Annotated in this window: 230 protein-coding genes, 4 tRNA genes and 4 rRNA genes (2 of these 238 only partly in view); 149 read left to right on the top strand and 89 right to left on the bottom strand. The window is 55.1% G+C overall.

The features are described from left to right. Both malP and malQ read left to right on the top strand, forming a co-directional pair. Positions 1-1890: the 3' portion of a maltodextrin phosphorylase gene (malP, locus tag ACMGGQ_RS19535; RefSeq protein WP_420290411.1), read on the top strand. It extends 504 nt beyond the left edge of the window; 1890 of the gene's 2394 nt are visible here — the last part of the coding sequence; the start codon falls outside the window, past its left edge; the stop codon is at positions 1888-1890. Between the two features lie 9 nt (positions 1891-1899). Further along, positions 1900-3978 (top strand): 4-alpha-glucanotransferase, encoded by a 2079-nt coding sequence (gene malQ / locus ACMGGQ_RS19530; protein ID WP_111967802.1) that lies wholly within the window; start codon positions 1900-1902, stop codon positions 3976-3978. Positions 3979-4065: 87 nt separating this feature from the next. Here malQ and gntT read toward each other — a convergent pair whose 3' ends face one another. The 3 genes from gntT to gntX form a co-directional block, all read right to left on the bottom strand. Next, complete coding sequence (gene gntT / locus ACMGGQ_RS19525; RefSeq protein ID WP_024907902.1) at positions 4066-5382, bottom strand: gluconate transporter; 1317 nt, start codon at positions 5380-5382, stop codon at positions 4066-4068. A gap of 316 nt (positions 5383-5698) precedes the next feature. Beyond that, complete coding sequence (gene nfuA, locus ACMGGQ_RS19520) at positions 5699-6274, bottom strand: Fe-S biogenesis protein NfuA (RefSeq protein WP_008503055.1); 576 nt, start codon at positions 6272-6274, stop codon at positions 5699-5701. Positions 6275-6335: 61 nt separating this feature from the next. Continuing rightward, positions 6336-7019, bottom strand: a complete 684-nt coding sequence (gene gntX, locus ACMGGQ_RS19515) for a DNA utilization protein GntX (protein ID WP_334763254.1) — start codon at positions 7017-7019, stop codon at positions 6336-6338. A gap of 36 nt (positions 7020-7055) precedes the next feature. Between gntX and bioH the strand changes: the two genes are divergently transcribed. Together bioH and ACMGGQ_RS19505 are read left to right on the top strand one after the other, a co-directional pair. Beyond that, positions 7056-7829 (top strand): pimeloyl-ACP methyl ester esterase BioH, encoded by a 774-nt coding sequence (gene bioH / locus ACMGGQ_RS19510; RefSeq protein ID WP_111967804.1) that lies wholly within the window; start codon positions 7056-7058, stop codon positions 7827-7829. Positions 7830-7940: 111 nt separating this feature from the next. Beyond that, complete coding sequence (locus ACMGGQ_RS19505) at positions 7941-8210, top strand: YdgH/BhsA/McbA-like domain containing protein (RefSeq protein WP_048226350.1); 270 nt, start codon at positions 7941-7943, stop codon at positions 8208-8210. A gap of 33 nt (positions 8211-8243) precedes the next feature. Here ACMGGQ_RS19505 and feoC read toward each other — a convergent pair whose 3' ends face one another. The 5 genes from feoC to greB all read right to left on the bottom strand — a co-directional run bounded on the left by feoC (position 8244) and on the right by greB (position 14281). Next, the gene (gene feoC / locus ACMGGQ_RS19500; protein WP_023309498.1) at positions 8244-8480 is read right to left on the bottom strand and encodes a [Fe-S]-dependent transcriptional repressor FeoC; all 237 of its coding nucleotides are present in this window, start codon (positions 8478-8480) and stop codon (positions 8244-8246) included. 12 nt (positions 8481-8492) lie between these two features. Then, on the bottom strand, positions 8493-10811 hold the full coding sequence (gene feoB / locus ACMGGQ_RS19495) for a Fe(2+) transporter permease subunit FeoB (protein WP_048027698.1): 2319 nt from the start codon (positions 10809-10811) through the stop codon (positions 8493-8495). Between the two features lie 30 nt (positions 10812-10841). Then, a complete protein-coding gene (gene feoA / locus ACMGGQ_RS19490; RefSeq protein ID WP_008503050.1) occupies positions 10842-11069 on the bottom strand; it encodes a ferrous iron transporter A in 228 nt (75 codons plus the stop codon). A 319-nt stretch (positions 11070-11388) separates the two neighbouring features. Continuing rightward, positions 11389-13719, bottom strand: a complete 2331-nt coding sequence (locus ACMGGQ_RS19485) for a Tex family protein (protein WP_420290410.1) — start codon at positions 13717-13719, stop codon at positions 11389-11391. Between the two features lie 88 nt (positions 13720-13807). Beyond that, positions 13808-14281, bottom strand: coding sequence for a transcription elongation factor GreB (gene greB, locus ACMGGQ_RS19480; protein WP_008503048.1), 474 nt, complete (start codon positions 14279-14281; stop codon positions 13808-13810). Positions 14282-14509: 228 nt separating this feature from the next. On the opposite strand from greB, the gene ompR reads away from it, so the two are divergent. Both ompR and envZ read left to right on the top strand, forming a co-directional pair. Beyond that, complete coding sequence (ompR, locus tag ACMGGQ_RS19475; RefSeq protein ID WP_001157751.1) at positions 14510-15229, top strand: two-component system response regulator OmpR; 720 nt, start codon at positions 14510-14512, stop codon at positions 15227-15229. Beyond that, a complete protein-coding gene (gene envZ, locus ACMGGQ_RS19470) occupies positions 15226-16572 on the top strand; it encodes a two-component system sensor histidine kinase EnvZ (protein ID WP_008503047.1) in 1347 nt (448 codons plus the stop codon). Before ompR ends, envZ begins: the two co-directional genes overlap by 4 nt. Positions 16573-16638: 66 nt before the next feature. On the opposite strand, the gene pckA is transcribed toward envZ, so the two are convergent. The 5 genes from pckA to ACMGGQ_RS19445 form a co-directional block, all read right to left on the bottom strand. Continuing rightward, entirely contained in the window at positions 16639-18258 is a 1620-nt protein-coding gene (pckA, locus tag ACMGGQ_RS19465) for a phosphoenolpyruvate carboxykinase (ATP) (RefSeq protein ID WP_196365619.1), read from the bottom strand. A 359-nt stretch (positions 18259-18617) separates the two neighbouring features. Then, the gene (hslO, locus tag ACMGGQ_RS19460; RefSeq protein WP_023309492.1) at positions 18618-19496 is read right to left on the bottom strand and encodes an Hsp33 family molecular chaperone HslO; all 879 of its coding nucleotides are present in this window, start codon (positions 19494-19496) and stop codon (positions 18618-18620) included. 24 nt (positions 19497-19520) lie between these two features. Beyond that, the gene (gene hslR, locus ACMGGQ_RS19455; RefSeq protein ID WP_420290409.1) at positions 19521-19922 is read right to left on the bottom strand and encodes a ribosome-associated heat shock protein Hsp15; all 402 of its coding nucleotides are present in this window, start codon (positions 19920-19922) and stop codon (positions 19521-19523) included. Further along, positions 19919-20602, bottom strand: a complete 684-nt coding sequence (gene yrfG / locus ACMGGQ_RS19450) for a GMP/IMP nucleotidase (protein WP_048027692.1) — start codon at positions 20600-20602, stop codon at positions 19919-19921. Before yrfG ends, hslR begins: the two co-directional genes overlap by 4 nt. Before the next feature lie 66 nt (positions 20603-20668). Continuing rightward, a complete protein-coding gene (locus tag ACMGGQ_RS19445; RefSeq protein WP_420290408.1) occupies positions 20669-22804 on the bottom strand; it encodes an intracellular growth attenuator family protein in 2136 nt (711 codons plus the stop codon). A 324-nt stretch (positions 22805-23128) separates the two neighbouring features. Between ACMGGQ_RS19445 and nudE the strand changes: the two genes are divergently transcribed. Then, positions 23129-23689 carry an ADP compounds hydrolase NudE gene (gene nudE / locus ACMGGQ_RS19440; RefSeq protein ID WP_008503041.1) on the top strand — a complete coding sequence of 187 codons (561 nt, stop codon included), beginning with the start codon at positions 23129-23131 and terminating at the stop codon, positions 23687-23689. An 80-nt stretch (positions 23690-23769) separates the two neighbouring features. On the opposite strand, the gene mrcA is transcribed toward nudE, so the two are convergent. After that, a complete protein-coding gene (gene mrcA / locus ACMGGQ_RS19435) occupies positions 23770-26322 on the bottom strand; it encodes a peptidoglycan glycosyltransferase/peptidoglycan DD-transpeptidase MrcA (RefSeq protein WP_045909338.1) in 2553 nt (850 codons plus the stop codon). A 120-nt stretch (positions 26323-26442) separates the two neighbouring features. Between mrcA and pilM the strand changes: the two genes are divergently transcribed. The 12 genes from pilM to trpS all read left to right on the top strand — a co-directional run bounded on the left by pilM (position 26443) and on the right by trpS (position 36411). After that, the gene (pilM, locus tag ACMGGQ_RS19430; protein WP_045909337.1) at positions 26443-27219 is read left to right on the top strand and encodes a pilus assembly protein PilM; all 777 of its coding nucleotides are present in this window, start codon (positions 26443-26445) and stop codon (positions 27217-27219) included. Then, positions 27216-27710 carry a PilN domain-containing protein gene (locus tag ACMGGQ_RS19425; RefSeq protein WP_045909336.1) on the top strand — a complete coding sequence of 165 codons (495 nt, stop codon included), beginning with the start codon at positions 27216-27218 and terminating at the stop codon, positions 27708-27710. Before pilM ends, ACMGGQ_RS19425 begins: the two co-directional genes overlap by 4 nt. A 3-nt stretch (positions 27711-27713) precedes the next feature. Beyond that, the gene (locus ACMGGQ_RS19420) at positions 27714-28169 is read left to right on the top strand and encodes a hypothetical protein (protein WP_045909335.1); all 456 of its coding nucleotides are present in this window, start codon (positions 27714-27716) and stop codon (positions 28167-28169) included. Further along, on the top strand, positions 28159-28563 hold the full coding sequence (locus ACMGGQ_RS19415) for a HofP DNA utilization family protein (protein WP_045909334.1): 405 nt from the start codon (positions 28159-28161) through the stop codon (positions 28561-28563). The genes ACMGGQ_RS19420 and ACMGGQ_RS19415 overlap by 11 nt, the downstream gene beginning before the upstream one ends. Continuing rightward, positions 28475-29713, top strand: coding sequence for a DNA uptake porin HofQ (gene hofQ, locus ACMGGQ_RS19410; protein ID WP_045909333.1), 1239 nt, complete (start codon positions 28475-28477; stop codon positions 29711-29713). The genes ACMGGQ_RS19415 and hofQ overlap by 89 nt, the downstream gene beginning before the upstream one ends. A gap of 286 nt (positions 29714-29999) precedes the next feature. Next, positions 30000-30521: a shikimate kinase AroK gene (aroK, locus tag ACMGGQ_RS19405; protein WP_003861630.1), complete on the top strand. Its 522-nt coding sequence runs from the start codon at positions 30000-30002 to the stop codon at positions 30519-30521. A gap of 57 nt (positions 30522-30578) precedes the next feature. Next, positions 30579-31667 (top strand): 3-dehydroquinate synthase, encoded by a 1089-nt coding sequence (gene aroB, locus ACMGGQ_RS19400; RefSeq protein WP_024907920.1) that lies wholly within the window; start codon positions 30579-30581, stop codon positions 31665-31667. A gap of 92 nt (positions 31668-31759) precedes the next feature. Next, a complete protein-coding gene (damX, locus tag ACMGGQ_RS19395) occupies positions 31760-33061 on the top strand; it encodes a cell division protein DamX (protein WP_048027685.1) in 1302 nt (433 codons plus the stop codon). A 67-nt stretch (positions 33062-33128) separates the two neighbouring features. After that, the gene (gene dam, locus ACMGGQ_RS19390) at positions 33129-33941 is read left to right on the top strand and encodes an adenine-specific DNA-methyltransferase (protein WP_045909331.1); all 813 of its coding nucleotides are present in this window, start codon (positions 33129-33131) and stop codon (positions 33939-33941) included. A 41-nt stretch (positions 33942-33982) separates the two neighbouring features. Next, positions 33983-34660 (top strand): ribulose-phosphate 3-epimerase, encoded by a 678-nt coding sequence (gene rpe / locus ACMGGQ_RS19385; protein ID WP_008503032.1) that lies wholly within the window; start codon positions 33983-33985, stop codon positions 34658-34660. Further along, positions 34653-35414 carry a phosphoglycolate phosphatase gene (gph, locus tag ACMGGQ_RS19380; protein WP_167214943.1) on the top strand — a complete coding sequence of 254 codons (762 nt, stop codon included), beginning with the start codon at positions 34653-34655 and terminating at the stop codon, positions 35412-35414. The genes rpe and gph overlap by 8 nt, the downstream gene beginning before the upstream one ends. Next, complete coding sequence (trpS, locus tag ACMGGQ_RS19375) at positions 35407-36411, top strand: tryptophan--tRNA ligase (protein ID WP_045909329.1); 1005 nt, start codon at positions 35407-35409, stop codon at positions 36409-36411. Before gph ends, trpS begins: the two co-directional genes overlap by 8 nt. 143 nt (positions 36412-36554) lie before the next feature. On the opposite strand, the gene ACMGGQ_RS19370 is transcribed toward trpS, so the two are convergent. The 4 genes from ACMGGQ_RS19370 to nirB form a co-directional block, all read right to left on the bottom strand. Beyond that, positions 36555-36725 carry a YhfL family protein gene (locus tag ACMGGQ_RS19370; RefSeq protein ID WP_008503029.1) on the bottom strand — a complete coding sequence of 57 codons (171 nt, stop codon included), beginning with the start codon at positions 36723-36725 and terminating at the stop codon, positions 36555-36557. Between the two features lie 137 nt (positions 36726-36862). Beyond that, complete coding sequence (gene cysG / locus ACMGGQ_RS19365) at positions 36863-38236, bottom strand: siroheme synthase CysG (RefSeq protein ID WP_196365610.1); 1374 nt, start codon at positions 38234-38236, stop codon at positions 36863-36865. A gap of 134 nt (positions 38237-38370) precedes the next feature. Further along, positions 38371-38697 (bottom strand): nitrite reductase small subunit NirD, encoded by a 327-nt coding sequence (gene nirD, locus ACMGGQ_RS19360; protein WP_045909328.1) that lies wholly within the window; start codon positions 38695-38697, stop codon positions 38371-38373. Then, positions 38694-41237 carry a nitrite reductase large subunit NirB gene (gene nirB / locus ACMGGQ_RS19355; RefSeq protein WP_233396107.1) on the bottom strand — a complete coding sequence of 848 codons (2544 nt, stop codon included), beginning with the start codon at positions 41235-41237 and terminating at the stop codon, positions 38694-38696. Before nirB ends, nirD begins: the two co-directional genes overlap by 4 nt. 239 nt (positions 41238-41476) lie before the next feature. Between nirB and ACMGGQ_RS19350 the strand changes: the two genes are divergently transcribed. Then, the gene (locus ACMGGQ_RS19350; RefSeq protein WP_420290407.1) at positions 41477-42778 is read left to right on the top strand and encodes a cytosine deaminase; all 1302 of its coding nucleotides are present in this window, start codon (positions 41477-41479) and stop codon (positions 42776-42778) included. Between the two features lie 18 nt (positions 42779-42796). Here the strand turns inward: ACMGGQ_RS19350 and tsgA are convergent, their stop codons facing one another. Beyond that, positions 42797-43981 carry an MFS transporter TsgA gene (gene tsgA / locus ACMGGQ_RS19345; protein WP_021242206.1) on the bottom strand — a complete coding sequence of 395 codons (1185 nt, stop codon included), beginning with the start codon at positions 43979-43981 and terminating at the stop codon, positions 42797-42799. Between the two features lie 278 nt (positions 43982-44259). Here tsgA and ppiA point away from each other — a divergent pair, with 278 nt between their 5' ends. The 4 genes from ppiA (at position 44260) to argD (ending at position 47427) form a co-directional block, all read left to right on the top strand. After that, positions 44260-44832 carry a peptidylprolyl isomerase A gene (gene ppiA, locus ACMGGQ_RS19340; RefSeq protein ID WP_014885514.1) on the top strand — a complete coding sequence of 191 codons (573 nt, stop codon included), beginning with the start codon at positions 44260-44262 and terminating at the stop codon, positions 44830-44832. A 106-nt stretch (positions 44833-44938) separates the two neighbouring features. Then, positions 44939-45523 (top strand): putative adenosine monophosphate-protein transferase Fic, encoded by a 585-nt coding sequence (locus ACMGGQ_RS19335; RefSeq protein WP_048027677.1) that lies wholly within the window; start codon positions 44939-44941, stop codon positions 45521-45523. Positions 45524-45553: 30 nt separating this feature from the next. Continuing rightward, entirely contained in the window at positions 45554-46117 is a 564-nt protein-coding gene (gene pabA, locus ACMGGQ_RS19330; RefSeq protein ID WP_045909324.1) for an aminodeoxychorismate synthase component 2, read from the top strand. A gap of 86 nt (positions 46118-46203) precedes the next feature. Continuing rightward, positions 46204-47427 carry a bifunctional acetylornithine/succinyldiaminopimelate transaminase gene (gene argD, locus ACMGGQ_RS19325; protein WP_252074126.1) on the top strand — a complete coding sequence of 408 codons (1224 nt, stop codon included), beginning with the start codon at positions 46204-46206 and terminating at the stop codon, positions 47425-47427. Here argD and ACMGGQ_RS19320 read toward each other — a convergent pair. Together ACMGGQ_RS19320 and crp are read right to left on the bottom strand one after the other, a co-directional pair. After that, positions 47424-49511: a YccS/YhfK family putative transporter gene (locus ACMGGQ_RS19320; protein ID WP_045909322.1), complete on the bottom strand. Its 2088-nt coding sequence runs from the start codon at positions 49509-49511 to the stop codon at positions 47424-47426. The genes argD and ACMGGQ_RS19320 overlap by 4 nt on opposite strands. A 57-nt stretch (positions 49512-49568) precedes the next feature. Next, positions 49569-50201: a cAMP-activated global transcriptional regulator CRP gene (gene crp / locus ACMGGQ_RS19315; RefSeq protein WP_000242758.1), complete on the bottom strand. Its 633-nt coding sequence runs from the start codon at positions 50199-50201 to the stop codon at positions 49569-49571. Between the two features lie 311 nt (positions 50202-50512). Here crp and ACMGGQ_RS19310 point away from each other — a divergent pair, with 311 nt between their 5' ends. Further along, a complete protein-coding gene (locus ACMGGQ_RS19310; protein ID WP_014885509.1) occupies positions 50513-50917 on the top strand; it encodes an OsmC family protein in 405 nt (134 codons plus the stop codon). Positions 50918-51012: 95 nt separating this feature from the next. Here ACMGGQ_RS19310 and ACMGGQ_RS19305 read toward each other — a convergent pair whose 3' ends face one another. The 3 genes from ACMGGQ_RS19305 to ACMGGQ_RS19295 are packed head-to-tail and all read right to left on the bottom strand — an operon-like array spanning position 51013 to position 53150. Beyond that, entirely contained in the window at positions 51013-51882 is an 870-nt protein-coding gene (locus ACMGGQ_RS19305; RefSeq protein WP_008503017.1) for a phosphoribulokinase, read from the bottom strand. A gap of 30 nt (positions 51883-51912) precedes the next feature. Continuing rightward, positions 51913-52131 carry a YheU family protein gene (locus tag ACMGGQ_RS19300; protein WP_008503016.1) on the bottom strand — a complete coding sequence of 73 codons (219 nt, stop codon included), beginning with the start codon at positions 52129-52131 and terminating at the stop codon, positions 51913-51915. Further along, complete coding sequence (locus ACMGGQ_RS19295) at positions 52128-53150, bottom strand: hydrolase (RefSeq protein ID WP_048027667.1); 1023 nt, start codon at positions 53148-53150, stop codon at positions 52128-52130. Before ACMGGQ_RS19295 ends, ACMGGQ_RS19300 begins: the two co-directional genes overlap by 4 nt. A 228-nt stretch (positions 53151-53378) precedes the next feature. Between ACMGGQ_RS19295 and mdcA the strand changes: the two genes are divergently transcribed. The 8 genes from mdcA to mdcH all read left to right on the top strand — a co-directional run bounded on the left by mdcA (position 53379) and on the right by mdcH (position 60424). Next, complete coding sequence (gene mdcA, locus ACMGGQ_RS19290) at positions 53379-55034, top strand: malonate decarboxylase subunit alpha (RefSeq protein WP_048027665.1); 1656 nt, start codon at positions 53379-53381, stop codon at positions 55032-55034. Further along, on the top strand, positions 55034-55891 hold the full coding sequence (locus ACMGGQ_RS19285) for a triphosphoribosyl-dephospho-CoA synthase (RefSeq protein ID WP_420290406.1): 858 nt from the start codon (positions 55034-55036) through the stop codon (positions 55889-55891). Before mdcA ends, ACMGGQ_RS19285 begins: the two co-directional genes overlap by 1 nt. Positions 55892-55900: 9 nt before the next feature. Then, positions 55901-56200 (top strand): malonate decarboxylase acyl carrier protein, encoded by a 300-nt coding sequence (mdcC, locus tag ACMGGQ_RS19280; protein ID WP_023294711.1) that lies wholly within the window; start codon positions 55901-55903, stop codon positions 56198-56200. After that, positions 56193-57026 (top strand): biotin-independent malonate decarboxylase subunit beta, encoded by an 834-nt coding sequence (locus ACMGGQ_RS19275; RefSeq protein ID WP_048027661.1) that lies wholly within the window; start codon positions 56193-56195, stop codon positions 57024-57026. Before mdcC ends, ACMGGQ_RS19275 begins: the two co-directional genes overlap by 8 nt. Beyond that, positions 57026-57826, top strand: coding sequence for a biotin-independent malonate decarboxylase subunit gamma (gene mdcE, locus ACMGGQ_RS19270; protein ID WP_262751853.1), 801 nt, complete (start codon positions 57026-57028; stop codon positions 57824-57826). The genes ACMGGQ_RS19275 and mdcE overlap by 1 nt, the downstream gene beginning before the upstream one ends. A gap of 122 nt (positions 57827-57948) precedes the next feature. Further along, complete coding sequence (locus ACMGGQ_RS19265) at positions 57949-58908, top strand: AEC family transporter (protein WP_021242215.1); 960 nt, start codon at positions 57949-57951, stop codon at positions 58906-58908. Positions 58909-58910: 2 nt separating this feature from the next. Next, entirely contained in the window at positions 58911-59528 is a 618-nt protein-coding gene (locus ACMGGQ_RS19260; protein ID WP_069720580.1) for a malonate decarboxylase holo-ACP synthase, read from the top strand. After that, complete coding sequence (gene mdcH / locus ACMGGQ_RS19255) at positions 59528-60424, top strand: malonate decarboxylase subunit epsilon (RefSeq protein ID WP_420290405.1); 897 nt, start codon at positions 59528-59530, stop codon at positions 60422-60424. The genes ACMGGQ_RS19260 and mdcH overlap by 1 nt, the downstream gene beginning before the upstream one ends. A 93-nt stretch (positions 60425-60517) precedes the next feature. Here the strand turns inward: mdcH and ACMGGQ_RS19250 are convergent, their stop codons facing one another. Both ACMGGQ_RS19250 and ACMGGQ_RS19245 read right to left on the bottom strand, forming a co-directional pair. Then, entirely contained in the window at positions 60518-61450 is a 933-nt protein-coding gene (locus ACMGGQ_RS19250) for a LysR family transcriptional regulator (RefSeq protein WP_045909314.1), read from the bottom strand. A 15-nt stretch (positions 61451-61465) separates the two neighbouring features. Next, on the bottom strand, positions 61466-63370 hold the full coding sequence (locus ACMGGQ_RS19245) for an ABC transporter ATP-binding protein (RefSeq protein WP_021242219.1): 1905 nt from the start codon (positions 63368-63370) through the stop codon (positions 61466-61468). A 135-nt stretch (positions 63371-63505) separates the two neighbouring features. Between ACMGGQ_RS19245 and kefG the strand changes: the two genes are divergently transcribed. The 4 genes from kefG to slyD all read left to right on the top strand — a co-directional run bounded on the left by kefG (position 63506) and on the right by slyD (position 66764). Continuing rightward, positions 63506-64060: a glutathione-regulated potassium-efflux system ancillary protein KefG gene (kefG, locus tag ACMGGQ_RS19240; RefSeq protein WP_021242220.1), complete on the top strand. Its 555-nt coding sequence runs from the start codon at positions 63506-63508 to the stop codon at positions 64058-64060. After that, positions 64060-65865, top strand: coding sequence for a glutathione-regulated potassium-efflux system protein KefB (gene kefB, locus ACMGGQ_RS19235; protein ID WP_045909312.1), 1806 nt, complete (start codon positions 64060-64062; stop codon positions 65863-65865). Before kefG ends, kefB begins: the two co-directional genes overlap by 1 nt. Before the next feature lie 13 nt (positions 65866-65878). Continuing rightward, a complete protein-coding gene (locus ACMGGQ_RS19230; protein ID WP_010436300.1) occupies positions 65879-66079 on the top strand; it encodes a YheV family putative zinc ribbon protein in 201 nt (66 codons plus the stop codon). Positions 66080-66173: 94 nt separating this feature from the next. Further along, the gene (gene slyD / locus ACMGGQ_RS19225) at positions 66174-66764 is read left to right on the top strand and encodes a peptidylprolyl isomerase (RefSeq protein ID WP_008503010.1); all 591 of its coding nucleotides are present in this window, start codon (positions 66174-66176) and stop codon (positions 66762-66764) included. Positions 66765-66815: 51 nt separating this feature from the next. Here the strand turns inward: slyD and ACMGGQ_RS19220 are convergent, their stop codons facing one another. Further along, positions 66816-67034 (bottom strand): protein SlyX, encoded by a 219-nt coding sequence (locus ACMGGQ_RS19220; protein WP_008503009.1) that lies wholly within the window; start codon positions 67032-67034, stop codon positions 66816-66818. A gap of 238 nt (positions 67035-67272) precedes the next feature. On the opposite strand from ACMGGQ_RS19220, the gene fkpA reads away from it, so the two are divergent. The 11 genes from fkpA (at position 67273) to bfr (ending at position 75474) form a co-directional block, all read left to right on the top strand. Then, the gene (gene fkpA, locus ACMGGQ_RS19215) at positions 67273-68091 is read left to right on the top strand and encodes an FKBP-type peptidyl-prolyl cis-trans isomerase (protein WP_008503008.1); all 819 of its coding nucleotides are present in this window, start codon (positions 67273-67275) and stop codon (positions 68089-68091) included. 166 nt (positions 68092-68257) lie between these two features. Further along, entirely contained in the window at positions 68258-68980 is a 723-nt protein-coding gene (locus ACMGGQ_RS19210; protein ID WP_045330517.1) for a helix-turn-helix transcriptional regulator, read from the top strand. After that, entirely contained in the window at positions 68980-69366 is a 387-nt protein-coding gene (gene tusD / locus ACMGGQ_RS19205; RefSeq protein WP_023294706.1) for a sulfurtransferase complex subunit TusD, read from the top strand. Before ACMGGQ_RS19210 ends, tusD begins: the two co-directional genes overlap by 1 nt. Continuing rightward, a complete protein-coding gene (gene tusC / locus ACMGGQ_RS19200) occupies positions 69366-69725 on the top strand; it encodes a sulfurtransferase complex subunit TusC (protein WP_420290404.1) in 360 nt (119 codons plus the stop codon). Before tusD ends, tusC begins: the two co-directional genes overlap by 1 nt. Before the next feature lie 7 nt (positions 69726-69732). Then, positions 69733-70020 carry a sulfurtransferase complex subunit TusB gene (gene tusB / locus ACMGGQ_RS19195; protein ID WP_045909310.1) on the top strand — a complete coding sequence of 96 codons (288 nt, stop codon included), beginning with the start codon at positions 69733-69735 and terminating at the stop codon, positions 70018-70020. A gap of 124 nt (positions 70021-70144) precedes the next feature. Then, entirely contained in the window at positions 70145-70519 is a 375-nt protein-coding gene (gene rpsL / locus ACMGGQ_RS19190; protein WP_000246815.1) for a 30S ribosomal protein S12, read from the top strand. A gap of 96 nt (positions 70520-70615) precedes the next feature. After that, positions 70616-71086 carry a 30S ribosomal protein S7 gene (gene rpsG / locus ACMGGQ_RS19185; protein WP_004106370.1) on the top strand — a complete coding sequence of 157 codons (471 nt, stop codon included), beginning with the start codon at positions 70616-70618 and terminating at the stop codon, positions 71084-71086. Positions 71087-71182: 96 nt separating this feature from the next. Continuing rightward, entirely contained in the window at positions 71183-73297 is a 2115-nt protein-coding gene (gene fusA / locus ACMGGQ_RS19180; protein ID WP_008503004.1) for an elongation factor G, read from the top strand. Between the two features lie 69 nt (positions 73298-73366). Further along, a complete protein-coding gene (tuf, locus tag ACMGGQ_RS19175) occupies positions 73367-74551 on the top strand; it encodes an elongation factor Tu (RefSeq protein ID WP_014068448.1) in 1185 nt (394 codons plus the stop codon). A gap of 179 nt (positions 74552-74730) precedes the next feature. Continuing rightward, complete coding sequence (bfd, locus tag ACMGGQ_RS19170; protein ID WP_008503493.1) at positions 74731-74925, top strand: bacterioferritin-associated ferredoxin; 195 nt, start codon at positions 74731-74733, stop codon at positions 74923-74925. 72 nt (positions 74926-74997) lie between these two features. Next, entirely contained in the window at positions 74998-75474 is a 477-nt protein-coding gene (gene bfr / locus ACMGGQ_RS19165) for a bacterioferritin (RefSeq protein ID WP_008503492.1), read from the top strand. Here bfr and ACMGGQ_RS19160 read toward each other — a convergent pair. Then, positions 75458-75931 (bottom strand): prepilin peptidase, encoded by a 474-nt coding sequence (locus ACMGGQ_RS19160; RefSeq protein WP_252074226.1) that lies wholly within the window; start codon positions 75929-75931, stop codon positions 75458-75460. The two genes, bfr and ACMGGQ_RS19160, sit on opposite strands and share 17 nt — an antisense overlap. 380 nt (positions 75932-76311) lie before the next feature. Here ACMGGQ_RS19160 and rpsJ point away from each other — a divergent pair, with 380 nt between their 5' ends. From rpsJ to ACMGGQ_RS19005, 31 genes are all read left to right on the top strand, one after another. Then, the gene (gene rpsJ, locus ACMGGQ_RS19155) at positions 76312-76623 is read left to right on the top strand and encodes a 30S ribosomal protein S10 (protein ID WP_001181005.1); all 312 of its coding nucleotides are present in this window, start codon (positions 76312-76314) and stop codon (positions 76621-76623) included. A 32-nt stretch (positions 76624-76655) separates the two neighbouring features. Next, positions 76656-77285 carry a 50S ribosomal protein L3 gene (rplC, locus tag ACMGGQ_RS19150; protein WP_003863274.1) on the top strand — a complete coding sequence of 210 codons (630 nt, stop codon included), beginning with the start codon at positions 76656-76658 and terminating at the stop codon, positions 77283-77285. A 10-nt stretch (positions 77286-77295) separates the two neighbouring features. Beyond that, a complete protein-coding gene (gene rplD / locus ACMGGQ_RS19145; RefSeq protein ID WP_000424395.1) occupies positions 77296-77901 on the top strand; it encodes a 50S ribosomal protein L4 in 606 nt (201 codons plus the stop codon). Next, on the top strand, positions 77898-78200 hold the full coding sequence (rplW, locus tag ACMGGQ_RS19140; protein ID WP_000617546.1) for a 50S ribosomal protein L23: 303 nt from the start codon (positions 77898-77900) through the stop codon (positions 78198-78200). The genes rplD and rplW overlap by 4 nt, the downstream gene beginning before the upstream one ends. 17 nt (positions 78201-78217) lie before the next feature. Then, positions 78218-79039: a 50S ribosomal protein L2 gene (gene rplB / locus ACMGGQ_RS19135; protein ID WP_008457150.1), complete on the top strand. Its 822-nt coding sequence runs from the start codon at positions 78218-78220 to the stop codon at positions 79037-79039. Positions 79040-79055: 16 nt separating this feature from the next. Next, positions 79056-79334 carry a 30S ribosomal protein S19 gene (rpsS, locus tag ACMGGQ_RS19130; protein ID WP_001138117.1) on the top strand — a complete coding sequence of 93 codons (279 nt, stop codon included), beginning with the start codon at positions 79056-79058 and terminating at the stop codon, positions 79332-79334. 14 nt (positions 79335-79348) lie between these two features. Then, positions 79349-79681, top strand: a complete 333-nt coding sequence (gene rplV / locus ACMGGQ_RS19125; protein ID WP_002919773.1) for a 50S ribosomal protein L22 — start codon at positions 79349-79351, stop codon at positions 79679-79681. 17 nt (positions 79682-79698) lie between these two features. After that, positions 79699-80400 carry a 30S ribosomal protein S3 gene (rpsC, locus tag ACMGGQ_RS19120; RefSeq protein WP_000529945.1) on the top strand — a complete coding sequence of 234 codons (702 nt, stop codon included), beginning with the start codon at positions 79699-79701 and terminating at the stop codon, positions 80398-80400. A gap of 12 nt (positions 80401-80412) precedes the next feature. Beyond that, the gene (gene rplP / locus ACMGGQ_RS19115) at positions 80413-80823 is read left to right on the top strand and encodes a 50S ribosomal protein L16 (protein ID WP_002919759.1); all 411 of its coding nucleotides are present in this window, start codon (positions 80413-80415) and stop codon (positions 80821-80823) included. Next, complete coding sequence (gene rpmC / locus ACMGGQ_RS19110) at positions 80823-81014, top strand: 50S ribosomal protein L29 (RefSeq protein WP_003863282.1); 192 nt, start codon at positions 80823-80825, stop codon at positions 81012-81014. Before rplP ends, rpmC begins: the two co-directional genes overlap by 1 nt. Next, entirely contained in the window at positions 81014-81268 is a 255-nt protein-coding gene (gene rpsQ, locus ACMGGQ_RS19105; RefSeq protein WP_008503489.1) for a 30S ribosomal protein S17, read from the top strand. The genes rpmC and rpsQ overlap by 1 nt, the downstream gene beginning before the upstream one ends. A gap of 166 nt (positions 81269-81434) precedes the next feature. Further along, entirely contained in the window at positions 81435-81806 is a 372-nt protein-coding gene (gene rplN, locus ACMGGQ_RS19100) for a 50S ribosomal protein L14 (RefSeq protein WP_002919748.1), read from the top strand. A 10-nt stretch (positions 81807-81816) separates the two neighbouring features. Beyond that, positions 81817-82131, top strand: a complete 315-nt coding sequence (gene rplX / locus ACMGGQ_RS19095; RefSeq protein WP_003863287.1) for a 50S ribosomal protein L24 — start codon at positions 81817-81819, stop codon at positions 82129-82131. Positions 82132-82145: 14 nt separating this feature from the next. Beyond that, the gene (gene rplE / locus ACMGGQ_RS19090; protein WP_001096202.1) at positions 82146-82685 is read left to right on the top strand and encodes a 50S ribosomal protein L5; all 540 of its coding nucleotides are present in this window, start codon (positions 82146-82148) and stop codon (positions 82683-82685) included. Between the two features lie 14 nt (positions 82686-82699). Next, positions 82700-83005, top strand: coding sequence for a 30S ribosomal protein S14 (gene rpsN, locus ACMGGQ_RS19085; RefSeq protein ID WP_003863291.1), 306 nt, complete (start codon positions 82700-82702; stop codon positions 83003-83005). Positions 83006-83035: 30 nt separating this feature from the next. Then, a complete protein-coding gene (gene rpsH / locus ACMGGQ_RS19080) occupies positions 83036-83428 on the top strand; it encodes a 30S ribosomal protein S8 (protein ID WP_006178918.1) in 393 nt (130 codons plus the stop codon). A gap of 12 nt (positions 83429-83440) precedes the next feature. Further along, entirely contained in the window at positions 83441-83974 is a 534-nt protein-coding gene (gene rplF, locus ACMGGQ_RS19075; RefSeq protein WP_003863296.1) for a 50S ribosomal protein L6, read from the top strand. Positions 83975-83983: 9 nt separating this feature from the next. Then, positions 83984-84337 carry a 50S ribosomal protein L18 gene (gene rplR, locus ACMGGQ_RS19070; RefSeq protein ID WP_003863297.1) on the top strand — a complete coding sequence of 118 codons (354 nt, stop codon included), beginning with the start codon at positions 83984-83986 and terminating at the stop codon, positions 84335-84337. A gap of 14 nt (positions 84338-84351) precedes the next feature. Next, positions 84352-84852 carry a 30S ribosomal protein S5 gene (gene rpsE / locus ACMGGQ_RS19065; RefSeq protein WP_003863299.1) on the top strand — a complete coding sequence of 167 codons (501 nt, stop codon included), beginning with the start codon at positions 84352-84354 and terminating at the stop codon, positions 84850-84852. A gap of 6 nt (positions 84853-84858) precedes the next feature. Further along, positions 84859-85038 (top strand): 50S ribosomal protein L30, encoded by a 180-nt coding sequence (rpmD, locus tag ACMGGQ_RS19060; RefSeq protein WP_003863301.1) that lies wholly within the window; start codon positions 84859-84861, stop codon positions 85036-85038. Positions 85039-85041: 3 nt separating this feature from the next. Beyond that, positions 85042-85476 (top strand): 50S ribosomal protein L15, encoded by a 435-nt coding sequence (gene rplO / locus ACMGGQ_RS19055; RefSeq protein ID WP_003863304.1) that lies wholly within the window; start codon positions 85042-85044, stop codon positions 85474-85476. A 7-nt stretch (positions 85477-85483) separates the two neighbouring features. After that, positions 85484-86815 (top strand): preprotein translocase subunit SecY, encoded by a 1332-nt coding sequence (gene secY / locus ACMGGQ_RS19050; protein WP_003863305.1) that lies wholly within the window; start codon positions 85484-85486, stop codon positions 86813-86815. A gap of 31 nt (positions 86816-86846) precedes the next feature. Beyond that, positions 86847-86963 (top strand): 50S ribosomal protein L36, encoded by a 117-nt coding sequence (gene rpmJ / locus ACMGGQ_RS19045; RefSeq protein ID WP_000868187.1) that lies wholly within the window; start codon positions 86847-86849, stop codon positions 86961-86963. A gap of 146 nt (positions 86964-87109) precedes the next feature. Next, positions 87110-87466, top strand: coding sequence for a 30S ribosomal protein S13 (rpsM, locus tag ACMGGQ_RS19040; RefSeq protein WP_003863308.1), 357 nt, complete (start codon positions 87110-87112; stop codon positions 87464-87466). Positions 87467-87482: 16 nt separating this feature from the next. Further along, positions 87483-87872, top strand: a complete 390-nt coding sequence (gene rpsK / locus ACMGGQ_RS19035) for a 30S ribosomal protein S11 (protein WP_003863312.1) — start codon at positions 87483-87485, stop codon at positions 87870-87872. Between the two features lie 33 nt (positions 87873-87905). Continuing rightward, complete coding sequence (gene rpsD / locus ACMGGQ_RS19030; protein ID WP_004868345.1) at positions 87906-88526, top strand: 30S ribosomal protein S4; 621 nt, start codon at positions 87906-87908, stop codon at positions 88524-88526. A gap of 25 nt (positions 88527-88551) precedes the next feature. Next, a complete protein-coding gene (locus tag ACMGGQ_RS19025) occupies positions 88552-89541 on the top strand; it encodes a DNA-directed RNA polymerase subunit alpha (protein ID WP_002919219.1) in 990 nt (329 codons plus the stop codon). Positions 89542-89581: 40 nt separating this feature from the next. Next, a complete protein-coding gene (rplQ, locus tag ACMGGQ_RS19020) occupies positions 89582-89965 on the top strand; it encodes a 50S ribosomal protein L17 (protein ID WP_001216368.1) in 384 nt (127 codons plus the stop codon). A 107-nt stretch (positions 89966-90072) separates the two neighbouring features. Further along, complete coding sequence (locus ACMGGQ_RS19015) at positions 90073-90441, top strand: DUF1992 domain-containing protein (RefSeq protein ID WP_048030953.1); 369 nt, start codon at positions 90073-90075, stop codon at positions 90439-90441. A gap of 2 nt (positions 90442-90443) precedes the next feature. Continuing rightward, entirely contained in the window at positions 90444-90869 is a 426-nt protein-coding gene (gene zntR / locus ACMGGQ_RS19010) for a Zn(2+)-responsive transcriptional regulator (RefSeq protein WP_021242972.1), read from the top strand. Between the two features lie 57 nt (positions 90870-90926). Continuing rightward, on the top strand, positions 90927-91169 hold the full coding sequence (locus tag ACMGGQ_RS19005) for an alternative ribosome-rescue factor A (protein ID WP_045909530.1): 243 nt from the start codon (positions 90927-90929) through the stop codon (positions 91167-91169). Here ACMGGQ_RS19005 and mscL read toward each other — a convergent pair. From mscL to def, 5 genes are all read right to left on the bottom strand, one after another. Next, the gene (gene mscL / locus ACMGGQ_RS19000) at positions 91143-91553 is read right to left on the bottom strand and encodes a large-conductance mechanosensitive channel protein MscL (protein WP_025759210.1); all 411 of its coding nucleotides are present in this window, start codon (positions 91551-91553) and stop codon (positions 91143-91145) included. The two genes, ACMGGQ_RS19005 and mscL, sit on opposite strands and share 27 nt — an antisense overlap. Before the next feature lie 146 nt (positions 91554-91699). Next, positions 91700-93076 carry a Trk system potassium transporter TrkA gene (gene trkA, locus ACMGGQ_RS18995; protein ID WP_025759209.1) on the bottom strand — a complete coding sequence of 459 codons (1377 nt, stop codon included), beginning with the start codon at positions 93074-93076 and terminating at the stop codon, positions 91700-91702. Between the two features lie 22 nt (positions 93077-93098). Continuing rightward, positions 93099-94385: a 16S rRNA (cytosine(967)-C(5))-methyltransferase RsmB gene (rsmB, locus tag ACMGGQ_RS18990; RefSeq protein ID WP_420290403.1), complete on the bottom strand. Its 1287-nt coding sequence runs from the start codon at positions 94383-94385 to the stop codon at positions 93099-93101. 52 nt (positions 94386-94437) lie between these two features. Then, positions 94438-95385: a methionyl-tRNA formyltransferase gene (gene fmt, locus ACMGGQ_RS18985; RefSeq protein WP_420290402.1), complete on the bottom strand. Its 948-nt coding sequence runs from the start codon at positions 95383-95385 to the stop codon at positions 94438-94440. A 25-nt stretch (positions 95386-95410) separates the two neighbouring features. Beyond that, entirely contained in the window at positions 95411-95920 is a 510-nt protein-coding gene (gene def / locus ACMGGQ_RS18980) for a peptide deformylase (protein ID WP_008503479.1), read from the bottom strand. Between the two features lie 127 nt (positions 95921-96047). Between def and dprA the strand changes: the two genes are divergently transcribed. From dprA to ACMGGQ_RS18950, 6 genes are read left to right on the top strand one after another with little or no spacing between them, the layout of a single operon-like run. Further along, entirely contained in the window at positions 96048-97172 is a 1125-nt protein-coding gene (gene dprA, locus ACMGGQ_RS18975; protein WP_420290401.1) for a DNA-protecting protein DprA, read from the top strand. Next, positions 97144-97617 (top strand): DUF494 family protein Smg, encoded by a 474-nt coding sequence (gene smg / locus ACMGGQ_RS18970; RefSeq protein WP_008503477.1) that lies wholly within the window; start codon positions 97144-97146, stop codon positions 97615-97617. The genes dprA and smg overlap by 29 nt, the downstream gene beginning before the upstream one ends. 26 nt (positions 97618-97643) lie before the next feature. Further along, positions 97644-98198, top strand: coding sequence for a topoisomerase DNA-binding C4 zinc finger domain-containing protein (locus ACMGGQ_RS18965; protein WP_420290400.1), 555 nt, complete (start codon positions 97644-97646; stop codon positions 98196-98198). Then, positions 98191-98763: an L-threonylcarbamoyladenylate synthase type 1 TsaC gene (gene tsaC, locus ACMGGQ_RS18960; protein WP_063622998.1), complete on the top strand. Its 573-nt coding sequence runs from the start codon at positions 98191-98193 to the stop codon at positions 98761-98763. The genes ACMGGQ_RS18965 and tsaC overlap by 8 nt, the downstream gene beginning before the upstream one ends. 4 nt (positions 98764-98767) lie before the next feature. Next, complete coding sequence (gene aroE, locus ACMGGQ_RS18955) at positions 98768-99586, top strand: shikimate dehydrogenase (protein WP_023326206.1); 819 nt, start codon at positions 98768-98770, stop codon at positions 99584-99586. Beyond that, on the top strand, positions 99583-99831 hold the full coding sequence (locus ACMGGQ_RS18950; protein WP_104949987.1) for a DUF1488 domain-containing protein: 249 nt from the start codon (positions 99583-99585) through the stop codon (positions 99829-99831). The genes aroE and ACMGGQ_RS18950 overlap by 4 nt, the downstream gene beginning before the upstream one ends. Here the strand turns inward: ACMGGQ_RS18950 and ACMGGQ_RS18945 are convergent. Further along, a complete protein-coding gene (locus ACMGGQ_RS18945; RefSeq protein WP_048226939.1) occupies positions 99807-100361 on the bottom strand; it encodes a gamma carbonic anhydrase family protein in 555 nt (184 codons plus the stop codon). The two genes, ACMGGQ_RS18950 and ACMGGQ_RS18945, sit on opposite strands and share 25 nt — an antisense overlap. A gap of 471 nt (positions 100362-100832) precedes the next feature. On the opposite strand from ACMGGQ_RS18945, the gene ACMGGQ_RS18940 reads away from it, so the two are divergent. From ACMGGQ_RS18940 to rrf (ACMGGQ_RS18915), 6 genes are all read left to right on the top strand, one after another. Then, positions 100833-102374 (top strand): 16S ribosomal RNA (locus tag ACMGGQ_RS18940). 85 nt (positions 102375-102459) lie between these two features. Beyond that, a tRNA-Glu gene (locus ACMGGQ_RS18935) sits at positions 102460-102535 on the top strand. 183 nt (positions 102536-102718) lie between these two features. Continuing rightward, positions 102719-105622: ribosomal RNA gene (locus ACMGGQ_RS18930) — 23S ribosomal RNA — on the top strand. Positions 105623-105696: 74 nt separating this feature from the next. Continuing rightward, positions 105697-105812 (top strand): 5S ribosomal RNA (rrf, locus tag ACMGGQ_RS18925). 14 nt (positions 105813-105826) lie between these two features. Then, positions 105827-105902 (top strand) — tRNA-Thr (locus tag ACMGGQ_RS18920). 43 nt (positions 105903-105945) lie between these two features. Further along, positions 105946-106061: ribosomal RNA gene (gene rrf / locus ACMGGQ_RS18915) — 5S ribosomal RNA — on the top strand. The 16S, 23S and 5S rRNA genes sit together here with 2 tRNA genes alongside, the layout of an rRNA operon. 106 nt (positions 106062-106167) lie before the next feature. On the opposite strand, the gene ACMGGQ_RS18910 is transcribed toward rrf (ACMGGQ_RS18915), so the two are convergent. From ACMGGQ_RS18910 to ACMGGQ_RS18880, 7 genes are all read right to left on the bottom strand, one after another. After that, positions 106168-106926, bottom strand: coding sequence for an amino acid ABC transporter ATP-binding protein (locus ACMGGQ_RS18910; RefSeq protein ID WP_014171880.1), 759 nt, complete (start codon positions 106924-106926; stop codon positions 106168-106170). Between the two features lie 7 nt (positions 106927-106933). Continuing rightward, positions 106934-108037, bottom strand: a complete 1104-nt coding sequence (locus tag ACMGGQ_RS18905; protein WP_023309439.1) for an amino acid ABC transporter permease — start codon at positions 108035-108037, stop codon at positions 106934-106936. Between the two features lie 9 nt (positions 108038-108046). Continuing rightward, positions 108047-109228: an amino acid ABC transporter permease gene (locus tag ACMGGQ_RS18900; RefSeq protein ID WP_063622575.1), complete on the bottom strand. Its 1182-nt coding sequence runs from the start codon at positions 109226-109228 to the stop codon at positions 108047-108049. 67 nt (positions 109229-109295) lie between these two features. Next, the gene (locus ACMGGQ_RS18895; protein WP_047071242.1) at positions 109296-110321 is read right to left on the bottom strand and encodes an amino acid ABC transporter substrate-binding protein; all 1026 of its coding nucleotides are present in this window, start codon (positions 110319-110321) and stop codon (positions 109296-109298) included. A gap of 473 nt (positions 110322-110794) precedes the next feature. Then, positions 110795-111016, bottom strand: a complete 222-nt coding sequence (locus tag ACMGGQ_RS18890; protein ID WP_008502867.1) for a lipoprotein — start codon at positions 111014-111016, stop codon at positions 110795-110797. Between the two features lie 304 nt (positions 111017-111320). Next, positions 111321-114434, bottom strand: coding sequence for an efflux RND transporter permease subunit (locus ACMGGQ_RS18885; protein WP_420290399.1), 3114 nt, complete (start codon positions 114432-114434; stop codon positions 111321-111323). Positions 114435-114445: 11 nt separating this feature from the next. Next, positions 114446-115585: an efflux RND transporter periplasmic adaptor subunit gene (locus ACMGGQ_RS18880; protein WP_069719890.1), complete on the bottom strand. Its 1140-nt coding sequence runs from the start codon at positions 115583-115585 to the stop codon at positions 114446-114448. Between the two features lie 389 nt (positions 115586-115974). Here ACMGGQ_RS18880 and envR point away from each other — a divergent pair, with 389 nt between their 5' ends. Further along, positions 115975-116694, top strand: coding sequence for an acrEF/envCD operon transcriptional regulator (envR, locus tag ACMGGQ_RS18875; protein WP_420290398.1), 720 nt, complete (start codon positions 115975-115977; stop codon positions 116692-116694). On the opposite strand, the gene ACMGGQ_RS18870 is transcribed toward envR, so the two are convergent. From ACMGGQ_RS18870 to ACMGGQ_RS18805, 14 genes are all read right to left on the bottom strand, one after another. Further along, positions 116610-118691, bottom strand: coding sequence for a putative bifunctional diguanylate cyclase/phosphodiesterase (locus tag ACMGGQ_RS18870; RefSeq protein WP_420290397.1), 2082 nt, complete (start codon positions 118689-118691; stop codon positions 116610-116612). The genes envR and ACMGGQ_RS18870 overlap by 85 nt on opposite strands. A 139-nt stretch (positions 118692-118830) precedes the next feature. After that, on the bottom strand, positions 118831-118995 hold the full coding sequence (locus tag ACMGGQ_RS18865) for a DUF2556 family protein (protein ID WP_420290396.1): 165 nt from the start codon (positions 118993-118995) through the stop codon (positions 118831-118833). Between the two features lie 177 nt (positions 118996-119172). After that, complete coding sequence (gene fis / locus ACMGGQ_RS18860) at positions 119173-119469, bottom strand: DNA-binding transcriptional regulator Fis (protein ID WP_000462905.1); 297 nt, start codon at positions 119467-119469, stop codon at positions 119173-119175. A gap of 23 nt (positions 119470-119492) precedes the next feature. Continuing rightward, positions 119493-120458 (bottom strand): tRNA dihydrouridine synthase DusB, encoded by a 966-nt coding sequence (dusB, locus tag ACMGGQ_RS18855; protein WP_008502861.1) that lies wholly within the window; start codon positions 120456-120458, stop codon positions 119493-119495. A gap of 330 nt (positions 120459-120788) precedes the next feature. Next, positions 120789-121529 (bottom strand): carbonic anhydrase, encoded by a 741-nt coding sequence (locus ACMGGQ_RS18850; RefSeq protein WP_045910141.1) that lies wholly within the window; start codon positions 121527-121529, stop codon positions 120789-120791. Positions 121530-121657: 128 nt separating this feature from the next. After that, a complete protein-coding gene (gene prmA / locus ACMGGQ_RS18845) occupies positions 121658-122539 on the bottom strand; it encodes a 50S ribosomal protein L11 methyltransferase (protein ID WP_420290395.1) in 882 nt (293 codons plus the stop codon). An 11-nt stretch (positions 122540-122550) separates the two neighbouring features. Beyond that, complete coding sequence (gene panF, locus ACMGGQ_RS18840; RefSeq protein WP_420290394.1) at positions 122551-124002, bottom strand: sodium/pantothenate symporter; 1452 nt, start codon at positions 124000-124002, stop codon at positions 122551-122553. Next, complete coding sequence (locus ACMGGQ_RS18835; RefSeq protein WP_048028794.1) at positions 123992-124234, bottom strand: YhdT family protein; 243 nt, start codon at positions 124232-124234, stop codon at positions 123992-123994. The genes panF and ACMGGQ_RS18835 overlap by 11 nt, the downstream gene beginning before the upstream one ends. A gap of 108 nt (positions 124235-124342) precedes the next feature. After that, on the bottom strand, positions 124343-125692 hold the full coding sequence (accC, locus tag ACMGGQ_RS18830; RefSeq protein ID WP_024906319.1) for an acetyl-CoA carboxylase biotin carboxylase subunit: 1350 nt from the start codon (positions 125690-125692) through the stop codon (positions 124343-124345). 10 nt (positions 125693-125702) lie between these two features. Beyond that, positions 125703-126167, bottom strand: coding sequence for an acetyl-CoA carboxylase biotin carboxyl carrier protein (gene accB / locus ACMGGQ_RS18825; protein WP_013098992.1), 465 nt, complete (start codon positions 126165-126167; stop codon positions 125703-125705). A gap of 21 nt (positions 126168-126188) precedes the next feature. Next, positions 126189-126641, bottom strand: coding sequence for a type II 3-dehydroquinate dehydratase (aroQ, locus tag ACMGGQ_RS18820; protein ID WP_024906320.1), 453 nt, complete (start codon positions 126639-126641; stop codon positions 126189-126191). A gap of 234 nt (positions 126642-126875) precedes the next feature. Then, positions 126876-127475: a protein-methionine-sulfoxide reductase heme-binding subunit MsrQ gene (msrQ, locus tag ACMGGQ_RS18815; protein WP_023294685.1), complete on the bottom strand. Its 600-nt coding sequence runs from the start codon at positions 127473-127475 to the stop codon at positions 126876-126878. Beyond that, complete coding sequence (msrP, locus tag ACMGGQ_RS18810) at positions 127476-128477, bottom strand: protein-methionine-sulfoxide reductase catalytic subunit MsrP (protein WP_045910138.1); 1002 nt, start codon at positions 128475-128477, stop codon at positions 127476-127478. Positions 128478-128554: 77 nt separating this feature from the next. Then, entirely contained in the window at positions 128555-129529 is a 975-nt protein-coding gene (locus tag ACMGGQ_RS18805; RefSeq protein WP_045910137.1) for an MDR family oxidoreductase, read from the bottom strand. A gap of 182 nt (positions 129530-129711) precedes the next feature. On the opposite strand from ACMGGQ_RS18805, the gene csrD reads away from it, so the two are divergent. The 8 genes from csrD to tldD all read left to right on the top strand — a co-directional run bounded on the left by csrD (position 129712) and on the right by tldD (position 141981). Next, a complete protein-coding gene (gene csrD / locus ACMGGQ_RS18800) occupies positions 129712-131652 on the top strand; it encodes an RNase E specificity factor CsrD (RefSeq protein WP_063622563.1) in 1941 nt (646 codons plus the stop codon). A 281-nt stretch (positions 131653-131933) separates the two neighbouring features. Next, complete coding sequence (gene mreB / locus ACMGGQ_RS18795; protein ID WP_000913396.1) at positions 131934-132977, top strand: rod shape-determining protein MreB; 1044 nt, start codon at positions 131934-131936, stop codon at positions 132975-132977. A 62-nt stretch (positions 132978-133039) separates the two neighbouring features. Continuing rightward, on the top strand, positions 133040-134056 hold the full coding sequence (mreC, locus tag ACMGGQ_RS18790; RefSeq protein ID WP_420290393.1) for a rod shape-determining protein MreC: 1017 nt from the start codon (positions 133040-133042) through the stop codon (positions 134054-134056). Next, entirely contained in the window at positions 134056-134544 is a 489-nt protein-coding gene (mreD, locus tag ACMGGQ_RS18785; protein ID WP_023309399.1) for a rod shape-determining protein MreD, read from the top strand. Before mreC ends, mreD begins: the two co-directional genes overlap by 1 nt. Positions 134545-134553: 9 nt before the next feature. After that, entirely contained in the window at positions 134554-135147 is a 594-nt protein-coding gene (locus tag ACMGGQ_RS18780) for a Maf family protein (RefSeq protein ID WP_045910135.1), read from the top strand. Next, positions 135137-136606, top strand: coding sequence for a ribonuclease G (gene rng, locus ACMGGQ_RS18775; RefSeq protein WP_008502847.1), 1470 nt, complete (start codon positions 135137-135139; stop codon positions 136604-136606). The genes ACMGGQ_RS18780 and rng overlap by 11 nt, the downstream gene beginning before the upstream one ends. A gap of 41 nt (positions 136607-136647) precedes the next feature. After that, positions 136648-140451, top strand: a complete 3804-nt coding sequence (gene yhdP / locus ACMGGQ_RS18770) for an AsmA2 domain-containing protein YhdP (RefSeq protein WP_353144996.1) — start codon at positions 136648-136650, stop codon at positions 140449-140451. Positions 140452-140535: 84 nt separating this feature from the next. Then, the gene (tldD, locus tag ACMGGQ_RS18765) at positions 140536-141981 is read left to right on the top strand and encodes a metalloprotease TldD (protein WP_045910133.1); all 1446 of its coding nucleotides are present in this window, start codon (positions 140536-140538) and stop codon (positions 141979-141981) included. Positions 141982-142028: 47 nt separating this feature from the next. Here tldD and ACMGGQ_RS18760 read toward each other — a convergent pair whose 3' ends face one another. Next, on the bottom strand, positions 142029-142643 hold the full coding sequence (locus ACMGGQ_RS18760) for a YagU family protein (RefSeq protein WP_023331418.1): 615 nt from the start codon (positions 142641-142643) through the stop codon (positions 142029-142031). Positions 142644-142862: 219 nt separating this feature from the next. Next, positions 142863-143789 carry an HTH-type transcriptional activator AaeR gene (aaeR, locus tag ACMGGQ_RS18755; protein WP_023309395.1) on the bottom strand — a complete coding sequence of 309 codons (927 nt, stop codon included), beginning with the start codon at positions 143787-143789 and terminating at the stop codon, positions 142863-142865. A gap of 179 nt (positions 143790-143968) precedes the next feature. On the opposite strand from aaeR, the gene aaeX reads away from it, so the two are divergent. From aaeX to ACMGGQ_RS18730, 5 genes are all read left to right on the top strand, one after another. Beyond that, a complete protein-coding gene (gene aaeX / locus ACMGGQ_RS18750) occupies positions 143969-144172 on the top strand; it encodes a p-hydroxybenzoic acid efflux pump operon protein AaeX (protein WP_003860416.1) in 204 nt (67 codons plus the stop codon). Positions 144173-144179: 7 nt separating this feature from the next. Further along, complete coding sequence (aaeA, locus tag ACMGGQ_RS18745) at positions 144180-145112, top strand: p-hydroxybenzoic acid efflux pump subunit AaeA (RefSeq protein ID WP_023309394.1); 933 nt, start codon at positions 144180-144182, stop codon at positions 145110-145112. Positions 145113-145117: 5 nt separating this feature from the next. Continuing rightward, entirely contained in the window at positions 145118-147085 is a 1968-nt protein-coding gene (gene aaeB / locus ACMGGQ_RS18740) for a p-hydroxybenzoic acid efflux pump subunit AaeB (protein WP_045910132.1), read from the top strand. Between the two features lie 90 nt (positions 147086-147175). Then, positions 147176-148630, top strand: coding sequence for an NAD-dependent succinate-semialdehyde dehydrogenase (locus ACMGGQ_RS18735; protein WP_032664520.1), 1455 nt, complete (start codon positions 147176-147178; stop codon positions 148628-148630). A gap of 45 nt (positions 148631-148675) precedes the next feature. After that, complete coding sequence (locus ACMGGQ_RS18730; protein ID WP_008502839.1) at positions 148676-148948, top strand: barstar family protein; 273 nt, start codon at positions 148676-148678, stop codon at positions 148946-148948. Between the two features lie 61 nt (positions 148949-149009). Here ACMGGQ_RS18730 and yhcN (ACMGGQ_RS18725) read toward each other — a convergent pair whose 3' ends face one another. The 3 genes from yhcN (ACMGGQ_RS18725) to argR all read right to left on the bottom strand — a co-directional run bounded on the left by yhcN (ACMGGQ_RS18725) (position 149010) and on the right by argR (position 150495). Continuing rightward, positions 149010-149276: a peroxide/acid stress response protein YhcN gene (yhcN, locus tag ACMGGQ_RS18725; protein ID WP_008502838.1), complete on the bottom strand. Its 267-nt coding sequence runs from the start codon at positions 149274-149276 to the stop codon at positions 149010-149012. A 109-nt stretch (positions 149277-149385) separates the two neighbouring features. Further along, the gene (gene yhcN / locus ACMGGQ_RS18720; RefSeq protein ID WP_045910130.1) at positions 149386-149649 is read right to left on the bottom strand and encodes a peroxide/acid stress response protein YhcN; all 264 of its coding nucleotides are present in this window, start codon (positions 149647-149649) and stop codon (positions 149386-149388) included. Between the two features lie 375 nt (positions 149650-150024). Further along, entirely contained in the window at positions 150025-150495 is a 471-nt protein-coding gene (gene argR / locus ACMGGQ_RS18715) for a transcriptional regulator ArgR (RefSeq protein WP_008502836.1), read from the bottom strand. A gap of 397 nt (positions 150496-150892) precedes the next feature. Here argR and mdh point away from each other — a divergent pair, with 397 nt between their 5' ends. Further along, the gene (mdh, locus tag ACMGGQ_RS18710) at positions 150893-151831 is read left to right on the top strand and encodes a malate dehydrogenase (protein ID WP_045910129.1); all 939 of its coding nucleotides are present in this window, start codon (positions 150893-150895) and stop codon (positions 151829-151831) included. Between the two features lie 56 nt (positions 151832-151887). Here mdh and degS read toward each other — a convergent pair whose 3' ends face one another. From degS to zapG, 3 genes are all read right to left on the bottom strand, one after another. Next, positions 151888-152955: an outer membrane-stress sensor serine endopeptidase DegS gene (degS, locus tag ACMGGQ_RS18705; protein ID WP_008502834.1), complete on the bottom strand. Its 1068-nt coding sequence runs from the start codon at positions 152953-152955 to the stop codon at positions 151888-151890. 91 nt (positions 152956-153046) lie between these two features. Continuing rightward, the gene (gene degQ / locus ACMGGQ_RS18700) at positions 153047-154414 is read right to left on the bottom strand and encodes a serine endoprotease DegQ (RefSeq protein ID WP_045910128.1); all 1368 of its coding nucleotides are present in this window, start codon (positions 154412-154414) and stop codon (positions 153047-153049) included. A 171-nt stretch (positions 154415-154585) separates the two neighbouring features. Beyond that, positions 154586-154984 (bottom strand): Z-ring associated protein ZapG, encoded by a 399-nt coding sequence (gene zapG, locus ACMGGQ_RS18695; RefSeq protein ID WP_008502832.1) that lies wholly within the window; start codon positions 154982-154984, stop codon positions 154586-154588. A 189-nt stretch (positions 154985-155173) separates the two neighbouring features. Here zapG and zapE point away from each other — a divergent pair, with 189 nt between their 5' ends. The 10 genes from zapE to ACMGGQ_RS18645 all read left to right on the top strand — a co-directional run bounded on the left by zapE (position 155174) and on the right by ACMGGQ_RS18645 (position 164686). Further along, the gene (gene zapE, locus ACMGGQ_RS18690) at positions 155174-156298 is read left to right on the top strand and encodes a cell division protein ZapE (RefSeq protein WP_420290392.1); all 1125 of its coding nucleotides are present in this window, start codon (positions 155174-155176) and stop codon (positions 156296-156298) included. 302 nt (positions 156299-156600) lie between these two features. Next, positions 156601-157029, top strand: coding sequence for a 50S ribosomal protein L13 (rplM, locus tag ACMGGQ_RS18685; protein WP_003860434.1), 429 nt, complete (start codon positions 156601-156603; stop codon positions 157027-157029). A 15-nt stretch (positions 157030-157044) separates the two neighbouring features. Next, entirely contained in the window at positions 157045-157437 is a 393-nt protein-coding gene (gene rpsI / locus ACMGGQ_RS18680) for a 30S ribosomal protein S9 (protein ID WP_003860436.1), read from the top strand. Positions 157438-157744: 307 nt separating this feature from the next. Next, the gene (gene sspA / locus ACMGGQ_RS18675) at positions 157745-158383 is read left to right on the top strand and encodes a stringent starvation protein SspA (protein WP_025756674.1); all 639 of its coding nucleotides are present in this window, start codon (positions 157745-157747) and stop codon (positions 158381-158383) included. Between the two features lie 5 nt (positions 158384-158388). Continuing rightward, a complete protein-coding gene (gene sspB / locus ACMGGQ_RS18670) occupies positions 158389-158886 on the top strand; it encodes a ClpXP protease specificity-enhancing factor (RefSeq protein WP_045355426.1) in 498 nt (165 codons plus the stop codon). A gap of 447 nt (positions 158887-159333) precedes the next feature. Continuing rightward, positions 159334-160014, top strand: coding sequence for a DUF1120 domain-containing protein (locus tag ACMGGQ_RS18665; protein WP_045910126.1), 681 nt, complete (start codon positions 159334-159336; stop codon positions 160012-160014). Between the two features lie 120 nt (positions 160015-160134). Then, complete coding sequence (locus ACMGGQ_RS18660; RefSeq protein WP_045910125.1) at positions 160135-160839, top strand: fimbria/pilus chaperone family protein; 705 nt, start codon at positions 160135-160137, stop codon at positions 160837-160839. A gap of 15 nt (positions 160840-160854) precedes the next feature. Next, positions 160855-163269 carry a fimbrial biogenesis outer membrane usher protein gene (locus tag ACMGGQ_RS18655; protein WP_045910124.1) on the top strand — a complete coding sequence of 805 codons (2415 nt, stop codon included), beginning with the start codon at positions 160855-160857 and terminating at the stop codon, positions 163267-163269. Next, positions 163266-163826, top strand: coding sequence for a hypothetical protein (locus tag ACMGGQ_RS18650; protein ID WP_048028813.1), 561 nt, complete (start codon positions 163266-163268; stop codon positions 163824-163826). Before ACMGGQ_RS18655 ends, ACMGGQ_RS18650 begins: the two co-directional genes overlap by 4 nt. Positions 163827-164011: 185 nt before the next feature. Further along, the gene (locus ACMGGQ_RS18645; RefSeq protein ID WP_048028815.1) at positions 164012-164686 is read left to right on the top strand and encodes a DUF1120 domain-containing protein; all 675 of its coding nucleotides are present in this window, start codon (positions 164012-164014) and stop codon (positions 164684-164686) included. A gap of 64 nt (positions 164687-164750) precedes the next feature. Here ACMGGQ_RS18645 and gltD read toward each other — a convergent pair whose 3' ends face one another. Then, positions 164751-166169, bottom strand: a complete 1419-nt coding sequence (gltD, locus tag ACMGGQ_RS18640; RefSeq protein ID WP_014833470.1) for a glutamate synthase subunit GltD — start codon at positions 166167-166169, stop codon at positions 164751-164753. A 9-nt stretch (positions 166170-166178) separates the two neighbouring features. Further along, a complete protein-coding gene (gene gltB / locus ACMGGQ_RS18635) occupies positions 166179-170639 on the bottom strand; it encodes a glutamate synthase large subunit (protein ID WP_048225139.1) in 4461 nt (1486 codons plus the stop codon). A gap of 687 nt (positions 170640-171326) precedes the next feature. Between gltB and ACMGGQ_RS18630 the strand changes: the two genes are divergently transcribed. Beyond that, positions 171327-172268, top strand: a complete 942-nt coding sequence (locus ACMGGQ_RS18630) for a TIGR01212 family radical SAM protein (protein WP_420290581.1) — start codon at positions 171327-171329, stop codon at positions 172266-172268. Here the strand turns inward: ACMGGQ_RS18630 and ACMGGQ_RS18625 are convergent. Then, positions 172248-173750, bottom strand: coding sequence for a helicase HerA-like C-terminal domain-containing protein (locus ACMGGQ_RS18625; RefSeq protein ID WP_008502820.1), 1503 nt, complete (start codon positions 173748-173750; stop codon positions 172248-172250). The genes ACMGGQ_RS18630 and ACMGGQ_RS18625 overlap by 21 nt on opposite strands. Positions 173751-173887: 137 nt before the next feature. Between ACMGGQ_RS18625 and ACMGGQ_RS18620 the strand changes: the two genes are divergently transcribed. Next, positions 173888-175528: a dihydroxyacetone kinase subunit DhaK gene (locus ACMGGQ_RS18620; RefSeq protein WP_126534123.1), complete on the top strand. Its 1641-nt coding sequence runs from the start codon at positions 173888-173890 to the stop codon at positions 175526-175528. Between the two features lie 43 nt (positions 175529-175571). Here ACMGGQ_RS18620 and ahr read toward each other — a convergent pair whose 3' ends face one another. The 5 genes from ahr to pepA form a co-directional block, all read right to left on the bottom strand. Then, a complete protein-coding gene (gene ahr, locus ACMGGQ_RS18615) occupies positions 175572-176591 on the bottom strand; it encodes an NADPH-dependent aldehyde reductase Ahr (protein ID WP_420290391.1) in 1020 nt (339 codons plus the stop codon). Between the two features lie 83 nt (positions 176592-176674). Continuing rightward, positions 176675-177178 (bottom strand): GNAT family N-acetyltransferase, encoded by a 504-nt coding sequence (locus tag ACMGGQ_RS18610; RefSeq protein ID WP_420290390.1) that lies wholly within the window; start codon positions 177176-177178, stop codon positions 176675-176677. Between the two features lie 123 nt (positions 177179-177301). After that, complete coding sequence (locus ACMGGQ_RS18605; RefSeq protein WP_045910116.1) at positions 177302-180157, bottom strand: valine--tRNA ligase; 2856 nt, start codon at positions 180155-180157, stop codon at positions 177302-177304. Then, on the bottom strand, positions 180157-180600 hold the full coding sequence (holC, locus tag ACMGGQ_RS18600) for a DNA polymerase III subunit chi (RefSeq protein WP_025912557.1): 444 nt from the start codon (positions 180598-180600) through the stop codon (positions 180157-180159). Before holC ends, ACMGGQ_RS18605 begins: the two co-directional genes overlap by 1 nt. A gap of 119 nt (positions 180601-180719) precedes the next feature. After that, entirely contained in the window at positions 180720-182231 is a 1512-nt protein-coding gene (gene pepA / locus ACMGGQ_RS18595; RefSeq protein WP_024906344.1) for a leucyl aminopeptidase, read from the bottom strand. Positions 182232-182497: 266 nt separating this feature from the next. On the opposite strand from pepA, the gene lptF reads away from it, so the two are divergent. The 5 genes from lptF to mtgA all read left to right on the top strand — a co-directional run bounded on the left by lptF (position 182498) and on the right by mtgA (position 188757). After that, entirely contained in the window at positions 182498-183598 is a 1101-nt protein-coding gene (lptF, locus tag ACMGGQ_RS18590; protein ID WP_045910115.1) for an LPS export ABC transporter permease LptF, read from the top strand. Further along, on the top strand, positions 183598-184680 hold the full coding sequence (gene lptG / locus ACMGGQ_RS18585) for an LPS export ABC transporter permease LptG (RefSeq protein WP_045910114.1): 1083 nt from the start codon (positions 183598-183600) through the stop codon (positions 184678-184680). Before lptF ends, lptG begins: the two co-directional genes overlap by 1 nt. A gap of 135 nt (positions 184681-184815) precedes the next feature. After that, positions 184816-187149, top strand: coding sequence for an aerobic respiration two-component sensor histidine kinase ArcB (arcB, locus tag ACMGGQ_RS18580; RefSeq protein ID WP_048225127.1), 2334 nt, complete (start codon positions 184816-184818; stop codon positions 187147-187149). A 232-nt stretch (positions 187150-187381) separates the two neighbouring features. Next, positions 187382-188035: an isoprenoid biosynthesis glyoxalase ElbB gene (gene elbB, locus ACMGGQ_RS18575; RefSeq protein ID WP_420290389.1), complete on the top strand. Its 654-nt coding sequence runs from the start codon at positions 187382-187384 to the stop codon at positions 188033-188035. Continuing rightward, positions 188032-188757 carry a monofunctional biosynthetic peptidoglycan transglycosylase gene (gene mtgA, locus ACMGGQ_RS18570; protein WP_420290388.1) on the top strand — a complete coding sequence of 242 codons (726 nt, stop codon included), beginning with the start codon at positions 188032-188034 and terminating at the stop codon, positions 188755-188757. Before elbB ends, mtgA begins: the two co-directional genes overlap by 4 nt. A gap of 41 nt (positions 188758-188798) precedes the next feature. On the opposite strand, the gene npr is transcribed toward mtgA, so the two are convergent. The 11 genes from npr to ACMGGQ_RS18515 all read right to left on the bottom strand — a co-directional run bounded on the left by npr (position 188799) and on the right by ACMGGQ_RS18515 (position 196718). Beyond that, entirely contained in the window at positions 188799-189071 is a 273-nt protein-coding gene (npr, locus tag ACMGGQ_RS18565) for a PTS phosphocarrier protein NPr (RefSeq protein ID WP_003861872.1), read from the bottom strand. Next, positions 189068-189922 (bottom strand): RNase adapter RapZ, encoded by an 855-nt coding sequence (gene rapZ / locus ACMGGQ_RS18560; protein ID WP_045910110.1) that lies wholly within the window; start codon positions 189920-189922, stop codon positions 189068-189070. The genes npr and rapZ overlap by 4 nt, the downstream gene beginning before the upstream one ends. 45 nt (positions 189923-189967) lie before the next feature. Then, the gene (gene ptsN / locus ACMGGQ_RS18555) at positions 189968-190459 is read right to left on the bottom strand and encodes a PTS IIA-like nitrogen regulatory protein PtsN (RefSeq protein ID WP_008501443.1); all 492 of its coding nucleotides are present in this window, start codon (positions 190457-190459) and stop codon (positions 189968-189970) included. Positions 190460-190541: 82 nt separating this feature from the next. After that, entirely contained in the window at positions 190542-190829 is a 288-nt protein-coding gene (gene hpf, locus ACMGGQ_RS18550; RefSeq protein ID WP_013098943.1) for a ribosome hibernation promoting factor, read from the bottom strand. A 22-nt stretch (positions 190830-190851) separates the two neighbouring features. Next, a complete protein-coding gene (rpoN, locus tag ACMGGQ_RS18545) occupies positions 190852-192285 on the bottom strand; it encodes an RNA polymerase factor sigma-54 (protein WP_045910109.1) in 1434 nt (477 codons plus the stop codon). 47 nt (positions 192286-192332) lie between these two features. After that, positions 192333-193058 carry an LPS export ABC transporter ATP-binding protein gene (gene lptB, locus ACMGGQ_RS18540; protein WP_008501446.1) on the bottom strand — a complete coding sequence of 242 codons (726 nt, stop codon included), beginning with the start codon at positions 193056-193058 and terminating at the stop codon, positions 192333-192335. Positions 193059-193064: 6 nt separating this feature from the next. Next, the gene (gene lptA / locus ACMGGQ_RS18535; RefSeq protein ID WP_020883526.1) at positions 193065-193619 is read right to left on the bottom strand and encodes a lipopolysaccharide ABC transporter substrate-binding protein LptA; all 555 of its coding nucleotides are present in this window, start codon (positions 193617-193619) and stop codon (positions 193065-193067) included. Next, the gene (gene lptC / locus ACMGGQ_RS18530) at positions 193588-194163 is read right to left on the bottom strand and encodes an LPS export ABC transporter periplasmic protein LptC (RefSeq protein ID WP_024906353.1); all 576 of its coding nucleotides are present in this window, start codon (positions 194161-194163) and stop codon (positions 193588-193590) included. Before lptC ends, lptA begins: the two co-directional genes overlap by 32 nt. After that, positions 194160-194726 carry a 3-deoxy-manno-octulosonate-8-phosphatase KdsC gene (kdsC, locus tag ACMGGQ_RS18525; protein WP_048225116.1) on the bottom strand — a complete coding sequence of 189 codons (567 nt, stop codon included), beginning with the start codon at positions 194724-194726 and terminating at the stop codon, positions 194160-194162. The genes lptC and kdsC overlap by 4 nt, the downstream gene beginning before the upstream one ends. A gap of 14 nt (positions 194727-194740) precedes the next feature. Then, positions 194741-195727: an arabinose-5-phosphate isomerase KdsD gene (gene kdsD / locus ACMGGQ_RS18520; protein ID WP_008501450.1), complete on the bottom strand. Its 987-nt coding sequence runs from the start codon at positions 195725-195727 to the stop codon at positions 194741-194743. Between the two features lie 13 nt (positions 195728-195740). Beyond that, positions 195741-196718 (bottom strand): calcium/sodium antiporter, encoded by a 978-nt coding sequence (locus ACMGGQ_RS18515; protein ID WP_420290387.1) that lies wholly within the window; start codon positions 196716-196718, stop codon positions 195741-195743. 227 nt (positions 196719-196945) lie between these two features. Between ACMGGQ_RS18515 and mlaF the strand changes: the two genes are divergently transcribed. The 7 genes from mlaF (at position 196946) to murA (ending at position 201739) form a co-directional block, all read left to right on the top strand. Beyond that, positions 196946-197758 (top strand): phospholipid ABC transporter ATP-binding protein MlaF, encoded by an 813-nt coding sequence (mlaF, locus tag ACMGGQ_RS18510; protein ID WP_008501452.1) that lies wholly within the window; start codon positions 196946-196948, stop codon positions 197756-197758. A gap of 7 nt (positions 197759-197765) precedes the next feature. Beyond that, positions 197766-198548 (top strand): lipid asymmetry maintenance ABC transporter permease subunit MlaE, encoded by a 783-nt coding sequence (gene mlaE, locus ACMGGQ_RS18505; protein ID WP_010436044.1) that lies wholly within the window; start codon positions 197766-197768, stop codon positions 198546-198548. A gap of 4 nt (positions 198549-198552) precedes the next feature. Further along, on the top strand, positions 198553-199101 hold the full coding sequence (mlaD, locus tag ACMGGQ_RS18500; protein WP_008501455.1) for an outer membrane lipid asymmetry maintenance protein MlaD: 549 nt from the start codon (positions 198553-198555) through the stop codon (positions 199099-199101). Between the two features lie 18 nt (positions 199102-199119). Then, positions 199120-199755: a phospholipid-binding protein MlaC gene (gene mlaC / locus ACMGGQ_RS18495; protein ID WP_045910107.1), complete on the top strand. Its 636-nt coding sequence runs from the start codon at positions 199120-199122 to the stop codon at positions 199753-199755. Further along, a complete protein-coding gene (gene mlaB, locus ACMGGQ_RS18490; RefSeq protein ID WP_048028841.1) occupies positions 199755-200048 on the top strand; it encodes a lipid asymmetry maintenance protein MlaB in 294 nt (97 codons plus the stop codon). Before mlaC ends, mlaB begins: the two co-directional genes overlap by 1 nt. 126 nt (positions 200049-200174) lie before the next feature. Continuing rightward, positions 200175-200429 (top strand): BolA family iron metabolism protein IbaG, encoded by a 255-nt coding sequence (gene ibaG / locus ACMGGQ_RS18485; RefSeq protein WP_008501458.1) that lies wholly within the window; start codon positions 200175-200177, stop codon positions 200427-200429. Between the two features lie 50 nt (positions 200430-200479). Beyond that, positions 200480-201739 (top strand): UDP-N-acetylglucosamine 1-carboxyvinyltransferase, encoded by a 1260-nt coding sequence (gene murA, locus ACMGGQ_RS18480; RefSeq protein WP_045910105.1) that lies wholly within the window; start codon positions 200480-200482, stop codon positions 201737-201739. A 61-nt stretch (positions 201740-201800) separates the two neighbouring features. Here the strand turns inward: murA and sfsB are convergent, their stop codons facing one another. After that, a complete protein-coding gene (gene sfsB, locus ACMGGQ_RS18475; protein ID WP_048028843.1) occupies positions 201801-202088 on the bottom strand; it encodes a DNA-binding transcriptional regulator SfsB in 288 nt (95 codons plus the stop codon). A 229-nt stretch (positions 202089-202317) separates the two neighbouring features. Beyond that, positions 202318-203289, bottom strand: coding sequence for an octaprenyl diphosphate synthase (gene ispB / locus ACMGGQ_RS18470; protein WP_008501461.1), 972 nt, complete (start codon positions 203287-203289; stop codon positions 202318-202320). Positions 203290-203546: 257 nt separating this feature from the next. Here ispB and rplU point away from each other — a divergent pair, with 257 nt between their 5' ends. The 4 genes from rplU (at position 203547) to cgtA (ending at position 206388) form a co-directional block, all read left to right on the top strand. Further along, a complete protein-coding gene (gene rplU, locus ACMGGQ_RS18465) occupies positions 203547-203858 on the top strand; it encodes a 50S ribosomal protein L21 (protein ID WP_003025032.1) in 312 nt (103 codons plus the stop codon). 19 nt (positions 203859-203877) lie between these two features. Next, positions 203878-204135 (top strand): 50S ribosomal protein L27, encoded by a 258-nt coding sequence (rpmA, locus tag ACMGGQ_RS18460; protein WP_004385076.1) that lies wholly within the window; start codon positions 203878-203880, stop codon positions 204133-204135. A 96-nt stretch (positions 204136-204231) separates the two neighbouring features. Next, positions 204232-205197, top strand: a complete 966-nt coding sequence (locus ACMGGQ_RS18455; RefSeq protein WP_414747350.1) for a DMT family transporter — start codon at positions 204232-204234, stop codon at positions 205195-205197. A 15-nt stretch (positions 205198-205212) separates the two neighbouring features. Beyond that, positions 205213-206388 (top strand): Obg family GTPase CgtA, encoded by a 1176-nt coding sequence (gene cgtA, locus ACMGGQ_RS18450; protein ID WP_021242261.1) that lies wholly within the window; start codon positions 205213-205215, stop codon positions 206386-206388. A 33-nt stretch (positions 206389-206421) separates the two neighbouring features. Here the strand turns inward: cgtA and pmrB are convergent, their stop codons facing one another. Genes pmrB through dacB form a run of 3 tightly spaced genes read right to left on the bottom strand, consistent with a single transcriptional unit; the run spans position 206422 to position 209560 of the window. Continuing rightward, positions 206422-207465 (bottom strand): two-component system sensor histidine kinase PmrB, encoded by a 1044-nt coding sequence (pmrB, locus tag ACMGGQ_RS18445; protein ID WP_277718125.1) that lies wholly within the window; start codon positions 207463-207465, stop codon positions 206422-206424. After that, entirely contained in the window at positions 207462-208124 is a 663-nt protein-coding gene (gene pmrA, locus ACMGGQ_RS18440; protein WP_024906362.1) for a two-component system response regulator PmrA, read from the bottom strand. The genes pmrB and pmrA overlap by 4 nt, the downstream gene beginning before the upstream one ends. 2 nt (positions 208125-208126) lie before the next feature. Further along, positions 208127-209560, bottom strand: coding sequence for a serine-type D-Ala-D-Ala carboxypeptidase (gene dacB, locus ACMGGQ_RS18435; protein WP_021242259.1), 1434 nt, complete (start codon positions 209558-209560; stop codon positions 208127-208129). A 229-nt stretch (positions 209561-209789) separates the two neighbouring features. On the opposite strand from dacB, the gene greA reads away from it, so the two are divergent. Further along, positions 209790-210266, top strand: coding sequence for a transcription elongation factor GreA (gene greA, locus ACMGGQ_RS18430; protein WP_014171793.1), 477 nt, complete (start codon positions 209790-209792; stop codon positions 210264-210266). 151 nt (positions 210267-210417) lie between these two features. Here greA and yhbY read toward each other — a convergent pair whose 3' ends face one another. Further along, positions 210418-210711 carry a ribosome assembly RNA-binding protein YhbY gene (yhbY, locus tag ACMGGQ_RS18425; RefSeq protein ID WP_003861814.1) on the bottom strand — a complete coding sequence of 98 codons (294 nt, stop codon included), beginning with the start codon at positions 210709-210711 and terminating at the stop codon, positions 210418-210420. 127 nt (positions 210712-210838) lie between these two features. On the opposite strand from yhbY, the gene rlmE reads away from it, so the two are divergent. The 6 genes from rlmE to ACMGGQ_RS18395 all read left to right on the top strand — a co-directional run bounded on the left by rlmE (position 210839) and on the right by ACMGGQ_RS18395 (position 216431). Continuing rightward, on the top strand, positions 210839-211465 hold the full coding sequence (gene rlmE / locus ACMGGQ_RS18420; RefSeq protein WP_003861812.1) for a 23S rRNA (uridine(2552)-2'-O)-methyltransferase RlmE: 627 nt from the start codon (positions 210839-210841) through the stop codon (positions 211463-211465). A 102-nt stretch (positions 211466-211567) separates the two neighbouring features. Then, complete coding sequence (gene ftsH / locus ACMGGQ_RS18415) at positions 211568-213502, top strand: ATP-dependent zinc metalloprotease FtsH (RefSeq protein ID WP_013098921.1); 1935 nt, start codon at positions 211568-211570, stop codon at positions 213500-213502. A gap of 98 nt (positions 213503-213600) precedes the next feature. After that, positions 213601-214449, top strand: coding sequence for a dihydropteroate synthase (gene folP / locus ACMGGQ_RS18410; protein WP_045910100.1), 849 nt, complete (start codon positions 213601-213603; stop codon positions 214447-214449). Further along, positions 214442-215779, top strand: a complete 1338-nt coding sequence (gene glmM / locus ACMGGQ_RS18405) for a phosphoglucosamine mutase (RefSeq protein ID WP_021242257.1) — start codon at positions 214442-214444, stop codon at positions 215777-215779. Before folP ends, glmM begins: the two co-directional genes overlap by 8 nt. Before the next feature lie 223 nt (positions 215780-216002). Further along, positions 216003-216335, top strand: coding sequence for a preprotein translocase subunit SecG (gene secG / locus ACMGGQ_RS18400; RefSeq protein WP_023309338.1), 333 nt, complete (start codon positions 216003-216005; stop codon positions 216333-216335). A gap of 9 nt (positions 216336-216344) precedes the next feature. Then, positions 216345-216431, top strand: a tRNA-Leu gene (locus ACMGGQ_RS18395). Between the two features lie 186 nt (positions 216432-216617). On the opposite strand, the gene argG is transcribed toward ACMGGQ_RS18395, so the two are convergent. Next, positions 216618-217964 carry an argininosuccinate synthase gene (gene argG, locus ACMGGQ_RS18390; RefSeq protein WP_262778759.1) on the bottom strand — a complete coding sequence of 449 codons (1347 nt, stop codon included), beginning with the start codon at positions 217962-217964 and terminating at the stop codon, positions 216618-216620. Between the two features lie 287 nt (positions 217965-218251). Here argG and ACMGGQ_RS18385 point away from each other — a divergent pair. The 8 genes from ACMGGQ_RS18385 to pnp all read left to right on the top strand — a co-directional run. After that, a tRNA-Met gene (locus ACMGGQ_RS18385) sits at positions 218252-218328 on the top strand. 207 nt (positions 218329-218535) lie between these two features. Continuing rightward, positions 218536-218988 (top strand): ribosome maturation factor RimP, encoded by a 453-nt coding sequence (rimP, locus tag ACMGGQ_RS18380; RefSeq protein WP_014833432.1) that lies wholly within the window; start codon positions 218536-218538, stop codon positions 218986-218988. 28 nt (positions 218989-219016) lie between these two features. Next, positions 219017-220519, top strand: coding sequence for a transcription termination factor NusA (gene nusA / locus ACMGGQ_RS18375; protein ID WP_003861798.1), 1503 nt, complete (start codon positions 219017-219019; stop codon positions 220517-220519). Between the two features lie 24 nt (positions 220520-220543). Beyond that, positions 220544-223231 (top strand): translation initiation factor IF-2, encoded by a 2688-nt coding sequence (gene infB / locus ACMGGQ_RS18370; RefSeq protein ID WP_045910098.1) that lies wholly within the window; start codon positions 220544-220546, stop codon positions 223229-223231. Between the two features lie 89 nt (positions 223232-223320). Beyond that, positions 223321-223725 (top strand): 30S ribosome-binding factor RbfA, encoded by a 405-nt coding sequence (gene rbfA / locus ACMGGQ_RS18365; protein WP_003024988.1) that lies wholly within the window; start codon positions 223321-223323, stop codon positions 223723-223725. Further along, complete coding sequence (gene truB, locus ACMGGQ_RS18360; protein ID WP_229226344.1) at positions 223725-224675, top strand: tRNA pseudouridine(55) synthase TruB; 951 nt, start codon at positions 223725-223727, stop codon at positions 224673-224675. The genes rbfA and truB overlap by 1 nt, the downstream gene beginning before the upstream one ends. 154 nt (positions 224676-224829) lie before the next feature. Beyond that, entirely contained in the window at positions 224830-225099 is a 270-nt protein-coding gene (rpsO, locus tag ACMGGQ_RS18355) for a 30S ribosomal protein S15 (RefSeq protein ID WP_003861789.1), read from the top strand. Between the two features lie 242 nt (positions 225100-225341). After that, on the top strand, positions 225342-225847 hold the start of the coding sequence (gene pnp / locus ACMGGQ_RS18350; RefSeq protein WP_045910096.1) for a polyribonucleotide nucleotidyltransferase. The gene runs 1633 nt beyond the window's last position; 506 of the gene's 2139 nt are visible here — the first part of the coding sequence; its start codon is at positions 225342-225344; its stop codon lies off the right edge, out of view.

Below are 225847 nucleotides of genomic sequence, written 5' to 3'. Positions count from 1 at the left end.
TGGTTCCGCCATAACGCGCAGCTTGACGTGCAGGTTGGCATTGGCGGGAAAGTGACAAAGCAGGGGCTCTGGGAACCGGCGTTCACCATTACCGGTGAAGCCTGGGATCTGCCGGTGCTTGGCTACCGTAACGGCGTGGCGCAGCCGCTGCGTCTGTGGCAGGCGAAACACGCTCACCCGTTTAACCTGACTAAATTCAACGACGGCGATTTCCTGCGGGCCGAGCAGCAGGGCATCGACGCCGAGAAGCTGACCAAAGTCCTCTATCCGAACGACAACCACCTGGCCGGTAAAAAGCTACGCCTGATGCAGCAGTACTTCCAGTGCGCCTGCTCCGTGGCGGACATTCTGCGTCGCCATCATCTGGCGGGCCGCAAGCTGGCGCAGCTGCCGGACTTCGAAGTGATTCAGCTCAACGATACGCACCCGACCATTGCCATCCCGGAACTGCTGCGCGTGCTGATCGACGAGCATCAGCTGAGCTGGGACGACGCCTGGGCCATTACCAGCCGTACCTTTGCCTACACCAACCACACGCTGATGCCAGAAGCGCTGGAGTGCTGGGATGAGAAGCTGGTGAAAACGCTGCTGCCGCGCCACATGCAGATCATTAACAAGATTAACGACCAGTTTAAAATCCTGGTGGACAAGACCTGGCCGGGCAACAAGGCGGTCTGGGCGAAGCTGGCGGTGGTTCACGATAAGCAGGTACGCATGGCGAACATGTGCGTGGTGAGCGGCTTTGCGGTCAACGGCGTGGCGGCGCTGCACTCGGATCTGGTGGTCAAAGACCTCTTCCCGGAATACCACCAGCTGTGGCCAACCAAATTCCACAACGTGACCAACGGCATCACGCCGCGTCGCTGGATCAAGCAGTGCAACCCGCTGCTGGCGGGCCTGCTGGACAAGACCCTGAAGAAAGAGTGGGCCAACGATCTGGACCAGCTCATCAACCTGGAAAAATACGCTGATGACGCGACATTCCGCGAGCAGTACCGGGCGATCAAGCTGGAGAACAAGGTTCGCCTGGCGGAGTTTGTGAAAGCGCGTACCGGGATTGAGATCAACCCGAATGCGATTTTCGATATTCAGATCAAGCGTCTGCACGAGTACAAACGCCAGCACCTGAACCTGCTGCACATTCTGGCGCTGTACAAAGAGATCCGCGAGAACCCGCAGGCCGATCGCGTCCCGCGCGTGTTCCTGTTCGGTGCGAAAGCGGCGCCGGGCTACTATCTGGCGAAAAACATCATCCTCGCCATCAATAAAGTGGCGGCGGCGATCAACAGCGATCCGAAAGTGGGCGACAAGCTGAAGGTGGTGTTCCTGCCGGATTACTGCGTCTCGGCGGCTGAAATGCTGATCCCGGCGGCAGATATCTCCGAGCAGATCTCAACCGCAGGGAAAGAAGCCTCCGGTACCGGCAACATGAAGCTGGCGCTGAACGGCGCGCTGACCGTCGGCACGCTCGACGGGGCCAACGTCGAAATCGCCGAGAAGGTGGGCGAAGAGAATATCTTTATCTTCGGCCACACCGTGGAAGAGGTGAAAGCCATCAAGGCCAAAGGCTACGACCCGGTGAAGTGGCGTAAGAAAGACAAAGTGCTGGACGCGGTGCTGAAGGAGCTGGAGAGCGGCAAATACAGCGACGGCGACAAGCACGCGTTTGACCAGATGCTGCACAGCATGGATAAACACGGCGGTGACCCGTATCTGGTGATGGCGGACTTTACGGCCTATGTCGACGCGCAAAAACAGGTCGACGTGCTGTATCGCGACCAGGAAGCGTGGACCCGCGCGTGCATCCTGAACACCGCGCGCTGCGGTATGTTCAGCTCTGACCGCTCAATCCGTGATTATCAGGCCCGTATCTGGCAGGCAAAACGCTAAGGAAGCGCGATGGAGAGTAAACGTCTGGACAGTGCCGCGCAGGCGGCGGGAATTAGCCTCAGTTACATTAATGCTCACGGCAAACCACAGTCTATTGGCGCCGACACCAAAAGACGTTTGCTGGACGCTATGCACAAAACCGACGCAAAAGCGTCGGCTGCGCCGGTGCCGAACGTGAAGGTATTCACTGCAGGCAAAAAGATGCCGCTCGCGGTGGAGGGGCGCGGCGAGTTTAGCTGGCTGCTCACGACCGAAGAGGGGCATCAGCACAAAGGCCACGCCACCGGCGGCAAAACGCTAAACCTTCCGGCGAAGCTGCCGGAGGGCTATCACACCCTGACGCTCACCCAGGACGATCGGCGTTTCCACTGCCGGGTGATCGTCGCGCCAAAACGCTGCTACGAGCCGCAGGCGCTGCTTGAAGGCAAAAAGCTGTGGGGCGCCTGCGTGCAGCTCTATACGCTGCGCTCCGACAGCAACTGGGGGATCGGTGATTTTGGCGATCTGAAGAACATGCTGGCATCCGTGGGCGAGCGCGGCGGCGCGTTTATCGGCCTCAACCCGATCCACGCCCTTTACCCGGCCAACCCGGAGAGCGCCAGCCCGTACAGCCCGTCGTCCCGTCGCTGGCTGAACGTGATTTATATCGACGTTAACGCCTTAGATGATTTCAAAAACAGCCAGGAGGCGCAGGCCTGGTGGAAACTCAGCACCACGCAGCAGGCGCTGAAGCAGGCGCGCGAAGCCGACTGGGTGGATTACTCCACCGTCACGGCGTTGAAAATGGCCGCGCTGCGCCTGGCGTGGAAAGGCTTTTCGCAGCGCGATGACGAGCAGATGGCGGCGTTCCGCCAGTTCGTGACGCAGGAGGGCGAGAGCCTGTACTGGCAGGCGGCGTTCGATGCGCTGCATGCGTATCAGGTAAAAGAGGACGAAATGCGCTGGGGCTGGCCGGTCTGGCCTGAAGCGTATCAAACCGTCGACACGCCGGAAGTGAAAGCGTTCTGTAAAAAATATGCCGATGAAGTGGACTTCTACCTGTGGCTGCAGTGGCTGGCGTACAGCCAGTTTGCCGCCTGCTGGCAGGTGAGCCAGGGCTATAAAATGCCGATTGGCCTTTACCGTGACCTGGCCGTGGGCGTGGCGGAAGGCGGCGCGGAAACCTGGTGCGACCGTGAGCTGTACTGCCTGAAGGCCTCCGTGGGGGCACCACCGGATATCCTGGGCCCGCTGGGCCAGAACTGGGGATTACCGCCGATGGATCCGCACGTCATGGCGGCGCGCGCCTACGAGCCGTTCATCGACCTGCTGCGCGCGAACATGCAGAACTGCGGCGCGTTGCGTATCGACCACGTGATGTCCGTGCTGCGCCTGTGGTGGATCCCGTACGGTGAAACGGCGGACCACGGGGCGTACGTGCAGTATCCGGTTGACGATCTGCTGTCGATCCTGGCTCTGGAAAGCAAGCGTCATCAGTGCATGGTGATCGGCGAAGATCTCGGTACCGTGCCGGTGGAAATTGTCAGCAAGCTTCGCGACAGCGGCGTCTACTCCTATAAAGTGCTCTATTTTGAAAACGACCATGAGAAAACCTTCCGCGCGCCGCAAGCGTACCCTGAACAGTCAATGGCAGTCGCGACGACGCATGACCTTCCTACGCTTCGTGGCTATTGGGAAAGCGGCGATCTGACCCTTGGCAAAACGCTGGGCCTGTATCCTGATGAAGAGGTGTTACGCGGCCTGTATCAGGATCGCGAACTCTCCAAACAGGGGCTGCTGGATGCGCTGCACAAGCAGGGCTGTCTGCCAAAACGTGCCGGGCATAAGGCGTCGCTGATGTCCATGACCTCCACGCTCAACCGTGGTTTGCAGCGTTACATTGCCGACAGCAATAGCGCCCTGCTGGGCCTGCAGCCGGAAGACTGGATTGATATGGCGGAGCCGGTGAACATCCCGGGCACCAGCTATCAGTACAAGAACTGGCGTCGCAAGCTGTCCACCACGCTTGAGGCGATGTTTGCCGATGACGGGGTGAACAGGCTGATTAAGGATTTGGATAAGCGGCGAAAAGCTGCCGGGAAGAAGTAATAAAAAACCCGCCAGTGGCGGGTTTTTTATTATCCGGTAGTGCTCATGTAGGTCGGGTAAGGCGTAGCCGCCACCCGACTTAGGGCATCAGACCACCATATTCAACAGCAGCACCCCGACCAGACCGCACACCGAAATAATGGTTTCCAGCGCGGACCAGGACTTGATGGTCTCACCGATCGTCAGGTTGAAGTACTCCTTGAACAGCCAGAAGCCCGGGTCGTTAACGTGAGAGAAAATCACGCTACCGGAACCGACGGCGATAACCATCAGCTCAGGGCTCACGCCCGTAGTGGCAATCAACGGCGCAACGATGCCGCCGGCGGTGATCGCCGCAACGGTCGCAGAGCCCAGTGCAATACGCAGAACTGCGGCAATAGACCAGGCCATCAGAAGCGGCGACACGTTGGTTTCATGCATCATCGCGGCGATGTATTTGTCCACGCCGCTGTCGACCAGAACCTGCTTGAAGGCACCGCCACCGCCGATGATCAGGAGCATCATGGCAATGATTTTGATGGAAGAGGTCAGCGTGTCGTTGATCTGATCCATGGAGCGGCCACGGTTCAGACCGAAGGTGAACATCGCGATCAGCACGGCAATCAGCGTTGCCATCACCGGATCACCCAGGAATTCCGCCACGGACAGGAACGCATGACCTTTCGGCAGGATCATCTCTGCCACGGCGCGCATCGCCATCAGGATCACCGGTACCAGAGAGGTCCAGACGCTGACGCCAAAGCCAGGCATCTCTTCTTCGGTGAAGGTTTTAGCGCTGTACAGACCTTCCGGGATAGGCTTATCAATCCCTTTCAGGAAGCGGGCATAAACCGGACCTGCCAGAATCACCGTCGGGATCGCCAGAATCGTACCGAACAGCAGGGTTTTACCCATATCCGCGTGGAAGATGGTGGCGATAGCGGTTGGACCCGGGTGCGGCGGCAGGAAGCCGTGGGTCACGGACAGCGCCGCGGCCATAGGCACACCGACATACAGCAGCGGGATGCTCGCGGCAGCCGCAATGGTGAACACCAGCGGCAGCATCAATACGAAGCCCACTTCATAGAACAGCGCGAAACCGACGGTAAAGCCGGTTAACACCACTGCCCACTGAATGTTCTTCTTACCAAATTTGTCGATAAGCGTAGTGGCAATACGCTGGGCGCCACCGCAGTCCGCCAGCATTTTACCGAGCATGGCGCCGAAGCCCATGATCAACGCCAGGCTGCCGAGCGTGCCGCCGACACCGGCTTTAATCGAGCTGATAACTTTCACCAGCGGCATCCCCTGCATCAGACCGACTGCAAGCGCCACCAGAACCAGAGCGATAAATCCGTTCATTTTGAAGCGGATCATCAAGAGCAGTAATAACACAACACCGATAGCAACGATGACTAATGGCATGATTTACCTGGCCTTTGAATTGTTATGGGTAACGTCATTGTTTCAACGACAAATTCCGATTGTCCCAACTGGGAACAGAGAAGTAACGGCACTAATACTGATGCCTTTTAAACGATTAAGTTTAGTCGGCTGTTATGAGTGTGTTTAGTGCCCATGAGAATGATACGGGTAACATGGCGTGATTGAGAATCACCCTGGAAGGCAAAATGTGAATTATGAGACGCAGGTCAACATATAGAGGGGAACGAAGAGGGGGAGCAGGGTTTTGTAGGCCCGGTAAGCGCAGCGCCACCGGGCAATACAGACGGGCACTGAATCAGTAGTAGGAGTGCTCGCCGCGCTGGTGTTCGGTCAGGTCACGCACGCCTTTCAGTTCCGGGAACTCGTTCAGCAGCTGCTTCTCGATCCCTTCTTTCAGGGTGACATCGACCATTGAACAACCGTTACAACCGCCGCCAAACTGCAGAATGGCAAAACCTTCGTCGGTGATTTCCATCAGGGAAACACGGCCGCCGTGGCCAGCCAGCTGTGGGTTGATCTGGGATTGCAGCAGATACTCAACGCGCTCCATCAGCGGGGCATCGTCAGACACTTTACGCATTTTCGCGTTCGGCGCTTTCAGGGTCAGCTGAGAACCCAGCTGATCGGTGACGAAGTCGATCTCCGCATCTTCAAGATACGGTGCGCTCAGCTCATCAACATAGGCGGTGAGCTGTTCAAATTTAAGGGCAGTGTCGGTGGCTTCCACAGCGTCCGGAGGACAATAAGAAACACCACATTCTGCATTCGGAGTGCCTGGATTAATCACAAACACGCGGATCTGCGTCCCTTCTTCCTGATTTGCCAGCAGTTTGGCAAAGTGCGCTTGTGCAGAATCGGAAATACGGATCATAGCTTTGGCCTAATAGTTGACTAAATTACCTGGGTATAATCATACGCCCATTGAAGAAGGGCTACAAGGTACGGCACAGACACCATACCTGAACCGACGCGGCGCCGCTTTGCAAAAGCAGTCGGGAAAGTTCAGCAACGGTACTGCCTGTGGTGACGACATCATCCACAATCGCGATATGGAGACCGTCGACCGGCAATTCAAGGCGAAAGGCATTTTTGAGGTTTCTTTTGCGAAGCCGGGCGCTGAGCTGATGCTGGATGGCGGTGGCATGAACACGTGTCAGCGCGCGGGCATCATACTGACAGCCAAGCCACCGGGCGAGGGGACGGCAGATCAGGTCACTCTGGTTATAGCCCCGCCGCCAGTGCCGACGTCGGTACAGGGGGACATTTACCACCCTGTCGATTTTCGGCAATGCGCGGTGGCGCCGCGCCTGCAAAACCGCCAGCAGTAGCAGTCGGGCAAGGGGCTGAGCCAGCGCACTCTGGCCGGAAAACTTCAGCGCGTGAATCAGCCTGCTCAGCGGCGGAACATAATCATCCACTGCCACCAGCGCGCTCCACGGCGGGGATTTTTTCAGGCAGCGGCCGCAGGGCAAAGAGGGACTGGTGGCCGGTAAACCGCATTGTGGACAGGTCCCGATACGCCATTGCAGCGATCGCGTGCAAACGGAGCAGATGCCCCACCCGCTGAGTGCCAGCGGCATTCTGCATAGCCAGCACAACCCAGGTACTGTTAGCATGTGCAACCTCCATGTGAAAAAAGAGAACAGTAACTGATGAAGACGCTGTGGTGGCAGACCGTAGGGACAGGAAATTGCCATCTTGTGCTGCTGCACGGATGGGGCCTGAATGCAGAGATATGGCATTGCATACGTGAGGAACTTGCCTCGCATTTCACGCTGCATCTGGTGGACTTACCCGGCTTTGGCCGCAGCCGCGGTTTTGGGGCCATGTCGCTTGATGAGATGGCACAGCAGGTTCTGGACGCTGCGCCGCAAAACGCTGTCTGGCTGGGCTGGAGCCTGGGCGGACTGGTGGCAAGCCAGATTGCGCTGTCGCGGCCTGACCGCGTAAAAGCGCTGGTGACGGTGGCGTCGTCGCCCTGTTTTAGCGCGCAGGACGCGTGGCCGGGGATAAAACCCGAGGTACTGGCGGGCTTCCAGCAGCAGCTGAGCGAAGATTTCCAGCGGACCGTAGAGCGGTTCCTCGCCCTGCAGACGATGGGAACTGAAACCGCCCGTAAGGATGCCCGCACGCTGAAGCAAACCGTGCTGTCGCTGCCGATGCCGGAGGTTGAGGTGCTTAATGGCGGTCTTGAGCTGCTGAAAACGGTTGACCTGCGCGCGCCGCTGGCCTCCCTGACGATACCGCATCTGCGTATCTATGGTTACCTTGACGGAATTGTGCCGCGCAAAGTGGCTCCGCTGCTGGATGATCTGTGGCCGAACAGCGAATCGCAGATCATTGCCAAAGCCGCACATGCCCCGTTCATCTCTCATCCGGCGGAGTTTTGTTCAGCGCTCATTGCGTTAAGTCAACGTTTCGACTGATTATTTTCTATCCTGCCTGGAAAAAGTAACACACCGCAACCATACTCCAGATGTCGTTGCGGTTGTTCTGCCTACGATAATCAAAACAACAATCCTATGGAGAGTCAGGCTATGAAACTTGTTACAGGTATTGTCACTTCTCTGGTTATTGGGTCACTGTCATTTGGCGTCTTTGCGGCAAAAGAGCTGGAAAAAGATAAAGTTGCCGGCATGAATCTGACGAAAATTGGTGAGATTACTACGTCTGACACCACTGCGCCGATGGACGCGAGAAAAGAGCTGTCGAAGAAAGCGGATGAGCTGGGCGGAACGTATTACGTCGTCACCAGCGCTGAAAAGCAGACCAAAAACGTACGCGCAACGGCGGACGTCTACAAGTAACACGATAAAGCCGGGCAGCGATGCCCGGCTTTATTAACGCAGTGCCCACCATTCCCTGAGACAGGCCTTTCCTTCCGGACAGCTTTTACAACTGCCGGAGAGACAACCGTCCGGCTCTTCCTGAATCCGCACCGCTTTCCCCATGGCTTCCAGTCTTTCCAGCATGGCATCGATCATCGGCTGCGGCGTATGCAGGCTGAGGCTCAGCTGTTTCGCCTCCATTCGCCCCTGCAGCGCCAGCAGATCACGAACCTGAATCAACGATGCCATGATGTGTGCTCCTTAGTGACAGTCGCCCGCCGGGCTGTTGCAGCAGGTTGCGGCGGTTTTACGGTTTGCCAGCAGGTCGATGTCGACGCGGCTGCGTGCCCGCCGCAGCAGACCGAGAACGACCACGTTGAACAGCACAACCGCAAGAATGCAGACCAGGCTGTAGCGCGGGTGCTGGCTGAAGTTAACGGTTTGATAAAACAGCGTCGCCAGCGAGTAGGCAATGTTTAACCCCCACAGGATGGAGAACCCCATCCAGCCGCGGCTGGACTCGCGGGCAATCGCCCCCATCACGGAGATGCACGGAATATAGAGCAGAACGAAGATGAGATAGCTGTAGGCCGCGGACGCGCTGCCAAATTTCTCGCCCATCACGCCCATGGCACCCGTCGCCATTTCGCCGTCGCCTTTGCTGGCCTCAATCGGGTTCGCCAGCACGCTCAGGCTGAAGGTGTCCTTCAGGCTCTGCCAGGTTTCCTCTACGGCACCCAGCAGCTCATCACCGAGATGAAACTCAGCCGGGTTAAATTCCTGCTCCTGAATGTTCTCGGCGGTGTAGAGCGTATTCAGGGTACCGACAACCACCTCTTTTGCCATCGCGCCGGTAAACAGGCCGACGGTTGCCTGCCAGTTATCCTCATGCACGCCAATCGGTTTGAAGACCGGCGTGATGACGCGGCTGACGGAGGCGAGGGCAGAGTCGTTAATGTTATCCGCTGCCTGTCCACTCAGGGTGAAGCTGTTCAGGGCGCTCAGGAAAACGCTGACGATGACAATCACCTTACCGGCGCGCAGGACGAAGCCTTTCAGACGCTGCCAGGTCTGGATCGCCAGGCTTTTCAGATGGGGGACGTGGTACACCGGCAGCTCCATCACGAACGGTGACGCCTCACCGCGCATGATGGTGTGCTTGAGCATTAAACCGGTCAGGATCGCCATCACGATGCCCAGGACATACAGCGAGAAGACTGCCAGCGCGCCCTGCTGGCCAAAGAAGGCTGCGGCAAAGACAGCAAAGATTGCCAGGCGGGCACCGCAGGACATAAACGGCGCCATCATAATGGTCATCAGACGTTCACGCGGTGCATCCAGCGTACGTGCGCCCATCACCGACGGCACGTTACAGCCGAAGCCGACGATAAGCGGGACGAAGGATTTACCCGGCAGGCCCAGCGCCTGCATCAGACGATCCATCACGAACGCCGCGCGCGCCATGTAGCCGGAATCTTCCAGGAACGAGAGGAACAGGTACATCATGCCGATCTGCGGCACCAGCGGCAGAACGGTATTGATACCGCCGCCGATCCCCTGCGCGAGGAAGATGGTGAGCCATTCCGGGAAGTGCAGGGTGTAACCCACCCACTGGATCCCGTGGACGAAGACCGCGACGGAACCGGCGTCAAAAATCGGCTGTAGTGCGCCACCGATGTTAATGGCAAGCAGGAACATCACGTACATCACCAGCAGGAAGATGGGCAAACCGAGGAAGCGGTTAAGCACAATCTTATCCACTGCCGCCGTAAAGCGGCTGGGTTCCGCCGTCAGCGCGTTACTGACCACGTCGCAGATCGAGGCGATGGCCTGGTAACGGGCATCGGCGATGTGCAGCGCCGGGTCGTCCAGCTCGTCGCTAAGACGGGCCACCGTCACGTCCAGCTTATCGGCCGCATGACCGGCATAAGCGCGGCTGTAGATATCCCCTTCCAGCATCTGCAGGCCAAGCCACAGACGCTGTTTCGCAGGCATAGCGTTATCCATCTCCTGCGCCAGCACGTTGGCTTCACGCAGGAGAGGCTGCGCGTAATGCACCAGCTCAACGTCGCGATTTCCCGCGTGACGGTCAATGGCCAGCTTCAGCGCATCAATACCGCGCGCGCGCGTCGAGACCAGCGGAACGACCGGGCACCCCAGGCGCGCGGAGAGGGCATCGACGTCGATGCGCAGCTTTTGTTTCTCTGCAATATCGAGCATGTTGAGCGCCACGATGCAGGGGATACCCAGCTCCAGCAGCTGCAGCGTTAGATAAAGGTTACGCTCGAGGTTTGAGGCGTCGACCACGTTGATCAGCAGATCCGCGTCGCCGCCAAGAATATAGTGACAGGCGATTTGCTCATCGAGCGAGGTTTGTGACGAAATGGTGGTTAAGGAGTAGGTGCCGGGAAGGTCAACCAGCGTCACCTGGTTGTCTGTCGTCGTGAACTGGCCCTCTTTACGTTCAACCGTCACGCCCGCCCAGTTGCCCACGCGCTGGCGAGCCCCGGTCAGCTGGTTAAAAAGCGTGGTCTTGCCGGAATTAGGATTGCCAATTAAGCCAATAGTTAACTTTTTCATTTTTTTAGACTCACTGAAACCGCTGGCTTGTTATCGGGATAAGGCTTCGACTTCTATTAACGCGAGGTCTTTTTTACGCAGGACCAGATTCACGCGTCGGGTTTCGATATGAACCGGATCGCCTAACGGCGCCACGCGTACGACCTGGAATGACGAGCCGGGCAGCATGCCCAGCGACAGCAGCTTCTGCCGATAGGCCGGGCTAATTTCGCGGGTAAAACCGGTAATCTTCCATGCACTGTCTGGAGTGAATTGCATAACGCCTGATTCCACGAAAGGTTAAATTATCTACTATGCGATGATAATGAGAATAGTTTTTATCAGCAATATTAAAACTGTGACGGAATGTTGTTTGCGATATTAATTTACGGCCTTTTTGACCTTGCTCAATATTTGCTGAAATGCCGGGAAAACGAAAAGCGGAGTATTTGTTAACGGGGTGATAATTCGCGGTTTAAATATGGCTACATACTATTTATTTTAATTCCCTGCGGCCTGCTTGCCGGGCGGCACTGCGTTTGCCCGGCCTACAAAACCATAGGCCCGGTAAGCGCAGCGCCACCGGGCATTTATGACCTTAGCGTTTTTTACCCATCGCGGCCGCCAGCGCATCCATCATCGCGCTGTTGCCTGCAGGCTGGACATCCCGCCCGCGCGGTTTTGCCGCTTTCGCGGCCGGACGCTGCTGCTCGCGGCCACCGACATTGCCGCCGCGGCGCGCGTTGGTGTCACCCGGCTGCTCGTCCAGACGCATGGTCAGGGCGATACGCTTGCGCTGCAGGTCCACTTCCAGCACTTTGACCTTCACGATGTCGCCCGCTTTGACCACGGTGTGCGGGTCTTCAACGAACTTGTCGGCAAGGGATGAGATATGGACCAGGCCATCCTGATGCACGCCGATATCCACGAACGCGCCAAAGTTGGTGACGTTAGTCACCGCACCTTCCAGCACCATGCCTGGCAGCAGGTCGTTCATGGTCTCGATACCGTCAGCAAAGGTCGCGGTTTTGAACTCAGGACGCGGATCGCGGCCCGGTTTTTCCAGCTCTTTGATAATGTCGGTAACGGTTGGCACACCAAATTTGTCGTCGGTGAAATCGACGGCTTTCAGGTTGCGCAGGGCGCTGCTGTCGCCCATGAGATCTTTCAGCGCCTGCTGGGTAGCGGCCAGGATGCGTTCCACCACCGGATACGCTTCCGGGTGAACGGTGGAGGCATCGAGCGGGTTATCGCCGTGGTTGATGCGCAGGAAGCCCGCGCACTGCTCAAACGCTTTTGGCCCCAGACGGCTTACCTTCAGCAACTGCTGACGGTTCTGGAACTGGCCGTTCTCGTCGCGCCAGGCGACGATGTTCTGCGCCATCATGCGGGTTAAGCCCGCCACGCGGGTCAGCAGAGGAACGGAGGCGGTGTTCAGGTCAACGCCAACGGCGTTTACGCAGTCTTCCACGACCGCATCCAGCTTGCGCGCCAGCTGAGTCTGGCTCACATCGTGCTGATACTGGCCCACGCCGATCGATTTAGGATCGATCTTCACCAGTTCCGCCAGCGGATCCTGCAGACGGCGAGCGATCGAGACCGCGCCGCGCAGGGAAACGTCCAGGTCCGGGAACTCCTGTGCCGCCAGCTCGGACGCGGAATAGACGGACGCCCCGGCCTCGCTGACGATCACTTTCTGTGCCGTCACTTTCGGGAACTGCTTCTGCACGTCGAGATAGAAACGCTCGGTTTCGCGGGACGCCGTACCGTTGCCGATGGCGACCAGCTCGACGTTGTATTTTTCGCACAGCGCCGCCACCACGACGGCCGCTTTCGCTGCCTGGCCGGTGTGCGGATAGATGGTGTCGGTGGCGACCAGCTTGCCGGTGCCGTCAACGACAGCGACTTTTACACCGGTACGCAGACCCGGATCGAGACCCATGGTCGCGCGCAGGCCAGCAGGGGCGGCCATCAGCAGGTCGTGCAGGTTGCGGGCGAAGACGTTAATCGCTTCATCTTCAGCACGTTCGCGCACGGTGCCCATCAGCTCGGTTTCGAGGTGCATCAGCACCTTGATGCGCCAGGTCCAGCTCACCACGCCTTTACGCCAGCTATCAGCCGGGGCGTTGTTCAGGCGCAGGCCGAGATGGTCGATGATGATCTGCTCGCAGTGGCTCTCTTTCGGCGGCTCGTCAAACTGCGGGTCGGCGTTCAGGGAGAGTTGCAGCACGCCTTCGTTGCGGCCGCGGAACATTGCCAGCGCGCGGTGGGAAGGGGTGGTGGAAATCGGTTCGTGGTGATCGAAGTAGTCGCGGAATTTCGCGCCTTCTTCCTCTTTACCCGCGACGACGGTAGAGACGATGTGGGCGTTCTTCCACAGGTAATCACGCACTTTGGCGAGCAGGGCAGCGTCTTCGGCGAAGCGCTCCATCAGAATATAGCGCGCGCCGTCGAGGGCGGCCTTGGTGTCCGCTACGCCTTTGTCGGCGTCGATGAATCTCGCCGCTTCGGTATCCGGATCGTGGGACGGTTCGTTCCACAGCAGGTCGGCCAGCGGCTCAAGACCCGCTTCAATCGCAATCTGTCCGCGCGTACGGCGCTTCGGCTTGTACGGCAGATAGAGGTCTTCGAGTTCGGTTTTGCTCAGGGTGCCATTGATGGCGTTTTCCAGTTCGCTGGTCAGCTTGCCCTGTTCGCCGATGGATTTGAGGATCGCCTGACGACGTTCTTCCAGTTCGCGCAGATAACCGAGACGGGTTTCCAGGTTACGCAGCTGCGTGTCATCCAGACCGCCGGTGACTTCCTTACGATAGCGTGCAATAAACGGCACGGTGTTCCCTTCATCAAGCAGGCGAACGGCAGCTTCTACCTGTTCGGCTCTGGCCTGAAGTTCACCCGCAATAATGCGGCAGAGCGAATCTTTCATCATGGCTTTATCATCTGTTGAGTCGAAAAAATCAGGGGATAGTTATACGGGCTGACACGGCAAAATGCCAGCCGGGGAGGGCGCTCTCGGACTATTTTACGTAGACGATCTCATTAACGTACCAGCTGGCTTCTCCGGCTGGGGTCTGCACGACGGCCAGATCGCCCACTTCCTTTTTCAGCAGCGCGCGGGCCATCGGCGAGTCGATGGAGATGTAATCCTTACGACCAAAAATTTCATCGTAGCCGACAATGCGAAAGCGCAGGGTGTCACCGTCGTCGTTTTCAATCTCCACCCACGCGCCGAAGAACACTTTGCCCTCCTGCTGCGGGGAGTAATCGACAATTTTTAGATTTTCGAGGCATTTCGTCAGATAGCGTACCCGGCGGTCAATTTCGCGCAGCCGCTTCTTGTTGTACTGGTAGTCAGCGTTTTCGCTGCGATCGCCCAGGCTCGCGGCCCAGGTCACCTTTTTGGTTACCTCAGGACGCTCTTCGCGCCAGAGGAAATCCATCTCTTTTTTGAGTTTCTCGTACCCTTCGCGGGTGATCAGGGGCGTTTTCATGGTGCTGCCTTTGCTGCCGGTTCTCTGTTTTGCGCACAATACGTACCACACAGTGTAACAGACAGGATTAATAATGATTTATGTGATGAAATGAACAGATAAGCTGCTGTTAAATATGCTTTGTAACAATTTCGACTAGAATTTATACCAGAATTAACTGGTCGAATACGTGCACTTTTTTAGAATACGCTGTTACAAAGACTATCCGAACCTTTGGGAGTACACACAATGCAAGAAAACTACAAAATTCTGGTCGTGGATGACGACATGCGCCTGCGTGCGCTGCTGGAACGTTATCTGACCGAGCAGGGCTTCCAGGTTCGTAGCGTCGCGAACGCTGAGCAGATGGACCGTCTGCTGACCCGTGAATCTTTCCATCTGATGGTTCTCGACCTGATGCTGCCTGGCGAAGATGGGCTTTCTATTTGCCGCCGTCTGCGCAGCCAGAGCAACCCGATGCCGATCATCATGGTGACGGCGAAGGGCGAAGAAGTTGACCGTATCGTGGGCCTCGAAATCGGTGCCGACGACTATATTCCAAAACCGTTTAACCCGCGTGAACTGCTGGCGCGCATTCGCGCCGTGCTGCGTCGTCAGGCGAACGAACTGCCGGGCGCGCCGTCGCAGGAAGAAGCCGTTATTGCCTTCGGCAAGTTCAAGCTGAACCTCGGCACGCGCGAAATGTTCCGTGAAGACGAGCCAATGCCGCTCACCAGCGGCGAGTTTGCGGTCCTGAAAGCGCTGGTCAGCCACCCGCGTGAACCGCTTTCTCGTGACAAGCTGATGAACCTGGCGCGCGGTCGCGAATACTCCGCTATGGAACGCTCTATCGACGTGCAGATCTCCCGCCTGCGCCGCATGGTGGAAGAAGATCCGGCGCATCCTCGTTATATTCAGACCGTATGGGGTCTGGGCTACGTGTTCGTCCCGGACGGCTCTAAAGCATGAGGCGAATGCGCTTCTCGCCGCGAAGCTCGTTTGCCCGCACCCTGTTACTGATCGTCACCCTGCTGTTCGTCAGCCTGGTGACGACCTACCTGGTGGTGTTGAACTTTGCGATCCTGCCGAGCCTCCAGCAGTTCAATAAGGTCCTGGCCTACGAAGTGCGTATGCTGATGACCGATAAGCTGCAGCTGGAGGACGGCACGCAGCTCGTCGTTCCCCCGGCGTTTCGTCGTGAAATCTACCGTGAACTGGGCATCTCGCTCTACTCGAATGAAGCGGCGGAAGACGCGGGCCTGCGCTGGGCGCAGCACTATGAATTCCTCAGCCAGCAGATGGCGCAACAGCTGGGCGGCCCGACGGAAGTGCGCGTTGAGGTCAACAAAAGCTCGCCCGTCGTCTGGCTGAAAACCTGGCTGTCACCCAACATCTGGGTGCGCGTCCCGCTGACCGAAATCCATCAGGGCGATTTCTCGCCGCTGTTCCGCTATACCCTGGCGATTATGCTGCTGGCGATAGGCGGGGCCTGGCTGTTTATCCGTATACAGAACCGACCGCTGGTCGACCTGGAGCACGCGGCGCTGCAGGTCGGTAAAGGCATTATTCCTCCTCCGCTGCGCGAGTATGGCGCCTCGGAAGTCCGCTCGGTGACGCGTGCGTTTAACCATATGGCGGCAGGCGTGAAGCAGCTGGCGGATGACCGTACGCTGCTAATGGCGGGCGTGAGCCATGACCTGCGCACCCCCCTGACGCGTATCCGTCTGGCGACGGAGATGATGGGAGAAGAGGACGGTTATCTCGCCGAGTCCATCAACAAGGATATCGAAGAGTGCAACGCCATCATCGAGCAGTTCATCGACTACCTGCGCACCGGTCAGGAGATGCCGATGGAGATGGCGGATCTGAACGCGGTGCTGGGCGAAGTGGTGGCAGCGGAAAGCGGCTACGAGCGTGAAATTGATACCGACCTTCAGGCGGGCGAGATCCAGGTACGCATGCACCCGCTCTCCATTAAGCGCGCGGTGGCCAACATGGTGGTTAACGCGGCGCGCTACGGCAACGGCTGGATTAAGGTCAGCAGCGGGTCTGAGCTCAACCGCGCCTGGTTCCAGGTGGAAGACGACGGTCCGGGCATCAAGCCCGAGCAGCGTAAGCATCTGTTCCAGCCGTTTGTGCGCGGCGACAGCGCGCGCAGCACCAGCGGTACGGGCTTAGGCCTGGCGATTGTGCAGCGTATTGTGGATAACCATAACGGGTTGCTGGAGATTGGTACCAGCGAGCGGGGTGGGTTGAGTATTCGCGCCTGGTTGCCGGTTCCGGTGACGCGGGGGCAGGTGAAAGAGAGTTGAAAAAAGGGTGGCTCGAGCCACCCTTTTTTACAGGTCGGGTAAGGCGAAGCCGCCACCCGACATGGACTACAGTTTTGGACCCGCACTCACCAGCGCAGCACCCGCCGGGGTATCGGTGTACTTCTCGAAGTTCTCGATAAACAGCTTCGCCAGCGATTCCGCTTTCTCACGCCACTGCTCCGGCGAACCGTACGTATTGCGCGGGTCGAGGATATGCGTATCCACACCCGGCAGCGACGTTGGGATCGCCAGGTCAAACATCGGCAGAGTGAAGGTTTCGGCGTCGTCCAGAGAACCATCCAGAATGGCGTCGATAATGGCGCGGGTATCTTTGATGGAGATACGTTTGCCGGTGCCGTTCCAGCCGGTGTTCACCAGGTATGCCTGCGCACCGGATGCCTGCATGCGTTTCACCAGCACTTCAGCGTACTGCGTCGGGTGCAGCGACAGGAAGGCTGCGCCGAAGCAGGCGGAGAAGGTTGGGGTTGGCTCCGTCACGCCGCGCTCGGTACCCGCCAGCTTGGCGGTGAAACCGGAAAGGAAGTGGTACTGCGTCTGGCTGGCCGTCAGGCGAGACACCGGAGGCAGCACGCCGAACGCATCCGCCGTCAGGAAAATAACCTTCGTGGCATGACCCGCTTTAGACACCGGCTTCACGATATTGTCGATGTGGTAGATCGGATAAGAGACGCGGGTGTTTTCCGTTTTCGACGCATCGTCGAAGTCAATGGAGCCGTCGGCACGCACGGTGACGTTTTCCAGCAGCGCATCGCGACGGATCGCGTGGAAGATATCCGGCTCGGCCTCTTCAGACAGGCGAATGGTCTTCGCGTAGCAGCCGCCTTCAAAGTTGAATACGCCGTCGTCATCCCAGCCGTGTTCGTCATCACCAATCAGACGACGTTTTGGATCGGTAGACAGGGTGGTTTTCCCGGTGCCGGAAAGGCCGAAGAAGACCGCCACGTCGCCTTTTTCACCGACGTTAGCCGAGCAGTGCATGGAGGCGATGCCCCGCAGCGGCAGCAGGTAATTCATGACCGAGAACATCCCTTTCTTCATTTCGCCGCCGTACCAGGTACCGCCGATCAGCTGGATACGCTCGGTCAGGTTGAAGGCAATAAAGTTTTCGGAGTTCAGACCCTGCTCTTTCCACTGTGGGTTGGTGCATTTCGCGCCGTTCATCACGATGAAATCAGGGGTGAAGTCCTGCAGCTCTTCGTCGGTTGGACGGATAAACATGTTTTTCACGAAATGCGCCTGCCAGGCCACTTCGGTGATAAAACGTACGGAGAGACGGGTGTCGGCGTTAGCGCCGCAGAAAGCGTCGACAATAAACAAACGCTTGCCGGAAAGTTGATGGGTGACGAGCCCTTTCAGGTGCTGCCAGGTTTCCGGAGAGAGCGGTTTGTTGTCGTTCTTCCCTTTGCCCTTGTCAGCCCACCACAGCGTATCGCGGGTGGTTTCGTCTCGGACGATATACTTATCTTTCGGCGAACGACCGGTAAAGATACCTGTATCGACGGCGATAGCACCAAGATTCGTCAACACACCGCGCTCGTATCCTTCCAGTGCTGGATTGAGCTCTTCCTGATACAGCGTATCGTAGTCGGGGTTGTAGACGACTTCCTGGACGTCGTGAATACCATAAGCCTTGAGATCTTGCGGGGTTAAACCAGTAACACGCATATCACTGCTCCTTAGCCAATATGTACTGCCTGAAATTGTAGGGTTTTTCTGAGGTTGTTTACCGCGACGGGGCTCATAGATTCACGCATCTGGACAAAACCCTTACTAACGGAAAACGCTGCGACTCCAGTCACAGCGCAGGCGGATTATCGCAGGAATCGCTTTTTGGTTGGGGAAAATGTTCCGAAAAGGTTAAAGGCTGGTGATTTTATCGGAGAGAATGTGAATGTAATCGCATACACGTAAGAAAATTACGTAAGAGTTACATTGGGAAAACGATTCAGCTTGGGTGGGTTTTTTTGCCCCTCAACCCAGCCCTCTCCCCTTGGGGAGAAGGTTAAGGTGAGGGGAAGAGAGGTTTAGTGAACCTGCGGATCCGCCGGGGAGGCGTTATTGCGGATCTCCGCGATATCCATCGAATTGAACACATAGTGCGTACCGCAGTAGTCACAGTGCATATCAATTTCGCCGTCTTCCGCCATGATGCTGTCGATCTCTTCATCCGGCAGGGTTTTCAGTGCGCCAGCGCAGCGCTCGCGGGAGCAGGTGCACTTAAACTCCACAGACTGCGGGTCGTAAACGGTCACTTCTTCTTCGTGGTACAGACGCCACAACACGTCGGTCGCCGACAGATTGAACAGCTCTTCCGCTTTGATGGTTTCGGTCAGCGTCGCCAGGTGCTCAAAATCATTGGTCTGCGCGTCCTGCGCAGGCAGAACCTGCAGCAGCATCCCGCCCGCAGCAGGCTGGCCGTCTACTTCACCGGTGCGGATGAACAGGCGAGTCGGCAACTGTTCAGAACGCATGAAGTAATCTTCCAGGCAGGCTGCGAGGGTATCGCCTTCCAGACCCACCACGCCCTGATAGCGCTCACCTTCCTCTGGGGAGATGGTGATCACCAGGTAGCCATTACCCACCAGCGTTTTGAGGTCAGCATTCTCAGGCACGTCGCCCTGAACGCGCGCCACGCCGCGCATCTGCTGCTGGTTATTGCCGTTGATGACCGCCAGCGTCATCGGGCCGTCACCCTGCAGCTGCACGGTGATATCACCGGCAAATTTCAGCGTCGCCGTCAGCAGGCTGGTGGCAACCAGCAGTTCACCCAACAGGGTCTTCACCGGCAGCGGGTAGTTGTGGTTTTCCAGAATCTGTTTCCAGGTTTCGGATACGGTGACCAGCTCGCCGCGCACGGCGAATTGTTCAAACAGATAGCGGTGTAATTGGTCGTGTTGGGCCATAATAGTCTCTCGTGCAGGTGAGGGTTACTCGGTCTCACCGTGTTTAAATTTCATCAGATCGCGGCGCTCTTTTTTGTCCGGTCGCCGGTCCGGGTGGGGCATGGTCAGCGCATTCATTTTGCGCGCCAGCGCGGTCTTCTCGCGCTTTTCTATGCTTTCCGCCGTCTCTTCATAAAGCAGTACGGCTTCGGCTGCCGGCCGTCGTTGTTCGGTAATGGCTTTAATCACTACCGTACGTTCATCGTTGCCCTGACGCAGCGTTAAGGTGGCATTCAGCTCAACCAGCTTGCTTGGTTTGCTGCGCTGGCTGTTGTAATGCACTTTTCCGCCGTCAATCATCTCGCGGGCAAGGGCGCGCGTCTTATAAAAACGCGCCGCCCACAGCCATTTATCCAGTCTTACCCCGTCAGAGGGTTTTTCTTTCATGGCCTCTCCTTCACGGTCAGTGAGGGGATCATCTGGCGATAGTCGTTCAGTCCCGGATGGCGCAGATAGCTTTTTTCAGCCAGGCCAGAGTCAGGATTGGTGACGCCCAGACAATAGCGAATGCCAAACTTAGCCGCGGAATCCAGAATGGGTTCGCTGTCATCAATGAACAGCGTGCGTTCCGGCTGCAAACCCGTCTCTTCCTTCACCGCATGCCACAACCGCTGATCCTCTTTCGGATAACCAAATGTGTGGGTGGAAAGTAATAAATCAAGGTGTGATGCCAGACCCGTATGCTCCAGCTTCACGGCCAGGTTATGGGGATGCGCGTTGGTCAGCAAAATGCGGCGCTTGCCGCTTGCTTTCAGCGCGTCCAGGAACGGAACCGTATCCTCGCGCAGCACGGCGCGTGGACCCTGGGCGGTGGTCATGGCACAAATATCCAGACCGAGGCGCTCGCTCCAGTAGTCAAGACAGTACCAGTTTAGCGTATGTTGCACGGCACTATATTGCGAACGAATGAATGCCTGCGCTTCTGCCGGGGAGATCCCCTGCTGCTCGCCATAGGTTTCTGGAACCAGCGTTTGCCAGAAATAGTTATCAAAGGCGAGATCGAGCAGCGTGCCGTCCATATCCAGCAGAACGGTATCAACCTCCTGCCAGGCGATATCAAGATGCATAAGGGGAACTCCAGCCAGAAGAAACGTGCGCGACAGGGTAGCACATCTTGTCGCGCAACGAGGTTATCAGATCAGGCTCTCAGAGGAGGGGATCAGCTTAGGATTGAGGCAGTTTTCGTAATATTGCTGGATCTCGGCAAGCCGGGTGCGCGAGCGCTGGTAGCGGCGCAGGGCCATAAAGGCGTTCCAGAAAATGGCGATCAGCATTGCGGTCATCAGCAGAGAGGTGCCGATGTAACGCCATAGCCCTGCGCTATCCGGCATCCGGTGCAGACCGATATGGCGAGTGCCGTTGGCGTCGGTGTAGAGGCTTGTGACGATCCCTTCGGCACTGAACGGCGTTTGCATCAGCATCTGCGCCAGGCGCTGGAATTGACTCCACTGCTCCTGCGCCGGGTAGTCGTAAAGCGCAACCTGCGGATAAGGCTGATCGACCAGGTCGCTGCCCTCATCGCTGACAATCACAAACCCGCCCGGTGCCGGGCTGTTCAGCGCCTGAGCCGCTCGGGTGGTCTCACGCATCATGAACGGCGACGTGGAGGTGGCGACCAGGTTATCCAGCGATTCAGCGCTCACCGGACGCAGCAGCACGTTGACGCCATCCAGCCGTCCCGCTTCGGCGCGTTTCACCAGCGAGTCCCAGTCTTTACTGTTCCCCAGGTTTACCAGGGCATTTTTAAGACGTATGCACTCATCCTGCGAAGAACAGAGATCCTGCGTTTTCAGAACGATGTCACCAAAATCATCCAGCAGAACCATGCCTGATTTTTGAATGGCCGAGCGCAGCGCGGGGCTGACGCGCGAATCATCGTCCGGTTTCGGATGCAGCTGGCGGTTAACCGTCTGGGTAAGGGCCGTGGCTTTATTCACCACTTCGGATTCCGGCAGCGGCAGCGGCGGTGCGTCGTTCCAGATAATTTGCGAGCAATCAAACGGCATGAACGGTGAGTTCTGGCGCGTGTTCCACGCCCCCGGCGTGTGAATATTACACATCCCGGTTCCCTTCAGGCGCAGCGTGTCCCCCACGCGGACACCGGCTTCATCCAGCTTGTTGACGCTTGTCGCTTCAATGGTTTGCGCCCCTTTGATCCACGACAGGGTGAATTTGATGGGCATATCCAGCGGCACAAAGAGCAGCAGCATGACTAAGACCAGCGCCGCGCCTCCGGCAATGACCGTGCTGCGAAGCCAGTGCTGAAGCGGGAAATTTTTCACTTCATCATGCAGGGATAAGAAGCGCCCCTGACGCACAACGTGGCGGTCAAGGTAGATATCAATATCGGTTTTCTGGCCCAGGTCCTGCGCAATCCACGGTTGCCAGTGGCGCGGGTAGATCAGGTCAATAATTCCGAGCGAGATATTGTTGAGGTGTTCCTGATCGTTTTCACCGAACAGACCCCAGCGCTTTGGCGTACCACGCAGGCAGTGGATCTCGCGCAACGAGGTTTTGGCCGGTGGAGCAAAGAGCCCCCAAAGTCCGCCCGCCAGCAGCAGCACCGCACCGCCCGCCAGCCAGGGGACAAACACATCCGGCGTCAGCAGGCAGATAAAAAAGAGCAGGAAAGCGGCGACGATCAGCAGAGCTTCACGAATACCGTCCGGTCGGCTCAGGGCGTACTCTTCATGGGTTTCCTGGCGAATGTTCAGCAGTTCAATCTGCTCTGTCTCTTCGCCACGAATGGAGGCCTGTGTTGAACTGGCGCGTTCCAGCGCAAAACGCGGGGCTTCCTGAAGATATTCATTCAGCGTGTGGCCGTTAAGCGAGATAACCAGAGGCAACGAATCGGTGTGAATCAGCTCAACGCTGTTTTCGTCATTAATGTATTGCTCCCATGACGGAGGCAGATGCACTTCGACGGAATCCAGGTAATAGCGCCATTTGTTGGGGTCATCAGTGGTAATGCCGTAGCGCGTGATGGAACGCGTCACGCAGAGCACGGTGTCACTTTGCGCATTAAGCTTTAGCGCGACGGGCGCAGTGGTGGCTCCCGTTGGCCCAGGCGTGAGCTGAGAACGGTTCAGGATTTCGAGATAGTTTTCAACTGCATCGCGCTCTTCTTGCGTGAGTTTACGCGTGGTCGCGCCCGCAAATGCATTTAAAAAGGGCAGACGATAACGTCGCTGTACGCGACGCCTGTACAACCACCCTGCAACCAATGCGCCGGCCAGCATAGCAGCGAGAACAATCAAAATGGTGCTCATGCTTTCCCCATCTTACTTATCTTCTTACAGGTGTAGTCAGTAGCACCTTTACATTGAATGAGTGTCTGTGGTTGGCTATCGGCAAGTATGGAGTCGAACTTGAGCATTCTGAAGCGCATCCCAGTGACCGGTGATGATAGCAAAGCCTGTTATGGCGCGATATCAGCAAATTCCTGGAAACATTTCAACCTCTTGACATTTGTTTTGAATTGAGGATTGATCCCAAATACGTTGCATAAATGTAAATAAAGAACAATTGACATTGCCGAAACCGTGCGGCGTATCGCACAATAACCCCAGTTCTCACTGCTAAGACCCATCAAGATGAGCAAACCACTACAAAAACCCACCATTCTGAATGTTGAAACTGTCGCCAAATCGCGCCTGTTTAATGTCGAAAGTGTGGATCTGGAGTTCAGCAACGGTGTGCGTCGCGTTTATGAACGTATGCGCCCCTCGTCGCGCGAAGCGGTGATGATTGTGCCGATTGTCGACGATCATCTGATTTTGATCCGCGAATACGCGGTGGGAACGGAATCTTACGAGCTTGGGTTCTCGAAAGGGCTCATCGACCCGGGTGAAACCGTCTTTGAAGCGGCCAACCGCGAGCTGAAAGAAGAGGTGGGCTTCGGGGCGAATGAGCTTTCATTCCTGAAAAAACTGAGCATGGCGCCGTCCTATTTTTCCAGCAAAATGAATATCGTGGTGGCGGAAGATCTCTATCCTGAATCGCTGGAAGGGGATGAGCCGGAGCCGCTGCCGCAGGTTCGCTGGCCGCTGGCGCACCTGATGGATCTGCTGGAAGACCCTGACTTTAATGAGGCTCGCAATGTGAGCGCGCTGTTCCTGGTACGGGAGTGGTTGAAGGGGCAGGGGCGACTGTAGGCCATAAAAAAAGCCGGGTGGCGGCTTCGCCTTACCCGGCCTATGATGCTTTGCCCGGTTTTGACCGGGCATTTTTATTTTTAGAACAGCTCGTGCGTTTCGCCGTTATCGATAATCTCTGTACCCACCTCGTGCACCGCCTGTGTGGTTGGCTGCGTGCCCTCAATGAAATACTCTTCGCGACTGTTACCGCCGTTGGCGAGCTGGCCCGTGCTGCGGTCGATATTGACCGTCACCACGCCCGGCGGTGGCGTCAGCGGCTGCTCCGGCACGCCTTCAAGAACGGACTTCATGTAGGCGTCCCAGGCCGGTTGCGCGCTCTTCGCGCCGCCTTCGTAGCCGGAAATCTGATCTTTAATCGCGCCGGATGCCGTGGTACGTCCTAAATCGCGGCGGTGATCGTCGAAGCCGATCCAGACCGAGGTCACTACGCCGGGACCGTAACCGGAGAACCACGCGTCTTTCGAGCTGTTGGTTGTCCCCGTTTTACCGCCGATATCATGGCGCTGCAGATCGCGCCCTGCGCGCCAGCCGGTACCCTGCCAGCCTGGCTCACCGAAGATATTGGTGTTCAGCGCGCTCTTGATCAGGAACGACAGCGGCGTGTTGATCACATGCGGGGCGTACTCCTGCGCGCCGGTCTGCGCGACCAGCGCCTGGTTCGCCTGCTCGAGCTGCGGCTGCGGCACCACGCCGTTCTGCTGCTCCTGCGACACGGCAGGGTCTTCCATGTCCTTATTCTCAAGCACCTCGGATTTCGGCGTATTGCCATAAATGACCGGAATATCGCAGTCAGGACAGGCAATTTTCGGCTTCGCCTCGAACAGCACGCCGCCCTGATCGTTCTCGATCTTGCTGATGAAGTACGGGTCAATCAGGAAGCCGCCGTTGGCCATCACCGAGTATCCGCGCGCGACCTGAAGCGGCGTAAAGGAGGCTGAGCCTAACGCCAGCGACTCGGTGCGAACGATGTTCTGCGCCGGGAAACCGAAGCGCTGCAGATACTCTGCGGCATAGTCGACGCCCATCGCGCGCATGGCACGCACCATCACCACATTTTTCGACTGTCCCAGACCCTGACGAAGGCGAATCGGGCCGGCATACTCCGCAGGGGAGTTCTTCGGCTGCCAGTCGGAACCCGCACCCGCATCCCAGCGGGAGATTGGCACGTCGTTGAGGATGCTGGCGAGGGTCAGCCCCTTATCCATCGCGGCCGTGTAGAGGAACGGTTTGATATTGGAACCGACCTGACGCAGCGCCTGGGTGGCGCGGTTAAATTTGCTCTGGTTGAAATCGAACCCGCCGACCAGGGCCAGTACAGCGCCGTTCTGCGGATTGATAGAAACCAGGGCCGAGTTGACGTCCGGCACCTGCGCCAGCCACCAGGATTCGCCGACCTTGCGCACCCAGATTTGCTGCCCGGTCTGTACCGCATCGGTCACTTTACGCGGCGTGGCGCCCTGCAGGGTATCCGAACGGTACGGACGCGCCCAACGGATACCGTCCATGCGCAGGGAGACGGACGTACCGTCCGCGAGCGTTGCAACGGCTTCCTGAGGATCGGCCTGCGTCACCACCGCAGGAAGGAGCGGACCGTAGGTAGGCAGCGCTCTCAGCGTACTGGTGATTTTTTTGCTGTCCCACGCGCTTTCGCCCACCTTCCAGAGCACGTTTGACGGGCCGCGATAGCCGTGACGCATATCGTAGTCCATCACATTGTTGCGTACCGCTTCCTGCGCCGCCTGCTGCACTTTACGGGTGACGGTGGTGTACACGCGATAGCCATCTTCATAGGCCTTGTCGCCATAGCGATTCACCATCTCCTGGCGAACCATTTCGGTCAGGTAAGGCGCTGAGAAGGCGATCTCCGGGGCGTGGTAGTTAGCGTCAATGACGTCGTTGCGCGCCTGGTCATACTCGCTCTGGCTGATATAGCCTTCGCTCAGCATACGTGACAGGACGACGTTACGACGGGCAGTGGCGCGGTCGAGCGAGTAGAGCGGGTTAAACGTGGACGGCGCTTTTGGCAAACCGGCGATGGTGGCCATTTCGCTTAACGTGAGTTGCTCAACAGGCTTACCGAAGTACACCTGCGCGGCCGCCCCCACGCCATAGGCACGGTAGCCCAGGTAGATTTTGTTGAGGTACAGCTCAAGGATCTCGTCTTTGCTCAGCAGCTGCTCAATACGGATCGCAAGGAACACCTCTTTGATCTTACGGGTCAGCGTCTTTTCAGGGCTGAGGAAGAAGTTACGCGCCAGCTGCTGCGTAATGGTGCTCGCCCCCTGAGAGGCGTGACCTGAGAACAGCGCAATGCTCGCGGCACGGAAAATCCCCACCGGATCGACACCGTGGTGCTCGTAAAAACGGCTGTCCTCCGTGGCGATAAAGGCTTTCACCATCACCGGGGGGATTTGGTTTAAGGTCAACGGAATACGACGCTTCTCGCCATACTGCGCCATGAGCTCGCCATCGGCGCTATAGACCTGCATCGGGATCTGGAGACGCACATCGCGAAGCGTGGCGACATCAGGTAGCTGTGGCTCAATATATTTGTACAAACCGTAAATCGAGCCTGCTCCCAGCAGAATGCAACAGACTGCAAGGATGAATAAATACTTTACGAACTTCACCGGAGATTTCCCATTTGGTTTCACTTGGGCAGTTTCTAAACAATCGCGCGGTAGTATAAAGGCAAGCCTGATTCATTGATATAGCCGTCAGGGCGACGGGCGATAAGGAGATCGTGAAGCATGGCCTTCAAAACATGGCAAACGGGCGTTCATATTCAACAGGATAGGGTGCTGATCGTGGCGCTGGCCCGGGAGAAGTCCTGCTGGCGCCTGCGGCGCTGGTGGGCAATCCCGCTGGCCAAAGACATCATTCGTGACGGCAAAATTTGTCAGCCAGAACAGCTGGTTGATGCGTTACGCGACTGGCGAAAAACGCTGCCGCACGCCCATCGGGTGTTCCTCTCTTTCCCGGCAGCACGCACCCTGCAGCGGTCACTTCCCCGTCCAACCGTTGCGCTGCGCGACAGCGATCAGCTCTCATGGCTTGGCGCCGCGCTCGCCCGTGAACTGGAGATGTCTGCCGATACGCTCTGTTTCGATTACGCGCAGGATACTTTCAGCAATACCTTTCACGTGACGGCCGCACAAAACAACGAGGTCGACACCCTTCTGGCGCTGGCGAAAACGCTGCGTTTGCGGCTGGTGACCATTACCCCGGATGCCAGCGCGCTGACGAATCTTCTTCCTGCGCTGGCACCGGCGCAGTGCGTCGCCTGGCGGGACGATCGGCAGTGGCTCTGGGCGATGCGCCACCAGTGGGGACGCCGCTTAACTACTGAAGCAGAAAACGTGGCCGAACTGGCGGCGCTGCTGGCCCTGGGGCCGAATGATATCGCGCTGTTTGATCGCCGACGTGATCCGTGGGAAATCCTGGCACGCTGCCAGGCTCCGCTGCCGGAATGTGGCGCTGATTATACCGTCGCGCTGGCGTTGGCCATGAGCGAGGTGCCCGAATGAGCATCCTGAACTTTCTGCCCTGGCGACAGCAGCGGCGTACGCGATGCCTGCGTTTCTGGGGCGCAATGTGTGTCGGCACAGTGCTGTTGCTGTTCGTGGTCTTTTTCTGTCTGCGGATGAACCAGCTCGTGAGGCTGCGCGCGCTGCAAACGGATCTGACGGGAATGCAGTCCGTGCAGCACGCGCTTGTCGCCCGACAAAGACTGACCGCACAGGCGCAAATGCCCGTGCAGACCCTGCAACGACGCGCATGGCAACCGGTGCTGGAATCCCTTTCCAGCGCCATTCCGGCACAGGTCTGGCTGACAGAGCTGCGCTATCAGCCGCCTGCGCTGATATTGACCGGTTATGCCCTCACCCTGCCGGCCCTCTCTGCCCTGCGCGATGGGCTGGGACAACTCGCGGGCTTTACGTCCGGGACGGCGGGCGAGCTTCGACAGGATAGCCGGGGGCACTGGCTGTTTACGCTGCATCTCAAAAGCGAGGAGTAAGGCGTGAATACCCTGGTAGAACGCTGGTGCGAAAGCCGTTCCCGGCATCGGGTACTCTGCTGGTGCCTGGGGAGTCTCCTTGCAGGACTGGTCGCGTGGGGGTCGTTGCTCAGACCGGTAGACAAGCAGTGTGCTGAACAACAACGCCAGCTGATTGAAGATGTGAGGACGAACGCGGCGTTATGGCCTGCCGTCAGAAAGGTGCCGTTTCGTCCGGACGCTGTAAAAGCACGGGCGCTGACGCCGTTCTCCCCCCTCGATTTTCAGGGCGATGAGACGACGCTGGTTCACTGGAAGCCGCTGCAAAATGGAGGGGAGCTGGCGCTGGATGCGGAGTGGCAGGCCATTCCGGAACTTTTTTCCCGGCTGGCACAGCAGGATGTGCAGATCGCGGCTTTCACGATTTCGCCACAAGGTTCGGCGTTACGCCTGCGGCTGGAGCTGGAACATGCGGAATAGCGCGCGATTTTTGCTGGTTTGCTCAGTGCTGCTATTAACCGGTATGCGCGATCCGTTTCGTCCCCCGGACGATCCTTGCGCCATTGGCGAGCTGGCGCAGTGGCACTTTCGCGGCATGGTGGAAGGGCAGGAGACTATCGGCATTTTACAGGATGGGCAAAAGCGCTGGTACCGGCTGAAAACGCATGAGCGCTTCCCGGCAGGCTGGAGGATAACAGCCATCAATGCAGCGGAGCTGGCAGTTGATGTGGGTGACACCTGTGACCCGGGAAAATGGACGTGGCAACGAGAAGGAACGGACAAAAATGAATTTACGGATAATGCTGTGGCTGCTGGCGTTCAGCCATCCCCTGTGGGCCGCCGAGCCAAAACCGGTCACGCTGGTGGTGGATGACGTTCCTGTGGTTCAGGTGTTACAGGCCCTGGTCGCACAGGAGAACCGTAATCTGGTGGTATCGCCTGATGTCAGCGGCACGCTTTCGCTAAACCTGACGCGTGTCCCCTGGCGGCAGGCGTTACGGACGGTTGTCACCAGTGCCGGACTCGTCTTGCGCGAGGAAGGCGGCATTTTTTATGTGCATACCGCGGCCTGGCAGCGTGAGCAGCGGGAGCGTTCAGAGCAGGAACAGGCGCGTCGACAGCTTGATGCCCCGCTGGTCACGCAGGGCATTCCCTTTTCCTATGCCGACGCCGGGGAGTTGCAAAAAGCCGCGGAAAAACTCCTGAGCCCAAAGGGGAGTTTGTCTGTCGACACGCGTACCAACCGTCTGCTGATCCGCGATAACCAGACGGTGGTGGAAACGCTGCAGCGCTGGGCCGCCCAGATGGATATTCCCATCGAGCAGGTCGAGCTGGCGGCGCATATTGTGACCATTAACGAAAAAAGCCTGCGTGAGCTGGGGGTGAAGTGGAATCTCGCCGACGCGACCGACGCGGGCAAGGTTGGACAGCTCACGACGCTGGGCAGCGATCTTTCCGTCGCCAGCGCCGCCAGCCACGTGGGTTTTAATATCGGGAGGATCAATGGTCGGCTGCTGGATCTGGAGCTCTCAGCGCTGGAGCAAAAACAGCAGGTCGATATCATCGCCAGCCCGCGGCTGCTGGCCTCGCACGGGCAACCGGCCAGTATCAAGCAGGGCAGCGAGATTCCGTATCAGGTCTCAAGCGGGGAAAGCGGCGCCACCTCCGTTGAGTTTAAAGAGGCGGTACTCGGTATGGAGGTCACACCGGTGGTCTTACCGGGGGGACGCGTGCGCCTGAAACTACACATCAGCGAAAATATGCCGGGACAGGTTCTGCAGCAGGCCGATGGCGAAACGCTGGCTATCGACAAGCAGGAGATAGAAACCCAGGTGGAGGTAAAAAGTGGAGAAACGCTGGCGTTGGGCGGAATTTTTTCCCAGAAGAACAAAACCGGCAGTGACAGCGTACCCGGCCTGGGAAGCATCCCCTGGATTGGGTCGCTTTTTCGTCATGACGGGAAAGACAACGAACGGCGTGAATTAGTGGTGTTTATTACACCACGTCTGGTCGGTATTCGCTGACGGGTAACGATCCCCGCAATGATTTTGCATTCAGTTTGTTGCAGATGTTTGACGTGGGGCATGAATTAGCATACAAGGAGTACCGATTTGAGTTGGACTTACGTCTTATTACCTTATGCGCCCGGCGCGGTGATTTAATCAGTTGCCAAACAAGCCGGAGTATTGAGATAATTTTTAGTCTGACTCTCGCTCTATTGCATATGAGGTTTCAGTTCATGTCCTGCTACGCCGGGTGTCTGCGAAGCGGGGATTACCATTAACGAATAGTCTTAGTAGTACCGATAAAATGGCAGAGAAACGCAATATCTTTCTGGTTGGGCCTATGGGTGCCGGCAAAAGCACTATTGGGCGTCAGTTAGCTCAACAACTCAATATGGAATTTTACGATTCTGATCAAGAGATTGAGAAACGAACCGGAGCTGATGTGGGCTGGGTTTTCGACGTAGAAGGCGAAGAAGGTTTCCGTGACCGAGAAGAAAAAGTGATCAACGAACTCACGGAAAAACAGGGCATCGTTCTGGCAACAGGCGGCGGCTCTGTGAAATCTCGCGAAACCCGCAACCGTCTCTCCGCCCGTGGCGTAGTGGTCTATCTTGAGACGACCATTGAGAAACAGCTGGCACGTACGCAGCGCGATAAAAAGCGCCCGCTGCTGCAGGTTGAAACGCCACCACGCGAAGTTCTGGAAGCGTTGGCCGATGAACGCAATCCGCTGTATGAAGAGATTGCTGATGTGACCATTCGTACTGACGACCAGAGCGCTAAAGTGGTTGCAAACCAGATTATTCATATGCTGGAAAGCAACTGATTCTGGCTTTATATACACTCGCCTGCGGGTAAAAGCATTAAAGGTGGATGTCGCGTCATGGAGAGGATTACAGTTACTCTCGGGGAACGTAGTTACCCTATCACCATCGCGGCTGGTTTGTTTAACGACCCAGCTTCCTTTTTACCACTGAAAGCGGGTGATCAGGCGATGCTGGTCACCAATGAGACGCTGGCTCCGCTTTATCTTGACCGTGTGCGCCACCTGCTTGAGCAGGCGGGCGTAAAAGTCGACAGTGTGATTCTCCCCGATGGCGAGCAGTATAAAAGCCTGACGGTACTGGATACCGTCTTTACCGCATTGCTGCAAAAACCGCATGGTCGCGATACAACACTGCTTGCCCTGGGCGGCGGTGTTGTGGGCGATCTGACCGGCTTTGCGGCCGCAAGCTATCAGCGTGGCGTCCGTTTTATTCAAATCCCAACCACGTTGCTGTCCCAGGTCGACTCCTCTGTCGGTGGCAAAACGGCAGTGAACCATCCGCTCGGTAAAAACATGATTGGCGCGTTCTACCAGCCCGCGTCGGTGGTGGTGGATCTCGACTGTCTGAAAACGCTGCCGAAGCGCGAACTGGCTTCGGGTCTGGCGGAAGTGATCAAATACGGCATTATTCTGGACGGTGAGTTCTTTAGCTGGCTTGAAGAGAATATGGATGCGTTGCTGGGCCTCGATGAGGCAAAACTGGCATACTGCATTCGTCGTTGCTGTGAGCTGAAAGCAGAAGTTGTTGCCGCAGACGAGCGTGAAACGGGCTTACGTGCTTTACTGAATCTTGGGCATACGTTTGGTCACGCGATTGAAGCCGAAATGGGCTACGGCAACTGGCTGCACGGTGAAGCCGTCGCGGCTGGCATGGTGATGGCTGCCCGCACCTCTGAACGTCTCGGACAGTTCAAACCGGAAGAGACGGCACGTATCATTGCGCTACTTGAGCGTGCTGGTTTGCCGGTGACCGGGCCGCAGGAGATGTCGGCGCAAGCGTATTTACCCCACATGATGCGCGATAAAAAAGTATTGGCAGGTGAGATGCGCCTTGTACTCCCGCTTGCAATAGGGAAGAGTGAAGTACGCGGCGGAGTGCCGCACGATGTCGTTCTTGGCGCTATCGCTGACTGTCAGCAGGCGTAACAACTAGAAAGGTCAGGCCACTGTCGCAGGTGGTCGTTTAGCTTCAGGTGAAATGCAAAGTCGTTGGCATAAGCCTTTGAGTGGGGTGTTAAATGGATGAATTCAAACCAGAAGACGAGCTGAAACCCGATCCCAGCGATCGTCGTACTGGTCGTTCTCGTCAATCTTCAGAACGTGATAACGAGCCGCAGATCAACTTTGACGATGTTGATCTGGATGCAGACGATCGTCGTCCTTCGCGCAGCCGCAACGCGCACGAAGAGCGAGCAGAAGAGGATTATGAGTCCGAAGAAGATTCAATGGACGAACAGCCTGTAGAGCGTCGCCCGCGTAAACGTAAAAAAGCCGCTGCGCCAAAACCGGCTTCCCGCCAGTATATTATGATGGGCCTTGGCGTTCTGGTGCTTGTGCTGCTGATTGTCGGCATTGGCTCCGCGCTTAAAGCACCGTCAACGAATACAACCGAGCAAACGGCTTCCGCTGAGAAGAGCATCAACCTTTCCGGTAACGATGCGTCCGACCAGGCGAATGGTGCACAGCCAGCGCCGGGTGCCACTTCTGCTGAGCAGACCGCAGGGAACACCACAGCGCCGCAGGATGTTTCTCTGCCGCCTGTTTCTTCAACCCCTGCTCAGGGTCAGGCACCTGCTGCGCCTGAAGGTCAGCAGCGTGTGGAAGTTCAGGGAGACCTGAACAATGCGCTGACGCAGCCGCAGAACCAGCAGCAGGTTGATAACGTCGTGGTTAACTCTACGCTGCCAACTGAACCTGCAACCGTTGCCCCGGTTCGCGGTGGTAACGCTCAGCCGCAAACGGCTGCGACGGAAACCAAGCCGCGCCAGACGCAGACTGCGACACGTCCTGAACGTAAGCAGGCGGTGATTGAGCCTAAGCGTGAAACCAAACCTCAGGCAGTGGTGAAGGCGCCTGAAGTGAAAGCTGTTCCGGCGCAGCCGAAACACACTGAAACGGCTGCGGTGAGCGAGCCTGCTAAAGCGCCCGTCACGCAGACTGCGCCGAAAGCCACGGCGACCACCACAGCACCGGCTGCCACAGCGGCGCCAGCAGCGACGGCAACAGCCTCCAGCAGCGCGGCAGGTAAAACGGCTGGCAACGTTGGATCGCTGAAATCTGCGCCGTCCAGCAACTACACGCTGCAGCTGAGCAGTTCGTCTAACTATGACAACCTCAACAGTTGGGCGAAGAAATCAAATCTGAAAAACTACGTTGTTTATCAGACGACCCGTAACGGTCAGCCGTGGTATGTGCTGGTGAGCGGTGTTTATTCGTCCAAAGATGAAGCAAAACGTGCCGTAGCGGCGCTGCCAGCTGACGTTCAGGCGAAGAACCCATGGGCGAAGCCGATTCATCAGGTTCAGGCCGATCTGAAGTAATGTTTGAAGCGCAGGATGCTGTCGGAGCTTTCTCCACAGCCGGAGAAGGTGTAATCAGTTAGTCAGCATGAAAAAAAATCGCGCTTTTCTGAAATGGGCAGGGGGGAAATACCCCCTGCTCGATGATATTAAAAAGCACCTGCCTAAAGGCGAGTGCCTTATCGAACCTTTCGTGGGTGCGGGATCGGTGTTCCTCAACACCGATTTTTCTCGTTATATCCTGGCGGATATCAACAGCGACCTTATCAGCCTCTATAACATCGTTAAGCTGCGTACCGATGAGTATGTCGCCGAGGCGCGCAAACTGTTTACGCCCGAGAACAATAACCCGGACGTTTACTACCAGTTCCGCGCGGAGTTTAACCAGAGCCAGGATCCGTTCCGCAGAGCCCTGCTGTTCCTCTATCTCAACCGGCATGGTTACAACGGCCTGTGCCGGTATAATCTTCGTGGGGAATTTAACGTGCCGTTTGGCCGCTATAAGCGCCCATATTTCCCACAGGATGAGCTGTATCACTTTGCCGAAAAAGCACAGAACGCGGAGTTCCATTGCCTCTCCTATGAAGAGTGTATGGAGCTGGCTGGCGTCAATTCGGTGGTTTACTGTGACCCGCCATACGCGCCGCTGTCTGCGACGGCGAACTTCACCGCCTATCACACTAACAGCTTCAGCCCTGCCGAGCAGGCGCGCCTGGCGGAGATGGCGGAAAAGCTGGTCAGCAAAAGAATTCCGGTGTTAATTTCGAATCACGACACGCCTGATACGCGCGAATGGTACAAAGCCGCGAAGCATTTTCAGGTTAAGGTGCGGCGTAGCATTAGCAGCAACGGCGGCACACGTAAAAAGGTGGACGAACTCCTGGCTCTTTATCGCCCCTGAGCCGTTTTGCCCGCCGGTAAACACATTTCAAGGAGAAGCGGATGAAACAGTTTTTGATTGCTCCCTCAATTCTGTCGGCCGATTTTGCCCGCCTGGGTGAAGACACTGCCAACGCACTGGCAGCTGGCGCGGATGTCGTCCATTTCGACGTGATGGATAACCACTACGTTCCAAACCTGACCATCGGTCCGATGGTGCTCAAGGCGCTGCGTAACTATGGCATTACCGCCCCGATCGACGTTCACCTGATGGTGAAACCGGTTGACCGCATCGTGCCTGACTTCGCCGCGGCGGGTGCCAGCATCATCACCTTCCATCCGGAAGCCTCTGAACATGTGGATCGCACGCTGCAGCTGATCAAAGAGAACGGCTGTAAAGCGGGTCTGGTGTTTAACCCGGCCACGCCGCTGAGCTATCTCGACTATGTCATGGACAAGCTGGACGTGATCCTGCTGATGTCCGTTAACCCGGGCTTTGGCGGCCAGTCATTCATTCCTCACACGCTGGATAAGCTGCGTGAAGTCCGCCGTCGTATTGACGAGTCAGGCTACGATATTCGTCTGGAAGTGGACGGCGGCGTGAAAGTGAATAACATTGGTGAAATTGCGGCGGCAGGCGCGGATATGTTCGTTGCCGGTTCAGCCATTTTCGACCAACCGGATTACAAAAAAGTCATCGATGAAATGCGCCGCGAGCTGGCGAAGGTAAGTCATGGATAAATTACAGGCTATTCGGGGTGTGGCATTCGACCTCGACGGCACGCTGGTTGACAGCGCGCCGGGCTTAACGAGCGCCGTTGACCAGGCGCTGTATGCACTTGAACTCCCCGTTGCGGGTGAAGAGCGTGTCGTTACGTGGATTGGCAACGGCGCCGATGTTCTGATGGAGCGCGCGTTGACGTGGGCGCGTCAGGAGCGTGCGTCACAGCGTTCCGCCCAGGGGAAACCGAGCGTCGATCACGCGGACATCCCGCAGGAAGAGCAGCTGCGTATTCTGCGCAAACTGTTCGATCGTTTCTATGAAGAGACCGTCGAGGAGGGCAGCTTCCTGTTCCCGGACGTTCAGGAAACGCTGAGTGCGCTGCACGCGAAGGGCATCCCGCTGGGTCTGGTGACCAACAAACCCACGCCGTTTGTCGCACCGCTGCTCGACGCGCTCGATATCGCGAAGTATTTCTCCGTCATTGTGGGCGGCGATGATGTGCAAAACAAAAAGCCTCATCCGGAACCGCTGCTGCTGGTGGCAGGAAAATTATCCTTAACGCCTGCGGAGCTGCTCTTTGTCGGCGATTCACGCAATGATATTCTGGCTGCCCGCGCGGCCGGGTGTCCTTCCGTGGGGTTAACCTATGGCTACAACTACGGTGAAGCCATCACGCTGAGTGAGCCGGACGTCGTTTTCGACCACTTCAAAGATTTGTTGCCCGCACTCGGGCTTTCGCACAGTGAACATCAGGAATTGAATAATGACTAAGCCCATCGTTTTTAGTGGCGCACAGCCTTCAGGTGAATTGACCATTGGTAACTACATGGGTGCGTTACGTCAGTGGGTCAGCATGCAGGATGACTACCATTGCATTTACTGCATCGTCGATCTCCATGCGATTACCGCGCGTCAGGATCCTGAGAAGCTGCGCAAAGCCACGCTGGACACCCTGGCGCTGTATCTGGCCTGCGGTATTGATCCAGAGAAGAGCACCATCTTCGTTCAGTCTCACGTGCCGGAGCATGCGCAGCTGGGCTGGGCGCTGAACTGCTACACCTATTTCGGCGAGCTGAGCCGCATGACGCAGTTCAAGGATAAATCCGCGCGCTACTCTGAAAACATCAACGCCGGTCTGTTTGACTATCCGGTGCTGATGGCGGCGGACATCCTGCTGTATCAAACCAACCAGGTGCCGGTGGGTGAAGACCAGAAGCAGCACCTGGAGCTGAGCCGCGATATCGCCCAGCGCTTTAACGCGATCTACGGCGATGTGTTTAAAGTGCCTGAGCCTTTCATTCCGAAGTCCGGCGCGCGCGTGATGTCGCTGCTGGAGCCGACCAAGAAGATGTCCAAGTCTGACGATAACCGCAACAACGTTATCGGCCTGCTGGAAGATCCGAAATCGGTGGTGAAAAAACTCAAGCGTGCGGTGACCGATTCCGACGAGCCGCCTGTTGTGCGCTACGACGTGCAGAACAAAGCGGGCGTCTCCAACCTGCTCGATATCCTCTCCGGCGTCACTGGCCAGAGCATCCCAGAGCTGGAAAAACACTTCGAAGGCAAGATGTACGGCCACCTGAAAGGCGAAGTGGCAGATGCCGTTTCCGGCATGCTGACCGAGCTGCAGGAGCGTTATCACCGCTACCGTAACGACGAAGCTTTCCTGCAGAAAGTGATGAAAGAGGGCGCGGAAAAAGCCAGCGCGCGCGCGTCCGAAACCCTGAAAGCGGTGTACAACGCGATTGGGTTTGTGGCGAAGCCTTGAGTCTGCTTGCCGGGTGGCGCTAACGCTTACCCGGCCTACAGGATCGTGTAGGTCGGGTAAGGCAAAGCCGCCACCCGACAAAAAACACACTCTCCAAAACTAAAAAACCGGGACATCCCGGTTTTTTTACGCCTGTAAAACACTTACTGCTGCGCTGCCGGGCCGCAACCACCGATGATTTTCGAAATGGAGATCGCCGGGTGCAGCAGATAATCGTAGCTGCAATTATTTTTGGTGTTCTGTACGTGACCGGTGCAGGCCGTCAGCGTCGATAACAGGCCAACCAGAACGGCGGCTTTTGCCAGTTTGAACATATGCATTCCTTGTCTAAAAAATGGATGTAATACGAGGGAATAAATGGAAAAGTTCCACTATGCAGGCGGTATGTTATCGGTAGGCGTAAGAGGGGAGTAGTCCGCTTAAGGACTACTCCAGGAAGGGAGAATATGCGTTAGTGATTCGAGAACCAGTTCAGTTTGTCGCGCAGTTCAACCACGCGACCTACCACAATCAGCGCCGGGCTTTCAACCTGCTGCGCCAGCTCGCCTAACTGCGTCAGCACGCCATCCACCACGCGCTGCGTAATGGCGGTGCCGTTTTCGACCAGCGCGACGGGCATATCCGCATTCATACCGTGCTCCAGCAGCTTCGCCTGAATCGTGGCGGCCTGATTGAGCCCCATGTAGAACACCAGCGTCTGCTTTTCGGCGGCCAGGTTATGCCAGTCCAGCTCGCTGCCGGTCTTCAGGTGACCCGTCACCAGACGCACGCTCTGAGCGTAGTCGCGATGGGTCAGCGGAATGCCAGAGTACGCTGAACAGCCGGACGCCGCCGTAATGCCGGGCACGACAGAGAACGGAATGCCGGCGTCGCACAGGGTTTCCAGCTCCTCGCCGCCGCGACCAAAAATAAACGGATCGCCGCCCTTAAGGCGCACTACGCGTTTACCTTTCTGCGCCTCGCGCAACAGGATCTGGTTGATCTCCTCCTGCGGCACGCAGTGGTAGCCCGCCCGTTTGCCCACGAAGACGCGGTCGGCGTCGCGACGGACCAGATTCATGATGTCATCGGACACCAGACGGTCGTACACCACAATATCGGCCTGCTGGATCTGCTGTAGCCCTTTCAGCGTCAGCAAACCCGCATCACCGGGGCCTGCGCCCACCAGCACCACTTCGCCGCGATGGTCCAGCGGTTCGCTCAGCAGCTGTTCGGTCGTTTCTTCAACGGCTTTGGTGTCCTGATTCGCGAGCGACTGCGCCAGCCTGTCGTTCACAAAGAATTTTTCCCAGAAGCGACGGCGCTCGCCCACGGTCGCGAAGGTTTGCTTCACGCGTGAACGCAGCTGCCCGGCATAATGCGCGATCTGGCCAAGATGCTGGGGCAACAGGGCTTCCAGTTTTTCCCGCAGCAGACGCGCGAGAACCGGCGAACGTCCCCCGGACGAGACCGCAATCATCAGCGGCGAGCGGTCGATAATCGACGGCATGATAAAGCTGGCCTCTTTCGGCGCATCCACCACGTTGCAGAAGATACGGCGCGCTTCGCAGGCGTCGCTCACGCGCTGGTTCACTTCATCGTCATCCGTCGCGGCAATGGTCAGCCAGCAGGTATCCAGCAGGGATTCATTAAACGCGCCCTGTTCCAGCGTGAGCATCCCTTCCTGGGCCCAAACCTCAAACTGGGGAGCGAAGGACAGGGCATTCACGGTCAGGCGGGCGCCAGCCTCTAACAGCAGGCGCGCTTTGCGCTCGGCCACGTCGCCGCCGCCCACGAGCAGGCAGTCGCGGTTGCGTAATTGACAAAAAATCGGCAGGTGATCCACGACGTTACCTCACAGCATTCATGGCGGGGGAAGAATTGACGTCAGGATAACAGCAGGAATCGTACAGAACATACGGTTTTTCCTGCCGTTACCCATAAGGGGTCATAAGCCTTTCCTGTTGAAAAGGCGAGGGGTTACGCTTTCAGCTGCACCTCGCCGTCCTTCACGCGGACGTCGTAGTGTTTGACCGAGAAGCTTTCATCTTCCATGCAGAGTCCGTCGGTTAAGCGGAAACGCTGCTTTTTCAACGGGCTGGCGACCCACAGTTCACCCTGGTGCTCGGCAATCAGGCCGCGGGAGAGCACGCTGGCCTCAAAGAACGGGTCAATATTGCTGATGGCAAAAACCTGTTCATCGTGGCGAGGGCGGAAAATCGCCACCTGCTCGCTGCCCAGCAGCGCACAGACGCCGGTGGCGGGGAGAATGTCGTTAATATTGCAGATGTTTACCCACTGGCTCATGCGTTTTCCTCCACCAGCGTGACCGGAATACGTTCATACGGCGTCGCCGGACGATGCTGTTCGCGCTCCGGCACAACCTGTACGTTCGGGTCGCGCTGAGTGCTGTTGATAAAGTGTTTGAAGCGCGTCTGCGCCGCCGGGGTGTTGACGGTTTCCGTCCACTCGCAGATCACCGCCTCGCGCAGGCGCGCCATCTCCGCTTCCAGATGTTCGTTCAGGCCCAGCTTGTCGTCGATGATGACCGATTTCAGGTAGTCGATGCCGCCCTCGAGGTTATCGAGCCAGGAGGCGGTACGGGTCAGCTTATCGGCGGTACGGATGTAGAACATCATGAAGCGGTCGAGATACTGAATCAGCGTGTCACGATCGAGATCCGCCGCCAGCAGGTCCGCATGGCGCGGTTTCATCCCGCCGTTGCCGCACACATACAGGTTCCAGCCTTTCTCGGTGGCAATAATACCCACGTCTTTACCCTGCGCTTCCGCACATTCGCGGGTACAGCCGGAGACGCCGAACTTCATTTTGTGCGGGGTACGGATGCCTTTGTAGCGGTTTTCCAGCTCTACGCCGAAGCCCACGCTGTCGCCGACGCCGTAGCGACACCAGGTGCTGCCCACGCAGGTTTTCGCCATGCGCAGTGCTTTGGCGTACGCGTGGCCGGTTTCGAAGCCCGCTTCAATCAGCTGACGCCAGATTTCCGGCAGGTCGTCCTTCTGCGCGCCAAACAGGCCGATACGCTGGGAGCCGGTAATTTTGGTGTAGAGGTTAAATTCACGTGCGATACGGCCCACCGCGACCAGCCCTTCCGGCGTAATTTCACCACCCGCCGAGCGTGGAATCACGGAGTAGGTGCCGTCTTTCTGGATGTTGGCCAGGAAGTTGTCGTTGGTATCCTGCAGCGGCGTATGCTCGGGCTTGAGCACGTACTCGTTCCAGCAGGAGGCCAGCAGGGAGCCGACGGTCGGTTTACACACTTCACAGCCGTAGCCCTGGCCGTGCTTCGCCAGCAGTTCGTCGAAGGACTTAATGCCTTCCACGCGGATCAGGTGATACAGCTCCTGGCGAGAATACGCGAAGTGCTCGCACAGGTTATTGTTCACTTCGATGCCCTGTTTCGCCAGTTCGGCGTTTAGCACCTGAGTGACCAGCGGAATACAGCCGCCGCAGCCGGTACCGGCTTTGGTTTCCGCTTTCAGCGCCGCAACGGTGTGACACCCTTTGTTGATCGCGGAGATCAGCATGCCTTTGGTCACGTCGAAGCAGGAGCAAATCTGCGCGCTGTCCGGCAGTTTATCCACGCCGATGGACGGCTTGCCGCTGGAGGCGTGCGCCGGGAGGATCAGCGCGTCCGGGTTTTCCGGCAGCTCGATGGCGTTGAGCACCAGCTGGAGCAGGTTACCGAAGTCGCTGGTGTCGCCCACCAGCACCGCGCCGAGCAGGGTTTTGTTGTCCTGGCTGACGATGAGTCGTTTGTAGACCTCTTTGCTTTCGTCCAGATAGACGTAGCTGCGGGAATTCGGGGTGCGGCCGTGCGCATCGCCAATACCGCCTACGTCCACGCCCAGCAGCTTCAGCTTGGCGCTCATGTCTGCGCCCGTGAAGGCGTTTTCGCTGCCGAGGATATGATCCACGGCGACCTGCGCCATTTTGTAGCCCGGCGCCACCAGGCCGTATACGCGGTTGTTCCAGCTGGCGCATTCGCCGATGGCGTAGATATCCGGATCGGAGGTCTGGCAGGTGTCGTTAATCATGATCCCGCCGCGCTGCGCCACGGCAAGACCGCACTGGGTCGCCAGCTTGTCGCGCGGACGAATACCGGTGGAGAAGACGATGAAGTCCACCTCCAGCTCGCTACCGTCGGCAAAGCGCATGGTTTTGCGCGCTTCAGTCCCTTCCTGAACGATCTCTTTGGTGTTCTTGCTGGTGTGAACCTTCACGCCCATGCTTTCGATTTTACGACGCAGCTGGTCACCACCCATGTGGTCGAGTTGTTCTGCCATCAGCATCGGGGCAAATTCGATGACGTGGGTTTCCACGCCGAGGTTTTTCAGCGCGCCTGCCGCTTCCAGACCCAGCAGGCCGCCGCCCACCACCGCACCACGTTTGCTGCGACGCGCACAGGATTCGATAGCGTTGAGATCTTCAATGGTACGGTAAACGAAGCAATCCTGTGTTTCCGAGCCTTTAATTGGCGGGATCCACGGGTACGAGCCTGTCGCCATGATCAGCTTGTCGTAAAAAACCGTACGGCCAGCACTGGAGTGGATCACTTTTTCCTGACGGTTGATGGTGATAGCGCGTTCGCCCACCAGCACTTTTACGCCATGCTTCTCGTAGAAACCTTCGCGCACCAGAGAGAGCTCTTCGGCGGTATGATGGGAGAAGTAGGAAGACAAGTGCACACGATCGTACGCCTTGCGGGGTTCTTCACAGAACACGGTAATATCGAACTGCTCAGCATCGGCCTTATCGAGAAGATCCTCAATAAAGCGGTGGCCGACCATACCGTTACCGATGATAGCGAGTCTGACTTTGCTCATTATTGCCTCGATTTCTTTTCTATTATTGCCTACCTTAACGATTCAGCAGGGGCGCTTATTGATGCAAATCAAATACGTCTTCGCCTACTCCTTAGGTGGTATATGACTGATTTGTCAGGATTTTTATAAGTAGCGGAAATCGCAGGCTTTTCGTGTTCGTTGAATTTGTGTACAACTCAGGGGCGGTTTTGCAAAAATCGATACGCCTGAATATCTGCTGCGTTTATGAGGGGAAAGGTATGTCTACATCACCGTTATGGCTTGTTCAGAATGTACGTTTACCGGGTCGGGATGGGCTGTGGCAACTTGCCATCGAGAACGGGCGATTTGGTGACATCACCCCCATGGACGATACCCACGCCGAAAGTTATGAGGTACTGAACGCGCGCGGTGGGCTTGCTCTCCCGCCGTTCATCGAGCCGCATATTCATCTTGATACCACCCAGACGGCAGGGGAGCCGAACTGGAACCAGTCCGGCACGCTGTTCGAAGGCATTGAACGCTGGGCGGAGCGCAAGGCGATGCTCAGCCATGAGGATGTGAAATCACGCGCCTGGAAAACGCTGAAGTGGCAAATTGCCAACGGCATCCAGTTTGTTCGTACCCATGTGGATGTCTCTGACCCGACGCTCACCGCCCTGAAGGCGATGCTGGAGGTGAAACAGGAGGTGGCGCCGTGGGTAACGCTGCAAATCGTCGCGTTTCCGCAGGAAGGTATTCTCTCTTACCCGAACGGCGCGGCGCTGCTGGAAGAGGCGTTAAAACTGGGGGCCGACGTGGTCGGGGCGATCCCGCACTTCGAATTTACCCGGGAATATGGCATCCAGTCGCTGCACATCGCTTTTGAACTGGCGAAGAAGTATGACCGACCGCTGGATATCCACTGCGATGAAATTGACGACGAACAGTCGCGGTTTGTCGAGACGGTGGCCGCGCTGGCGTATGAGGCTGGCATCGGCCCGCGCGTGACGGCCAGCCACACCACCGCCATGCACTCCTACAACGGCGCTTACACCTCGCGGCTCTTCCGTCTGCTGAAGATGTCGGGGATTAACTTCGTCGCGAACCCGCTGGTCAATATCCACCTGCAGGGGCGCTTTGATGACTATCCGAAGCGTCGCGGTATCACCCGCGTGAAAGAACTGCAGGAGGCGGGCATTAACGTCTGCTTTGGTCACGACGATGTCTTCGACCCGTGGTACCCGCTCGGCACCGGCAATATGCTGCAGGTGCTGCATATGGGGCTACACGTCTGCCAGATGATGGGCTATCCGCAAATCGACAATGGCCTGAACCTGATCACCCATAACAGCGCCCGTACCTTCGGCCTGAGCGATTACGGTATTGAAACGGGAAATCCGGCAAATCTGATTATTTTGCCTGCGGAGAGCGGGTTTGAAGCGGTGCGCTGTCAGGTGCCGGTGCGCTGGTCGATTCGTCAGGGGCGGATTATCGCCACCACGCAGCTGGCGCAGACCTGGATCCAGATGGATACCGGAGGAGAAGAGGTCAGTTTCGCCAGAAACAGCCCCTCTGCATAATGCAAAGGGGCGCAGGGTTTAGTGGGATGCCGCTGCCGCGTTGTGCTGGCGGTGGCGGGTCACAAAGCCCAGGATGAAGCACATGATGAACACCACGGCGTACAGACCGTTCGCGGTGTGCAGCGCGGCCAGCGGGCCGCTGTGGGCAACGATCGGGCCCGTCACCACGAAGGTTAGCATAGTGCCGATGGTGCCGCAGGTCAGAACGAAGTTAACCAGCTTCGGCGAGGCCACTTTGGTCTGCAGAGAGCCCAGGGTGATGATCGAGGTGTAGATCGCGCTGGAGAAGAAGCCCAGGGTCAGAATGAACCACGGCATATGTTCCGGGGAACCGTTGATGAACAGATACATCAGCACGGTCGCCAGACCTGCCAGCACGGTCAGAATGCGCTGCAGGTCGAAGAAGCGCAGGATGAAGCTAAACGCCCACATGCCGAACATGTAAGACATCCAGAAATCGCTCACCAGTTTACCCGCATCGTTCAGGCTCATGCCCAGACCTTTGGCGTATTCCGGTACCCAGGAGATAAAGCCCAGCTGGCCCAGGATGTAGCACAAGGCGGCGATGGAGAGGAACAGCACGCCGATACCCCATTTCTCTTTCGCCACAGGCTCTGCCGTGGTTTGCGCTTTCTTGCCCAGTACCGGGAACTCGCAGCCGAAGGTCAGAATAAAGATCGCCACGTAGACCAGCCCAATGCAGGCATAGACCCAGTACCATTCAATGCTGCGGGCCAGCAGAACGGCCGCGACCATCGGGAAGATCATGCCGGCCATGCTGAAGAAGGAGTCGGTAAACAGCAGGCGCGCGCCGCGCTGGCGGCCTTCATACATATGGGTAATCAGGAACGTACCGATCGACATGGTGATCCCGCTAACCAGGCCGAGCACGAACATGGCGGCAGAGAACAGGGCGATGCTGTGGCTCAGCATCAGCCCCGCCACGGCGGCGACCATCAGCACAAAGCCGAAGCGAAGCTGGGTTTTCAGCGGCACGATTTCCATCAGCCAGGCATTCAGGAAGATAGAGATCAGGATCCCCGCGTTGAGGAAGGTGAAGGTGTTACTCATGCTGGAAACGGGCAGCTGGAAGTAGTCTGCGATATTCCCCATCACCATCCCGGTGACGATCACCAACGCGCCGGTCAGGGCGTAGGAGAAGAAGCTGATCCATGTGAGCTTGATGCGATTGCTGTTAGTCATGTCTGGCCTGTTCAGAAAAAGAAAAGCGCCCATTGGGCGCTGAGAGCGGGCAGATTTTAGACATTAAAGTGATCTATTCATATCTTTTAAGAGAAATTAGAAGTTCATTGCAGGTTTTTATGTGATCACGATCACATAAAAAGGCGATAAAACCAATCGTTTGCGTGGTTACAACTGTTTCAATTTCGTAAAATTAGGTAAAAGGCTGGTCTCCGTTCATACTGCTCTTTAGAATCAAGCCATTCGCTTTTTATACTGCGCTTTGTTAAGGAATTCTCATGCTCAAATCAACACTGGCGGCTGTCGCAGCTGTGTTTGCTCTTTCTGCCGTTTCCCCTGCTGCGCTGGCAGCAAAAGGGGACCCTCACGTTCTGCTGACCACCTCCGCCGGGAATATTGAGCTGGAACTGAATAGCCAGAAAGCTCCGGTTTCTGTGAAAAACTTCCTCGACTATGTGAACAGCGGCTTCTACAACAACACCACCTTCCACCGCGTGATCCCGGGCTTCATGATTCAGGGCGGCGGCTTCAACGAGCAGATGCAGCAGAAACAGCCGAACCCGCCAATCAAAAACGAAGCGGATAACGGCCTGCTGAATAAGCGCGGCACGATCTCTATGGCGCGTACCGCGGACAAAGACAGCGCGACCAGCCAGTTCTTCCTCAACGTGGCGGATAACGCCTTCCTTGACCACGGTCAGCGCGACTTCGGCTATGCCGTTTTCGGTAAAATTGTGAAAGGGATGGACGTCGCCGACAAGATTTCTCAGGTGCCTACTCACGACGTCGGTCCGTACCAGAATGTGCCGTCAAAACCTGTCGTGATCCTCTCCGCAAAAGTTCTGCCGTAATTCTTCTGAACGCGGGCTTCTCCTGCCCGCGTGATGTCGCCCTCCCTGCGAAAGCGCGTTTTGCTGCTTATACTTGTGGCAAACGGACTATTCAGGGAGGCGTTTAGTGAAAAAACTCACCGACAAGCAAAAATCCCGTCTCTGGGAGCAGCAGCGTAGCGTCAACTTTCAGGCCAGTTGTCTCCTTGAGAAAGGTAATGGTCCATCGGAGCCCGACATTGAGACCCTGGAGCTTGGGCCTTCCGCGCCCGGGTTACCCCATCTGTGCCTTATTCACCGCCATCTCTACCGCAGAGAGATGAAGCGGGCAGGGGAGTTCCGTACCGACGATATTTTCAAGGGGGATATTCCCTTCTGCCATTTCGAATACATCGAGAAGATGGGGAATGAACTGATGGCGGCGCTGGAAAGCGAAAAGTATCTTGTGGGTCTTGAGAAAGCGGCGTTTGTTGACCGGGTTAGCCACTATTACTGCGAAATCAACATGCTTCACCCGTTTATGCGCGGCAATGGCATTGCCCAACGGGTGTTCTTCGAGCAGTTGGCGCTTCACGCGGGTTACGCGCTGGACTGGCGCGATATCGATCCTGAGCAGTGGGTGACCGCTAACCGCAGCGGTGCAACGGGGGATTTAACCGCGCTAAACGCTATCTTTGCCAAAGTAGTGAGCGAAGCGCGGGAATCTGAGTAGAATAGGGCGGCATTTTTTTCGGGAGCCGCCATGATTCTGCTGATTGATAACTACGATTCCTTCACCTGGAACCTTTACCAGTATTTTTGCGAACTGGGTGCAGAGGTGGTTGTTCGTCGCAACGACGAGATCGAGCTCGCCGATATCGAGACGCTGGCTCCGCAGAAAATCGTGATTTCACCCGGCCCCTGCACCCCGTCGGAATCGGGTATTTCGCTGGAGGTTATCCAGCACTATGCCGGCAGGCTGCCTATCCTGGGCGTCTGCCTGGGTCATCAGGCGATTGCCCAGGCGTTTGGCGCCACCATCGTGCGGGCCGCCAAAGTGATGCACGGTAAAACCTCGCCGGTTACGCACGCGGGCACCGGGGTGTTTACGGGGCTCAATAATCCGTTAACCGTGACGCGCTACCACTCGCTGGTGATTGACCCGCCGACGCTGCCTGACGGCTTTGAGGTGACCGCCTGGAGCGATACGCAGGAGATCATGGGGATTCGCCATCGCGAATGGGATCTCGAAGGCGTGCAGTTCCATCCGGAAAGTATCCTCAGCGAGCAGGGGCACGCGCTGCTGGCAAATTTCCTCCATCGCTGAATATCTGTTGCCTTGCTGTGATTTTTTATGCATATTTTGTGATTATATTTTCACAATCAATGTGACATAAAATGGATGGGCATGACATGGCAACTGAACAACCAGCAATTACCCGCGCAACATTTGATGAAGTGATCCTGCCGATTTATGCACCGGCTGAGTTTATCCCGGTGAAGGGAAAAGGCAGCCGCGTCTGGGATCAGCAGGGGAAAGAGTATGTGGATTTCGCGGGCGGAATTGCGGTCACGGCGCTGGGTCATTGCCATCCCGCGCTGGTGGAGGCGCTGAAAACCCAGGGCGAAACCCTGTGGCACACCAGCAACGTGTTCACCAACGAACCGGCGCTGCGCCTGGGCCGCAAGATCATTGATGCCACGTTTGCCGAGCGCGTGCTGTTTATGAACTCCGGCACCGAGGCCAACGAAACCGCCTTTAAGCTGGCGCGCTACTACGCGACTACGCGCCACAGCCCGTACAAAACCAAAATCATCGCCTTCCACAATGCCTTCCACGGACGCTCCTTCTTTACCGTCTCCGTTGGCGGCCAGCCGAAGTATTCCGACGGGTTTGGCCCGAAACCGGCCGACATCGTCCACGTGCCGTTTAACGATCTGCACGCGGTAAAAGCGGTGATGGACGACCACACCTGCGCGGTGGTGGTGGAACCTATTCAGGGGGAAGGCGGCGTGACCGCGGCAACCCCGGAGTTCCTGAAAGGGCTGCGCGCGCTGTGCGACGAACATCAGGCCCTGCTGGTGTTTGATGAAGTGCAGTGCGGGATGGGACGTACCGGGGACCTGTTTGCCTATATGCACTATGGCGTGACGCCGGATATTCTGACCAGCGCGAAAGCGCTCGGCGGTGGATTCCCGGTAAGTGCGGTCCTGACGACGCAGGAGATCGCCTCCGCGTTCCACGTCGGTTCTCACGGCTCAACCTACGGCGGTAACCCGCTGGCGAGCGCCGTGGCGGGTGCCGCGTTCGACATCATCAACACGCCAGAGGTGTTGAACGGCGTTAGCGCGAAGCGCGAGCTGTTTGTCAAACACCTGAAGCAGATTGACGAGCAGTACGACGTGTTCAGCGAGATCCGTGGGATGGGGCTGCTGATTGGCGCTGAGCTGAAGCCGCAGTACAAGGGCCGCGCGCGTGATTTCCTGCACGCCGCCGCTCGCGAAGGGGTGATGGTGCTCAACGCCGGGCCGGACGTCATGCGCTTTGCGCCGTCGCTGGTGGTGGAAGATAAGGATATTGAAGACGGATTAACCCGCTTTGCCGCGGCGGTTGCGAAGATCGTCCAGCAGAATTAGTACGGCGTTCGTTTCAACACGCGCGTTAACCAAACCCCATGATGTGGACGCTGACGCCATGCCACCGACGAAATGGTGTGCATGGTGTTCAGATGCCCCAGCACGCGCTGTAAATGCTGTTCCAGGGTGCTCATTGGGCCGTGGGTCAGCGTTTCCGGCGCTTCCAGAATATTTGAATCCCCCGACTCACCCGGCGAGTCATACTCCAGACGCTGCTGACACCGCTGCAACGCAATTTCACACGACTGCAAATAGCGCTGCGCCAGATCCGGCGTGAGCATCGTGTGCTCGCGCGCCAGCGTGGTCATGGCGTTAATGTGCTCGACGATAAACTGGCTGTGCGTCACCCAGAGCTTCATATCGGCCAGATAGTGCGAGTTAAAGCCCGGCTCCTGCATCGCCTGATTGAGCGAGTTAAACAGGGCGTTGTGCGCCTGGTTGACCTTCATGCGCTGATACGCCAGCGGGGAGGGCTGCGGGTCGTCGCTCAGAATCAGGCGAATGGCCTGCTGGTCGGCTTCCAGCGCGTCGTGGGCGTTCTGCCTGAGCAGCCCGCTCTGCCACTGTGGCCAGAGCCAGACCATACCGCCGAAGGCAATCAGGCAGCCGATCAGGGTATCGATCAGCCTGGCGACAATAAACTGTTCGCCATTTAGCGTGAGTAGCTGCAGGGTGTATACCGCCGTCACCGTGAAGCCCACCATCGCCCAGCCGTAGTTTTTGCGGATAATCAGGTAGCTCACCAGCGTGATCGCCAGCATCCCTGCCAGGGTGTAGCCTTCCGGCACGTGGAAGTGCAGCGTCACGCCCGCAATGATCAGCCCGGCCATGGTGCCGCCCGCCCGATGCAGAATACGCACCCGCGTGGCGCCGTAGCCGTTCTGGGTGACAAACAGCACGGTCATTAAGATCCAGTAGGGTTTCGGCAGATGCAGCGCCATGCCCATCAGGCTGGCGGTACTGAGCATCACGCTAATCCGTGCGGCGTTGCGCAGGGCGGACGATTTAAGCGACAGATAGCTCCTGAGCGCGGGCAATAACGGCAGCCGTTTTTGCTTATCCGCCATCAGATCGCGCGGATAAAGCGGGCGCTGGGTGCGCAGCACGCGGGCGATGCGGCTGAAGTGCCAGGCGGCAAACTGGCCGACCGGGTTATCCGGATGCTGACGGGCGATTTTCTCCAGCGCGCCGAGCTGTTTTTCCATGTTAAAGCGCGTGGGGTAGCGGTGGTAAAGAATGTCGTCTGCCAGCACCCGCAGACGTGCCGAGACGGTCTGCGCGTTCCAGCGGATCACCGCTTCGGCGTGGCTGCGCTCGACCAGCTTTTGCACCTCCTGCGGATGGTGCAGGCTCACGGAGATATGCTCCTGCAGGTCCAGCCCGACCTGGAAGGTGCGCAGCAGCCGTTTGTACTCGTGGTTCTTGTTGGCGGCGAGCATATGCAGCTGCTGATAGCACTGGCTTATCAGATCCACCACCTTCTGCTGGCGCGTCAGCAGCGGCGGTAAGGCTTTTTCCGGATCGGTATGCTGGGTCAGCAGGGTGTATTTGGCTTCGCAGTACTCTGCTAGCTGCACATAGAGCAGGCTCAGGGATTCGCGCAGCGGCTGTTCCCGCCACAGCCAGAACCAGAACCAGTTGAACAGCCCGTACCACAGTGTCCCCAGGGCGTAGATCAGCAGCGGCTCCCACACCGGCATATTCCCGGCGAGGCTTAGCGTAAAGATGGCCGCAATCAGCGAAGCGGGAAGCAGGCGAGCGTGCAGCGAACTGATTTCCGCCGTGACGCCGAGCGTCATCGCCAGCACGGTCAGGATCAGCGGCAGCGGGATATCACGAGCCAGTAACAGCTGTACGGCAAGGCTACAGCCGGCAAACAGGCAGCCACCAATAATCAGGCGTTTGAAAAAGCGCTTATGCGGCGTGTCCAGACCGGCGATGTTGCAGCAGGCGGGCACGAGGGAAAACAGCAGGCCTTGCTGAAGGTGTCCGAGGATCAGGCCTATGGCCACGGGTAGACACAACACCAGCGTTTGTCGCAGTGCGTAGTTAACTTCCGGGTGATAGATCAGCCTGCGCCACATGGGGAGTAGAGACAAAAACGGCGTGACACCTTGCGATGGCACGCCGTTTGAGCGGAATTAACGCGTTCCGTAGACCACGATGGTTTTACCGTGGGCGGAAATCAGGTTTTGATCTTCCAGCATTTTCAGGATACGGCCCACTGTTTCACGGGAGCAACCAACGATCTGACCAATTTCCTGACGGGTAATTTTAATTTGCATGCCGTCCGGGTGGGTCATGGCGTCCGGCTGTTTCGCCAGGTTCAGCAGAGTTTGTGCGATGCGGCCCGTCACGTCCAGGAAGGCGAGGTTGCCCACTTTCTCTGAGGTGACCTGCAGGCGGCGCGCCATCTGGGAAGAAAGACGCATCAGGATGTCAGGGTTAACCTGAATCAGCTGACGGAACTTCTTGTAAGAAATTTCAGCCACTTCACATGCTGTCTTTGCACGAACCCAGGCGCTACGTTCCTGGCCCTCTTCAAACAGGCCCAGTTCACCGATGAAATCGCCCTGGTTCAGATAAGAAAGGATCATCTCTTTCCCTTCTTCATCTTTGATCAGCACTGCCACCGAGCCTTTAACGATGTAATACAACGTTTCCGCTTTTTCACCCTGGTGAATCAGCGTGCTCTTCGATGGGTACTTATGAATGTGGCAATGAGACAAGAACCATTCGAGAGTCGGGTCTGTTTGCGGTTTGCCAAGCACCATGCGCTGTTATCCTCTGTTATAAGCTGTCACCAGAGTCATCAGATGCATCCGGACTCTGGGGTTGCAATCGAATTCTTACCCATACCCTGGGAAGTCGGCTACCGTAACGTTTCGCAGCCAGTAAAGTTTGATGTCCTCTGCATACATGTGTAACGTCAATGTATTACTGTAGCATCCTGAGTGTTTTAGCATAGCTTTCGCCGCGTGTCTCCTGGTGTCTCGCTTCAGCATGATGCAGGTCGCCTTCCATTGCGAGAAATGTAACGCACGCGTAATCTGTCACCAAAAATGCAACGTTGGAGTTTAAGAATATGCAAGCGCGCGTGAAGTGGGTTGAAGGTTTAACGTTCCTGGGCGAATCCGCGTCAGGGCACCAGATTTTAATGGACGGTAACTCCGGCGATAAAGCGCCCAGCCCAATGGAAATGGTGCTGATGGCAGCAGGGGGATGCAGCGCCATTGACGTGGTGTCGATTCTGCAAAAAGGTCGTCATGACGTGACGGATTGTGAGGTGAAACTCACGTCAGAACGTCGCGAAGAGGCGCCACGCCTGTTCACCCACATTAATCTGCACTTTGTGGTCACCGGTAAAGCGCTGAAAGACGCGGCGGTTTCACGTGCGGTGGACCTGTCTGCCGAGAAGTACTGCTCTGTGGCGTTAATGCTGGAAAAAGCGGTAAAAATTACCCATTCGTATGAAGTGATCGAGGCTTAATCTTTTGGCGGGTGGCGCTTCGCTAACCCGCCCTACAAAAGCTACAACTGCACGAACGTAGGCCGGATAAGCGAAGCGTCATCCGGCAACAGACGTCACGCAATCTGCTTTCCTTCCATCAACCGCTCCACAAGCGGCGTCATGATGAGCTCCATCGCCAGCCCCATTTTTCCGCCCGGCACGACCAATGTATTCATGTGAGAAATAAACGAGCCCTGCAGCATCGCCAGCAGCCAGGGGTAATCAATGCCTTCGAGATTGCGGAAATGGATCACCACAAAGCTCTCATCCAGGGATGGGATACTTTTGGCCGCGAACGGGTTGGAGGTGTCCACCGTCGGCACGCGCTGGAAGTTGATATGGGTGCGGGAGAACTGCGGCGTCAGGAAGTTGATGTAATCTTCCATGGAGCGCACCACCGAGTCCATCACCGCCTCTCGCGAATGGCCGCGTTCGCTCATGTCACGCGTCAGCTTCTGGATCCACTCCAGGTTAACGATAGGCACCACGCCAACCAGCAGGTCCACGTGGCGCGCCACGTCGTGTTGCGGCGTGACCACGCCGCCGTGTAATCCTTCGTAAAACAGCACGTCGGTGGGTTCCGGCAGGGGCTGCCAGGGGGTAAAGGTACCCGGCACCTGATTCCAGGGAACGGCTTCATCATAGGTATGCAGATACTTGCGAGACTGCCCTTTGCCGCTCTGACCGTACTCAATAAAGGTTTGTTCCAGCAGGCCGAAGTCATTGGCTTCCGGACCGAAGTAGCTGATATGTTTTCCCAGATCGCGCGCCTTACGGATGGCCATGTCCATCTCCGGACGCGTGTAGCGGTGAAAGCTGTCGCCTTCGACCTCCGCCGCACGGAGATTCAGCTGGGCGAAAATCTTGCGAAATGCGAGGCTGGTGGTGGTGGTTCCCGCACCACTCGACCCCGTAACGGCAATAACCGGATGTCTGGCAGACATAGCAACTCCCTGACTGAAAAGGGTGGAAGATCAGCCGTGAAACGCGTTGCGGGGCATGATATTGACCGTCTCATGCAGTTCTGACCACACCAGCACCACGTCGCCGCTTTTCAGCTGGCGCTTTACATCGTTGACCTTTTGCTCAAGCGAGCGTTCCTGTTCACCATAATCGGTGCCTTCGCGTAATACAAAGCTTTCAATCAGATTATCGAGCGTTTCGGGAGCCAGATCCTGCCAGGGAATAATCATGTTGCACCGTCCAGATAAGGGGTTAGCCAGTCAGGAATACGCGTCTCAAGCCACATTTTCGGGCGGCGCAGCGTGCCGCCGATAAACCCGACGTGGCCGCCGTGCTCGGTCAACTGATAGTGAACGTTGTCGGGCAGGAATTCCTGAGCGGGAATCGAGTGATGATCCATAAACGGGTCATCTTTGGCATGAATGATCAGCGTCGGCTGCGTGATCTTGCTGAGCAGCGGCATGGCGCTGCACTGACGATAATAGTCAATCGCATCGGCGAAGCCGTGAATTTTCGCGGTGATCAGATCGTCGAATTCGCGAATGCGGCGCACTTTTTTCAACTGGCGCAGGCTGACCGGGAGGGTGTCCGGGTAGGCCTTCAGTTTACGCGCCGCGTTGGCCTTCAGCAGGTTGAGCAGGTAGCGCTGATAGACGCGGGAAAAGCCTTTATCCATGTGGTAGCTGCACTGCTCCAGCATGAACGGGGCGGAGACGATGACGGCGGCATCCAGCGGGACGCTTTCCCCCTCTTTAGCCAGCAGGCAGGCCAGCATATTGCCGCCCAGCGAGTAGCCCACCGCCGCGGTGGGCACTGTGCCAAAATTGTCCCGCAGCCAGTGTAAAAACCACGTGCCGTCTTCGGTTTCACCCGAGTGATAGATGCGTTTCTGACGATTCGGTTCGCCGCTGCAGCCGCGAAAATGCATCACCACGCCGAGCCAGCCGCGCGCTTTGGCCGCCTCAATTAACCCGTGCGCATACGGGCTGTGCAGGCTGCCTTCCAGACCATGAAAAACCACCAGCCGCGGCTTATGGCGAGCCTGATCCGGCGCTTCGCTCCAGGCGAGATCCAGAAAGTCACCGTCTGGCAGATCTAGCCGCTGCCAGTGTGGGGTGAATTGCACCTTGCGGCGGATCAGTCGCGGCAGCATGGTCTGCAAATGGCGATTGGCGACGCCGCGCATAGGCACGAACTCAGTGCTGTCTTCGGCTGCAATCCCGAAGCCTGATGGAATGATTTGGGTCATAAGCGCGATGCTGATTCTTGTCGGAAATTAACGATACTTTCCGAATTGTACCCCGTTTAGCCTGGTTTTCCGAAACATGAACTGATCCCGATCACAAATATTTACCTTGATTATTACTCTCAGGCTAATGATTCAGCTCTACGCTTAATTGATGCCTTTCTCACCAGAGCGCACACTTTACTCAACGTTAAGCAAATCAAAATGATTAGCTGAATCAGGAGGTTAATAATGTTATCTGGGCAAACACCCACCCGGCAATGGAACACGCGACGCAGCGAAAAAGCGCGTCGTCTGGCCTCCGTACCGGTGCAGGGCAAGGTACTGCCAACCGGCGATCTCGTCGCCATGCTGGAAAAACTGATCGCGCCAGGCGACAAGGTCGTGCTGGAAGGTAACAACCAGAAGCAGGCCGATTTCCTTTCCCGCTCGCTGGCCGAAGTGAACCCGCAGATCGTCCACGACCTGCATATGATCATGCCGAGCGTTGGCCGTAGCGAACATCTGGATATCTTTGAGAAAGGCATCGCCCACAAGCTGGATTTCTCCTTCTCCGGGACGCAGAGCCTGCGCATCTCCCAACTGCTGGAGGATGGTCAGCTCGAAATCGGCGCGATTCACACCTATATCGAACTCTATTCCCGTCTCTACGTCGACCTTTCGCCCAACGTGGCGCTGATTGCCGGCTTTAAAGCCGACCGCAAAGGCAACCTCTATACCGGGGCGAGCACCGAAGATACCCCGGCGCTGGTGGAAGCCGCCGCGTTCCACGACGGCATCGTCATCGCGCAGGTGAACGAGCTGGTGGATGACGAGTGTGACCTGCCGCGCGTGGACATTCCGGGCTCGTGGATTGACTTCGTGGTGGTGGCCGATAAGCCGTTCTTTATCGAACCGCTGTTTACCCGCGACCCGCGCCTGATTAAACAGGAACACATCCTGATGGCGATGATGGCCATCAAGGGTATTTATGCGGAACACCAGGTGCAGTCCCTGAACCACGGGATCGGCTTTAACACCGCGGCGATTGAGCTGCTGCTGCCTACCTACGGTGAACAGCTCGGCCTTAAAGGCAAAATCTGTAAACACTGGACGCTGAACCCGCATCCGACGCTGATCCCGGCTATTGAAAGCGGCTGGGTCGAGAGCGTGCACTGCTTCGGCGGCGAGCTGGGGATGGAAGAGTACATCCGCGCGCGTCCGGACGTCTTCTTTACCGGTGCCGACGGCTCCATGCGCTCCAACCGCGCGTTCTGCCAGCTGGCAGGTCAGTACGCGGTGGATATGTTCATCGGCTCTACGCTGCAGGTGGACGGCTACGCCAACTCCTCAACCGTGACCCGTGGTCGTCTGTCCGGCTTCGGCGGCGCGCCAAACATGGGTCATGACCCGCACGGTCGTCGCCACGCCACGCCCGCCTGGCTGAACATGATCACCGAACCTGACCCAATGCAGCGCGGCAAAAAACTGGTCGTGCAGATGGTGGAAACCTTCCAGGCGGGCGTGAAGCCGACCTTCGTGGAAAAACTCGATGCCGTTGACGTGGCGAAAGCCTCCGGTATGCCGCTGGCACCGGTGATGATCTACGGCGATGACGTCACCCACGTGCTGACGGAAGAGGGGATTGCCTACCTCTATCGGGCGAAAGATCTGGAAGAGCGTCGCGCCATGGTCGCCGCCGTCGCGGGGATCACCGACATCGGTCTGGGCGTGGATGCCAAACGCGTGGCGGAACTGCGTCAGAGCGGCAAGGTGCTCTATCCGGAAGATATGGGGATTCGCCGCACTGATGCCACCCGCTCTCTGCTGGCCGCAGGCAGCGTGTCTGATCTCGTGGAATGGTCCGGCGGTCTCTATAACCCACCTGCGAAATTCCGGAGCTGGTAATGAAACTTCTCCCCCAGATTCAGGTTGAAAGCGGTGCCGAATGGCTGGCGCGAACCGCCACGCAGTGTCTGATTGACGAAGCACGTTTAAGCCCGAAACCCGGTCTGGTGGACAGTCGGGGGAACGGCGCGCACCACGATTTATCCCTTGCGCTGATGGAGCGCTCCGCGCACAGCCTGACCTCCACATTTCAGGCGCTGGCGCTGCAAAGCTGGCAGCGCCCGGCAGATATCGCACTTCGGCAAACCGTCGGGCGACTCGGTCGCGAAGGCGAGCAGCAGATGATGTCCGCAACCGGTGGCGTAAACACCCATCGCGGCGCGATTTGGGCGCTGGGGCTGCTGGTCAGCGCGGTGGCGATGCTCGGCGGTGATGCGAGGGCGCAAGACGTCGCCCGCACCGCCGCGCAGCTGGCGAGACTGCCGGACGACGCGGCGCCGAAGGTGTTCAGTAAAGGCCTGCGCGCCACGCACCGTTACCGCGTGCCGGGCGCGCGTGAAGAGGCGCAGCAGGCGTTTCCGCACGTTATGCAGCGCGCGCTGCCGCAGCTTCGCCTGAGCCGCCTCAACGGTAGCAGCGAAACGCACGCCAGGCTCGACGCGCTGATGGCCATCATGACCTCACTCACCGACACCTGTGTGCTGTCACGTGCCGGAATGGAAGGGCTTGACGCCATGCAGGACGGCGCCCGTGCGGTGCTGAATGCCGGCGGCAGCGCAACGCCCGCGGGCCAGCAGGCGCTGGCGAGGTTAGACCGTCAGATGCTGGCGCTCAACGCCTCACCGGGCGGCGCTGCCGACCTGCTTGCCGCCACGCTGTTTCTCGACCGCGTCGAAACGCCAAATTCAAAGCATTAAGAGGATGTTATGGAAAAAATCACATTGACCGTGCCAGCCAGCCGCACGTTAAGCGGCAGGGCGCTGGCAGGGGTAGTCGGTTCCGGGGATATGGAGGTGCTCTTCACCGCCGAACCGGGCCAGACGTTAACCATTGATATCACCACCTCCGTGGACAACAGCCGGGGGCGCTGGGAGGCGCTGTTCAACCGTCTGCAAACCGTCAGCAGCCTGCCCGCAGGGAAGCTGACCATCCACGACTTCGGCGCGACGCCGGGCGTGGCGCGCATTCGCATCGAACAGGTTTTTGAGGGGGTGAGCCATGCGTGATGACAACAGCTTTATCGAACTGAAAGCGCGCCAGCGCGCGCAGGCCCTGCTCGACGAGGGCAGCTACCGCGAACTGCTGGATCCGTTTGAAGGCATTATTTCTCCGTGGCTTGGGCCACAGGGCATTGTGCCGCAGGCGGACGACGGCATGGTGGTGGCGAAGGGCACCATCAACGGCAAGCCTGCCGTCGTCGTGGCGATTGAAGGCGCGTTCCAGGGCGGCAGCATGGGCGAAGTGTCCGGCGCCAAAATGGCGGCGGCGCTGGAGCTGGCGGCGGAGGATAACCGCAACGGCATTCCGACTCAGGCGGTACTGTGCCTCGAAACCGGCGGCGTGCGTCTGCAGGAGGCGAACCTCGGCCTGGCGGCGATTGCCGATATTCACGCGGCGATTGTGGACCTGCGTCGCTACACGCCGGTTATTGGCATTGTGGCCGGAACCGTGGGCTGCTTCGGTGGGATGTCCATCGCGGCGGCGCTCTGCAGCTACCTGATCGTGACCCGCGAAGCGCGTCTTGGCCTCAACGGCCCGCAGGTTATCGAACAGGAGGCGGGCATTGAGGAGTACGACTCCCGCGATCGTCCGTTTATCTGGAGCATGACCGGCGGTGAAGTGCGCTATCAAAGCGGGCTGGTGGATGCGCTCGTCGGCGACGGTATCAACGCGGTGAAACAGGCGATGAACGACGCGATTGCTAAAGGCGTTCCCGCGAAACATCGCACCGATAACTACGACGATTACCTGAACCGTCTGACGAATTTCGACACCCGCAAACAGGCTGATGCCGAACAGATTAACGCGCTTTTTGCCCGGGAGGTGAAATGATGAGTAACGCAATGAGCCGTGGCGAACGCTGGCTGGACATCCTCGCCCCGAACGCCAAACGTATCGAGGGGCTATGCCCGTCCGTCCAGGCGGCAGACGGTGAGCTAAACGGCGAGGCGGTACGTTTTGTTGCCGTCGTCCCGGATGCCAACAACCACTTCCCGCGCGCGGCGAAAGGGGAAGTCGGTCTGCTGGAAGGCTGGACCCTGGCGAAAGTGGTCAGTGAAACCGTCGCGGCGGATGCCGATAAAGCCGTGAAGCGCCCGATTGTGGCGGTGATCGACGTCCCAAGCCAGGCTTATGGCCGACGCGAAGAGGCGTTTGGGATTCATCAGGCGCTGGCCGGTGCGGCAGCAGCCTATGCGAATGCCCGCCTGGCCGGTCACCCGGTGATTGGGCTTATCGTCGGCAAGGCGATGTCCGGCGCGTTCCTGGCGCACGGCTACCAGGCCAACCGCCTGATCGCCTTTAACGATAAAGGCGTGCTGATCCACGCGATGGGCAAAGAGTCTGCGGCGCGCATTACGCTGCGTACCGTCGAGGCGCTGGAAAAACTGGCGGCGACCATTCCGCCCATGGCGTACGACATCAGCAACTACGCCACGCTGGGGCTGCTCTCTAACCTGCTGGATATCAGCAACCCGGATGCCCCCTCCGATAACGATCTGACGCTGGTGAAATCCACCCTGCAACAGGCCATCAGTGACGCTCGTCAGGACACCACGTTGAAAAACCGTCTGGGTGCTGACAATCGCCGCAGCTCGGCGCTCGTACGCGAACGTATGCGAGCCAGCTGGTAAGTAAAAAGAGACCTGCCAGATGCATCAACCCGTGGGCGCGTGACAGCGCCCACGCGGGAACCTGCATCCTGAAAATAATAATCATCGCGCCAGTGCTAAAACTTTTTTACTACAGGTGATTTATGACTTACGTAATTGTTCATGCTCTTGCACCGATTTTCGTCATCATGCTGCTGGGATTCTGGGCCGGCAAGGCAAAGATGGTCGATAACAAAAATGTTTCCCTGCTTAATATCTTCGTAATGGATTTTGCACTGCCTGCCGCGCTGTTCAGCGCCACCGTGCAAACCCCGTGGACCGGTATCGTTGCCCAGTCGCCGCTGATCCTGGTGTTGACGCTGGCGATGTGGATCACCTATGCGGTCATCTACTTCCTCGCCACCGGCGTCTTTAAGAAATCGCCACAGGATGCGGCCGTGCTGACGCTCACCGTCGCGTTGCCCAACTATGCAGCGCTGGGTCTGCCGATTCTGGGCAGCGTGCTGGGTGAAGGTTCCTCTACGTCGCTCTCCGTCGCGGTCTCCATCGCCTGCGGTTCGGTGCTGATGACCCCGTTCTGCCTGCTCATTCTGGAGCGTGAAAAAGCGCGCGCTGAGGGCAATAGCTCCGGCTCAACGCTCTCAATGCTGCCAGTGCTGATGTGGCGATCCATTAAAAAACCGATCGTGATGGGCCCGCTGCTGGGCGTGATTTTGTCCGCCATCGGCATCAAAATGCCGGAGCTGGTGCTGGCGGCGATCAAACCGCTGGGACTGTCCGCGACCGCTGCGGCGCTGTTCCTGACCGGGGTGATCCTTTCTGCCCGTAAGCTGCAGATTAATACCATGGTGATCACCTCCACGATCGCTAAGCTGCTGATTCAGCCAGCCATCGCCTGGGGTATCGTCTTGATCTTTGGTCTGCACGGCTCCGTGGCGATCACCGCTATCCTGATGATTGCGCTGTCTGCGGGCTTCTTCGGCGTCGTGTTCGGTAACCGCTTTGGCGTGCAGTCGCCGGATGCAGAAGCCGTGCTGCTGTTAAGCTCCGTCCTGTGTATCCTGTCGCTGCCGCTGTTTATCTCGCTGACTTCAGGAATGTAACCATGACTACCCCATTACGCCCGCACGACCTTATCTGGCTTACTGCCCGCGATGCGCTGGAAGGCATCACTGAATCCTGGGTGGAGGCCGCCTGGCATACCGGCCTGCCGGTGGTGGTGCGGCGTGATGTGGATAGCGAAGGCCGGATCCCCGTTGGCGTACGCGGTTTACGTCGCGACCAGCGGGCGGCCGGATGGGTGAAGCCCGAAAACGTGTTACGCGTGGTTTCACCGGAAGACCTGAGCGTTGCGGCCGAACTGCTGCGCTCGCCCTTTGTGACTCAGCCACCCGTTCAGGTGGCGCTTCAGCTTTCTCAGCAGGCGTGGCCGTGGACATGGGGCATTACCGGCAGTACCGGCTACGCGCTGGCGACCGGTATCCCGGTGATCCATGCCGACAGCGATCTCGATCTACTTATCCGCGCTCCACTGCCAATCTCACCGGACGCCCTGACGACGTGGCAGTCCCGGCTAAGCCGCGCGCTGTGTCGTGCCGATACGCAGGTGGATACGCCCGAGGGCGGTTTCGCGCTGGCGGAGTGGCTGCGCGACGGCAAAACGCTGCTGAAAACCCGCCGTGGACCGCGCCTGGTGGCGGATCCGTGGCGCAGGGAGGAGTGATGAAAATAGTGTTTACCTTTCCGGGGCAGGGCACGCAGCACGAAGGCATGCTGCAAAACCTGCCGGGAACGGAACTGGCTCAGGCGCGTGAGGTGCTTGGCGCCGAAGTGGATACGCTGGATAGCGCAGACGCGTTAACCCACACCCGCGCGGTTCAGCTTTGCCTGCTAATTACCGGCGTGGCCTGGGCGCGCGAGCTGGAACGGCGCGGCGTGACGCCGGATATCGTCAGCGGGCTGTCCATCGGCGCTTATCCGGCGGCGGTCATCGCAGGCGCGCTGGACTTCACGGATGCGCTGAAGCTGGTGACGCTGCGTGGCGATCTGATGGAGCAGGCGTATCCGCACGGCTACGGCCTGACGGCAATTATGGGGCTCACTCTGCCGCAGGTGGAAGACCTTATCCAGGGCACCGGGACCTACATTGCCAACCTGAATGCCGAAACGCAGATCGTGATTGCCGGAGCCGATGAAGGAATGGCGGAGGCGGCGTCGCGCGCGCTGGCGAAAGGGGCGAGCAAGGTCAAACGGCTGGCGGTCAGCGTGCCGTCGCACTGCGAACTGCTGACAGCACCCGCGCAAAAGCTGGCAACGGCGTTTGAATCGGTCACGCTTTCACGCCCACGCTGCGCCTACCTGAGCGGCAGCACCGGGCGCGTGCTGTGGCAGCCGGAAAAGATCGCCGACGATCTGGCGATGAACATGGCGCGTACGGTGCGCTGGCAGGAGGCGATGATTTCAGCGAATGAACGCGAAGCCCGGCTGGCGATCGAGATGCCCCCCGGCGGCGTACTGACCTGCCTGACGCGTCAGGCGCCGTGGGAAGGAGAGACGATTTCACTGGAGCGCAGCGGAGTTGATGTGGCGGTACATCTGGCTAAGCGACTCCGTGCGTGATGGCTTAGCCCGGTGGCGGCTACGCCTTACCGGGCCTACAACTGCACGAACGTAGGCCGGGTAAGACGCGACGCGTCGTCACCCGGCACGACCTCAGGCTCCGTCCTGCAAACTGCGGGCATACATCCGCCCTTCGGCGGCCAGCGCCCGCAGGCTTGGATCCTGCTCGCGGTTGCGGGCAAAGACGATGGCAATCAGCTGTTGCATCTGGTACGGCTCGGCAAGCTTCAGGAGCTGCACGGAATTCTCATAGACCTTTTTCATCCTGCCCGGCATCAGCGTAAAGCCCACTCCCGCCTGCACCAGACTGAGCATGGAGAAAATGTCATTCACCCGGGTAACAATCTCCGGCTCGAACCCGGCGATATGAAACGCCTCCTGGAAGCCTGCATAGGTGGCGAACCCTTCCGCAAGAGAGACAAATTTCCGATCTTTATAGTCGCGCAGATCGGCCGGGCCGCGGGTATTGAGCGTCGCGGAGGCCGGTGCGGCAAGGAAGATGTCGTCATGGAACAGGGGGAGCACTTCCAGGCTGTTACGGTCGATATCGCTCTCGGAAATGGAGATAAGAATGGCGTCCAGCGAGCCTTCATCCAGCATGTGCAGCAGGGTTTCGTTGGAGCCCATCGTCAGATCCATTTCCAGATCCGGACGACGCAGCTTCATGCCCATAATCAGGCGCGGCACGGTTTCCAGGGTGAGCGAGTAGAGCGTGCCCACGCGCAGCCGCCCCTGGCCGATCCCGGCAATTTTGCGCGACGCTTCCAGCCCGCGCTCCATCACCTGCATCACTTCCTGGCAATATTCCAGCAAGGTCCAGGCGGAAGGGAGAGCAATCAGGTTGCGCCCCTTGTGGGTAAAGAGCGGGCAGCGCACGTTCTCTTCCAGCGTGTGCAGCGCACGGTGAACGCTGACGCCGCTCAGGCCCAGAGTTTCGGCGGTACGCGCGATATTCCCCTTCTCCATAAACGTCATGAAGATGCTGAGCTTGCGGAATGTAATCTCGCTCGTGTTATCGAAACTCATAGCCCTCCCGGTGGATCAGTCAGCCTGCAGCATCGCTTCCAGCTGTTCCTGCGCGTCCAGCCACGCCATCTCACACTCTTCAAGGCTGGATTTGGTCTTCGCCTGGGTTTGCAGGCAGTCCGTCAGTTCGGCTTTACGGCTCTGGTCATACAGACCGCTGTCGCCGAGCTTCTCTTCAACGGTAGCAAGCGTGGCGTTGAGCTTTTCCATCTCTTTTTCGAGACGGGCAATCTCTTTACGCAGCGGCTGCGTCTGGGTGCGCAGCTCCGCTTCACGGCGCTTCTGGTCTTTACGTGCCTGCGCGCTGTTGGCGTTGTCTTTCGCCGACTCCTCCGGTTGGTTCTCCTGCTTCTGCACGTCCGTCAGCCACTGCTGGTAGTCTTCCAGATCGCCGTCGAACGGTTCGACTTTGCCATCGTGCACTAAGTAGAGATCGTCCGTGGTGGAGCGGATCAGGTGACGGTCGTGCGAAACCACCACCAGTGCGCCTTCGAACTCAATCAGCGCTTCGGTCAGCGCCTGACGCATATCGAGATCCAGGTGGTTGGTCGGTTCATCGAGCAGCAGCAGGTTGGGTCTCTGCCAGACGATCAGCGCCAGCACCAGACGGGCTTTTTCGCCGCCCGAGAAACGCTCGGTGTTTTCGGTGACCTTATCGCCCTGGAAGCCGAAGCCGCCGAGGTAGTCGCGCAGCTTCTGCTCCATCTCCTGCGGCGCCAGACGCGCGAGATGCTGAATCGGGGATTCATCCGCGCGTAAAAATTCCAGCTGATGCTGGGCGAAGTAACCCAGCTTGATGCCCTTCGCCAGGCCGATTTCACCCTTGACCGGGTTAAGCTCGCCCGCCAGCAGTTTGATCAGCGTCGATTTACCGGCACCGTTGCGTCCCAGCAAACCAATACGTGAACCCGGCACCAGGTTGAGCTTGATGGAGTCGAGAATAATGCGGTCGGCATAGCCCGCACTGACTTTTTCCATTTTCAGCAGCGGATTTGGCAGGCTTTCCGGGGCGCGGAAGCTGAAGTGGAACGGATTGTCGACGTGCGCCGGGGCGATCATCTCCATGCGCTCCAGCATCTTGATGCGGCTCTGGGCCTGCTTTGCTTTTGACGCTTTGGCCTTGAAGCGATCAACAAAGCTCTGCAGGTGCGCCACGCGCTGCTGCTGGCTTTCGTACATGGACTGCTGCTGGGCAAGACGCGTCGCGCGCTGGCGCTCGAAGGAGCTGTAGTTGCCGGTGTACTCGAACATCGTTTGCTGTTCGATATGAATGATTTTATCCACCACCGGGTCGAGGAAGTCTCGGTCGTGGGAGATCAGAATCAGAGTGCCCTGATAGCTCTTGAGCCACTTCTCCAGCCAAATAACCGCATCGAGATCGAGGTGGTTAGTCGGTTCATCGAGCAGCAGCAGGTCAGAGCGGCAGATCAGCGCCTGCGCCAGGTTGAGGCGCATGCGCCAGCCACCGGAGAAGTCGCTGACCGGGCGTTCCAGCTGTTCATTGCTGAAGCCCAGGCCGTGAAGCAGGCTGGAGGCGCGGGAGCGAATGGTCCACGCGTCAATGGCGTCCAGCTTGCCGTGAACGGTGGCGATGGCGTGGCCGTCGTTGCGCTCGTTAGCGGCGTTAAGTTCCGCCTCGAGCTTACGGTATTCCCGGTCGCCGTCGATAACATAGTCGAGTGCCGGTTCGCTCAGGGCTGGCGTCTCCTGGTTCACCCAGGCGAGCTGCCAGTTCCCCGGGAAGGTGAAGTTACCGCCATCCGCGCTAATCTCGTTTTTCAGCAACGCCAGCAGCGTGGATTTACCACAGCCGTTTTTGCCGACCAGACCCACTTTTTGGCCTGGGTTGATGGTAGCAGTGGCGTTATCCAGCAGGACGCGCACGCCGCGACGAATTTGTAACGAGGAGAAAACAATCATAGAAGCGCCGTATGTTCCGACTATGTTAATTTGTCATTATGATAATGTAAGGTGTGGGCCATTTTCCGCACCGGGCCGCCATGGTAGCCCAAAACAACAACGATACACAAAAACAGAAACAAGACCGGGAGGGGAATGATGTCTCAGACAGCAAAAGTGCTGCTGCTGTATGCCCATCCGGAATCTCAGGACTCGGTGGCAAACCGGGTGCTGCTTAAGCCGGCCACACAGCTCAGTAACGTGACGGTGCACGATCTCTACGCGCACTATCCTGATTTCTTTATTGATATTCCTTACGAGCAGGAACTGCTGCGTCAGCATGACGTGATTGTGTTCCAGCATCCGCTTTATACCTACAGCTGTCCGGCGCTGCTCAAAGAGTGGCTGGACCGCGTGCTGAGCCGGGGCTTCTCCAGCGGGGTGGGGGGCAACCAGCTGGCGGGAAAGTACTGGCGTAGCGTGATTACGACCGGTGAACCCGAAAGCGCTTACCGCCACGACGGGCTGAACCGCTATCCGATGAGCGACATTCTGCGGCCTTTCGAGCTGACGGCGGCAATGTGCCGTATGCACTGGATGAGCCCGATTATTGTCTACTGGGCCCGACGTCAGGATCCGAAAGAACTGGCCAGCCACGCCAGAGCCTATGGTGAATGGCTGGCGTCACCGATTCCGGCAGGAGGTCGTTAATGGAAGGATCGAATTTGCTCCTCGCCGGGGTGCTGTTTTTATTTGCGGCCGTCGTCGCGGTGCCGCTTGCTGCGCGTATTGGTATCGGTGCAGTACTGGGGTATCTGCTGGCGGGGATCGCGATTGGCCCCTGGGGACTGGGATTCATCAGCGATGTAGATGAAATTCTTCACTTCTCCGAACTGGGCGTGGTGTTCCTGATGTTCATCATCGGCCTTGAGCTCAACCCTTCTAAATTGTGGCAGCTTCGACGCTCCATCTTTGGCGTGGGTGCCGCGCAGGTGGTGTTCAGCGCCGCGATTCTGGGTGGCCTGTTAATGCTGACGAATTTCTCCTGGCAGGCGGCGGTGATCGGCGGGATAGGCCTTGCGATGTCGTCGACGGCGATGGCCCTGCAGCTGATGCGCGACAAGGGGATGAACCGCAACGAAGCCGGTCAACTGGGTTTTTCGGTGCTGCTGTTCCAGGATTTGGCGGTCATCCCGGCGCTGGCGCTGGTGCCGCTGCTGGCGGGCTCCGGCGACGACCACTTCGACTGGGCGAAAATCGCGATGAAGGTGCTGGCCTTCGCGGGGATGCTGATTGGCGGACGTTTCCTGTTACGTCCGGTGTTCCGCTTTATTGCCGCGTCCGGCGTGCGCGAGGTGTTTACCGCCGCGACGCTGCTGCTGGTGCTGGGGTCGGCATTGTTTATGGATGCGCTGGGGCTGTCGATGGCGCTCGGGACCTTTATCGCCGGGGTGCTGCTGGCGGAAAGTGAATACCGCCACGAGCTGGAAATTGCCATCGATCCCTTTAAAGGGCTGCTGTTAGGCCTGTTCTTTATTTCGGTGGGGATGGCGCTCAACCTTGGCGTGCTCTATACCCATCTGCTGTGGGTTGTGGTGAGCGTGGCCATCCTGGTGGCGGTGAAAACGCTGGTACTGTACGTCATGGCGCGCATTTACGGCTTGCGCAGTTCGGAACGCATGCAGTTTGCCAGCGTGTTAAGCCAGGGAGGCGAGTTCGCGTTTGTGCTGTTCTCTACCGCCTCCTCCCAGAAGCTGTTTAAAGACGACCAGATGGCGCTTTTGCTGGTGACGGTCACGCTGTCAATGATGACCACGCCGCTGTTGATGAAGCTGGTGGATAAACTGCTGTCGCGCCGCCTGAATCCGACAGACGATGAAGACGAAGCGCCGTGGGTGGAGGATGATAAGCCCCAGGTGATCGTGGTGGGCTTTGGCCGCTTTGGACAGGTGATCGGGCGTTTGCTGATGGCGAACAAAATGCGCATTACGGTGCTGGAGCGGGATATCAGCGCGGTGAACCTGATGCGCAAATACGGCTACAAGGTTTACTACGGCGATGCGACCCAGCTCGAGCTACTGCGCTCGGCGGGGGCAGAGGCGGCAGAGTCCATCGTCATTACCTGTAACGACCCGGAAGACACGATGAAGCTGGTGGATCTCTGCCAGCAGCATTTCCCGCATCTGCATATTCTGGCGCGTGCGCGGGGACGTGTTGAAGCTCACGAATTATTGCAGGCGGGTGTGAAACACTTCTCCCGTGAGACGTTCTCCAGTGCGCTGGAGCTGGGGCGCAAGGCGCTGATCTCGCTTGGCATGCATCCGCATCAGGCGCAGCGTGCCCAGATGCACTTCCGCCGGCTGGATATGCGGATGCTACGCGAGCTGATGCCGGTACATACCGATACGGCGCAGATCTCCCGCGTGCGGGAAGCGCGTCGCGAGCTGGAGGAGATCTTCCAGCGTGAGATGCAGCAGGAACGACGCCAGCTCGATGGCTGGGATGAATTTGAATAAAGGGTAACGAAAGATGGCTGTACGTAAACGCTTTATCGCGGGTGCAAAATGCCCGACCTGCCAGGCGCAAGATACCCTGGCGATGTGGCGGGAAAATAATATTGATGTTGTTGAGTGTGTTAAGTGCGGTCACCAGATGCGTGAGGCCGACAAAGAGGCCCGCGATCACGTTCGCAAAGAAGAGCAAGTTATCGGGATTTTTCATCCGGACTAGCGATATGCCCTGAGTTTTTTTAAGCTAAAGGGTACACAGGTGCAGATTTCCGCTACAATCTGCGCCAGCAATTTTCCCACGCTCAGGAGATATCATGAAAGTAGCAAAAGACCTGGTGGTCAGCCTGGCCTATCAGGTACGTACAGAAGACGGTGTGTTGGTTGATGAGTCTCCGGTGAGTGCGCCGCTTGACTACCTGCATGGTCACGGTTCCCTGATTTCCGGCCTGGAAAACGCGCTGGAAGGTCATGAAGTTGGCGACAAATTTGACGTTGCTGTAGGCGCGAACGACGCTTACGGTCAGTATGACGACAACCTGGTTCAGCGCGTTCCTAAAGACGTGTTCATGGGCGTTGACGAACTGCAGGTTGGCATGCGCTTCCTGGCAGAAACCGACCAGGGCCCGGTTCCAGTTGAAATCACCGAAGTGGAAGACGACCACGTCGTGGTTGACGGCAACCACATGCTGGCTGGCCAGAACCTGAAGTTCAACGTAGAAGTTGTTGCGATCCGTGAAGCGACCGAAGAAGAGCTGGCTCATGGCCACGTTCACGGTGCGCACGGTCACGACCATGACCACGATCACGGCCACGATGGCTGCTGCGGTGGTCACGGCCACGACCATGGTCATGACCACGGCCACGGTAAAGGTGGTTGCGGTAACGGCGGCTGCGGCTGCCACTAATTCCGTCATGCGGAAAATAAAAAAGCGGGATAATCCCGCTTTTTTTACGCCTCAATAATGAGGAGGTGGCGTCTCTTCCGACTGAGAGGCAATGTTCGACGGCTGCGTAGCCTTCAGCTTTTCCGTCAGCAGGCGCATATGATCCCGCAGTTTCGCCATTTCGAGCTCATGTGCGGTTACGGTCTGGTTTAGCTCTTCGATGGTGATGTCCTGAAAAGCCAGGCGGCTTTCCAGCTCAGCCATTCTCGCTTCTATCGTTGTATCCTTCATCATTCACCTCGTTTATTTCAGATTCGCCATAATGGCCCAGCGGCGGCGCAGTTTAACTGAGTTTATCCTTAAGTACAGTTCGCATCCCTCTGGCAAGAAACTTATTTAAACAAAAATAGTCTGAAAAGTGGCGAGAATTGGACGTGTCTGTCTGTAGATTTCTTCTGCAACGTTTTATAGTACGTCACTCATTTACGTTTAACGCTGGGGTGAGAGTCCCCAGGCCCTGGAGATATGGATGAAATCACTGTTTAAAGTAACGCTGCTGGCGACGACGATGGCTGTTGCGCTGAACGCGCCGCTGTCATTCGCTGCTGATACTGCTGCGAAGCCTGCTGCCACTGCAGACAGCAAAGCGGCGTTCAAAAATGACGACCAGAAATCCGCCTACGCACTGGGCGCATCTCTGGGTCGTTACATGGAAAACTCTCTGAAAGAACAAGAGAAACTGGGCATCAAACTGGATAAAGCTCAGCTGATCGCGGGCGTTCAGGACGCATTTGCCGATAAGAGCAAGCTGTCTGACCAGGAAATTGAACAGACTCTGCAGGCGTTCGAAGCGCGTGTGAAGGGCGCCGCGCAGACCAAGATGGACGCGGACGCTAAAGACAACGAAGCGAAAGGCAAAGCCTACCGCGATGCCTTTGCTAAAGAGAAGGGTGTGAAAACCTCTTCGACTGGCCTGGTGTACAAAGTTGAGAAAGAAGGCACCGGCGATGCGCCTAAAGACAGCGACACCGTTGTCGTGAACTACAAAGGTACGCTGATCGACGGTAAAGAGTTTGATAACTCTTACACCCGTGGCGAGCCACTCTCCTTCCGTCTGGATGGTGTGATCCCGGGCTGGACTGAAGGCCTGAAAAACATCAAGAAAGGCGGCAAGATCAAGATGGTAATCCCACCGGATCTGGCCTATGGCAAAACCGGCGTTCCAGGTATCCCTGCCAACTCTACCCTGGTCTTTGACGTAGAGCTGCTGGACATCAAACCGGCACCGAAAGCGGATGCCAAGGCAGACGCACCGGCTGACGATAAAGCCGCTGCCGCTAAGAAGTAATGCTGAAAAAAAACCGCCGCCTTTAAGGCGGCGGTTTTTTATTGTGGGGCAGATATAATTAACACTGGAAAGCGTTAGGCACGCTGTATTAATTTAGTTGTCCGTGTAGATAATGAGCCTGCCCTGAAAACCTAACGACAGGCTCCTGAAAAGGAGTGTTTTTTTCATGTCCAGGTCGCTTTTAACCAACGAAACCAGTGAACTTGATTTACTGGATCAACGTCCTTTCGATCAGACCGACTTCGATATTCTAAAATCCTATGAAGCGGTAGTGGACGGGTTAGCGATGCTCATTGGCTCCCACTGCGAAATCGTATTGCACTCCCTGCAAGATCTGAAGTGTTCTGCCATCCGCATTGCGAATGGTGAGCATACTGGCCGTAAAATTGGTTCGCCAATTACCGACCTTGCATTGCGTATGTTGCATGACATGACCGGCGCGGACAGCAGCGTCTCCAAATGCTATTTCACCCGCGCCAAAAGCGGCGTGCTGATGAAATCTGAAACCATCGCGATTCGAAACCGCGAGCATCGCGTGATTGGGCTGCTGTGCATCAACATGAACCTTGATGTGCCATTCTCGCAGATCATGAGCACCTTTGTTCCACCCGAAACGCCGGATGTTGGCTCTTCTGTTAACTTTGCCTCTTCCGTCGAAGATCTTGTGACGCAGACGCTGGAGTTCACCATTGAAGAGGTGAATGCCGATCGCAACGTCTCTAACAACGCCAAGAATCGTCAGATCGTGCTCAATCTCTATGAAAAAGGGATTTTTGATATTAAAGACGCCATCAACCAGGTGGCCGATCGTCTGAACATCTCCAAGCACACGGTCTATCTCTATATTCGCCAGTTCAAAAGCGGTGATTTCCTGGGACAAGACAAGTAATGCGTTTTGCGTTAATGGTGACAGGCCCGGCGTACGGGACTCAGCAGGCCAGCAGCGCGCTGCAGTTTGCGCATGCGCTGCTGGCAGCCGGACATGAGCTGGCGAGCGTCTTCTTCTATCGGGAAGGGGTGTATAACGCGAACCAGTTTACGTCACCGGCGAGCGATGAGTTTGACGTGGTGCGCGGCTGGCAGGCACTAAACGAAAAGCAGGGCGTAGAACTGCATATCTGCGTCGCGGCGGCACTGCGCCGCGGCGTGACCGATGCAACCGAAGCCGCGCGTCTTGGTTTATCGGGTTCTAACCTGCAGCCCGGTTTTTCGTTAAGTGGCCTGGGCGCGCTGGCACAGGCGGCGTTAACCTGCGACAGAGTGGTGCAATTCTGATGAAGCGCGTGGCATTTGTGTTTACGTCTGCACCACACGGTAGCGCTTCAGGCCGCGAAGGGCTGGATGCGTTACTTGCGACGTCCGCGCTGACTGAAGATATCGGCGTCTTCTTTTTGGGGGACGGGGTGTTTCAGCTTCTGGCGGGTCAGCAGCCACAGGCCATTCTGGCGCGGGATTACATCGCGACCTTCAAAGTGTTGCCGCTGTACGACATTGAAACCCTGTATGTCTGCGCCGATTCGCTGGCCGCTCGCGGTTTGGATGAGAAGACGCCTTTCGTGCTGGATGTGACCGTCGTGCCTTCTGCGGCATTGCGCGAACACCTTTCCCACTACGACACCGTTCTGACTTTCTGAGGCTGCCATGCTCCATACTCTGAGCCATTCACCATGGCAATGTGACATCGACGCGTTACTGAGTATGCTGCGCGACGGTGATGACCTGCTGCTGATTCAGGACGGCGTGCTTGCCGCACTTGAAGGCAGTCGTTTCGTTGAAATTCTCACGAATGCCCCCATAACAGTCTCTGCGCTGAAAGACGATCTGGATGCGCGGGGTCTTTCTGGTCAAATTTCAGCCAAAATTGACGTGGTTGGCTATACTGATTTCGTCAATCTTACTGTGACACACGCCAGTCAAATGAACTGGTGATTTGAGATCGCTGTATATTTCTTGACACCTTTTCGACGTAGCCCTAAAATTTCGCGTCCTCATATTGTATGAGGTCGTTTTATTACGTGTTTACGAAGCAAAAGCTAAAACCAGGAGCTATTTAATGGCAACAGTTAACCAGCTGGTACGCAAACCACGTGCACGCAAAGTTGCGAAAAGCAACGTGCCTGCGCTGGAAGCCTGCCCGCAGAAACGTGGCGTATGTACTCGTGTATATACCACCACTCCTAAAAAACCAAACTCCGCACTGCGTAAAGTATGCCGTGTGCGTTTGACTAACGGTTTCGAAGTGACTTCCTACATCGGTGGTGAAGGTCACAACCTGCAGGAGCACTCCGTGATCCTGATCCGTGGCGGTCGTGTTAAAGACCTTCCGGGTGTTCGTTACCACACCGTTCGTGGTGCGCTGGACTGCTCAGGTGTTAAAGACCGTAAGCAGGCTCGCTCCAAGTACGGCGTGAAGCGTCCTAAGGCTTAATGGTTCTCCGTTAAGTAAGGCCAAACTGATTTATCTTAATGTCACACTAAACTCTTTGAGTTTTGGACAATCCTGAATTAACAACGGAGTATTCCCATGCCACGTCGTCGCGTCATTGGTCAGCGTAAAATTCTTCCAGATCCGAAATTCGGATCAGAACTGCTGGCAAAATTTGTCAATATCCTGATGGTAGATGGTAAAAAATCTACTGCAGAAGCAATCGTATACAGCGCGCTTGAGACCCTGGCTCAGCGTTCTGGTAAAAATGAACTGGAAGCTTTCGAAGTCGCTCTCGACAACGTTCGCCCAACTGTAGAAGTTAAGTCCCGCCGCGTTGGTGGTTCTACTTATCAGGTTCCAGTTGAAGTTCGTCCGGTTCGTCGTAATGCCCTGGCAATGCGTTGGATCGTTGAAGCTGCTCGTAAACGCGGTGATAAATCCATGGCTCTGCGTCTGGCGAACGAACTTTCTGATGCTGCAGACAACAAAGGTACTGCAGTTAAGAAACGTGAAGACGTTCACCGTATGGCAGAAGCCAACAAGGCGTTCGCACACTACCGTTGGTAATCCCTTCGGAGTCTTAGTCACCAGGCGGGCGCTTCAGAGAAGCCGCCCGCTCTGGGTAACTTAACTGAACGCCTAAAGATATAAACGAGGAATCAAATGGCTCGTACAACACCCATCGCACGCTACCGTAACATCGGTATCAGTGCGCACATCGACGCCGGTAAAACCACTACTACCGAACGTATTCTGTTCTACACCGGTGTAAACCACAAAATCGGTGAAGTTCATGACGGCGCAGCCACCATGGACTGGATGGAACAGGAGCAGGAGCGTGGTATCACTATCACCTCCGCAGCGACTACTGCATTCTGGTCAGGTATGGCTAAGCAGTACGAACCGCATCGCGTAAACATCATCGACACCCCAGGGCACGTTGACTTCACCATCGAAGTAGAACGTTCCATGCGTGTTCTTGACGGCGCGGTAATGGTTTATTGCGCAGTTGGTGGTGTTCAGCCACAGTCTGAAACCGTATGGCGTCAGGCGAACAAATATAAAGTTCCACGCATCGCGTTCGTTAACAAAATGGACCGTATGGGTGCTAACTTCCTGAAAGTTGTTGGTCAGATCAAAACCCGTCTGGGCGCGAACCCTGTTCCGCTGCAGCTGGCAATTGGTGCTGAAGAAGGCTTCACCGGCGTAATCGACCTGGTGAAAATGAAAGCCATCAACTGGAACGATGCAGACCAGGGCGTTACCTTCGAATACGAAGATATCCCAGCTGCAATGCAGGACCTGGCTGACGAATGGCACCAGAACCTGATCGAATCCGCTGCTGAAGCTTCTGAAGAGCTGATGGAGAAATACCTGGGTGGTGAAGAACTGACTGAAGAAGAGATCAAAAAAGCTCTGCGTCAGCGCGTTCTGAACAACGAAATCATCCTGGTAACCTGTGGTTCTGCGTTCAAGAACAAAGGTGTTCAGGCGATGCTGGATGCGGTAGTTGACTACCTGCCATCCCCAGTTGACGTTCCTGCGATCAACGGCATCCTGGACGACGGTAAAGATACCCCGGCTGAGCGTCACGCAAGCGACGAAGAGCCATTCTCTGCACTGGCGTTCAAAATTGCTACCGACCCATTCGTGGGTAACCTGACCTTCTTCCGCGTTTACTCTGGTGTGGTTAACTCCGGTGACACCATCCTGAACTCCGTGAAAGCGGCGCGTGAGCGTTTTGGCCGTATCGTACAGATGCACGCTAACAAACGTGAAGAGATCAAAGAAGTTCGTGCGGGCGACATCGCTGCAGCTATCGGTCTGAAAGACGTGACCACTGGTGACACCCTGTGTGACCCGGATCACCCGATCATTCTGGAGCGTATGGAATTCCCAGAGCCGGTAATCTCCATCGCAGTTGAACCAAAAACCAAAGCTGACCAGGAAAAAATGGGTCTGGCTCTGGGCCGTCTGGCGAAAGAAGACCCATCATTCCGCGTATGGACTGATGAAGAATCTAACCAGACCATCATCGCTGGTATGGGTGAACTGCACCTGGACATCATCGTTGACCGTATGAAGCGTGAATTCAACGTTGAAGCGAACGTGGGTAAACCTCAGGTTGCTTACCGCGAAGCGATTCGCGCGAAAGTTACCGACATTGAAGGTAAACACGCTAAGCAGTCTGGTGGTCGCGGTCAGTACGGTCACGTTGTGATCGACATGTACCCACTGGAGCCGGGCTCTAACCCGAAAGGTTACGAGTTCATCAACGACATCAAAGGTGGTGTAATTCCTGGCGAATACATCCCAGCCGTTGATAAAGGCATCCAGGAACAGCTGAAAGCGGGCCCTCTGGCTGGCTATCCGGTTGTTGACATGGGTGTTCGTCTGCACTTCGGTTCTTACCACGACGTTGACTCCTCTGAACTGGCGTTTAAACTGGCTGCGTCTATTGCCTTTAAAGAAGGCTTTAAGAAAGCAAAACCAGTTCTGCTTGAGCCAATCATGAAGGTTGAAGTAGAAACTCCTGAAGAGAACACCGGTGACGTTATCGGTGACTTGAGCCGTCGTCGCGGTATGCTGCGTGGTCAGGAATCCGAAGTAACTGGCGTTAAGATCCACGCTGAAGTTCCGCTGTCTGAAATGTTCGGATATGCAACTCAGCTGCGTTCTCTGACCAAAGGTCGTGCATCATACACCATGGAATTCCTGAAGTATGATGATGCGCCTAACAACGTTGCTCAGGCCGTTATTGAAGCCCGTGGTAAGTAATCCACAGGATTAAAACCTAAGTCCCGTGCTCTCTCCACAGGGGAGAGCACTATAGTAAGGAATATAGCCGTGTCTAAAGAAAAATTTGAACGTACAAAACCGCACGTCAACGTTGGTACTATCGGCCACGTTGACCATGGTAAAACTACCCTGACTGCTGCAATCACTACCGTTCTGGCTAAAACCTACGGTGGTTCTGCTCGTGCATTCGACCAGATCGATAACGCACCAGAAGAAAAAGCTCGTGGTATCACCATCAACACCTCTCACGTTGAGTACGACACCCCGACTCGCCACTACGCACACGTAGACTGCCCAGGCCACGCCGACTATGTTAAAAACATGATCACCGGTGCTGCGCAGATGGACGGCGCGATCCTGGTTGTTGCTGCGACTGACGGCCCAATGCCTCAGACTCGTGAGCACATCCTGCTGGGTCGTCAGGTAGGCGTTCCTTTCATCATCGTGTTCCTGAACAAATGCGACATGGTTGATGACGAAGAGCTGCTGGAACTGGTAGAGATGGAAGTTCGTGAACTGCTGTCTCAGTACGATTTCCCAGGCGACGATACCCCAATCGTTCGTGGTTCTGCTCTGAAAGCGCTGGAAGGCGAAGCTGAGTGGGAAGCGAAAATCATCGAACTGGCTGGCTTCCTGGATTCTTACATCCCAGAACCAGAGCGTGCGATTGACAAGCCATTCCTGCTGCCAATCGAAGACGTATTCTCCATCTCCGGTCGTGGTACCGTTGTTACCGGTCGTGTAGAGCGCGGTATCATCAAAGTTGGTGAAGAAGTTGAAATCGTTGGTATCAAAGAGACTGCGAAGTCTACCTGTACTGGCGTTGAAATGTTCCGCAAACTGCTGGACGAAGGCCGTGCTGGTGAGAACGTTGGTGTTCTGCTGCGTGGTATCAAACGTGAAGAAATCGAACGTGGTCAGGTTCTGGCTAAGCCAGGCTCAATCAAGCCACACACCAAGTTCGAATCTGAAGTGTACATCCTGTCCAAAGACGAAGGCGGCCGTCATACTCCGTTCTTCAAAGGCTACCGTCCACAGTTCTACTTCCGTACTACTGACGTGACCGGTACCATCGAACTGCCAGAAGGCGTTGAGATGGTAATGCCAGGCGACAACATCAAGATGGTTGTGACTCTGATCCACCCAATCGCGATGGACGACGGTCTGCGTTTCGCAATCCGTGAAGGCGGCCGTACCGTTGGCGCGGGCGTTGTTGCTAAAGTTCTGGGCTAATTAATTATCCCCGAATAAAAAAAGGACGCTTCGGCGTCCTTTTTTGTTTTCTGCCGCTCAGGCGTTGTCACAAAATTTCGCATTTTTTGCCTGCTCCCGCCCCGCATTCTGGCGTTTGTGCTATTGTAATCATAACCATTCTCACTTACACTTTGCGCATAATTTGAACGGGAGTTTCTATGTACGTTTGTTTATGTAATGGTGTAAGCGACAAAAAAATACGTCAGGCCGTTCGCCAGTTTCAGCCCCAGTCATTCCAGCAGCTTCGCAAATTTGTTCCGGTGGGAAATCAATGCGGTAAATGTGTACGTGCTGCGCGAGAGATCATGCAGGACGAACTGATGCAGATCCCGGAATACAAAGAGATCGCGTAAGCGCCCATCTTTTTTTTGACATCCCTGTAGCCCGATCTACGCTTCAATGAGTGGAAGCGGAGGGACTATATAATGAAAGGTGATGTTAAAATCATAAGTTATCTCAATAAATTATTGGGAAATGAGCTTGTCGCAATCAACCAGTATTTTCTTCACGCGAGAATGTTCAAAAACTGGGGACTCAAACGTTTAAACGACGTTGAGTACCATGAATCTATAGATGAGATGAAACACGCTGATAAATATATCGAGCGTATTTTATTCCTTGAAGGCATTCCAAACCTGCAGGATCTCGGCAAGCTGGGTATCGGAGAAGATGTCGAAGAGATGCTGCGTTCCGACCTCAGGCTGGAACTTGAAGGCGCTAAAGATCTCCGTGAAGCCATTGCCTATGCTGACAGCGTACATGACTACGTCAGCCGCGATATGATGATCCAGATCCTGGCCGATGAAGAAGGGCATATTGACTGGCTGGAAACAGAGCTGGATCTCATTGCTAAAATTGGCCTGCAAAACTATCTTCAGTCACAGATTAAAGTGGAAGAATAAGCAACGTCTTCCAGCCTACGCATAAACCCGCTGCTGCCAGAAATGGCCCAAAAGGCAGCGGGTTTTTTATTGCCTTCTTATCAGGGCGAATGAACGAAAAGACAAGAATGCAAAGAAGCGCCATCAGCGCCGCGAGTAACGCCAGCATTGGCAGTACGCACCAGCCGTGCCATGCACCAAGCGCCGCCAGGTATTTCACATCGCCATATCCCATACCTTCACGCCGGCAGATAAACCAGTAGCCCCAGTAAATAACGGCAAAGCCAATATATCCAGCCATCGCACCCGCCACCGCGCTCGGCAGAAATTCAGGTTGGATACAGAGCTGGAAGAGCAGCCCAGCCCATAGCAGTGGGCAGAGAAATTTATCGGGAAGCAGACCGTAGCGAATATCGGCATGTACCAGTAAGGCAGTCAGTGAAAGATAGATCAGCAGAAAGGGGAGGGTGGTTAGCATGTAAAAGGCCTCAAACGGGTTTGAGCGCATAGTCGTTATAATCGGCCTGTCCGGCAATGCACAAAAAACGGAGATGCGTAGCGGCTCGAATCAAAGCATCGCCGCAGAATACATTGCATAAAACGTTGTGCGCTCTTACGCATCCTGCGCCTTTAGCGCTTAATTTCTAAACGGCACTTGCGTCTTGCCCAGATTTACGTATAATGCGCGGGCTTGTCGTAATTGACGGCGGGTTCAATCAGAACCAGAGTAGCTCATTTTGTTACTCAACAATGCTCCCAATTGGGGAGCTACGTAAGAACGGTTACACTCTCCCATCAATCGTAATGGGTTTGAGGAGTAATCATTTTCGTTTATAAAATAATTGGAGCTCTGGTCTCATGCAGAACCAAAGAATCCGTATCCGCCTTAAAGCGTTTGATCATCGTCTGATCGATCAATCAACCGCGGAAATCGTCGAGACTGCTAAGCGCACTGGTGCGCAAGTCCGTGGTCCGATCCCGCTGCCGACCCGCAAAGAGCGCTTCACCGTTCTGATCTCTCCGCACGTTAACAAAGACGCGCGCGATCAGTACGAAATCCGCACTCACAAGCGTCTGGTTGACATCGTTGAGCCAACTGAGAAAACCGTTGATGCTCTGATGCGTCTGGATCTGGCTGCCGGTGTAGACGTGCAGATCAGCCTGGGTTAATCAGGTCATCGAGCGATTGAGAGGTTGAAACAATGATTGGTTTAGTCGGTAAAAAAGTGGGTATGACCCGCATCTTCACTGAAGATGGCGTTTCTATCCCAGTAACCGTAATCGAAGTTGAAGCAAACCGCGTTACTCAGGTTAAAGATCTGGCTAACGATGGCTACCGCGCTATTCAGGTTACCACTGGTGCTAAAAAAGCTAACCGTGTAACCAAACCAGAAGCGGGTCACTTCGCTAAAGCTGGCGTAGAAGCTGGCCGTGGTCTGTGGGAATTCCGTCTTGCTGAAGGCGAAGAGTTCACCGTAGGTCAGGACATTAGCGTTGAGCTGTTTGCTGACGTTAAAAAAGTTGACGTAACCGGTACCTCTAAAGGTAAAGGTTTTGCTGGTACCGTTAAGCGCTGGAACTTCCGTACCCAGGACGCTACCCACGGTAACTCCTTGTCTCACCGCGTTCCGGGTTCTATCGGTCAGAACCAGACTCCGGGCAAAGTGTTCAAAGGCAAGAAAATGGCAGGTCAGCTGGGCAACGAACGTGTAACCGTTCAGAGCCTGGACGTAGTACGTGTTGACGCTGAGCGCAACCTGCTGCTGGTTAAAGGTGCGGTCCCGGGTGCAACCGGTAGCGACCTGATCGTTAAACCAGCTGTGAAGGCGTAAGGGGATAGCAATGGAATTAGTATTGAAAGACGCGCAGAGCGCGCTGACTGTTTCCGAAACTACCTTCGGTCGTGATTTCAACGAAGCGCTGGTTCACCAGGTTGTTGTTGCTTATGCAGCTGGTGCTCGTCAGGGTACTCGTGCTCAGAAGACTCGTGCTGAAGTAACTGGTTCTGGCAAAAAGCCATGGCGCCAGAAAGGTACCGGCCGTGCGCGTTCAGGTTCTATCAAGAGCCCGATCTGGCGTTCAGGTGGCGTGACCTTCGCTGCGCGTCCACAGGACCACAGTCAAAAAGTTAACAAAAAGATGTACCGCGGCGCGCTGAAAAGCATCCTGTCCGAACTGGTACGTCAGGATCGTCTGATCGTTGTCGAGAAGTTCTCTGTTGAAGCGCCTAAAACTAAGCTGCTGGCACAGAAACTGAAAGACATGGCTCTGGAAGATGTGCTGATCATCACCGGTGAGCTGGACGAGAACCTGTTCCTGGCCGCACGTAACCTGCACAAGGTTGACGTACGCGATGCGACTGGTATCGACCCGGTTAGCCTGATCGCCTTCGACAAAGTCGTAATGACTGCTGATGCTGTTAAGCAAGTTGAGGAGATGCTGGCATGATTCGTGAAGAACGTCTGCTGAAGGTGCTTCGCGCACCGCACGTTTCTGAAAAAGCGTCTACTGCGATGGAAAAAACAAACACCATCGTTCTCAAAGTTGCTAAAGACGCGACCAAAGCAGAGATCAAAGCTGCTGTGCAGAAACTGTTTGAAGTCGAAGTCGAAGTCGTTAACACCCTGGTAGTTAAAGGGAAAGTTAAACGTCACGGACAGCGTATCGGTCGTCGTAGCGACTGGAAAAAAGCTTACGTCACCCTGAAAGAAGGCCAGAATCTGGACTTCGTTGGCGGCGCTGAGTAAGTCGGAGGAGTAATACAATGGCAGTTGTTAAATGTAAACCGACATCTCCGGGTCGTCGCCACGTAGTTAAAGTGGTTAACCCTGAGCTGCACAAGGGCAAACCTTTTGCTCCGTTGCTGGAAAAAAACAGCAAATCCGGTGGTCGTAACAACAATGGCCGTATCACCACTCGTCACATCGGTGGTGGCCACAAGCAGGCTTATCGTATTGTTGACTTCAAACGCAACAAAGACGGTATCCCAGCAGTTGTTGAACGTCTTGAGTACGATCCGAACCGTTCCGCGAACATCGCGCTGGTTCTGTACAAAGATGGCGAACGCCGTTACATCTTGGCCCCTAAAGGCCTGAAAGCTGGCGACCAGATTCAGTCTGGCGTTGATGCTGCAATCAAAGCAGGCAACACCCTGCCGATGCGCAATATCCCGGTTGGTTCTACCGTTCATAACGTAGAAATGAAACCAGGTAAAGGCGGTCAGCTGGCGCGTTCCGCGGGTACTTACGTTCAGATCGTTGCGCGTGATGGTGCTTATGTCACCCTGCGTCTGCGTTCTGGTGAAATGCGTAAAGTCGAAGCAGACTGCCGCGCTACTCTGGGCGAAGTTGGCAATGCTGAGCATATGCTGCGCGTTCTGGGTAAAGCAGGTGCTGCACGCTGGCGTGGTGTTCGTCCTACCGTTCGCGGTACTGCGATGAACCCAGTCGACCACCCACATGGTGGTGGTGAAGGTCGTAACTTTGGTAAGCACCCGGTATCTCCGTGGGGCGTTCAGACCAAAGGTAAGAAGACCCGCAGCAACAAGCGTACTGATAAATTTATCGTACGTCGCCGTAGCAAATAATTTTAGAGGATAAGCCATGCCACGTTCTCTCAAGAAAGGTCCTTTTATTGACCTGCACTTGCTGAAGAAGGTAGAGAAAGCGGTGGAAAGCGGAGACAAGAAGCCCCTGCGCACTTGGTCCCGTCGTTCAACGATCTTTCCTAACATGATCGGTTTGACCATCGCTGTCCATAATGGTCGTCAGCACGTTCCAGTCTTTGTTACCGACGAAATGGTTGGTCACAAACTGGGTGAATTCGCACCGACTCGTACTTATCGCGGCCACGCTGCTGATAAAAAAGCGAAGAAGAAATAAGGTAGGAGGAAGAGATGGAAACTTTAGCTCAACATCGCCATGCTCGTTCTTCTGCACAGAAGGTTCGCCTTGTTGCTGACCTGATTCGCGGTAAGAAAGTGTCGCAGGCCCTGGACATCCTGACCTATACCAACAAGAAAGCTGCGGTATTGGTCAAGAAAGTACTGGAATCTGCCATTGCTAACGCTGAACACAACGATGGCGCTGACATCGACGATCTGAAAGTCGCGAAAATTTTCGTAGATGAAGGCCCAAGCATGAAGCGCATTATGCCGCGTGCGAAAGGTCGTGCAGATCGCATCCTGAAGCGCACCAGCCACATTACTGTGGTTGTGTCCGATCGCTGAGACTCTGGAGACTAGCAATGGGTCAGAAAGTACATCCTAATGGTATTCGCCTGGGTATTGTAAAACCATGGAACTCTACCTGGTTTGCGAACACCAAAGAATTCGCTGACAACCTGGACAGCGATTTTAAAGTACGTCAGTACCTGACTAAGGAACTGGCTAAAGCGTCTGTATCTCGTATCGTTATCGAGCGTCCAGCGAAGAGCATCCGTGTGACTATTCACACTGCTCGTCCTGGCATCGTTATCGGTAAGAAAGGCGAAGACGTAGAAAAACTGCGCAAGGTCGTAGCGGATATCGCTGGCGTTCCTGCACAGATCAATATCGCTGAAGTTCGTAAGCCTGAACTGGACGCTAAATTGGTTGCTGACAGCATCACTTCTCAGCTGGAACGTCGTGTTATGTTCCGTCGTGCTATGAAGCGTGCTGTACAGAACGCAATGCGTCTGGGCGCTAAAGGTATCAAAGTTGAAGTTAGCGGCCGTCTGGGCGGCGCGGAAATCGCACGTACCGAATGGTACCGTGAAGGTCGCGTACCGCTGCACACTCTGCGTGCTGACATCGACTACAACACCTCTGAAGCGCACACCACTTACGGTGTAATCGGCGTTAAGGTATGGATCTTCAAAGGTGAGATCCTGGGTGGTATGGCTGCTGTTGAACAACCGGAAAAACCGGCTGCTCAACCTAAAAAGCAGCAGCGTAAAGGCCGTAAATAAGGAGCGTCGCTGATGTTACAACCAAAGCGTACAAAATTCCGTAAAGTGCACAAAGGCCGCAACCGTGGTCTGGCGCAGGGTACGGATGTTAGCTTCGGCACTTTCGGTCTGAAAGCTGTTGGCCGTGGTCGTCTGACTGCACGTCAGATCGAAGCAGCACGTCGTGCAATGACCCGTGCAGTTAAGCGTCAAGGTAAGATCTGGATCCGTGTATTCCCGGACAAACCGATCACCGAGAAGCCGCTGGAAGTTCGTATGGGTAAAGGTAAAGGTAACGTGGAGTACTGGGTTGCCTTGATCCAACCGGGCAAAGTCCTTTATGAAATGGACGGTGTTCCGGAAGAGCTGGCCCGTGAAGCCTTCGGCCTGGCAGCAGCGAAACTGCCTATCAAAACCACCTTTGTAACTAAGACGGTGATGTAATGAAAGCAAAAGAGCTGCGTGAAAAAAGCGTTGAAGAGCTGAACGCTGAGCTGCTGAACCTGCTGCGTGAGCAGTTCAACCTGCGTATGCAGGCTGCAAGTGGCCAGCTGCAACAGACTCACCTGCTGAAGCAAGTGCGTCGCAATGTTGCACGCGTTAAGACTTTACTGACTCAGAAGGCGGGTGCGTAATGACCGATAAAATCCGTACTCTGCAAGGTCGTGTTGTTAGCGACAAAATGGAGAAATCCATTGTTGTAGCTATCGAACGTATTGTGAAACACCCGATCTACGGTAAATTCATCAAGCGTACGACCAAACTGCACGTACATGACGAGAACAACGAATGTGGTATCGGCGACAAGGTTGAAATCCGTGAATGCCGTCCACTGTCCAAGACTAAGTCCTGGACGCTGGTTCGCGTTGTAGAGAAAGCGGTTCTGTAATACAGTACGCCTTCTCAATACGAATAAACGGCTCAGCGATGAGCCGTTTATTTTTTCTACCCATATTGCAGAAGCGGTGTTATAATGCCGCGCCCTCGATATGGGGCTTTTTAACGGCTCTGATTTTAGAGTCTCAGGTAGTAGTTGACATTAGCGGAGCACTAAAATGATCCAAGAACAGACTATGCTGAACGTCGCCGACAACTCCGGTGCACGTCGCGTAATGTGTATCAAGGTTCTGGGTGGCTCGCACCGTCGCTACGCAGGCGTAGGCGACATCATCAAGATCACCATCAAGGAAGCAATTCCACGTGGTAAGGTCAAAAAAGGTGATGTGCTGAAGGCGGTAGTGGTGCGCACCAAGAAGGGTGTTCGTCGCCCTGACGGTTCTGTCATTCGCTTCGATGGTAATGCATGCGTTATTTTAAACAATAACAGCGAGCAGCCTATCGGCACGCGTATCTTTGGGCCGGTAACTCGTGAACTTCGTACTGAGAAGTTCATGAAAATTATCTCTCTGGCACCAGAAGTACTCTAAGGAGCGAATCATGGCAGCGAAAATCCGTCGTGATGACGAAGTTATCGTGTTAACCGGTAAAGATAAAGGTAAACGCGGTAAAGTAAAAAATGTTCTGTCTTCCGGCAAACTTGTCGTTGAAGGTATCAACCTGGTTAAGAAACATCAGAAGCCGGTTCCGGCCCTGAACCAACCAGGTGGCATCGTTGAAAAAGAAGCTGCTATTCAGGTTTCTAACGTTGCAATCTTCAATGCGGCTACCGGCAAGGCTGACCGTGTAGGCTTTAGATTCGAAGACGGCAAAAAAGTCCGTTTCTTCAAGTCTAACAGCGAAACTATCAAGTAATTTGGAGTAGTACGATGGCGAAACTGCATGATTACTACAAAGACGAAGTAGTTAAGAAACTCATGACCGAGTTTAACTACAATTCTGTCATGCAAGTCCCTCGGGTCGAGAAGATCACCCTGAACATGGGTGTTGGTGAAGCGATCGCTGACAAGAAACTGCTGGATAACGCAGCAGCTGACCTGACAGCAATCTCCGGTCAAAAACCGCTGATCACCAAAGCACGCAAATCTGTTGCAGGCTTCAAAATCCGTCAGGGCTATCCGATCGGCTGTAAAGTAACTCTGCGTGGCGAACGCATGTGGGAGTTCTTTGAGCGCCTGATCACTATTGCTGTTCCACGTATCCGTGACTTCCGTGGCTTGTCCGCTAAGTCTTTCGACGGTCGTGGTAACTACAGCATGGGTGTCCGTGAGCAGATCATCTTCCCAGAAATCGACTACGATAAAGTCGACCGCGTGCGTGGTTTGGATATTACCATTACCACTACTGCGAAATCTGACGAAGAAGGCCGTGCTCTGCTGGCTGCCTTTGACTTCCCGTTCCGCAAGTAAGGTAGGGTTACTGAATGGCTAAGCAATCAATGAAAGCACGCGAAGTAAAGCGCGTAGCTTTAGCTGATAAATTCTTCGCTAAACGCGCTGAACTGAAAGCGATCATTTCTGATGTGAACGCTTCCGACGAAGATCGTTGGAATGCGGTTCTCAAGCTGCAGTCTCTGCCGCGTGATTCCAGCCCGTCTCGTCAGCGTAACCGCTGTCGTCAAACAGGTCGTCCACATGGTTATGTGGGCAAGTTTGGGTTGAGCCGTATCAAACTGCGTGAAGCCGCTATGCGCGGTGAAGTGCCAGGCTTGAAAAAGGCTAGCTGGTAATTACCAATTGAATCACGGGAGTAAAGACAGATGAGCATGCAAGATCCGATCGCGGATATGCTGACCCGTATCCGTAACGGTCAGGCCGCGAACAAAGTTGCGGTCACCATGCCTTCCGCCAAGCTGAAAGTGGCAATTGCCAACGTGCTGAAGGAAGAAGGTTTTATCGAAGATTTTAAAGTTGAAGGCGACACCAAGCCGGAACTGGAACTTACTCTCAAGTATTTCCAGGGTAAAGCTGTTGTAGAAAGCATTCAGCGTGTCAGCCGCCCAGGCCTGCGCATCTATAAGAAAAAAGATGAGCTGCCAAAAGTTATGGCTGGTCTTGGTATCGCAGTTGTTTCTACCTCTAAAGGTGTTATGACTGATCGTGCAGCGCGCCAGGCTGGTCTTGGTGGCGAAATTATCTGCTACGTAGCCTAATCGGAGGAAAGAATGTCTCGTGTTGCTAAAGCACCGGTCGTTATTCCTGCCGGCGTTGATGTAAAAATCGACGGTCAGGTTATTACGATCAAAGGTAAAAACGGCGAGCTGACTCGTACCCTCAACAAAGCTGTTGAAGTTAAACATGCAGATAACGCTCTGACCTTCGGTCCACGTGATGGTTTCGTGGATGGATGGGCTCAGGCTGGTACCGCGCGTGCCCTGCTGAACTCAATGGTTGTTGGTGTTACCGAAGGCTTCACTAAAAAGCTTCAGCTGGTTGGTGTAGGTTATCGTGCAGCTATCAAAGGGAATGCAGTAGGCCTGTCTCTGGGCTTCTCACACCCTGTTGAGCATCCGCTGCCGGCCGGTATCACTGCAGAATGCCCGACTCAAACTGAAATCGTGCTGAAAGGCGCTGATAAACAGCTGATCGGTCAGGTTGCAGCAGATCTGCGCGCCTACCGTCGTCCTGAGCCTTACAAAGGCAAGGGTGTTCGTTACGCCGACGAAGTCGTGCGTACCAAAGAGGCTAAGAAGAAGTAAGGTAACACTATGGATAAGAAATCTGCTCGTATCCGTCGTGCGACCCGCGCACGCCGCAAGCTCAAAGAGCTGGGTGCAACTCGCCTGGTGGTACATCGTACCCCGCGTCATATTTACGCACAGGTAATTGCACCGAACGGTTCTGAAGTTCTGGTAGCTGCTTCTACTGTAGAAAAAGCTATCTCAGAACAATTGAAGTACACCGGTAACAAAGACGCCGCTGCAGCTGTAGGTAAAGCTGTTGCTGAACGCGCTCTGGAAAAAGGCATCAGCAATGTTTCCTTTGACCGTTCCGGGTTCCAATATCATGGTCGTGTCCAGGCACTGGCAGATGCTGCCCGTGAAGCTGGCCTTCAGTTCTAAGGTAGAGGTGTAAGATGGCTCACATCGAAAAACAGGCTGGCGAACTGCAGGAAAAGCTGATCGCGGTAAACCGCGTATCTAAAACCGTTAAAGGTGGTCGTATTTTCTCCTTCACAGCTCTGACTGTAGTAGGCGATGGTAACGGTCGCGTTGGTTTTGGTTACGGTAAAGCGCGTGAAGTTCCAGCAGCGATCCAGAAAGCGATGGAAAAAGCCCGTCGCAACATGATTAACGTCGCGCTGAACAACGGCACCCTGCAGCACCCAGTTAAAGGTGTTCACACGGGTTCTCGTGTATTCATGCAGCCAGCTTCAGAAGGTACCGGTATCATCGCCGGTGGTGCAATGCGCGCCGTTCTGGAAGTTGCTGGGGTTCATAACGTTCTGGCTAAAGCATATGGTTCCACCAACCCGATCAACGTGGTTCGTGCAACTATTGATGGCCTGGAAAATATGAATTCTCCAGAAATGGTCGCTGCCAAGCGTGGTAAATCCGTTGAAGAAATTCTGGGGTAATTGACCATGGCAAAGACTATTAAAATCACTCAAACCCGCAGTGCAATCGGTCGTCTGCCGAAACACAAGGCAACGCTGCTTGGCCTGGGTCTGCGTCGTATTGGTCATACCGTTGAGCGCGAGGATACTCCTGCTGTTCGTGGTATGGTCAACGCGGTTTACTTCATGGTTAAAGTTGAGGAGTAAGAGATGCGTTTAAATACTCTGTCTCCGGCCGAAGGCTCTAAAAAGGCGGGTAAACGCCTGGGTCGTGGTATCGGTTCTGGCCTCGGCAAAACCGGTGGTCGTGGTCACAAAGGTCAGAACTCTCGTTCTGGCGGTGGCGTACGTCGCGGTTTCGAGGGTGGCCAGATGCCACTGTACCGTCGTCTGCCGAAGTTCGGCTTCACCTCTCGCAAAGCAGCGATCACAGCGGAAATCCGTCTGTCTGACCTGGCGAAAGTTGAAGGCGGCGTTGTAGACCTGAACACGCTGAAAGCAGCAAACATTATCGGTATCCAGATCGAGTTCGCGAAAGTGATCCTGGCTGGTGAAGTTTCTACTCCGGTAACTGTTCGTGGCCTGCGTGTTACTAAAGGTGCTCGTGCTGCTATCGAAGCTGCTGGCGGTAAAATTGAGGAATAAGTAGCAGATGGCTAAGCAACCGGGATTAGATTTTCAAAGTGCCAAAGGTGGATTTGGCGAGCTGAAACGCAGACTGCTGTTTGTTATCGGCGCGCTGATTGTGTTCCGTATTGGCTCTTTTATTCCGATCCCTGGTATCGATGCCGCTGTACTTGCCAAACTGCTTGAGCAACAGCGAGGCACCATCATTGAAATGTTCAACATGTTCTCTGGTGGTGCTCTCAGCCGTGCTTCTATCTTCGCATTGGGTATTATGCCGTACATTTCGGCATCTATTATTATCCAGCTGCTGACGGTCGTTCATCCGGCCCTGGCAGAGTTGAAGAAAGAAGGGGAGTCTGGACGTCGTAAGATTAGTCAGTACACCCGTTACGGTACTCTGGTGCTGGCAATATTCCAGTCGATCGGTATTGCTACCGGTCTGCCGAATATGCCTGGTATGCAGGGCCTGGTGTTAAACCCGGGCTTTGCATTCTACTTCACCGCTGTTGTAAGTCTGGTCACAGGGACAATGTTCCTGATGTGGCTCGGCGAACAGATTACTGAGCGTGGTATCGGTAACGGTATCTCAATCATTATCTTCGCCGGTATTGTTGCGGGCCTCCCGCCAGCCATCGCCCACACTATCGAGCAAGCGCGTCAAGGCGACCTGCACTTCCTCCTGTTGCTGTTGGTTGCAGTATTAGTATTTGCAGTGACGTTCTTTGTTGTCTTCGTTGAACGTGGTCAACGCCGCATTGTGGTGAACTACGCTAAACGTCAGCAAGGTCGTCGTGTCTATGCTGCACAGAGCACACATTTACCGCTGAAAGTGAACATGGCGGGGGTTATCCCGGCTATCTTCGCTTCCAGTATTATTCTGTTCCCGGCGACCATCGCGTCATGGTTCGGGGGCGGTACTGGTTGGAACTGGCTGACAACAATTTCGCTGTATTTGCAGCCTGGGCAACCACTTTATGTGTTACTCTATGCGTCTGCGATCATCTTCTTCTGTTTCTTCTACACGGCGTTGGTCTTCAACCCGCGTGAAACAGCAGATAACCTGAAGAAGTCCGGTGCATTTGTACCAGGAATTCGTCCGGGAGAGCAAACGGCGAAGTATATCGATAAAGTAATGACCCGCCTGACTTTGGTTGGTGCGCTCTATATTACTTTTATCTGCCTGATCCCGGAGTTCATGCGTGATGCAATGAAAGTACCGTTCTACTTCGGTGGGACCTCACTGCTTATCGTTGTTGTCGTGATTATGGACTTTATGGCTCAAGTGCAAACTCTGATGATGTCCAGTCAGTATGAGTCTGCATTGAAGAAGGCGAACCTGAAAGGCTACGGCCGCTAATTGGTCGCCTGAGAAGTTACGGAGAGTAAAAATGAAAGTTCGTGCTTCCGTCAAGAAATTATGCCGTAACTGCAAAATCGTTAAGCGTGATGGTGTCATCCGTGTGATTTGCAGTGCCGAGCCGAAGCATAAACAGCGCCAAGGCTGATTATTTCGCATATTTTTCTTGCAAAGTTGGGTTGAGCTGGCTAGATTAGCCAGCCAATCTTTTGTATGTCTGTACGTTTCCATTTGAGTATCCTGAAAACGGGCTTTTCAGCATGGTGCGTACATATTAAATAGTAGGAGTGCATAGTGGCCCGTATAGCAGGCATTAACATTCCTGATCAGAAACATGCTGTGATCGCATTAACTTCGATCTACGGCGTCGGCAAGACCCGTTCTAAAGCCATTCTGGCTGCAGCGGGTATCGCTGAAGATGTTAAGATCAGTGAGCTGTCTGAAGAACAAATCGACACGCTGCGTGACGAAGTTGCCAAATTTGTCGTTGAAGGTGATCTGCGCCGTGAAATCAGCATGAGCATCAAGCGCCTGATGGATCTTGGTTGCTATCGCGGTTTGCGTCATCGTCGTGGTCTGCCAGTGCGCGGTCAGCGTACTAAGACCAACGCACGTACCCGTAAGGGTCCGCGCAAACCGATCAAGAAATAATCGGGGTGATTGAATAATGGCAAAGGCACCAGTTCGTGCACGTAAACGTGTAAGAAAACAAGTCTCTGACGGCGTGGCTCATATCCATGCTTCTTTCAACAACACCATCGTTACTATTACTGATCGTCAGGGTAACGCATTGGGTTGGGCAACAGCCGGTGGTTCCGGTTTCCGTGGTTCTCGCAAATCCACTCCGTTCGCAGCTCAGGTTGCAGCAGAGCGTTGCGCTGAAGCCGTAAAAGAATACGGCATCAAGAATCTGGAAGTTATGGTTAAAGGTCCGGGTCCGGGTCGTGAATCTACTGTTCGCGCTCTGAACGCCGCTGGTTTCCGCATCACGAATATTACTGATGTGACTCCGATCCCTCATAACGGTTGTCGTCCGCCGAAAAAACGTCGCGTATAACGCTCCGTTTTTTAGGTTAGTTGGAGATAGAAAATGGCAAGATATTTGGGTCCTAAGCTCAAGCTGAGCCGTCGTGAGGGCACCGACTTATTCCTTAAGTCTGGCGTTCGCGCGATCGATACCAAGTGTAAAATTGAACAAGCTCCTGGCCAGCACGGTGCGCGTAAACCGCGTCTGTCTGACTATGGTGTGCAGTTGCGTGAAAAGCAAAAAGTTCGCCGTATGTACGGTGTGCTGGAGCGTCAGTTCCGTAACTACTATAAAGAAGCAGCACGTCTGAAAGGCAACACAGGTGAAAACCTGCTGGCTCTGCTGGAAGGTCGTCTGGACAACGTTGTATACCGTATGGGCTTCGGCGCTACTCGTGCTGAATCACGTCAGCTGGTTAGCCACAAAGCAATCATGGTAAACGGTCGTGTTGTTAACATCGCTTCTTATCAGGTTAAAGCGAATGACGTTGTTAGCATTCGTGAGAAAGCGAAAAAGCAATCTCGCGTGAAGGCCGCTCTGGAGCTGGCTGAGCAGCGTGAAAAGCCAACCTGGCTGGAAGTTGATGCTGGCAAGATGGAAGGTACGTTCAAGCGTCAGCCAGAACGTTCTGATCTGTCTGCGGACATTAACGAACACCTGATCGTCGAGCTTTACTCCAAGTAAAGCTTAGTACCAAAGAGAGGACACAATGCAGGGTTCTGTGACAGAGTTTCTAAAACCGCGCCTGGTAGATATCGAGCAAGTGAGTTCGACGCACGCCAAGGTGACCCTTGAGCCTTTAGAGCGTGGCTTTGGCCATACTCTGGGTAACGCACTGCGCCGTATTCTGCTCTCATCGATGCCGGGTTGCGCGGTGACCGAGGTTGAGATTGATGGTGTACTTCATGAGTACAGCACCAAAGAAGGCGTTCAGGAAGATATCCTTGAAATCCTGCTCAACCTGAAAGGGCTGGCGGTGAGAGTTCAGGGTAAAGATGAAGTTATTCTTACTCTGAATAAATCTGGCATTGGCCCTGTGACTGCAGCCGACATCACCCACGACGGTGATGTTGAAATCGTCAAGCCGCAGCACGTGATCTGCCACCTGACCGATGAGAACGCAGCAATTAGCATGCGTATCAAAGTTCAGCGCGGTCGTGGTTATGTGCCGGCTTCTGCCCGAATTCATTCGGAAGAAGATGAGCGCCCAATCGGCCGTCTGCTGGTCGACGCATGCTACAGCCCTGTAGAGCGTATTGCCTACAATGTTGAAGCAGCGCGTGTAGAACAGCGTACCGACCTGGACAAGCTGGTCATCGAAATGGAAACCAACGGCACAATCGATCCTGAAGAGGCGATTCGTCGTGCGGCAACCATCCTGGCAGAACAACTGGAAGCTTTCGTTGACTTACGTGATGTACGTCAGCCGGAAGTGAAAGAAGAGAAACCAGAATTCGATCCGATCCTGCTGCGCCCTGTTGACGATCTCGAATTGACTGTCCGCTCTGCTAACTGCCTCAAGGCAGAAGCTATCCACTATATCGGTGATCTGGTACAGCGTACCGAGGTTGAGTTGCTGAAAACGCCGAACCTGGGTAAAAAATCTCTTACTGAGATTAAAGACGTGCTGGCTTCACGTGGTCTGTCTCTGGGCATGCGCCTGGAAAACTGGCCACCGGCAAGCATTGCTGACGAGTAACCGGATCACAGGTTAAGGTTTTACTGAGAAGGATAAGGTCATGCGCCATCGTAAGAGTGGTCGTCAACTGAACCGCAACAGCAGCCATCGCCAGGCTATGTTCCGCAACATGGCAGGTTCACTGGTTCGTCATGAGATCATCAAGACGACCCTGCCTAAAGCGAAAGAGCTGCGTCGCGTAGTTGAGCCGCTGATTACTCTTGCCAAGACTGACAGCGTTGCTAATCGTCGTCTGGCATTCGCCCGTACTCGTGATAACGAGATCGTGGCAAAACTGTTTAACGAACTGGGCCCGCGTTTCGCGAGCCGTGCCGGTGGTTACACTCGCATTCTGAAGTGTGGTTTCCGTGCAGGCGACAACGCGCCGATGGCTTACATCGAGCTGGTTGATCGTTCAGAGAAAGCAGAAGCTGCTGCAGAGTAATCTGCAGTAACGTAAAAAAACCCGCTCCGGCGGGTTTTTTTATATCCGCGATATCCCCACTTCTCTACAATGCCTGTATCAATTCTGTTCATCCTCTGGAGCTGGTAATGTGGTTGCTCGACCAGTGGGCAGAACGCCATATTCGCGATGCCCAAAAAAAAGGTGAATTCGACGATCTTCCGGGACGCGGCGAACCCCTTGTGCTTGACGATGACTCGCACATTGCGCCTGAACTACGGGCGGGCTACCGTTTACTGAAAAATGCAGGCTGTCTCCCTCCGGAACTTGAACAGCGCAGAGAGGCTGTTGAACTGGCCGATCTGCTGAAAGGGATCCGTCAGGACGATCCGCGACATTCTGAACTGAGCCGTCGTCTGGCCCTGCTTGAACTTAAGCTGCGCCAGGCAGGAATGAACACTGACTTTCTGCACGGTGAATACGGTGAAAGCTTGTTGCGGAAAATTAACGAGGAGTAGTTATGTACCGTATCGGTGAACTTGCGAAGCTCGCTAACGTCACGCCGGATACCATCCGATATTACGAAAAGCAGCAGATGATCGACCATGAAGTCCGTACTGAAGGTGGCTTTCGACTTTATACCGATAACGATCTGCAGCGCCTGCGGTTTATTCGTTATGCGCGCCAGCTCGGTTTCACATTAGACTCGATCCGCGAGTTATTATCGATCCGCATCGATCCGGCACATCACACCTGCCAGGAGTCTAAAAGTATTGTGCAGGCCCGGCTGGATGAAGTGGAAGCGCGCATTCAGGAACTGCAGACCATGCAGCGTTCTTTGCAAAGGTTGAATGATGCCTGCTGCGGTACGGCTCACAGCAGTATTTATTGTTCCATACTGGAAGCCCTTGAACAGGGGGCCAGTGGTGAAACCGAGGACTGTTGATTTTTAGTCCATCCGGATCTAGACTCCCGTCGTCATAAATCATGCTCAGGAGAATTTATGAGCCGCTATCAGCACACGAAAGGACAGATAAAAGACAATGCCATTGAGGCACTACTTCACGACCCGCTATTCAGACAGCGTGTTGAGAAGAATAAAAAAGGGAAAGGAAGTTATCTGCGTAAAGACAAGCATGCAAAACGGGGTAACTGGGAGGCCAGTGGCAAACAAGCGAATCGCTTATTTACCACTGGCCTTCCTGCTTTAAGCTTTCGATTAAACGCGGTTGTTCTGCTCTTTTAACAGATCGCGAATCTCACTCAGCAGCACTTCTTCTTTTGTTGGTGCAGGCGCCGCTGCCGGCTCTTCTTTTTTACGGTTCAGCTTGTTGATCAGCTTGATAGCCATAAAAATGGCAAACGCCACAATCACGAAATCAAATACGTTCTGAATAAATACGCCGTAGTGCATCACGACTGCCGGAACATCACCTTGTGCTTCACGCAGCGTGAAAGCGAATTGTTTGAAATCAATGCCCCCGATCAGCAACCCTAAAGGTGGCATGATAATGTCGGCCACTAATGATGAAACAATCTTGCCGAATGCCGCACCAATAATGACACCCACTGCCAAATCCACCACGTTTCCGCGCATCGCAAATTCGCGAAATTCTTTAATAAAACTCATTTTGTTCTCCTTGTGCCAGCTGACGACTATAAGTTTAACAAATGATTAGCTAATTGCCATTCGGGATAATTAAACGTTATGAAAAATAAAAGGCACAGAAATGAAAAGGATAAAGGTCGGGTGCACTTTTTCAGGCACCCGACACATTAAAGGAAGAATGGGCTTGGCTGGAATAAACGTTCGACGTCGGTAATAAACTTTTTGTCGGTAAGGAACATAATAACGTGATCGCCTTGCTCAATACGTAAATTATCATTGGCAATCATGACATCATTTCCGCGCACGACGGCACCGATAATCGTTCCCGGTGGCAGCTTAATTTCGTCTATCGAACGGCCCACGACGCGTGACGTGGTTTCATCTCCGTGCGCCACGGCTTCAATGGCTTCCGCGACACCGCGGCGGAGCGATGACACCCCGACAATATCCGCTTTGCGCACATGGCTCAGGAGCGCGGAAATGGTCGCCTGCTGAGGTGAAATGGCAATATCAATGACGCTGCCCTGCACCAGATCAACGTATGCCCGACGCTGGATAAGCACCATGACCTTTTTGGCCCCCATGCGTTTGGCGAGCATGGCGGACATTATATTTGCTTCATCGTCGTTGGTGACGGCAATAAAGAGATCAACTTGATCAATATGCTCTTCAGCCAGTAATTCCTGATCGGACGCATCGCCATAAAATACGATCGTATTTTGCAGTTTTTCCGCCAGTTCAGCAGCACGCTGCTGATCGCGCTCGATCAACTTCACGCTGTAATCTTTTTCCAGCCGGTGTGCCAGGCCTGCACCGATATTGCCGCCGCCGACCAGCATAATGCGTTTATAGGGTTTTTCGAGACGCTGAAGTTCACTCATCACCGCACGAATATGCTGTGAAGCTGCAATAAAGAAGACTTCATCACCGGCTTCGACAATCGTGGAGCCCTGCGGGCGGATTGGCCTGTCGTGACGGAAGATGGCTGCGACGCGCGTATCGATATGCGGCATGTGCTCGCGCATGGTGGAAAGCGCATTGCCGATCAATGGCCCGCCGTAATAGGCTTTAACGACGGCCAGGCTCACTTTACCTTCGGCAAAGTTCACTACCTGCAGGGCGCCCGGATATTCGATCAGACGGTAGATATTATCGATAACCAGCTGTTCTGGGGCGATGAGATGATCAATAGGGACCGCTTCTGAGTTAAACAGCTTCTCAGCATCGCGGACATAGTCCGGAGAGCGGATGCGCGCGATTCGGTTTGGCGTGTTGAAAAGCGAGTAGGCCACCTGACAGGCCACCATATTGGTTTCGTCAGAACTGGTCACCGCAACCAGCATATCGGCATCGTCAGCGCCCGCCTCACGAAGAACGCGCGGGTGTGAACCATGGCCCTGCACAACGCGCAGGTCAAATTTGTCCTGCAAAACACGCAGGCGATCGCCGTTGGTATCCACGATGGTGATGTCGTTGTTTTCGCCAACCAGGTTTTCCGCCAGCGTTCCGCCAACCTGTCCTGCGCCCAGAATGATAATCTTCATATCTCGTGACCTGTTCTCAACATCACTCTTTGATTAGCTTAGCGTAAAAGAAGCCATCACCCTCTTCTGCACCCGGCAGATTCTGCTGACCCGGGCGTTCAGGCGTTCCCGTATCGCGCAGCGCCGCGTCCGGGGTACGTTTAAGGAAGGCCCCGATTTGCTGACTGTTTTCTTCAGGAAGTACCGAGCAGGTTGCATACACCAGCGTGCCGCCGGGCTTGAGATGCGGCCAGATGGCGTCGAGGATGTCGGATTGCAGCTGGGCAAGTTCGTTAATATCACGATCGCGACGCAGCCACTTGATATCCGGATGACGACGAATCACGCCGGTTGCAGAGCAGGGGGCATCCAGCAAAATGCGATCGAATTGTGTTTCACCACACCATTCTGCGGGTTTGCGTCCATCGCCTTGCTTAACCTGCGCCTTCATGCCCAGGCGCTTGAGGTTGTCATAGACGCGTGAAAGACGCTGCTCATCAACGTCCACCGCCATCACGCTGGCCTGCGGAGCCACTTCAAGAATATGCGTCGTTTTGCCCCCTGGTGCGGCGCAGAGATCGAGGATCTGCTCACCGTTTTGGGGTTCAAGCCAGGTCATGCAACCCTGAGCAGAAGCATCCTGTACCGTTACCCAACCCTCTTCAAAGCCGGGTAATGCATGTACCGGTGCAGGCGATGCTAAGCGCACGGCATCAGGGTATGCGTCATGGGTGAAACCGCTCATTCCAGCTTCTTCGAGTAATGCCAGCCATGCGTCACGGGTGTGGTGATTACGATTCACGCGTAACCACATTGGCGGACGCTGGTTGTTGGCATCGGCAATGTCCTGCCACTGCTGCGGATAACCTTTTTTCAGGCGCTTCAACAGCCAGTCCGGATGCAGGAAGCGCGCTTCGTTTTGGGCAAATTCAGCCAGAAGCTCATCCTGCTGTCGCTGGAACTGGCGCAATACGCCGTTGATCAGTCCTTTCAGCTGAGGACGTTTAATCGAAACGGCACCTTCCACCGTCTCTGCCAGCGCGGCGTGAGGTGGGATGCGGGTATGAAGAAGCTGATAAAAACCCACCATAATCAAATAATGTACGGTGCGCTGCTTGCCCGTCATTGGGCGGGACATCAGCTTATTAATCAGCCACTCAAGCTGAGAGAGTGTGCGCAGAACGCCAAAGCAGAGCTCCTGAAGCAGGGCTTTATCTTTATCAGAAACTTTTTGCTGCAGGGGAGGCAGGACGTTACTCAATGACTGGCCCTGCTCGATAACCTGCTCGACGGCCTGGGCCGCCATACTGCGTAGATTTTGTTTTTTCATAACCGTAAAAATAAAAATGCCCGGAAACACCGGGCCTTAAGAATAAATTTGCTCAGGCAAGGCGATTGCCCGGGATAAACCATTCACGACGGGAATTTAACAGATCCTGAGCGCTCATGGCTTTCTTACCGGCCGGTTGGAGCGATTCAAGATTCAAAATCCCTTGCGCAGTCGCCACCTGGATGCCGTTCTTGCTGGCATCAATAATCGTACCGGGTTCCGCCGTCGTCGCACCGCTAATGACGGAGGCCTTCCAGACTTTTACTGGCTGCTCATCAATCTCCAGCCAGCTCATCGGCCAAGGATTAAAAGCGCGAATGCAGCGTTCAAGTTGAGCGGCTGACAGGAACCAGTCGATCCGCGCTTCTTCTTTGCCCAGCTTTTCGGCGTAGGTTACCAGCGCGTCATCCTGAACTTCCGGTTTTGCCGTATTGTCAGCAAGCTGCTGAAGCGTCTCGATAAGACCTTGTGGGCCAAGGTCTGCCAGTTTGTCATACAGCGTGGCGCTGGTATCGTCTGGCGTAATGGGGCAGGCCAGTTTATACAGCATGTCGCCGGTGTCTAAACCTACGTCCATCTTCATGATGGTCACGCCCGTTTCGGCATCACCCGCCCACAGCGCGCGCTGGATAGGTGCTGCGCCACGCCAGCGGGGGAGCAGAGACCCATGCACGTTGATACAACCCAGGCGCGGCATATCAAGCACGGCTTTTGGCAGAATTAAACCGTAAGCCACCACCACCATTACGTCGGCATTCAGATCAGCAACCAGCTGCTGATTTTCCTGCGGGCGCAGCGATGCGGGCTGAAAAACGGGAAGCCCATGCTCTTCTGCCAGCACTTTGACCGGGCTCGGCATCAGTTTTTTGCCGCGACCAGCAGGACGGTCCGGCTGGGTAAAGACGCCAACAACCTGGTGACCAGACGATAACAGCGCGTCAAGATGACGCGCTGCAAAATCAGGGGTTCCCGCGAAGATAATACGTAGTGTTTTAGACACGATGATCCTTGTATCCGGGGGGACGTTATGCGCGAGAACGCAAACGATCCAGTTTCTCTACTTTCTGACGAATACGCTGCTGTTTCAGCGGCGAGAGATAATCGATAAACAGTTTACCGACCAGGTGATCCATCTCATGCTGAATACAAATTGCCAGCAGGTCGTCTGCCTCCAGTTCGAACGGATTACCGTCACGATCCAGGGCGCGAATTTTCACTTTTTCGGCACGAGGCACTAACGCACGCTGTTCAGGAATAGACAGACAGCCTTCCTCAATACCGGTTTCGCCACTCTTTTCGAGCAGCTCAGGGTTGATCAGCACCAGGCGGCCATCGCGATTTTCCGAAACATCAATCACGATAATACGCTTGTGAATGTCCACCTGCGTCGCCGCCAGGCCAATGCCTTCTTCGGCGTACATGGTATCGAACATATCATCAACGATACGCTGGATTTCTGCATTCACTTCTTTGACCGGTTCAGCGACGATGCGAAGGCGCTCGTCCGGAATATGTAACACTTGCAAAACTGCCATAAATTTCCAGAGTCGTGTTCAGGAGTTGATAAGAATACTCCCTCTATTCTAGACAAATCCCCCATCGATTGACAGCATCAGTGACCAATCGCAATGATTGCGGAGAGCGCTTATGGCAGGGGAAAGGATGACGTCTACCGAGATTTGGCTACGGCTCATGCACACAGGTTCTCTGTGTGGTGATGTCATGGTGGAAGCGGCTGCACGATTGCAGAGGCAGGAAGGCATCGATACGCTTGTCTTAAGAAATGCTGGACTGACAGCAAAGCAGGCTGAACGGTTCGTTGCGTTCGATGAGAGTGAGCTGGAACGTAGCCTGATATGGCTTGAGCAGCCGGGACATCATTTATTAACGGCCAATCATTCCCTTTATCCCCCTTTGCTCCGCACGATCCCTGACTATCCCGGGGCTTTATTCATAAAAGGCAACCCTGAGACGCTTAATACCGTTCAGTTGGCGGTGGTAGGGAGTCGTGCGCCGTCATGGTACGGCGAGCGATGGGGGAAAATCCTGTGCGAACAACTTTCACATAGTGGTTTCACGATTACCAGCGGGCTGGCCTGTGGTATTGACGGCGTTGCCCACAGCGCGGCGCTGTCAGTAAAAGGACGAAGTGTCGCGGTGCTGGGGAACGGTCTTTTTAGCATTTACCCACGCCGGCATCAGGCATTGGCGATGCGGCTTATTGAGTCTGACGGCGCGATAGTGTCTGAGTTTCCGCTTTCCGCGCAGCCCCGACCGGCAAATTTTCCGCGTCGTAATCGCATCATCAGCGGCCTTAGCAAAGGCGTGCTGGTGGTTGAAGCCGCGCGGCGAAGCGGTTCGCTGGTCACGGCACGGTGCGCGCTCGAACAGGGGCGAGAAGTCTTCGCCTTGCCAGGCCCGATAGGTAATCCCGGATGCGGGGGACCGCACTGGCTGATTAAGCAGGGGGCAACACCGGTAACGGAAGTCGGGGACATTCTTGAAAATTTGCAATATGGGCTGCAATGGCTGCAGGAAGATCCCGAAAAGCGACAATATTCATCAGATCAGGGAAAGGTGGCATTGCCATTTCCCAAGCTCCTGGCTAACGTAGGAGATGAGGTAACACCTGTTGACGTTGTCGCTGAACGTGCCGGCCAACCTGTGCCAGTAACGGTAGCACAGCTACTCGAACTGGAGTTAGCAGGGTGGATCGCAGCTGTACCCGGCGGCTATGTCCGATTAAGGAGGGCATGCCATGTTCGACGTACTGATGTATTTGTTTGAGACTTACATCCATAACGAAGCAGAAATGCGAGTGGATCAGGACAAGTTGACACAGGATCTTACCGATGCGGGATTTGAGCGGGAAGATATCTACAATGCGTTGATGTGGCTGGAAAAACTGGCTGATTATCAGGAAGGCCTTGCCGAACCGATGCAGCTTGCTTCTGACCCATTGTCTGTACGCATTTATACCGCTGAAGAGTGTGAACGGCTGGACGCCAGCTGCCGGGGATTCATTTTATTCCTTGAGCAGATTCAGGTGCTAAACCTCGAAACGAGAGAAATGGTGATAGAGCGCGTCATGGCGCTGGATACGGCAGAATTTGAACTGGAAGATCTCAAGTGGGTGATCCTGATGGTTCTGTTTAATATCCCGGGCTGTGAAAATGCCTATCAGCAAATGGAAGAATTACTCTTTGAAGTGAATGAAGGTATGCTGCACTAATTCAATGTGCAGCACCAAGAGTTGTTATGGCCAAATCAGCACTGTTCACGGTGCACAAAAACGAGCCCTGCCCGCAGTGCGGGGCTGAACTTGTTATTCGGTCCGGGAAACACGGCCCGTTTCTCGGTTGTTCTCACTATCCGGAATGTGATTATGTTCGTCCTCTGAAAAGCCAGGCGGATGGACATATCGTTAAAATTCTGGATGGTCAGCTGTGCCCTCTCTGCGGTGGCGAACTCGCGCTACGCCAGGGGCGTTTCGGCATGTTTATTGGATGTAGCCGCTACCCGGAATGTGAGCATACGGAACAAATTGATAAGCCTGATGAAACGGCAATTGCCTGCCCTCAGTGTCAGCGCGGTCAGCTGGTACAGCGCCGTTCCCGTTATGGTAAGACCTTCCATTCGTGCGATCGCTACCCTGACTGCCAGTTCGTTATCAATTTTAAGCCGGTAGCGGGAATCTGCGCTCATTGCAATTATCCGCTACTGATAGAGAAGAAAACCGCGCAAGGCATGAAACGCTTCTGCGCCAGTAAACAATGTGGAAAGCCGGTAACGGCGGATCAATATAGTGAATAATAACCTGCCATCAGGCTCCATTGCATATGCAGTGGACGTACTGAAAAATGAAGAAGTCATCGCCTATCCAACTGAAGCTGTTTTTGGGGTCGGTTGCGATCCTGACAGCGAGACGGCTGTGAGCCGTCTGCTTACCCTGAAACAAAGACCCGTCGAGAAAGGACTGATTTTGATCGCTGCGAATTACGAGCAGCTTAAGCCCTATATTGATGACTCTATGCTAACGCCAGCACAGCGCGAGACAATCTTCTCCGCGTGGCCTGGACCGGTCACCTTTGTTTTCCCGGCGCAGCCGACAACCCCGCGCTGGTTAACCGGACGCTTTGATTCCCTTGCTGTTCGCGTCACTGACCATCCGCTGGTGGTGGAGCTGTGCCTGGCATTTGGTAAACCACTGGTCTCAACCAGCGCCAACCTGACCGGGCAGCCGCCATGTCGGACAACCGAAGAAGTGCTGGCGCAGTTCGGGAATGACTTCCCTGTCGCTGTCGGTGAAACGGGAGGGCGCCTGAATCCATCTGAAATTCGCGACGCTTTGACCGGCGAACGTTTTCGCCAGGGGTAATCTCATGGAAACCTATGCTGTTTTTGGTAATCCCATTGCACACAGCAAGTCACCGTTGATCCATCAGCAGTTCGCGGAGCAGCTGCAGATAGATCACCCCTATGGTCGCGTACTGGCGCCAGTAGATGCCTTTATCCCAACGCTGGAGGCCTTTTTCGCCGCGGGGGGCAAAGGCGCGAATGTGACGGTCCCGTTTAAAGAAGAAGCCTTCGAACGTGCGGATGAGCTGACCGAACGCGCTTCACTTGCTGGTGCAGTCAATACCCTAAAACGGCTTGAGGATGGACGCCTTCTGGGGGACAACACCGACGGGATTGGTTTACTCAGCGATCTGGAAAGACTCTCCTTTATCAAGCCCGGTTTCCGGATCCTGCTGATTGGCGCGGGTGGCGCATCGCGGGGCGTTCTGTTGCCTCTGCTTTCACTGGACTGTTCGGTGACCATCACGAACAGAACCTTTTCCCGGGCAGAAGCGCTGGCGGCGTTGTTTGCGCATACCGGCAGCGTGAGCGCGGTAGCGCTTGACGATCTTGTCGAACGTGAGTTCGATCTTGTCATTAATGCCACATCCAGCGGCATCAACGGTGAGATCCCGGCGATCCCCGCTTCGCTGGTCAGTGCGCATATGTACTTCTATGACATGTTCTATCAGAAAGGGAAGACGCCTTTCCTGAACTGGTGTGAACAACACGGCGCGAAACAGTTAGCCGATGGGCTGGGAATGCTGGTGGGGCAGGCTGCGCATGCGGTGCTGCTCTGGCACGGAGTGTTGCCTGCGGTCGAGCCGGTCATTGAAAAGCTAAAGCAGGAGCTTTCGGCGTGAATCAGGCTATTCATTTCCCGGACAGAGAGAGCTGGGATGAGCATAAACAAGCGGTCTGTTTTCCGGTGCTGGTGCAGGGCATGCAACTTACCTGTGCCATCTATGGAGAAACGCTGTTGCATCGTTTTGGCGGCACAGACCCGCTAGCGGTATTTTGCGAAAATCGCTGGGATCTGGAAGAGGAAGCCAGCGATTTAATCCGCGAACAGCAGGAAGACGATCAGGGCTGGGTTTGGTTATCCTGATCCAGATAGTCATTCTTCCATTTTACGTAGTTGTTCGCCGAGTATTTTAATCCTTCGATCTCTGCCTCCTTAAGGGGGCGGATCTGTTTTACCGGACTTCCCAGATAGAGATAACCGCTCTCCAGCCGTTTGTTCTGCGGGACCAGGCTACCGGCACCAATCATTACGTCATCTTCTACTATGACGCCATCCAGCAAAATCGACCCCATGCCAACAAGGACGCGATTTCCGATCGTGCAGCCGTGGAGCATCACTTTATGGCCGACGGTAACATCCTCTCCAATGATGAGGGGATGACCCTCGGGGTTATAGGAGGATTTGTGCGTGACATGCAGAACGCTACCGTCCTGAATGTTGGTACGTGCACCAATCGACACATAGTTAACATCTCCCCTGATGGCGACGAGCGGCCAGATGCTGACATCTTCGGCCATTCGCACATCACCAACGACCACGCTGCTGGCATCGATCATCACGCGATCGCCTTTTTGGGGGAACAGATCTTTATAAGGACGCAATACTGCAGACATATCTACCTCTAAGAATGAGCGCTATACAGAAGACTTTGATCGTATTAATGGATCGAGGCAAGGCAAAATACGTCAATATTTAAGCAGATCGGGCGGGATTTCAGCGAAAAGCGCGGAAAATCAGCAGTCGGAAAAAAAGATCTAAAAAATACTTGTGCTAAAAATTGGGATCCCTATAATGCGCCTCCATCGACACGGCGGATGTGAATCACTTCACAGACAACGCGGTCGGTTGAAGAGAAAAAATCCTGAAATAACGGGTTGACTCTGAAAGAGGAAAGCGTAATATACGCCACCTCGCAACGGTGAGCGAAAGCCGCGTTGCACTGCTCTTTAACAATTTATCAGACAATCTGTGTGGGCACTCAAAGTGACATGGATTCTTAATGTCTTCGGACAATAAATGAATACCAAGTCTCTGAGTGAACATGCGTAATTCATTACGAAGTTTAATTCACGAGCATCAAACTTAAATTGAAGAGTTTGATCATGGCTCAGATTGAACGCTGGCGGCAGGCCTAACACATGCAAGTCGAGCGGCAGCGGAAAGTAGCTTGCTACTTTGCCGGCGAGCGGCGGACGGGTGAGTAATGTCTGGGAAACTGCCTGATGGAGGGGGATAACTACTGGAAACGGTAGCTAATACCGCATAATGTCGCAAGACCAAAGAGGGGGACCTTCGGGCCTCTTGCCATCAGATGTGCCCAGATGGGATTAGCTAGTAGGTGGGGTAACGGCTCACCTAGGCGACGATCCCTAGCTGGTCTGAGAGGATGACCAGCCACACTGGAACTGAGACACGGTCCAGACTCCTACGGGAGGCAGCAGTGGGGAATATTGCACAATGGGCGCAAGCCTGATGCAGCCATGCCGCGTGTATGAAGAAGGCCTTCGGGTTGTAAAGTACTTTCAGCGGGGAGGAAGGTGCTGAGGTTAATAACCTCAGCAATTGACGTTACCCGCAGAAGAAGCACCGGCTAACTCCGTGCCAGCAGCCGCGGTAATACGGAGGGTGCAAGCGTTAATCGGAATTACTGGGCGTAAAGCGCACGCAGGCGGTCTGTCAAGTCGGATGTGAAATCCCCGGGCTCAACCTGGGAACTGCATTCGAAACTGGCAGGCTAGAGTCTTGTAGAGGGGGGTAGAATTCCAGGTGTAGCGGTGAAATGCGTAGAGATCTGGAGGAATACCGGTGGCGAAGGCGGCCCCCTGGACAAAGACTGACGCTCAGGTGCGAAAGCGTGGGGAGCAAACAGGATTAGATACCCTGGTAGTCCACGCCGTAAACGATGTCGACTTGGAGGTTGTGCCCTTGAGGCGTGGCTTCCGGAGCTAACGCGTTAAGTCGACCGCCTGGGGAGTACGGCCGCAAGGTTAAAACTCAAATGAATTGACGGGGGCCCGCACAAGCGGTGGAGCATGTGGTTTAATTCGATGCAACGCGAAGAACCTTACCTACTCTTGACATCCAGAGAACTTTCCAGAGATGGATTGGTGCCTTCGGGAACTCTGAGACAGGTGCTGCATGGCTGTCGTCAGCTCGTGTTGTGAAATGTTGGGTTAAGTCCCGCAACGAGCGCAACCCTTATCCTTTGTTGCCAGCGGTTAGGCCGGGAACTCAAAGGAGACTGCCAGTGATAAACTGGAGGAAGGTGGGGATGACGTCAAGTCATCATGGCCCTTACGAGTAGGGCTACACACGTGCTACAATGGCGCATACAAAGAGAAGCGACCTCGCGAGAGCAAGCGGACCTCATAAAGTGCGTCGTAGTCCGGATTGGAGTCTGCAACTCGACTCCATGAAGTCGGAATCGCTAGTAATCGTAGATCAGAATGCTACGGTGAATACGTTCCCGGGCCTTGTACACACCGCCCGTCACACCATGGGAGTGGGTTGCAAAAGAAGTAGGTAGCTTAACCTTCGGGAGGGCGCTTACCACTTTGTGATTCATGACTGGGGTGAAGTCGTAACAAGGTAACCGTAGGGGAACCTGCGGTTGGATCACCTCCTTACCTTAAAGAACCTGCCTTTGCAGTGCTCACACAGATTGTCTGATGAAAAGTAAATAGCAAGGCGTCTTGCGATTGAGACTTCAGTGTCCCCTTCGTCTAGAGGCCCAGGACACCGCCCTTTCACGGCGGTAACAGGGGTTCGAATCCCCTAGGGGACGCCACTTGCTGGTTCGTGAGTGAAAGTCACCTGCCGTCATATCTCAAAACTGACTTACGAGTCACGTTTGAGATATTTGCTCTTTAAAAATCTGGATCAAGCTGAAAATTGAAACGACACATCTTTAATGGTGTGTTCGAGTCTCTCAAATTTTCGCAATCAGAAGTGAAACATCTTCGGGTTGTGAGGTTAAGCGACTAAGCGTACACGGTGGATGCCCTGGCAGTCAGAGGCGATGAAGGACGTGCTAATCTGCGAAAAGCGCCGGCGAGGTGATATGAACCTTTGACCCGGCGATGTCCGAATGGGGAAACCCAGTGTGATTCGTCACACTATCGTTAACTGAATACATAGGTTAACGAGGCGAACCGGGGGAACTGAAACATCTAAGTACCCCGAGGAAAAGAAATCAACCGAGATTCCCCCAGTAGCGGCGAGCGAACGGGGAGCAGCCCAGAGTCTGAATCAGCTTGTGTGTTAGTGGAAGCGTCTGGAAAGTCGCACGGTACAGGGTGACAGTCCCGTACACGAAAATGCACAGGTTGTGAACTCGAAGAGTAGGGCGGGACACGTGGTATCCTGTCTGAATATGGGGGGACCATCCTCCAAGGCTAAATACTCCTGACTGACCGATAGTGAACCAGTACCGTGAGGGAAAGGCGAAAAGAACCCCGGCGAGGGGAGTGAAAAAGAACCTGAAACCGTGTACGTACAAGCAGTGGGAGCACCTTCGTGGTGTGACTGCGTACCTTTTGTATAATGGGTCAGCGACTTATATTCTGTAGCAAGGTTAACCGTATAGGGGAGCCGAAGGGAAACCGAGTCTTAACTGGGCGTTAAGTTGCAGGGTATAGACCCGAAACCCGGTGATCTAGCCATGGGCAGGTTGAAGGTTGGGTAACACTAACTGGAGGACCGAACCGACTAATGTTGAAAAATTAGCGGATGACTTGTGGCTGGGGGTGAAAGGCCAATCAAACCGGGAGATAGCTGGTTCTCCCCGAAAGCTATTTAGGTAGCGCCTCGTGAACTCATCTTCGGGGGTAGAGCACTGTTTCGGCTAGGGGGCCATCCCGGCTTACCAACCCGATGCAAACTACGAATACCGAAGAATGTTATCACGGGAGACACACGGCGGGTGCTAACGTCCGTCGTGAAGAGGGAAACAACCCAGACCGCCAGCTAAGGTCCCAAAGTCATGGTTAAGTGGGAAACGATGTGGGAAGGCACAGACAGCCAGGATGTTGGCTTAGAAGCAGCCATCATTTAAAGAAAGCGTAATAGCTCACTGGTCGAGTCGGCCTGCGCGGAAGATGTAACGGGGCTAAACCATGCACCGAAGCTGCGGCAGCGACACTATGTGTTGTTGGGTAGGGGAGCGTTCTGTAAGCCGTTGAAGGTGTGCTGTGAGGCATGCTGGAGGTATCAGAAGTGCGAATGCTGACATAAGTAACGATAAAGCGGGTGAAAAGCCCGCTCGCCGGAAGACCAAGGGTTCCTGTCCAACGTTAATCGGGGCAGGGTGAGTCGACCCCTAAGGCGAGGCCGAAAGGCGTAGTCGATGGGAAACAGGTTAATATTCCTGTACTTGGTGTTACTGCGAAGGGGGGACGGAGAAGGCTATGTTAGCCGGGCGACGGTTGTCCCGGTTTAAGCATGTAGGCGGAGGTTCCAGGTAAATCCGGTACCTTTTAACGCTGAGGTGTGATGACGAGGCACTACGGTGCTGAAGTAACAAATGCCCTGCTTCCAGGAAAAGCCTCTAAGCATCAGGTAACATTAAATCGTACCCCAAACCGACACAGGTGGTCAGGTAGAGAATACCAAGGCGCTTGAGAGAACTCGGGTGAAGGAACTAGGCAAAATGGTGCCGTAACTTCGGGAGAAGGCACGCTGATATGTAGGTGAAGCCCCTGCGGGTGGAGCTGAAATCAGTCGAAGATACCAGCTGGCTGCAACTGTTTATTAAAAACACAGCACTGTGCAAACACGAAAGTGGACGTATACGGTGTGACGCCTGCCCGGTGCCGGAAGGTTAATTGATGGGGTTAGCGGCAACGCGAAGCTCTTGATCGAAGCCCCGGTAAACGGCGGCCGTAACTATAACGGTCCTAAGGTAGCGAAATTCCTTGTCGGGTAAGTTCCGACCTGCACGAATGGCGTAATGATGGCCAGGCTGTCTCCACCCGAGACTCAGTGAAATTGAACTCGCTGTGAAGATGCAGTGTACCCGCGGCAAGACGGAAAGACCCCGTGAACCTTTACTATAGCTTGACACTGAACACTGGTCCTTGATGTGTAGGATAGGTGGGAGGCTTTGAAGCGTGGACGCCAGTCTGCGTGGAGCCGTCCTTGAAATACCACCCTTTAATGGCTGGTGTTCTAACGTAGACCCGTAATCCGGGTTGCGGACAGTGTCTGGTGGGTAGTTTGACTGGGGCGGTCTCCTCCCAAAGAGTAACGGAGGAGCACGAAGGTTAGCTAATCCTGGTCGGACATCAGGAGGTTAGTGCAATGGCATAAGCTAGCTTGACTGCGAGAGTGACGGCTCGAGCAGGTGCGAAAGCAGGTCATAGTGATCCGGTGGTTCTGAATGGAAGGGCCATCGCTCAACGGATAAAAGGTACTCCGGGGATAACAGGCTGATACCGCCCAAGAGTTCATATCGACGGCGGTGTTTGGCACCTCGATGTCGGCTCATCACATCCTGGGGCTGAAGTAGGTCCCAAGGGTATGGCTGTTCGCCATTTAAAGTGGTACGCGAGCTGGGTTTAGAACGTCGTGAGACAGTTCGGTCCCTATCTGCCGTGGGCGCTGGAGAATTGAGGGGGGCTGCTCCTAGTACGAGAGGACCGGAGTGGACGCATCACTGGTGTTCGGGTTGTCATGCCAATGGCACTGCCCGGTAGCTAAATGCGGAAAAGATAAGTGCTGAAAGCATCTAAGCACGAAACTTGCCCCGAGATGAGTTCTCCCTGAGACTTTAAGTCTCCTGAAGGAACGTTGAAGACGACGACGTTGATAGGTCGGGTGTGTAAGCGCAGCGATGCGTTGAGCTAACCGATACTAATGAACCGTGAGGCTTAACCTTACAACGCCGAAGATGTTTTGGCGAAGAGACAGAACAATCAAAATTCAGCCTTGATACAGATTAAACAGAATTTGCCTGGCGGCTTTAGCGCGGTGGTCCCACCTGACCCCATGCCGAACTCAGAAGTGAAACGCCGTAGCGCCGATGGTAGTGTGGGGTCTCCCCATGTGAGAGTAGGGAACTGCCAGGCATCAAATTTAGCGTGCTGATATGGCTCAGTTGGTAGAGCGCACCCTTGGTAAGGGTGAGGTCCCCAGTTCGACTCTGGGTATCAGCACCACTTTATACTTAGGTTAAAGTTCGGCAAGAAGTAAAAGAATTTGTCTGGCGGCTTTAGCGCGGTGGTCCCACCTGACCCCATGCCGAACTCAGAAGTGAAACGCCGTAGCGCCGATGGTAGTGTGGGGTCTCCCCATGTGAGAGTAGGGAACTGCCAGACATCAAACAAGTGAAGAGGCCATCCGAAAGGATGGCCTTTTTGCGTTATGATTCTCGTTAAAACGGTAGGCCCGGTAAGCGCAGCGCCACCGGGCAAAAACACCAGATTAATGAATCACCTGCGACAGGAATGCTCGCGTACGTTCTGACTTCGGATGCGCAAAGAACTCATCCGGCGGCGCCTGCTCAACAATCTCCCCACGGTCCATAAAGATCACCCGGTCGGCTACAGTTCGCGCAAAACCCATCTCATGCGTCACACACAGCATGGTCATGCCGGATTGTGCCAGCCCAATCATGGTGTCCAGAACCTCCTTCACCATTTCAGGATCGAGGGCAGATGTTGGTTCATCAAACAGCATAATTTTCGGTTTCATACACAGTGAACGGGCGATAGCCACACGCTGCTGCTGGCCACCCGATATCTGGCCAGGGAACTTATTCGCATGCTCTGCGATACGTACGCGCTCCAGGTAGTGCATTGCCAGCGCCTCGGCTTCCTTTTTCGGCATCTTCCGTACCCAAATCGGTGCAAGCGTACAGTTCTGGAGAACGGTCAGGTGCGGAAACAGATTAAAGTGCTGAAAGACCATTCCCACTTCCTGACGCACGCGTTCGATATTGCGGATATCTTCATTTAGCTCGATACCATCAACCACGATGCGTCCTTGCTGATGCTCTTCAAGATGGTTTATGCAGCGAATGGTTGTGGATTTCCCGGAGCCGGAAGGGCCGCACAGGACAATGCGTTCGCCCTGCTTGACCTTGAGATTAATGTCCTTCAGGACATGAAACTGTCCGTACCATTTGTTCACGTTTTCCAGCGTAATCATCGCGTCGGCGGGTGTCATAGTTATTTGGCTCATATTTTCCTCAGTGCGGTGTACGCCCGGTGTTAAAGCGCTTTTCCAGATGCTGGCTGTAGCGCGACATGCTAAAACAAAAGATCCAGTAGATCAGGGCAGCAAAGACATATCCTTCGGTGGACATGCCCAGCCAGACAGGGTCAACGGTTGCCTGCTGCACGCTGCTAAAGAGATCGAACAATCCGATGATGATCACCAGGCTGGTATCCTTGAAGAGGGCAATGATCGTGTTGACCAGACCCGGGATGACCAGCTTGAGTGCCTGGGGAAGAATGACCAGCCCCTGCGTTTTCCAGTAGCCGAGCGCCAGTGATTCTGCCGCTTCGTACTGGCCTTTAGGCAACGCCTGCAGACCACCGCGCACAACTTCTGCAACATAGGCGGACTGGAAGAGAATTACCCCGACCAGGGCACGGATCAGTTTGTCGATCGTTGTGCCTTCAGCCATAAACAGCGGCAGCATGACCGACGACATAAACAGGACGGTGATAAGCGGTACGCCGCGCCAGAACTCAATGAAGATAACGGAGAGCACGCGGACGATCGGCATTTTTGAACGTCGCCCCAGGGCAAGTAAAATCCCCCACGGCAGAGCACCGGCTATCCCCACTGATGCGATAATCAACGTCAGCGTCAGCCCGCCCCACTGGCGTGTTTCAACGCGTTCCAACCCCAGAAAACCGCCATACAGCAGCACCCAGACAATAATCGGATAAACCACCGCCCAGACGGCAATATAACGTCCACGGTGAGGCAGCTTTTTCCAGAACATGACTGCGACAGAGAGCAGGCCGATAACCAGCGCCAGATTAATCCGCCAGCGCTGTTCATGCGGATACAACCCATACATGAACTGACCGAAGCGTTCATGGATAAACACCCAGCAGGCGCCGGCTTTTGTACAGTCTGCCCGGGTTGAACCGACCCAGTTGGCCTGTAAAAACGCCCAGTTCAGCAGGGGAGGAATCAACTCCCACATGAGCCACAGGCAGACAATCGTCAGCAGGCTGTTACTCCAGCTGGAGAACAGATTCTTGCGCGCCCAGAGAATGAAACGTCCACCTGTCGAGTTGGCAGGGCGCGAGGAGTGCGACAGTATCGCTTTTGTCATCATAAATCCTTAGCGCTCGACCAGTGCTATACGACGGTTATAGAGGTTCATCAGCAGTGAAATTACCAGGCTGATGATCAGATAGACAGACATGGTGATGGCGATGGTTTCAATGGCTTGTCCGGTCTGGTTAAGCACGGTTCCGGCGAAGAGTGACACCATATCGGGATAACCAATGGCAGCGGCCAGCGACGAGTTTTTGACAATATTAAGATACTGGCTGGTCAGAGGGGGAATGATGACCCGTAAAGCCTGCGGGATGATGACCTGGCGAAGCGTCACGGTATGCGGTAATCCCAGTGAGCGTGCCGCCTCGTGCTGTCCGTAAGGTACGGCCTGGATCCCGGCACGGATAATCTCGGCAATAAACGCGGACGTATAAATCGACAGCGCCAATGTCAGAGCTGCCAGCTCGGGAATTAATACCATCCCGCCCTGAAAGTTAAAGCCCCGCAGATGAGGAACATCCCAGTGCAGTGCGGCCCCAAACAGCCAGTGAGCCACCAGCGGCAGGCTAACGAACAGGACGACAGCCGTCGGCCAGGTTCTGCGAAGCTGGCCGGTTTTGATCTGATGCGTGCGGTTAAAACGGAATACCCCAACAGTGAGAGCAAGCGCGATCGCAATCGCGCCGATAAAAGCGTACAGCCCTTCGCCCGGCAGAGGAGAAGGAATGGATAGCCCACGGTTGCTCAGGAAGAAAAGCTCAAACGCGTCGACGGCCTGACGGGGGCCGGGTAGGTTACGCAATACGGCAAAATACCAGAAGAAGATCTGCAGGAGCGGGGGGATATTGCGGAACGTTTCAATATAAACAGTCGACAGCTTCCGCAGGAGCCAGTTTTCAGAAAGACGCGCCAGACCAATAAAGAAGCCCAGTATCGACGCGAAGACGATACAAAGCGCCGATACCAGCAGCGTATTCAGTAAACCGACCACGAACACGCGTCCATACGTGTCACCTTCCTGGTAATCAATAAGATGCTGAACAATGCCAAATCCCGCGCTGCGATCTAAAAACGCGAAACCGGAGGTAATGCCGCGATTATTCAGGTTGGTGATGGTGTTATGGATGAGATACACGGCGATGAGAACAACCGCAACAATAGCAATAATCTGGAATAGCCAGGCGCGGACCGCGGGATGAGAAAAGGATAGCGATCCTTTTACGGCTGAGCGGCGATGGGACATAAAGAAACCTCAGTAACCATGACTCTGGAGTGGGCACTGCCGGAGCAGTGCCCGTTACAGCTATGACTTAACGTACTGGTGGTGCGTACTGAATACCGCCGTTGTTCCAGAGATTGTTCTGGCCGCGTTTGATCTTCAGCGGGCTTTCCGATCCCACGTTGCGTTCAAAGATCTCAGAGTAGTTGCCCACCTGTTTGATGATGTTGTAGGCCCACTTGTTATCCAGCTTCAGATCCTTGCCGAAATCACCTTCTGTACCCAGCAGGTGTGCCATATCCGGGTTGGATGGTTTAGCCGCTTTCTCATCCACGTTTTTCGAGTTGATACCCATCTCTTCTGCGTTCAGCATGGCAAACAGCGTCCAGCGAACAATGGAGAACCAGTCTTCATCGCCACGACGTACCACTGGTCCGAGAGGTTCTTTGGAGATCACTTCAGGCAGAACAATCCATTCTGCAGGATTGCTCAGCTTAATGCGTAAGGCATACAGCTGTGACTGGTCAGAGGCCAGCGTGTCGCAACGGCCGGATTCCAGCGCTTTGGCCGACTCATCCGAGCGGTCGAATGTCACTGGCGTGTATTTCATGTTATTTGCTTTGAAATAATCGGCGACGTTCAGCTCGGTATCGGTGCCCGCCTGAATACAAACGGTGGCGCCATCCAGCTCTTTGGCGCTTTTCAGGCCCGCTTTATTGTGGGTCAGGAAGCCGATACCGTCATAATAGGTCACGCCCGTGAATGACATCCCCATCCCTGCGTCGCGGGAGGAAGTCCAGGTGGTATTACGGGAGAGCATGTCAACCTCACCGGACTGCAGCGCCGTAAAGCGTTCTTTTGCCGTCAGCGGGGTATATTTTACTTTGCTGTCATCACCAAAAACGGCGGCAGCAACGCCACGGCAGACGTCCACATCGATACCGGTAAATTTGCCGTTCGCATCGGCATAAGAGAAGCCAGGCAAACCGTCACTGATACCGCATTGAACAAAACCTTTCTTTTTAACGGCATCCAGTGTCGTTCCCGCATGGGCTTGACCGGCTACGGCAAACATCATGCCTGCAGCGGCCAGGCTGGCTATCATCGTCTTTTTCATAATGCATCCTGTGTGGCGAAATTTATCGTTATAGAGGCGTTTTTAAACGCTTTACCTGTCTGTGGCGTTGGCCAACGTTTATAAAGCAAACGTAATGCCAGTTTTGCGTTCGACAAAATAAGAGATGAGTGAACGCTTAATGCTGAGTGTAGACAGGCTTAAATAAAACGAGCGCCCTGAAACGGTGCGAAATTACAACCTGTGCCACAAATTGGAGCAAAAGTTTTGAGTCGCGTCAGGAAAAAGACAAGATAGTTTCCAGCGTGAATATTGGCAGGGTAGTCAATAATATTAATGTGTGAAAATCATCACAATAGAACCGGTAATTTAAATGAGTATACGAAAAAGATGTGACTGGTTTCAGGATGAAATGAACAGCGCGAATAAATACGGGGCTATTTTTTTACTTATTTGAAAATAGTGCACTGATTAAAAGCAAAAGCGCGGCCAGAGCCGCGCTTTCTTAACAGCTGTTACTTCGTCAGGGCAACAATACCCAGCGTCAAACCTGCCACTGCGGCAGCACCGCCGGCGATAGCACCCGCAGTTTCCCAGTTATCCTGGGTGGTGCCTTTCATGCAGGTATTGGTATGAACCAGTCGGCCCTGGTCGTCGTAAACCGGTACACATGGAGAGTCGTGCGCGCAACCAGCAAGCAGCGCAGCGAGTAGTGCAACGGAAATGAATCTTTTCATGATGTTACCTCAATATTATTTCTCATCCGCTATAAAGCCAGGAGGGCAATTAACGAACTGGAGGTTATTTTACCACCGGGGTAAGTCCGCGTTACACGAGGAATAATCTCAAATTATGTAGTTTGTAAAAATCGTGGAGAAAAGTCGGTTTCAGGACGAATTAATGGAGACATTATGAAGCTGCAAGAGAGTATTTTTACTTAATGCAAATCATCGTATTTTTAACATTAGTTTTGCTTAATGCCTAATTCATTGTTTATGTTAAAAATAAAAAAGGCACCAGAGGTGCCTTTTTAGGGAAATGTTAATCTTTATGGCGGGTAAAGCGTCGACGGACCACCATAAAGAAGACGGGTACGAAGAAAATCGCCAGCAGCGTTGCGGAAAGCATTCCCCCCATCACGCCCGTACCGACGGCGTTTTGCGCACCGCTCCCTGCCCCAGAGCTGATCACCAGCGGCATGACGCCCAGTATAAAGGCCAGAGACGTCATCAGGATTGGTCGAAGGCGCATCCTTGACGCCTCCAGCGTGGCCTCAATGATGCCTTTACCCTCTTTCTCCATCAGGTCCTTAGCAAATTCGACGATCAAAATGGCGTTTTTCGCTGACAGACCAATCGTGGTCAGCAGGCCGACCTGGAAATAGACGTCATTGTTTAACCCGCGCAGCGAGGCTGCGAGAAGCGCCCCGATGACCCCCAGCGGCACAACCAGCATGACGGAGAACGGAATGGACCAGCTTTCATACAGCGCGGCCAGACACAGGAACACTACGATCAGTGAGATGGCGTACAGTGCAGGCGCCTGGTTACCCGAAAGGCGCTCCTGGTAAGACATTCCTGTCCAGTCATAACCGATGCCGGAAGGCAGTTTTGCCGCGAGGCTTTCCATCATAGCCATGGCTTCGCCGGTACTTTTACCCGGGGCTGATTCACCGAGGATCTCCATAGAGGGCATTCCGTTATAGCGCTCCAGACGAGGTGAACCGTAAACCCAGTGAGCGTTGCTAAAGGCTGAGAACGGCACCATTTCCCCGTTCGCACTGCGCACGTAAAGGTTGTTAATATCTCCTGGCAACATACGGAATTTTGCATCAGCCTGGACGTAGACCTTTTTCACGCGCCCATGATCGATAAAGTCATTCACATAGGTGCCGCCTAAGGCTGTCGAAATCGTCTGGTTGACGTCAGAAAGACTGATGCCCAGCGCCTGGGCTTTCTCCTGGTCGACGTCCAGCTTGAACTGTGGCGTATCCTCCAGACCGTTAGGACGCACGCGTACCAGCAGGTCGGGGTGCTCTTTCACCATGCCGAGCAGCTGGTTACGCGCCTGCGTCAGCTGGGTATGTCCGAGGTTAGCCTGATCGATCAGTTCAAAGTCGAAGCCCGTGGCGGTACCCAGCTCAATAATGGCAGGCAGGTTAAACGGGAAAACAAGGCCGTCTTTAATCTGACTGAAGGCTTTCGTCGCACGCCCCACAATCGCCTCGACCCCATTTTGTGCCCCAGGACGCTCCTCCCAAGGTTTGAGGCTGATGAAGGCAATACCGGAGTTCTGGCCCTGGCCACTAAAGCTAAAGCCGTTTACGGTAAAGACGGATTCAACATTCGCCTTCTCTTTATTCAGGTAGTAGTCCTGAACCTGATCGAGGACCTGCTGAGTACGCGTCTGGGTTGCCCCCGCAGGCAGCTGAACCATCGTCATAAACACCCCCTGATCCTCTTCGGGGAGGAAGGAGGTGGGTAAGCGCAGGAAGAGCACCGCCATCCCACCGACAATAATGACGTATACCACCAGGTAGCGCCCGGTTTTGCGCAAGATACCGCTCACGCTGTGACTGTAGTGCTCCACGCTCTTATCAAAAAGCGCATTAAACCAGCCGAAGAAGCCCACTTTTTTCTCATGATGATCGGCGGATACGGGCTTAAGCAACGTTGCACAGAGTGCAGGCGTCAGGATTAGCGCAACCAGTACGGACAACGCCATCGCGGAAACGATAGTCAGCGAGAACTGGCGATAGATCGCCCCCGTCGAGCCGCCAAAAAAGGCCATCGGGATAAAGACCGCCGAGAGCACCATGGCGATCCCCACCAGCGCACCCTGAATCTGCCCCATCGACTTCTGCGTGGCCTCTTTAGGCGGCAGCTTGTCCTCGACCATGACGCGTTCAACGTTCTCGACGACCACAATAGCATCATCAACCAGCAGGCCTATCGCCAGCACCATGCCGAACATTGTCAGGGTATTGATGGAGAAACCGAACGCCGCCAGAACCGCGAAGGTACCCAGCAGAACGACCGGAACCGCAATCGTCGGGATGAGCGTTGCCCGCAGATTTTGCAGGAACAGGTACATGACCAGGAAGACGAGAACGATCGCCTCAAACAGGGTCTTCACCACTTCGTGGATGGAGATTTTCACAAACGGCGTGGTGTCATAGGGGTAGACGACTTTGAGCCCATGCGGGAAGAACGGCTGCAGTTGTGCCAGCTTGCTCTTGATGGCTGCTGCCGTATCCAGCGCATTGGCCCCTGTTGCCAGCTTAATCCCCAGGCCGGTTGCCGCCTGCCCGTTGATTTTTGTCACCATGTTGTAGTTTTCGCCACCCAGCTCAATGCGAGCCACATCCTTCAGATGCACCATCGAGCCGTCCTGGTTCACCTTGAGCGTCACGCGACCGAACTCTTCCGGTGATTTCAGGCGGGTTTGCGCGATGATCGAGGCATTCAGCTGTTGTCCCGGGATGGACGGCGTCCCGCCCAACTGGCCTGCCGCTATCTGGTCGTTCTGCGTTTTCAGCTGGTTGATGATATCCAGCGGCGTCAGCTGGTATTTGTTCATCGCATTACTGTCGAGCCAGATACGCATCGCATACTGGGCGCCAAACAGCTGCACGTCACCGACGCCAGATGTTCGGCTGATGGCATCTTTGACGTTCGAGGCGACATAGTCGGAGATGTCATCCTGCGTCAGGTTTTTGTTGTCTGATACAAAACCGGCAACCAGCAGGAAGCTGCTGCTGGACTTCTCAACGCCAATCCCCTGCTGCTGCACCTCTTGCGGCAGCAGCGGCATGGCGAGCTGCAGCTTGTTCTGCACCTGCACCTGGGCGATGTCCGGATCGGTTCCGGACTCGAAGGTCAGGGTGATCGTGACGTTACCCGCTGAATCGCTGGTGGAGGACATATACATCAGGTTATCGATACCGTTCATGTTCTGTTCGATAACCTGGGTCACGGTATCCTGTACCGTCTGGGCATCTGCTCCCGGGTAGGTCGCGGATATCGCCACGGCGGGAGGTGCAATGGTCGGATACTGTGCGACGGGAAGTTTGAGAATGGCCAGTCCGCCTGCAATCATCAAAATGATGGCAAGTACCCAGGCGAAAACCGGTCTCTGAATAAAGAAATTAGCCATGTCGTCGTCCCTTAACTGGCCGGAGCGGTGGTGGTATCAGGCGTAGCGACGACGGTTACGCCCGGTCTGACCTTCTGTAGTCCGCTGACAATCACGCGGTCACCGTTTTTCAGCCCTTCCGTTACCAGCCAGCGGTCACCAATCGCCTGTGGCGCAACGACGGTGCGAGACTCAACCTGATTTTTATCGTTCACCACCATCACGGTGGCATCGCCTCGCGGTGTGCGGGTCACGCCTTGCTGGGGAACCAGTATCGCATCCGGCTGTGTACCTTCATCAATGCGGGCGCGAACGAACATACCGGGTAACAGCAGATGTTGAGGATTCGGGAAAATGGCGCGCAGGGTAATCGAGCCGGTACTTTCATCCACCGTGACGTCGGAGAACTGCAATGTGCCTTTCAGCGGATAGGGCTGCCCGTTCTCCATCAGTAGCTCAACGCTGCTGGCGGTATCGCCTTTTTGTAGGCTCGTCTGCTTCAGACGCATAAAATCATTACTGGACTGGGTCACATCGACGTAAATCGGATCAAGCTGCTGGACCGTTGCCAGCGCCGCGGTTTGTCCGTTCGTCACGAGCGCGCCTTCCGTCACGCTGGATTTGCCGATGCGGCCATCGACGGGAGACGTCACTTTGGTATAGGCAAGATTGATGCGTGCACTTTCAACGCCCGCTTTGGCGGCGACGACGCTGGCATCTGCCTGCTGGGCCGTGGCGACGGCCTGGTCATACTCTTGCTTGCTAACATACTGTGTGCCGACCAGCGGGAGATAACGTTTCACCGTCAGGTGCGCAATATTGGCCGCCGCCTGGGCCTTCGCCAGCTCGCCTTTCGCGTTATCGTAAGCCGCCTGATAGGTTGCAGGATCAATCTGATAAAGCGAATCCCCGGCTTTTACATCGCTGCCTTCCGTGAAGTTGCGGCGCAGGATGATACCGCTAACCTGCGGACGAACCTCTGCTACGCGGAACGCATCAGTTCTGCCCGGGAGTTCAGTGGTGACAGCCAGCGGTGCGCTTTTCACAATATGCACGCTGACCTGAGGGGCCTGCGGATGTTGCGGTTGGTTTTCCTGGCCATCGCATCCTGAGAGCAGTACAGCGCAGACAATGAAACCGGCTAAAGGTAAGCGTCTGAAATGATTCGTCATTACTGGTCCTTTAAATACCCGGAAACCGATATTTGGCGTGAATCGGTAGCAGGGGCAGCGGGATAAAAAATAAAATGTAGCTGCGTATAATAATGAGGGTATTTAATGTTTTTTAATTTATAAGTGCGAATGACAAGGTCTGAGCGGAAAAATCAGAATCAGGCTCGGTTTATTTCTCTGTCATCTTCCGGCAAGCTAATCAGTTAAATAGCGCTTAACGTGATTTAATTATTCATGCTGTGAATTTAAACTTAAATATGTATTTAGCTAAGCTATAAATTAAGAAGATTGACTTTTTTTGTGCAAAATTAAAACGGAATTTGGTGAATACTTTCTTTCTCCTGACCCCTGTGTTACGTATAAATCTTGTGAGTGGCGAGTAGTTGTCTATGGCGCGTAAAAAGAAAGAAGAAGCTCAACAAACCCGGCAGCAGCTGATTGAGGCGGCTATCGGGCAGTTTGCGACGCGTGGCGTAGCCAACACGACGCTGACGGACATCGCGGATGCCGCAAAGGTTACGCGCGGTGCCATTTACTGGCACTTCACCAGTAAAGCCGAAATATTTAATGCCATCTGGGAGCAGCAATTACCGCTTCGCGACATTATTCGCGACCGGCTTTCCCTTTCCGAAGGTGATGATCCATTGTTAATACTTCGTGAGCAATTTATTACTGCGCTGCAGTATATTGCGCGTGAGCCCCGACAATGTGCCCTTTTACAAATTCTGTATCACAAATGTGAATTTAGCAGTGATATGATTTCTGAGAGTGAGATAAGAAAACGGATTGGATTCAATTATGACACGCTGCGTGCCACGCTGGAGGCCTGTATTTCACGTAACATCATTTCGCCAAAGGTAAATGTTGATCTGACCCTGATCGTATTTCACGGTTTTTTTAGCGGAATCATTAAAAACTGGTTAATGAATAACGACAGTTTCAATCTTTTTCAGCAGGCTCCCGCCCTGGTCGATAGCATTCTGGCGACACTGCCTGTCATTCGTGTATCGCCTCATGTTGATGCTTACAGCTCAGCGCCAGATAACATTTCCCCTCGCGCGCAAAGTGCCTCAATGGTTTGCGCGCTGACGGGTTTACCTAACAGATAACCCTGAAGGGTATTGCAGCCCAGCTCGGTTAAAAAGGCTTGCTGTGCTTCGGTTTCCACACCTTCCGCCACGACTTTCAGGTTGAGTGTTTTGGCGAGGGCCACAATCGCTGAGACAATGGTGGCATCCTCGCTTTCCCCGCTTAGCTCTTTCACGAACGCCCTGTCGATTTTCAATTCACAGGCCGGTAAGCGCTTGAGGTACAGCAGGCTCGAATATCCGGTACCAAAGTCATCAATGGAGGCCTTTACGCCCGCTTCTGTCAGCTCTGTCAGCACCCGTACACTTTCATCCGGGTTGCTCATTGCCGTGGTTTCCGTCACTTCCAGGATCAACATTTCTGGTGGCACATGATGAAGTGCCAGGCAGTTGAGAACCGTGTTGACCAGCGAAGGCTGTTCAAACTGCAGCGTCGACAGGTTTACCGCCATTGACCAGCTTTGATGTCCCTGAAGATGCCATTCACGCAGCTGGCGACAGGCTTCATTAATTACCCAGTTGCCGATAGGGATAATCAGCCCCGTTTTCTCCGCCAGCGGCAGGAAAAGGTCCGGGGTCAGTAACCCCTGCTTGGGATGCTGCCAGCGCAATAACGCCTCAAATCCAAGGATAGGACCGGCGGGAGCGTGAAATTTTGGCTGGTACAGCAGGCGTAGCTCATTGCGATCGATCGCCATCCATAGATCGTTCATCAACTGAAGATGGGTCTGCGCCAGCGTATTCATCGAGGGCTGGAAAAAGTGGTAACCGTTCCGGCCCATGTGCTTGGTATGGTACATTGCCGCGTCGGCGTTAAACATGAGCTCACGTTCGGTTTTGCCGTCGTGAGGATACAGCGCGATCCCAATGCTGAGGGTCACCACCAGTTCATAGTGGTCGAGGTTGAACGGGCTATCGATCGCGCGCACCAGCGAATTCGCCAGCGATGCCGCATCGTCCGGGCCTTCTCCCTCAGCCAGCAGAACAAACTCATCACCGCCGATACGTGCCAGGGTGAACTGGCCCTTCAGGAGATGCAGCAGACGCTCCGTAACGGCAATCAGCAGCTTGTCACCGACATCATGGCCGTAAGCGTCATTGATGGCTTTAAAACCGTCGAGATCCATGAACATCAGGGCGAAATGGGTCCCTTCACGATCGGCTTTGCTGATGGCCTGATCGAGTCGATCTTCCAGCAGGATACGGTTGGGGAGACGCGTCAGGGTATCGTGCAGGGCCAGTTGTGCGAGTTCCCGGTTAGCTTCTGCAAGCGACGAGGCCAGAAGGGCGGTACGTGCCTGAAGGCGGGCATCCAGCATTGATACCAGCAGGGTAATCCCAAGAATAGAAAGCGCGACGACGCTAACCAGCACCGCCAGCCAGCTCCCGTTGATACCCTCATGGTGAACCATTGTGGACATCGGAAACTGTGCGGCTTTCATCCCGGCGTAATGCATCCCGGCAATGGCAATGCCCATGGTGATAGCGGCACCCGTGCGCATCAGCACGACCTGAGCGGCATCGTGACGCAGGCGGAAGGTCAGCCATAATGCAGCGAGTGAAGCGGCAAGCGCAATGGCAACCGAAATGGCCACCCAGACCTTGTCCCAGATAATCCCGGGCATCACCTCCAGCGCAGCCATGCCGGTGTAATGCATGGCAACAATACCGCTTCCCATCACCAGCGCACCGGGCAGCAGACGGCGCAAGCGTAACCGATCGCAGCTAACGAGCCAGAGCGCAAACAGTGACGACCCCACGGCGATGATCATCGATAACACCGTCAGGGTGGCGTTGTAGCTCATGCTCATGGAGAGGTCCATCGCCAGCATGCCGATAAAATGCATGGCCCACACGCCTATGCCCATTGCAATACCGCCGCCAGCCAGCCAGACGCGGGCAGCGACGCCCTGACTCCCGGCGACACGTGCCGCCATATTCAGTGCGGTATATGCGGCAAGAATGGCAACAACAAAGGAGAGGACAACAAGGATATGGTTGTATTGGCTGACCAGCATGGACGGTTCTACTCGAGTGTGAGGTTACGCTAGAGCGGTTGAGAAGGGCGAGACATTATCACCGTCGGGTAATGGCTCAAAGGGATTTAAATCCCCGTTTTTAGTGGGTAATAACGGGGCGATTTGCGCAATCAGGCGGTTAGTCGAGCTCTGAGCAGTTCACGAGTTTCAGGGGATTCACGGAGTTCATATTGCGACACTTATCGGTTTCGGAGCTCATCAGTTCAATCCACTGCATCAGGAGTGCATCGAAAATGAGAACGGAGATTGCAAAGACAACCAGCCACCAGTATTTACGAATCATTGTGTCATTCCGCGAGAAGAGCGCCAGTAGAGTGGGGGAAATATACACCAAAAGCGGCGGTTTTAAAGCGGGATAAGCGAAGGTTTACAAAGCGTTGACGGACTGAAGCAGGAAATAAAAAAGGCGCTTCCCCATGCCGAAGAGCGCCTTTTTAAACAAGCATTTAACTGATTAGTATCAGTTCATGCCGTATTTTTTCAGTTTCTTACGCAGAGTACCACGGTTGATACCCATCATCAGCGCAGCGCGGGTTTGGTTACCGCGGGTGTATTGCATCACCATGTCCAACAGTGGCTGTTCAACTTCAGCCAGTACCAGCTCATACAGGTCATTAACATCCTGACCGTTCAGTTGAGCAAAATAGTTCTTCAGTGCCTGTTTAACCGAGTCACGCAGGGGCTTTTGAGTTACCTGGTCCTGAGAGTTAACGGTAGAAACGGTCAGTACGTCAGAATTTACGCGTTGTTCGAACATAGTTCTGTCAGCTCTTTATTTCATTACGCAAGATTTTCGAAGTATGCCTCCAACGCCTCCAGCTGTTCGCTGGCATCCTCTATGGCGTTGAATGTGCGCCGAAACTGGTCATCTGGAGCGTGCTCCTGGAGATACCAGGAAACGTGTTTACGCGCAATTCGGTACCCTTTCGCCTGACCGTAGTGGTCATGCAGTTCCCGAACATGCGAACAAAGCAAGCGCTTAACCTCTGCCAGAGGCAGTGGAGCAAGCAGCTCTCCAGTGTCCAGATAATGCTGGATTTCCCGAAAGATCCAGGGTCTTCCCTGAGCGGCACGTCCTATCATCAGAGCATCAGCTCCCGTATAGTCGAGCACAGCTCTGGCTTTAAGCGGGTCAGTTATGTCGCCATTCGCGATAATCGGAATGGAAACTTTCTGCTTAACTGCCCGAATGCTGTCGTATTCAGCTTCACCGTTGAACAAACAGGCGCGCGTGCGTCCATGAATGGTCAGGGCCTGAATGCCACAGTCTTCGGCCAGTTGGGCAATCTCTACACAGTTACGGTGTTCCGGCGACCAACCCGTGCGAATCTTTAACGTAACAGGAACGTCCACTGCGCTGACAACCGCCGTCAGGATAGCTTTCACCTGGTCGGGGTATTGCAGAAGGGCTGAACCTGCAAGCTTGCGATTCACTTTTTTGGCCGGGCACCCCATATTGATATCAATAATCTGGGCACCACTTTCCACGTTGATACGCGCGGCATCTGCCATCTCTTCAGGCACGCTTCCGGCAATTTGCACGGTGCGAATACCTGGTTCATCAATGTGCACCATCCGAAGGCGGGATTTATCGCTTTCCCAAACCTGCGGGTTAGACGACATCATCTCGGATACGGTTAAACCGGCTCCCATCTCATAGCACAGCGTCCTGAACGGCCGGTCGGTAATACCTGCCATAGGGGCTGCGATCAGGCGATTTCTAAGCTGGTGGTGTCCGATGCGCATGAGTTAAGAAATGACCATACTGTGACTGCAAGGCGGCGTATATTACGCATTTTTTGCACGAGATGAAAGGCCAAACTTTGAACAATCCACTGTTGTAGATCAAGGAATCGCCGCTCAATCTTTCCGTTAAGAATTATTCACTATTTAAATCATTATGTTATGTGGGAATGGCTATTTTATGGGCGCTTACAATTTCCCGTAACTTCTCATCATTTCTGAATAAACGGCTTACCTCAGCGGGATAATCTGCTGTTTTTAGCAGCAGATTTTCCCTCTTCTTTGCGATCTGCGTCGCATTTTAGAACATGATCTTAAGGCTCAGGATGGGCGTTATTCGACCACAACACGCCCATGCAGAGACTGTACCGGACGGTTATTATCGTGATGCATGGTATGAGTAAATTTCTCAAGCTGTTCTGCTGAGACGGTTAACGGCTGTTTGAGCACGATCCAGGTGACCCCTTCAGAACACGGTGGCGTGGTCAACGAGCCACTAAAGCGCCAGTAGGTTTTCACCTTTGGCAGCAATTTGTTCAGGTTGAGATCCTTCTCAAGGGTTACGTTCTGTTCAGCCTGCTGCGGCATCACGCTCCACAGCTTTTCCAGCTCCGGATTGGCAGCACCTTTATCAAACATGACGGCCACCACGGCCAGCTCACCCGCGCTGTTTTTATGTACCAGATGCATCTCCATCGCGTACTTTTTGCCGTGCACGGTGTTTTCGCTCGGCGCATGGAAGTGGAACTGCTGTAGCGTCCAGGTTTGCTTGTCCAGGGTTATCGTGTTGCGGGTATCTGCCTTTTCGCTGGCCTGGATGGTATGGCCATTGTTTGTCAGCCCCACTGGGCCATCAATGTAGTGCGTTTTAAGCGGGGAGAGATGGGCGTTAGCGGTTGAATCAATATTAATCGGAGACTGGTTCATCCCGCTTTGACAGGTCTTGTAGGCCTCGTCCAGTTCGCCCCAGTGTTCCGGTGAACCTTCCCCTTCGTAGCTCCAGTGTGACGCAAATGCTGAAGCCGAAACCATGCTCAGCGCCAGCAGCGCTGCCTTGCCTGTAATGTGTTTCATCATATTCTTCCGGTGAATTTTTATAATACAAATCAACATGATTTGTGTGGTTATTTTACCGAAGAATGGCAGAGGGAGAGAGGATTATCAGTGGGAGAAAGGCGTGGTCAGATGACCACGCCAAATGCTTATTTTTTACGACCGGTAATACGACACCACTCTTCTTTCTCCACCACCGGGTCGAGAGTGAAAAGATCGGCGTAGGCGTCGCACACGCTTTCCGCCTGGCTTGCCAGGATACCCGAAAGCCCCAGCAGACCGCCCTCAACGGGCAGCACGCTGATTAACGGGGCCAGCTCACGCAGTGGGCCTGCCAGAATGTTTGCGACCACCACGTCGGCTTTCATGGCTTCTGGCTGAGCATCCGGCAGATACAGCTCCAGACGATCGGAAACGCCGTTACGCTCGGCGTTGTCGCGGCTGGCCTGAATGGCCTGCGGATCGATATCGATCCCGATGGCTTTAGCCGCACCCAGTTTCAGGGCGGCAATCGCGAGGATCCCGGATCCACAGCCGAAGTCGATCACCGTCTTACCGTCCAGATCGAGACCATCCAGCCACTGCAGGCACAGGGACGTCGTGGGATGGGTGCCGGTACCAAACGCCAGACCCGGATCGAGCATGACGTTAACCGCGTTTTCATCAGGAACCTCGCGCCAGCTCGGGCAGATCCACAGACGCTTGCCGAACTGCATCGGGCGGAAGTTATCCATCCACTCGCGTTCCCAGTCTTTGTCTTCCAGCTGTTCGATTTTGTGCGCAAACCCAGCGCCCAGCAGAGGGTGGTTTTCCAGAATCGCGACGACCTCTTTCATGTCGGTTTCAGCATCAAACAGGCCGATAACGTCGGTATCACCCCACAGGCGTGTTTCGCCCGGCAGAGGCTCAAAGACCGGCGTGTCATGCGTGTCCTGGAAGGTGATAGAGACCGAGCCGGCCTCCATCAGCGCATCGCTCAGTTCCTCGGCGTTAGCGCCGGTTGTGTTCAGTTTTAGTTGGATCCACGGCATGGCAAAACTCTTTATTTATCAGTAGAAATCATAGCGGGCTGTGGGACGGGCTGACCAAAACGGTTCCCCACCACAAACGCCAGTAAACTTAGCAGTAACGAAGGCACAATCGGATGGAAGCCCAGGTACTGAATCTTAAACGTTGCGAGAACGGCGTACAGCACACCGCCGACAATCATGCCGCTCAGCGCGCCCGCCGCGTTTGCACGCTCCCAGTAGAGCCCTAACACCAGCGGCCACAGGAATACCGCTTCAAGCCCACCAAACGCCAGCAGGTTCAGCCAGATGATCATCTCCGGCGGGCGCCATGCGGCTAACATCATCAAAATGCCGAGCACCAGCGTGGTCCAGGTCGAGATGCGTTTCAGCTTTTGCTCATTATGCATTTTAGCCGGACGCGCGCTAAGCCACAGATCTTTGATGATAGTGGCGGAAGCCTGCAGCAGGTGCGCGTTAACGTTAGACATGATGGCCGCCATTGGTGCAGCAAGGAATAAACCTGCGGCCCACGGGGGCAGAACCTGCACCATCAGCGTAGGGATCACCTGATCCGGCACGGTCAGGTGAGGTAATACGGCCCGCCCCAGCGCGCCCGCCAGATGCATACCCAGCATCAGCAGCGCGACAACGACGGTACCAATCACAATTCCCCGATGAACGGCTTTGCTGTCTTTATAGGAGATACAGCGCACGGCGGTATGCGGCAGACCGATAACCCCGAAGCAGACCAGCACCCAGAAGGAGGTCATAAACGCGGGCGTCAGGATATCATCAGCACCATGAGGGCTGACCAGTTTAGGATCGATCTGCTCCAGCGTTTGCACCGCATTGTGTAATCCACCGGCCGCGTAGATGACGCCGACCAGCAGCACAAGGGTGCCTATCAGCATCACCATGCCCTGCATGGTATCGTTCAGCACGCTGGCGCGGAAGCCGCCAAACGCGGTGTACAGCGCAATCGTGATCCCGAAGATGAGCAGCCCGGTCTCGTACTTAATACCCGCTGCCGTTTCCAGCAGGCGCGCGCCGCCAATAAACTGAACGGCAATGGCGCCGACGAAGGCGACAATCAGGCTGATACTGGCAATCCAGACCACCACGCGGCTCTGATAACGCGCCTGCAGCATATCGTTTAGCGTAATGGCGTTATAGCGGCGAGCGAGTATGGCAAATTTTTTGCCCAGAATACCCAGTGACAGCCAGATCGTGGGCACCTGGATCATGGCCAGCAGTACCCAGCCCAGCCCGTATTTATACGCCGCGCCCGGCCCGCCAATGAACGAACTGGCGCTCACGTACGTGGCGGTCAACGTCATCGCCAGCACAAACCCACCCATCGAACGGCTGCCGAGGAAATATTCGCTCAGGAACGATCCGGTACTGCGTTTGCGCATGGCATAGAAAGAGAGGCCAAATACCACGATCAAATAGACAACCAGTACGGTGATGATTTCAGTTTGCATCACGATCCTCCAGCGGGAAATCGCGGAAGATAAAGCGCACCATCAGCCAACTGAGCAAAATGAAAATCAACGGTACCAGCAGACACGCCATTTCAAACCAGTGCGGCAGGCCGGTGATACCGGAGGCTGAATTCGGTAAGTAAGCAGTTACTAACCATGCGGCGAGATAGAGAAGGGTCAGCCACAGCGCCCAGCGCGCTTCTTTATGGGCCTGAACAAAACGTTTGTCCATTTTTTGTCCCTTGTGGATGAAGAAAGCGGGGATTGTACATGATGAGGCTTTCCAGGCCCCAGAAATAAAAAAGGCCGGATAATCCGGCCTTTTCGTGCGCGCGCAGTCTTACTTCTCGTTAAGACCGAGTTTCTTCTCGAGATAGTGGATGTTGGTTCCACCATTCTGGAAGTGCTCGTCGCTCATGATACGCATCTGCAGATCAACGTTGGTTTTGATACCGTCGATGATCAGCTCCTGCAGGGCGTTCTTCATGCGGGCAATTGCCACGTCACGGTTTTCGCCGTAGCAGATGAGCTTGCCGATCATTGAGTCATAGTACGGCGGTACGGTGTAACCGGCGTAGATATGAGACTCCCAACGCACACCAAAACCACCCGGCGCGTGGAAACGCGTGATTTTACCCGGGCTTGGCAGGAAGGTGTTCGGGTCTTCGGCGTTGATACGACACTCGATCGCATGGCCTTTCACCACAACTTCTTCCTGCTTGATGGAGAGCGGCTGGCCTGCAGCGATACGCAACTGTTCTTTGATCAGGTCAACGCCGGTGATCATTTCGGTAACCGGGTGTTCAACCTGAATACGGGTGTTCATTTCGATGAAATAGAACTCGCCGTTTTCGAACAGGAACTCAAAGGTACCCGCCCCGCGATAGCCGATATCGACACACGCTTTGGCGCAACGCTCGCCGATGTAGCGACGCAGTTCCGGGGTAATACCCGGTGCTGGCGCTTCTTCGACCACTTTCTGGTGACGACGCTGCATGGAGCAGTCACGTTCTGCCAGATAGATCGCGTTACCCTGACCGTCAGCCAGCACCTGAATTTCGATGTGGCGTGGGTTTTCCAGGTATTTTTCCATGTATACCATGTCATTGCTGAAAGCGGCTTTCGCTTCAGCTTTGGTCATGGAGATGGACTGCGCCAGGTCGGCATCGCTACGCACAACGCGCATACCGCGACCGCCGCCGCCGCCAGACGCCTTGATGATAACCGGGTAGCCAATGCGTTTAGCATGAGCACGGTTAGCATCCATGTCGTCGGTCAGAGGGCCGTCAGAGCCTGGTACGGTTGGCACACCGGCTTTTTTCATCGCGGTGATTGCAGACACTTTGTCGCCCATCAGGCGGATGGTGTCGGCTTTCGGACCGATGAAGATGAAGCCAGAGCGTTCAACCTGCTCAGCAAAGTTGGCGTTCTCAGAGAGGAAGCCGTAACCCGGATGAATTGCCACCGCGCCGGTGATTTCAGCGGCGCTGATGATAGCCGGGATGTTCAGATAGCTTTTTACGGACGGAGCCGGGCCAATACAGACCGTCTCATCCGCCAGCAATACGTGTTTTAAATCGCGATCCGCGCTTGAGTGCACCGCGACGGTCTTGATGCCCAGTTCTTTACAGGCACGAAGAATACGCAGAGCAATCTCGCCGCGGTTGGCGATAACAATTTTATCCAGCATGTTCGCCTCGTTACTCGATGACGACCAGCGGCTCGTCAAATTCAACCGGCTGACCACTTTCGACCAGAATCGCTTTCACAGTACCTGATTTGTCTGCTTCGATCTGGTTCATCATTTTCATCGCTTCAACGATGCACAGGGTATCGCCTACGTTGACTTTCTGACCCACTTCGATGAACGCCTTCGCGTCCGGGCTCGGGGTGCGGTAGAAAGTACCAACCATTGGGGAACGTACGATGTGACCACTGATTTCTGCTGCAGCGGCAGGTGCGGCTTCAGTTGCTGCTGGCGCAACGGCTGCGGAGAGCGCAGGCTGCTGCACTGGCGCAGCATAAGCCTGCTGCATTACCGGGAAGCTAGCGGCTGGGGCTGCACGGCTGATGCGTACAGACTCTTCGCCTTCAGAAATTTCCAGTTCGGAGATGCCTGATTCTTCAACCAGCTCGATCAGTTTTTTAATCTTACGAATATCCATGAGTGGGTTCCGTACTCTTGTTTAGTGTGATTGTGACAAGCGTTTTACCGCTGTCTGTAAAGCGTATGAATAGCCGTCAGCGCCCAGTCCACAGATAACGCCAGCAGCGATATCTGACAGATACGAATGGTGGCGGAACGGCTCTCGGGCGTGCACGTTACTCAGGTGGATCTCGATAAACGGGATACTCACCGCGAGCAGTGCGTCGCGGATAGCAACACTGGTGTGCGTAAACGCGGCCGGATTGATCAGGATATAGTCCACATTGTCTTTAGCCTGATGAATACGGTCGATGATTGCGTACTCCGCATTCGACTGAAAATGATCCAAATCCACATTCAGTGACGCTGCTTCCGTTCCCAGACGGTTAACAATTTCACTCAATGTCAGCGTGCCGTACTTCTCTGGCTCACGGGTTCCGAGCATGTTCAGGTTCGGTCCGTTCAAAACTAAGATATGGAACTTATCAGTCATTATGCCGCTATCTCCTGCGATTTTCGGGTAAAAAACAAAATATACCTTCGAAACGCAAATGTCACCTTTTCAGAGGCTTAAAACCGCTGTCAGGCGAACCAAGGTCGCACATTATAACGATTTCGTAGCATTTAGCAGCTAAATACTGGTCTTATCAGGGAAGATTATCAACCGCTATCCGAAAAAGATTTGCGGTTGACGGGGAATATGCGGGAAAACGCACAGTTTCGCGCACTATCGCAACCACTGGCGGAACTTCTTGTAACGCCATGCTAAAAGCGCCACGGCGGCCAGTGCGTACAGGACCGGCTGCGGGGAGAGGATCTTCACCGACCACAGGTAATGAATGGGAGCGAGGATCGCGACAAGATAGACGAAGTTGTGCAGCAGCTGCCAGCGCCTGCCCAGTTTTCGCTGTGCATATTGCGTGGAGGTCAGCGCTAACGCCAGTAAAATCACCCAGCTCACAATACCCAGCGTCAGATAAGGGCGTGTCACCAGTTCGCGGCCAAGCAGTGTCAGATTGTTAATTCCCAACTCCAGCAGGGCATAGCTGGTGAGATGCAGCGTCGCCCAGGCAAAACACCATAGCCCTAACAACCGACGGGTGCGTATCAATAGTGGCTGTTTAGCGTAGCGCGCCAGCGGCGAGACGAGCAAGGTGGCCAGCAAAAATTTCAGAGCCATCCGACCGGTAAAATGCTGGATATCCTTGGCCGGATCGGCGCTAAAGAGCCCCTGGCTGGCGGCCCAGAACAGCCATATAAAAGGAAGCAGCCCGGCCAGATGCAGAAGCACTTTCAGCCAGGTAATCTGTTTTGCTGTTAAACGCACTCAGAAGTTCTCCCGTAAATTGAGGCCACGGTACAGCGAGGCCACTTCATCCGCATAACCGTTAAACAGCAGCGTGGGCTGACGCTTTACGTCCAGCGCACCGCCGGAACCGATAAACCGCTCGGTCGCCTGCGACCAGCGCGGGTGATCCACATGCGGGTTCACGTTGGCGAAGAAACCGTATTCGTCCGGGGCCGCCAGATTCCAGGTGGTTGGCGGGCGCTCGCGGGTGAGCTTAATGCTGACGATGGACTTAATTCCTTTGAAACCGTATTTCCACGGTACGGTTAAACGAATGGGGGCACCGTTCTGCGGCGGAAGCGCCTTGCCGTACACGCCGACGGTCAGCAGGGTAAGCGGGTGCATCGCCTCATCGAGGCGTAACCCTTCCACATACGGATACTCAAGCCCGCCGCCAATAAACCGGTCTTTTTGTCCAGGCATCTCGTCCGGCGCATAGCGCGTCTGGAAGGCGACATATTTTGCGTTGCTGGTGGGCTCAACCATCGCCAGTAATTTATGCAGCGGGAAGCCAATCCAGGGCACCACCATCGACCAGGCTTCCACACAGCGCATACGGTAGATACGCTCTTCGAGCGGGAAACGGGTGGTCAGATCGTGATGATCCAGCGTCAGAGGTTTCGCCACTTCGCCATCAATCTTCAGCGTCCACGGATCGGTTTTGAGGCTACCGGCGTTGGCGGCAGGATCGGCCTTGTCGAGACCAAATTCGTAGAAGTTGTTGTAGCCGGTGACTTTATCTTCTGGCGTAAGCGCGAGTTTGTTCTGCCATTGGGCGGGTTTCGTAAAGGTGAGCGGGGCGCCGGAAGGGGCCTTCGGCCGATCGTTGCCTTTAAACCAGTCGAGCAGGTCGGCGTGTGCTGCCGGCGAGAGCGAGAGCGCGGTGGCGCTGATGCCAAGCATTTTCAGGATCTGGCGGCGCTGTAACATAAAGACAGACTCAGACGTTACGTCGGCTTCCGTCAGTTTTCGGTTTTTCATGGCATCCTCCGTCATGCGTTTTCCTAAGCATGACGGAGGAGAGGGATTCGCGCGAATATGTCACGAAAATTTGAAGATTAGGCGATTTTCACCAGCGCTCGACCGTGGAACTGATTGTCCATGATCTTACTGGCATACTCCGGTGCCTGGCTGAGCGTGATCTCCGTGGCGCTCTGAGTGTAGAAGGATTCCGGCAGGTCGCGTACCAGACGTTCCCATGCCTGCGTACGGCGAGCCGCTGGAGTCATCACGGAATCCACACCCTGCAGGCGGACGTTACGCAAAATAAATGGCATCACGGTGGTGGGCAGGGCAAATCCGCCCGCCAGTCCGCAGGCAGCCACGCAGCCGCCGTAGTTCATCTGCGCCAGGACTTTTGCCAGTACCTTATCACCGACGGTATCTACCGCGCCTGCCCAGACCTGTTTTTCCAGCGGACGGGTTTCAGCGAATTCGTCACGGCTGAGAATGCGGTTTGCACCGAGCTGGCGCAGGTAATCGTGGGTGCTTTCACGACCGGAAACCGCCGCGACCTGATAGCCCAGTTTGTGCAGTAACGTCACTGCCGTGCTCCCCACGCCCCCGCTGGCACCAGTGACGACAATTTCGCCCGATTCAGGGCGGATACCCGCCTCTTCCAGCGCCATTACGCACAGCATCGCGGTAAAGCCTGCCGTGCCGACGATCATCGCTTTGCGGCCATCCATGCCTTTCGGCATCGGCACCAGCCAGTCGCCCTTCACGCGCGCCTGCGTGGCCAGCCCGCCCCAGTGATTTTCACCTACGCCCCAGCCGGTGAGCAGCACCTGCTGGCCCGGGTGGAAGCGCGGATCCTCGCTGGTATGAACCCGGCCCGCAAAATCAATACCCGGCACCATAGGGAAATTTCGGATGATTTTACCCTTACCGGTGATCGCCAGCGCATCTTTATAATTTAAACTGGACCAGTCGATGTCGACGGTTACTTCGCCTTCCGGCAGGCGACTCTCTTCTACCGCCTGCACTGAGGCAAGCGTTTTGCCGTCCTGCTGTTCTAAGATCAAAGCCTGCATACGGGGTCCTCTCGACTCATATGATTGGAAAATAATTTCTGAAGACTATACTCGCTCAGGGAAACGCAGTGCCGATTTAACGCAATAAATTGCCAGATACACCCGATTTGGTAGTATGCCGCATTCGAAATGCAAGTTAGCGCTTACTCGCTACCCCATCAACCCACGGAGTAATCTCAAGGATGCGATTAACGACGAAATTCTCAGCTTTTATCACTTTGCTGACGGGGCTTACCATTTTTGTCACCCTTCTGGGCTGCTCTCTGAGCTTTTACAACGCCATTCAGGACAAACTGGTCAACCGGGTGCAGTCCGTCGCGTCGGTGATTGATACGCGTCTGCTGACGACGCCGCTACCGGCGCTCACCCGTGAGCTCGATGAGTTGATGGTACCTGTTGATATTGTTCAAATCGACATTCAGCAGGGAAAGCATCGTGTGTTAAGCCATGAACGGCCGGGAGGTTATCGGCCTGCGGGCGTGGTGAGCCAGTACCGGGAAGTGACGGTGCATTCCCTGAAAAATCCGGGGATGACCATCCACATGGTCTACCTCGATCCGATGGCCAGCTATTTCCGTTCCATGATGACCACCGCGCCGCTCACCGTGGCGGTGGCGTTTATCGTCCTGCTGATCTTTCTCGCGGTCCGCTGGCTGCGCCGCCAGCTCTCCGGACAGGAGCTGCTGGAGATGCGCTCCGTGCGGATCCTTAACGGTGAGCGCGGCCCGCAGGTGCGTGGTTCCGTCCACGAATGGCCGTCACGCGCCAGCAGCGCGCTGGATACGCTGCTCTCGGAAATCCAGTTTGCCAGCGACCAGCGCAGCCGTATGGATTCGCTGATCCGCTCCTATGCCGCCCAGGATAATAAAACTGGCCTGAACAACCGCCTCTTCTTTGATAATCAACTCGCCACGCTGCTCGACGATTCGGAAAAAGTGGGGACGCACGGGGTGGTGATGATGATTCGCCTGCCTGACTTTGATCTCCTGCGCGATACCTGGGGACAGCGGGCCGCGGAAGAAAATCTCTTTACGCTGATCAACCTGCTCTCCACCTTTATTATGCGCTACCCGGGTGCGCTGCTGGCCCGCTATCACCGCAGCGACTTTGCCGTGTTGCTGCCGCACCGAACGCTGAAAGAGTCGGAAAGCATCGCCAGCCAGTTGCTGAAGGCGGTGGATGCGCTGCCGCAGAGCAAAATGCTCGACAGGGACGATATGGTCCACATGGGGATCTGCGCCTGGCGTGGCGGGCAATCGACAGAACAGGTGATGGAACATGCGGAAGCGGCCACCCGCAACGCCGTGTTGCAGGGCGCGAACGGATGGGCGGTGTATGATGACTCCCTGCCGGAAAAAGGGCGCGGTAACGTGCGCTGGCGAACGCTGATTGAGCAAATGCTGAGCCGCGGCGGACCGCGTATTTATCAAAAACCCGCGGTCATGAAAAACGGCAACGTTCACCACCGTGAACTGATGTGCCGTATTTTTGACGGTACGGAAGAGGTTATCTCGGCGGAATATCTGCCAATGGTCCTGCAATTTGGTCTGTCCGAAGAGTATGACCGCCAGCAAATTACCCGGTTAATTCCGTTTTTATCTTTCTGGCCGGAAGAGAGCCTGGCGCTGCAGGTCACCGTGGAGTCGTTAATACGCCCACGTTTTCAGCGCTGGCTACGTGATACATTAATGCAATGCGAAAAATCGCAACGCAAACACATTATTTTTGAACTTGCTGAGGCCGATGTAGGTCAACACATCAGCCGGTTACGTCCGGTGGTACGTTTGATCAATGCGCTCGGTGCGCGTGTCGCGGTGACGCAGGCAGGTTTAACGCTGGTCAGTACCGACTGGATTAAGGCGCTGGATGTGGAGTTATTAAAGCTACATCCAGGGCTGGTAAGGAATATTGAGAAGCGTACGGAAAACCAGCTGCTGGTACAGAGTCTGGTAGAAGCATGCAAGGGAACGCGAACACAAGTATTTGCTACGGGCGTGCGCTCCAGAGGGGAATGGCAGATGTTAACAGAGCGCGGTGTCATGGGTGGTCAGGGGGATTTTTTTGCTGCCTCTCAACCGCTTGACACCAACGTGAAAAAATATTTGCAAAGATACTCTGTTTGACCTGCCGTTTACGCTGTTTTCACGTAGAATATCGCGCCTGTAGCTTTGAGTATGTCGAGCAAAAAGCCAGTGAACGACCTTAACGGGTTACAAACGTCAGTGGGGAACGCTACTGTTTACTCAGCCCTGAGGGAGTCAGGGGATGATTTTGTAACATCAGGAAACGTACTGCACAAATTTTCACCGTTGCAGATGATTTTTGCGCCTTGTCGCTGCTGCGTGTGGTTGGTAAAGTAAGCGGATTTTGTTTTCCGCCCCAGCTTTCAGGATTATCCCTTAGTATGTTGAAAAAATTTCGTGGCATGTTTTCCAATGACCTGTCCATTGACCTGGGTACTGCGAATACCCTTATTTATGTAAAAGGACAAGGCATCGTATTGAATGAGCCTTCCGTTGTGGCCATTCGTCAGGATCGTGCAGGCTCGCCGAAAAGCGTGGCCGCTGTGGGTCATGACGCGAAGCAGATGCTGGGTCGTACCCCTGGCAACATCGCCGCTATTCGCCCAATGAAAGACGGCGTTATCGCCGACTTCTTCGTGACTGAAAAAATGCTTCAGCACTTCATCAAGCAGGTTCACAGCAACAGCTTCATGCGTCCAAGCCCGCGTGTTCTGGTGTGTGTGCCGGTTGGCGCAACCCAGGTAGAGCGTCGCGCAATTCGTGAATCTGCCCAGGGTGCTGGTGCGCGTGAAGTGTTCCTGATTGAAGAGCCAATGGCGGCGGCAATCGGTGCAGGTCTGCCTGTGTCTGAAGCGACCGGTTCCATGGTGGTGGATATCGGTGGTGGTACCACTGAAGTGGCCGTTATCTCTCTGAATGGCGTGGTGTACTCCTCTTCCGTACGTATCGGTGGTGACCGCTTCGACGAAGCCATCATTAATTATGTACGCCGTAACTACGGCTCTCTGATCGGTGAAGCCACCGCAGAGCGTATCAAACACGAAATCGGCTCTGCGTATCCGGGCGATGAAGTGCGTGAGATCGAAGTACGTGGCCGTAACCTGGCTGAAGGTGTGCCACGCGGTTTCACCCTGAACTCCAACGAAATTCTGGAAGCACTGCAGGAACCACTGACGGGTATCGTGAGCGCGGTAATGGTCGCGCTGGAACAGTGCCCACCAGAGCTGGCGTCCGATATCTCCGAGCGCGGTATGGTTCTGACCGGTGGTGGTGCGCTGCTGCGTAACCTCGACCGCCTGTTAATGGAAGAGACAGGTATTCCTGTCGTAGTTGCAGAAGATCCACTGACTTGCGTCGCCCGTGGTGGTGGCAAGGCGCTGGAAATGATCGACATGCACGGCGGCGATTTGTTCAGCGAAGAGTAGTCGAGTTTGAGAGGGTAGCAATTTGCTACCCTTTCTCTCTGACGCGAGAATACGCATAGCCTATGAAGCCAATTTTTAGCCGTGGCCCATCGCTACAGTTTCGCCTCATTCTGGCGGTTCTGGTTGCGCTTGGGGTCATTATTGCCGATAGCCGCCTCGGTACGTTCAGCCAGATCCGAACGTACATGGATACCGCCGTCAGTCCTTTCTACTTTATATCCAATGGTCCCCGTGAACTGCTCGACTCCGTTTCTCAAACGCTGTCTTCACGTGACCAACTCGAACTCGAAAACCGGGCATTACGTCAGGAACTGTTGCTGAAAAACAGTGAACTGCTAATGCTGGGGCAATACAAGCAGGAAAATGCGCGTCTGCGTGAACTGCTCGGCTCGCCGCTGCGTCAGGATGAGCAGAAAATGGTCACTCAGGTGATCTCCACCGTGAACGACCCTTACAGCGATCAGGTTGTGATCGACAAAGGGAGCGTGAACGGGGTGTATGAAGGTCAGCCTGTTATCAGTGATAAAGGCGTCGTGGGCCAGGTGGTTGCCGTGGCCAAACTGACCAGCCGCGTGTTGCTGATTTGTGATGCCACGCATGCGCTGCCGATCCAGGTACTGCGCAACGACATCCGCGTGATTGCGGCCGGGAATGGCTGTACGGATGACCTGCAGCTGGAACACCTGCCAGCCAACACGGATATCCGCGTGGGCGACGTGCTGGTGACCTCCGGTCTGGGTGGCCGCTTCCCTGAAGGCTATCCGGTTGCGGTGGTCTCTTCGGTGAAGCTGGATACGCAGCGTGCCTATACCGTGATTCAGGCGCGTCCAACCGCCGGTTTGCAGCGTCTGCGCTATCTGCTGCTGCTGTGGGGCGCCGATCGTAACGGGGCTAACCCGATGACGCCTGAAGAGGTGCATCGTGTGGCAAATGAACGCCTGATGCAGATGATGCCGCAGGTTCTCCCGCCTGCGGACTCCATGGGGCCGCCTGCGCCAGTCCCGGCGCCGGCAACCGGGTTAACGCAGCCGCTGCCGGATGCGCCGCCACCGCCTAAACTCACTTCGGGAGGGCAGTAGTGGCAAGCTATCGTAGCCAGGGACGCTGGGTCATCTGGCTCTCGTTTCTCATTGCACTGTTGCTGCAAGTGATGCCCTGGCCGGATGACATTCTCGTTTTCCGGCCAAACTGGGTATTGCTCATTTTGCTCTACTGGATCCTTGCCCTGCCGCATCGCGTAAATGTCGGCACAGGTTTTGTGATGGGTGCCATACTGGATCTCATTAGCGGCTCAACGCTTGGCGTACGCGCCTTGTCCATGAGCATTATTGCGTACCTCGTCGCACTCAAATTCCAGCTCTTCCGTAACCTTGCGCTCTGGCAACAGGCCCTGGTTGTGATGTTGTTGTCGCTCGCTGCGGATATCGTTGTTTTCTGGGCAGAGTTTTTAGTGATCAACGTCTCTTTCCGACCGGAAGTGTTCTGGAGTAGTGTAGTAAACGGTGTGCTCTGGCCATGGCTGTTCCTGCTGATGCGTAAGGTTCGCCAGCAGTTTGCTGTGCAATAAAAGGTTTCTATGACGTCTTTGTATCTCGCTTCCGGCTCCCCGCGCCGTCAGGAACTCCTGACGCAGCTAGGGGTCTCTTTTGAACGCATCGTGACCGGCATTGAAGAAAAACGTGCTGAGGGCGAAAGTGCTCAACAGTACGTGTCACGTCTGGCGCGTGAGAAAGCGCAGGCGGGCGTGGCCAGTGTGCCACGCGATCTCCCTGTGCTGGGGGCAGATACCATCGTTATCCTGAACGGTGAAGTGCTGGAGAAACCGCACGACGCCGATCATGCAGCGCGCATGCTGCGCAAGCTGTCCGGACAAACGCATCAGGTGATGACGGCCGTCGCGCTGGCCGATCGCCAGCACGTGCTGGACTGCCTGGTGGTGACGGAAGTGACCTTCAGAGTACTTACCGACGACGACATCGCCGCTTATATTGCCAGCGGTGAACCGATGGATAAAGCAGGTGCATACGGTATTCAGGGGCTGGGTGGCTGTTTTGTCAGGAAGATTCATGGCAGCTATCACGCCGTAGTCGGCTTACCGCTGGTGGAAACGTATGAGTTGCTGAGCAATTTTAACTCACTGCGTGAGGGAAGGGATAATTATGACGGCTGAATTGTTGGTAAACGTAACGCCATCGGAAACCCGTGTGGCCTATATTGATGGTGGCATTCTTCAGGAAATTCATATTGAGCGTGAAGCGCGGCGCGGAATAGTAGGCAATATCTACAAAGGTCGTGTCAGTCGTGTACTACCGGGTATGCAGGCGGCTTTTGTAGATATTGGACTCGATAAGGCGGCATTTTTACATGCCTCCGATATCATGCCGCACACCGAGTGCGTCGCGGGCGAAGAGCAAAAGCAGTTTGCCGTGCGCGATATTTCTGAACTGGTGCGTCAGGGACAGGATCTGATGGTGCAGGTGGTGAAAGATCCCCTCGGCACCAAAGGCGCCCGTCTGACCACCGATATCACCTTACCTTCCCGCTATCTGGTCTTTATGCCCGGCGCGTCGCACGTGGGCGTCTCACAGCGTATTGAGAGCGAAAGCGAGCGCGAGCGTCTGAAAAAAGTGGTCAGCGCCTACTGCGATGAACAGGGCGGATTTATCATCCGTACCGCCGCGGAGGGGATCAGCGAGGAAGACCTGGCGTCGGATGCGGCTTACCTGAAGCGCGTCTGGACAAAAGTGATGGAGCGTAAAAAACGCAACCAGACCCGCTATCAGCTCTATGGTGAGCTGGCGCTGGCGCAGCGCGTTCTGCGTGACTTTGCCGACGCGCAGCTCGACCGCATCCGCGTGGACTCTCGCCTGACGTATGAAGCGTTGCTGGAGTTTACCGCCGAATATATCCCGGAGATGCCAGGCCTGCTGGAGCACTACACCGGGCGTCAGCCGATCTTCGATCTCTATGATGTTGAAAACGAGATCCAGCGTGCTCTGGAGCGTAAGGTTGAGCTGAAGTCCGGCGGTTATCTGATCATCGATCAGACCGAAGCGATGACCACCGTCGATATCAACACCGGTGCGTTCGTCGGCCATCGCAATCTCGATGACACCATCTTCAACACCAACATCGAAGCCACGCAGGCGATTGCGCGCCAGCTTCGTCTGCGCAATCTGGGCGGCATTATCATCATCGACTTCATCGATATGAGTAATGAAGACCATCGTCGCCGCGTGCTGCACTCGCTTGAGCAGGCCCTGAGTAAAGATCGTGTGAAAACCAGCATCAACGGCTTCTCACAGCTGGGGCTGGTGGAAATGACGCGTAAGCGTACCCGCGAGAGCGTGGAGCATGTGCTGTGTAATGAATGCCCAACCTGCCATGGACGCGGAACGGTAAAGACGGTTGAGACCGTCTGCTACGAGATCATGCGTGAAATTGTGCGTGTGCATCATGCCTACGACTCCGACCGTTTTCTGGTCTATGCTTCCCCTGCGGTGGCTGAAGCGCTGAAAGGCGAAGAGTCACACGCGCTGGCGGAAGTGGAAATCTTTGTCGGCAAACAGGTAAAAGTACAAATTGAACCGCTCTATAACCAGGAGCAGTTTGACGTCGTGATGATGTAAGCGCAGTACGCTGCGTGACGAATGCTGACAAGGAGAGATGCGTGAGGCGATTGCCGGGGATTTTATTGCTTACAGGGGCAACGCTGGTCGTGATTGTCGCGTTGCTCGTGAGCGGGCTACGCCTCGTTTTACCGCATCTGGACAGCTGGCGTCCGCAGCTGCTGGCGAAAATCGAATCCACCACCGGCGTGCCGGTGAACGTCAGCCAGGTCAGCGCTAACTGGCAGAATTTTGGCCCGACGCTCGATGTCCGGGATATCAACGCCAGCCTGAAAGATGGCGGCTACCTGAAAATCAAACGCGTGACCCTGGCGCTGGACGTCTGGCAAAGCCTGCTGCATCTGCGCTGGCAGTTTCGCGATCTCACCTTTTATCAGCTCCAGTTCCTGACCAATACGCCGCTGTCTGGCGGCGATAGCGGTCAGGGTCTTGAAGCCAACCGCTTCAGCGATCTTTTCCTCCGCCAGTTCGATCATTTCGATCTGCGCGACAGCGAAGTGAGCTTTATTACCCTTTCCGGCCAGCGCGCCGAGCTGGCGATCCCGCAGCTGACCTGGCTCAACGGTAAGGATCGGCACCGCGCCGAGGGGCAGGTCAATCTCTCAAGCCTGAACGGCCAGCACGGCGTGATGCAGGTGCGCATGGATCTGCGCGACGATGACGGCCTGTTAAATAACGGCAAAGTCTGGCTGCAGGCCGACGATGTGGACGTCAAGCCGTGGCTGGGCGACTGGCTCCAGCAAAATATGCAGCTGGAAACGGCCCGCTTCAGTCTTGAAGGCTGGTTGACCCTGACGAAAGGCGAATTTGCCAGCGGCGATATCTGGCTCAAGCAGGGAGGCGCGAGCTGGAAAGGTGAAAACCAGCAGCATCAGCTTTCCGTCGATAACCTCACCGCGCACGTGACGCAGGAGAAAGAGGGCTGGCAGTTTGCCATTCCCGATACGCGCATCACGATGGACGGCAAGCCGTGGCCGCGCGGTGCGCTGACGCTGGCCTGGATGCCGGAGCAGGACGTTGGCGGCACGGCCAGTAAACGCAGCGACGAGCTGCGTATCCGTGCCAGTAACCTGGATTTGGCCGCTATTGAAGGGCTGCGCTCGATGGCGGCAAAGCTATCTCCTGATCTGGGCGAGATCTGGCTGGCTACGCAGCCGAGCGGAAAGATTGATTCTCTGGCGCTGGATATCCCGCTTCAGGCGACGGAAAAAACCCGTTTCCAGGCGACATGGAAAGATCTTGCCTGGAAGCAGTGGAAGCTGTTGCCGGGGGCGGAGCACTTTAGCGGCAAGCTGGAAGGCAGCGTGGAGAACGGCAGGCTGACGGTTGATATGCACGACGCCAAAATGCCTTACGAGACGGTCTTCCGCGCGCCGCTGGAAATCGAACAGGGCAACGCAGTGCTTAACTGGCTCCGTAACGACAAGGGTTTCCAGCTCGATGGCCGGCATATCGACGTCAAAGCGAAAGCGGTGCATGCGCGCGGCGATTTCCGCTATTTGCAGCCTGAAGGGGATGAGCCGTGGCTGGGGATTCTGGCCGGGATCAGTACCGATGACGGCTCCCAGGCCTGGCGCTATTTCCCGGAAAACCTGATGGGGAAAGCGCTGGTAGACTATCTGAGCGGTGCGATTCAGGGCGGTCAGGCGGATAATGCCACGCTGGTTTACGGCGGTAATCCCCATCTGTTCCCGTATAAACATAATGAAGGTCAGTTCCAGGTTCTGGTGCCGCTGCATGACGCCACCTTCGCGTTCCAGCCGGGCTGGCCCGCGCTGAAAAACCTGGATATCGAACTTAATTTCCTTAATGACGGCCTGTGGATGAAGTCCGACAGCGTGGCGCTGGGCGGCGTGACGGCCAGCAACCTGACGGCCAACATTCCGGACTACTCAAAAGAGAAGCTGCTGATTGATGCCGACATCAACGGTCCCGGCAAGGCGGTGGGACCGTACTTTGAGGAGACCCCTCTGAAAGAGTCGCTGGCCGCGACGCTTCAGCAGCTCCAGCTTGATGGTGATGTGAATGCTCGCTTACATCTTGATATCCCGCTGGACGGTGAGATGACCACCGCGAAAGGCGACGTCCGTCTGAAGAACAACAGTCTGTACATCAAACCCCTTGAGAGCACCCTGAAAAATCTCAGCGGGCAGTTCAGCTTTGAGAACGGTAACCTGAAGAGCGAGCCGCTTACCGCCAGCTGGTTTAATCAGCCCGTGAATATCGACTTCACGACCACAGAGGGTGAAAAGGCGTATCAGGTGGCCGTCAATCTCGACGGCAACTGGCAGCCAGCGCGAATGGACGTCCTGCCGAAGCCGATTGAGGCGTCCGTGGAGGGCGCGGTCGCCTGGAAAGGTAAAGTGGCAATAGACCTGCCTTATCACGCGGGCGCGCAGTACAAGGTCGACATCACGGGCGATCTGAAAAACCTTCACAGCCAGCTGCCTGCGCCGCTGGATAAACAGGCTGGACAGCCGCTGCCGGTGAAGCTGAACGTGGATGGCAACCTGAACAGCTTCGCGCTGACCGGCAGCGCGGGCGGGACGAACCACTTCAACAGCCGCTGGTTGCTTAACCGCAAGCTCACCCTCGACAAAGCCATCTGGACGACGGATAGCCGCTCCACGCCACCGCTGCCGGAGCAGGCGGGCATTGAGCTGAATCTTCCGCCGATGGACGGTGCAGAGTGGCTGGCGCTGTTCCAGAAAGGCGTTGGGCAAAACGTCGATGAAACCGCCCAGTTCCCGCAAGCCATTACCGTACGCACGCCGTCGCTAATGCTCGGCGGGCAGCAGTGGAACAACCTGAGCATTGTCTCACAGCCTGGCGCTAACGGTACGAAGGTGGAAGCCCAGGGCAGAGAGATCAACGGTACGCTGACCATGCGCAATCACGCGCCGTGGCAGGCGGCGATCCGCTACCTCTACTACAACCCGGCAAGCACCGCGAGCGGGAAAGACAAACCGGCTGCGACGTCGCCGCTGAGTCAAATCTCCCGCGTCGATTTTAGCGGCTGGCCCGATCTCCAGCTGCGCTGTGCAGAGTGCTGGCTGTGGGGGCAGAAATATGGCCGCATCGACGGTGATTTTGCCATCCAGGGAAACACGCTTACGCTCTCGGGCGGCCTGGTTGATACCGGCTTCGGCCGCATGACGGCGGGCGGGGAATGGGTGAATAATCCGGGCGAGCAGCGGACGTCCCTCAAGGGCGACATTAAAGGCAACAAACTGGATGCAGCAGCCAATTTCTTTGGCATCAGCACGCCGCTGCGCGGTTCATCATTTGACGTTAATTACGATCTTCACTGGCGCGACGCACCGTGGAAGCCGGATGAGGCCTCGCTGAACGGCATTCTGAAAACCCACTTCGGCAAAGGTGAGATCGCCGACGTGAGCACGGGGCGCGCCGGCCAGATCCTGCGCCTCCTCAGCTTTGATGCGCTGCTGCGCAAGCTGCGCTTCGATTTCAGCGATACCTTCAGCGAAGGGTTCTACTACGATTCCATCCGCAGTACGGCGTGGATCAAGGACGGCGTTCTGCATACGGACGATACGCTGGTGGATGGCCTGGAAGCGGACATTGCCATGAAAGGCTCCGTTAACCTCGTGCGCCGCGAGCTGGATATGGAAGCCGTGGTGGCACCGGAAATTTCCGCGAGCGTGGGCGTTGCGGCGGCCTTTGTGGTGAACCCGATTGTCGGTGCGGCGGTGTTTGCCGCCAGCAAAGTGCTGGGGCCGCTGTGGAGCAAGGTCTCCATTCTGCGCTACCGCATTACCGGTCCGATCGATAAACCGCAGATTAACGAGGTGCTGCGCCAGCCGCGCAAAGATGCACAGCAATGATTTGACGTGGGCAGGTAATTGCCTCACTCTCAATAAATACGATCTTTATACCGCCACGGGCGGCAACGAACGAGTAGCAATACGATGAGTCTGAACCTGGTAAGTGAACATTTGCTCGCAGCGAACGGCCTGAGCCATCAGGACCTGTTCTCCATTCTTGGTCAACTGACCGAACGCCGTCTCGACTACGGCGACCTTTATTTCCAGTCGAGCTATCACGAATCCTGGGTTTTAGAAGACAGCATCATCAAAGATGGCTCTTACAACATTGACCAGGGCGTCGGCGTCCGCGCCGTCAGCGGCGAGAAAACCGGTTTTGCCTATGCGGATCAGATTAGCCTCGCCGCACTTGAGCAGAGCGCGCAGGCGGCGCGCACCATTGTGCGTGATACCGGTGATGGACGTGTGAAAACGCTGGGAGAAGTGCAGCACTCTGCGCTCTATACCAGCATCGATCCGCTGCAGAGCATGAGCCGTGAAGAGAAGCTGGATATCCTGCGTCGCGTGGACAAAGTCGCCCGCGCGGCGGATAAACGCGTGCAGGAAGTTTCTGCCAGCCTGAGCGGTGTGTATGAACTGATTCTGGTGGCGGCAACGGACGGCACCCTGGCAGCTGATGTCCGCCCGCTGGTGCGTCTCTCCATCAGCGTGCAGGTCGATGAGGACGGCAAACGCGAGCGCGGCTCAAGCGGTGGCGGCGGTCGTTTTGGCTATGACTGGTTCCTGGGCGACGTTGACGGTGAAGCGCGCGCTGACGCGTGGGCAAAAGAAGCCGTGCGTATGGCGCTGGTGAATCTGAATGCCGTCGCGGCACCGGCGGGGTCATTTCCGGTTGTGCTGGGTGCCGGCTGGCCGGGCGTGCTATTACACGAGGCGGTGGGCCACGGTCTGGAAGGCGATTTTAACCGTCGCGGGACGTCCGTGTTCAGCGGTCAGATCGGGCAACTCGTCTCCTCTGAGCTGTGCACCGTGGTGGATGACGGCACCATGCTTGATCGTCGTGGCTCGGTGGCTATCGACGATGAAGGTACACCAGGTCAGTACAATGTGCTGATTGAAAACGGCGTGCTGAAAGGCTACATGCAGGACAAACTCAACGCGCGCCTGATGGGCGTCGCGCCGACGGGCAACGGACGTCGCGAATCTTACGCGCACCTGCCGATGCCGCGCATGACCAATACGTATATGCTGCCGGGCAAATCCACGCCGCAGGAGATTATCGAATCCGTTGATTACGGTATCTTTGCTCCAAACTTTGGCGGCGGCCAGGTGGACATCACCTCCGGTAAGTTTGTCTTCTCTACCTCAGAAGCGTACCTGATTGAGAAGGGCAAAGTGACCAAAGCGGTGAAAGGTGCGACGCTAATTGGCTCCGGTATTGAAGCCATGCAGCAGATCTCGATGGTCGGTAACGATCTGAAGCTGGATAACGGCGTGGGCGTCTGCGGTAAAGAGGGCCAGAGCCTGCCGGTGGGCGTGGGCCAGCCAACGCTGAAAGTGGACAACCTGACGGTAGGCGGCACTGCCTGACCTGAATCGGCATAAAAAAATGGCGCTACTGATGTAGCGCCTTTTTTTTAACGTAAGTTACCCAGCGGTATCTCCGGATCCGGCTCGTGTGTGATGCGGTTACGCAAGTCACGACGAATAATTTCGATCGACCAGAACCAGACCAGATGGCCTACGATCTCTGAAACGTGTTCATACCACGGCAGCTCAAACAGCGGTGGCGTCAGCCCCATCAGCGGGAAGGAGATCATATGCACAAAGAGCTGAGCTAACGCACCCGCCAGCAAACCCTGCCAGAGTTTAATTTTCGGGAAGACTTCAGCCACGACACAATAGCCAACAGCGAAGACGATTGAGAAAATAATATGCGTCACGCCGACCCAGTTAAATATATGCCCGGCAAATGTATAAACTGCCGCGTTAGGATCAACAACGCCCAGCCAGTCGCGTAAAAATACATAGGGAGGGTTTAAAAAATTGCGGGAACAGTCAATCTGGCTTGCGGCTCTTATTAATTGCTCGGGTCCACATGCGCCGGTGAATAAGTCGGAGGGGCTGCGTGGCGGAAGCGGTACTTCGGCTCCCCATTTGACAAACGCGGAGACAATCCCTGCAATTAAACCGATGAACGCGGCGAGTCCATAGCGCCTGCGTGAAGGCGGTGTTTGTTCAAATAGATTCATTTCTTTTCCTTGTTTAACGTCATCCTGCGGAATACATTTTATTATTCATATCAGCAACAAATTAATAACAGTCTGACGAGCAGACTACATATAAAGTAATGGGCTGGTAGCGGCAGTGTCAATTCTCTATTCCTGATAGTGGCGAAGGAATATTCCTGAATCAACAAGAGATTCATCCTGGGAATATTCATTGCCTCTATGCGTTAAGAAATAAATTGATTATTCCTTTCTTCTTCCCCGCATCCCCTGAAACAGCTCCGCCACGTCCACAAAATACTCGGTCAGATAGTTAATACATACCTGGACTTTCAGCGGAAGCTTGTCTTTTTCGGTATACAGGGCGTACACCGGACGCGGATCGGACTGGTAGCGCGGGAAGAGGATCTCCAGTACGCCGCTGTTGATCTCGTTGATCACCCACATCAGCGGCACGTAGGCGATCCCGGCGCCGGCTACCAGCCAGCGCGAAATGGTCATCGGATCGTTGGTGACAAACCGTCCTTCCGGCAGCAGTCGGGTGGAGATCCCCTCCGGGGCAATCAGCTCAAATTCATTGTCGGGCCGCACGCTGTACTCCAGCCACGAGTGGTTGGTGAGGTCGGCGGGTTTCTCCGGCACACCGTACTGGGCCAGATAGCTCTTCGAAGCGCAGACGACCATCGGCATGCTGCCCAGCCGACGCGAGAACAGGCTGGAATCCTGCAGCGCGCCGACGCGGATCACCACGTCCAGACCGTCGGCTATCAGATCCGGCGCCGGGATACCCGTCACCAGATTAACGGTAAGCCCGGGATACTCTTTCAGCATATCCGCCGTCATGGCAGCGAGAACATTTTGTGCCATAGTTGAAGAACACCCGATGCGCAGCGTGCCGATGGGGGTGTTGTTGAAGGCGTAGAGCTGTTCGTGAACATCCTGCACTTCAAGCAGCATACGGCGACAGCCCTGATAGTAAATTTTGCCCGCTTCCGTCAGCCCAATGCTGCGGGTACTGCGGTTGAGCAGCTTGACCTGAAGCTCATCTTCCAGTTTAGACACCGTCTGGCTGATGGATGAGACGCTCATCTGAAGCTGGCGTGCAGCGGCGGTAAAGGAGCCCAGTTCAACCACTTTGGCGAAGACTGACATGCGTTTTAAACGTTCCATTGTTCACTCTGGCTTAAAAGTGATTTAGATCACATATTATAGATAACAGCATAACAGTTACGTTAATATATTATTTATTACATAACGGCTGCGCCATTCTCGCCCGGCGTTTCTTGCTCTCCTGCGATGGCGTGCGCTAAAAAATTCTGAAGCCTGCACTCTCTCTAATCAAGGTCAACATGAGTCTGTTTCCCGTTATCGTGGTGTTCGGTTTGTCCTTCCCACCGATATTTTTCGAGCTTCTTTTATCACTGGCGATCTTCTGGCTGGTGCGCAAGGTGCTGGTCCCTACCGGGATCTACGATTTCGTCTGGCACCCTGCATTGTTCAATACCGCGCTGTATTGCTGCCTGTTCTACCTGATATCGCGCATGTTTGTCTGAGGTTGATGTGAAAACGCTAACAAGAAAAATCTCCCGCACTGCCATCACCATGGCGCTGGTTATCCTCGCCTTCATCGCTATTTTCCGCGCCTGGGTCTATTACACCGAATCACCGTGGACGCGTGATGCACGCTTCAGCGCCGATGTGGTGGCGATCGCCCCTGACGTGGCCGGTCTAATCACGGCGGTCAACGTACACGATAACCAACTGGTGAAAAAAGATCAGGTTCTGTTCACCATCGACCAGCCTCGTTACCAGAAAGCACTGGAAGAGGCGGAAGCGGACGTGGCCTATTACCAGGCGCTGGCTGCGGAGAAACGCCGCGAAGCTGGCCGCCGTAACCAGCTTGGTGTTCAGGCAATGTCCCGTGAAGAGATTGATCAGTCCAACAACGTGCTGCAAACCGTGCTGCACCAGCTGGCGAAAGCACAAGCAACGCGCGATCTGGCGAAGCTCGATCTGGAGCGTACCGTGATCCGCGCACCGTCTGATGGCTGGGTGACCAACCTTAACGTCTATGCCGGGGAATTTATTACCCGTGGCTCAACCGCCGTGGCGCTGGTGAAACAGAACTCCTTCTACGTACTCGCCTATATGGAAGAGACCAAGCTGGAAGGCGTACGTCCGGGCTACCGGGCAGAAATCACGCCGCTGGGCAGCAACCGCGTCTTTAAAGGTACCGTCGACAGCGTCGCCGCAGGGGTGACTAACTCCAGCAGCTCGAACGATGCAAAAGGGATGGCAACGGTGGATTCCAATCTCGAGTGGGTGCGTCTGGCCCAGCGCGTGCCGGTCCGTATCCATCTGGACGAACAGCAGGGCAATCTGTGGCCTGCGGGTACCACGGCGACGGTGGTGATTACCGGTGAAAAAGATCGGGATGCCAGCCAGGACTCGTTCTTCCGTAAAATCGCCCACCGTCTGCGCGAGTTTGGTTAATCGCTATGGGCATCTTTTCCATCGCCAGCCAGCACATTCGCTTCGCCGTGAAGCTGGCGTGTGCCATTGTGCTGGCGCTGTTTGTTGGCTTTCACTTCCAGCTTGAAACCCCTCGCTGGGCAGTGCTGACGGCTGCGATTGTCGCGGCTGGCCCGGCCTTTGCTGCGGGTGGGGAACCCTATTCAGGCGCGATCCGCTATCGCGGGATGCTGCGTATCATCGGGACGTTTATCGGCTGTTTCGCGGCGCTCACCATTATTATTCTGATGATCCGCACGCCGCTGTTGATGCTGATGGTGTGCTGTATCTGGGCGGGCTTTTGCACCTGGATCTCGTCTCTGGTGAAAGTGGAGAACTCCTACGCCTGGGGGCTGGCGGGCTATACCGCGCTGATTATTATCATCACCATCCAGTCCGAGCCGCTGCTGGCTCCGCAGTTTGCGGTGGAGCGATGCAGCGAAATTGTCATTGGTATCGTGAGTGCGATTGTCGCGGACCTGCTGTTCTCCCCGCGCTCCATCAAGCAGGAAGTCGACCGTGAGCTTGACGCGCTGATTGTCGCTCAGTACCAGCTGATGCAGCTCTGCATCAAGCACGGCGACAGCGAAGAGGTGGATAAAGCCTGGAGCGGGCTGGTTCGCCGCACGCAGGCGCTGGAGGGGATGCGCAGCAATCTCAATATGGAGTCGTCACGCTGGGCCCGCGCTAACCGTCGTCTGAAAGCCCTTAATACGGTCTCGTTAACGCTGATTACCCAGGCATGTGAAACCTATCTGATTCAGAACACCCGGCCGGAAGCGGTCACCGATACCTTCCGCGAACTGTTCGCCGAGCCGGTGGAAACGGTGCAGGACGTGCACAAGCAGCTGAAGCGTATGCGCAGGGTGATCGCCTGGACAGGGGAGCGCGACACGCCGGTAACCATCTACACCTGGGTCGGCGCCGCGACGCGCTACCTGCTGCTGAAACGCGGCGTGATCGGGAATACCAAAATCAGCGCGGCGGAAGAAGAGGTGCTGCAGGGCGAAGTGGTGATCAAGGCGGAATCCGCCGAGCGCCATCACGCGATGGTTAACTTCTGGCGTACGACGCTTGCCTGTATGCTCGGCACGCTGTTCTGGCTGTGGACGGGCTGGACGTCCGGCAGCGGCGCGATGGTGATGATTGCCGTCGTGACCGCACTGGCGATGCGTCTGCCTAATCCGCGTATGGTCGCCATCGATTTCCTGTACGGCACCATTGCCGCCCTGCCGATAGGCGCGCTCTACTTTCTGGTCATCATCCCGTCGACGCAGCAGAGCATGCTGCTGCTCTGTATTAGCCTGGCGGTAATGGCGTTCTTTATCGGCATTGAAGTGCAAAAGCGACGTCTGGGATCGCTGGGGGCGCTGGCGAGTACGATTAACATCATCGTGCTCGATAACCCGATGACCTTCCATTTCAGCCAGTTCCTCGACAGCGCGTTAGGTCAGCTGGTGGGCTGTTTCCTGGCAATGATGGTGATTCTGCTGGTCCGCGATAATTCGCAGGCAAGAACGGGCCGCGTGCTGTTGAACCAGTTTGTGTCGGCCGCCGTGTCGTCGATGACAACCAACACCGCGCGCCGTAAAGAAAACCATCTGCCCGCGCTCTACCAGCAGCTGTTTTTACTGCTGAACAAGTTCCCGGGCGATATCGGCAAGTTCCGGCTGGCGCTGACCATGATCATTGCACACCAGCGTCTGCGTAACGCACCGGTGCCGATCAACGACGATTTGTCGGCCTGGCACCGCCAGCTGCGTCGTACCGCTGACCACGTGCTTTCCGCCAGCAGTGATGACAAACGACGTCGCTACTTTACGCAACTGCTTGAAGAGCTGGATATCTACCAGGAGAAGCTTAAAACCTGGGAAGCGCCGCCTCAGGTGACCGAGCCGGTAGGACGGCTGGTGTTTATGCTGCATCGCTACCAGAATGCCCTCACGGATAGCTGACCGAAGTAAAAAAACCGACGCCAAAAGCGTCGGTTTTTTTGTGGCTATACTTATTCCAGCACGTTCTTACATTTCAGGAAGGGAGGACACATGACGACCCAGGCGCTTCAGGATCACATCCTTTTTCAGACCGGTTATCTGGTCAACGGAATCTGGAAAACGCTGGACACGACCTTCGATGTGCTTAACCCCGCAACCGGGGAAGTCATCGCGAAAGTCGCCAAAGCGGGTAAAGCCCAAACCGAAGACGCTATCGCAGCGGCCACCAAAGCCTTCCCGGCCTGGCGTGCCAAAACCGCGAAAGAACGCTCGGCGATTCTTTATCGCTGGTACGAACTGATCATTGAGAATAAAAGCTGGCTCGGGCAGTTAATGACCACCGAGCAGGGTAAGCCGCTGAAAGAGGCCGAAGGCGAGGTGGAGTACGCTGCCAGCTTTATCCAGTGGTTTGCCGAAGAGGCCAAGCGCGCGAACGGTGAAATTATTCCGCCGATCAAACCCGGCTCGCGCATTCTGGCGACCCGTGAACCCATTGGCGTGGTCGCGGCGATAACGCCGTGGAACTTCCCGATGGCCATGCTCACCCGCAAGTTAGGCCCGGCGCTGGCTGCAGGGTGTACCGGTGTGATCAAACCGGCCAATAACACGCCGCTCAGTGCCTTTGCGCTGCTTACCCTGGCAAAACAGGCTGGCGTGCCCGACGGCGTGCTCAACGCCGTGGCCGGGAATACGCATGAAATCAGCGATGCGATCATGGCAAGCCGCGACGTGCGTAAAATCTCCTTTACCGGCTCGACCTCCGTCGGCAAAACGCTGGTGCGTAATGCTGCCGAAACCATGAAGAAAGTCTCGATGGAGCTGGGGGGAAATGCCCCGTATATCGTTTTTGAGGATGCAGACATCGACGCGGCGGTGAAGGGGGCGATTGCCAACAAGTTTCGCAATGCCGGGCAGGTCTGCGTCAGCGTGAACCGTTTTTATATTCAGGAAACCGTCTACGACAAGTTTGTGAATAAACTTGCCGATGCCGTGAAGGCGCTCAAGGTGGGGAATGGCCTTGACGAGGGCGTTGTTGTCGGGCCGCTGATTGAATCTGCTGCGGTCGACAAGGTGCGTGAGCATGTCGACGATGCCGTCTCTCGGGGGGCAACCGTACTGGCAGGGGGTAAGCCCCATCCGCTTGGCGGGAATTTCTGGATGCCAACCGTGCTGGGCGACTGCCATGAAGGCATGAAGCTGGCAGAAGAAGAGACGTTTGGCCCGGTTGCGGCATGTTTCCGTTTCACCTCGGAAGATGAAGTTATCCAGCGCGCCAACAACACGCCCTATGGGCTGGCCGCTTACTTCTATACCCAGAATCTCTCACGTGTTTTCCGCGTTTCGCAGGCCATCGAGAGTGGGATGATCGGCATTAACGAGTGTGCTGTTTCCACGGAACTGGGGCCCTTTGGCGGCGTAAAAGAGTCAGGCCTGGGTCGTGAGGGCTCCGTGCTGGGCCTGGAAGAGTACCTGGAAGTGAAAACCCTTCACATCGGGGGATTATAATAGACAGGGCGGCATCTGCCGCTCGCCTGGACTGGGTGGCTGGCAATGAAAACCTATACTTTTGATTTTGACGAGATCGACAGTCAGGAAGACTTCTACCGCGAATTTATCCGGGTGTTTGATCTTGAACGGGAAAGCGTGACGAATCTGGATACGCTATGGGACGTGGTGACCGGGAGTCTGCTGCCGCTACCGCTGGAAATTGAGTTCATCCATTTGCCCGATAAGCTACGCAGACGCTTTGGCGCACTGATATTACTGTTCGATGAAGCGGAAGAAGAGCTGGAAGGGCAGCTGCGTTTTAACGCGCGGCACTGAATGAAAAAAGCCCCTGACCATGAGGCCAGGGGCAAGTCGTATGATGAGATACGACGAGGGTTTATTTATACAGTTCTGCAGTTGCATGCCAGTGGTCACCCTGATTCAGTTCGGTGACGCGATAGCTGCTGGCACCCGCTTTTTCAGCTTTGGCAGCCAGTTCGTGACGGATATCCATCGGAGAGCCGGTAACAGACGTCACGGAGATGCTGCCCATAGGCTGCAGATTTTGTGCCTGGTCGGCATTCACCTGCTGTACGGCTGCGCTTGCGCCGAAAGAGAGAACAGATGCCAGACCGAGGGTTGCGATGATCAATTTGGTTTTCATAGTCTTTACTCCTGAATAGGGTTTTTGCTCAACGGCGAGAAGGGTTGAACCGCTATTTTTATGCCTGGTGCCGTTGAGTGGAGATTTACGTTTCAGTTATTACTCAAACTTATTTGTACAGCTCAGCGGTGGCGTGCCAGTGGGCACCAGAACGCGCTTCGATGATGCGGTAGGATGACGCACCCTTTTCTTCCGCTTTTTTGTTCAGCATCTCACGCATGTCCATTGGCGATGTGCCGACCGCGCCGACAGAAACCGTACCGATGGTCTCGCGTGATTGCGCCTGATCAGCATTGATAGCGTCAGCCGCGAAAGCACCGAATGACAGGACAGACAGGACGCTCAGCGCCGCTACAGTTGATTTGATTTTCATGATTTTTACCTCGTCGAATTTTTTAGTGGGGTCTTGTTTCGTGACCCTCATCACAAAATCAAGTATACACTAATAACGGCAAAAATTAATACCAGACTAATGGTTTCTATTGTTATTACGTGTTAACCACTCTGTTTTTTATAACCAATTTGCATAATATTGGGTGTTTTTTGCGCATTTGTGTTGGCTATATCTAAGAAAATCATATGGATATCAGCTTTTGATTTTTTGTGCGATTTTTTGATTTAGCATTCACCAGATGAATGTTAATGGGCGGTAAAAAGCACTATTTGTTAAAGTCAGGGGCAGTGGAAAAGAGGGGGAAACGGCGTGGGGGCAGAACGATCCCCGCAGCGGCGCTACGGGGAAAGGGGATTAGAGTTCCTGTTCGAACAGAACCAGAATCGCTTCGTGGAGATCTTTAACGGAGAAACCGCTAGCCGGCGTGGTGAAGATGGTGTCATCGCCAGCGATAGTCCCGAGGATGCCTTCTGTTTTACCCAACGAGTCCAGCATGCGGGCAATCAGCTGTGCGGCCCCAGGGCTTGTGTGGATCACCACAACGGCGTCGTTGTAATCGATATCCAGAACCAGATTCTTTAGCGGGCTGGAGGTGGTCGGCACGCCAAGTTCCGCCGGCAGGCAATAGACCATCTCCATCTTGGCGTTACGGGTACGCACCGCGCCAAATTTCGTTAACATGCGGGAGACTTTCGACTGATTGATGTTATCGAAGCCTTGTTCCTGCAGCGCCTGAACAATTTCTCCCTGAGAACTGAATTTCTCTTCTTTAAGTAGCGCTTTAAACGCCTTGACTAATTCTTCTTGCTTAGACGAGCTTCGCATAAGTCACCCGGAATATGACGATAGAAACAACATTATTATGCATGTGGATGAATTTTTATGCAAATTATCTACTCAGCGCCAGGCTGAAATAATGTTATGAAAGGGAGTGATTTTATCAGAATTCGTTATCAGAAAACATGCCTGGGTCACGCCGCGCAAATAAGCTTAAAAGTAAATTAAATGTTATCAAAATGATGTTGTTTTGGTGGCGGGGCAGGGTGTATTGTAACCACCTCTTAATTCGTCGCCGTCTGTCGTCAGAGCGTCTTCTGAAGAGAGATAAAGTCGCGTGACCTCAAATTCTTTAGCTACGAAAATTGTAATTATTTACTTGCTGAATTATGGTCGCCGCAACGGATTTACAGATACTTAAGTTAACCATAATAAGGAGTTTAGGATGAAAGTCGCAGTCCTCGGCGCTGCTGGTGGTATCGGCCAGGCGCTTGCCTTACTACTGAAAACCCAACTGCCTTCAGGCTCAGAACTCTCCCTGTACGATATTGCTCCGGTAACCCCAGGTGTGGCGGTTGACCTGAGCCACATCCCAACTGCTGTAAAAATCAAAGGCTTCTCCGGTGAAGATGCGCGTCCTGCACTGCAGGGTGCCGACGTGGTGCTGATTTCTGCAGGCGTGGCGCGTAAGCCAGGCATGGATCGTTCAGACCTGTTCAACGTCAACGCGGGCATCGTGAAAAACCTGGTGCAGCAGATTGCAGAAATCTGCCCGAAAGCATGCATCGGTATCATCACTAACCCGGTGAACACCACCGTTGCTATCGCGGCAGAAGTGTTGAAGAAAGCGGGCGTTTACGACAAAAACAAACTGTTCGGCGTGACCACGCTGGATATCATCCGCTCCAATACCTTCGTTGCTGAGCTGAAGGGCAAACAGCCAACAGAAGTGGAAGTGCCGGTCATCGGCGGTCACTCTGGCGTTACCATTCTGCCTCTGCTGTCGCAGATCCCAGGCGTAAGCTTCACCGAGCAGGAAGTGGCTGACCTGACCAAACGCATCCAGAACGCGGGCACCGAAGTGGTGGAAGCGAAGGCGGGTGGCGGTTCTGCAACTCTGTCTATGGGCCAGGCGGCTGCACGTTTCGGTCTGTCACTGGTTCGCGCGCTGCAGGGCGAGAAAGGCGTTGTTGAATGCGCTTACGTTGAAGGCGATGGCGAACACGCTCGCTTCTTCTCTCAGCCGCTGCTGCTGGGTAAAAATGGTATCGAAGAGCGTAAATCCATTGGCAAGCTGAGCGCGTTTGAGCAACACGCGATGGAAGGCATGCTGGATACGCTGAAGAAAGATATCACCCTGGGTGAAGAGTTCGTTAACAAGTAATACGAACCGTCCCCCGGCAAAAAAACGGAGCTTATCGCTCCGTTTTTTTATGCCTGTCAGTTTGTTGCCGGGTATTCCTGAATGGTGACTTGCAGCGTCAGTTTCTTATCGTTGCGCATGACTTCAACTGGGATGATAGAGCCCGGGCGAATTTCTGCCACCTGGTCCATCGTCTCCAGCGCAGAAACCGCTGGCGTGCCGTTGACCGACACAATGACGTCATTGACCTGAATCCCCGCGTTGGCCGCCGGCCCCCCTGGCGCCACCTCGTTCACCACGATGCCCTGGATCTGATCGATACCGCCACCCTGGGTATGCATCGGCGCAATTTCGCGGCCACCGATACCGATATAGCCGCGGATCACGCGTCCGTCGCGGATCAGCTTATCCATAATTTTGGTCGCCAGCTGGAACGGAATGGCAAAGCCGATCCCTTCCGGCGTCTCACCGTCGTTACTCTTATCGAACGACAGGGTGTTGATGCCCATCAGTTCGCCCAGCGAGTTGACCAGCGCACCGCCGGAGTTACCGTGGTTGATGGAGGCATCGGTTTGCAGGAAATTCTGCCGCCCGGAGGGGTTCAGACCAATACGGCCGGTCGCGCTGATAATCCCCTGGGTGATGGTCTGGCCCAGGTTGTAAGGGTTACCAATCGCCAGGACGACGTCGCCTATATGCGGGGTACGTTTACGGTTGATCGGGATGACCGGCAAACCGCCCGTGGCGTTAATCTTCAGGACGGCGAGGTCGGTCAGGCTGTCAGAGCCAACGAGTAATGCCTCAAACACGCGGCCATCCTGCAGGGCGACGATGATCTGGTCGGCATCGTTTATCACGTGCTTGTTGGTAATAATGTAGCCGCGCTCGTCCATGATCACGCCGGAGCCGAGGGTGCGGATCTCCAGCTGGTTGTGGGCTGAGGTATTCAGGCCACGGTTATAGACGTTAACCACGGCAGGTGCGGCTCGGCGGACGGCCTGATTATAAGTGGCCGGTGTTTCATCCGTGCTATCGAACTGGGGAGCCGACAGTTTATTGAACTGACGTAAGGACGGCAGCGCCAGCAGCAGCAGGCCAGCGACAATCAAACCGATGACAATAGAACGTAAGAGCTTTAAAAGCATGATGCGCGTGTCGTTAAAAAAGGAACGATTTGCAGCATAACATGAGTTATCCGGACATCACACGCAGCGGTGATGTCCGGGTCGCAAATGCTTAGCGCAACAGAATATAGATAGACTCATTGCCGCGCATGACCTGCAGGGCAATAACCGCTGGTTTACTCTCCAGCACCTTGCGCAGTTCGGCAATGGACTGCACGCGATTGCGGTTTACGCCAATGATCACATCTTCCTGATGCAATCCGGCCTGAGCGGCAGGGCTGCTCTTTTCAACGGTGTCGATGCGAATGCCTTTCGTACCGTCTTTCAACTGTCCATCGCTCAGCGTCGCACCCTGCAGCGCCGGGGCGATCAGCTCCGCACTGGCAGAGGAGGAGGTGCTCTTATCCAGCGTCACTTCAACGTTCAGCGGTTTACCGTCACGGATCAGACCCAGCTTCACTTTGGCGCCGGGTTCGGTGGTGGCTATCCGCGAGCGCAGCTCGGCAAAGCTGCTCAGCGGCTTGTCGTTGAGGCTGACGATCACATCGCCCGATTTGATACCTGCTTTTGCCGAGCCGGAGTTAGGCAGCACTTCACTGACAAACGCCCCGCGCTGTACGTTGATGTTGAACGCTTTTGCGATATCCGCGCTCATCTCCATACCTTTAATACCCAGCAGCCCGCGTTTGATTTCACCGAACTGAATGAGCTGCTGTGCCAGCGTTTTGGCCATATTGCTGGGAATCGCAAAACCGATCCCAATGCTGCCGCCGCCCGGGGCCAGAATCGCTGTGTTGATCCCAATCAGCTCACCGTTAAGGTTGAGCAATGCCCCGCCGGAGTTCCCGCGGTTGATTGAGGCATCGGTCTGGATAAAGTTTTCCAGCCCTTCCAGATTGAGGCCGCTACGTCCCAGCGCGGAGACGATCCCGGAGGTGGCGGTTTGCCCTAAGCCAAAGGGGTTGCCTACGGCGACGGCAAAGTCGCCGACGCGTAGTTTGTCGGAATCCGCGATGGCAATCTGGGTCAGGTTGCTCGGGTTTTGCACCTGCAGCAGCGCGATGTCGCTCTGGTCATCGCCGCCAATCAGTTTGGCATCAAATTCGCGGCCATCGTTTAGCTGGACGCTGATTTTATCGGCCTGACTGATGACATGATTGTTAGTCAGAATATAGCCTTTTGCCGCATCGATAATGACGCCAGACCCCAGGCCTTCAAAAGGCTGGGCCTGCTGGTCGGGAGACTCATCGCCAAAATACTTCTTCAGTTCTTCAGGGACGCGTTGGCTTTGTACCGCCGTGCCTTCAACCTGAACGCTGACGACCGCAGGCAACACTTTTTCCAGCATGGGTGCAAGGCTTGGAATGGCCGCCTGGCCAGGCACCTGGGAGGGAATGGCGGCAAATACAGGAACGGACGCCGAGAGAGATAACCCGACACTTAACGCGATAGCGCTCAACAGCTGGTTTTTTTTCTTCATCGATGTTGACTCTCGTAACCTGGAATAAAGGAAAAACGGCCCCAAAAACACGTTGATGTTATTGAATTTTAAACCGCTGAACAATGAGGTGTTTAACTAAATGATAGCTGGGGTCATGAAGAAAGGACGGGCGCAATCGCTGCGCCCGTAAAATAAATTCAGGTTGTGCGATTAATCGCGTTTTACACCGCCGCGCAGCAGGCCGGACGCGCCGTCTGAATAGTCGCGAGGCATCTGAACGGGCGCCTGATCGTTACCGGCCTCAGAGTCTGCCAGACGGTTGCGGAATGGGTTGGTTTCCGCCGTCATTTCCGGCAGCAGGCTGCTGGAGCTTTTTGCCATATGCTGATACAGCTGACGATAGTCGGTCGCCATGTTGTCCAGCAGCTCGGCGCTACGGGCAAAATGGCTGACCAGCTCTTCACGATACTCTTCCAGCTCGGCTTTGTTCTTTTCCAGTTCGTACTGCAGTGACTGCTGCTGACGCAATTTGCGATTACCGAAACGCATGGCCACAGCACCGATGACGATGCCGACGACTAAACCGATTAGCGCATATTCCCAGGTCATGAACTTCTCCCGTTGTCTTGTTGTTCCGTAGGGTGTTGGCTCGGCTCCTGCCTGTGCCTGATAATGCCACTATAACCGCTATTTCCGTAGAAGTGGAATCCTGACGTATCATCGCGTAGTGTAGAACGGCCTTTTTTTCATCAGTCACGTCTGCTGGTGAGCGTTAATTGAAGGAATAACAATAAGATTATGCAAAACCTGTCCCCTGCATCGCGATATCAACTGGCCCTTAACGAGGGTACCCATCAGCCGGATGACGTTCAACGTGAGGCGGTAAGCCGTCTGGAGATGATTTATCAGGAACTCACGGCCAAACCCGCTGAAAACGAACAGAATGGCGGGCTAAAGGCGGCATTTGGGCGGTTGCTCGGAAAAAAAGCGCCACAGGCTCACGCGCCGGTGCGCGGTTTATATATGTGGGGCGGGGTCGGTCGCGGAAAAACCTGGCTGATGGACATGTTCTACCAGAGCCTGCCGGGGGAGCGTAAACAGCGTCTGCACTTCCACCGCTTTATGCTGCGGGTGCATGAAGAGCTGACTGCGCTGCAGGGTAAAAGCGATCCGCTGGAGATTGTGGCCGACCGCTTCAAGGCGGAAACGGACGTGCTCTGCTTCGATGAATTTTTTGTGTCTGACATCACCGATGCCATGCTGTTAGGCGGCCTGATGAAGGCGTTATTTGCCCGCGGGATTACGCTGGTGGCCACGTCGAATATCCCGCCGGACGAGCTGTACCGCAACGGCCTGCAGCGGGCACGCTTCCTGCCCGCCATCGACGCCATTAAGCAGCACTGCGACATTATGAACGTCGATGCCGGTGTCGATTATCGTCTGCGCACGTTAACCCAGGCGCACCTGTGGCTCTCGCCGTTAAATGCAGAGACCACCCGCGAGATGGATACACTCTGGCTGGCGCTGGCGGGGGCAAAACGCGAGCACGCCCCGGAACTTGAGATTAACCATCGTCCGTTGCCTACGCTCGGCGTTGAAAACCAAACGCTGGCGGTCTCCTTTACGACGCTCTGTGTCGATGCTCGTAGCCAGCACGACTACATTGCGCTTTCGCGTCTGTTCCACACCGTGATGGTGCTGGATGTACCGGTGATGACGCGGCTGATGGAGAGCGAGGCGCGGCGTTTCATCGCTCTGGTGGACGAGTTTTATGAGCGCCACGTCAAGCTGGTGGTCAGCGCCGAGGTTCCTTTATATGACATCTACCAGGGCGAGCGGCTGAAGTTTGAGTTCCAGCGCTGCCTGTCTCGTCTGCAGGAGATGCAGAGCGAGGAATACCTGAAGCTGGAGCATATGCCATAATAAATGCCACCCTCTCCCTGAGAAGGGAGCCTTGTAGGCCGGGTAAGGCGCAGCCGCCACCCGGCATTTTCAGCCCCCTCGAAAAACCCATTCCAAATCACATTTAAGGGTCGATCTTTGACCTCAACTTCTCTATAATCTTGCGACCCCACGTTACGAGAAGGTTTTTTTCCCGAAACTTTCTATGTGTCGGCATGAGCTATTCGAAGGGGTAGGTTTGCCGGACTTTGTCGTGTGAACCTCAACTGACTAAACGTTTGGGTGTTCACCAACGTGTAACTTATTATTTGGGTAAGCTTTTAATGAAAACTTTTACAGCTAAACCAGAAACCGTACAGCGCGACTGGTATGTTGTTGACGCGACCGGTAAAACTCTGGGCCGTCTGGCTACTGAACTGGCTCGTCGCCTGCGCGGTAAGCACAAAGCGGAATACACTCCGCACGTTGATACCGGTGATTACATCATCGTTCTGAACGCTGACAAAGTTGCTGTTACCGGCAACAAGCGTACTGACAAAATGTACTACCACCACACCGGCCACATCGGTGGTATCAAAGAAGCGACCTTTGAAGAGATGATTGCTCGCCGTCCTGAGCGTGTGATTGAAATCGCGGTTAAAGGCATGCTGCCAAAAGGCCCGCTGGGTCGTGCTATGTTCCGTAAACTGAAAGTTTACGCAGGCAACGAGCACAACCACGCGGCACAGCAACCGCAAGTTCTTGACATCTAATCGGGATTATAGGCAATGGCTGAAAATCAATACTACGGCACTGGTCGCCGCAAAAGTTCCGCAGCTCGCGTTTTCATCAAACCGGGCAGTGGTAAAATCGTAATCAACCAGCGTTCTCTGGAACAGTACTTCGGTCGCGAAACTGCCCGCATGGTAGTTCGCCAGCCGCTGGAACTGGTTGATATGGTAGAAAAACTGGATCTGTACATCACCGTTAAAGGTGGTGGTATCTCCGGTCAGGCAGGTGCGATCCGTCACGGTATCACCCGCGCTCTGATGGAGTACGACGAATCCCTGCGTTCTGAACTGCGTAAAGCTGGCTTCGTTACTCGTGACGCGCGTCAGGTTGAACGTAAGAAAGTGGGTCTGCGTAAAGCACGTCGTCGTCCACAGTTCTCCAAACGTTAATCCATTCTGCTTACGCAGAACGATGGCGAAAAACCCGCTTCGGCGGGTTTTTTTATGGATAATGCGCAGGTTATCCACAATATCCATGCATATATCTTCTCTTTTTCCACATTTCCAGAATCCCCTCACCACAAAGCCATCAAAATCTGGTAAACTATCATCCAATTTTCTGCCCAAATATCGGTGAATACTCGATTTTTGTTCGATTCTTGAACAATGTGTCTTCTCTGGGATGGGCGATACAACATCTGGCTGGCCCCTGTTGGGCTGGTAGCAGTAAAAATTCTGAATATACCTGGAGGTTTTCATGGCTGTCGCTGCCAACAAACGTTCGGTAATGACGCTGTTTTCTGGTCCTACTGACATTTATAGCCATCAGGTTCGTATCGTGCTGGCCGAGAAGGGTGTCAGTTTTGAGATCGAGCATGTGGAAAAGGATAACCCGCCTCAGGATCTGATCGATCTCAACCCGAGCCAAAGCGTACCGACGCTGGTGGATCGCGAGCTGACCCTGTGGGAATCCCGTATCATTATGGAATATCTGGATGAGCGTTTCCCACATCCGCCGCTGATGCCTGTTTACCCTGTTGCGCGTGGTGAAAGCCGCCTGTACATGCAGCGTATCGAGAAAGACTGGTATTCGCTGATGAACGTGATTACCAGCGGATCCGCTGCCGAAGCCGACGCTGCGCGTAAGCAACTGCGTGAAGAGCTGCTGGCAATCGCCCCGGTGTTTGGTCAGAAGCCGTTCTTCCTGAGCGATGAGTTCAGCCTGGTAGACTGCTACCTGGCACCGCTGCTGTGGCGTCTGCCAACCCTGGGCGTAGAGTTCAGCGGTCCTGGCGCGAAAGAGCTGAAAGGCTACATGACTCGCGTATTCGAACGCGACTCTTTCCTGGCATCTTTAACTGAACCGGAACGTGAAATGCGTCTCGGCCGAGGCTAATGACTGTGGAAATGTCACAACTTACCCCACGCCGTCCGTATCTGCTGCGCGCCTTCTATGAATGGCTGCTGGATAACCAGCTCACGCCGCACCTGGTTGTGGATGTGACGTTGCCGGGCGTGTTGGTTCCAATGGAATACGCACGTGACGGACAGATCGTACTGAACATCGCCCCGCGCGCGGTGGGTAACCTGGAACTGGCGAACGATGAAGTGCGCTTCAACGCGCGTTTCGGCGGCGTACCGCGTCAGGTTTCCGTGCCGCTGGCCGCTGTGCTGGCTATCTACGCCCGTGAAAACGGGGCGGGTACCATGTTTGAGCCAGAAGCGGCGTATGATGAAGAGGTTGCCAGCCTGAATGATGACAATGCATCTGATGAGCGCGAAAGCGACACGGTGATGTCACTTATCGATGGCGACAAACCCGATCATCACGACGACAATGACCCTGATGACGATCCGCCTCCGCGCGGTGGTCGCCCGGCGCTACGCGTCGTCAAATAAATCCCTTTGTCGTCCGTTTATAAAAGCCAGTGATTCACTGGCTTTTTTCTTTATATCCATCAACCGCTGCAACATTTTTAAATAAGCATTGTTTATATCTCTTATTTCTTTATTGTCTGGTTAATAATTAACTAGATTTATAAATGGTGTGAATCAATGAGGTGTAAAGTAATATCAAAGCGCTGAGAAAAGTAAAGTTAAATTCAGAGTAGTATTCTTTTTTTGATGTTAATCTCTTTTTTAAATGGGTAATTCCTTAATAAATTAAGGAAAAGATCAGTTTTTCGTTATCCTTAATAGAATCGTTAATTTTGCTAAATTGCATGTATTTATAAAAACAATACTATGTGCACATGCTGACAAGCATGACGACAATCAGTAACTGGTAAAGGTATTTATCATTACTGGATTAAATATTGCAATTACTCATATGTTAAGGATTAACAAGTGAAAAAAGTTTTACTCGCAACTGCGCTTTCTCTGTGTGTGACATCAGCATTTGCTGCAGACCCTTCAGCGGTACTGAAGGTTAAAGGTACGCTGACCAATGCAGCATGTACACCCGTTCTGAGCAACGGCGGTACTGTTGACTACGGTACAATTAACCTGGGCGATCTGAGTGCGACTGCAACCAACCAGTTGGGCCAGAAAAATATCGACCTGACCATTAACTGCACCGCGGCAACAAAAGTGTCCTGGAATATGGTAGACGACCGCGTGGATTCTAACGCGAACCTGACGGTAACAAACGGTCAGTTTGGTGGTGGCTCTCAAGGTAGTGGCACTGGCCAAACTTACGGTGTGGGCAAAACCGAAGGTGGCGTTAACATCGGTACTTACGCTATGTTTGTTAAAGCAGACAGCGTAACGGCTGATGGTGCTGCGGCAGATCCAATCTATCAGCAGAACGCAACGGGTAACTGGACCAAAACCACCAATGGTTCTACTCAGGGCAGCCATATTCGTGACTTCACCGTCGCGTCTACGGGTACTCTGGACCCGCTGGCTTTCCAGACTGCGACCTTCCCACTGGTGACCTCACTGGCTGTTCAGAACACCGCAACTCTGGCGATTACCGATGATACTCAGCTTGACGGTCAGTTGACCATCAGCCTGCGTTATCTGTAAGACTTTATTGAGTAAAAGTAATTTTAAAATAATCCAGAGAGTGAATGTTCTGCATTTACTCTCTTTTTAACAGCGCGATAAACATGGAATGTTCTGTTGGGCTATCAAGGAGATAATATTATGCAATGCGTAAAATCGAATATATTTAAAACACTTTTCACCCTCGCTTTATTTTCTACCCATTTTGCAGTACATGCAGAAGGTATGGTGCCGGAAACCAGTCTGCTGATTATTGATGAAGCCACGCACAGCGGTACCATCAACGTAAAAAATACGGATTCACACCCATCCCTTTTATATACGAACGTGGTTGACCTGCCGGATGATCAGGGGCTTAAGCTGATCGTCACGCAGCCTGTCGTTCGCCTTGAACCCGGTCAAACGCAGCAGCTTCGTTTTATTTTGCAAAGCAAGCAACCGCTGGACGTTGAGCATTTCAAACGCGTAACGTTTGACGGCATTCCGCCAAAAAATGACGATAAAAAAATTAAAATTGGTATTAACATCCGCCAGGATATTCCAGTGCTAATACGCCCGGCTACGCTGGGGGTTGTGACGGACGCATGGAAATACCTCAAATGGTCAACCGTCGGGTCGTCTGTAAAAGTCACCAATCCAAGTAAGTACGTTGTCCGTCTGGCACAAAAAGTCGTATTACAGCCTTCAGGCGCAAACGCCACGCTTTCCAAAACTTACCTTCTGCCAGGTGAGACGATGACGGCTGCGTTGAATAAAACAACCAGTGGTGACAGCCACGTTAAATTTTTCCCGGCCAGCCGCTATGGCGTTGAAGTGCCGAGCTTTACCTCTGAATTAAATAAATAAAATAGGGATAAAACGGTGAATAAAAAAAGCCGTATTGCACTTTGTGTCCGCGCAGTTCTCTGCGGCACCTTGCCTCTGATGATGTTTGACTCCGCTTCCGTACTCGCAAGGGAAGTGACGTTTGATACGGGAGTAATGAAAACGCTGGGGTTAACGAGCGATTTGAACCATTACTTCGCTGAAGCACCGCGTTTTCTGCCCGGAACCCATTCCGTGAACGTCAAAGTGAATGGTGAAGATCGCGGCATGGCCGCCGTCCGTTTCGATAAGGACGGCGTGCTGTGTTTTGATAACGATCTGCTTGATTTCGCCGGTCTTATGCCGGTTCCGCTGAAGGCAGGCGAGGCGTGCCATGACATCCGTGACGATTACCCGAAAGCGGTGATCAACGCGTTGCCAAACCAGGAAGCCGTTGAGTTATACCTGCCGCCTGAAGCGGTAAACAGCCTGTCGTCGGATATCCGAAACTTCCAGCACGGCGGTGCCGCCGGGATGCTCAACTATTCGCTATTCAGCACCCGTAACGAATATGGCGGTAGCGACAATTCCCGCTATTCGCAGGCCAATCTGGAAGCGGGTTTCAACGCTTTTGACTGGTCGCTTCGCAGTAATTACATCCTGACGGATGACAATGGCAAGAAAAATGCCGACAGCATTTACACCTACGCGGAGCATGTTTTTGTCCCGCAGAAGTTAACCATGCAGGTCGGTGAAATTAACGCCCTGTCTAATGTGTTGAGCGGCATACCCATTACCGGCATCCAGCTTATGCCGACCAACGGGCTGACAAGAGACGGTAGCGGCGTCAGCGTGTCCGGCATTGCCCGTTCTTCGCAGGCTCGCGTGGAGATTCGCCAGAACAATCAGCTGATTTTCAGTACGCTCGTGCCCGCGGGGCCATTTACGCTGGATGACGTGCCGATTGCGCGTAACAACGTCGATTTGGACGTTTCCGTCGTGGAGTCTGACGGCTCAACGAATCACTTTATTGTTCCTGCAGCCGCCGTGAAGCAGCGCAACCTTTCACGCCCGCAGGGGCTTACCGTGTCAGCGGGTCAGGTGCGCAGCATCGACAGCGACTACAGCGATCCGCTAGTGATGAACGTGTCCGACGGCTGGCGCATTTTCCCGTGGATGAACCTTCTGGCCTCCGGTACTGCCGCTCAGGATTATCAGGCGGCTGGCGGTCGCACCGATTTTCTGATCAACGACCTCTGGTCTGTTTCCACGACGGTTGCGGCAAGCCAGGAATCGTTTGGTGACAGCAACAGTGGCCTTAAAACCGAGCTGGGAAGCGACCTTACGCTTTCCTCCCATGTCTCGCTTTCCACCAGCGCGACGCACTACAGCGGCGGCTATCGTGAGATGGCAGAAGCAATGGACGACGATTACCAGGGATACGATAACGCCTATTCCGGCAGCGTACATTTTTCATCCGATCTGGCAGGCGTTTTCTCAGCAGGCTTCAACTACAACCAGAGCAGCGGGGACTATGAAGATTCCCGCTATCTGCTGCTGTCGTGGGGTAAGACGTTCAAATATGCCAGCGTGACTGCCAACTGGCAAAGCGCCGTGGGCAACGTCGATGACGATCAGGACGATGAAATGCTGTACATCAACGTCAGCATTCCATTGAGTCCAGGGCAATCTGTGAGCACCTACATGCGCAAGCAGGGCGACAATACCACTTACGGTGTCGCCAACAGCGGCTCACTGGGCGACAACACGCACTACTATATCGCCGCGGATCGTGACCAGTCCTCCAGTGATAATAGCTTCAACGGTAACATCAACACCAACCTGCACTATACCCAGCTGAGCGTGGGTGGCGGCACCAGCGGTGATAATCAGCGTAACTATAACGCCACCCTGGCGGGCGGCATCGCTATGCACAAAAATGGCGTGACGTTCTCGCCGTATGCGATTCGCGATACCTTTGCCATTGCCAGACTGAGCGAGAAGAAAAGCGGGGTAGAAATCGCCACGCCACAGGGTACGGTCTGGACCGATGCCTGGGGTCAGGCGGTCGTACCTTCGCTTAACGAGTGGCGCAATTCGCGTATTGAAGTGGATGCCAACAAGCTGCCGCAGAATATGACGCTGGCAAACGGCACCCGATATATCGCCGCAGGTCACGCTTCAGTCAGCGAGCTTGACTTCAGGGTGCTAAACAGCCGTCGTGTGATGCTGCGTATGAAGCAAGCCGATGGTCAGCCGCTGAAAAAAGGGCTGACGGTCGTGGATGAGAAGGGCAACTACATTGTTACGGTCGTTGATGATGGTCATGTCTTTATCAACGATGCGGATCAGCTATCGGCGCTCTACGCCATGGATGCCAACAACAATCGTCTGTGCAAACTCGATTTCGCTCTTCCAGAGAAACGCGATGAAGATGCCTTCTATGAAGAAGTAAACGGAGTATGCCGATGAATTATCAACAAACAGTTGGATTAACCGCGCTGGGGATACTTTTCTTCGCGGCGACTGCACATGCGGAAGATTGCCAAATAACGCTCTCGCAGCCGGTGGTGGATTACCACGAAATGCGTCGAGATAATATCGATAAAACCCAGCAGAACTGGCACAAAATGGCGGACCGTACCCTCAACGTTAACGTTTACTGTCCGCAGCCGCAGCAAATGGCGGTGTTGCTTCAGGGGACGGCAGGCGATAAAGGGCGCTTCACATTCGGCCAGTCTGGCGGAATGGCGGTGAAAATCGATGAGATGACCGTTGACGGTAAAAATTATACCGTCGGTAAAACGGTCGACCAGCTCAATTTTACTCCGCAAAGCGGCACGCCTTCGCCGTTTTATGTGCGTAATAATGAAGCGGTTATTGCGGTTGATAATAATCAGGTGCCTTCAGGCCAGCAGATGAATTTCCGGGTGACGCTATCACCCGTGCTGGATGACAATGCGTTTAGCCGCATCACCGATCAAACCGCACTGGAAAGTGATTTAACCTGGACCCTGCTGACGAAGTAGCGGTTCGGGTATTAAATAAAAATAATGAAGAGAAAATAAGCTTCATTATTTTTGTCGTCGATGAAATGAATATTTTTATCCTTTCTGATAAGTGAATGCGCTGGGAGGAAAGATATATATTCATTTAACGGCATGAATGCCGTAATTGGTTTGTTATAAATAGATTAAACGTTAAGGATTAACGAATGAAAAAAGTATGGCTTGCAACTGTTCTGTCTCTTTGTGTCTCTTCTGCATTTGCAGCTGACCCGAGCGCCGTTTTGAAGTTAAAAGGTACGTTAACTAATGCGTCCTGTACCCCAACGCTGAGCGGCGGCGGCACCATTGACTACGGCACCGTCAATCTGGGCTCGCTGAGCGCCACTGCAGTTAACCAACTGGGACAAAAAGACTTCTCCCTGACGATTAGCTGCCAGGCGCCTATCAAAGTGGGCTTTAGCGTGAATGATGACCGTAGCGGCACGGCGGCGAATGTGGTCGTTAAAAACGGTACCGTAGCCGGTGTTGACGTCCTCCAGCCGGTAAACCTGTTTGGCGTAAACACCACGGCAGGCAACGTGAAGATTGGTAACTACAGCATGTTTGTTAAAACCGACAGCGTAACGGCAGATGGTAATGCAGTCGGAGTGACCTACAGCTCAGATAATGGAACGTCCTGGTCTAACGTGGGTTCGCTGATGCAGAACAACGCCAGTGAAATTGTGACTGTTGCAACCACCGGAGAAACGGCACCACTGGCCTTTACTCAGGCCGTTGTACCAATGGCTATTTCGCTTGCGATTCAGGACACCACGACGCTGGCAATTACCGATGATACCAGCATTGATGGGCAGGCAACCTTCACGCTGAAATATCTGTAATTTATTTTTTAATTACGCTTTATTTAGCAAAGGGAATAAACCGGAAGGTTTATTCCCTTTTTTCTTACACTTCCAGGTAATTCAGTATCCCGTCAGCCGCCTTGCGGCCTTCGGCAATCGCCGTCACCACCAGGTCGGAACCGCGAACGATATCGCCACCGGCGAAGATTTTCGGGTTGCTGGTCTGGAACGCGTTATCGCTACCTTCTGGCGCAATAATGCGGCCCTGTGAATCCAGCTCAACGCTGTGCTTCGCCAGCCATTCCATGCTGTGAGGACGGAAACCGAACGCCATCACCACGGCGTCGGCCGGAATGACATGTTCAGAACCGGCCACGATCTCGGCGCGACGACGGCCTTTCGCATCCGGTGCGCCCATCTCGGTACGCGCCATCTTCACGCCGCTCACTTTACCGTTGGCATTCACTTCAATACCCAGAGGCTGGATGTTGAACTGGAACTCCACGCCCTCTTCACGCGCGTTTTTCACTTCGCGCTTAGAGCCCGGCATGTTCTCTTCGTCACGACGGTAGGCGCAGATCACGTGTGCCGCATTCTGACGAATGGAGGTACGCACGCAGTCCATCGCGGTATCACCGCCGCCCAGCACCACCACGCGTTTGCCTTCCATGCTGACGAAAGGCTCATCGGCGGTTTCGCCGTAGCCCATGATCTGCTTGGTGTTGGCAATCAGGAACGGCAGCGCGTCGTACACGCCCGGCGCGTCTTCGTTCTCCAGACCGCCGCGCATGGACTGATAGGTGCCCACGCCCAGGAACACGGCGTCGTAATCCTTCAGCAGGTCGTCGAGCTGCACGTCGCGGCCCACTTCCACGTTCAGTTTGAACTCAATGCCCATGCCGGTGAAGATTTCGCGGCGACGGGTCATGACCTCTTTTTCCAGCTTGAAGGCCGGGATACCGAAGGTCAGCAGGCCGCCGATCTCCGGATGACGGTCAAAGACCACCGCCTTCACGCCGTTGCGGGTCAGCACGTCCGCACAGGCCAGGCCCGCCGGGCCCGCGCCGATGATCGCCACGCGCTTGTCGGTTTGCTTCACGCCGGTCATGTCCGGACGCCAGCCCATCTCAAACGCTTTATCGTTGATGTAGCGCTCGATGTTGCCGATGGTCACCGCGCCGAACTCGTCATTCAGCGTACAGGAACCTTCGCACAGACGGTCCTGAGGACACACACGGCCGCACACTTCCGGCAGGGTGTTGGTCTGGTGAGAGAGTTCGGCGGCTTCAAAAATACGTCCTTCGTTGGCCAGCTTCAGCCAGTTCGGGATGTAGTTGTGTACCGGACATTTCCATTCGCAGTAAGGGTTACCGCAGGACAGGCAGCGGTCTGCCTGTGCTTTGGCCTGGCCTTCTGAAAACGGCTCGTAGATTTCAACAAATTCAATTTTACGGATCTTCAGCGGTTTCTTTGGCGGATCAACACGCTGCAGGTCGATAAACTGGTATACGTTCTGGCTCATCTGAATTCCTTACTGCGCCTGCACGCGCAGCTCTGCTGCGCTACGACTACGGTGACCCAACAGGGCTTTAACATCGCTGGACTTCGGCTTAACCAGCGCGAATTTCGCAGAGAACGCTGGCCAGTTCGCCAGGATCTCTTCGCCGCGCGAAGAACCGGTATGCTGCACGTGTTCGGTAATCAAACCGCGCAGGTGTTCTTCGTGGATAGCCAGCGTGTCAACGTCCAGCACTTCCACCAGCTCCGGGTTCACGCGTTTGCGGAACTCACCGTCTTCATCCAGGACGTAGGCAAAACCACCCGTCATGCCTGCGCCGAAGTTCACGCCGGTTTTACCCAGAACGCAAACAATCCCGCCCGTCATGTACTCACAACCGTTATCGCCAATGCCTTCCACCACGGTGATGGCACCGGAGTTACGCACCGCAAAACGCTCGCCCGCACGACCTGCTGCGAACAGACGACCGCCTGTCGCGCCGTACAGGCAGGTGTTACCGATAATGCTGGCTTCATGGCTGCGGAAGGCTGAGCCGACCGGAGGACGCACCGCCAGCAGACCACCCGCCATGCCTTTGCCGACGTAGTCGTTGGCATCGCCGGTCAGATACAGCTCAACGCCGCCTGCGTTCCACACGCCGAAGCTCTGACCCGCGGTACCGCTGAAGTGCGCGGTAATCGGATCGGCCGCCAGCCCCTGGTCACCGTGCGTCTGCGCGATGTAACCGGAGAGGGAGGCACCCACGGAACGGTCGGTGTTGCGGATATCAAACCAGAACGTTTTGCTCTGCTTGTCGTCCACATACGGCTTCGCCTGCTGCAGCAACTGCGCGTTCAGCACGCCGTTATCGAACGGCGGGTTGTTCTCGGTGCAGTAGACCGCTTTGCCAGGATGCGGCTGCGCGGTTTCCAGTAGCTTGCTCAACTCCAGCTTCTGCTGCTTGGCGGTGAAGCCTTCCAGCTCTTTCAGCAGATCGGTGCGGCCAATCAGGTCTACCAGACGCTTCACACCCAGCTGCGCCATCAGCTCGCGGGTTTCGCGGGCAATGAACTCAAAGTAGTTGGTCACTTTGAACGGCAGGCCGTGATAGTGGTTCTTACGCAGCTTCTCGTCCTGGGTTGCAACGCCGGTTGCGCAGTTGTTCAGGTGGCAAATACGCAGGTATTTACAGCCCAGCGCGACCATTGGACCGGTACCGAAACCGAAGCTTTCCGCACCGAGGATCGCCGCCTTGATGATGTCGAGGCCGGTTTTCAGACCGCCATCCACCTGCAGACGGATCTTATGACGCAGACCGTTAGCCACCAGCGCCTGCTGGGTTTCCACCAGGCCAAGCTCCCACGGACAACCCGCATATTTCACGGAGGAGAGCGGGCTTGCACCGGTACCGCCGTCATAACCGGCGATGGTGATAAGGTCCGCATAGGCCTTCGCCACGCCGGTCGCGATGGTGCCGACGCCCGGTTCGGAAACCAGCTTCACGGAGATCATCGCCTTCGGGTTGACCTGCTTCAGGTCGAAAATCAGCTGCGCCAGGTCCTCGATAGAGTAGATATCGTGGTGCGGCGGCGGGGAGATCAGCGTCACGCCCGGTACCGAGTAGCGCAGTTTGGCGATGTACGGCGTGACTTTATCACCCGGTAACTGACCGCCTTCGCCCGGTTTTGCACCCTGCGCGACCTTAATCTGAATCACGTCGGCGTTGACCAGGTACGCTGGCGTCACGCCAAAGCGGCCGGATGCCACCTGCTTGATACGGGACACCTTGTTGGTGCCGTAGCGCGCCGGATCTTCACCGCCCTCGCCGGAGTTAGAGTTGCCGCCGATGCTGTTCATGGCTTCCGCCAGCGCTTCGTGGGCTTCCGGACTCAGCGCGCCGATGGACATCGCCGCGGTATCGAAGCGTTTAAACAGTTCGGATGCCGGCTCAACATCGTCAATGCTGACCGCTTCATCACCCGGATTCAGGGCAATGAGGTCGCGCAGCGTTGCCGCCGGACGGTTGTTCACCAGCTCAGCGTACTGCTGATAATCACGGTATTCGCCGCTCTGAACCGCCTGCTGCAGCGTGCGCACCACGTCCGGGTTGTAGGCGTGGTATTCGCCGCCGTGAACGTATTTCAGCAGACCGCCCTGATCCAGCGGCTTACGTGCCAGCCAGGCGCGTTTGGACAGGTTCACCAGATCCTGCTGGAAGTCAGCAAAACCGGCGCCGCCGATGCGGCTGACCACGCCCTGGAAGCAGAGGTTGGCGACCTCGTCATGCAGGCCGACCGCTTCAAACAGCTTCGAGCAGCGGTAGGAGGCAATGGTCGAGATGCCCATTTTGGACATGATCTTGTACAGACCTTTGTTGATACCGTTACGGTAGTTCAGCATCACCGCGCGATAATCTTTGTCGATCGCGCGGGTATCCACCAGACGGGCCAGCGTTTCGTAGGCCAGATACGGATAGATCGCCGTCGCGCCAAAGCCTAACAGCACGGCAAAGTGGTGCGGATCGCGCGCGCTGGCGGTTTCAACAATAATGTTGGCGTCGCAGCGCAGGCTTTTATCGACCAGACGCGTCTGGATAGCGCCTACCGCCATCGGGGCCGGTACCGGCAGACGGTTTTTCGCGATGTTGCGGTCGGACAATACCAGCAGCACGGTACCGTTACGCACCATCTGTTCGGCTTTGTCACACAGCGCATTCACCGTCTCTTCGAGGCTCGCCTCGTTCACGTCGAAGGTAATGTCGAGCGTGTCGGCGCGGTAGTGCTCCTCTTTCATAGTGGTGAGCTGTTTGAAATCGGAGTACAGCAGGATCGGCGATTTAAAGGTCAGACGGTGCGCCTGGCCTTCGGCCTCGCAGAAGACGTTCATCTCGCGACCGATGCTGGTGGCCAGCGACATCACGTGTGCTTCACGCAGTGGATCGATTGGCGGGTTAGTCACCTGCGCGAACTGCTGACGGAAGTAGTCATAGATGATGCGCGGCTGGCTGGAGAGCACGGCAAACGGGGTATCGTCACCCATCGAGCCGACCGCTTCCTGGCCGTTTTCACCGAGCACGCGGATGACGGAGTCCAGCTCTTCCGCGCTGTAGTTAAATTGCTTCTGGTAGCTGGCGAGGGTGTCATCGTCCAGCTCGCGGCTGCCCACTTCTTCGTCCGACAGATCTTCAAACGGCACCAGACGACGCACGTTTTTCTCCATCCACTCTTTGTACGGGTGGCGGCTCTTCAGATCATTGTCGGTTTCGGCGGAGTGCAGGATGCGCCCACCGCGGGTGTCGATCACCATCAGCTCGCCCGGACCGACGCGGCCTTTCTCGACCACTTCGTCTGGCTGGTAATCCCAGATGCCGACTTCAGAGGCACAGGTGATGAGCTTGTCTTTGGTGATGACGTAGCGCGCCGGACGCAGACCGTTACGGTCCAGGTTACAGGCGGCAAAACGACCGTCGGACATGACGATGCCCGCCGGACCATCCCACGGCTCCATGTGCATGGAGTTGAAGTCGAAGAACGCGCGCAGCTCAGGATCCATATCCGGGTTGTTCTGCCAGGCCGGCGGCACGAGCAGACGCATAGCACGCACGATATCCATCCCGCCCGCCAGCAGCAGTTCCAGCATGTTATCCATCGAGCTGGAGTCCGAGCCGGTTTCGTTCACGAACGGCGCGGCATCGTGCAGATCGGGGATCAGCGGCGTCTGGAATTTATAGGTACGGGCGCGGGCCCACTGGCGGTTACCGGTGATGGTGTTGATCTCGCCGTTGTGCGCCAGGTAGCGGAACGGCTGCGCCAGCGGCCAGCGTGGTACGGTGTTGGTGGAGAAGCGCTGGTGGAACAGGCAAATGGCCGATTCCAGACGCAGGTCCGCCAGGTCCAGGTAGAAGCGCGGCAGGTCAGCCGGCATACACAGACCTTTATAGATGTTCACCAGGTTAGAGAGGCTACAGACGTAGAACTCTTTATCGTCCTGGAGACGTTTTTCAATGCGGCGACGGGCAATAAACAGACGGCGTTCCATATCACGCGGACGCCAGCCCGCAGGCGCGTTGACGAAAATCTGTTCAATACGAGGCAGCGAGGAGAGGGCGATTTCACCGAGCACTCCTTCGTTGGTTGGCACATCGCGCCAGCCGACAATCGACAGGGTTTCACGCTGAAGTTCTTCTTCGACGATGCGGCGTGAGGCGGCAGCCTTTTCAGGATCCTGATTCAGGAACAGCATGCCGACAGCGTAGTTTTTGGCTAAACGCCAGCCGCGCTCTTCCGCCACGATACGGAAGAAACGATCCGGTTTTTGCAGCAGCAGGCCGCAACCGTCGCCGGTTTTACCATCGGCAAGGATGGCGCCACGGTGCTGCATACGGGCCAGTGCGTGAATAGCAGTACGCACTACCTTGTGGCTAGGTTCGCCTTCTATGTGGGCGATCAGGCCGAAACCACAGTTATCCTTCTCAAGGGATTTATCGTACAACATATCAGTGAACCTCCCCAGGCTCGTCGGGCTTCCCACTGAACTTTACCGTGGCGCACAGGCACAGAAAGAGCATGGCGACGGGGGTTGCGTTTCATACGCGGACCTCGCATTCGCCCTCTTTTTCATCCTTTCGCGCAGGTAAACAAGTTTGAGGACTTGCTTCAGAGGGAATCTCAATTACTGCATAAATATGATGAGCAGGCCGCTCATCCAGAAAGCTTCCAGCGGATTTCCAACTTATCGGGAATTGGTACACAGGTCAAATGGCAATCTTATTTATACAAAAATGTGCTAAAGAGTGATTATATGATTGTATTTAAAGGTTATTTAACTAATTTTACATTGATTGAATGCCCTGAAAGAGCGCAGCGGAGTGTGATCTGACTCACTATATGAAAGCGGTATTATCAATGTAGCGTGCTGAATAGCGGTTTTATAGCAGAACAATAATCTGGAATTGTCTGCAAACCCGCATAAACACACTGTTTTTCAGTGCTGGCGCTATAAATGAAAAAAACAATCAGAACATAAGGAAAAGTAATCACGTACGGCGTGAATGAAGTTGCAGTAATCCTGAGTATTTATTCATATAGATAAAGGCCGTCCAGGGCGATTGATCCAGGTCATCGCCGACAGAGGCTAAAAATGGCAGGCTTGTCCCCTTTCTCCGGGACGGTCTATCAGATTATGCAGTTACAGAAATTAGTCAATATGTTTGGTGGGGATCTTTTGCAGCGGTACGGGCAAAAGGTTCATAAGCTGACGCTGCACGGCGGGTTTAGCTGCCCGAATCGCGACGGCACCATCGGGCGCGGCGGCTGCACCTTCTGTAACGTCGCGTCGTTTGCCGATGAAGCGCAGCAGCATCATTCTATCGCTGAGCAGCTTGCCCACCAGGCCAGCCAGGTGAACCGCGCGAAGCAGTATCTGGCCTATTTTCAGGCTTATACCAGCACGTGGGCGGAGGTGCAGGTATTGCGTTCGATGTATCAGCAGGCCATCAGCCAGGCCAGTATCGTTGGGCTGTGCGTGGGAACCCGCCCGGACTGCGTTCCGGACGCGGTGCTGGACCTGCTCAGCGAGTACAAAGAACAAGGCTACGAGATCTGGCTGGAGCTGGGCTTGCAAACGGCACATGACAAAACGCTGCACCGTATTAACCGTGGGCATGATTTTGCCTGCTACCAACGCACCACGCGGCTGGCCCGCGAGCGCGGGCTGAAGGTCTGTTCGCACCTGATTGTTGGGTTACCCGGCGAAGGTCAACAGCATGGCCTTGAAACGCTGGAAAGGGTCGTTGAAACCGGCGTGGACGGCATCAAGTTGCATCCGCTGCATATCGTGAAAGGCAGCATTATGGCGAAAGCCTGGGAGGCCGGGCGGTTAAGCGGTATCGAGCTTGAGGACTATACGGTGACGGCGGGGGAGATGATTCGCCACACGCCACCGGAGATTGTCTACCACCGCATCTCGGCCAGCGCCCGCCGCCCAACGCTTCTGGCACCGCTGTGGTGTGAGAACCGCTGGACGGGGATGGTGGAAATAGACCGCTACCTGCAGGAGAACGGCGTACAGGGTTCGGCGCTGGGCCACCCGTGGGTTCCCCATTTACCTGCGACGGCCGCCTAACAAACTCCCCAGCATGCCGCGCACGATCTGATTGGTGACCTGTCGGGCTGCGCTTTTCGCCATGGTCTGCACTACGCCGTCGCGTTTGCCGCCGCGCGGCCCGGTGCTGCCGAACAGAATGTCTTTGAGCCCACCGAGAATGCCGTCATCAACGGCGACTGATTGCCCTTTAGCGGCAGGTGCATCCTGCGATTCCGTTGTCGCCTGGACCCCTTTTTGCAGCATCTCGAACGCGGACTCGCGATCCACCTCGTCTTCGTATTTCCCGTAAACCGGAGAGTGGTTAATCAGGCCGTTGCGCTCATCGTCGGTCACCGGCCCCATGCGCGAGCAAGGTGCAATGACCATGGCGCGTTCCACCACGGACGGGCTGCCCTTCGCATCGAGGAACGAGATCAGCGCTTCACCGGTGCCTAACGCCTGAATCGCCGCTTCGGTATCAAAGGCAGGGTTGGCGCGCATGGTTTGCGCGGCGGCTTTCACCGCTTTCTGATCTTTCGGCGTGAAGGCGCGCAGGGCGTGCTGTACGCGGTTACCAAGCTGACCCAGCACGTTATCCGGGATATCTGACGGGTTTTGCGAGACAAACCAGACGCCGACGCCTTTGGAGCGGATCAGGCGGATAACCTGTTCGATCTTATCCAGCAGTACCTGAGGTGCATCGTTAAACAGCAGATGCGCTTCGTCAAAGAAGAACACCAGCTTCGGTTTTTCCAGATCGCCTGCTTCGGGTAATTGTTCATAGAGTTCGGAGAGCATCCACAGCAGGCTGGCGGCATAGAGTTTCGGCATCTGGTAGAGCTTCTCTGAGCTCAGGATGTTAATAATGCCTTTGCCACTGCTGTCGGTGCGCATCCAGTCTTTGATATCCAGCATGGGTTCACCAAAGAAATGTTCAGCGCCCTGTTGCTCAAGCGTCAGTAGCCCACGCTGAATAGCGCCCACCGAGGCGCTGCTGATGTTGCCGTACTGGTTCTGGAAGGATTTGGCGTTATCGCCGATGTACTGCGTAATGGCGCGCAGATCTTTGAAATCAAGCAGCAGTAGCCCCTGGTCATCGGCAATGCGGAAGATAATATTCAGCACGCCGGACTGCACGTCGTTGAGGTTAAGCAGACGGGCCAGCAGCAGCGGGCCAAGATCGGAGACGGTGGCGCGTACCGGGTGGCCTTTTTCACCGAAGATGTCCCACACCACCACCGGGTTACCGTGCGGCGTCCAGTCCGTGATGCCAATATTCTTCAGCCGTTCGAGCAGTTTTTCAGAGGCCGTCCCTTCCTGAGCCACACCGGTTAAATCGCCTTTTACGTCAGCCATAAAGACTGGTACGCCAATCTCCGAAAGCGACTCCGCCAGCTTTTGCAGGGTGACGGTTTTCCCCGTCCCGGTCGCGCCGGTGATCAGACCGTGGCGGTTCGCCATCGCGGGCAGTAAATAGAGCTCTTTTTCCAGCGTCCGGGCAATTAACAATGGTGTACTCATGATGCGCTTCCTCTCTTAGTCCTGGGTGGAGTATAGGCAACCTGATAGCAATTTGGTTGAGTAAATTCCTGACTTTGCGGCGCATTATCCAGCGCGGACTATGCTTTTGCATACGGTTCACAAAATAGTGGGAAACTATGTCCAGATTCTTCTTTAACGATCGCAAACAGCTGGTCAACGATGCCATTGAAGGCATACTGCTTTCTGCGCCACATGCCAATCTCGTCAAGCTTGCTATCGATCCGGCCATCAGGATCGTCGCACGCGGCGACTGGGACAAAAGCCGCGTGGCGGTGATCTCCGGCGGCGGCTCAGGCCACGAACCCGCACACGCCGGGTTTGTCGGCAAAGGGATGCTGACGGCGGCAGTGTGCGGCGATCTGTTTGCCTCGCCGAGCGTGGATGCGGTGCTGAATGCCATTGTCGCGGTCACGGGCGATCGCGGCTGTCTGCTGATCGTCAAAAACTACACCGGCGACCGCCTGAACTTTGGCCTGGCGGCCGAGAAGGCCAAACGCTACGGCCTGAAGGTGGAGATGGTGATTGTGGCAGACGATATCGCGCTGCCGGATAACAAGCAGCCGCGCGGTATTGCCGGTACGGCACTGGTGCACAAGATTGCGGGCTACGCGGCGGAGCAGGGGAAATCGCTGAGCGAGGTGCGGGATATTGCGCAACTGGCCTGCGATAACCTCTGGAGCCTGGGCGTGGCGATGCAAACCTGCAACCTGCCGGGCAGCGACGATGAAGAGGGGCGCATTAAACAAGGCCATGTCGAGCTGGGCCTGGGCATTCACGGCGAGCCCGGGGCTTCCGTGGTGGATACGCAAAACAGCAAAGCCATTATCGACACCCTGGTGAAGCCGTTAAGCGCGCAGGCGGGTGAGGGGCGTTTTGCGGTGCTGATTAACAATCTTGGCGGCGTATCGGCGCTGGAGATGGCGTTGCTGACCAAAGAGCTGGCGCATTCGGCGCTGAAAGAGAGTATCGCGTACCTGATTGGCCCTGCGCCGCTGGTCAGCGCGCTGGATATGAAAGGCTTTTCTCTGACGCTGCTGAAGCTCAACGATTTCTTCGAAAAGGCGATTCACGCTGACGTCGAGACGCTCGGCTGGCAGAAGCCCGTCGCGTTTGCGCCACTGCGCACCGTGGCGCATAGCGCCATTCATGACCGTGTGGAGTATACCCCCTCTGACAATCCTCAGGTGCGTGCGTTTGTCTCCTCCGTGTCGACAGCGCTGATCCAGCTGGAAAACCGCCTGAACGCGCTGGATGCCAGGGTGGGGGATGGCGATACCGGCTCTACCTTTGCGCAAGGGGCGCGGGATATTGCGCAGCGCCTGGAGGAGAACACGCTCCCGCTTAATGACGTGTCTAAGCTGCTACTGCTGGTTGGCGAGCGTCTAGCCACGGTGATGGGCGGGTCGAGCGGGGTGCTGATGTCGATCTTCTTCACCGCGGCCGGGCAAAAGCTTCACGATGGTCAGACGCTCCCGGAGGCCTTGCTCAGTGGACTTGCGCAGATGAAGCAGTACGGCGGAGCGGATCTTGGCGATCGCACGCTGATCGATGCGCTGCAACCGGCGCTGGAGGCGTTACAGAAAGGCAATATTCAGGCGGCAGCGCAGGCCGCGCAGCAGGGCGCGGAAGCAACGGCAAAAATGGCGAAAGCCGGCGCGGGACGCTCGTCGTATGTCAATAAAGAGAACCTGGATGGGGTGATGGATCCGGGAGCGGTCGCGGTAGCGGAAGTATTTAACGTATTGGCGCAGCAGTGAAAGTAGGCCGGGTAAGGCGAAGCCATTACCCGGCACTGTCACATCAGAAATCTGCTTTCAACACCACGCGGTAACGGGGTTTGCCGTCGCGCACGTGCTGGATCGCTTCGTTGATTTTCGACATCGGATACAGTTCGGTGGTCGGCGCCACTTTGGTGCGTCCGGCAAATTTCATCAGTTTGCGCAACTCGTACGGCGTACCGGTAGCGGAGCCTGACACGCTGCGATCCCCACCGATCAGGGTAAACGCCGGAACCGGCAGCGGCTTCATCACCGCACCCACGGTGTGGAAGTTACCGCCGTAGGCCAGCGCTTCAAAGTACGGCTGCCAGTCGAGATCCACGTTAACGGTGTTGATGATCAGGTCAAACTGGCCCGCCAGCGCGTTCAGCGCTTGCGGATCGCGGCTGTTCACCACTTTATCCGCCCCCATCGCCAGCACTTCTTTCTCTTTCGCCGGGTTCGAGCTGAACGCCGTGACTTCACAGCCCATCGCGTGCAGTAGCTTAATGGCAATATGCCCCAATCCGCCGATACCGATGACGCCGACGCGGCTGGTGGCGGTGATATGGTGCATCAGCAGCGGTTTGAAGACGGTGATACCACCACACAGCAGCGGACCGGCGGATTCGATATCAATGCTTTCTGGCAGCGGGATAACCCATTGCCAGTCGGCGCGCAGTTTATCGGCAAAACCGCCTTTGTTCAGAATGGTGGGAACGGCGCCTTCGAGGCAGTTGATCTGATTGCCGCTGATACAGGCATCGCAGTGACCACAGCTGCGCGCTGTCCAGCCAATGCCTACGCGCTGGCCCACTTTCAGCCCTTTGTCCTGCGCGGCGCTACCGAGCGCCACGACGCGGCCAATGACTTCGTGTCCGGCAACCAGCGGATAGCTGGAGAAGCCCCATTCGTTATCGATCATCGAGAGATCCGAGTGGCAGATCCCGCAGTAATCAACCTGTACTTCGACGTCTTCTGCTTTTAGTTCGCCCGCATCGTACTCGTACAGCTCAAGTTCTGCACCCGCCTGCGGTGCGGCGTAGCTTTTTATCTTCGACATCGTGTTTCCCCCGTTGTGGTGTGAACTGAGAGTGTAGAGCATTCAGTTTACAGCCGCTTAACAGAAGAGGGCAGGAACGAAAGTTACAGACTTTTCAGCATCCTGACTTCGCAATCAACGTGGCCGGTACAGCCCAGCGGCGCATCGATATGCTCAAAGCCCAGATGTTCATACAGGCCGATGGCCTCTTTGAGGAAGGCGGTCGTTTCCAGGTAGCAGCGGGTAAAGCCCTGCTTGCGCGCGTGGTCCAGCGCCATCAGCGCCAGCTTTTTGGCCAGTCCTTGTCCGCGTGCCGTTGGCAGGAAATACATTTTTTGCAGTTCGCAGATATCCGGCTCGCTGCAGCTGAGGGGCGCCACGCCGCCGCCGCCGACTACCTGGCCGTTCTGCTCGATGACCCAGTAGGCATGACCAGGCTGGCTGTAGAGCTGGAAAAGCGCGTCCAGATTCGGGTCGGCAACCGTGTAGCCTTTGTCAGCCGTCAGGCCACATTCGGCAGAAACGGTGCGAATAACGGCGGCGATAGCTGGGTTATCCTGCTCAGTGATCCGACGCATCGTCGTCGCGACGGGGGTAATCACGCTCATAGCATTACTCATTACAAAAATTGACACATAACTGCTGTTAATAGCACCGCAGAAAGGGGAGTGCAAGCGAGGAGTTTTCAGGAAGGTTACCCCTTACGCCCTGAAGCGTAAGGGGTAAAAGCATTACAGGGCAGCGATAACCGCCTGCTGCTCAATCAGCTTGGTCTTCGCATCGGCGAAGGCAACCAGACGCTCACGCTCTTTCGCGATGACCGCTTCCGGCGCCCGGGCAACAAAGCCTTCGTTCGCCAGTTTGCTTTCGATTTTGCCAATTTCCACGTCGACTTTCGCCACTTCTTTCGCCAGACGAGCCAGCTCGGCGTCTTTGTCGATCAGACCCGCCATTGGGATCAGCAGCTCGGCACCGTCGATGATTTTGGTCACGGAAACCGGACCTTTATCATCCGCAGGCAGCACGGTGATGCTTTCCAGACGCGCCATGGTTTTCAGGAAGGTGTTGTTCTCGGTGACGCGACGAACGGCCGCTTCGCTGCAGCCGCGCAGCAGCAGCTCCAGCGGTTTACCCGGCGCGATGTTCATTTCAGCACGAATGTTACGTACCGCCACGATCGCCTGCTTCAGCCACTCGGTATCCGCAGACGCCGCTTCATCGACTTTCGCCGCATCGAATGCCGGGAACGGTTGCAGCATGATGGTGTCGGCGTTGATGCCTGCAATCACCTTCACGCGCTGCCAGATGGTCTCGGTGATGAATGGAATAACCGGGTGCGCCAGGCGCAGCAGGCCTTCCAGAACGGTAATCAGCGTGTTGCGCGTACCGCGCAGCTCTGCCTCAGTGCCGCCGTTCATGACCGGCTTCGCCAGCTCCAGATACCAGTCACAGAACTGGTTCCAGGTGAATTCATACAAAATGCCCGCTGCGATGTCGAAGCGGTAGCTGTCCAGCGCCTCGCGGAACGCTTTCACCGTCTGGTTGAATTCCGCCAGGATCCAGCGGTCAGCCAGGGAGAGAGTCATCTCGCCGCCGTTGAAGCCGCAATCCTGATCTTCGGTGTTCATCAGCACGAAGCGGCTGGCGTTCCACAGCTTGTTACAGAAGTTACGGTAACCTTCCAGACGCTTCATGTCCCAGTTGATGTCACGACCGGTCGAGGCCAGTGCCGCCAGGGTGAAACGCAGGGCGTCGGTACCGTGAGCCTCAATCCCGTTCGGGAACTGCTTCTCGGTGCGCTTGCGGATTTTCTCCGCCAGCTGCGGCTGCATCATGTTGCCGGTGCGTTTTTCCAGCAGCTCTTCCAGAGAGATACCATCAACCATATCCAGCGGGTCGATGACGTTACCCTTGGATTTGGACATCTTCTGGCCTTCGTCGTCGCGGATCAGACCGGTCATGTAGACGGTGTGGAACGGAACCTGCGGCTTGCCGTCTTCGTCTTTGATGAAGTGCATGGTCATCATGATCATGCGGGCAATCCAGAAGAAGATAATGTCGAAGCCGGACACCATCACGCTGGTTGGGTGGAACTGACGCAGCGCGTCGGTGTTTTCTGGCCAGCCGAGGGTGGAGAAGGTCCACAGCGCGGAGGAGAACCAGGTATCCAGCACGTCTTCGTCCTGACGCAGGGCAACGTCTGCGCTCAGGTTGTTTTCCTGACGCACTTCATCTTCGCTGCGACCAACGTAAACGTTGCCGTCGTTGTCGTACCATGCCGGGATACGGTGACCCCACCACAGCTGACGGGAGATACACCAGTCCTGAATATCGCGCATCCAGGAGAAGTACATGTTTTCGTACTGCTTCGGTACGAACTGAATGCTGCCGTTTTCAACCGCTTCCACAGCCGGTTTCGCCAGCACGTCGGCACGCACGTACCACTGGTCGGTCAGCATTGGCTCGATAACCACGCCACCACGGTCGCCGTACGGCACGGTCAGGTCGTGAGGTTTGATCTCTTCCAGCAGGCCCAGTGCGTCAACGGCAGCCACAATCGCTTTACGCGCGGCAAAGCGTTCCAGCTTCTGGAACTCGGCCGGGATGTCGCTGGAATAAACGTCGGATTCGTTGCCTTTGGTGTCGTACACTTCTGCGCTTTCGCGGATATCGCCGTCGAAGGTCAGAATGTTGATCATCGGCAGGGCGTGACGACGACCCACTTCATAGTCGTTGAAGTCGTGCGCCGGGGTGATTTTCACGCAGCCGGTGCCTTTTTCCATGTCGGCGTGTTCGTCGCCCACAATCGGAATACGGCGGTTTACCAGCGGCAGCACCACGAATTTGCCAATCAGATCTTTATAACGCGGATCTTCCGGGTTAACGGCCACGCCGGTATCGCCCAGCAGGGTTTCCGGACGGGTGGTCGCGACCACCAGGTAATCTTTACCGTCGGCGGTTTTTGCGCCGTCGGCCAGCGGATAGCGGATATGCCACATGGAGCCCTTGGACTCGCGGTTTTCCACTTCCAGGTCAGAAATTGCGGTGCGCAGTTTCGGATCCCAGTTGACCAGGCGTTTGCCACGGTAAATCAGGTCTTCTTTGTACAGACGGACGAAGACTTCTTTCACGGCGTTGGAGAGGCCTTCATCCATGGTGAAGCGCTCGCGCTCCCAGTCCACGGAGTTGCCGAGGCGGCGCATCTGACGGGTAATCGTGCCGCCGGATTCCGCTTTCCACTGCCAGATTTTGTCGATGAACGCGTCGCGACCGTAGTCGTGGCGGGTTTTCCCTTCTTCAGCGGCAATTTTACGCTCAACCACCATCTGGGTCGCGATACCCGCGTGGTCAGTCCCCGCCTGCCACAGGGTGTTTTTACCCTGCATGCGCTGGTAGCGGATCATGGTGTCCATGATGGTCTGCTGGAAAGCATGACCCATATGCAAACTGCCGGTGACGTTCGGCGGCGGGATCATGATGCAGAAGGACTCTTTGCTTTCGTCGCCGTTAGGCTTGAAATAGCCCTGCTGTTCCCAGTGCTCGTAAAGCGGCTGTTCGATATCGCGTGGGTTATATGTCTTTTCCATTATTTCCAGGTTGCCGTATTCAGGTTAAAACCAGCCAGGCGGTACGCTTTATAGCGTTCGCGCGCCAGTTGTTTCAAAGATTCTTCGTAAGGGACAAAGTCTACCACTTCTGTGAAAGCGGTGGCAAAATCTGCAAAATCTATCCGCAGGCTAATCAGAATGTCGCGCGCGCTGCTGTTGCGCTTTTGCGGCCAGGCAATTTCAACCGGTGCCCCGCCGCGTGGCCCTTCGCCTGACAGGTTATGCGGAACAAAACTCTCCGGCGGGCGAGCCCACAGCGCTTCATCGAGACGAATGGCCTGCTGCTCATCTTCACAGGCGATCAACACGCGTTTGCCTGCGCGCCAACGTTCTGCGGCAATTTCACACACCAGCTGTTCGACGGCGCTGAGGCCCTCCTGATGGGTGTCGTTGTCCAGAAGGTAGAACGTTGCATTCTTCATATATGGGGCTTCTTAGTTTTGGATTCAAATGCAAAGCCGGGTGGCGCTACGCTTACCCGGCCTACGGTTGAATGACGTTGTAGGCCGGGTAAGGCGAAGCCGCCACCCGGCATTTTATATCATTCGTCGCCGTTAAAACCCGCACGATTGAGCAGGAACTGCGACAGCAGCGCTACCGGACGACCGGTTGCGCCTTTGGCCTTGCCGGATCGCCATGCGGTACCCGCGATATCCAGGTGCGCCCAGTTGTACTTACGGGTGAAGCGCGCCAGGAAGCAGCCCGCGGTGATCGCCCCGCCAGGACGTCCGCCGATGTTCGCCATATCCGCGAAGTTAGACTCCAGCTGCTCCTGATATTCGTCACCCAGCGGCAGACGCCATGCGCGGTCACCTGCCTGCTCCGAGGCGCCAATCAGCTCGTGCGCCAGTGGATTGTGGTTCGACATCAGGCCGGTAATGTGATGGCCCAGCGCAATCACACAGGCGCCGGTGAGCGTGGCGACGTCAATGACCGCTTCCGGTTCGAAGCGCTCAACGTAGGTCAGCACATCGCAGAGTACCAGACGGCCTTCGGCGTCGGTGTTCAGTACTTCAACGGTCTGGCCGGACATGGTGGTCAGGACGTCACCCGGACGATAAGCGCGACCGCCAGGCATGTTTTCGCAGCCCGCCAGAACGCCGATCACGTTGATGGGCAACTGAAGTTCCGCGACCATGCGCATGACGCCGTACACCGCCGCCGCGCCGCACATGTCGTACTTCATCTCGTCCATGCCTTCGGCAGGCTTGATGGAGATACCGCCGGAATCGAAGGTCAGGCCTTTACCGACCAGCACGACAGGGCGTGCGTCTTCGGCCGGGTTGCCCTTGTACTCGATGACGGACATCAGGGATTCGTTCTGCGAACCGTTACCGACTGCCAGGTAAGAGTGCATTCCCAGCTCTTTCATCTGCTGTTCGCCGATGACGCGGGTAATGACGTTTTTACTGTAGGCGTCGGCCAACTGACGTGCCTGAGAGGCCAGGTAGGCCGCGTTACAGATGTTGGGTGGCATGTTGCCGAGATCTTTAGCCGCTTTAATGCCGGCAGCAATCGCCAGACCGTGCTGGATCGCGCGTTCGCCGCTGGTCAGTTCGCGACGGGTTGGCACGTTGAAGACCATTTTACGCAGCGGACGACGCGGCTCGCTTTTATTGGTCTTCAGCTGATCGAAGCTGTACAGGCTCTCTTTTGCCGTTTCGACCGCCTGACGCACTTTCCAGTAGGTGTTACGCCCTTTAACGTGCAGCTCGGTCAGGAAGCAGACGGCTTCCATTGAACCGGTATCATTCAGCGTATTGATTGTTTTCTGAATCACCTGCTTATACTGACGTTCATCCAGCTCGCGTTCTTTGCCGCAGCCAATCAGCAGAATGCGCTCTGAGAGTACGTTCGGAACATGGTGCAGTAACAGCGTCTGCCCAGGTTTGCCTTCCAGTTCGCCACGGCGCAGCAGGGCGCTAATATAGCCGTCACTGATTTTATCGAGTTGCTCGGCGATCGGGGAGAGTCGGCGTGGTTCAAAGACGCCCACAACGATGCAGGCACTCCGCTGTTTCTCCGGGCTACCGCTTTTTACACTGAACTCCATGCACTACGCTCCTGAATCTTAAAGACAACGGCGGCTGCTACGGATAGAATTGAAACCTTTCGTAACTCATGTCCGCTGTTGTGGTGACTTCGTGTTAATCTTACGTTACTACGGTTTCGACACGTCAGAAAAAGTCCTGAAGCGTGAATCCGCCGGATGTTTTAATCTTAGCGATGATTTCGACGACTCAAGAGAATAAATGACGTTTAAGCCATGAAACAAGCGATTTTCCAGCAAAGAGACGGGTTTTTACGGGCGTATTTAAAGTGATAATCATAAGATATCTGGTGCGGGAGACGCTCAAAAGCCAACTGGCGATCCTCTTCATCCTGCTACTGATTTTTTTCTGTCAGAAGCTGGTTAAGATCCTCGGTGCGGCCGTTGACGGCGAAATTCCAACAAATCTGGTGCTTTCCCTTCTTGGTTTAGGGATCCCGGAAATGGCGCAGCTTATCCTGCCGCTAAGTCTTTTCCTTGGCCTGCTCATGACGCTTGGGAAACTCTATACCGAGAGTGAAATCACGGTGATGCATGCCTGTGGCCTGAGCAAAGCGGTCCTGGTGAAAGCCGCCATGATACTGGCGCTGTTCACGGGTATCGTTGCGGCGGTGAATGTGATGTGGGCGGGCCCCATGTCTTCCCGCCATCAGGACGAAGTGCTGGCCGAAGCGAAAGCCAACCCCGGCATGGCGGCGTTAGCCCAGGGGCAGTTCCAGCAGGCAACCGACGGAAACTCCGTGCTGTTTATTGAGAGCGTTGACGGCAGTAAATTCAACGATGTCTTCCTGGCGCAGCTGCGTCCTAAAGGTAACGCGCGTCCTTCCGTGGTGGTGGCAGATTCCGGTCAGCTGGCTCAGCGCAAAGATGGTTCTCAGGTCGTGACGCTGAACAAAGGCACCCGTTTCGAAGGCACCGCGATGTTGCGTGACTTCCGCATTACGGATTTCCAGAACTATCAGGCCATTATCGGCCATCAGACGGTGTCGCTCGATCCAACGGATACCGAGCAAATGGACATGCGTACCCTCTGGAATACCGATACCAACCGCGCGCGCGCTGAGTTCCACTGGCGTATTACGCTCGTCTTCACCGTGTTTATGATGGCGCTGATTGTCGTTCCGCTGAGCGTGGTGAACCCGCGTCAGGGACGCGTGCTCTCTATGCTGCCGGCGATGCTGCTTTACCTGATCTATTTCCTGCTGCAAACCTCGATTCGCTCCAACGGCGCGAAGGGCAAGCTGGATCCCATGGTCTGGACGTGGTTCGTCAACAGCCTGTACATCTTACTGGCGCTGGGGTTAAACCTGTGGGATACGGTGCCTGTGCGCCGCATACGTGCCCGATTCTCGCGTAAAGGAGCCATCTAATGCAGGCGTTTGGCGTTCTTGATCGCTATATCGGTAAAACCATTTTTACCACCATCATGATGACGTTGTTCATGCTGGTGTCGCTCTCCGGCATTATCAAATTTGTCGATCAGCTGAAAAAAGCCGGGCAGGGGAGCTATGACGCGCTGGGCGCGGGGATGTATACCCTGCTCAGCGTGCCGAAAGATGTGCAGATCTTCTTCCCGATGGCGGCCCTGCTGGGGGCACTGCTGGGGCTGGGTATGCTGGCGCAGCGCAGCGAGCTGGTCGTTATGCAGGCCTCGGGTTTTACCCGCATGCAGGTCGCGCTGTCGGTAATGAAAACCGCCATCCCACTGGTGCTGTTGACCATGGCGATTGGCGAGTGGGTCGCGCCGCAGGGCGAACAGATGGCGCGTAACTATCGTGCTCAGGCGATGTACGGCGGCTCACTGCTCTCGACTCAGCAAGGTTTATGGGCCAAAGACGGAAAAAACTTCGTCTACATCGAACGGGTGAAGGGGAATGATGAACTGGGCGGAGTGAGCATCTACGCTTTCGATGACCAGCGCCGTCTGCAGTCCGTTCGCCACGCCTCTTCGGCGAAGTTTGACGCCGAACATAAGCAGTGGCGGTTGTCCCAGGTTGATGAATCTAACCTGACCGATCCGAAACAGATTACGGGTTCTCAGACGGTAACCGGTACGTGGAAAACCAACCTGACGCCCGATAAGCTCGGCGTCGTGGCGCTGGATCCTGACGCGCTCTCCATCAGCGGTTTGCACAACTATGTGAAATACCTGAAGTCGAGCGGACAGGATGCGGGACGCTATCAGCTCAACATGTGGAGTAAAATCTTCCAGCCGATGTCCGTGGCGGTAATGATGCTGATGGCGCTGTCGTTTATCTTCGGCCCGTTGCGCAGCGTGCCGATGGGGGTTCGCGTCGTGACCGGCATCAGCTTCGGCTTTGTGTTCTACGTGCTCGATCAGATCTTCGGTCCGCTGACGCTGGTTTATGGCATTCCGCCGATTATCGGTGCGCTGCTGCCAAGCGCCAGCTTCCTCCTGATCAGTCTCTGGCTGCTGTTGAAACGCTCCTGATTGACCTTACCTCGCTTCCGGTTGCCCGGGAGCGAGGCTAATCTCCTGTTTCACCCCGCACTTTTTCTCACAACCTTCAACGTCCCGCCGCGAATTTGAGTATTATTGAGCGATAACGTCGTGAAGGGATCCTCTATGAAGCAAATTCGAATGCTTGCCCAGTATTACGTCGACCTGATGATGAAGCTTGGGCTGGTGCGTTTTTCCATGCTGCTTGCGCTGGCGCTGGTCGTTCTGGCCATTGTCGTGCAAATGGCGGTTACCATGGTTCTGCATGGTCAGGTCGAGAGTATCGACGTCATCCGCTCCATCTTCTTTGGCTTGCTCATTACGCCCTGGGCGGTCTATTTCCTTTCCGTAGTGGTTGAACAGCTGGAAGAGTCCCGTCAGCGTTTATCTAAGCTGGTGGATAAACTGGAAGAGATGCGCGAGCGCGACCTCAAGCTCAACGTCCAGCTCAAAGACAACATTGCGCAGCTGAATCAGGAGATTTCAGATCGTGAGAAGGCGGAGGCCGAGCGTCAGGCCACCCTGGAGCAGCTGAAAATCGAAATGAAAGAGCGCGAGGTCACGCAGATCCAGCTTGAGCAGCAATCCTCTTTCCTGCGGTCGTTCCTGGATGCGTCGCCGGATCTGGTGTTCTACCGTAATGAAGATAAAGAATTTTCCGGCTGTAACCGGGCGATGGAGTTGCTTACCGGGAAAAGCGAGAAGCAGCTGATTCACCTGAAGCCGCAGGACGTTTACTCTGAAGAGGCGGCGGCCAAGGTCATGGAGACCGACGAAAAAGTCTTCCGTCATAACGTCTCGCTGACCTATGAACAGTGGCTGGACTACCCGGACGGACGCAAAGCCTGCTTTGAGATCCGTAAGGTGCCCTACTATGACCGCGTGGGCAAACGCCACGGCCTGATGGGCTTTGGCCGCGACATCACCGAGCGTAAGCGCTATCAGGATGCCCTGGAGCGCGCCAGCCGCGACAAGACCACCTTTATCTCCACCATCAGCCACGAGCTGCGTACGCCGCTTAACGGCATCGTCGGGTTGAGCCGTATTCTGCTGGATACCGACCTGACCGCAGAGCAGGAAAAATACCTCAAGACTATCCATGTCTCAGCGGTCACGCTGGGTAATATCTTCAATGATATTATTGATATGGATAAGATGGAGCGCCGTAAAGTTCAGCTTGATAACCAGCCGGTTGATTTCACCAGCTTCCTTGCCGATCTGGAAAACCTGTCCGGCCTGCAGGCGCAGCAGAAGGGCCTGAGCTTTGTTATGGAGCCCACCCTGCCGCTGCCGCATAAGGTGGTGACTGACGGCACGCGACTGCGCCAGATCCTGTGGAACCTGATCAGCAACGCGGTGAAATTCACCCAGAAGGGGCAGGTGGCGGTGCGTATCCGCTATGACGAAGGCGACATGCTGCACTTCGAGGTAGAGGACTCCGGAATTGGTATTCCGCAGGAAGAGCAGGACAAGATCTTTGCCATGTACTACCAGGTGAAAGACAGCAACGGCGGGAAACCGGCGACAGGAACAGGCATTGGCCTGGCGGTCTCTAAACGTCTGGCGAAGAGCATGGGCGGTGATATCACCGTAGCCAGCCAGCCGGGGAAAGGGTCAACCTTCACGCTGACGGTCCATGCGCCAGCGGTGGCGGAAGAGGTAGAAGATACCTTTGAAAATGACGATATGCCGCTACCTGCCCTGCACGTCCTGCTGGTGGAAGACATTGAGCTGAACGTGATCGTGGCGCGCTCGGTGCTGGAAAAACTGGGCAACAGCGTGGATGTCGCGATGACCGGCAAAGCCGCGCTGGAGATGTTTAAACCCGGCGAATACGATCTTGTTCTGCTGGATATTCAATTACCGGATATGACCGGGCTGGATATCTCGCGCGAGCTGACGCGTCAGTACGCGGCCGACGAACTGCCGCCGCTGGTTGCCCTGACGGCGAACGTGCTGAAAGATAAAAAAGAGTATCTCGATGCCGGTATGGACGATGTACTCAGCAAGCCGCTGGCGGTGCCTGCTCTGACCGCTATGATCAAAAAGTTCTGGGATACCCATGATGAAGAGGAGAGCACCATGACGTCTGTTGATAGCGCAAAAGCCCAAACGATACTCGATACCGCGATGCTGGAGCAGTATATCGATCTGGTGGGGCCGAAACTGATTACCGACGGTCTGGCCGTGTTCGAAAAAATGATGCCGGGCTATCTGAGCGTGCTGGAATCCAACCTGACGGCCCGTGACCAGAAGGGTATCGTGGAAGAAGGACATAAAATCAAAGGTGCAGCCGGCTCGGTTGGCTTACGCCACCTGCAGCAACTGGGACAACAGATTCAGTCGCCTGATTTACCTGCATGGGAAGATAACGTGGGTGATTGGGTTGAAGAGATGAAGCAAGAGTGGCAAAACGATGTTGCGGTGCTTAAAGCCTGGGTTGACGCCAGAAAAAAATGACCCCGGATTAACCGGGGTGCGCGAATACTGCGCCAACACCAGGGAAATCGTGGCTGCGCCTGTTTTTAAACGTTATTTTCGAAAGGGCGCTGCCTGAAAAATTTAGGCCGCACGCAGATAAGATAGCAAATCTTAAATGGTTTGTTACATGAATCAGTGAAATGTGTGAAGCATAGCGTTTTAATCAAAATTATTAATGTGCTTCAGCAAGTTGCAGAAAAGGATTGTCATTATGAAAAAGATTGGTGTCGTGCTCAGCGGATGTGGTGTTTACGATGGCTCTGAGTTACACGAAGCCGTCATTACGCTGCTGGCCCTGGCTAAGCAGGGAGCAGAGGTGATTTGTTTTGCGCCAGACAAAAATCAGGCGGATGTGATTAACCATCTGACCGGTGAACCAATGGCGGAAACCCGTAACGTGCTGATTGAAGCCGCACGTATTGCGCGAGGTGACATCCATCCTCTTATTCAGGCAGACGCCGCAGAGCTTGATGCGCTCATTGTGCCGGGTGGATTTGGCGCGGCCAAAAATCTCAGTACCTTTGCCGCGCAGGGCGCGGAGTGTCAGATCGATCCTCATCTCAAAGCGCTGTCGCAGGCCATGCATGCGGCAGGGAAACCGCTGGGCTTTATCTGTATCGCACCGGCGATGTTGCCTAAGATTTTTGATTTCCCGCTGCGCCTGACCATCGGGACGGATATTGATACTGCGGAGATCGTCGAAGAAATGGGGGGCGAACACGTTCCGTGCCCGGTGGATGACATTGTGGTTGATGAAGATAATAAAATTGTCACCACGCCGGCCTATATGCTGGCGCAGAATATTGCAGAAGCGGCCACGGGAATCGAAAAGCTGGTCGCCCGCGTGCTGGTGCTGGCTGAATGAGTCGTCAATCCGGCGCTGGTGCGTGGGTAAAACGTACTTTATTGCGCATCGTTCTGGTGCTGGCGGTGTTTTGGGGCGGTGGACTCGCCCTGTTCAGCATTATGCCGGTCCCGTTCTCCGCCGTGATGGTTGAGCGTCAGCTCGGTGCGTGGCTCAGCGGTAATTTCGGCTATGTTGCCCATTCTGACTGGGTAAGCATGGACGAGATCTCGCCGTTCATGGGGCTGGCGGTCATCGCAGCGGAGGACCAGAAATTCCCGGAGCACTGGGGATTCGATGTGGCCGCGATTGAGAAGGCGCTGGCGCATAACGAACGTCATGAAAACCGCGTGCGCGGCGCGTCAACGTTGTCGCAGCAGACGGCCAAAAATCTGTTTCTGTGGGACGGCCGCAGCTGGGTGCGAAAGGGGCTGGAAGCAGGATTAACCCTGGGCATGGAAACGGTCTGGAGCAAAAAGCGCATTCTGACCGTGTATCTCAACGTTGCCGAGTTTGGCGACGGGGTATTTGGTGTCGAAGCTGCATCACAACGCTATTTTAATAAACCCGCCAGCAAGCTGAGCATGTCGGAGGCGGCGCTGCTCGCGGCTGTTCTGCCTAATCCCATCCGTTTTAAAGCCAGTGCCCCATCAGGGTACGTGCGAAGCCGTCAGGCGTGGATTATGCGCCAGATGCGTCAGTTGGGAGGAGAAGGGTTTATGGAGAGCAACAAACTTATGTAGGGCGGGTAAGCGCAGCGCCACCCGCCTGAAGGGGAGAGACCTTAATCTTCGTCGAACCCTGCGTTAAACAGCGCAATCACCGCCGCCAGCGCTTCCTCTTCCTGAGGGCCGGTGGCTTCGACTTCAATCTGACGCCCTTTAGCGGAATCCAGCATCAGCAGCGCGATCACGCTGTTCGCTTCCGCTTCGGTACCTTCGTCATTCCGCAGCAGAACTTCTGCATCGAAACCCTGCATCAGCTCAAACAGCTTCATCGCCGGGCGCGCATGCATGCCCAGCTTATTGGTGATCTCAACGGTCTGTTTTACGGTCATGTTTTACGTTTTTCCAGCGTGCGATGACGGGACTGAACGTTCTTCCCGCGCGAGCGGAAATAGTCGGCCAGCTGTTCGGCGATATAAACCGAACGATGTTTACCACCGGTACAGCCAATCGCTACCGTCAGGTAGCTACGATTGTTTGTCTCCAGCATAGGTAACCATAGCTCAAGGTAGCTTCGCGTCTGGTAGATAAAATTGTGAACTTCTGTGTGCCTGTCGAGGAAGGCCGCAACGGGTTTATCCAGACCGGTCATGGGACGCAGTTTCGGATCCCAGTGCGGGTTCGGCAGGAAGCGCACGTCGAAAACATAATCCGCATCGATCGGGATACCGTGCTTGAAGCCAAAGGATTCGAACACCATCGTCAGTTCGCGCTCGCGTTTACCCAACAACCGGGTACGCAGCATTTCTGCCAGCTCGTGAACGGACATCTCAGAGGTGTCGACAATCAGGTCGGCACGAGAACGCAGCGGCTCCAGCAGATCGCTCTCTTCATCGATAGCACTCTCCAGAGAGAGGTTCTTACTGGAAAGCGGGTGCAAACGACGGGTATCGCTGTAGCGGCGGATCAGGGTATTACGGTCTGCATCAAGGAACAGCAGCTGCGGCGAGAACGCATCGGGCAGGTTACTCATGGCCTGTTCGAAGATCTCTGGCGATTCAGGCATGTTACGAACGTCGATACTGACGGCGGCCGAGGTTTGTCTCTCCGCCAGTGTACGGGCCAGTTCGGGCAACAACACGACCGGCAGGTTATCGACGCAGTAAAAACCCATGTCTTCCAGCGCGCGCAGAGCAACGGATTTCCCCGACCCTGAACGGCCACTGACAATCATCAGCACCATGTTCCGTTTCTCCTCAGGACAACAGATGTGAAGGCCATCTCCTGGTTATGCATCATCCTGATTGCCTTCTGCTTCAGTGATAATTTGATAGAGCTCTTCATCACTTTGAGCCGAGCGCAGTCGACGGCAAATGGTTTTGTCAGCCAGACGCTTGGCGACCAGCGACAGCGTATGCAGATGGGTTTTCGTCTGGTCAGCAGGCACCAGCAGCGCGAAGAGGAGATCGACGGGCTGGTTATCAATGGCATCGAAGGCGATCGGTGTTTCAAGCTGCACAAACACACCGACGGCACGCAGGGTATCCTCTTCCAGTTTGCCATGCGGGATCGCGATGCCGTTGCCGATACCGGTACTGCCCATCTTTTCACGGGTCAGAATCGCTTCGAACACCACCTGCGGCGGCAGGCCCAGCTGTTTTGCGGCCAGTTCACTGATGATCTCCAGCGCACGTTTTTTGCTCTGGCAGTGAACCGCACTGCGGGTACATTCCTGGTTAAGGACATTGCTCAGTTGAAGAGCGGAATCGTTGTTCATCATAATTTCACCTAAGCGCTAACTGTACAAATGGCCTGTTGTGTTTCACAACAGGCCGTCCTGCACCCGTTAACTGCCCGGACAATTAGTGTTGTTTCAGTTTATCTTTATGTTTATTGAGCTGTCGCGCAAGCTTATCAATCAAGCCGTCGATAGCAGCGTACATGTCTTGCCCTTCCGCACTGGCATGCAGTTCACCCCCGTTAACATGCAGGGTGGCATCCGAGATATGAGTCACTTTCTCCACTTTCAACACAATATAGACCTGATTGATCCTTTCGAAATACTGCTCGAGTTTTGCAAACTTCGTGTTCACAAAGTCGCGTAAAGCCTCAGTAATTTCGACGTTTTGTCCAGTGATGTTGAGCTGCATAGTGTCTTCCTTATCGGTTGTGTCAGACCAGCTGTTTACGCTGGTTGGACGGCGGAATGGATAAAGACTCTCGATACTTCGCAACAGTACGACGTGCCACCATAATACCCTGATCGGACAGCATGGTGGTTAACTTACTGTCGCTTAGCGGCTTCGCGGGGTTCTCCGCGGCGATCAACTTCTTCACCAGGGCGCGAATGGCCGTGGACGACGCTTCGCCGCCGCCCTCGGTATTCACGTGGCTGGAGAAGAAATACTTAAGCTCAAAAATACCGCGTGGACTGTGCAGATACTTCTGCGTGGTGACACGGGAAATGGTTGATTCATGCATCTCGACGGCCTGGGCGATATCCGCCAGCACCATCGGTTTCATATACTCTTCACCCTGCTCAAAGAACGCCTGCTGCTGTTCCACAATGCAGCGGCTGACGCGTAGCAGCGTATCATTTCGGCTCTCCAGACTTTTGATCAGCCATCGCGCTTCCTGCAAATTGCTACGAATATATTGATTGTCGGAGTCGTTACGCACGCTGGTGCACATGGAGGCATACTGCTGGTTGATTTGCAGGCGAGGGATACTGTCAGAGTTCAGTTCAACGACCCAGCGGCCGTTATTTTTTCTGACCAGCACATCCGGGATCACGTACTCGGGTTCGCTGGTCTGGATCGACTGACCGGGGCGCGGATCGAGCGACTGGATCAGATTCACCGCTTCTTTCAGCACCTCTTCTTTCAGGCGCGTGACGCGCATCAGGGTGCGGAAATCGTGGTTCGCCAGCAGATCAAGATGATCGCTGATGATTACGCGCGCCTCGTCGAGCCATGGCGTCTCTTTGCTGAACTGAGAAAGCTGGATCAGCAGGCAGTCGCGCAGATCTTTTGCGGCTACGCCTACCGGATCGAAACGCTGGATGCGCTTCAGAACGGCTTCAACTTCCTCAAGCTCAATCTCGTCGTCGCCCATGCTTTCCAGAATATCGTCCAGCGTGACGGTCAAATAGCCGGTGTCGTCAACGGCATCGACAATTGACGTGGCAATCGCGCGGTCGGTATCGGAGAAGGGGGTGAGTTCCACCTGCCACATCAGGTAATCCTGCAGCGACTGGGTGGTTTCTCCCTGATAGACCGGTAGCTCATCGTCCTGGTAGTCTGCACGCGTACCGGAAGGGGTTCCGGCGGTGTAGATTTCATCCCAGCTGGCATCCAGCGGAAGCTCGTCGGGCATCTCTTTTTGTTCGAGTGCATCTGCGGTATCGAGCGCTTCTGTATCCTGCGATTGCTGGGTATCTACCTCGTCATGAAGATCGGTTTGTTCCAGCAGGGGGTTGCTGTCCAGCGCCTGCTGGAGCTCCTGCTGAAGTTCTAACGTGGACAGTTGCAACAGGCGAATCGCCTGCTGTAGCTGCGGCGTCATCGCCAGTTGTTGGCTGAGCCTTAATTGCAAACCTTGCTTCATGTTCAGAGCATTTTTCTCCGGTTCGGCGTTACGTTACCTCTACCCTATCAGAGTCTGAAGTCTTCCCCAAGATAGACGCGCTTAACATGATCGTCTTCGAGGATCTGCTGCGGCGTACCGTGGGCGATCAGATTGCCCTGGCTCACAATATAGGCGCGTTCACACACGGCCAGCGTTTCACGCACGTTGTGGTCGGTGATCAGTACGCCAAGCCCGCTGTCGCGCAGGTGTTCAATGATACGTTTGATGTCGATAACGGAGATCGGGTCAACGCCCGCAAACGGTTCATCCAGCAGGATAAATTTCGGGTTTGCGGCCAGCGCACGCGCAATCTCAACACGACGGCGTTCGCCCCCGGAGAGTGCCTGACCGAGGCTGTCGCGCAGATGCTCGATGTGGAACTCTTCCATCAGCTCGTTGGCGCGATCCTGACGCTGTTCGTTGGTCAGATCGTTACGAATTTGCAGGACCGCCATCAGGTTGTCGTAAACGCTGAGACGACGGAAAATGGAGGCTTCCTGCGGCAGATAGCCGATCCCGCGACGCGCGCGCGCGTGGAGCGGCAGAAGGCTGATGTCTTCATCGTCAATGATAATGTTGCCGGCATCGCGCGGCACAATACCCACGACCATGTAGAAGGTTGTCGTTTTACCCGCACCGTTCGGGCCTAGCAGCCCCACGATTTCGCCGGAGTTAACGGTCAGACTGACATCTTCTACGACACGGCGGCCCTTATAGGCCTTCGCGAGATTTTTTGCAGTTAATGTTGCCATAACGAATTAGTTACTCTTCTTCTGTGCCGGGGCCTGGCCCTTGCCTTTATCCTGCAGCTGCGACGGAACCAGAACGGTGGTGACGCGTTTGCCTTTCTCGCTGGAGGCCTGCATTTTTTGCTCTTTAACCAGATAGGTAATCTGGTCGCCGGTAATGTTGCTGTCCAGCTGTTCCAGATAGGCATTGCCGGTCAGGATGACCAGGTCCTTCGCCAGCTCATAGTGCATGTGCGTGGCGCGGCCTTTCACCGGCTTGCCATTGTCCTGCATCTGGTAGAAGGTCGCCGGATTACCATAGCCATCGATAATCTCTTTGCCCTGCTCGCCACCCGGACGGGTCACGACCACTTTGTCGGCGTTGATTTTGATGGTGCCCTGGGTCATGACGACGTTACCCGTGAAGGTGACGACGTTACCCTGCATATCGAGAGACTGGGTGTCGGACTCGATATGGATCGGCTGGTCGGTATCGCCCGTTACAGCAAGCGCGGGGAGACTGGTCGCCAGCATCGCGCTGGCGATAATTACTTTAAGGCTGAGTTTGTTTGTTTTGAATTTCATAGGAGGTTCTAACCTTTTCAATCAGCTCGGCGTTCTTGCTGCGTAAGTTCCCGCGCATTCTCAAACCGCTGGAATTAAATGTTGTGCCATACAGTGTGACCAGATCCTGCGACGTCACGTCCTGGGTTACCAGGTTGATCTGGGCATTATCCGTCGTAATTTTTCGCAGTTGCGAGTCGGCGGTCAGGGCGTTGACTTCAACGTGACCATACAGATAAAGCATACGGTCATTTGTCAGTTTTGCCCGATCTGACTTAATTGACCACGTCGGCACTTTGTCCTTATCAAAGGTGGTCATGACAGGCTGGGTAAACCACGAAATACCGTCATCTGAAAAATATTCAACATGCTGGGCAATCAGGCGATAGTTCAGCGCGCCTTCCGGGCTGTAGACCACGGTGTCGCTGTGATCGCTTTTATAGGTTGGATCGTTATTGTTGATCACTTCCGTTTGCGTATCGTCGCGATCGGCAAGGTTCACGCCAATCAATACCAGTGCGACAAGCGAAAGCAAAATGATAATCCAACGTCTGGTTTTACTCATATCGATTGCCCTTTGGCCTCATCAAGCTTGCCCTGCGCCAGCAGAAGCAGATCGCAGACTTCACGGACAGCGCCGCGGCCACCGTTGATGTGGGTAACGTAGTCGGCGCGCGGGATCAGCAACGGATGCGCATCGGCAACGGCGATGCTCAGCCCAACTTCAGCCATCACGGGCCAGTCAATCAGGTCGTCCCCGACGTAGGCCACGTTTTCCGGCGCGATAGCCAGTTTACCCAGTAAATCATTGAACGCCGCCATCTTATCGGATTGACCCTGATACAGATGGGTAATACCTAAGGTTTCACAGCGGTCTTCTACCAGTTTAGCGTTTCGCCCGGTGATGATCGCCACCTCAATCCCCGAGGTAAGCGCACAGCGGATACCGTAGCCATCGCGAACGTTAAACGCCTTCAGCTCTTCACCATTATTGCCCATGTAAATCAGGCCGTCGGAGAGGACCCCATCCACATCCAGGATCAGCAGACGAATGTTTTTCGCCTTTGCCATCATCTGTGTACTGACCGGCCCATAACAGGTTGCAAGGGATGCACCCGCATTACTCATTGTCTTATCCTTCATTACACTACGCCTGCGCGCAGCAGATCATGCATATGTACCACACCCAGCAACTGGTCGCCATCGGCAACCATAACGGAGGTGATATGGCGGGACTGCATCAGGTTCAGCACGTCCACGGCCAGCGTACCCGGACGCACGCGGATGCCGCCGGGCGTCATCACATCGGCAATACCGAGCGTGCGGACATCGACACCCATATCGAACACGCGACGCAGGTCGCCATCGGTGAAGATCCCCTGAATTTTCATCAGATCGTCGCACACGACCGTCATCCCCAGATTCTTGCGGGTGATTTCCAGCAGCGCATCACGCAGGGAGGCTTCTTTACTGACGTGAGGGATCTCATCCCCGGTGTGCATAATATCGTTTACCCGCAGCAGGAGCTTGCGCCCCAGCGCGCCGCCCGGGTGGGACAGCGCGAAATCTTCCGGCGTAAAGCCACGGGCTTCCAGCAGCGCCACGGCAAGCGCATCGCCCATAACCAGTGCCGCGGTGGTGCTGGAGGTCGGAGCCAGGCCGAGCGGACAGGCCTCCTTGGGAACCTTCACGCACAGATGAATATCGGCTGCGCGCGCCATGCTGCTTTCCGGACGGCTGGTCATGCAAATCAGCGGGACCTGCAGTCGCTTCAGTACCGGGATCAGCGCCAGGATTTCATTGGACTCACCGGAGTTGGAGAGCGCGATGACGATATCCTGCGGCGTGACCATACCCAGGTCCCCGTGCGCGGCTTCCCCCGGGTGGACAAAGAAGGACGAGGTGCCGGTACTGGCAAAGGTTGCCGCCATTTTGCGTCCAATGTGGCCGGACTTGCCCATCCCCATCACCACGACTTTGCCGGCACAGTAGAATATCTTCTCACATGCCAGACTAAAATCCTGATTTATGTACTGATCTAACTGCGCCAGACCTTCACGTTCAATCTCCAGAACGTCTTTGCCTGCTTTCTGAAAGTCAAAACCCGGCTGCAATTCTATTTGCGACATAATGCGTTTCCGTTTACCCAGAGAGAAGAGGCGAGAGCCAGTACAGCATCGCCATCCATACGATAAATCCACCCGTCAACAGCGCGCCTGCGCCTTTACCGATCTGTCGTTGCCGCCGCCAGCAGAGCAGGGCAAAAATCATGCTGACCAGCAACATCACGCCGTAATCACGTGAGAACGCCAGGGGATTAAAGGGCCCTGGCGAAATCAGGGCCGGCAGGCCCATCACAATGGCGATATTAAAAATGTTAGAGCCGATGATATTACCAATGGCAATGTCATCCTCACCTTTACGGGCCCCCGCAATGGCGGTGGCCAGCTCCGGCAGGCTGGTGCCGATGGCAATCACCGTCAGGCCAATGGTCAGCTCGCTGATGGCAAAATAGTTCGCCAGCACCGTCGCGTTATCCACGACCATGCGCGTTGCCATCGGCATGATGATCAGCGCGACGCCCAGCCAGAGCAGGGCAACAGGCAGCGTGCCTTCTCGTGGAAGCTCGGCGACCTGCTCACGCGTGAGGCTATCCTGACCCTGCTTTTCAGCCTGACGGGCGATTTTAACACTATACAGCAGCCAAATAACGGCCAGCGCCAGCAAGAAAATGCCGTCGCTGTAGCTCAGTACGCCATCGTAAAATACGCACCCTGCCAGCAGGCTTACGAGTAACATTAGCGGCAATTCACGGCGCAGAACATCAGAATGCACGCGAAATGGATGGAGCAGCGCGGCCAGGCCCAAAATCAATAAAATATTGACGATGTTAGAGCCAATCGCGGTGCCGACTGCCAGGTCTACCTGGCCATGCAGCGATGCCGAGACAGAGACGATAATTTCAGGAAGTGACGTTCCTACGCTGACCACGGTCATCCCGATGACGACAGGCGGTACGCCACTCAGGCGACACAGGATAGATGCAGCAAACACTAAACGGTCAGCACTGTAGACCACCAACAGTAAACCAATTATTAACAGTGCTGTTGCTAAAAGCATCAAAAGTCCTTTCTTCAGGTATACTCGTCGGTCCATTGCTCGGGAATGGCTGGACTGCATACAGTCTGAGGCGTAACGAATTCCTAATTTTGACTTTATGCGCCGGAAAAGTAAAACAAATGCCAGCTTTCGCTAACCTCTACGGTTATTATTCTGTAAAAATGCTGAGTTTAGGGCTGATTCAGGCTACATGCCTTAACGTGAGCAGGATAAGAAAGGAACCATAAATGAGCCAAACTATGGCGAATTTAGTCGATGTCCGCGGGGTGAGTTTTTCTCGCGCCAACAGATTGATATTTGATGATATTTCGTTGACCGTGCCGCGTGGCAAGATCACTGCCATCATGGGGCCGTCCGGGATCGGTAAAACGACCCTGCTTCGCCTTATTGGCGGGCAGATCCCACCGGATAGCGGTGAGATCCTCTTTGATGGCGAAAACATCCCGGAGATGTCACGCTCGCGCCTGTATACTGTTCGCAAACGCATGAGCATGCTCTTTCAGTCGGGGGCCTTGTTCACCGACATGAACGTCTTTGATAACGTGGCCTATCCGCTGCGCGAGCATACCAGCCTGCCGCCTGCGCTGCTGAAAAGCACGGTGATGATGAAGCTTGAAGCCGTCGGGCTGCGGGGCGCCGCGAAACTGATGCCTTCGGAGTTGTCCGGCGGGATGGCGCGTCGTGCCGCGCTGGCGCGCGCCATCGCACTAGAACCTGATTTAATCATGTTCGACGAACCGTTTGTCGGGCAGGATCCCATCACGATGGGCGTGCTGGTGAAGCTCATCTCTGAACTGAATAGCGCGCTTGGCGTCACCTGCATTGTGGTGTCTCACGATGTACCTGAAGTGCTGAGCATTGCCGATTACGCCTACATCGTAGCGGACAAAAAGATCGTCGCACACGGTAGCGCCCAGGCGCTGCAGGAAAATTGCGATCCACGCGTGCGGCAGTTCCTTGACGGTATTGCCGATGGCCCTGTGCCGTTCCGCTACCCGGCGGGCGACTATCGTGACGATTTACTGGGAATAGGGAGTTAAGCCACTCATGCTGTTAAATGCGTTGGCCGCTCTCGGACACCGTGGCATAAAAACCATCAGGACGTTCGGGCGTGCCGGATTGATGTTATTCAACGCGCTGGTCGGCAAACCGGAATTCCGTAAGCACGCGCCGCTATTGGTGCGGCAGCTTTATAATGTCGGCGTGCTGTCGATGCTCATCATCATTGTCTCCGGTCTGTTTATCGGGATGGTGCTGGGTCTGCAGGGCTACCTGGTGCTGACAACCTACAGTGCGGAAACCAGCCTCGGGATGCTGGTGGCGCTCTCGCTGCTGCGTGAACTGGGGCCCGTTGTGGCGGCGCTGTTGTTCGCAGGGCGCGCGGGGTCAGCCTTAACCGCTGAAATTGGCCTGATGCGCGCGACTGAGCAGCTCTCCAGCATGGAGATGATGGCGGTCGATCCGCTGCGTCGCGTGATCTCGCCGCGTTTCTGGGCGGGGGTTATCTCTTTACCGCTGCTGACGATACTGTTTGTCGCCGTGGGTATCTGGGGCGGTTCGCTGGTTGGCGTGCACTGGAAAGGCATTGACGCCGGTTTCTTCTGGTCTGCCATGCAGGACGCCATTGACCTGCGAATGGATCTGGTTAACTGCCTGATTAAGAGCGTGGTATTTGCCATTACGGTTACCTGGATTGCATTGTTTAATGGTTACGATGCGATTCCGACGTCGGCGGGCATTAGCCGCGCTACTACACGTACAGTCGTTCATTCGTCGCTGGCCGTACTGGGTCTGGATTTTGTGCTCACCGCACTGATGTTTGGGAATTGAGTTCATGCAAACGAGAAAAAATGAAATTTGGGTCGGTGTATTCCTGCTGCTGGCGCTGCTGGCCGCGCTGTTTATCTGCCTGAGAGCGGCAGATATCACGTCTGTACGCACCGAGCCGACGTATCGCATCTATGCCACCTTCGATAACATCGGCGGGCTGAAGGCGCGTTCACCGGTCCGTATTGGCGGCGTGGTGATCGGCCGCGTATCTGACATTACTCTGGATGAGAAGACCTATCTGCCGCGCGTCGCGATGGATATCGAAGAGCGTTACAACCACATTCCGGACACCAGTTCCCTGTCTATCCGGACTTCCGGTCTGCTGGGCGAACAATATCTGGCGCTTAACGTCGGTTTTGAAGACCCCGAGCTGGGAACGACTATCCTTAAGGACGGGAGCGTGATCCAGGACACCAAGTCCGCCATGGTGCTGGAAGATATGATTGGTCAGTTCCTTTACAACAGTAAAGGGGATGATAAAAAGTCTGACAATGCCCCTGCGCAGAGTGAAGACCATACCAACGCTGCGCCGACCCCAGGTGCTGCGAATTAATATCAGGAGAAGTCATTCATGTTTAAACGACTGTTAATGGTTGCCATGCTGGTCATCGCCCCTCTCACCGCGGTGCACGCGGCGGATCAGAGTAACCCGTACAAACTGATGGACGAGGCCGCGAAGAAAACCTTCGATCGTCTTAAAAACGAGCAGCCTAAGATTCGTGCTAATCCTGATTACCTGCGTGATGTGGTTGACCAGGAGCTGCTGCCGTATGTGCAGATCAAATATGCGGGAGCGCTGGTGCTGGGCCGCTATTACAAAGACGCGACCCCGGCGCAGCGTGAGGCCTATTTTGCCGCTTTCCGTGAATACCTGAAGCAGGCTTATGGTCAGGCGCTGGCAATGTACCACGGTCAGACCTATCAGATCGCCCCGGAGCAGCCGCTGGGTGATGCGACCATCGTCCCTATTCGCGTAACGATCAACGATCCTAACGGCCGTCCGCCGGTGCGTCTGGATTTCCAGTGGCGTAAAAACAGCCAGACCGGCCACTGGCAGGCGTATGACATGATCGCCGAAGGCGTAAGCATGATCACCACCAAACAGAACGAGTGGAGCGACCTGCTGCGCACCAAGGGGATTGATGGCCTGACCGCGCAGCTGCAGTCCATTGCTCGTCAGAAAATCACGCTGGACGAGAAGAAGTAATGTCACAGCAACTCAGCTGGTCGCGTGAAGGCGAGACATTAAAGCTGTCCGGTGAGCTGGATCAGGATCTGCTGAACCCCTTATGGGATAAACGCCATGAGGCCATGCAGGGCGTGACGCTCATTGACTTAACTGACGTCACGCGGGTGGATACGGCAGGCGTTGCGCTGCTTGCCCATCTGGTTGCGGTAGGGAAAAAGCAGGGGGCGAGCGTCACGCTTCGCGGCGCGAGCGAGAATGTCGTGACCCTTGCGCAGCTCTACAATCTCCCTCAGGACGTATTGCCTCGTTAATATTTTCAGTGCGTTACTTCCGAAAGCCCTGACAGTTTCATCGTCGGGGCTTTTTGCTTGTTTAAGACGACGCCACTTTGCTCTAAGATGTTGGGCTTGTTTTCACTATCAGATGATTAAGAACCCATGGAAAATCATGAAATCCAGACAGTGCTGATGAATGCACTCTCCCTTCAGGAAGCCCACGTCACTGGCGATGGCAGTCACTTCCAGGTTATTGCTGTGGGTGAGATGTTCGACGGTATGAGCCGTGTTAAGAAACAGCAGGCTGTGTACGCGCCGCTGATGGAATATATTGCGGATAACCGCATCCACGCCCTGTCGATTAAAGCGTTCACCCCGCAAGAGTGGGCACGCGATCGCAAACTAAACGGTTTTTGAGCTGAGGGCGACAGGCCCGCAGCACGGTTGAATTTATAAGAGAGCACACAATGGATAAATTTCGTGTACAGGGGCCAACGCGTCTCCAGGGCGAAGTCACAATTTCTGGCGCGAAAAACGCCGCGCTGCCCATCCTCTTTGCTGCGCTGCTCGCGGAAGAGCCGGTAGAGATTCAGAACGTACCGAAGCTGAAAGATATCGACACCACCATGAAGCTGCTCACCCAGTTGGGCACGAAAGTCGAGCGTAATGGTTCCGTCTGGATCGATGCCAGCAAGGTGAACAACTTCTCTGCGCCTTACGATCTGGTGAAAACCATGCGTGCTTCCATCTGGGCGCTTGGCCCGCTGGTGGCGCGTTTCGGTCAGGGTCAGGTTTCGCTGCCGGGCGGCTGCGCCATCGGTGCGCGTCCGGTTGACCTGCACATCTTTGGTCTGGAAAAACTGGGCGCAGAGATCAAGCTGGAAGAAGGCTACGTTAAAGCGTCCGTCAATGGTCGTCTGAAAGGCGCGCACATTGTTATGGACAAAGTGAGCGTAGGCGCAACGGTAACCATTATGTCTGCGGCAACGCTGGCAGAAGGGACCACTATCATCGAAAACGCCGCGCGCGAACCGGAAATTGTGGATACCGCTAACTTCCTCGTGGCACTGGGCGCGAAGATCTCCGGTCAGGGTACCGACCGTATCACCATCGAAGGCGTTGAGCGTCTGGGCGGGGGTGTCTATCGTGTACTGCCGGACCGTATCGAAACCGGTACCTTCCTGGTCGCTGCCGCGATCTCTGGCGGGAAGATTGTTTGTCGCAACGCACAGCCTGATACGCTGGATGCGGTGCTGGCGAAACTGCGTGATGCCGGAGCGGATATCGAAATCGGTGAAGACTGGATCAGCCTCGATATGCATGGACAGCGTCCAAAAGCGGTCAATGTGCGTACGGCGCCACACCCGGCGTTCCCAACTGACATGCAGGCGCAGTTCACCTTGTTGAACCTGGTCGCCGAAGGGACTGGCTTCATCACTGAAACCATTTTCGAGAACCGCTTTATGCACGTACCGGAGCTGATCCGCATGGGTGCACGTGCTGAGATCGAAAGTAATACCGTGATTTGCCATGGCGTTGAGACACTGTCCGGCGCTCAGGTGATGGCAACCGATCTGCGTGCGTCTGCCAGCCTGGTGTTGGCGGGTTGTATCGCGGAAGGTACAACGATCGTGGATCGTATTTATCACATCGATCGTGGCTATGAGCGTATCGAAGATAAACTGCGCGCGCTGGGTGCCAATATCGAGCGTGTGAAGGGCGAGTAATCGTTCCGGCAGCCCCCTGCCAGACATGACCGGGGGGTTGCTGTTCCTGTCAAAAAACGCGTTATTCCTGCGGTTCTTTTTTTACTTTTCTCTGGCGAATCATGCGCGATCTGTCGATAAATTCATGGGTAACGGGATCGTGGTAGCGCGAAGGCCAAATCACCCACGGATGCGTATCCAGCGCCGTCGCGATAATTAATTCTCCTTTTGGCCAGGGGCGGGTGAGGGCGTTTGCCAGAGTTGAAGAACTCAGTCCATGGCGGCGGGACTCTGCTGCCAGTGAAGTGCCTCTTTTGCGCAGTGCGGCAATAATATCAGCCGTGTGCCAGTCGATAAATTTCGTATCCATAACGCCGTCCTTAAGTTCGGATTCACCTACGCCGTTTCTTCTGAAACGACGGGTTTACTATACCCATTTCGAACTCTTGTTCTAAAAAGTTCGCGTTACTTGAAGGAATATTCAGAATAAGACACGGCTTTATTCATGCGGTCTCTAAACCGATGAATTTACGTGAATGCGGAATTTACGGGTGTGTACTGGAATCTCCCCGCCAGGAACGCGGGGAGAGAAAGCAAGATTAACGGTCGCGCTGAACGGCGATGTGGGCAAGGCCAATCAGTGCCTCGCGCCATGGGCTGTCGGGAATGACCTGGAGTGCTTCGATGGCTTTGTCGGCTTCTTCTTCCGCACGCTGACGCGTCCATTCCAGCGAGCCGCAGATCGCCATGGTTTCCAGCACGGGTTCCAGAAGATGGCGGCCATTTCCCTGCTCAATCGCTTCACGGATCATTTTCGCCTGATCGGCCGTTCCGTTACGCATGGCGTGGAGCAGCGGCAGGGTCGGTTTGCCTTCGTTCAGGTCATCGCCAACGTTTTTGCCGAGCGTCTCGCCGTCCGCACTGTAGTCCAGCAGATCGTCAATCAGCTGGAAGGCTGTGCCCAGATAGCGGCCATAGTCCTGCAGGCCTTTTTCCTGTGCTTCGGTACAGCCAGCCAAAATGCCGGAACACTGGGCCGCCGCTTCAAACAGACGCGCGGTTTTGCTGTAGATGACGCGCATGTAGTTTTCTTCGGTGATGTCCGGGTCGTTGACGTTCATCAACTGCAGCACTTCGCCTTCAGCGATGACGTTAACGGCTTCAGACATTACTTCCAGCACTTTCAGGGAACCCAGGCTGGTCATCATCTGGAAGGCGCGGGTATAGATAAAATCCCCCACCAGGACGCTGGCTGCGTTTCCGAACGCGGCGTTAGCCGTGGCTTTGCCACGACGCATATCCGATTCATCCACCACATCGTCGTGCAGAAGCGTCGCCGTGTGGATAAATTCGATGAGCGCTGCGATAGTGATGTGAGCATTTCCCTGATAACCAACGGCTCTGGCAGCCAGAATGGCAATCATCGGACGAATGCGTTTACCGCCGCCGCTGACAATGTAATAGCCCAACTGATTGATCAGCTGAACGTCAGAGTTGAGTTGCTCCAGGATTGCTGCATTCACACCCGCCATATCTTGCGCGGTTAACTCGTTGATTTTTTCTAAATTCATCGCAAAAGCCGGGCTTTTTATCCTGTTGATCCCATCTTCAATGGGGTAACGAAGGGTTTCGGTTTATCAATAGTAGTGCTGATTGTACTGAAAAAACGGCTCAGATAAACGTTACCGTACGTGTTGTGTTTTTTTTCTTCATGTATTGACGGTAGCACTTGTCAAAGGCTCGCGTTTTGCGTAATATTCGCGCCCTATTGTGAATATTTATAGCGCACTCTGATTCATACGAGGACGTGCGCGGAAGCGGAGTTTATATGTACGCGGTTTTCCAAAGTGGTGGTAAACAACACCGAGTAAGCGAAGGTCAGACCGTTCGCCTGGAAAAGCTGGACATCGCAACTGGCGAATCTGTTGAGTTCGCAGAAGTTCTGATGATCGCAAACGGTGAAGAAGTCAAAATCGGCGTTCCTTTCGTTGATGGCGGCGTTATCAAAGCTGAAGTTGTTGCACACGGTCGTGGCGAGAAAGTTAAAATCGTTAAGTTTCGTCGTCGTAAGCACTACCGTAAGCAGCAGGGCCACCGTCAGTGGTTCACTGATGTGAAAATTACTGGCATCAGCGCCTAAGACCTGAGGAGAGATTTAAATGGCACATAAAAAGGCTGGCGGCTCCACACGTAACGGTCGCGATTCAGAAGCTAAACGCCTGGGCGTTAAGCGTTTCGGTGGCGAATCCGTTCTGGCGGGTAGCATCATCGTTCGTCAACGTGGTACCAAATTCCACGCTGGCAACAACGTAGGTTGCGGTCGTGACCACACTCTGTTTGCTAAAGCAGACGGTAAAGTGAAATTTGAAGTTAAAGGCCCGAACAACCGTAAATACATCAGCATCGTTGCTGAGTAAGGTTTTCTCGGTCCGGTAACGGATTAAAGCCCCGCAACCTGTTGCGGGGCTTTTTACATTGGAAACCCGGTAATTTTTTCTGTAGGGAAAACGGGCATGAAGCAGCAGGCCGGCATAGGAATTCTTTTGGCGCTCACAACCGCAATGTGCTGGGGTGCGCTGCCAATTGCAATGAAGCAGGTACTGGAAGTGATGGAACCCCCTACGGTGGTCTTTTATCGCTTTCTGATGGCAAGCATCGGCCTCGGGGCGATTCTGGCCATCAAAGGTAAGCTTCCACCCTTGCGGCTCTTCCGTAAACCGCGCTGGCTGGTGCTGCTGGCTATCGCGACGGGCGGTCTGTTCGGTAACTTCATCCTGTTCAGCTCTTCCCTGCAATATCTCAGCCCCACGGCGTCGCAGGTGATTGGTCAGCTTTCGCCGGTGGGCATGATGGTCGCCAGCGTCTTTATCCTCAAGGAGAAGATGCGCGGTACGCAGATTATCGGGGCGAGCATGCTGTTGTGCGGTCTGGTGATGTTCTTCAACACCAGTCTGATCGAGATTTTTACCCGCCTGACGGATTACACATGGGGTGTCATTTTCGGTGTGGGGGCAGCAACGGTCTGGGTGAGCTATGGTGTCGCGCAAAAGGTGTTATTGCGTCGGCTTGCCTCACAGCAGATCCTCTTTTTGCTGTACGCTTTGTGTACAATAGCATTGCTGCCATTAGCGAAGCCGGGCGTAATTTCCCAGCTTAGCGACTGGCAACTGGCGTGCCTCATTTTTTGTGGGCTGAACACGCTGGTCGGTTATGGCGCGCTGGCCGAAGCGATGGCGCGCTGGCAGGCAGCACAGGTGAGCGCGTTGATCACGCTTACCCCGCTGTTTACGCTGTTATTTTCAGATTTGTTATCAATGGCCTGGCCCGATGTCTTCGTCAGACCGATGCTCAACCTGTTGGGTTATCTCGGTGCGTTTGTCGTGGTTGCGGGCGCGATGTATTCCGCCATTGGTCATCGTCTCTGGGGACGTTGGCGCAAAAATGAAGCGGTTGTAGTAGTCCCCCGCTCAGGCGAATGAGTTACGGAGAGTAAAATGAAGTTTGTTGATGAAGCGACGATCCTGGTCGTGGCTGGTGATGGCGGCAACGGTTGCGTGAGCTTCCGCCGTGAAAAGTATATCCCTCGTGGCGGTCCTGATGGCGGCGACGGTGGGGATGGTGGTGACGTGTGGCTGGAGGCGGATGAGAACCTCAACACGCTGATCGACTACCGTTTCGAAAAATCCTTCCGCGCTGAACGTGGTCAGAACGGCCAGAGCCGTGACTGTACCGGGAAACGCGGTAAAGACGTCACCATTAAAGTGCCGGTCGGTACGCGTGTGATTGACCAGGGGACGGGTGAAACCATGGGTGACATGACCAAACACGGTCAGCGCCTGATGGTGGCGAAAGGCGGCTGGCACGGTCTGGGTAACAGCCGTTTCAAATCTTCCGTTAACCGTACGCCGCGTCAGAAAACGATGGGTACGCCGGGCGATAAGCGCGACCTGCAGCTGGAGCTGATGCTTCTGGCTGACGTGGGCATGCTGGGTATGCCAAACGCAGGCAAATCGACGTTTATTCGCGCCGTCTCTGCAGCCAAGCCAAAAGTGGCGGACTATCCGTTTACCACGCTGGTACCAAGCCTGGGCGTTGTCCGTATGGATAACGAGAAGAGCTTTGTGGTTGCCGATATTCCGGGTCTGATTGAAGGCGCCGCGGAAGGGGCGGGTCTGGGTATTCGCTTCCTGAAACACCTTGAGCGCTGCCGCGTGCTGCTGCACCTTATCGATATCGATCCTATCGACGGTTCCGATCCGGTTGAAAACGCCCGCATTATCGTTGGCGAGCTGGAAAAATACAGCGAAAAACTGGCGAACAAACCACGCTGGCTGGTCTTCAACAAGATCGACCTGATGGACAAAGCCGAAGCGGAAGCAAAAGCGAAAGCCATTGCTGAAGCGATGGGTTGGGAAGATAAGTACTACCTGATCTCTGCGGCAAGCCAGGTTGGCGTGAAAGATCTGTGCTGGGATGTGATGACCTTCATCATTGAGAACCCAATTGTTCAGGCGGAAGAAGTCAAACAGCCTGAAAAAGTCGAATTCATGTGGGATGACTACCACCGCCAGCAGCTCGAAGAGCTGGAAGCGGAAGAAGACGATGAAGACTGGGACGATGACTGGGATGAAGACGACGAAGAAGGCGTCGAGTTCATCTACAAGCACTAATTGCTGTTCAAAGCCCCCGTTATGGGGGCTTTTTTATTCCAGCGTTGCGGGCAGCCAGCAGCTGGCGATTAAACCGCCTTCAGCGCCATTCTCAAGCGTCAGCCTGCCGTGGTGGAGCTGGACGATGCGCTGCACGATGCTCAGGCCCAGACCGCTGCCTCCGTAGCGCTGGTCAAGACGGCGGAATGGCTCGGTAATGGACTGCCGGTGCGCTTCATCAATCCCCGGGCCCTGATCGATAACGCTGATCTGCGTCCCGCCGTCGACCTCGGTTAATGTCACTGTAATCGTTGTCCCTGTCGGGCTGTAGCGCCCGGCATTCTCCAGCAGGTTGCGCAGCATCAGGCGCAGGAGAACGGCGTCTCCCTGAACCGTGAGCGCGCTTTTAGCGGGCCAAATCACCGTATGCTCTTTGGCTTCATGCCCAAGGCCGAGAGGTTCGATGATATTTTCCGTCCAGCTCACGGTTTCGTAGTGGCCGCTCGCCATTGCCTGTCCGGCACGGGCCAGCATCAGCAGCTGTTCGACGGTATGCATGAGCTGATCGATACGGCTAACCAGCGTGGCGGCCTGAGGCGCACCTGACTGCGACATCAGCTCCAGATGGAGCCGGATACCGGCCAGAGGCGTTCTCAGTTCGTGTGCGGCGTCTGCGGTGAAGAGACGCTCCTGTTGAATGGTGCTATTCAGCCGGGCCAGCAGCTGGTTCAGGGAGGTCGTCACCGCGCCAATTTCTTCCATGTCGGAATACATAGGAAGCGGGGTTAAGTTATCGGCTGAGCGGTTAGCGAGGCTGTCGCGGAGCTTATTCAGCGGCCGGGTTATCCAGGTGACGGCCCAGAAGGAGAAGAACAGGGTAAAACCGACCATCACCAGGGAAGGGACCAGCAGCGAGGCAATCGCTTCGCGGATCTCTTTCTCAACGTGATTATTGCGCGCTTTCGCTGACAGCGTTTCGTTGACCAGAAAACCAATCTGTTCACGGCTTTCATGCCACAGCCAGATGACGCTTATCAGCTGGAAAAATAACAGAATGACCGCCAGCAGCACCATCAAACGCCGACGCATGCTGTTCATTTCTGGCTCTCCAGACGGTAGCCGACGCCGCGAACGGTTTTGATCCTGTCTTTGCCGAGCTTACGCCGCAGGTTATGAATATGGACCTCAAGGGTATTGGACCCGGGATCGTCCTGCCAGGAGTAGATATCCTGCTGGAGCGTTTCTCGGTGTACCGTTTGCCCGCTGCGCATAATCAGACGCGTAAGCAAGGCGAACTCTTTTGGCGTCACCTCTACGGCCTGATCCTGACGCAGCACCTGCTGGGTTTGCAAATTCAGCGTTATATCGCCGTCGGTCAGTAAGTTATCACTATGGCCCTGATAGCGGCGAATCAACGCTCGTACACGAGCCTGCAGCTCCGCGAGCGCAAAAGGCTTCACCAGGTAATCGTCTGCGCCTGCATCGAGGCCGGTGATACGGTCTTCAATGGCATCACGTGCCGTCAGGATCAATACCGGGTTGGCGATGCCGCGACGTCGCCACTGGCTCAGCAGCGTGGCGCCGTCTTTATCCGGCAAGCCCAAATCGAGGATCACCAGGCTGTATTCGCCGCTCTGGATCAGGGCATCCGCCTCTGCTGCCGTGCCTGCACAGTCGAGAGCATACCCTTCATTGGCCAGCCCCAGCGCCAGCCCTTCCTGCAATAACAGATCGTCTTCAACTATAAGTAGTTTCATCGCTAGTTATTCTGGTAGATGTCCTTATAAAGCCTGCTTTCGAAGCGAACCAGTGGAATACGACGATTGCGCTGGTCGGTCGGTTCGACGGCATAGCCGGAAAGATACTGCACGAATGCCATGCGCTGTCCGCTGGCGGTAGTGATGAAGCCTGCAAGGTTATAAACCCCCTGCAGTGAGCCTGTTTTCGCGGAGACTTTGCCATCCACGCCCGCGGCGTGAAGCCCTGCGCGGTACTGCAGTGAACCGTCATGCCCGGCCAGCGGCAGCATTGAAATAAAGTTTAGCTCAGTGTCATGTTGTGCAATGTACTGAAGCACCTGCATCATCGTGGCCGGAGAGATCAAATTATGGCGCGATAGTCCGGAGCCATCGACGGCGATGGTATTACCCAGATCGATCCCCGCCTGCTGGCGCAGGATCTGCCGAACCGCGTCTGAACCCGCGCGCCAGGTTCCCGGCACGCCGAAACGGGCGTGACCAATCATGCGGAACACCGTATCGGCAATCATGTTGTCCGACTTTTTCAGCATTATTCGCAGTAAATCGTGCAGCGGCGCAGACTGTTTGCTGGCGATGACCGTGCCGGGCTGGTTGACCTGCGTCTGACGAAGCAGGGTGCCGGAATAGGTTATTCCCGCTTGTTTCAGCTCATCTTTCAGAATGGCGCCTGCATAGCTTGCGCCATCCTGTATCGCAAAGGCCAGCGGCAACGGATCGGCGCGCTGCGTCAGGCAGCCGGTCAGCGTGAAGCGGTTAAGATCGCCTGGCACCACATCCAGTTCGCAGTACTGTGCATCAGGAGAGCCCTTGGCCAGCGTGCGAACCTGGCTAAACATGGTGACCGGGTAGTAGGACGCTATGCGGATAAACGCTAAATCATCCGGCTTTGGCGCACTGTAAAGCGAAACCGAGAAGCAGTTGCGGTCAACAATCGCGGCGGCGGGCGGGGCGCTAAAGCACTGCGTCATGTCGTTCCACGGCCAGCCCGGGGCTTTATCGTGGCTGGCAAAGATGGAGGTATCGATCAGCACATTGCCGTCAATTTTCTGCACGCCGGTTTTTTTCAGCACCGCAACCATATTGCGGATATCCTGGCGTTTAAAGGTCGGATCGCCGCCAAAACGGGCGATAAGATCGCCTTTCAGTTCACCACCCTCGACGTTACCTTTGGTTTCAAGGGTGGTAGTAAAACGGAAGTCAGGCCCGAGCTGGAGCAGGGCGGCGAGGGCGGTGATCACCTTTTGGGTACTGGCAGGCAGCGCCATCTGTTGACTGTGATAGTCAATTTCGGGAGCCTGTGCGCCAACCTTCTGCACCATCAGGGCGAGGTTCGCGCCTGCGGGAAGTTGATTAATGTACTCATCAACATTCGCGGCCTGAGCGGTGAACGTTATACTGGTAGTCAATCCGATGATAAAACTGGAAAATCGCATAATCTCGCGCTAACAACCCGAAAACAAACCGTCATACTACGGTGCATGGCACTGCAAAGTAAACGATGACCCATAGTGAACTTCGCGGTAAAATGCGTATCAAATTGAAAAATTGCTGCTGACCTGGGGCATCGCTCCCGGGTCGGTTTTCTTTTTGCTTCTTGCCCGCTTAAAGTGGGCAGGAGCAGGGAACACTGCTCCCAACAGGAATGTTTAAGAGGTATAACAAATGCAAGCTATTCCGATGACCTTACGTGGTGCCGAAAAACTGCGCGAAGAGCTGGATTTCCTGAAATCCGTGCGTCGTCCTGAAATCATCGCCGCTATCGCGGATGCGCGCGAGCATGGCGACCTGAAAGAGAATGCTGAATACCACGCCGCGCGTGAGCAGCAGGGCTTCTGTGAAGGGCGTATTAAAGATATCGAAGCAAAACTGTCCAATGCACAGGTTATCGATATCACTAAGATGCCGAATAATGGCCGTGTGATCTTTGGTTCTACCGTTACCGTGCTGAACCTGGACAACGACGAAGAGCAGACCTATCGCATCGTGGGTGATGATGAAGCTGACTTCAAACAGAACCTGATTTCGGTGAACTCGCCGATTGCTCGCGGCCTGATTGGCAAAGAGCAGGACGATGTTGTCACCATCCGCACCCCTGGCGGTGAAGTAGAATACGAAATTATTAAGGTTGAATACCTGTAATTCGCTTCTCGACTAAGATGTTGATACATTGTAAAGAAAAGAAAAAGGCCGCGTAGCGGCCTTTTATCAACTCAAGGAGCATGGCATTTTGCTCGCCTGCTGACAGAAATCCCTCGTTTCACACAGAAAATGTGTTTAATTCAGGATATCCTTAACGTGGCAGCGAGATTTTACGCTCTTTAGACGGGCGGTAGAGCACCAGCGTTTTACCGATGACCTGTACATTACAGGCGCCGGTTTCGCGCACGATGGCTTCCACGATCAGGTTTTTAGTGTCTCTGTCTTCAGAGGCGATTTTCACCTTGATCAGCTCGTGGTGTTCCAGCGCTTGTTCAATCTCGGCAAGCACCCCTTCGGTCAAACCATTGTTGCCAAGCATCACTACAGGCTTGAGCGGATGTGCCAGACCTTTAAGGTGCTGTTTTTGTTTAGTACTCAGATTCATCGTATATTTTTGCTTACGTTGGGATTGAAAACGGTTCATTCTACCGCCATCTCCCTTATATCGCCAAATAGCTGCGTAGAAATTTACGTCACAGGCAAGCAACGATGAACCAGGACGGAAATGTTAAATGACAGGTAAAAAGCGTTCTGCCAGCTCCAGCCGCTGGCTCCAGGAACACTTTAGCGATAAATATGTTCAACAGGCACAGAAAAAGGGGTTGCGTTCCCGTGCCTGGTTTAAACTTGATGAAATACAGCAAAGTGACAAACTTTTTAAGCCGGGGATGACGGTTGTTGACCTCGGTGCGGCACCTGGCGGATGGTCCCAGTATGCGGTAACGCAGATCGGCGGAACAGGCCGAATCATCGCGTGCGATCTTTTACCAATGGATCCCATCGTCGGTGTCGACTTCCTTCAGGGCGACTTTCGTGATGAATTAGTGCTGAAAGCGTTACTTGATCGTGTAGGTGACAGTAAGGTCCAGGTTGTCATGTCAGATATGGCACCAAATATGTGCGGAACACCGGCGGTGGATATCCCCCGCGCCATGTATCTGGTGGAGCTAGCGTTAGAAATGTGTCGTGATGTACTAGCGCCTGGTGGTAGTTTTGTTGTGAAGGTGTTTCAGGGCGAAGGTTTCGAGGAGTATCTTAAGGAAATTCGCTCCCTGTTTGCGAAGGTCAAAGTTCGTAAGCCGGACTCTTCCCGGGCCCGTTCCCGTGAAGTGTATATTGTAGCGACCGGGCGAAAATGATAACCGGGAGATTTCAGACGAAAGTTTGAATGAAACTGGATATAGAGTATCCTGACGCTGTTTTTAACACAGTTGTAATATGAGGTTAATCCCTTGAGTGACATGGCGAAAAACCTAATACTCTGGCTGGTCATTGCCGTTGTGCTGATGTCAGTATTCCAGAGCTTTGGGCCCAGCGAGTCGAATGGCCGCAAGGTGGATTATTCTACCTTCCTGCAGGAGGTCAATCAGGACCAGGTTCGCGAAGCGCGTATCAACGGACGTGAGATCAACGTTACCAAGAAAGATAGTAACCGTTACACGACTTACATCCCGGTGAACGATCCTAAGCTGCTTGATAACCTTCTGACTAAAAACGTCAAGGTGGTAGGTGAGCCGCCAGAAGAACCAAGCCTGCTGGCTTCTATCTTCATTTCCTGGTTCCCGATGCTGCTTCTTATCGGCGTCTGGATCTTCTTTATGCGCCAGATGCAGGGCGGCGGTGGCAAAGGTGCCATGTCGTTCGGTAAGAGCAAGGCGCGTATGTTGACGGAAGATCAGATCAAGACCACTTTTGCGGACGTTGCCGGGTGTGACGAAGCGAAAGAAGAGGTCGGTGAACTGGTTGAATACCTGCGTGAGCCGAGCCGTTTCCAGAAACTGGGCGGTAAAATCCCGAAAGGCGTGCTGATGGTTGGCCCTCCGGGTACCGGTAAAACCCTGCTGGCGAAAGCCATCGCGGGTGAAGCGAAGGTGCCGTTCTTTACTATTTCAGGTTCTGACTTCGTCGAAATGTTCGTGGGTGTTGGTGCATCTCGTGTGCGTGACATGTTCGAGCAGGCCAAGAAGGCAGCACCGTGCATTATCTTCATCGATGAAATCGACGCCGTAGGCCGCCAGCGTGGCGCAGGCCTGGGTGGTGGTCACGATGAACGTGAACAGACGCTGAACCAGATGCTGGTTGAGATGGACGGCTTCGAAGGTAACGAAGGTATCATCGTTATCGCGGCGACTAACCGTCCGGACGTTCTTGACCCGGCGCTGCTGCGCCCAGGCCGTTTCGACCGTCAGGTTGTTGTCGGTCTGCCGGATGTTCGCGGTCGTGAACAGATTCTGAAAGTTCACATGCGTCGCGTACCGCTGGCACCCGACATCGACGCGGCAATCATTGCGCGCGGTACTCCGGGCTTCTCAGGTGCGGATCTCGCTAACCTGGTCAACGAAGCTGCACTGTTTGCCGCTCGCGGTAACAAGCGCGTCGTGTCGATGGTGGAGTTCGAGAAAGCGAAAGACAAGATCATGATGGGTGCGGAACGTCGCTCCATGGTGATGACGGAAGCGCAGAAAGAGTCCACGGCTTACCACGAAGCCGGTCACGCGATTATCGGTCGTCTGGTGCCGGAACACGATCCGGTGCATAAAGTGACGATTATTCCGCGCGGTCGTGCGCTGGGTGTGACCTTCTTCCTGCCTGAAGGCGACGCAATCAGCGCCAGCCGTCAGAAGCTGGAAAGCCAGATCTCAACCCTGTACGGCGGTCGTCTGGCCGAAGAGATTATCTACGGTCCGGAACATGTTTCTACCGGTGCGTCGAACGACATTAAAGTGGCGACAAACCTGGCGCGTAACATGGTGACTCAGTGGGGCTTCTCCGACAAACTCGGTCCACTGCTCTATGCAGAGGAAGAGGGCGAAGTGTTCCTGGGCCGCTCCGTGGCAAAAGCGAAACATATGTCCGATGAAACGGCTCGTATCATCGACCAGGAAGTGAAAGCGCTGATTGAACGTAACTACGGTCGCGCGCGTCAGATCCTGAATGACAACATGGACATTCTGCATTCCATGAAAGATGCGCTCATGAAATATGAGACCATCGATGCACCGCAGATTGACGACCTGATGGCGCGCCGCGAAGTGCGTCCGCCAGCAGGCTGGGAAGACCCAGGCGCTTCCAATAACTCTGACAACAATGGCACCCCGCGTGCGCCGCGTCCGGTTGATGAACCGCGTACGCCAAACCCGGGCAACACCATGTCAGAACAGTTGGGCGATAAGTAAGTCACTGCTGTTGAAGCGTTTGTCTGTAACTCAAACCCTGGAGCTTGCTCCGGGGTTTTTCATTTTTGTTTAACCATTTAGATATCAGGGATTTCGCCATGAAATTATTCGCTCAGGACTCGCATCTCGATCTTTCACATCCCCATGTGATGGGGATCCTGAATGTTACCCCTGACTCCTTCTCTGACGGTGGCACGCATAACACGCTTATCGAGGCGGTTAAGCACGCGAATTTAATGATCAATGCGGGTGCCACCATCATTGATGTTGGCGGCGAATCGACGCGTCCCGGTGCGGCGGACGTGTCTGTGGAAGAAGAGCTGGCGCGCGTGGTGCCGGTCGTTGAAGCTATCGCGCAGCGGTTTGAAGTGTGGATCTCCGTTGATACTTCCAAACCGGAAGTGATCCGTGAAGTAGCGAGAGTGGGCGCTCACATTATCAATGATATTCGTTCACTTACCGAACCGGGGGCGATTGAGGCGGCTGCGGAAACCGGGCTGCCGGTTTGCCTGATGCATATGCAGGGGCAGCCGAAAACCATGCAGGACGCACCGAAGTATGACGATGTCTTCGCCGACGTAAACCGCTTCTTTATTGAGCATATCGAACGCTGTGAACGTGCAGGTATCCCAAAAGAGAAATTGCTGCTCGACCCGGGGTTCGGTTTCGGTAAAAATCTCTCCCACAACTATGCGCTGCTTGCGCGCTTATCGGAATTTCATCACTTTGGCCTGCCGCTGCTGGTGGGGATGTCGAGGAAATCGATGATTGGCCAGTTACTGAATGTAGGCCCGAGCGAACGCCTGAGTGGCAGCCTGGCCTGCGCGGTGATTGCGGCGATGCAGGGTGCGCACATCATTCGTGTCCATGACGTCAAAGAAACAGTAGAAGCCATGCGTGTGGTGGAAGCCACACTGGCAGCGAAGGAAAACAAACGCTATGAGTAATCGTAAATATTTTGGTACCGACGGTATCCGCGGGCGCGTAGGCGATGCTCCCATCACCCCTGATTTTGTCCTGAAGCTCGGCTGGGCTGCCGGCAAGGTTCTGGCGCGTCATGGCTCACGTAAAATTATCATCGGTAAAGACACCCGTATTTCCGGCTATATGCTGGAATCCGCGCTGGAAGCGGGGCTGGCGGCGGCTGGACTGTCCGCCTCTTTTACAGGCCCAATGCCAACGCCTGCGGTCGCGTATCTGACGCGCACCTTCCGTGCGGAAGCGGGGATTGTTATCTCGGCCTCTCATAACCCGTTCTACGACAACGGCATTAAATTCTTCTCTATTGATGGCACCAAGCTGCCGGATGAGGTGGAAGAAGCCATTGAAGCTGAAATGGAAAAAGAGATCACCTGTGTTGATTCCGCAGAGCTGGGTAAAGCGAACCGTATCGTTGATGCGGCGGGTCGCTATATCGAATTCTGTAAAGGCACCTTCCCGAATGAGCTGAGCCTGGCGCACCTCAAAATTGTGGTGGACTGCGCAAATGGCGCGACCTACCACATCGCCCCGAATGTCTTCCGCGAGCTCGGTGCGAAAGTGATCGCCATTGGCTGTGAGCCGGATGGTCTGAACATCAACGAGCAGGTCGGTGCGACGGACGTTCGTGCCCTGCAGGCGCGCGTTCTGGCAGAAAAAGCCGATCTGGGCATTGCGCTGGACGGCGACGGTGACCGCGTGATCATGGTTGATCACGAAGGTAACAAGGTCGACGGCGACCAGATCCTCTACATTATTGCGCGTGAAGGTCTGCGTCAGGGTCAGCTGCGCGGCGGTGCGGTCGGGACGCTGATGAGTAACATGGGCCTGGAACTGGCGCTGAAACAGCTCGGTATTCCGTTCGTTCGCGCGAAAGTGGGTGACCGCTATGTGCTGGAAAAATTGCAGGAGAAGGGCTGGCGTATCGGCGCGGAGAACTCAGGTCACGTGATCCTGCTCGACAAAACCACCACCGGTGACGGAATTGTGGCCGCGCTGCAGGTGGTTGCCGCAATGGCGCGCAACCATATGAGCCTGCACGACCTGTGCAGCGGCATGAAAATGTTCCCACAGATTCTGGTCAACGTACGTTTTACTGCCGGCAAAGGCGACCCGCTGGAAAATGAGAACGTGAAAGCGGTGATGGCGGATGTTGAAGCGGCCCTCGGCAGCCGTGGACGCGTGCTGCTGCGTAAGTCTGGTACCGAACCGCTGATCCGCGTAATGGTGGAAGGCGAAGACGAAGCGCAGGTAACCGAATTTGCGCACCGTATTGCGGATGCCGTAAAAGCTGCATAATCTTGCACGCTAAATGTTTAAAAAGGCGGCGTTTGCCGCCTTTGTTTTAAGCAATTAATGGCTTTTTGCTGTTTTTTTCCGCAGTTGATACAATGCGTCGAAAATGCCCTTGCGAAGGTGATTCGCTTTGGTTAGTATTCACACCCGCTTCAGTGGGAAACAAAAATCCTGCTAATTGGTCGAAGCATTGGTATGCGGCAAATCCGCAAGGAACAGGTTGATTATGTACGAAGCTCTTTTAGTTGTTTTCCTTATTGTAGCCATCGCTCTCGTAGCGCTGATTATGCTGCAGCAAGGTAAAGGCGCTGATATGGGAGCCTCCTTCGGAGCAGGCGCTTCCGGTACGCTGTTTGGTTCAAGTGGTTCTGCGAACTTCATGACCCGCACTACGGCGATTCTGGCTACGCTGTTCTTCATCATCAGCCTGGTGCTTGGCAATATCAACAGCAACAAGACCAGCAAAGGAAGCGAGTGGGAAAACCTGAGCGCGCCAGCGAAAACTGAGCAGACTCAGCCAGCTGCACCGGCTAAGCCAACCAGCGATATCCCGCACTAAGTATTCTGTACCGAGGTGGTGGAATTGGTAGACACGCTACCTTGAGGTGGTAGTGCCCTAACGGGCTTGTGGGTTCGAGTCCCATCCTCGGTACCAATATTCCAGAAGAAAGACGTCGAAAGACGTCTTTTTTTTCGTCTGTAAATTATGTGTAGTTTTTCGTAGGCCCGGTAAGCGCAGCGCCACCGGGCAAAATGGCGGGTGGCGCTGCGCTTACCTGCCCTACGAAAGTCCAAATAAAAAAGGCGTCCCCAGGACGCCTTTTGCATGCTACATCAGCGATTATTTCTTATCGCTGTGCTCCAGGTTTTCAACCTGCGGCAGGCCGTTACCTGAACTGGCTGACAGCAAACCGTTCTCAACATAGTTGAACAGCTTCTCACGGGTATCGGTGATGTCCAGGTTACGCATGGTCAGCTGGCCAATACGATCGTCCGGTGAGAACACGGATTCACCTTTCTCCATGGTCAGACGCTCTGCTTTATAGGTCAGGTTGTCAGACACGGTGTTCAGAATGGAGTAGTCGTTACCGCGACGCAGTTCCAGGGTCACTTCACCGGTGATTGCACTCGCCACCCAACGCTGCAGGGCATCACGCAGCATCAGCGCCTGCGGATCGAACCAGCGGCCCTGATACAGCAGTTTGCCCAGCTGACGGCCATGAGAGTGATACTGCTCAATGGTGTCTTCGTTGTGAATGCCGGTCAGCAGACGCTCGTAAGCGATGTGCAGCAGCGCCATCCCCGGGGCTTCATAGATACCACGGCTTTTCGCTTCGATGATACGGTTTTCAATCTGATCGCTCATGCCCAGACCATGACGACCGCCGATGCGGTTTGCTTCCAGCATCAGCTCCACATCGTCAGAGAAGGTTTTGCCGTTCAGCGCAACCGGATGACCGCGTTCGAAACGAACGGTCACTTCTTCTGTCGGGATCTTCACGTTCTCGTCCCAGAACTTCACGCCCATGATTGGGTTAACGATCTTCACGCTGGAGTTCAGGAATTCCAGGTCTTTCGCTTCGTGAGTCGCACCCAGCATGTTGGAGTCGGTGGAGTAAGCTTTCTCGACTGACATCTTATAGTCAAAACCGCAGGCGATCATAAACTCGGACATCTCATGACGACCACCCAGCTCGTCGATGAAGTCGGTATCCAGCCACGGTTTGTAAATCTGCAGTTCGGCGTTGGTCAGCAGGCCATAACGATAGAAACGTTCGATATCGTTTCCTTTATAGGTGCTGCCGTCACCCCAGATGTTAACGCCGTCTTCTTTCATGGCGGCAACCAGCATGGTGCCGGTCACCGCACGGCCCAGCGGAGTGGTGTTGAAATAGGTCAGGCCGCCGGTGGTGTTATGGAATGCACCACACTGAATCGCCGCGATACCTTCCGCGACCAGTTGCTTACGGCAGTCAATCAGGCGCGCGTTCTCTGCACCATACTCTTTCGCGCGACGAGGAATGGCATCATAATCGTCCTCATCCGGCTGACCCAGGTTCGCAGTATAGGCATACGGAACCGCTCCCTTCTGGCGCATCCACAGCAGTGCAGCGCTGGTATCCAGGCCACCTGAGAAAGCGATGCCAATACGTTGTCCTACCGGAAGATGCTTGAGAATCGTCGTCATAGAATAAAACCCTGCTTGATTGACTGATTAGAGACCGCTTTCGCTCTCTTGTGCATTTTTATGCAAAATAAGTGAGTATTCATTTAATCATCTTTTGGCGAAGACCGGAAGAGACTCGTGCGTTTTTTGTAAAAATTTTGGTCTGATCGATCTGGCGGAAGTCGCCTTGACAGGTGGGGTCAACTATCAATATACTAAACGCCGATTTTACGTCCCGTCTTCGGTACCAAATCCCAGCATTATTTGCAAATTCTGTCCAAAACGCGTAGAATTTGCCACGTTTCAGGCGCGGGGTGGAGCAGCCTGGTAGCTCGTCGGGCTCATAACCCGAAGGTCGTCGGTTCAAATCCGGCCCCCGCAACCACTTTCCCATAAAGTTCTTTTTCAAATATACTGTGAAGACTTAGAGCCTTCGTAGCTGGATTTGAAAAAATTCTTTAGGAAAGTGCTCCAGGCCACAGTTGTGGCTATAGGGTTCAGTTATCTAAAGCCCCGATTTATCGGGGTTTTTTGTTATCTGACTACAGAATAACTGGGCTTTACGCCCTTTTTTTATGTCTTGGGGGTGGGCTTGTCCACATTAGAGCAAAAATTAACAGAGATGATTACTGCACCGGTCGAAGCACTGGGCTACGAACTGGTCGGCATCGAATTCGTTCGCGGCCGTACATCGACGCTGCGCATCTATATTGATAGTGAAGATGGCATCAATGTTGATGATTGTGCTGATGTCAGCCACCAGGTGAGTGCGGTTCTTGATGTTGAAGACCCAATTACCGTTGCGTACAACCTGGAAGTTTCCTCACCTGGCCTCGATCGCCCGATGTTCACGGCCGAGCACTATGTGCGCTTTACCGGTGAAGAAGTGGCTCTCGTTCTGCGTATGGCCGTACAGAACCGCCGTAAATGGCAGGGAATTATCAAAGCCGTTGATGGTGAAATGATCACGGTGACAGTCGAAGGCAAAGATGAAGTGTTCGCGCTGAGTAATATCCAGAAGGCGAACCTGGTTCCCCACTTTTAACAGTCTGGATTGAGGTGAAAAGCCCGCGATGAACAAAGAAATTTTGGCTGTTGTTGAAGCCGTCTCCAACGAGAAATCACTGCCGCGTGAGAAGATTTTTGAAGCGCTGGAAAGTGCACTGGCTACAGCAACCAAGAAAAAATACGAACAAGAGATCGATGTTCGCGTAGAAATCGATCGTAAAAGCGGTGACTTCGATACATTCCGTCGTTGGGTAATCGTTGAAGAAGTGACCCAGCCGACCAAAGAGATCACGCTGGAAGCTGCCCGTTTTGAAGACGAAAGTCTGAACGTGGGTGACTACGTTGAAGATCAGATTGAATCTGTGACCTTCGACCGTATCACCACCCAGACCGCTAAACAGGTTATCGTGCAGAAAGTGCGCGAAGCCGAGCGCGCGCTGGTTGTCGATCAGTTCCGCGATCAGGAAGGCGAAATCATCACCGGTGTGGTGAAGAAAGTGAACCGCGACAACATCTCCCTGGAGATCAAATCCGAAGGGTTGCCGGGTAACGCTGAAGCCGTGATCCTGCGTGAAGATATGCTGCCGCGTGAAAACTTCCGCCCAGGCGACCGTATTCGCGGTGTTCTGTACGCCGTTCGCCCTGAAGCGCGTGGTGCACAGCTCTTCGTGACCCGTTCTAAACCTGAAATGCTGGTAGAACTGTTCCGTATCGAAGTACCGGAAATCGGTGAAGAAGTTATTGAGATTAAAGCGGCGGCTCGCGATCCGGGCTCCCGTGCGAAAATTGCGGTGAAAACCAACGACAAGCGTATCGACCCGGTCGGTGCTTGCGTCGGTATGCGCGGTGCGCGTGTCCAGGCAGTTTCTACTGAGCTGGGCGGCGAACGTATTGATATCGTTCTGTGGGATGACAACCCGGCGCAGTTCGTGATCAACGCAATGGCTCCGGCTGATGTGGCGTCTATCGTTGTTGACGAAGACAAACACACCATGGATATCGCTGTTGAAGCGGGCAACCTGGCGCAGGCAATCGGCCGTAACGGCCAGAACGTACGCCTGGCGTCACAGCTGAGCGGCTGGGAACTCAACGTCATGACCGTTGATGACCTGCAGGCTAAGCATCAGGCTGAAGCCCATGCGGCGATCGATACCTTCACGAAATACCTGGATATTGACGAAGACTTCGCCACTGTTCTGGTTGAAGAAGGTTTCTCTACGCTGGAAGAACTGGCCTATGTGCCAATGAAAGAGCTGCTGGAAATTGACGGTCTGGATGAACCAACCGTTGAAGCCCTGCGTGAACGCGCTAAAAACGCACTGACCACCCTGGCACTGGCTCAGGAAGAAAGCCTTGGCGATAAGAAGCCGGCTGATGACCTGCTGAATCTGGAAGGTCTTGATCGTGCGATTGCGTTCAAGCTGGCTGCCCGTGGTGTTTGTACGCTGGAAGATCTCGCTGAGCAAGGCGTTGATGACCTGGCTGATATCGAAGGTTTAACCGACGAGAAAGCCGGCGAGCTCATCATGGCCGCACGTAATATTTGCTGGTTCGGCGACGAAGCGTAATAAACTGTAGCAGGAAGGAACAGCATGACTGATGTAACTGTAAAATCGCTGGCTGCTGAGATTCAGACCTCCGTGGACCGCCTGGTACAGCAATTTGCTGATGCAGGGATCCCGAAGTCCGCTGATGACTCGGTGACCGCGCAAGAAAAACAAACCTTGTTAACGCACCTGAACCGTGAACACGGCTCTACGCCTGACAAGTTAACGCTGCAGCGCAAAACGCGTAGCACGTTAAACATCCCTGGTACCGGTGGCAAAAGCAAATCGGTACAAATTGAAGTCCGCAAGACGCGCACCTTTGTAAAACGTGATCCGCAAGAGGCAGAACGCCTTGCCGCGGAAGAGCAGGCACAGCGTGAAGCGGAAGAACAAGCTCAGCGTGAGGCGGAAGCAGCCGCCAAACGTGAAGCAGAATTAAAAGCTGAACGTGAGGCCGCAGAAAAAGCGAAACGCGACGCAAGTGATAAAGTGAAGCGTGACGCTGCGGAAAAAGACAAAGTGAGCAATCAACAGACAGACGAAATGACCAAAACCGCCCAGGCTGAAAAAGCCCGCCGTGAAAATGAAGCTGCCGAGCTGAAGCGTAAAGCGGAAGAAGAAGCCCGCCGTAAGCTGGAAGAAGAAGCTCGCCGCGTCGCCGAAGAAGCGCGTCGTATGGCTGAAGAAAATGAGAAGAACGGTGTTGATACCGCTGAGCAGTCTGAAGACACCAGCGACTATCACGTGACCACTTCTCAGCACGCACGTCAGGCTGAAGATGATAACGACCGTGAAGTAGAAGGCGGCCGTGGCCGTGGTCGTAATGCAAAAGCAGCGCGTCCGGCGAAAAAAGGTAACAAGCACGCTGAATCCAAAGCTGACCGTGAAGAAGCACGCGCGGCTGTTCGCGGTGGTAAAGGCGGCAAGCGTAAAGGTTCCGCTCTGCAGCAGGGCTTCCAGAAGCCGGCTCAGGCCGTTAACCGTGACGTTGTGATCGGCGAAACCATTACCGTTGGCGAACTGGCGAACAAGATGGCGGTTAAAGGCTCTCAGGTCATCAAAGCGATGATGAAGCTGGGCGCGATGGCAACCATCAACCAGGTGATCGATCAGGAAACTGCACAGCTGGTTGCGGAAGAGATGGGCCACAAAGTTATCCTGCGTCGTGAAAACGAGCTGGAAGAAGCAGTAATGAGCGACCGTGACACAGGTGCTGCGGCAGAACCGCGCGCACCGGTAGTGACCATCATGGGTCACGTTGACCACGGTAAGACCTCTCTGCTTGACTACATTCGCTCTACCAAGGTTGCCTCTGGCGAAGCGGGTGGTATTACCCAGCACATCGGTGCATACCACGTAGAAACTGACAACGGTATGATCACCTTCCTGGATACCCCGGGCCACGCCGCGTTTACCTCTATGCGTGCTCGTGGTGCTCAGGCGACGGATATCGTTGTTCTGGTTGTTGCGGCGGACGACGGCGTCATGCCGCAGACCATCGAAGCTATCCAGCACGCGAAAGCAGCCGGTGTGCCGGTTGTGGTTGCCGTGAACAAGATCGATAAGCCAGAAGCGGATCCCGATCGTGTTAAAAACGAACTCTCCCAGTACGGTATCCTGCCGGAAGAGTGGGGCGGCGAAAGCCAGTTCGTACACGTGTCTGCGAAAGCGGGTACCGGTATCGACGAACTGCTGGACGCGATCCTGCTGCAGGCCGAAGTTCTGGAGCTGAAAGCCATCCGTAACGGTATGGCGAGCGGTGCGGTTATCGAATCCTTCCTGGATAAAGGACGTGGCCCGGTTGCTACCGTTCTGGTTCGTGAAGGTACGCTGCATAAAGGCGATATCGTTCTGTGCGGTTTCGAATACGGTCGCGTTCGTGCGATGCGTAACGAACTGGGTCAGGAAGTGCTGGAAGCGGGTCCGTCCATTCCTGTGGAAATCCTGGGTCTGTCCGGTGTTCCGGCTGCCGGTGACGAAGTGACCGTTGTGCGTGACGAGAAGAAAGCGCGTGAAGTGGCACTGTATCGTCAGGGCAAATTCCGTGAAGTTAAACTGGCTCGTCAGCAGAAATCTAAACTCGAGAACATGTTTGCCAACATGACCGAGGGCGAAGTTCACGAAGTGAACATTGTGCTGAAAGCCGACGTTCAGGGCTCTGTGGAAGCGATCTCCGACTCCTTGCTGAAACTGTCTACCGACGAAGTGAAAGTGAAGATCATCGGTTCTGGCGTAGGTGGTATCACCGAAACCGACGCAACCCTGGCTGCTGCGTCCAACGCTATCCTGGTTGGCTTCAACGTTCGTGCGGATGCGTCTGCGCGTAAAGTGATTGAATCCGAAAGTCTGGATCTGCGTTACTACTCCGTCATCTATAACCTGATCGACGAAGTGAAAGCAGCGATGAGCGGCATGCTGTCTCCTGAGCTGAAACAGCAGATCATCGGTCTGGCTGAAGTACGTGACGTGTTCAAATCACCGAAATTCGGTGCGATCGCTGGCTGTATGGTTACCGAAGGTAACATCAAGCGTCACAACCCAATCCGCGTACTGCGTGACAACGTGGTTATCTACGAAGGCGAGCTGGAATCCCTACGCCGCTTCAAAGATGACGTTAACGAAGTCCGTAACGGCATGGAATGTGGTATCGGCGTGAAGAACTACAACGACGTTCGCGTTGGCGATATGATCGAAGTGTTCGAGATCATCGAAATTCAGCGTACCATCGCTTAATTACCGATTGTAAGCCGGGATAGCCTCGCGCCACCCGGCAATAATTTCAAAAAGGGGCTTTAGCCCCTTTTTTGTCTGGAGAATTTATTATGGCGAAAGAATTTGGTCGCCCTCAGCGCGTAGCGCAGGAAATGCAGAAAGAGATCGCACTCATTCTGCAACGTGAAATCAAAGACCCACGCGTCGGCATGATGACCACCGTTTCCGGTGTGGAAATGTCCCGTGACCTGGCCTATGCCAAAGTATTTGTTACCTTCCTGAACGATCAGGACGAAGCCGCAGTGAAAAACGGCATCAAAGCGCTGCAGGAAGCGTCTGGTTTCATCCGCTCTCTGCTCGGTAAGGCGATGCGCCTGCGTATCGTGCCTGAACTGACCTTCTTCTACGACAACTCGCTGGTCGAAGGTATGCGTATGTCCAACCTGGTGACCAGCGTGGTTAAACATGACGATGAGCGTCGTGTTAACCCGGCGGACGACAGCAAGGAGGACTGATGAGTCGTCCTCGTCGTCGTGGTCGCGACGTGCATGGTGTGCTGCTGCTGGATAAACCCCAGGGCGCTTCCAGCAACGACGTGCTGCAGAAAGTTAAGCGTATTTTTAACGCCAACCGTGCGGGCCACACCGGCGCGCTCGACCCGCTGGCAACCGGCATGCTGCCGGTCTGTCTGGGAGAGGCGACAAAATTTTCCCAGTACCTGCTCGACTCCGATAAGCGTTACCGCGTTATCGCTAAGCTGGGCCAGCGCACGGATACCTCCGACGCGGATGGTCAGGTCGTGGAGGAGCGTCCGGTGACGTTCAGCGCGGAGCAGCTTGATGCGGCGCTGGAGAGCTTCCGTGGGGATACGATGCAGGTACCGTCGATGTATTCGGCGCTGAAGTATCAGGGGAAAAAACTCTACGAATATGCGCGCCAGGGCATTGAGGTCCCGCGTGAAGCCCGTCCGATTACCGTGTATGAGCTGCTCTTTATTCGCCACGAAGGCGATGAGCTGGAGCTGGAAGTGCACTGTTCGAAAGGGACCTATATTCGCACCATCATCGACGACCTCGGTGAAAAGCTGGGCTGTGGCGCGCATGTGATTTACCTGCGTCGTCTGGCGGTGAGCAAGTATCCGGTGGAGCGGATGGTGACCCTGGAACATTTGCGCGAGCTGGTTGAACAGGCGGAAGCGCAGGGGATCGCGCCGGCAGATTTGCTGGATCCGCTGCTGATGCCGATGGACAGTCCGGCTGCGGACTTCCCGGTTGTTAATCTTCCTTTAACATCGTCCGTTTACTTTAAGAACGGCAACCCGGTTCGTACGGCGGATGCACCGCTGGAAGGTCTGGTGCGCGTGACCGAAGGTGACGAAGGGAAATTCATCGGGATGGGCGAAATGGATGGCGAAGGGCGCGTTGCGCCGCGTCGTCTGGTCGTCGAATATCCGGTCGACGCGTGACGGTAATAACGGCTCACCTTGCGATAAGCAGGGGAGACGAGTAGAATATCGCCGCTTAACGCCTGGTAAATTGTTTAACAATCTGCGGGGCGTACATGGGATTGCTGAATTAGAGATCGGCATCCTTACATTCTTTATACTTTGGAGTTTGAAAATGTCTCTAAGCGTTGAAGCTAAAGCTAAAATCGTTTCTGAGTTTGGTCGTGGTACTAACGACAGCGGTTCTACCGAAGTTCAGGTTGCACTGCTGACTGCACAGATTAACCACCTGCAGGGTCACTTTGCAGAGCACAAAAAAGATCACCACAGCCGTCGTGGTCTGCTGCGTATGGTTTCTCAGCGTCGTAAACTGCTCGACTACCTGAAACGTAAAGATGTTGCACGCTACACCGCGCTGATCGAGCGTCTGGGTCTGCGTCGCTAATTCTTGCGAGTTTCAGAAAAGGGGGCCTGATGGCCCCTTTTTTCAAGCAGACGGCAGCAATTCACTGGAAACTATTGTATTGTTGCTATAAATGATCTTCATTGCAGAGGTTCGCGCGGCTAATGAGAGGCTTCACCCAGGGGGGTGTTGGTTGTCATTAGTCGCGAGGATGCGAAGAAGGTCGGGTCAAATCGACAGCACACCGGTGGTGTGCTGTCAAACATTTAAGAAAGGACAGAACTTTGCTGAATCCGATCGTTCGTAAATTCCAGTATGGTCAACATACCGTCACGCTGGAAACCGGCATGATGGCACGTCAGGCTACTGCTGCCGTTATGGTAAGCATGGATGACACCGCGGTATTCGTTACCGTTGTGGGCCAGAAAAAAGCTAAACCAGGTCAGGACTTCTTCCCGCTGACCGTTAACTACCAGGAGCGTACCTACGCTGCCGGTAAAATCCCGGGTGGCTTCTTCCGTCGTGAAGGCCGTCCAAGCGAAGGCGAAACCCTGATCGCGCGTCTGATTGACCGCCCGGTTCGTCCGCTGTTCCCGGAAGGCTTCGTTAACGAAGTACAGGTTATCGCGACCGTTGTTTCCGTTAACCCACAGGTTAACCCGGACATCGTGGCGATGATCGGTGCGTCCGCTGCCCTGTCACTGTCTGGTATTCCATTCAATGGCCCAATCGGTGCCGCGCGCGTCGGTTACATCAACGACCAGTACGTGCTGAACCCAACTCAGGAAGA

This window comes from Enterobacter sp. BNK-13, from assembly GCF_048685015.1.
GTDB classification, from domain to species: Bacteria; Pseudomonadota; Gammaproteobacteria; order Enterobacterales; family Enterobacteriaceae; genus Enterobacter; species Enterobacter quasiroggenkampii.
This window is presented reverse-complemented; position numbering and strand designations above follow the sequence as displayed.

Bases quoted from the DNA above. Each gene is read 5' to 3' on its own strand.
- malQ (WP_111967802.1), top strand. From the start codon at position 1,900: ATGGAGAGTAAACGTCTGGACAGTGCCGCGCAGGCGGCGGGAATTAGC.
- gntT (WP_024907902.1), bottom strand. From the start codon at position 5,382: ATGCCATTAGTCATCGTTGCTATCGGTGTTGTGTTATTACTGCTCTTG.
- nfuA (WP_008503055.1), bottom strand. From the start codon at position 6,274: ATGATCCGTATTTCCGATTCTGCACAAGCGCACTTTGCCAAACTGCTG.
- gntX (WP_334763254.1), bottom strand. From the start codon at position 7,019: ATGCTAACAGTACCTGGGTTGTGCTGGCTATGCAGAATGCCGCTGGCA.
- bioH (WP_111967804.1), top strand. From the start codon at position 7,056: ATGAAGACGCTGTGGTGGCAGACCGTAGGGACAGGAAATTGCCATCTT.
- ACMGGQ_RS19505 (WP_048226350.1), top strand. From the start codon at position 7,941: ATGAAACTTGTTACAGGTATTGTCACTTCTCTGGTTATTGGGTCACTG.
- feoC (WP_023309498.1), bottom strand. From the start codon at position 8,480: ATGGCATCGTTGATTCAGGTTCGTGATCTGCTGGCGCTGCAGGGGCGA.
- feoB (WP_048027698.1), bottom strand. From the start codon at position 10,811: ATGAAAAAGTTAACTATTGGCTTAATTGGCAATCCTAATTCCGGCAAG.
- feoA (WP_008503050.1), bottom strand. From the start codon at position 11,069: ATGCAATTCACTCCAGACAGTGCATGGAAGATTACCGGTTTTACCCGC.
- ACMGGQ_RS19485 (WP_420290410.1), bottom strand. From the start codon at position 13,719: ATGATGAAAGATTCGCTCTGCCGCATTATTGCGGGTGAACTTCAGGCC.
- greB (WP_008503048.1), bottom strand. From the start codon at position 14,281: ATGAAAACGCCCCTGATCACCCGCGAAGGGTACGAGAAACTCAAAAAA.
- ompR (WP_001157751.1), top strand. From the start codon at position 14,510: ATGCAAGAAAACTACAAAATTCTGGTCGTGGATGACGACATGCGCCTG.
- envZ (WP_008503047.1), top strand. From the start codon at position 15,226: ATGAGGCGAATGCGCTTCTCGCCGCGAAGCTCGTTTGCCCGCACCCTG.
- pckA (WP_196365619.1), bottom strand. From the start codon at position 18,258: ATGCGTGTTACTGGTTTAACCCCGCAAGATCTCAAGGCTTATGGTATT.
- hslO (WP_023309492.1), bottom strand. From the start codon at position 19,496: ATGGCCCAACACGACCAATTACACCGCTATCTGTTTGAACAATTCGCC.
- hslR (WP_420290409.1), bottom strand. From the start codon at position 19,922: ATGAAAGAAAAACCCTCTGACGGGGTAAGACTGGATAAATGGCTGTGG.
- yrfG (WP_048027692.1), bottom strand. From the start codon at position 20,602: ATGCATCTTGATATCGCCTGGCAGGAGGTTGATACCGTTCTGCTGGAT.
- ACMGGQ_RS19445 (WP_420290408.1), bottom strand. From the start codon at position 22,804: ATGAGCACCATTTTGATTGTTCTCGCTGCTATGCTGGCCGGCGCATTG.
- nudE (WP_008503041.1), top strand. From the start codon at position 23,129: ATGAGCAAACCACTACAAAAACCCACCATTCTGAATGTTGAAACTGTC.
- pilM (WP_045909337.1), top strand. From the start codon at position 26,443: ATGGCCTTCAAAACATGGCAAACGGGCGTTCATATTCAACAGGATAGG.
- ACMGGQ_RS19425 (WP_045909336.1), top strand. From the start codon at position 27,216: ATGAGCATCCTGAACTTTCTGCCCTGGCGACAGCAGCGGCGTACGCGA.
- ACMGGQ_RS19415 (WP_045909334.1), top strand. From the start codon at position 28,159: ATGCGGAATAGCGCGCGATTTTTGCTGGTTTGCTCAGTGCTGCTATTA.
- hofQ (WP_045909333.1), top strand. From the start codon at position 28,475: ATGAATTTACGGATAATGCTGTGGCTGCTGGCGTTCAGCCATCCCCTG.
- aroK (WP_003861630.1), top strand. From the start codon at position 30,000: ATGGCAGAGAAACGCAATATCTTTCTGGTTGGGCCTATGGGTGCCGGC.
- aroB (WP_024907920.1), top strand. From the start codon at position 30,579: ATGGAGAGGATTACAGTTACTCTCGGGGAACGTAGTTACCCTATCACC.
- damX (WP_048027685.1), top strand. From the start codon at position 31,760: ATGGATGAATTCAAACCAGAAGACGAGCTGAAACCCGATCCCAGCGAT.
- dam (WP_045909331.1), top strand. From the start codon at position 33,129: ATGAAAAAAAATCGCGCTTTTCTGAAATGGGCAGGGGGGAAATACCCC.
- rpe (WP_008503032.1), top strand. From the start codon at position 33,983: ATGAAACAGTTTTTGATTGCTCCCTCAATTCTGTCGGCCGATTTTGCC.
- gph (WP_167214943.1), top strand. From the start codon at position 34,653: ATGGATAAATTACAGGCTATTCGGGGTGTGGCATTCGACCTCGACGGC.
- trpS (WP_045909329.1), top strand. From the start codon at position 35,407: ATGACTAAGCCCATCGTTTTTAGTGGCGCACAGCCTTCAGGTGAATTG.
- ACMGGQ_RS19370 (WP_008503029.1), bottom strand. From the start codon at position 36,725: ATGTTCAAACTGGCAAAAGCCGCCGTTCTGGTTGGCCTGTTATCGACG.
- nirD (WP_045909328.1), bottom strand. From the start codon at position 38,697: ATGAGCCAGTGGGTAAACATCTGCAATATTAACGACATTCTCCCCGCC.
- nirB (WP_233396107.1), bottom strand. From the start codon at position 41,237: ATGAGCAAAGTCAGACTCGCTATCATCGGTAACGGTATGGTCGGCCAC.
- ACMGGQ_RS19350 (WP_420290407.1), top strand. From the start codon at position 41,477: ATGTCTACATCACCGTTATGGCTTGTTCAGAATGTACGTTTACCGGGT.
- tsgA (WP_021242206.1), bottom strand. From the start codon at position 43,981: ATGACTAACAGCAATCGCATCAAGCTCACATGGATCAGCTTCTTCTCC.
- ppiA (WP_014885514.1), top strand. From the start codon at position 44,260: ATGCTCAAATCAACACTGGCGGCTGTCGCAGCTGTGTTTGCTCTTTCT.
- pabA (WP_045909324.1), top strand. From the start codon at position 45,554: ATGATTCTGCTGATTGATAACTACGATTCCTTCACCTGGAACCTTTAC.
- argD (WP_252074126.1), top strand. From the start codon at position 46,204: ATGGCAACTGAACAACCAGCAATTACCCGCGCAACATTTGATGAAGTG.
- ACMGGQ_RS19320 (WP_045909322.1), bottom strand. From the start codon at position 49,511: ATGTGGCGCAGGCTGATCTATCACCCGGAAGTTAACTACGCACTGCGA.
- crp (WP_000242758.1), bottom strand. From the start codon at position 50,201: ATGGTGCTTGGCAAACCGCAAACAGACCCGACTCTCGAATGGTTCTTG.
- ACMGGQ_RS19310 (WP_014885509.1), top strand. From the start codon at position 50,513: ATGCAAGCGCGCGTGAAGTGGGTTGAAGGTTTAACGTTCCTGGGCGAA.
- ACMGGQ_RS19305 (WP_008503017.1), bottom strand. From the start codon at position 51,882: ATGTCTGCCAGACATCCGGTTATTGCCGTTACGGGGTCGAGTGGTGCG.
- ACMGGQ_RS19300 (WP_008503016.1), bottom strand. From the start codon at position 52,131: ATGATTATTCCCTGGCAGGATCTGGCTCCCGAAACGCTCGATAATCTG.
- ACMGGQ_RS19295 (WP_048027667.1), bottom strand. From the start codon at position 53,150: ATGACCCAAATCATTCCATCAGGCTTCGGGATTGCAGCCGAAGACAGC.
- mdcA (WP_048027665.1), top strand. From the start codon at position 53,379: ATGTTATCTGGGCAAACACCCACCCGGCAATGGAACACGCGACGCAGC.
- ACMGGQ_RS19285 (WP_420290406.1), top strand. From the start codon at position 55,034: ATGAAACTTCTCCCCCAGATTCAGGTTGAAAGCGGTGCCGAATGGCTG.
- mdcC (WP_023294711.1), top strand. From the start codon at position 55,901: ATGGAAAAAATCACATTGACCGTGCCAGCCAGCCGCACGTTAAGCGGC.
- ACMGGQ_RS19275 (WP_048027661.1), top strand. From the start codon at position 56,193: ATGCGTGATGACAACAGCTTTATCGAACTGAAAGCGCGCCAGCGCGCG.
- mdcE (WP_262751853.1), top strand. From the start codon at position 57,026: ATGAGTAACGCAATGAGCCGTGGCGAACGCTGGCTGGACATCCTCGCC.
- ACMGGQ_RS19265 (WP_021242215.1), top strand. From the start codon at position 57,949: ATGACTTACGTAATTGTTCATGCTCTTGCACCGATTTTCGTCATCATG.
- ACMGGQ_RS19260 (WP_069720580.1), top strand. From the start codon at position 58,911: ATGACTACCCCATTACGCCCGCACGACCTTATCTGGCTTACTGCCCGC.
- mdcH (WP_420290405.1), top strand. From the start codon at position 59,528: ATGAAAATAGTGTTTACCTTTCCGGGGCAGGGCACGCAGCACGAAGGC.
- ACMGGQ_RS19250 (WP_045909314.1), bottom strand. From the start codon at position 61,450: ATGAGTTTCGATAACACGAGCGAGATTACATTCCGCAAGCTCAGCATC.
- ACMGGQ_RS19245 (WP_021242219.1), bottom strand. From the start codon at position 63,370: ATGATTGTTTTCTCCTCGTTACAAATTCGTCGCGGCGTGCGCGTCCTG.
- kefG (WP_021242220.1), top strand. From the start codon at position 63,506: ATGATGTCTCAGACAGCAAAAGTGCTGCTGCTGTATGCCCATCCGGAA.
- kefB (WP_045909312.1), top strand. From the start codon at position 64,060: ATGGAAGGATCGAATTTGCTCCTCGCCGGGGTGCTGTTTTTATTTGCG.
- ACMGGQ_RS19230 (WP_010436300.1), top strand. From the start codon at position 65,879: ATGGCTGTACGTAAACGCTTTATCGCGGGTGCAAAATGCCCGACCTGC.
- slyD (WP_008503010.1), top strand. From the start codon at position 66,174: ATGAAAGTAGCAAAAGACCTGGTGGTCAGCCTGGCCTATCAGGTACGT.
- ACMGGQ_RS19220 (WP_008503009.1), bottom strand. From the start codon at position 67,034: ATGAAGGATACAACGATAGAAGCGAGAATGGCTGAGCTGGAAAGCCGC.
- fkpA (WP_008503008.1), top strand. From the start codon at position 67,273: ATGAAATCACTGTTTAAAGTAACGCTGCTGGCGACGACGATGGCTGTT.
- ACMGGQ_RS19210 (WP_045330517.1), top strand. From the start codon at position 68,258: ATGTCCAGGTCGCTTTTAACCAACGAAACCAGTGAACTTGATTTACTG.
- tusD (WP_023294706.1), top strand. From the start codon at position 68,980: ATGCGTTTTGCGTTAATGGTGACAGGCCCGGCGTACGGGACTCAGCAG.
- tusC (WP_420290404.1), top strand. From the start codon at position 69,366: ATGAAGCGCGTGGCATTTGTGTTTACGTCTGCACCACACGGTAGCGCT.
- tusB (WP_045909310.1), top strand. From the start codon at position 69,733: ATGCTCCATACTCTGAGCCATTCACCATGGCAATGTGACATCGACGCG.
- rpsL (WP_000246815.1), top strand. From the start codon at position 70,145: ATGGCAACAGTTAACCAGCTGGTACGCAAACCACGTGCACGCAAAGTT.
- rpsG (WP_004106370.1), top strand. From the start codon at position 70,616: ATGCCACGTCGTCGCGTCATTGGTCAGCGTAAAATTCTTCCAGATCCG.
- fusA (WP_008503004.1), top strand. From the start codon at position 71,183: ATGGCTCGTACAACACCCATCGCACGCTACCGTAACATCGGTATCAGT.
- bfd (WP_008503493.1), top strand. From the start codon at position 74,731: ATGTACGTTTGTTTATGTAATGGTGTAAGCGACAAAAAAATACGTCAG.
- bfr (WP_008503492.1), top strand. From the start codon at position 74,998: ATGAAAGGTGATGTTAAAATCATAAGTTATCTCAATAAATTATTGGGA.
- ACMGGQ_RS19160 (WP_252074226.1), bottom strand. From the start codon at position 75,931: ATGCTAACCACCCTCCCCTTTCTGCTGATCTATCTTTCACTGACTGCC.
- rpsJ (WP_001181005.1), top strand. From the start codon at position 76,312: ATGCAGAACCAAAGAATCCGTATCCGCCTTAAAGCGTTTGATCATCGT.
- rplC (WP_003863274.1), top strand. From the start codon at position 76,656: ATGATTGGTTTAGTCGGTAAAAAAGTGGGTATGACCCGCATCTTCACT.
- rplD (WP_000424395.1), top strand. From the start codon at position 77,296: ATGGAATTAGTATTGAAAGACGCGCAGAGCGCGCTGACTGTTTCCGAA.
- rplW (WP_000617546.1), top strand. From the start codon at position 77,898: ATGATTCGTGAAGAACGTCTGCTGAAGGTGCTTCGCGCACCGCACGTT.
- rplB (WP_008457150.1), top strand. From the start codon at position 78,218: ATGGCAGTTGTTAAATGTAAACCGACATCTCCGGGTCGTCGCCACGTA.
- rpsS (WP_001138117.1), top strand. From the start codon at position 79,056: ATGCCACGTTCTCTCAAGAAAGGTCCTTTTATTGACCTGCACTTGCTG.
- rplV (WP_002919773.1), top strand. From the start codon at position 79,349: ATGGAAACTTTAGCTCAACATCGCCATGCTCGTTCTTCTGCACAGAAG.
- rpsC (WP_000529945.1), top strand. From the start codon at position 79,699: ATGGGTCAGAAAGTACATCCTAATGGTATTCGCCTGGGTATTGTAAAA.
- rplP (WP_002919759.1), top strand. From the start codon at position 80,413: ATGTTACAACCAAAGCGTACAAAATTCCGTAAAGTGCACAAAGGCCGC.
- rpmC (WP_003863282.1), top strand. From the start codon at position 80,823: ATGAAAGCAAAAGAGCTGCGTGAAAAAAGCGTTGAAGAGCTGAACGCT.
- rpsQ (WP_008503489.1), top strand. From the start codon at position 81,014: ATGACCGATAAAATCCGTACTCTGCAAGGTCGTGTTGTTAGCGACAAA.
- rplN (WP_002919748.1), top strand. From the start codon at position 81,435: ATGATCCAAGAACAGACTATGCTGAACGTCGCCGACAACTCCGGTGCA.
- rplX (WP_003863287.1), top strand. From the start codon at position 81,817: ATGGCAGCGAAAATCCGTCGTGATGACGAAGTTATCGTGTTAACCGGT.
- rplE (WP_001096202.1), top strand. From the start codon at position 82,146: ATGGCGAAACTGCATGATTACTACAAAGACGAAGTAGTTAAGAAACTC.
- rpsN (WP_003863291.1), top strand. From the start codon at position 82,700: ATGGCTAAGCAATCAATGAAAGCACGCGAAGTAAAGCGCGTAGCTTTA.
- rpsH (WP_006178918.1), top strand. From the start codon at position 83,036: ATGAGCATGCAAGATCCGATCGCGGATATGCTGACCCGTATCCGTAAC.
- rplF (WP_003863296.1), top strand. From the start codon at position 83,441: ATGTCTCGTGTTGCTAAAGCACCGGTCGTTATTCCTGCCGGCGTTGAT.
- rplR (WP_003863297.1), top strand. From the start codon at position 83,984: ATGGATAAGAAATCTGCTCGTATCCGTCGTGCGACCCGCGCACGCCGC.
- rpsE (WP_003863299.1), top strand. From the start codon at position 84,352: ATGGCTCACATCGAAAAACAGGCTGGCGAACTGCAGGAAAAGCTGATC.
- rpmD (WP_003863301.1), top strand. From the start codon at position 84,859: ATGGCAAAGACTATTAAAATCACTCAAACCCGCAGTGCAATCGGTCGT.
- rplO (WP_003863304.1), top strand. From the start codon at position 85,042: ATGCGTTTAAATACTCTGTCTCCGGCCGAAGGCTCTAAAAAGGCGGGT.
- secY (WP_003863305.1), top strand. From the start codon at position 85,484: ATGGCTAAGCAACCGGGATTAGATTTTCAAAGTGCCAAAGGTGGATTT.
- rpmJ (WP_000868187.1), top strand. From the start codon at position 86,847: ATGAAAGTTCGTGCTTCCGTCAAGAAATTATGCCGTAACTGCAAAATC.
- rpsK (WP_003863312.1), top strand. From the start codon at position 87,483: ATGGCAAAGGCACCAGTTCGTGCACGTAAACGTGTAAGAAAACAAGTC.
- rpsD (WP_004868345.1), top strand. From the start codon at position 87,906: ATGGCAAGATATTTGGGTCCTAAGCTCAAGCTGAGCCGTCGTGAGGGC.
- ACMGGQ_RS19025 (WP_002919219.1), top strand. From the start codon at position 88,552: ATGCAGGGTTCTGTGACAGAGTTTCTAAAACCGCGCCTGGTAGATATC.
- rplQ (WP_001216368.1), top strand. From the start codon at position 89,582: ATGCGCCATCGTAAGAGTGGTCGTCAACTGAACCGCAACAGCAGCCAT.
- ACMGGQ_RS19015 (WP_048030953.1), top strand. From the start codon at position 90,073: ATGTGGTTGCTCGACCAGTGGGCAGAACGCCATATTCGCGATGCCCAA.
- zntR (WP_021242972.1), top strand. From the start codon at position 90,444: ATGTACCGTATCGGTGAACTTGCGAAGCTCGCTAACGTCACGCCGGAT.
- ACMGGQ_RS19005 (WP_045909530.1), top strand. From the start codon at position 90,927: ATGAGCCGCTATCAGCACACGAAAGGACAGATAAAAGACAATGCCATT.
- mscL (WP_025759210.1), bottom strand. From the start codon at position 91,553: ATGAGTTTTATTAAAGAATTTCGCGAATTTGCGATGCGCGGAAACGTG.
- trkA (WP_025759209.1), bottom strand. From the start codon at position 93,076: ATGAAGATTATCATTCTGGGCGCAGGACAGGTTGGCGGAACGCTGGCG.
- rsmB (WP_420290403.1), bottom strand. From the start codon at position 94,385: ATGAAAAAACAAAATCTACGCAGTATGGCGGCCCAGGCCGTCGAGCAG.
- def (WP_008503479.1), bottom strand. From the start codon at position 95,920: ATGGCAGTTTTGCAAGTGTTACATATTCCGGACGAGCGCCTTCGCATC.
- dprA (WP_420290401.1), top strand. From the start codon at position 96,048: ATGACGTCTACCGAGATTTGGCTACGGCTCATGCACACAGGTTCTCTG.
- smg (WP_008503477.1), top strand. From the start codon at position 97,144: ATGTTCGACGTACTGATGTATTTGTTTGAGACTTACATCCATAACGAA.
- ACMGGQ_RS18965 (WP_420290400.1), top strand. From the start codon at position 97,644: ATGGCCAAATCAGCACTGTTCACGGTGCACAAAAACGAGCCCTGCCCG.
- aroE (WP_023326206.1), top strand. From the start codon at position 98,768: ATGGAAACCTATGCTGTTTTTGGTAATCCCATTGCACACAGCAAGTCA.
- ACMGGQ_RS18945 (WP_048226939.1), bottom strand. From the start codon at position 100,361: ATGTCTGCAGTATTGCGTCCTTATAAAGATCTGTTCCCCCAAAAAGGC.
- ACMGGQ_RS18910 (WP_014171880.1), bottom strand. From the start codon at position 106,926: ATGAGCCAAATAACTATGACACCCGCCGACGCGATGATTACGCTGGAA.
- ACMGGQ_RS18905 (WP_023309439.1), bottom strand. From the start codon at position 108,037: ATGACAAAAGCGATACTGTCGCACTCCTCGCGCCCTGCCAACTCGACA.
- ACMGGQ_RS18900 (WP_063622575.1), bottom strand. From the start codon at position 109,228: ATGTCCCATCGCCGCTCAGCCGTAAAAGGATCGCTATCCTTTTCTCAT.
- ACMGGQ_RS18895 (WP_047071242.1), bottom strand. From the start codon at position 110,321: ATGAAAAAGACGATGATAGCCAGCCTGGCCGCTGCAGGCATGATGTTT.
- ACMGGQ_RS18890 (WP_008502867.1), bottom strand. From the start codon at position 111,016: ATGAAAAGATTCATTTCCGTTGCACTACTCGCTGCGCTGCTTGCTGGT.
- ACMGGQ_RS18885 (WP_420290399.1), bottom strand. From the start codon at position 114,434: ATGGCTAATTTCTTTATTCAGAGACCGGTTTTCGCCTGGGTACTTGCC.
- ACMGGQ_RS18880 (WP_069719890.1), bottom strand. From the start codon at position 115,585: ATGACGAATCATTTCAGACGCTTACCTTTAGCCGGTTTCATTGTCTGC.
- envR (WP_420290398.1), top strand. From the start codon at position 115,975: ATGGCGCGTAAAAAGAAAGAAGAAGCTCAACAAACCCGGCAGCAGCTG.
- ACMGGQ_RS18870 (WP_420290397.1), bottom strand. From the start codon at position 118,691: ATGCTGGTCAGCCAATACAACCATATCCTTGTTGTCCTCTCCTTTGTT.
- ACMGGQ_RS18865 (WP_420290396.1), bottom strand. From the start codon at position 118,995: ATGATTCGTAAATACTGGTGGCTGGTTGTCTTTGCAATCTCCGTTCTC.
- fis (WP_000462905.1), bottom strand. From the start codon at position 119,469: ATGTTCGAACAACGCGTAAATTCTGACGTACTGACCGTTTCTACCGTT.
- dusB (WP_008502861.1), bottom strand. From the start codon at position 120,458: ATGCGCATCGGACACCACCAGCTTAGAAATCGCCTGATCGCAGCCCCT.
- ACMGGQ_RS18850 (WP_045910141.1), bottom strand. From the start codon at position 121,529: ATGAAACACATTACAGGCAAGGCAGCGCTGCTGGCGCTGAGCATGGTT.
- prmA (WP_420290395.1), bottom strand. From the start codon at position 122,539: ATGCCGTGGATCCAACTAAAACTGAACACAACCGGCGCTAACGCCGAG.
- panF (WP_420290394.1), bottom strand. From the start codon at position 124,002: ATGCAAACTGAAATCATCACCGTACTGGTTGTCTATTTGATCGTGGTA.
- ACMGGQ_RS18835 (WP_048028794.1), bottom strand. From the start codon at position 124,234: ATGGACAAACGTTTTGTTCAGGCCCATAAAGAAGCGCGCTGGGCGCTG.
- accC (WP_024906319.1), bottom strand. From the start codon at position 125,692: ATGCTGGATAAAATTGTTATCGCCAACCGCGGCGAGATTGCTCTGCGT.
- accB (WP_013098992.1), bottom strand. From the start codon at position 126,167: ATGGATATTCGTAAGATTAAAAAACTGATCGAGCTGGTTGAAGAATCA.
- aroQ (WP_024906320.1), bottom strand. From the start codon at position 126,641: ATGACTGATAAGTTCCATATCTTAGTTTTGAACGGACCGAACCTGAAC.
- msrP (WP_045910138.1), bottom strand. From the start codon at position 128,477: ATGAAAAACCGAAAACTGACGGAAGCCGACGTAACGTCTGAGTCTGTC.
- ACMGGQ_RS18805 (WP_045910137.1), bottom strand. From the start codon at position 129,529: ATGCAGGCTTTGATCTTAGAACAGCAGGACGGCAAAACGCTTGCCTCA.
- csrD (WP_063622563.1), top strand. From the start codon at position 129,712: ATGCGATTAACGACGAAATTCTCAGCTTTTATCACTTTGCTGACGGGG.
- mreB (WP_000913396.1), top strand. From the start codon at position 131,934: ATGTTGAAAAAATTTCGTGGCATGTTTTCCAATGACCTGTCCATTGAC.
- mreC (WP_420290393.1), top strand. From the start codon at position 133,040: ATGAAGCCAATTTTTAGCCGTGGCCCATCGCTACAGTTTCGCCTCATT.
- ACMGGQ_RS18780 (WP_045910135.1), top strand. From the start codon at position 134,554: ATGACGTCTTTGTATCTCGCTTCCGGCTCCCCGCGCCGTCAGGAACTC.
- rng (WP_008502847.1), top strand. From the start codon at position 135,137: ATGACGGCTGAATTGTTGGTAAACGTAACGCCATCGGAAACCCGTGTG.
- tldD (WP_045910133.1), top strand. From the start codon at position 140,536: ATGAGTCTGAACCTGGTAAGTGAACATTTGCTCGCAGCGAACGGCCTG.
- ACMGGQ_RS18760 (WP_023331418.1), bottom strand. From the start codon at position 142,643: ATGAATCTATTTGAACAAACACCGCCTTCACGCAGGCGCTATGGACTC.
- aaeR (WP_023309395.1), bottom strand. From the start codon at position 143,789: ATGGAACGTTTAAAACGCATGTCAGTCTTCGCCAAAGTGGTTGAACTG.
- aaeX (WP_003860416.1), top strand. From the start codon at position 143,969: ATGAGTCTGTTTCCCGTTATCGTGGTGTTCGGTTTGTCCTTCCCACCG.
- aaeB (WP_045910132.1), top strand. From the start codon at position 145,118: ATGGGCATCTTTTCCATCGCCAGCCAGCACATTCGCTTCGCCGTGAAG.
- ACMGGQ_RS18735 (WP_032664520.1), top strand. From the start codon at position 147,176: ATGACGACCCAGGCGCTTCAGGATCACATCCTTTTTCAGACCGGTTAT.
- ACMGGQ_RS18730 (WP_008502839.1), top strand. From the start codon at position 148,676: ATGAAAACCTATACTTTTGATTTTGACGAGATCGACAGTCAGGAAGAC.
- yhcN (WP_008502838.1), bottom strand. From the start codon at position 149,276: ATGAAAACCAAATTGATCATCGCAACCCTCGGTCTGGCATCTGTTCTC.
- yhcN (WP_045910130.1), bottom strand. From the start codon at position 149,649: ATGAAAATCAAATCAACTGTAGCGGCGCTGAGCGTCCTGTCTGTCCTG.
- argR (WP_008502836.1), bottom strand. From the start codon at position 150,495: ATGCGAAGCTCGTCTAAGCAAGAAGAATTAGTCAAGGCGTTTAAAGCG.
- mdh (WP_045910129.1), top strand. From the start codon at position 150,893: ATGAAAGTCGCAGTCCTCGGCGCTGCTGGTGGTATCGGCCAGGCGCTT.
- degS (WP_008502834.1), bottom strand. From the start codon at position 152,955: ATGCTTTTAAAGCTCTTACGTTCTATTGTCATCGGTTTGATTGTCGCT.
- degQ (WP_045910128.1), bottom strand. From the start codon at position 154,414: ATGAAGAAAAAAAACCAGCTGTTGAGCGCTATCGCGTTAAGTGTCGGG.
- zapG (WP_008502832.1), bottom strand. From the start codon at position 154,984: ATGACCTGGGAATATGCGCTAATCGGTTTAGTCGTCGGCATCGTCATC.
- zapE (WP_420290392.1), top strand. From the start codon at position 155,174: ATGCAAAACCTGTCCCCTGCATCGCGATATCAACTGGCCCTTAACGAG.
- rplM (WP_003860434.1), top strand. From the start codon at position 156,601: ATGAAAACTTTTACAGCTAAACCAGAAACCGTACAGCGCGACTGGTAT.
- rpsI (WP_003860436.1), top strand. From the start codon at position 157,045: ATGGCTGAAAATCAATACTACGGCACTGGTCGCCGCAAAAGTTCCGCA.
- sspA (WP_025756674.1), top strand. From the start codon at position 157,745: ATGGCTGTCGCTGCCAACAAACGTTCGGTAATGACGCTGTTTTCTGGT.
- ACMGGQ_RS18660 (WP_045910125.1), top strand. From the start codon at position 160,135: ATGCAATGCGTAAAATCGAATATATTTAAAACACTTTTCACCCTCGCT.
- ACMGGQ_RS18650 (WP_048028813.1), top strand. From the start codon at position 163,266: ATGAATTATCAACAAACAGTTGGATTAACCGCGCTGGGGATACTTTTC.
- ACMGGQ_RS18645 (WP_048028815.1), top strand. From the start codon at position 164,012: ATGAAAAAAGTATGGCTTGCAACTGTTCTGTCTCTTTGTGTCTCTTCT.
- gltD (WP_014833470.1), bottom strand. From the start codon at position 166,169: ATGAGCCAGAACGTATACCAGTTTATCGACCTGCAGCGTGTTGATCCG.
- gltB (WP_048225139.1), bottom strand. From the start codon at position 170,639: ATGTTGTACGATAAATCCCTTGAGAAGGATAACTGTGGTTTCGGCCTG.
- ACMGGQ_RS18630 (WP_420290581.1), top strand. From the start codon at position 171,327: ATGCAGTTACAGAAATTAGTCAATATGTTTGGTGGGGATCTTTTGCAG.
- ACMGGQ_RS18625 (WP_008502820.1), bottom strand. From the start codon at position 173,750: ATGAGTACACCATTGTTAATTGCCCGGACGCTGGAAAAAGAGCTCTAT.
- ACMGGQ_RS18620 (WP_126534123.1), top strand. From the start codon at position 173,888: ATGTCCAGATTCTTCTTTAACGATCGCAAACAGCTGGTCAACGATGCC.
- ahr (WP_420290391.1), bottom strand. From the start codon at position 176,591: ATGTCGAAGATAAAAAGCTACGCCGCACCGCAGGCGGGTGCAGAACTT.
- ACMGGQ_RS18610 (WP_420290390.1), bottom strand. From the start codon at position 177,178: ATGAGCGTGATTACCCCCGTCGCGACGACGATGCGTCGGATCACTGAG.
- ACMGGQ_RS18605 (WP_045910116.1), bottom strand. From the start codon at position 180,157: ATGGAAAAGACATATAACCCACGCGATATCGAACAGCCGCTTTACGAG.
- holC (WP_025912557.1), bottom strand. From the start codon at position 180,600: ATGAAGAATGCAACGTTCTACCTTCTGGACAACGACACCCATCAGGAG.
- pepA (WP_024906344.1), bottom strand. From the start codon at position 182,231: ATGGAGTTCAGTGTAAAAAGCGGTAGCCCGGAGAAACAGCGGAGTGCC.
- lptG (WP_045910114.1), top strand. From the start codon at position 183,598: ATGCAGGCGTTTGGCGTTCTTGATCGCTATATCGGTAAAACCATTTTT.
- arcB (WP_048225127.1), top strand. From the start codon at position 184,816: ATGAAGCAAATTCGAATGCTTGCCCAGTATTACGTCGACCTGATGATG.
- elbB (WP_420290389.1), top strand. From the start codon at position 187,382: ATGAAAAAGATTGGTGTCGTGCTCAGCGGATGTGGTGTTTACGATGGC.
- mtgA (WP_420290388.1), top strand. From the start codon at position 188,032: ATGAGTCGTCAATCCGGCGCTGGTGCGTGGGTAAAACGTACTTTATTG.
- npr (WP_003861872.1), bottom strand. From the start codon at position 189,071: ATGACCGTAAAACAGACCGTTGAGATCACCAATAAGCTGGGCATGCAT.
- rapZ (WP_045910110.1), bottom strand. From the start codon at position 189,922: ATGGTGCTGATGATTGTCAGTGGCCGTTCAGGGTCGGGGAAATCCGTT.
- ptsN (WP_008501443.1), bottom strand. From the start codon at position 190,459: ATGATGAACAACGATTCCGCTCTTCAACTGAGCAATGTCCTTAACCAG.
- hpf (WP_013098943.1), bottom strand. From the start codon at position 190,829: ATGCAGCTCAACATCACTGGACAAAACGTCGAAATTACTGAGGCTTTA.
- rpoN (WP_045910109.1), bottom strand. From the start codon at position 192,285: ATGAAGCAAGGTTTGCAATTAAGGCTCAGCCAACAACTGGCGATGACG.
- lptB (WP_008501446.1), bottom strand. From the start codon at position 193,058: ATGGCAACATTAACTGCAAAAAATCTCGCGAAGGCCTATAAGGGCCGC.
- lptA (WP_020883526.1), bottom strand. From the start codon at position 193,619: ATGAAATTCAAAACAAACAAACTCAGCCTTAAAGTAATTATCGCCAGC.
- lptC (WP_024906353.1), bottom strand. From the start codon at position 194,163: ATGAGTAAAACCAGACGTTGGATTATCATTTTGCTTTCGCTTGTCGCA.
- kdsC (WP_048225116.1), bottom strand. From the start codon at position 194,726: ATGAGTAATGCGGGTGCATCCCTTGCAACCTGTTATGGGCCGGTCAGT.
- kdsD (WP_008501450.1), bottom strand. From the start codon at position 195,727: ATGTCGCAAATAGAATTGCAGCCGGGTTTTGACTTTCAGAAAGCAGGC.
- ACMGGQ_RS18515 (WP_420290387.1), bottom strand. From the start codon at position 196,718: ATGCTTTTAGCAACAGCACTGTTAATAATTGGTTTACTGTTGGTGGTC.
- mlaF (WP_008501452.1), top strand. From the start codon at position 196,946: ATGAGCCAAACTATGGCGAATTTAGTCGATGTCCGCGGGGTGAGTTTT.
- mlaE (WP_010436044.1), top strand. From the start codon at position 197,766: ATGCTGTTAAATGCGTTGGCCGCTCTCGGACACCGTGGCATAAAAACC.
- mlaD (WP_008501455.1), top strand. From the start codon at position 198,553: ATGCAAACGAGAAAAAATGAAATTTGGGTCGGTGTATTCCTGCTGCTG.
- mlaC (WP_045910107.1), top strand. From the start codon at position 199,120: ATGTTTAAACGACTGTTAATGGTTGCCATGCTGGTCATCGCCCCTCTC.
- mlaB (WP_048028841.1), top strand. From the start codon at position 199,755: ATGTCACAGCAACTCAGCTGGTCGCGTGAAGGCGAGACATTAAAGCTG.
- ibaG (WP_008501458.1), top strand. From the start codon at position 200,175: ATGGAAAATCATGAAATCCAGACAGTGCTGATGAATGCACTCTCCCTT.
- murA (WP_045910105.1), top strand. From the start codon at position 200,480: ATGGATAAATTTCGTGTACAGGGGCCAACGCGTCTCCAGGGCGAAGTC.
- sfsB (WP_048028843.1), bottom strand. From the start codon at position 202,088: ATGGATACGAAATTTATCGACTGGCACACGGCTGATATTATTGCCGCA.
- ispB (WP_008501461.1), bottom strand. From the start codon at position 203,289: ATGAATTTAGAAAAAATCAACGAGTTAACCGCGCAAGATATGGCGGGT.
- rplU (WP_003025032.1), top strand. From the start codon at position 203,547: ATGTACGCGGTTTTCCAAAGTGGTGGTAAACAACACCGAGTAAGCGAA.
- rpmA (WP_004385076.1), top strand. From the start codon at position 203,878: ATGGCACATAAAAAGGCTGGCGGCTCCACACGTAACGGTCGCGATTCA.
- ACMGGQ_RS18455 (WP_414747350.1), top strand. From the start codon at position 204,232: ATGAAGCAGCAGGCCGGCATAGGAATTCTTTTGGCGCTCACAACCGCA.
- cgtA (WP_021242261.1), top strand. From the start codon at position 205,213: ATGAAGTTTGTTGATGAAGCGACGATCCTGGTCGTGGCTGGTGATGGC.
- pmrB (WP_277718125.1), bottom strand. From the start codon at position 207,465: ATGAACAGCATGCGTCGGCGTTTGATGGTGCTGCTGGCGGTCATTCTG.
- pmrA (WP_024906362.1), bottom strand. From the start codon at position 208,124: ATGAAACTACTTATAGTTGAAGACGATCTGTTATTGCAGGAAGGGCTG.
- dacB (WP_021242259.1), bottom strand. From the start codon at position 209,560: ATGCGATTTTCCAGTTTTATCATCGGATTGACTACCAGTATAACGTTC.
- greA (WP_014171793.1), top strand. From the start codon at position 209,790: ATGCAAGCTATTCCGATGACCTTACGTGGTGCCGAAAAACTGCGCGAA.
- yhbY (WP_003861814.1), bottom strand. From the start codon at position 210,711: ATGAATCTGAGTACTAAACAAAAACAGCACCTTAAAGGTCTGGCACAT.
- rlmE (WP_003861812.1), top strand. From the start codon at position 210,839: ATGACAGGTAAAAAGCGTTCTGCCAGCTCCAGCCGCTGGCTCCAGGAA.
- ftsH (WP_013098921.1), top strand. From the start codon at position 211,568: ATGGCGAAAAACCTAATACTCTGGCTGGTCATTGCCGTTGTGCTGATG.
- folP (WP_045910100.1), top strand. From the start codon at position 213,601: ATGAAATTATTCGCTCAGGACTCGCATCTCGATCTTTCACATCCCCAT.
- glmM (WP_021242257.1), top strand. From the start codon at position 214,442: ATGAGTAATCGTAAATATTTTGGTACCGACGGTATCCGCGGGCGCGTA.
- secG (WP_023309338.1), top strand. From the start codon at position 216,003: ATGTACGAAGCTCTTTTAGTTGTTTTCCTTATTGTAGCCATCGCTCTC.
- argG (WP_262778759.1), bottom strand. From the start codon at position 217,964: ATGACGACGATTCTCAAGCATCTTCCGGTAGGACAACGTATTGGCATC.
- nusA (WP_003861798.1), top strand. From the start codon at position 219,017: ATGAACAAAGAAATTTTGGCTGTTGTTGAAGCCGTCTCCAACGAGAAA.
- infB (WP_045910098.1), top strand. From the start codon at position 220,544: ATGACTGATGTAACTGTAAAATCGCTGGCTGCTGAGATTCAGACCTCC.
- rbfA (WP_003024988.1), top strand. From the start codon at position 223,321: ATGGCGAAAGAATTTGGTCGCCCTCAGCGCGTAGCGCAGGAAATGCAG.
- truB (WP_229226344.1), top strand. From the start codon at position 223,725: ATGAGTCGTCCTCGTCGTCGTGGTCGCGACGTGCATGGTGTGCTGCTG.
- rpsO (WP_003861789.1), top strand. From the start codon at position 224,830: ATGTCTCTAAGCGTTGAAGCTAAAGCTAAAATCGTTTCTGAGTTTGGT.